The 227,071-nt window shown below is 61.2% G+C and carries 211 protein-coding genes and 5 pseudogenes (2 of these 216 only partly in view); 96 read left to right on the top strand and 120 right to left on the bottom strand.

The window, feature by feature from the left end:
- The 3 genes from V6093_RS18510 to ycaC form a co-directional block, all read right to left on the bottom strand.
- Window positions 1–571: the 5' portion of an alpha/beta fold hydrolase gene (locus V6093_RS18510; RefSeq protein WP_003253555.1), read on the bottom strand. 248 nt of this gene lie to the left of the window's left edge; only the first 571 of its 819 coding nucleotides appear in the window; its start codon is at window positions 569–571; the stop codon falls past the left edge of the window.
- A gap of 40 nt (window positions 572–611) precedes the next feature.
- A complete protein-coding gene (locus V6093_RS18505; RefSeq protein WP_003253554.1) occupies window positions 612–920 on the bottom strand; it encodes a hypothetical protein in 309 nt (102 codons plus the stop codon).
- Window positions 921–1,037: 117 nt separating this feature from the next.
- Window positions 1,038–1,667 carry an isochorismate family cysteine hydrolase YcaC gene (gene ycaC, locus V6093_RS18500; RefSeq protein WP_003253552.1) on the bottom strand — a complete coding sequence of 210 codons (630 nt, stop codon included), beginning with the start codon at window positions 1,665–1,667 and terminating at the stop codon, window positions 1,038–1,040.
- 321 nt (window positions 1,668–1,988) lie between these two features.
- Here ycaC and V6093_RS18495 point away from each other — a divergent pair, with 321 nt between their 5' ends.
- On the top strand, window positions 1,989–3,416 hold the full coding sequence (locus tag V6093_RS18495) for a mechanosensitive ion channel domain-containing protein (protein WP_406669577.1): 1,428 nt from the start codon (window positions 1,989–1,991) through the stop codon (window positions 3,414–3,416).
- A gap of 108 nt (window positions 3,417–3,524) precedes the next feature.
- On the opposite strand, the gene V6093_RS18490 is transcribed toward V6093_RS18495, so the two are convergent.
- A complete protein-coding gene (locus V6093_RS18490) occupies window positions 3,525–4,811 on the bottom strand; it encodes an FAD-binding oxidoreductase (RefSeq protein WP_003253548.1) in 1,287 nt (428 codons plus the stop codon).
- Between the two features lie 157 nt (window positions 4,812–4,968).
- Window positions 4,969–6,459, bottom strand: coding sequence for an aldehyde dehydrogenase family protein (locus V6093_RS18485; RefSeq protein ID WP_003253547.1), 1,491 nt, complete (start codon window positions 6,457–6,459; stop codon window positions 4,969–4,971).
- Window positions 6,460–6,594: 135 nt separating this feature from the next.
- Between V6093_RS18485 and V6093_RS18480 the strand changes: the two genes are divergently transcribed.
- Window positions 6,595–7,485 carry a LysR family transcriptional regulator gene (locus V6093_RS18480; protein ID WP_108079037.1) on the top strand — a complete coding sequence of 297 codons (891 nt, stop codon included), beginning with the start codon at window positions 6,595–6,597 and terminating at the stop codon, window positions 7,483–7,485.
- Between the two features lie 203 nt (window positions 7,486–7,688).
- A complete protein-coding gene (locus V6093_RS18475; protein WP_019752779.1) occupies window positions 7,689–9,083 on the top strand; it encodes a VOC family protein in 1,395 nt (464 codons plus the stop codon).
- A gap of 52 nt (window positions 9,084–9,135) precedes the next feature.
- On the opposite strand, the gene V6093_RS18470 is transcribed toward V6093_RS18475, so the two are convergent.
- Complete coding sequence (locus V6093_RS18470) at window positions 9,136–10,062, bottom strand: LysR substrate-binding domain-containing protein (protein WP_012054085.1); 927 nt, start codon at window positions 10,060–10,062, stop codon at window positions 9,136–9,138.
- A gap of 157 nt (window positions 10,063–10,219) precedes the next feature.
- Here V6093_RS18470 and V6093_RS18465 point away from each other — a divergent pair, with 157 nt between their 5' ends.
- Entirely contained in the window at window positions 10,220–11,608 is a 1,389-nt protein-coding gene (locus V6093_RS18465; protein WP_012054086.1) for a NorM family multidrug efflux MATE transporter, read from the top strand.
- A gap of 183 nt (window positions 11,609–11,791) precedes the next feature.
- On the opposite strand, the gene V6093_RS18460 is transcribed toward V6093_RS18465, so the two are convergent.
- Entirely contained in the window at window positions 11,792–13,459 is a 1,668-nt protein-coding gene (locus V6093_RS18460; protein WP_004575225.1) for a bifunctional diguanylate cyclase/phosphodiesterase, read from the bottom strand.
- Window positions 13,460–13,756: 297 nt separating this feature from the next.
- On the opposite strand from V6093_RS18460, the gene rep reads away from it, so the two are divergent.
- Together rep and V6093_RS18450 are read left to right on the top strand one after the other, a co-directional pair.
- Complete coding sequence (gene rep / locus V6093_RS18455; RefSeq protein WP_003253537.1) at window positions 13,757–15,766, top strand: DNA helicase Rep; 2,010 nt, start codon at window positions 13,757–13,759, stop codon at window positions 15,764–15,766.
- Window positions 15,767–15,830: 64 nt separating this feature from the next.
- Window positions 15,831–16,403 (top strand): xanthine phosphoribosyltransferase, encoded by a 573-nt coding sequence (locus V6093_RS18450; RefSeq protein ID WP_003253535.1) that lies wholly within the window; start codon window positions 15,831–15,833, stop codon window positions 16,401–16,403.
- Between the two features lie 110 nt (window positions 16,404–16,513).
- Here the strand turns inward: V6093_RS18450 and V6093_RS18445 are convergent, their stop codons facing one another.
- From V6093_RS18445 to dadA, 5 genes are all read right to left on the bottom strand, one after another.
- Entirely contained in the window at window positions 16,514–18,373 is a 1,860-nt protein-coding gene (locus V6093_RS18445) for an acetyl-CoA hydrolase/transferase C-terminal domain-containing protein (RefSeq protein WP_406669576.1), read from the bottom strand.
- Window positions 18,374–18,600: 227 nt separating this feature from the next.
- Window positions 18,601–19,005: a cytochrome c5 family protein gene (locus tag V6093_RS18440; RefSeq protein ID WP_033723760.1), complete on the bottom strand. Its 405-nt coding sequence runs from the start codon at window positions 19,003–19,005 to the stop codon at window positions 18,601–18,603.
- 154 nt (window positions 19,006–19,159) lie between these two features.
- Complete coding sequence (locus V6093_RS18435) at window positions 19,160–19,708, bottom strand: cupin domain-containing protein (protein ID WP_003253526.1); 549 nt, start codon at window positions 19,706–19,708, stop codon at window positions 19,160–19,162.
- A gap of 107 nt (window positions 19,709–19,815) precedes the next feature.
- Window positions 19,816–20,889, bottom strand: coding sequence for an alanine racemase (alr, locus tag V6093_RS18430; RefSeq protein ID WP_003253524.1), 1,074 nt, complete (start codon window positions 20,887–20,889; stop codon window positions 19,816–19,818).
- 144 nt (window positions 20,890–21,033) lie between these two features.
- Window positions 21,034–22,338 carry a D-amino acid dehydrogenase gene (gene dadA / locus V6093_RS18425; protein WP_003253522.1) on the bottom strand — a complete coding sequence of 435 codons (1,305 nt, stop codon included), beginning with the start codon at window positions 22,336–22,338 and terminating at the stop codon, window positions 21,034–21,036.
- Window positions 22,339–22,494: 156 nt separating this feature from the next.
- Between dadA and V6093_RS18420 the strand changes: the two genes are divergently transcribed.
- Window positions 22,495–22,983: an Lrp/AsnC ligand binding domain-containing protein gene (locus V6093_RS18420; protein WP_003253520.1), complete on the top strand. Its 489-nt coding sequence runs from the start codon at window positions 22,495–22,497 to the stop codon at window positions 22,981–22,983.
- Between the two features lie 2 nt (window positions 22,984–22,985).
- Here V6093_RS18420 and V6093_RS18415 read toward each other — a convergent pair whose 3' ends face one another.
- On the bottom strand, window positions 22,986–23,339 hold the full coding sequence (locus V6093_RS18415) for a YkgJ family cysteine cluster protein (protein WP_003253518.1): 354 nt from the start codon (window positions 23,337–23,339) through the stop codon (window positions 22,986–22,988).
- A gap of 143 nt (window positions 23,340–23,482) precedes the next feature.
- On the opposite strand from V6093_RS18415, the gene V6093_RS18410 reads away from it, so the two are divergent.
- Window positions 23,483–24,775 (top strand): FAD-binding oxidoreductase, encoded by a 1,293-nt coding sequence (locus V6093_RS18410; protein WP_047603708.1) that lies wholly within the window; start codon window positions 23,483–23,485, stop codon window positions 24,773–24,775.
- A gap of 196 nt (window positions 24,776–24,971) precedes the next feature.
- Here the strand turns inward: V6093_RS18410 and V6093_RS18405 are convergent, their stop codons facing one another.
- Window positions 24,972–25,202 (bottom strand): DUF1127 domain-containing protein, encoded by a 231-nt coding sequence (locus V6093_RS18405; protein ID WP_012054093.1) that lies wholly within the window; start codon window positions 25,200–25,202, stop codon window positions 24,972–24,974.
- Between the two features lie 178 nt (window positions 25,203–25,380).
- On the opposite strand from V6093_RS18405, the gene V6093_RS18400 reads away from it, so the two are divergent.
- Both V6093_RS18400 and V6093_RS18395 read left to right on the top strand, forming a co-directional pair.
- The gene (locus V6093_RS18400; protein ID WP_003253513.1) at window positions 25,381–26,811 is read left to right on the top strand and encodes a PLP-dependent aminotransferase family protein; all 1,431 of its coding nucleotides are present in this window, start codon (window positions 25,381–25,383) and stop codon (window positions 26,809–26,811) included.
- 60 nt (window positions 26,812–26,871) lie between these two features.
- A complete protein-coding gene (locus V6093_RS18395; RefSeq protein ID WP_003253512.1) occupies window positions 26,872–28,425 on the top strand; it encodes a phospholipase D family protein in 1,554 nt (517 codons plus the stop codon).
- Between the two features lie 36 nt (window positions 28,426–28,461).
- Here V6093_RS18395 and V6093_RS18390 read toward each other — a convergent pair whose 3' ends face one another.
- Both V6093_RS18390 and V6093_RS18385 read right to left on the bottom strand, forming a co-directional pair.
- Entirely contained in the window at window positions 28,462–29,601 is a 1,140-nt protein-coding gene (locus tag V6093_RS18390; RefSeq protein WP_003253511.1) for an MFS transporter, read from the bottom strand.
- Window positions 29,602–29,711: 110 nt separating this feature from the next.
- Window positions 29,712–31,205, bottom strand: a complete 1,494-nt coding sequence (locus tag V6093_RS18385; RefSeq protein WP_003253510.1) for an aldehyde dehydrogenase — start codon at window positions 31,203–31,205, stop codon at window positions 29,712–29,714.
- A gap of 196 nt (window positions 31,206–31,401) precedes the next feature.
- Here V6093_RS18385 and V6093_RS18380 point away from each other — a divergent pair, with 196 nt between their 5' ends.
- The gene (locus V6093_RS18380) at window positions 31,402–31,761 is read left to right on the top strand and encodes a cupin domain-containing protein (RefSeq protein WP_003253509.1); all 360 of its coding nucleotides are present in this window, start codon (window positions 31,402–31,404) and stop codon (window positions 31,759–31,761) included.
- 83 nt (window positions 31,762–31,844) lie between these two features.
- On the top strand, window positions 31,845–32,048 hold the full coding sequence (locus V6093_RS18375; RefSeq protein ID WP_003253508.1) for a hypothetical protein: 204 nt from the start codon (window positions 31,845–31,847) through the stop codon (window positions 32,046–32,048).
- A gap of 67 nt (window positions 32,049–32,115) precedes the next feature.
- Here V6093_RS18375 and rpmG read toward each other — a convergent pair whose 3' ends face one another.
- Together rpmG and rpmB are read right to left on the bottom strand one after the other, a co-directional pair.
- On the bottom strand, window positions 32,116–32,271 hold the full coding sequence (rpmG, locus tag V6093_RS18370; protein WP_003253507.1) for a 50S ribosomal protein L33: 156 nt from the start codon (window positions 32,269–32,271) through the stop codon (window positions 32,116–32,118).
- 11 nt (window positions 32,272–32,282) lie between these two features.
- Window positions 32,283–32,519 carry a 50S ribosomal protein L28 gene (gene rpmB / locus V6093_RS18365; RefSeq protein WP_003253504.1) on the bottom strand — a complete coding sequence of 79 codons (237 nt, stop codon included), beginning with the start codon at window positions 32,517–32,519 and terminating at the stop codon, window positions 32,283–32,285.
- Between the two features lie 361 nt (window positions 32,520–32,880).
- Here rpmB and V6093_RS18360 point away from each other — a divergent pair, with 361 nt between their 5' ends.
- Window positions 32,881–34,470 carry an ABC transporter substrate-binding protein gene (locus tag V6093_RS18360; RefSeq protein WP_179053195.1) on the top strand — a complete coding sequence of 530 codons (1,590 nt, stop codon included), beginning with the start codon at window positions 32,881–32,883 and terminating at the stop codon, window positions 34,468–34,470.
- A 134-nt stretch (window positions 34,471–34,604) separates the two neighbouring features.
- Here the strand turns inward: V6093_RS18360 and radC are convergent, their stop codons facing one another.
- Entirely contained in the window at window positions 34,605–35,285 is a 681-nt protein-coding gene (radC, locus tag V6093_RS18355) for a DNA repair protein RadC (protein WP_020190327.1), read from the bottom strand.
- A 125-nt stretch (window positions 35,286–35,410) separates the two neighbouring features.
- Here radC and coaBC point away from each other — a divergent pair, with 125 nt between their 5' ends.
- The 4 genes and pseudogenes from coaBC to argB all read left to right on the top strand — a co-directional run bounded on the left by coaBC (window position 35,411) and on the right by argB (window position 39,531).
- Entirely contained in the window at window positions 35,411–36,622 is a 1,212-nt protein-coding gene (gene coaBC, locus V6093_RS18350) for a bifunctional phosphopantothenoylcysteine decarboxylase/phosphopantothenate--cysteine ligase CoaBC (protein ID WP_003253409.1), read from the top strand.
- A 5-nt stretch (window positions 36,623–36,627) separates the two neighbouring features.
- A complete protein-coding gene (gene dut / locus V6093_RS18345; RefSeq protein WP_003253408.1) occupies window positions 36,628–37,083 on the top strand; it encodes a dUTP diphosphatase in 456 nt (151 codons plus the stop codon).
- 144 nt (window positions 37,084–37,227) lie between these two features.
- Window positions 37,228–38,595, top strand: a pseudogene (locus tag V6093_RS18340) (phosphomannomutase/phosphoglucomutase); the annotation flags it as partial.
- Window positions 38,596–38,625: 30 nt separating this feature from the next.
- Window positions 38,626–39,531, top strand: a complete 906-nt coding sequence (gene argB / locus V6093_RS18335; RefSeq protein WP_004575216.1) for an acetylglutamate kinase — start codon at window positions 38,626–38,628, stop codon at window positions 39,529–39,531.
- 159 nt (window positions 39,532–39,690) lie between these two features.
- On the opposite strand, the gene pyrE is transcribed toward argB, so the two are convergent.
- On the bottom strand, window positions 39,691–40,332 hold the full coding sequence (pyrE, locus tag V6093_RS18330) for an orotate phosphoribosyltransferase (protein WP_014861506.1): 642 nt from the start codon (window positions 40,330–40,332) through the stop codon (window positions 39,691–39,693).
- Window positions 40,333–40,412: 80 nt separating this feature from the next.
- Between pyrE and V6093_RS18325 the strand changes: the two genes are divergently transcribed.
- Window positions 40,413–41,192: an exodeoxyribonuclease III gene (locus V6093_RS18325; protein ID WP_003253401.1), complete on the top strand. Its 780-nt coding sequence runs from the start codon at window positions 40,413–40,415 to the stop codon at window positions 41,190–41,192.
- Window positions 41,193–41,225: 33 nt separating this feature from the next.
- Here the strand turns inward: V6093_RS18325 and V6093_RS18320 are convergent, their stop codons facing one another.
- Together V6093_RS18320 and rph are read right to left on the bottom strand one after the other, a co-directional pair.
- Window positions 41,226–41,594, bottom strand: a complete 369-nt coding sequence (locus V6093_RS18320) for a DUF4870 domain-containing protein (RefSeq protein WP_003253399.1) — start codon at window positions 41,592–41,594, stop codon at window positions 41,226–41,228.
- Window positions 41,595–41,617: 23 nt separating this feature from the next.
- Complete coding sequence (gene rph, locus V6093_RS18315) at window positions 41,618–42,340, bottom strand: ribonuclease PH (protein WP_003253397.1); 723 nt, start codon at window positions 42,338–42,340, stop codon at window positions 41,618–41,620.
- Between the two features lie 228 nt (window positions 42,341–42,568).
- Here rph and V6093_RS18310 point away from each other — a divergent pair, with 228 nt between their 5' ends.
- Complete coding sequence (locus V6093_RS18310; RefSeq protein ID WP_003253395.1) at window positions 42,569–43,432, top strand: YicC/YloC family endoribonuclease; 864 nt, start codon at window positions 42,569–42,571, stop codon at window positions 43,430–43,432.
- A 13-nt stretch (window positions 43,433–43,445) separates the two neighbouring features.
- On the top strand, window positions 43,446–44,066 hold the full coding sequence (gmk, locus tag V6093_RS18305) for a guanylate kinase (RefSeq protein ID WP_003253393.1): 621 nt from the start codon (window positions 43,446–43,448) through the stop codon (window positions 44,064–44,066).
- Between the two features lie 528 nt (window positions 44,067–44,594).
- Here gmk and V6093_RS18300 read toward each other — a convergent pair.
- The 3 genes from V6093_RS18300 to V6093_RS18290 form a co-directional block, all read right to left on the bottom strand.
- A complete protein-coding gene (locus tag V6093_RS18300) occupies window positions 44,595–46,136 on the bottom strand; it encodes an APC family permease (RefSeq protein WP_003253391.1) in 1,542 nt (513 codons plus the stop codon).
- Window positions 46,137–46,255: 119 nt separating this feature from the next.
- Window positions 46,256–47,023 carry a gamma-glutamyl-gamma-aminobutyrate hydrolase family protein gene (locus V6093_RS18295; RefSeq protein ID WP_047603716.1) on the bottom strand — a complete coding sequence of 256 codons (768 nt, stop codon included), beginning with the start codon at window positions 47,021–47,023 and terminating at the stop codon, window positions 46,256–46,258.
- Window positions 47,024–47,027: 4 nt separating this feature from the next.
- Entirely contained in the window at window positions 47,028–48,410 is a 1,383-nt protein-coding gene (locus V6093_RS18290; RefSeq protein WP_003253387.1) for a glutamine synthetase family protein, read from the bottom strand.
- A 205-nt stretch (window positions 48,411–48,615) separates the two neighbouring features.
- On the opposite strand from V6093_RS18290, the gene V6093_RS18285 reads away from it, so the two are divergent.
- The 5 genes from V6093_RS18285 (at window position 48,616) to V6093_RS18265 (ending at window position 53,352) form a co-directional block, all read left to right on the top strand.
- Window positions 48,616–49,488 carry a LysR family transcriptional regulator gene (locus V6093_RS18285; RefSeq protein WP_003253385.1) on the top strand — a complete coding sequence of 291 codons (873 nt, stop codon included), beginning with the start codon at window positions 48,616–48,618 and terminating at the stop codon, window positions 49,486–49,488.
- A 240-nt stretch (window positions 49,489–49,728) separates the two neighbouring features.
- The gene (gene rpoZ, locus V6093_RS18280; protein ID WP_003253383.1) at window positions 49,729–49,992 is read left to right on the top strand and encodes a DNA-directed RNA polymerase subunit omega; all 264 of its coding nucleotides are present in this window, start codon (window positions 49,729–49,731) and stop codon (window positions 49,990–49,992) included.
- Between the two features lie 59 nt (window positions 49,993–50,051).
- The gene (gene spoT, locus V6093_RS18275; RefSeq protein ID WP_047603718.1) at window positions 50,052–52,160 is read left to right on the top strand and encodes a bifunctional GTP diphosphokinase/guanosine-3',5'-bis pyrophosphate 3'-pyrophosphohydrolase; all 2,109 of its coding nucleotides are present in this window, start codon (window positions 50,052–50,054) and stop codon (window positions 52,158–52,160) included.
- 23 nt (window positions 52,161–52,183) lie between these two features.
- A complete protein-coding gene (locus V6093_RS18270) occupies window positions 52,184–52,564 on the top strand; it encodes a RidA family protein (protein WP_003253379.1) in 381 nt (126 codons plus the stop codon).
- 56 nt (window positions 52,565–52,620) lie between these two features.
- Complete coding sequence (locus V6093_RS18265; RefSeq protein ID WP_003253373.1) at window positions 52,621–53,352, top strand: hypothetical protein; 732 nt, start codon at window positions 52,621–52,623, stop codon at window positions 53,350–53,352.
- A gap of 152 nt (window positions 53,353–53,504) precedes the next feature.
- Here the strand turns inward: V6093_RS18265 and V6093_RS18260 are convergent, their stop codons facing one another.
- Complete coding sequence (locus V6093_RS18260; RefSeq protein WP_014861182.1) at window positions 53,505–54,362, bottom strand: SDR family oxidoreductase; 858 nt, start codon at window positions 54,360–54,362, stop codon at window positions 53,505–53,507.
- A gap of 189 nt (window positions 54,363–54,551) precedes the next feature.
- Between V6093_RS18260 and exbB the strand changes: the two genes are divergently transcribed.
- The 6 genes from exbB (at window position 54,552) to V6093_RS18230 (ending at window position 61,259) form a co-directional block, all read left to right on the top strand.
- Window positions 54,552–55,514 carry a tonB-system energizer ExbB gene (gene exbB, locus V6093_RS18255; protein WP_003253369.1) on the top strand — a complete coding sequence of 321 codons (963 nt, stop codon included), beginning with the start codon at window positions 54,552–54,554 and terminating at the stop codon, window positions 55,512–55,514.
- 3 nt (window positions 55,515–55,517) lie between these two features.
- Entirely contained in the window at window positions 55,518–55,946 is a 429-nt protein-coding gene (exbD, locus tag V6093_RS18250; protein WP_003253367.1) for a TonB system transport protein ExbD, read from the top strand.
- The gene (locus tag V6093_RS18245) at window positions 55,943–56,674 is read left to right on the top strand and encodes an energy transducer TonB (RefSeq protein WP_003253366.1); all 732 of its coding nucleotides are present in this window, start codon (window positions 55,943–55,945) and stop codon (window positions 56,672–56,674) included. The genes exbD and V6093_RS18245 overlap by 4 nt, the downstream gene beginning before the upstream one ends.
- A 94-nt stretch (window positions 56,675–56,768) precedes the next feature.
- The gene (locus V6093_RS18240; RefSeq protein ID WP_003253362.1) at window positions 56,769–57,695 is read left to right on the top strand and encodes a hydrogen peroxide-inducible genes activator; all 927 of its coding nucleotides are present in this window, start codon (window positions 56,769–56,771) and stop codon (window positions 57,693–57,695) included.
- A 3-nt stretch (window positions 57,696–57,698) separates the two neighbouring features.
- Window positions 57,699–59,777 (top strand): ATP-dependent DNA helicase RecG, encoded by a 2,079-nt coding sequence (gene recG, locus V6093_RS18235; protein WP_014861179.1) that lies wholly within the window; start codon window positions 57,699–57,701, stop codon window positions 59,775–59,777.
- Window positions 59,778–59,855: 78 nt separating this feature from the next.
- Entirely contained in the window at window positions 59,856–61,259 is a 1,404-nt protein-coding gene (locus tag V6093_RS18230; protein ID WP_012054109.1) for an aminoacyl-tRNA deacylase and HDOD domain-containing protein, read from the top strand.
- A 129-nt stretch (window positions 61,260–61,388) separates the two neighbouring features.
- Here the strand turns inward: V6093_RS18230 and V6093_RS18225 are convergent, their stop codons facing one another.
- The 4 genes from V6093_RS18225 to V6093_RS18210 form a co-directional block, all read right to left on the bottom strand.
- Window positions 61,389–61,763 (bottom strand): hypothetical protein, encoded by a 375-nt coding sequence (locus tag V6093_RS18225; protein ID WP_003253357.1) that lies wholly within the window; start codon window positions 61,761–61,763, stop codon window positions 61,389–61,391.
- A 148-nt stretch (window positions 61,764–61,911) separates the two neighbouring features.
- Window positions 61,912–62,211 (bottom strand): HU family DNA-binding protein, encoded by a 300-nt coding sequence (locus V6093_RS18220; RefSeq protein WP_003253355.1) that lies wholly within the window; start codon window positions 62,209–62,211, stop codon window positions 61,912–61,914.
- 187 nt (window positions 62,212–62,398) lie between these two features.
- Window positions 62,399–63,547 (bottom strand): NAD(P)/FAD-dependent oxidoreductase, encoded by a 1,149-nt coding sequence (locus tag V6093_RS18215; protein ID WP_179053193.1) that lies wholly within the window; start codon window positions 63,545–63,547, stop codon window positions 62,399–62,401.
- Between the two features lie 16 nt (window positions 63,548–63,563).
- Entirely contained in the window at window positions 63,564–63,731 is a 168-nt protein-coding gene (locus V6093_RS18210) for a rubredoxin (RefSeq protein ID WP_003253349.1), read from the bottom strand.
- 224 nt (window positions 63,732–63,955) lie between these two features.
- Here V6093_RS18210 and V6093_RS18205 point away from each other — a divergent pair, with 224 nt between their 5' ends.
- A complete protein-coding gene (locus V6093_RS18205; RefSeq protein ID WP_004575207.1) occupies window positions 63,956–64,513 on the top strand; it encodes a chorismate lyase in 558 nt (185 codons plus the stop codon).
- On the top strand, window positions 64,513–65,403 hold the full coding sequence (gene ubiA / locus V6093_RS18200; protein WP_004575206.1) for a 4-hydroxybenzoate octaprenyltransferase: 891 nt from the start codon (window positions 64,513–64,515) through the stop codon (window positions 65,401–65,403). Before V6093_RS18205 ends, ubiA begins: the two co-directional genes overlap by 1 nt.
- A gap of 120 nt (window positions 65,404–65,523) precedes the next feature.
- On the opposite strand, the gene V6093_RS18195 is transcribed toward ubiA, so the two are convergent.
- Window positions 65,524–65,895, bottom strand: coding sequence for a hypothetical protein (locus tag V6093_RS18195; RefSeq protein WP_265977860.1), 372 nt, complete (start codon window positions 65,893–65,895; stop codon window positions 65,524–65,526).
- Window positions 65,896–66,068: 173 nt separating this feature from the next.
- On the opposite strand from V6093_RS18195, the gene phoB reads away from it, so the two are divergent.
- The 3 genes from phoB to V6093_RS18180 all read left to right on the top strand — a co-directional run bounded on the left by phoB (window position 66,069) and on the right by V6093_RS18180 (window position 69,628).
- Entirely contained in the window at window positions 66,069–66,758 is a 690-nt protein-coding gene (gene phoB, locus V6093_RS18190) for a phosphate regulon transcriptional regulator PhoB (RefSeq protein WP_003253341.1), read from the top strand.
- A gap of 48 nt (window positions 66,759–66,806) precedes the next feature.
- Window positions 66,807–68,114 carry a phosphate regulon sensor histidine kinase PhoR gene (phoR, locus tag V6093_RS18185; protein ID WP_014861175.1) on the top strand — a complete coding sequence of 436 codons (1,308 nt, stop codon included), beginning with the start codon at window positions 66,807–66,809 and terminating at the stop codon, window positions 68,112–68,114.
- Window positions 68,115–68,287: 173 nt separating this feature from the next.
- Window positions 68,288–69,628, top strand: coding sequence for a hemolysin family protein (locus tag V6093_RS18180; RefSeq protein WP_003253336.1), 1,341 nt, complete (start codon window positions 68,288–68,290; stop codon window positions 69,626–69,628).
- Window positions 69,629–69,640: 12 nt separating this feature from the next.
- Here the strand turns inward: V6093_RS18180 and V6093_RS18175 are convergent, their stop codons facing one another.
- The 8 genes from V6093_RS18175 to V6093_RS18140 all read right to left on the bottom strand — a co-directional run bounded on the left by V6093_RS18175 (window position 69,641) and on the right by V6093_RS18140 (window position 80,149).
- Window positions 69,641–70,537 carry a peptidoglycan DD-metalloendopeptidase family protein gene (locus tag V6093_RS18175; protein ID WP_047603722.1) on the bottom strand — a complete coding sequence of 299 codons (897 nt, stop codon included), beginning with the start codon at window positions 70,535–70,537 and terminating at the stop codon, window positions 69,641–69,643.
- A gap of 146 nt (window positions 70,538–70,683) precedes the next feature.
- Window positions 70,684–71,568, bottom strand: coding sequence for a response regulator (locus V6093_RS18170; protein ID WP_003253331.1), 885 nt, complete (start codon window positions 71,566–71,568; stop codon window positions 70,684–70,686).
- 163 nt (window positions 71,569–71,731) lie between these two features.
- Window positions 71,732–72,502, bottom strand: coding sequence for a phosphate signaling complex protein PhoU (phoU, locus tag V6093_RS18165; protein ID WP_003253329.1), 771 nt, complete (start codon window positions 72,500–72,502; stop codon window positions 71,732–71,734).
- Window positions 72,503–72,603: 101 nt separating this feature from the next.
- Window positions 72,604–73,437: a phosphate ABC transporter ATP-binding protein PstB gene (gene pstB / locus V6093_RS18160; RefSeq protein WP_003253327.1), complete on the bottom strand. Its 834-nt coding sequence runs from the start codon at window positions 73,435–73,437 to the stop codon at window positions 72,604–72,606.
- A gap of 72 nt (window positions 73,438–73,509) precedes the next feature.
- Window positions 73,510–75,126: a phosphate ABC transporter permease PstA gene (gene pstA, locus V6093_RS18155; protein ID WP_172830966.1), complete on the bottom strand. Its 1,617-nt coding sequence runs from the start codon at window positions 75,124–75,126 to the stop codon at window positions 73,510–73,512.
- Between the two features lie 71 nt (window positions 75,127–75,197).
- A complete protein-coding gene (locus V6093_RS18150; protein ID WP_108078755.1) occupies window positions 75,198–77,486 on the bottom strand; it encodes an ABC transporter permease subunit in 2,289 nt (762 codons plus the stop codon).
- Window positions 77,487–77,624: 138 nt separating this feature from the next.
- Complete coding sequence (locus V6093_RS18145) at window positions 77,625–78,623, bottom strand: phosphate ABC transporter substrate-binding protein PstS (RefSeq protein WP_047603727.1); 999 nt, start codon at window positions 78,621–78,623, stop codon at window positions 77,625–77,627.
- 236 nt (window positions 78,624–78,859) lie between these two features.
- Window positions 78,860–80,149: an MFS transporter gene (locus V6093_RS18140; protein ID WP_014754877.1), complete on the bottom strand. Its 1,290-nt coding sequence runs from the start codon at window positions 80,147–80,149 to the stop codon at window positions 78,860–78,862.
- Window positions 80,150–80,510: 361 nt separating this feature from the next.
- Here V6093_RS18140 and V6093_RS18135 point away from each other — a divergent pair, with 361 nt between their 5' ends.
- Together V6093_RS18135 and V6093_RS18130 are read left to right on the top strand one after the other, a co-directional pair.
- Window positions 80,511–80,909: an acyl-CoA thioesterase gene (locus tag V6093_RS18135; protein ID WP_003253317.1), complete on the top strand. Its 399-nt coding sequence runs from the start codon at window positions 80,511–80,513 to the stop codon at window positions 80,907–80,909.
- Between the two features lie 71 nt (window positions 80,910–80,980).
- Window positions 80,981–81,877: a D-hexose-6-phosphate mutarotase gene (locus tag V6093_RS18130; protein ID WP_406669575.1), complete on the top strand. Its 897-nt coding sequence runs from the start codon at window positions 80,981–80,983 to the stop codon at window positions 81,875–81,877.
- 122 nt (window positions 81,878–81,999) lie between these two features.
- On the opposite strand, the gene V6093_RS18125 is transcribed toward V6093_RS18130, so the two are convergent.
- The 4 genes from V6093_RS18125 to purE form a co-directional block, all read right to left on the bottom strand.
- Entirely contained in the window at window positions 82,000–82,533 is a 534-nt protein-coding gene (locus V6093_RS18125) for a DUF3299 domain-containing protein (protein ID WP_003253310.1), read from the bottom strand.
- Window positions 82,534–82,581: 48 nt separating this feature from the next.
- Window positions 82,582–82,827: a GlsB/YeaQ/YmgE family stress response membrane protein gene (locus tag V6093_RS18120; RefSeq protein WP_003253308.1), complete on the bottom strand. Its 246-nt coding sequence runs from the start codon at window positions 82,825–82,827 to the stop codon at window positions 82,582–82,584.
- 108 nt (window positions 82,828–82,935) lie between these two features.
- Window positions 82,936–84,018: a 5-(carboxyamino)imidazole ribonucleotide synthase gene (locus V6093_RS18115; protein WP_003253306.1), complete on the bottom strand. Its 1,083-nt coding sequence runs from the start codon at window positions 84,016–84,018 to the stop codon at window positions 82,936–82,938.
- A gap of 10 nt (window positions 84,019–84,028) precedes the next feature.
- Complete coding sequence (gene purE / locus V6093_RS18110) at window positions 84,029–84,520, bottom strand: 5-(carboxyamino)imidazole ribonucleotide mutase (protein ID WP_003253304.1); 492 nt, start codon at window positions 84,518–84,520, stop codon at window positions 84,029–84,031.
- A gap of 270 nt (window positions 84,521–84,790) precedes the next feature.
- Here purE and V6093_RS18105 point away from each other — a divergent pair, with 270 nt between their 5' ends.
- Window positions 84,791–85,417 carry a zinc-dependent metalloprotease family protein gene (locus tag V6093_RS18105; RefSeq protein WP_047603729.1) on the top strand — a complete coding sequence of 209 codons (627 nt, stop codon included), beginning with the start codon at window positions 84,791–84,793 and terminating at the stop codon, window positions 85,415–85,417.
- Here the strand turns inward: V6093_RS18105 and V6093_RS18100 are convergent.
- The gene (locus V6093_RS18100; protein WP_003253299.1) at window positions 85,409–86,326 is read right to left on the bottom strand and encodes a LysR substrate-binding domain-containing protein; all 918 of its coding nucleotides are present in this window, start codon (window positions 86,324–86,326) and stop codon (window positions 85,409–85,411) included. The genes V6093_RS18105 and V6093_RS18100 overlap by 9 nt on opposite strands.
- A gap of 182 nt (window positions 86,327–86,508) precedes the next feature.
- On the opposite strand from V6093_RS18100, the gene aspA reads away from it, so the two are divergent.
- The 4 genes from aspA (at window position 86,509) to V6093_RS18080 (ending at window position 91,599) form a co-directional block, all read left to right on the top strand.
- On the top strand, window positions 86,509–87,933 hold the full coding sequence (gene aspA, locus V6093_RS18095) for an aspartate ammonia-lyase (protein WP_003253297.1): 1,425 nt from the start codon (window positions 86,509–86,511) through the stop codon (window positions 87,931–87,933).
- 230 nt (window positions 87,934–88,163) lie between these two features.
- Window positions 88,164–89,156, top strand: a complete 993-nt coding sequence (locus tag V6093_RS18090) for an AraC family transcriptional regulator (RefSeq protein ID WP_003253295.1) — start codon at window positions 88,164–88,166, stop codon at window positions 89,154–89,156.
- 296 nt (window positions 89,157–89,452) lie between these two features.
- On the top strand, window positions 89,453–90,496 hold the full coding sequence (locus V6093_RS18085) for a histone deacetylase family protein (RefSeq protein ID WP_047603730.1): 1,044 nt from the start codon (window positions 89,453–89,455) through the stop codon (window positions 90,494–90,496).
- Window positions 90,496–91,599: a polyamine ABC transporter substrate-binding protein gene (locus V6093_RS18080; protein WP_003253292.1), complete on the top strand. Its 1,104-nt coding sequence runs from the start codon at window positions 90,496–90,498 to the stop codon at window positions 91,597–91,599. Before V6093_RS18085 ends, V6093_RS18080 begins: the two co-directional genes overlap by 1 nt.
- Window positions 91,600–91,630: 31 nt before the next feature.
- On the opposite strand, the gene V6093_RS18075 is transcribed toward V6093_RS18080, so the two are convergent.
- Window positions 91,631–93,160 (bottom strand): PLP-dependent aminotransferase family protein, encoded by a 1,530-nt coding sequence (locus V6093_RS18075; RefSeq protein WP_108078756.1) that lies wholly within the window; start codon window positions 93,158–93,160, stop codon window positions 91,631–91,633.
- 89 nt (window positions 93,161–93,249) lie between these two features.
- Here V6093_RS18075 and V6093_RS18070 point away from each other — a divergent pair, with 89 nt between their 5' ends.
- Genes V6093_RS18070 through V6093_RS18060 form a run of 3 tightly spaced genes read left to right on the top strand, consistent with a single transcriptional unit; the run spans window position 93,250 to window position 95,016 of the window.
- Complete coding sequence (locus V6093_RS18070; protein ID WP_003253288.1) at window positions 93,250–93,879, top strand: FMN-binding negative transcriptional regulator; 630 nt, start codon at window positions 93,250–93,252, stop codon at window positions 93,877–93,879.
- Window positions 93,880–93,890: 11 nt separating this feature from the next.
- On the top strand, window positions 93,891–94,337 hold the full coding sequence (locus V6093_RS18065) for a GNAT family N-acetyltransferase (RefSeq protein ID WP_003253286.1): 447 nt from the start codon (window positions 93,891–93,893) through the stop codon (window positions 94,335–94,337).
- Between the two features lie 7 nt (window positions 94,338–94,344).
- Window positions 94,345–95,016 carry a GNAT family N-acetyltransferase gene (locus V6093_RS18060; RefSeq protein WP_108078757.1) on the top strand — a complete coding sequence of 224 codons (672 nt, stop codon included), beginning with the start codon at window positions 94,345–94,347 and terminating at the stop codon, window positions 95,014–95,016.
- 121 nt (window positions 95,017–95,137) lie between these two features.
- On the opposite strand, the gene oadA is transcribed toward V6093_RS18060, so the two are convergent.
- Together oadA and V6093_RS18050 are read right to left on the bottom strand one after the other, a co-directional pair.
- The gene (gene oadA, locus V6093_RS18055; protein WP_003253282.1) at window positions 95,138–96,946 is read right to left on the bottom strand and encodes a sodium-extruding oxaloacetate decarboxylase subunit alpha; all 1,809 of its coding nucleotides are present in this window, start codon (window positions 96,944–96,946) and stop codon (window positions 95,138–95,140) included.
- 11 nt (window positions 96,947–96,957) lie between these two features.
- A complete protein-coding gene (locus tag V6093_RS18050) occupies window positions 96,958–98,373 on the bottom strand; it encodes an acetyl-CoA carboxylase biotin carboxylase subunit (protein WP_003253279.1) in 1,416 nt (471 codons plus the stop codon).
- 189 nt (window positions 98,374–98,562) lie between these two features.
- Between V6093_RS18050 and V6093_RS18045 the strand changes: the two genes are divergently transcribed.
- Window positions 98,563–99,525: a LysR family transcriptional regulator gene (locus V6093_RS18045; protein WP_003253277.1), complete on the top strand. Its 963-nt coding sequence runs from the start codon at window positions 98,563–98,565 to the stop codon at window positions 99,523–99,525.
- Here V6093_RS18045 and V6093_RS18040 read toward each other — a convergent pair.
- Both V6093_RS18040 and hexR read right to left on the bottom strand, forming a co-directional pair.
- Entirely contained in the window at window positions 99,467–99,685 is a 219-nt protein-coding gene (locus V6093_RS18040; RefSeq protein WP_003253275.1) for a PA3496 family putative envelope integrity protein, read from the bottom strand. The two genes, V6093_RS18045 and V6093_RS18040, sit on opposite strands and share 59 nt — an antisense overlap.
- Before the next feature lie 211 nt (window positions 99,686–99,896).
- Window positions 99,897–100,763, bottom strand: coding sequence for a transcriptional regulator HexR (hexR, locus tag V6093_RS18035; RefSeq protein ID WP_003253273.1), 867 nt, complete (start codon window positions 100,761–100,763; stop codon window positions 99,897–99,899).
- Between the two features lie 103 nt (window positions 100,764–100,866).
- Here hexR and zwf point away from each other — a divergent pair, with 103 nt between their 5' ends.
- From zwf to V6093_RS18015, 4 genes are all read left to right on the top strand, one after another.
- Entirely contained in the window at window positions 100,867–102,309 is a 1,443-nt protein-coding gene (zwf, locus tag V6093_RS18030) for a glucose-6-phosphate dehydrogenase (RefSeq protein WP_003253271.1), read from the top strand.
- 214 nt (window positions 102,310–102,523) lie between these two features.
- Entirely contained in the window at window positions 102,524–104,710 is a 2,187-nt protein-coding gene (gene uvrD, locus V6093_RS18025; protein WP_004575197.1) for a DNA helicase II, read from the top strand.
- Between the two features lie 130 nt (window positions 104,711–104,840).
- Entirely contained in the window at window positions 104,841–105,695 is an 855-nt protein-coding gene (locus V6093_RS18020; protein WP_003253268.1) for a Tim44 domain-containing protein, read from the top strand.
- Between the two features lie 113 nt (window positions 105,696–105,808).
- Window positions 105,809–106,216 carry an SMI1/KNR4 family protein gene (locus V6093_RS18015; protein ID WP_003253266.1) on the top strand — a complete coding sequence of 136 codons (408 nt, stop codon included), beginning with the start codon at window positions 105,809–105,811 and terminating at the stop codon, window positions 106,214–106,216.
- Between the two features lie 158 nt (window positions 106,217–106,374).
- On the opposite strand, the gene V6093_RS18010 is transcribed toward V6093_RS18015, so the two are convergent.
- Window positions 106,375–108,135: a cation:proton antiporter gene (locus V6093_RS18010; protein ID WP_003253264.1), complete on the bottom strand. Its 1,761-nt coding sequence runs from the start codon at window positions 108,133–108,135 to the stop codon at window positions 106,375–106,377.
- 339 nt (window positions 108,136–108,474) lie between these two features.
- Between V6093_RS18010 and V6093_RS18005 the strand changes: the two genes are divergently transcribed.
- Complete coding sequence (locus V6093_RS18005) at window positions 108,475–108,960, top strand: acyl-CoA thioesterase (protein WP_003253263.1); 486 nt, start codon at window positions 108,475–108,477, stop codon at window positions 108,958–108,960.
- Here the strand turns inward: V6093_RS18005 and pdxY are convergent.
- Entirely contained in the window at window positions 108,957–109,829 is an 873-nt protein-coding gene (gene pdxY, locus V6093_RS18000) for a pyridoxal kinase PdxY (RefSeq protein ID WP_406669574.1), read from the bottom strand. The genes V6093_RS18005 and pdxY overlap by 4 nt on opposite strands.
- Before the next feature lie 120 nt (window positions 109,830–109,949).
- On the opposite strand from pdxY, the gene V6093_RS17995 reads away from it, so the two are divergent.
- A complete protein-coding gene (locus V6093_RS17995; RefSeq protein ID WP_014861167.1) occupies window positions 109,950–110,342 on the top strand; it encodes a DUF3301 domain-containing protein in 393 nt (130 codons plus the stop codon).
- Here the strand turns inward: V6093_RS17995 and V6093_RS17990 are convergent, their stop codons facing one another.
- Genes V6093_RS17990 through zigA form a run of 3 tightly spaced genes read right to left on the bottom strand, consistent with a single transcriptional unit; the run spans window position 110,343 to window position 113,186 of the window.
- The gene (locus V6093_RS17990) at window positions 110,343–111,314 is read right to left on the bottom strand and encodes a GTP-binding protein (RefSeq protein ID WP_108078758.1); all 972 of its coding nucleotides are present in this window, start codon (window positions 111,312–111,314) and stop codon (window positions 110,343–110,345) included.
- Between the two features lie 40 nt (window positions 111,315–111,354).
- Window positions 111,355–111,981, bottom strand: a complete 627-nt coding sequence (locus V6093_RS17985) for a DUF1826 domain-containing protein (protein ID WP_012054130.1) — start codon at window positions 111,979–111,981, stop codon at window positions 111,355–111,357.
- Window positions 111,978–113,186, bottom strand: coding sequence for a zinc metallochaperone GTPase ZigA (gene zigA / locus V6093_RS17980; protein WP_003253252.1), 1,209 nt, complete (start codon window positions 113,184–113,186; stop codon window positions 111,978–111,980). The genes V6093_RS17985 and zigA overlap by 4 nt, the downstream gene beginning before the upstream one ends.
- 114 nt (window positions 113,187–113,300) lie before the next feature.
- Here zigA and V6093_RS17975 point away from each other — a divergent pair, with 114 nt between their 5' ends.
- Complete coding sequence (locus V6093_RS17975) at window positions 113,301–113,681, top strand: hypothetical protein (RefSeq protein WP_004575191.1); 381 nt, start codon at window positions 113,301–113,303, stop codon at window positions 113,679–113,681.
- Window positions 113,682–113,953: 272 nt separating this feature from the next.
- Here V6093_RS17975 and V6093_RS17970 read toward each other — a convergent pair whose 3' ends face one another.
- Entirely contained in the window at window positions 113,954–114,481 is a 528-nt protein-coding gene (locus tag V6093_RS17970) for a DUF3617 domain-containing protein (protein WP_003253248.1), read from the bottom strand.
- 132 nt (window positions 114,482–114,613) lie between these two features.
- Between V6093_RS17970 and cls the strand changes: the two genes are divergently transcribed.
- Window positions 114,614–116,053 (top strand): cardiolipin synthase, encoded by a 1,440-nt coding sequence (gene cls / locus V6093_RS17965; RefSeq protein ID WP_003253247.1) that lies wholly within the window; start codon window positions 114,614–114,616, stop codon window positions 116,051–116,053.
- A gap of 162 nt (window positions 116,054–116,215) precedes the next feature.
- Here cls and cfaB read toward each other — a convergent pair whose 3' ends face one another.
- Window positions 116,216–117,400, bottom strand: a complete 1,185-nt coding sequence (gene cfaB, locus V6093_RS17960) for a C17 cyclopropane fatty acid synthase CfaB (protein ID WP_004575189.1) — start codon at window positions 117,398–117,400, stop codon at window positions 116,216–116,218.
- 207 nt (window positions 117,401–117,607) lie between these two features.
- Between cfaB and lpdA the strand changes: the two genes are divergently transcribed.
- The gene (lpdA, locus tag V6093_RS17955; RefSeq protein WP_003253243.1) at window positions 117,608–119,008 is read left to right on the top strand and encodes a dihydrolipoyl dehydrogenase; all 1,401 of its coding nucleotides are present in this window, start codon (window positions 117,608–117,610) and stop codon (window positions 119,006–119,008) included.
- A gap of 111 nt (window positions 119,009–119,119) precedes the next feature.
- Here the strand turns inward: lpdA and V6093_RS17950 are convergent.
- The 9 genes and pseudogenes from V6093_RS17950 to V6093_RS17910 all read right to left on the bottom strand — a co-directional run.
- Window positions 119,120–119,320: pseudogene (locus tag V6093_RS17950) on the bottom strand (transketolase family protein); the annotation flags it as partial.
- Window positions 119,305–119,538 (bottom strand): annotated as a pseudogene (locus tag V6093_RS17945) (GABA permease); the annotation flags it as partial. The pseudogenes V6093_RS17950 and V6093_RS17945, both read right to left, overlap by 16 nt.
- 147 nt (window positions 119,539–119,685) lie before the next feature.
- Window positions 119,686–120,843 carry an MFS transporter gene (locus V6093_RS17940; RefSeq protein ID WP_014861159.1) on the bottom strand — a complete coding sequence of 386 codons (1,158 nt, stop codon included), beginning with the start codon at window positions 120,841–120,843 and terminating at the stop codon, window positions 119,686–119,688.
- Between the two features lie 30 nt (window positions 120,844–120,873).
- Window positions 120,874–121,245: an ethanolamine utilization protein EutQ gene (locus V6093_RS17935; RefSeq protein WP_003253236.1), complete on the bottom strand. Its 372-nt coding sequence runs from the start codon at window positions 121,243–121,245 to the stop codon at window positions 120,874–120,876.
- On the bottom strand, window positions 121,242–122,570 hold the full coding sequence (locus V6093_RS17930; protein WP_406669573.1) for an NAD(P)/FAD-dependent oxidoreductase: 1,329 nt from the start codon (window positions 122,568–122,570) through the stop codon (window positions 121,242–121,244). Before V6093_RS17930 ends, V6093_RS17935 begins: the two co-directional genes overlap by 4 nt.
- A gap of 9 nt (window positions 122,571–122,579) precedes the next feature.
- The gene (locus V6093_RS17925; protein WP_223817420.1) at window positions 122,580–123,815 is read right to left on the bottom strand and encodes an NAD(P)/FAD-dependent oxidoreductase; all 1,236 of its coding nucleotides are present in this window, start codon (window positions 123,813–123,815) and stop codon (window positions 122,580–122,582) included.
- Window positions 123,804–123,965: pseudogene (locus V6093_RS17920) on the bottom strand (rubredoxin); the annotation flags it as partial. The pseudogene V6093_RS17920 and the gene V6093_RS17925, both read right to left, overlap by 12 nt.
- A gap of 12 nt (window positions 123,966–123,977) precedes the next feature.
- Window positions 123,978–125,423: an aldehyde dehydrogenase family protein gene (locus V6093_RS17915; RefSeq protein WP_010955853.1), complete on the bottom strand. Its 1,446-nt coding sequence runs from the start codon at window positions 125,421–125,423 to the stop codon at window positions 123,978–123,980.
- A gap of 10 nt (window positions 125,424–125,433) precedes the next feature.
- On the bottom strand, window positions 125,434–126,624 hold the full coding sequence (locus V6093_RS17910; RefSeq protein ID WP_003253228.1) for an aromatic ring-hydroxylating dioxygenase subunit alpha: 1,191 nt from the start codon (window positions 126,622–126,624) through the stop codon (window positions 125,434–125,436).
- Between the two features lie 398 nt (window positions 126,625–127,022).
- On the opposite strand from V6093_RS17910, the gene V6093_RS17905 reads away from it, so the two are divergent.
- On the top strand, window positions 127,023–128,726 hold the full coding sequence (locus V6093_RS17905; RefSeq protein WP_047603746.1) for a BCCT family transporter: 1,704 nt from the start codon (window positions 127,023–127,025) through the stop codon (window positions 128,724–128,726).
- A gap of 66 nt (window positions 128,727–128,792) precedes the next feature.
- Here the strand turns inward: V6093_RS17905 and V6093_RS17900 are convergent, their stop codons facing one another.
- From V6093_RS17900 to V6093_RS17870, 7 genes are all read right to left on the bottom strand, one after another.
- Window positions 128,793–129,701 (bottom strand): LysR substrate-binding domain-containing protein, encoded by a 909-nt coding sequence (locus tag V6093_RS17900; protein WP_003253225.1) that lies wholly within the window; start codon window positions 129,699–129,701, stop codon window positions 128,793–128,795.
- 262 nt (window positions 129,702–129,963) lie between these two features.
- Window positions 129,964–131,670 carry a long-chain-fatty-acid--CoA ligase FadD1 gene (gene fadD1, locus V6093_RS17895; protein ID WP_003253222.1) on the bottom strand — a complete coding sequence of 569 codons (1,707 nt, stop codon included), beginning with the start codon at window positions 131,668–131,670 and terminating at the stop codon, window positions 129,964–129,966.
- A gap of 143 nt (window positions 131,671–131,813) precedes the next feature.
- Entirely contained in the window at window positions 131,814–134,162 is a 2,349-nt protein-coding gene (locus tag V6093_RS17890; RefSeq protein ID WP_064615151.1) for an RND family transporter, read from the bottom strand.
- 2 nt (window positions 134,163–134,164) lie between these two features.
- Window positions 134,165–135,295, bottom strand: a complete 1,131-nt coding sequence (locus tag V6093_RS17885; protein ID WP_003253218.1) for a YCF48-related protein — start codon at window positions 135,293–135,295, stop codon at window positions 134,165–134,167.
- Between the two features lie 90 nt (window positions 135,296–135,385).
- Entirely contained in the window at window positions 135,386–136,741 is a 1,356-nt protein-coding gene (locus V6093_RS17880; RefSeq protein WP_100774163.1) for a DUF1329 domain-containing protein, read from the bottom strand.
- A gap of 10 nt (window positions 136,742–136,751) precedes the next feature.
- Entirely contained in the window at window positions 136,752–138,641 is a 1,890-nt protein-coding gene (locus V6093_RS17875; protein WP_004575183.1) for a DUF1302 domain-containing protein, read from the bottom strand.
- A gap of 162 nt (window positions 138,642–138,803) precedes the next feature.
- The gene (locus V6093_RS17870) at window positions 138,804–139,688 is read right to left on the bottom strand and encodes an alpha/beta fold hydrolase (protein WP_173881342.1); all 885 of its coding nucleotides are present in this window, start codon (window positions 139,686–139,688) and stop codon (window positions 138,804–138,806) included.
- A gap of 180 nt (window positions 139,689–139,868) precedes the next feature.
- On the opposite strand from V6093_RS17870, the gene V6093_RS17865 reads away from it, so the two are divergent.
- From V6093_RS17865 to V6093_RS17855, 3 genes are all read left to right on the top strand, one after another.
- Window positions 139,869–140,765, top strand: coding sequence for a LysR family transcriptional regulator (locus tag V6093_RS17865; RefSeq protein WP_003253209.1), 897 nt, complete (start codon window positions 139,869–139,871; stop codon window positions 140,763–140,765).
- A gap of 160 nt (window positions 140,766–140,925) precedes the next feature.
- Complete coding sequence (locus V6093_RS17860) at window positions 140,926–142,218, top strand: serine hydrolase (RefSeq protein ID WP_064613721.1); 1,293 nt, start codon at window positions 140,926–140,928, stop codon at window positions 142,216–142,218.
- A 13-nt stretch (window positions 142,219–142,231) separates the two neighbouring features.
- Window positions 142,232–142,603: a hypothetical protein gene (locus tag V6093_RS17855; protein WP_139139740.1), complete on the top strand. Its 372-nt coding sequence runs from the start codon at window positions 142,232–142,234 to the stop codon at window positions 142,601–142,603.
- Between the two features lie 171 nt (window positions 142,604–142,774).
- On the opposite strand, the gene glmS is transcribed toward V6093_RS17855, so the two are convergent.
- The 21 genes from glmS to rpmH all read right to left on the bottom strand — a co-directional run bounded on the left by glmS (window position 142,775) and on the right by rpmH (window position 163,115).
- The gene (gene glmS, locus V6093_RS17850) at window positions 142,775–144,610 is read right to left on the bottom strand and encodes a glutamine--fructose-6-phosphate transaminase (isomerizing) (RefSeq protein WP_004575180.1); all 1,836 of its coding nucleotides are present in this window, start codon (window positions 144,608–144,610) and stop codon (window positions 142,775–142,777) included.
- Window positions 144,611–144,613: 3 nt separating this feature from the next.
- Window positions 144,614–145,390, bottom strand: coding sequence for a DeoR/GlpR family DNA-binding transcription regulator (locus tag V6093_RS17845; protein ID WP_003253204.1), 777 nt, complete (start codon window positions 145,388–145,390; stop codon window positions 144,614–144,616).
- A 175-nt stretch (window positions 145,391–145,565) separates the two neighbouring features.
- Complete coding sequence (gene glmU / locus V6093_RS17840; protein WP_003253201.1) at window positions 145,566–146,933, bottom strand: bifunctional UDP-N-acetylglucosamine diphosphorylase/glucosamine-1-phosphate N-acetyltransferase GlmU; 1,368 nt, start codon at window positions 146,931–146,933, stop codon at window positions 145,566–145,568.
- A 119-nt stretch (window positions 146,934–147,052) separates the two neighbouring features.
- Complete coding sequence (locus V6093_RS17835; protein ID WP_003253199.1) at window positions 147,053–147,472, bottom strand: F0F1 ATP synthase subunit epsilon; 420 nt, start codon at window positions 147,470–147,472, stop codon at window positions 147,053–147,055.
- A 43-nt stretch (window positions 147,473–147,515) separates the two neighbouring features.
- Window positions 147,516–148,892 carry a F0F1 ATP synthase subunit beta gene (atpD, locus tag V6093_RS17830; protein ID WP_003253197.1) on the bottom strand — a complete coding sequence of 459 codons (1,377 nt, stop codon included), beginning with the start codon at window positions 148,890–148,892 and terminating at the stop codon, window positions 147,516–147,518.
- Between the two features lie 27 nt (window positions 148,893–148,919).
- Window positions 148,920–149,780: a F0F1 ATP synthase subunit gamma gene (atpG, locus tag V6093_RS17825; RefSeq protein ID WP_003253195.1), complete on the bottom strand. Its 861-nt coding sequence runs from the start codon at window positions 149,778–149,780 to the stop codon at window positions 148,920–148,922.
- Window positions 149,781–149,828: 48 nt separating this feature from the next.
- Entirely contained in the window at window positions 149,829–151,373 is a 1,545-nt protein-coding gene (atpA, locus tag V6093_RS17820) for a F0F1 ATP synthase subunit alpha (protein WP_003253193.1), read from the bottom strand.
- Window positions 151,374–151,394: 21 nt separating this feature from the next.
- Window positions 151,395–151,931, bottom strand: a complete 537-nt coding sequence (locus V6093_RS17815; protein WP_003253191.1) for a F0F1 ATP synthase subunit delta — start codon at window positions 151,929–151,931, stop codon at window positions 151,395–151,397.
- A gap of 12 nt (window positions 151,932–151,943) precedes the next feature.
- Complete coding sequence (locus V6093_RS17810; protein ID WP_003253189.1) at window positions 151,944–152,414, bottom strand: F0F1 ATP synthase subunit B; 471 nt, start codon at window positions 152,412–152,414, stop codon at window positions 151,944–151,946.
- Between the two features lie 56 nt (window positions 152,415–152,470).
- Complete coding sequence (atpE, locus tag V6093_RS17805) at window positions 152,471–152,728, bottom strand: F0F1 ATP synthase subunit C (RefSeq protein WP_003097235.1); 258 nt, start codon at window positions 152,726–152,728, stop codon at window positions 152,471–152,473.
- Between the two features lie 144 nt (window positions 152,729–152,872).
- On the bottom strand, window positions 152,873–153,742 hold the full coding sequence (atpB, locus tag V6093_RS17800; protein ID WP_003253188.1) for a F0F1 ATP synthase subunit A: 870 nt from the start codon (window positions 153,740–153,742) through the stop codon (window positions 152,873–152,875).
- Between the two features lie 16 nt (window positions 153,743–153,758).
- Window positions 153,759–154,166, bottom strand: a complete 408-nt coding sequence (locus V6093_RS17795; protein ID WP_003253187.1) for a F0F1 ATP synthase subunit I — start codon at window positions 154,164–154,166, stop codon at window positions 153,759–153,761.
- Window positions 154,167–154,315: 149 nt separating this feature from the next.
- Window positions 154,316–155,188 (bottom strand): ParB/RepB/Spo0J family partition protein, encoded by an 873-nt coding sequence (locus V6093_RS17790; protein WP_003253185.1) that lies wholly within the window; start codon window positions 155,186–155,188, stop codon window positions 154,316–154,318.
- 9 nt (window positions 155,189–155,197) lie between these two features.
- Window positions 155,198–155,989, bottom strand: a complete 792-nt coding sequence (locus tag V6093_RS17785; protein ID WP_003253182.1) for a ParA family protein — start codon at window positions 155,987–155,989, stop codon at window positions 155,198–155,200.
- Between the two features lie 18 nt (window positions 155,990–156,007).
- Window positions 156,008–156,658 (bottom strand): 16S rRNA (guanine(527)-N(7))-methyltransferase RsmG, encoded by a 651-nt coding sequence (gene rsmG / locus V6093_RS17780; RefSeq protein WP_003253179.1) that lies wholly within the window; start codon window positions 156,656–156,658, stop codon window positions 156,008–156,010.
- The gene (mnmG, locus tag V6093_RS17775) at window positions 156,655–158,547 is read right to left on the bottom strand and encodes a tRNA uridine-5-carboxymethylaminomethyl(34) synthesis enzyme MnmG (RefSeq protein WP_003253177.1); all 1,893 of its coding nucleotides are present in this window, start codon (window positions 158,545–158,547) and stop codon (window positions 156,655–156,657) included. The genes rsmG and mnmG overlap by 4 nt, the downstream gene beginning before the upstream one ends.
- Window positions 158,548–159,180: 633 nt before the next feature.
- Window positions 159,181–160,551 (bottom strand): tRNA uridine-5-carboxymethylaminomethyl(34) synthesis GTPase MnmE, encoded by a 1,371-nt coding sequence (gene mnmE, locus V6093_RS17770; RefSeq protein WP_267825310.1) that lies wholly within the window; start codon window positions 160,549–160,551, stop codon window positions 159,181–159,183.
- An 88-nt stretch (window positions 160,552–160,639) separates the two neighbouring features.
- Window positions 160,640–162,322 (bottom strand): membrane protein insertase YidC, encoded by a 1,683-nt coding sequence (gene yidC, locus V6093_RS17765; protein WP_003253171.1) that lies wholly within the window; start codon window positions 162,320–162,322, stop codon window positions 160,640–160,642.
- A 2-nt stretch (window positions 162,323–162,324) separates the two neighbouring features.
- Window positions 162,325–162,570 (bottom strand): membrane protein insertion efficiency factor YidD, encoded by a 246-nt coding sequence (yidD, locus tag V6093_RS17760; protein WP_003253169.1) that lies wholly within the window; start codon window positions 162,568–162,570, stop codon window positions 162,325–162,327.
- Complete coding sequence (gene rnpA, locus V6093_RS17755; RefSeq protein ID WP_003253166.1) at window positions 162,563–162,967, bottom strand: ribonuclease P protein component; 405 nt, start codon at window positions 162,965–162,967, stop codon at window positions 162,563–162,565. Before rnpA ends, yidD begins: the two co-directional genes overlap by 8 nt.
- A gap of 13 nt (window positions 162,968–162,980) precedes the next feature.
- Window positions 162,981–163,115, bottom strand: a complete 135-nt coding sequence (gene rpmH, locus V6093_RS17750; RefSeq protein WP_003253163.1) for a 50S ribosomal protein L34 — start codon at window positions 163,113–163,115, stop codon at window positions 162,981–162,983.
- A 595-nt stretch (window positions 163,116–163,710) separates the two neighbouring features.
- On the opposite strand from rpmH, the gene dnaA reads away from it, so the two are divergent.
- The 4 genes from dnaA to gyrB are packed head-to-tail and all read left to right on the top strand — an operon-like array spanning window position 163,711 to window position 169,916.
- Complete coding sequence (dnaA, locus tag V6093_RS17745; protein ID WP_003253158.1) at window positions 163,711–165,228, top strand: chromosomal replication initiator protein DnaA; 1,518 nt, start codon at window positions 163,711–163,713, stop codon at window positions 165,226–165,228.
- Between the two features lie 40 nt (window positions 165,229–165,268).
- Complete coding sequence (dnaN, locus tag V6093_RS17740) at window positions 165,269–166,372, top strand: DNA polymerase III subunit beta (protein WP_003253156.1); 1,104 nt, start codon at window positions 165,269–165,271, stop codon at window positions 166,370–166,372.
- A 15-nt stretch (window positions 166,373–166,387) separates the two neighbouring features.
- Entirely contained in the window at window positions 166,388–167,491 is a 1,104-nt protein-coding gene (gene recF, locus V6093_RS17735) for a DNA replication/repair protein RecF (RefSeq protein WP_003253154.1), read from the top strand.
- Window positions 167,492–167,495: 4 nt separating this feature from the next.
- Complete coding sequence (gyrB, locus tag V6093_RS17730; RefSeq protein WP_003253152.1) at window positions 167,496–169,916, top strand: DNA topoisomerase (ATP-hydrolyzing) subunit B; 2,421 nt, start codon at window positions 167,496–167,498, stop codon at window positions 169,914–169,916.
- Window positions 169,917–169,980: 64 nt separating this feature from the next.
- On the opposite strand, the gene V6093_RS17725 is transcribed toward gyrB, so the two are convergent.
- Both V6093_RS17725 and V6093_RS17720 read right to left on the bottom strand, forming a co-directional pair.
- On the bottom strand, window positions 169,981–170,388 hold the full coding sequence (locus tag V6093_RS17725) for an RcnB family protein (RefSeq protein ID WP_047603755.1): 408 nt from the start codon (window positions 170,386–170,388) through the stop codon (window positions 169,981–169,983).
- 129 nt (window positions 170,389–170,517) lie between these two features.
- A complete protein-coding gene (locus V6093_RS17720) occupies window positions 170,518–171,810 on the bottom strand; it encodes a sigma-54 interaction domain-containing protein (RefSeq protein WP_406669572.1) in 1,293 nt (430 codons plus the stop codon).
- A gap of 222 nt (window positions 171,811–172,032) precedes the next feature.
- Here V6093_RS17720 and V6093_RS17715 point away from each other — a divergent pair, with 222 nt between their 5' ends.
- From V6093_RS17715 to V6093_RS17705, 3 genes are read left to right on the top strand one after another with little or no spacing between them, the layout of a single operon-like run.
- On the top strand, window positions 172,033–172,917 hold the full coding sequence (locus V6093_RS17715; protein WP_267825309.1) for an MBL fold metallo-hydrolase: 885 nt from the start codon (window positions 172,033–172,035) through the stop codon (window positions 172,915–172,917).
- A 40-nt stretch (window positions 172,918–172,957) separates the two neighbouring features.
- The gene (locus V6093_RS17710) at window positions 172,958–174,226 is read left to right on the top strand and encodes an FAD/NAD(P)-binding oxidoreductase (protein ID WP_332728734.1); all 1,269 of its coding nucleotides are present in this window, start codon (window positions 172,958–172,960) and stop codon (window positions 174,224–174,226) included.
- Window positions 174,223–175,041 carry a sulfite exporter TauE/SafE family protein gene (locus tag V6093_RS17705; protein ID WP_047603759.1) on the top strand — a complete coding sequence of 273 codons (819 nt, stop codon included), beginning with the start codon at window positions 174,223–174,225 and terminating at the stop codon, window positions 175,039–175,041. The genes V6093_RS17710 and V6093_RS17705 overlap by 4 nt, the downstream gene beginning before the upstream one ends.
- On the opposite strand, the gene V6093_RS17700 is transcribed toward V6093_RS17705, so the two are convergent.
- The gene (locus V6093_RS17700; protein ID WP_003253138.1) at window positions 175,030–175,917 is read right to left on the bottom strand and encodes a LysR family transcriptional regulator; all 888 of its coding nucleotides are present in this window, start codon (window positions 175,915–175,917) and stop codon (window positions 175,030–175,032) included. The genes V6093_RS17705 and V6093_RS17700 overlap by 12 nt on opposite strands.
- A 234-nt stretch (window positions 175,918–176,151) precedes the next feature.
- On the opposite strand from V6093_RS17700, the gene V6093_RS17695 reads away from it, so the two are divergent.
- Window positions 176,152–177,798: a GMC family oxidoreductase gene (locus tag V6093_RS17695; protein WP_047603760.1), complete on the top strand. Its 1,647-nt coding sequence runs from the start codon at window positions 176,152–176,154 to the stop codon at window positions 177,796–177,798.
- 97 nt (window positions 177,799–177,895) lie between these two features.
- Window positions 177,896–179,515 (top strand): MFS transporter, encoded by a 1,620-nt coding sequence (locus tag V6093_RS17690; protein WP_010951466.1) that lies wholly within the window; start codon window positions 177,896–177,898, stop codon window positions 179,513–179,515.
- A 174-nt stretch (window positions 179,516–179,689) separates the two neighbouring features.
- Here the strand turns inward: V6093_RS17690 and V6093_RS17685 are convergent, their stop codons facing one another.
- The 4 genes from V6093_RS17685 to glyQ are packed head-to-tail and all read right to left on the bottom strand — an operon-like array spanning window position 179,690 to window position 184,052.
- A complete protein-coding gene (locus V6093_RS17685) occupies window positions 179,690–180,475 on the bottom strand; it encodes a 1-acyl-sn-glycerol-3-phosphate acyltransferase (protein WP_010951467.1) in 786 nt (261 codons plus the stop codon).
- 47 nt (window positions 180,476–180,522) lie between these two features.
- Window positions 180,523–181,050: a D-glycero-beta-D-manno-heptose 1,7-bisphosphate 7-phosphatase gene (gene gmhB / locus V6093_RS17680; RefSeq protein WP_406669571.1), complete on the bottom strand. Its 528-nt coding sequence runs from the start codon at window positions 181,048–181,050 to the stop codon at window positions 180,523–180,525.
- Between the two features lie 3 nt (window positions 181,051–181,053).
- Window positions 181,054–183,108: a glycine--tRNA ligase subunit beta gene (gene glyS / locus V6093_RS17675; protein WP_406669570.1), complete on the bottom strand. Its 2,055-nt coding sequence runs from the start codon at window positions 183,106–183,108 to the stop codon at window positions 181,054–181,056.
- Window positions 183,105–184,052 (bottom strand): glycine--tRNA ligase subunit alpha, encoded by a 948-nt coding sequence (gene glyQ / locus V6093_RS17670; protein WP_003253126.1) that lies wholly within the window; start codon window positions 184,050–184,052, stop codon window positions 183,105–183,107. The genes glyS and glyQ overlap by 4 nt, the downstream gene beginning before the upstream one ends.
- Window positions 184,053–184,135: 83 nt before the next feature.
- Between glyQ and V6093_RS17665 the strand changes: the two genes are divergently transcribed.
- Window positions 184,136–184,687, top strand: coding sequence for a DNA-3-methyladenine glycosylase I (locus V6093_RS17665; RefSeq protein ID WP_406669569.1), 552 nt, complete (start codon window positions 184,136–184,138; stop codon window positions 184,685–184,687).
- 41 nt (window positions 184,688–184,728) lie between these two features.
- The gene (locus V6093_RS17660) at window positions 184,729–185,616 is read left to right on the top strand and encodes a lysophospholipid acyltransferase (RefSeq protein WP_003253121.1); all 888 of its coding nucleotides are present in this window, start codon (window positions 184,729–184,731) and stop codon (window positions 185,614–185,616) included.
- Between the two features lie 98 nt (window positions 185,617–185,714).
- Here V6093_RS17660 and V6093_RS17655 read toward each other — a convergent pair whose 3' ends face one another.
- The 5 genes from V6093_RS17655 to def are packed head-to-tail and all read right to left on the bottom strand — an operon-like array spanning window position 185,715 to window position 190,244.
- A complete protein-coding gene (locus tag V6093_RS17655; RefSeq protein WP_102886208.1) occupies window positions 185,715–186,029 on the bottom strand; it encodes a tetratricopeptide repeat protein in 315 nt (104 codons plus the stop codon).
- An 11-nt stretch (window positions 186,030–186,040) separates the two neighbouring features.
- Entirely contained in the window at window positions 186,041–187,414 is a 1,374-nt protein-coding gene (gene trkA, locus V6093_RS17650) for a Trk system potassium transporter TrkA (RefSeq protein ID WP_003253117.1), read from the bottom strand.
- Window positions 187,415–187,437: 23 nt separating this feature from the next.
- Window positions 187,438–188,748 (bottom strand): 16S rRNA (cytosine(967)-C(5))-methyltransferase RsmB, encoded by a 1,311-nt coding sequence (gene rsmB / locus V6093_RS17645; RefSeq protein WP_003253115.1) that lies wholly within the window; start codon window positions 188,746–188,748, stop codon window positions 187,438–187,440.
- A complete protein-coding gene (gene fmt, locus V6093_RS17640) occupies window positions 188,745–189,677 on the bottom strand; it encodes a methionyl-tRNA formyltransferase (protein WP_003253113.1) in 933 nt (310 codons plus the stop codon). The genes rsmB and fmt overlap by 4 nt, the downstream gene beginning before the upstream one ends.
- Before the next feature lie 60 nt (window positions 189,678–189,737).
- Window positions 189,738–190,244, bottom strand: a complete 507-nt coding sequence (gene def / locus V6093_RS17635; RefSeq protein ID WP_003253111.1) for a peptide deformylase — start codon at window positions 190,242–190,244, stop codon at window positions 189,738–189,740.
- A gap of 206 nt (window positions 190,245–190,450) precedes the next feature.
- Between def and dprA the strand changes: the two genes are divergently transcribed.
- From dprA to V6093_RS17620, 3 genes are all read left to right on the top strand, one after another.
- Complete coding sequence (gene dprA, locus V6093_RS17630) at window positions 190,451–191,548, top strand: DNA-processing protein DprA (protein WP_019750121.1); 1,098 nt, start codon at window positions 190,451–190,453, stop codon at window positions 191,546–191,548.
- A gap of 42 nt (window positions 191,549–191,590) precedes the next feature.
- The gene (locus V6093_RS17625; RefSeq protein ID WP_011953122.1) at window positions 191,591–192,148 is read left to right on the top strand and encodes an L-threonylcarbamoyladenylate synthase; all 558 of its coding nucleotides are present in this window, start codon (window positions 191,591–191,593) and stop codon (window positions 192,146–192,148) included.
- 446 nt (window positions 192,149–192,594) lie between these two features.
- On the top strand, window positions 192,595–192,912 hold the full coding sequence (locus V6093_RS17620; RefSeq protein ID WP_047603766.1) for a hypothetical protein: 318 nt from the start codon (window positions 192,595–192,597) through the stop codon (window positions 192,910–192,912).
- A gap of 127 nt (window positions 192,913–193,039) precedes the next feature.
- On the opposite strand, the gene V6093_RS17615 is transcribed toward V6093_RS17620, so the two are convergent.
- Window positions 193,040–194,017, bottom strand: coding sequence for an NADPH:quinone reductase (locus V6093_RS17615; RefSeq protein ID WP_143999435.1), 978 nt, complete (start codon window positions 194,015–194,017; stop codon window positions 193,040–193,042).
- Window positions 194,018–194,177: 160 nt separating this feature from the next.
- Between V6093_RS17615 and V6093_RS17610 the strand changes: the two genes are divergently transcribed.
- From V6093_RS17610 to aroE, 3 genes are all read left to right on the top strand, one after another.
- Window positions 194,178–194,411 (top strand): hypothetical protein, encoded by a 234-nt coding sequence (locus tag V6093_RS17610; RefSeq protein WP_143999436.1) that lies wholly within the window; start codon window positions 194,178–194,180, stop codon window positions 194,409–194,411.
- A gap of 435 nt (window positions 194,412–194,846) precedes the next feature.
- Window positions 194,847–195,758 carry an oxygen-dependent coproporphyrinogen oxidase gene (gene hemF / locus V6093_RS17605; RefSeq protein WP_143999437.1) on the top strand — a complete coding sequence of 304 codons (912 nt, stop codon included), beginning with the start codon at window positions 194,847–194,849 and terminating at the stop codon, window positions 195,756–195,758.
- Between the two features lie 25 nt (window positions 195,759–195,783).
- Window positions 195,784–196,608 carry a shikimate dehydrogenase gene (aroE, locus tag V6093_RS17600; protein ID WP_003253098.1) on the top strand — a complete coding sequence of 275 codons (825 nt, stop codon included), beginning with the start codon at window positions 195,784–195,786 and terminating at the stop codon, window positions 196,606–196,608.
- A gap of 128 nt (window positions 196,609–196,736) precedes the next feature.
- On the opposite strand, the gene V6093_RS17595 is transcribed toward aroE, so the two are convergent.
- From V6093_RS17595 to betC, 3 genes are all read right to left on the bottom strand, one after another.
- Window positions 196,737–198,302, bottom strand: a complete 1,566-nt coding sequence (locus V6093_RS17595; RefSeq protein ID WP_047603771.1) for a SulP family inorganic anion transporter — start codon at window positions 198,300–198,302, stop codon at window positions 196,737–196,739.
- 144 nt (window positions 198,303–198,446) lie between these two features.
- Window positions 198,447–199,370 carry a choline ABC transporter substrate-binding protein gene (gene choX, locus V6093_RS17590; RefSeq protein ID WP_011953128.1) on the bottom strand — a complete coding sequence of 308 codons (924 nt, stop codon included), beginning with the start codon at window positions 199,368–199,370 and terminating at the stop codon, window positions 198,447–198,449.
- 14 nt (window positions 199,371–199,384) lie between these two features.
- Window positions 199,385–200,902, bottom strand: coding sequence for a choline-sulfatase (gene betC / locus V6093_RS17585; protein ID WP_011953129.1), 1,518 nt, complete (start codon window positions 200,900–200,902; stop codon window positions 199,385–199,387).
- 108 nt (window positions 200,903–201,010) lie between these two features.
- On the opposite strand from betC, the gene V6093_RS17580 reads away from it, so the two are divergent.
- Together V6093_RS17580 and V6093_RS17575 are read left to right on the top strand one after the other, a co-directional pair.
- Entirely contained in the window at window positions 201,011–201,910 is a 900-nt protein-coding gene (locus tag V6093_RS17580) for a choline sulfate utilization transcriptional regulator (RefSeq protein WP_179053183.1), read from the top strand.
- Between the two features lie 77 nt (window positions 201,911–201,987).
- Window positions 201,988–202,122: pseudogene (locus tag V6093_RS17575) on the top strand (LysR family transcriptional regulator); the annotation flags it as partial.
- A 122-nt stretch (window positions 202,123–202,244) separates the two neighbouring features.
- Here V6093_RS17575 and V6093_RS17570 read toward each other — a convergent pair.
- Window positions 202,245–202,862: an NAD(P)H-binding protein gene (locus V6093_RS17570; RefSeq protein WP_108078768.1), complete on the bottom strand. Its 618-nt coding sequence runs from the start codon at window positions 202,860–202,862 to the stop codon at window positions 202,245–202,247.
- 52 nt (window positions 202,863–202,914) lie between these two features.
- Here V6093_RS17570 and V6093_RS17565 point away from each other — a divergent pair, with 52 nt between their 5' ends.
- Window positions 202,915–203,247 carry a DOPA 4,5-dioxygenase family protein gene (locus tag V6093_RS17565; RefSeq protein ID WP_003253084.1) on the top strand — a complete coding sequence of 111 codons (333 nt, stop codon included), beginning with the start codon at window positions 202,915–202,917 and terminating at the stop codon, window positions 203,245–203,247.
- 120 nt (window positions 203,248–203,367) lie between these two features.
- Here the strand turns inward: V6093_RS17565 and trpA are convergent, their stop codons facing one another.
- Together trpA and trpB are read right to left on the bottom strand one after the other, a co-directional pair.
- Window positions 203,368–204,177 (bottom strand): tryptophan synthase subunit alpha, encoded by an 810-nt coding sequence (gene trpA / locus V6093_RS17560; protein ID WP_047603773.1) that lies wholly within the window; start codon window positions 204,175–204,177, stop codon window positions 203,368–203,370.
- Window positions 204,174–205,391, bottom strand: a complete 1,218-nt coding sequence (gene trpB / locus V6093_RS17555; RefSeq protein ID WP_004575268.1) for a tryptophan synthase subunit beta — start codon at window positions 205,389–205,391, stop codon at window positions 204,174–204,176. Before trpB ends, trpA begins: the two co-directional genes overlap by 4 nt.
- 110 nt (window positions 205,392–205,501) lie before the next feature.
- On the opposite strand from trpB, the gene V6093_RS17550 reads away from it, so the two are divergent.
- Complete coding sequence (locus V6093_RS17550) at window positions 205,502–206,398, top strand: LysR family transcriptional regulator (RefSeq protein ID WP_003253079.1); 897 nt, start codon at window positions 205,502–205,504, stop codon at window positions 206,396–206,398.
- On the opposite strand, the gene V6093_RS17545 is transcribed toward V6093_RS17550, so the two are convergent.
- Window positions 206,395–206,718, bottom strand: a complete 324-nt coding sequence (locus V6093_RS17545) for a YqjD family protein (RefSeq protein ID WP_003253078.1) — start codon at window positions 206,716–206,718, stop codon at window positions 206,395–206,397. The two genes, V6093_RS17550 and V6093_RS17545, sit on opposite strands and share 4 nt — an antisense overlap.
- A gap of 150 nt (window positions 206,719–206,868) precedes the next feature.
- Between V6093_RS17545 and V6093_RS17540 the strand changes: the two genes are divergently transcribed.
- On the top strand, window positions 206,869–207,084 hold the full coding sequence (locus tag V6093_RS17540) for a dodecin (RefSeq protein WP_003253076.1): 216 nt from the start codon (window positions 206,869–206,871) through the stop codon (window positions 207,082–207,084).
- Between the two features lie 100 nt (window positions 207,085–207,184).
- Window positions 207,185–207,406 carry a DUF1161 domain-containing protein gene (locus tag V6093_RS17535; RefSeq protein ID WP_003253075.1) on the top strand — a complete coding sequence of 74 codons (222 nt, stop codon included), beginning with the start codon at window positions 207,185–207,187 and terminating at the stop codon, window positions 207,404–207,406.
- A gap of 72 nt (window positions 207,407–207,478) precedes the next feature.
- On the opposite strand, the gene V6093_RS17530 is transcribed toward V6093_RS17535, so the two are convergent.
- Entirely contained in the window at window positions 207,479–208,483 is a 1,005-nt protein-coding gene (locus V6093_RS17530) for an LLM class flavin-dependent oxidoreductase (RefSeq protein WP_003253072.1), read from the bottom strand.
- 152 nt (window positions 208,484–208,635) lie between these two features.
- Here V6093_RS17530 and V6093_RS17525 point away from each other — a divergent pair, with 152 nt between their 5' ends.
- Window positions 208,636–209,061 (top strand): OsmC family protein, encoded by a 426-nt coding sequence (locus V6093_RS17525; RefSeq protein ID WP_003253070.1) that lies wholly within the window; start codon window positions 208,636–208,638, stop codon window positions 209,059–209,061.
- Window positions 209,062–209,136: 75 nt separating this feature from the next.
- Window positions 209,137–209,370, top strand: a complete 234-nt coding sequence (locus V6093_RS17520; RefSeq protein ID WP_003253067.1) for a DUF1161 domain-containing protein — start codon at window positions 209,137–209,139, stop codon at window positions 209,368–209,370.
- Window positions 209,371–209,405: 35 nt separating this feature from the next.
- On the opposite strand, the gene V6093_RS17515 is transcribed toward V6093_RS17520, so the two are convergent.
- Window positions 209,406–209,819 (bottom strand): hypothetical protein, encoded by a 414-nt coding sequence (locus tag V6093_RS17515; protein ID WP_011953134.1) that lies wholly within the window; start codon window positions 209,817–209,819, stop codon window positions 209,406–209,408.
- Between the two features lie 55 nt (window positions 209,820–209,874).
- A complete protein-coding gene (locus V6093_RS17510; protein ID WP_003253063.1) occupies window positions 209,875–210,288 on the bottom strand; it encodes a hypothetical protein in 414 nt (137 codons plus the stop codon).
- Between the two features lie 85 nt (window positions 210,289–210,373).
- Between V6093_RS17510 and V6093_RS17505 the strand changes: the two genes are divergently transcribed.
- Window positions 210,374–211,447, top strand: a complete 1,074-nt coding sequence (locus tag V6093_RS17505) for an aminopeptidase (protein ID WP_047603775.1) — start codon at window positions 210,374–210,376, stop codon at window positions 211,445–211,447.
- 105 nt (window positions 211,448–211,552) lie between these two features.
- On the opposite strand, the gene V6093_RS17500 is transcribed toward V6093_RS17505, so the two are convergent.
- Both V6093_RS17500 and V6093_RS17495 read right to left on the bottom strand, forming a co-directional pair.
- Complete coding sequence (locus V6093_RS17500) at window positions 211,553–212,203, bottom strand: HAD family hydrolase (protein ID WP_004575264.1); 651 nt, start codon at window positions 212,201–212,203, stop codon at window positions 211,553–211,555.
- Window positions 212,204–212,262: 59 nt separating this feature from the next.
- Window positions 212,263–212,811: a gamma carbonic anhydrase family protein gene (locus V6093_RS17495; RefSeq protein WP_004575263.1), complete on the bottom strand. Its 549-nt coding sequence runs from the start codon at window positions 212,809–212,811 to the stop codon at window positions 212,263–212,265.
- A gap of 102 nt (window positions 212,812–212,913) precedes the next feature.
- On the opposite strand from V6093_RS17495, the gene prlC reads away from it, so the two are divergent.
- The 6 genes from prlC (at window position 212,914) to V6093_RS17465 (ending at window position 221,239) form a co-directional block, all read left to right on the top strand.
- Window positions 212,914–214,965, top strand: a complete 2,052-nt coding sequence (prlC, locus tag V6093_RS17490) for an oligopeptidase A (RefSeq protein ID WP_003253055.1) — start codon at window positions 212,914–212,916, stop codon at window positions 214,963–214,965.
- A complete protein-coding gene (locus V6093_RS17485) occupies window positions 214,962–215,243 on the top strand; it encodes a YheV family putative zinc ribbon protein (protein ID WP_047603777.1) in 282 nt (93 codons plus the stop codon). The genes prlC and V6093_RS17485 overlap by 4 nt, the downstream gene beginning before the upstream one ends.
- Before the next feature lie 124 nt (window positions 215,244–215,367).
- Window positions 215,368–217,362, top strand: a complete 1,995-nt coding sequence (locus V6093_RS17480; protein ID WP_406669568.1) for a M3 family metallopeptidase — start codon at window positions 215,368–215,370, stop codon at window positions 217,360–217,362.
- Window positions 217,363–217,432: 70 nt separating this feature from the next.
- The gene (locus V6093_RS17475; RefSeq protein ID WP_003253048.1) at window positions 217,433–218,491 is read left to right on the top strand and encodes a PA0069 family radical SAM protein; all 1,059 of its coding nucleotides are present in this window, start codon (window positions 217,433–217,435) and stop codon (window positions 218,489–218,491) included.
- Window positions 218,492–218,794: 303 nt separating this feature from the next.
- A complete protein-coding gene (locus V6093_RS17470) occupies window positions 218,795–219,514 on the top strand; it encodes a carbonic anhydrase (protein WP_003253046.1) in 720 nt (239 codons plus the stop codon).
- A gap of 192 nt (window positions 219,515–219,706) precedes the next feature.
- A complete protein-coding gene (locus V6093_RS17465; RefSeq protein WP_004575261.1) occupies window positions 219,707–221,239 on the top strand; it encodes a SulP family inorganic anion transporter in 1,533 nt (510 codons plus the stop codon).
- A 419-nt stretch (window positions 221,240–221,658) separates the two neighbouring features.
- Here V6093_RS17465 and V6093_RS17460 read toward each other — a convergent pair whose 3' ends face one another.
- Window positions 221,659–222,300: a hypothetical protein gene (locus V6093_RS17460; RefSeq protein ID WP_014861534.1), complete on the bottom strand. Its 642-nt coding sequence runs from the start codon at window positions 222,298–222,300 to the stop codon at window positions 221,659–221,661.
- A gap of 369 nt (window positions 222,301–222,669) precedes the next feature.
- Here V6093_RS17460 and coxB point away from each other — a divergent pair, with 369 nt between their 5' ends.
- The 4 genes from coxB to V6093_RS17440 are packed head-to-tail and all read left to right on the top strand — an operon-like array spanning window position 222,670 to window position 226,910.
- Window positions 222,670–223,797, top strand: a complete 1,128-nt coding sequence (coxB, locus tag V6093_RS17455) for a cytochrome c oxidase subunit II (RefSeq protein ID WP_003253039.1) — start codon at window positions 222,670–222,672, stop codon at window positions 223,795–223,797.
- Between the two features lie 43 nt (window positions 223,798–223,840).
- Complete coding sequence (gene ctaD, locus V6093_RS17450; RefSeq protein ID WP_003253037.1) at window positions 223,841–225,430, top strand: cytochrome c oxidase subunit I; 1,590 nt, start codon at window positions 223,841–223,843, stop codon at window positions 225,428–225,430.
- A 9-nt stretch (window positions 225,431–225,439) separates the two neighbouring features.
- Window positions 225,440–226,006: a cytochrome c oxidase assembly protein gene (locus V6093_RS17445; protein ID WP_003253035.1), complete on the top strand. Its 567-nt coding sequence runs from the start codon at window positions 225,440–225,442 to the stop codon at window positions 226,004–226,006.
- 16 nt (window positions 226,007–226,022) lie between these two features.
- Entirely contained in the window at window positions 226,023–226,910 is an 888-nt protein-coding gene (locus tag V6093_RS17440; protein WP_003253033.1) for a cytochrome c oxidase subunit 3, read from the top strand.
- 32 nt (window positions 226,911–226,942) lie between these two features.
- Here the strand turns inward: V6093_RS17440 and V6093_RS17435 are convergent, their stop codons facing one another.
- Window positions 226,943–227,071, bottom strand: partial view of a twin transmembrane helix small protein gene (locus tag V6093_RS17435; protein WP_003253030.1) — the 3' portion only. It continues 75 nt past the right edge of the window; only the last 129 of its 204 coding nucleotides appear in the window; its start codon lies off the right edge, out of view; the stop codon is at window positions 226,943–226,945.

The following is a 227,071-nucleotide window of genomic DNA, read 5'->3' as shown; positions in this document are numbered from 1 at the left end:
CTTTGATTGACGCCATCAGCGCAATGTTCAGGGTCTGCGTCTGCACACCCTGGGACACCTGCTGCCCATGGTTCAGGCCGTAGAACGGCGTGGCGAAATCGGCGATGAACTGCGCGCGGTCGGCACGCAGGCCGGCCTGGATGCCCTCGAACACCGACAGGTCGACACCGTCAGGGTTGTCCTCACGCTTGCCGAACACTGGCGTCACCGCGCCCAGCAACACCAGCCCGGCCACCCGCTCGCTGCCGTGGCGGGCGATGTAGCGGCTGACATCACCGCCCCCCATCGAGAAGCCCACCAGGGTGACGTCGCGCAGGTCGAGGTGCTCGATCAGCTGGGCAATGTCATCGGCGAAGGTGTCGTAGTCGTAACCGTTCCACGGCTGGCTCGAGCGGCCGAAACCCCGGCGGTCGAAGGCGATGGCGCGGTAACCGCGGCTGGCCAGGAACTCCATCTGCGAATCCCACATGTCGGCATCCAGCGGCCAGCCGTGGCTGAACAGCACGGGCTTGCCGCTGCCCCAGTCCTTGAAATAGATCGAAGTGCCATCGCGGGTAACGAACGTGCTCATAGCGGTATCTCCTTGAACGTTTCGAGGTGAAGGCGTCGGCTCAGCCGCGCAGCCAGTTGGCGCAGCGACGGGTTACCCAAGGCATGATGTAGAACACCACGGGCAGGATGACGAACAGGTTGACGATCAGGTTGCCGGTGATCACGCCGCCCAGTTGCGGGAAGCGTGCAAACAGCGGCGCCAGCAGTTGCGGGATGACCATGGTCATCGGGCAGATCACCAGGTAGGTCAGCAGCGCCTGTTTCCAGCGCGGCGGTTGCGCTGCGGGGGTGCCCGGCGAGCTATCAAGCACCTTGTGTTGCAGGCATACGGTCACCACTTCGCGGTTGTCATGGAGTGCGGTGTTCATCGGCGTTCCTTGGGATGAGCTTGCCCGCATCCACTGTGCAACGGCGGACGGGCGCTGGATTGGATAGGTGTGCTGCCCTGGGCGGGCACCGATTGGCGGTGCCCGCGGCGTTTGCGCTTACTTGTTGGCGTTGAAGGCGTTGTAGCTGGTCATCAGGTTGCGGTAATCCGGGATGTGGTTGGAGCACAGCGCGGCCAGGCCTTCGATGTCGTTGCGCCAGTCGCGGTGCAGCTCGCAGGCCACGCCGAACCAGGTCATCAATTGCGCACCCGCCTGGCTCATGCGGTCGTGGGCGGCGTCGCGGGTCATGGCGTTGAAGGTACCGGAGGCATCAGTGACCACGAACACGTCGAACTCTTCTTCCAGGGCAGACAGGGCCGGGAAAGCTACGCACACTTCAGTCACAACGCCGGCGATGATCAGTTGCTTCTTGCCAGTGGCCTTCACGGCCTTGACGAAGTCTTCGTTGTCCCAGGCGTTGATCTGGCCAGGGCGGGCAATGTACGGGGCGTCCGGGAACAGGGCTTTCAGCTCTGGCACCAGTGGGCCGTTGGGGCCTTGCTCGAAGCTGGTGGTAAGAATGGTCGGCAGGTTGAAGAACTTGGCCAGGTCGGCCAGGGCCAGCACGTTGTTCTTGAACGCGTCCGGCTCGATGTCGCGCACCAGGGACAGCAGGCCAGCCTGGTGATCGACCAGCAGTACGGCGGCGTCGTCTTTGTTCAGGCGGTTGTATTTGAAGTGGGTCATGGGGGTAGCTCCTAAGGGTTTTGATATTCAGTAAGTTGGGTGTTTCGCGTTGATGGGAGAAGATTAAAACCATCACCTTTGGAGCGGTAGATAGCGGTTTTTGCCTTTAGCGTTCTGTTTTAGGAACGATAGATTGGCGTTGGTTTTGCTGGCCTCTTCGCGGGCTCGCCCGCTCCCACAGGGATCGCACAAGGTTCAAAACCAGCGCTTTACCTGTGGGAGCGGGCAAGCCCGCGAAGGGGCCAGCACAGGCTTGCATTGCCTGCCCGGCAAACCTGCTCTATTACTACCCACAGCCCTCCCCTCACCCCCGAGACCACCATGCTGGCGTTCATCCAGTCGTCCCCGTTGTTGCTCGGTTGCGCCCTGATCCTGCTCGACCTCGTGCTTTGGCAACTGATCCCCATTCAGCGTCATGCCTGGCGCATCAGCGCGCGCCTGGTGATCTTCCTGCTGTTCAGCGCGGTGCTGATGGCCGCCGGCATGAGCCCGCTGCAACCACCGCCGTGGCCCGACGATGTCTCGCGCAACCTGATGGCCACGGTATTGGCCATCGGCTGGTGGCTGTTCGGTGCGCGCACGGTAACCGTGGTATTCGGCCTGTTGCTGGTGGCCCGTGGCAGCCATGGCGGGCGCTTGCTGCAGGATGTGCTGGGGGCGTTGATCTTCCTCGCCGCCGTGGTCGCGGCCGCAGGCTACGTGCTGCAACTGCCGGTGAAGGGCCTGCTGGCCACCTCCGGGGTAATGGCCATCGTCATCGGCCTGGCGCTGCAGAGCACACTGGCTGACGTCTTCAGCGGCATCGTGCTGAACACCACGCGGCCCTATCAGATTGGCGACTCAATCTCCATCGACGGCACCGAAGGCAAGGTCCTGGACATCGACTGGCGCGCCACGCGCCTGCTGACCGGTACCGGCAGCCTGGCGGTAATCCCCAACTCGGTGGCGGCCAAGGCGCGGCTGCTCAACCACAGTCGCCCGGCCGATGTGCACGGGGTATCGATCAGCGTGGTGGTCCCGGCCAAGGTGCGGCCCAAGCGTGTGTTCGATGCGCTGGAAAAAGCCTTGCAGGGCGTCAGTGCCATCCTTGCGACCCCGAAGCCGAAGGTGACGGTAAAGGCCTCGACTCTGGAGTCGGTGGAGTACGAGGCCAGCGGCTTCGTGGCCGATGCGGGCACCAAGGGCGATGCACGTAACCAGTTGTTCGACCTGGCGCACCGGCACCTGGAGGCCAGCGGGGTGATGTGGAACGTCGACCTGGCTGTGCCGCCGCGCAGTCGCCAGCGCGAGGTGCTGGATGAGGTTCGAGTGTTCCGCTCGCTAAGTGATGAAGAGCGCGATGCGTTGAGCCAGCGCATGACTGCAGTCGAGTACCTGGCGGACCAGGTGATCCTGGGGGTGGGCGAGCATTCCGATCATCTGCTGGTGATTGGCAGCGGTGTGGTGTCGGCCTCGGTGCGCGACGGAGACAAGCGGCTGGAGGCCGGGCGCATGGGGCCGGGAGAGGTGCTTGGGATCGAGGGGATCATCGACGACGAAGACTCGCTGGCCGAATTCCGCACGCTGACCAGTTGCGTGCTGTACCGGATCGACAAGGAACAGGTGAAGAGCTGTTTGCAGCAGCGTGGCGAAGTGCAGACGGCGTTGAGCAAGTTGCAGCGGTTCCGGCGGCAGAGCCGGGAGTCGTTGTTGCTGCAAAAGCCGGCCCTGATCAAGAAAGGTGGCTTCCTCAGCTGGCTGCACAAGTAAGCCTGTGCTGGCCTCTTCGCGGGTAAACCCGCGCCTACAGGTTCACCACAGCCCTCTCAGGCGGTGAACAATTTGTAGGAGCGGGTTTACCCGCGAATAGGCCAGTACTTACAACACAACCCTCAGGCACTGCCCCGCGTGGTACAGCGAGAAGCCGGACTCATAGAACGCCGTCCGCAGCGAAGGCGCGCTCACACCGCTCATCGGCGAAAACGGAATCGGCAGGCTGTCCGCCTCGCCCTTGAGCAGGAACTCGGCAAACGCCCGGCCAATCACGGTGCCGGTGGTATTACCGCGCCCGTTGTACCCGGTCACCGCCACCAACCCAGGCGCCGGCTCGAACAGGCGCATCAGGTGGTCAGGCGTGAAGTCGATGCAGCCGGTCCAGTGCATTTCCCACTCGACCTTGCCCAGCTCCGGGTAGTAATGGCCCTGGATGCGGTCGGCCCAGCTGCGCACGAACCACGCCGGCTTGTTGTCGACCCGGCCCAGGCTGCCGAGCAGCAGGCGGCCCTGATCGTCGCGGCGGATGCTGCTGAGCACGGTGCGGGTGTCCCACGAACCTTGGCCATGTGGCAGCACCTTGTCGGCTGCGGTGCCCTGCAGCGGTTTGGAGGCTACCTGATAGTAATAACCGCGGAAGAACTGCTTCTGCAGGTTGCTCCAGTCGCCTTCGGTGTAGGCGCCGGTGGAAATCACCACCTTTTCGGCGCGCACAGCGCCACGCGCAGTCTTCACCCGCCAGCCATCACCTTCACGCTCCAGGCCTTCGACCGAAGACTGCTGGAAAATCTTGCCGCCCAGGCGCGTTACAGCAGCCGCCAGGCCCTGGGTGTAGCCCATGGGGTTGATGGTGCCAGCACGGCGATCAAGCAGCGCAGCGGAAATCTTGTCGGTACCGCAGTATTCCTGGCACTGGGCACCGGTCAGCAGCTCGACGTCGGCACCTCGGCGGCGCCATTGTTCGTGACGCGCTTCGAGGTCGGCGATACCGGTGGCGTTGTGCGCCATGTGCAGCGTGCCTTTGTGCTGGGCCTGGCAGTCGATGCCGAGGCGCTCGATCATGGCGAACACTTCAGCCGGGGCTTCGCCAAGCACCTTATTCAGGCGGCTGCCCTGCTTCTGGCCAAGGGTGGCCTCGACGTCGTCGGGGCGGATCCAGGTACCGGCGTTGACCAAGCCGACGTTGCGCCCGGAGCCACCGTGGCCGATCTTCCAGGCCTCCAGCACGATCACCGACTTGCCCTGTTCGAGCAGGTGGATGGCCGCCGACAGGCCGGTAATACCGCCGCCGATCACACAGACATCGGCCTTGTGCTCACCGGCCAGGGCCTGGGCGGCGACGGTCGGTTTGCTGACGTGTTCCCACAAGCATTGTTGACGCAGTTCGGACATGGCCGGCTCCAGCAATTTGTTCTTGTTGGGGCCGCAGGGCGGCCCATTCGCGGGTAAACCCGCTCCTACAAGGATCGGTGTCGCTTGGACGAACCCTGTAGGAGCGGGTCTACCCGCGAACCGGGGGCCAGGCCCCCGGCCATGCAGCATCAATACATCAGTCGAACACGATACCCTGCGCCAGCGGCAGCTCGCGCGAGTAGTTCACGGTATTGGTCTGGCGACGCATGTAGCCTTTCCAGGCATCCGAGCCCGACTCACGGCCACCGCCGGTTTCCTTCTCGCCACCAAACGCACCGCCAATCTCGGCGCCGCTGGTACCGATGTTGACGTTGGCGATGCCGCAGTCGCTGCCCGAGGCGCTCTGGAAGCGCTCGGCTTCACGGATGTCGGTGGTGAAAATGCACGACGACAGGCCTTGTGGCACTTCGTTGTTCAGGCGCAGGGCCTCCTCGAAGTCGTCGTAGGCCAGCACGTACAGGATCGGTGCGAAGGTTTCGTGGCGCACCACGTCACTTTGCGCCGGCATTTCAGCAATGGCTGGCGAAACGTAGTAGGCGTTCGGGTACTGGTCGGCCAGCTGACGCTCGCCACCAAATACCTGGCCACCTTCGTCACGGGCCTTGGCCAGTGCACCCTGCATGGCGTCGAACGACTGCTTGTCGATCAGCGGGCCGACCAGGTTGTCTTTACGTGGGTCGCCGATACGCACTTTGCCGTAGGCGGCTTTGACGCGGGCAACCACTTCGTCCTTGATCGAGCGGTGCACGATCAGGCGGCGCAGGGTGGTGCAACGCTGGCCGGCAGTGCCGACAGCCGAGAACAGGATGCCGCGCACGGCCAGGTCCAGGTCGGCGCTCGGGGCCAGGATCATGGCGTTGTTGCCGCCCAGTTCCAGGATGCTGCGGCCGAAGCGGGCAGCAACGCGTGGGCCGACTTCGCGACCCATGCGGGTGCTGCCGGTGGCGCTGACCAGCGGTACGCGCGGGTCGTCGACCATGGCTTCGCCAGCTTCACGGCCGCCGATCACCAGTTGTGCCAAGCCAGCCGGAGCATCGCCGAAGGCTTTCAGGGCTTTTTCGAACAACGCCTGGCAGGCCAGGGCGGTCAGCGGAGTCTTCTCGGACGGTTTCCATACCACCGAGTTGCCGGCCACCAGGGCCAGGGCGGTGTTCCAGGCCCACACGGCAACCGGGAAGTTGAAGGCGCTGATCACGCCGACCACACCCAGCGGGTGCCAGGTTTCACGCATGTGGTGGCCCGGGCGCTCGGAAGCGATGGTCAGGCCGTACAGCTGGCGCGACAGGCCAACGGCGAAGTCGCAGATGTCGATCATTTCCTGCACTTCGCCCAGGCCTTCCTGGGTGATCTTGCCGGCTTCGATCGAGACCAGCTCGCCGAGGTCGGCCTTGTGCTCACGCAGCACTTCGCCGAACAGGCGCACCAGTTCGCCACGGCGCGGAGCAGGCACACTGCGCCAGGCTTCGAAGGCGCTCTGGGCCTGATCGATGCGGGCGATGGTCTCGGCCTTGCCGAGCAGTTTCACCGAGGCGATCTGGCTGCCGTCGATCGGCGTGTGAACAGGGTAGTCGCCCTGGGTGTAAGCCTCGGCGGCAACGCCAAGGCGCTCGAGCAATCCAGCAACCATTTGTGCATCTCCTACATCGGTGATGGGGTGGAAAAATGATGTGGATCAGTATTAATCCGATCACATAGGTACAACAAACGACCTTTATTCCGCATATCATTCCGTCAGGTAATGATTTGAGCCGCAGAGACCGCTATGTCAAAACGCCTGGTACCCTCCATGACCGCCCTGCAGTGCTTTGAAGCTGCAGCCCGCCATCTGAGTTTTACCCGTGCCGCCGAAGAACTGCACCTGACCCAGAGCGCGGTCAGCAAGCAGGTGGCGCAGCTGGAAGACATGCTGCGCCACCACCTGTTCCTGCGCATCCGCCGGCGCTTGCAGCTGACCCCAGCCGGCAGCCTGTACCTGGCCGAGGTCAACAAAATCCTCACCCAGGTGGACATGTCCAGCCGCTACGTACTCACCTACGGCGAGCAGACCGAGATATTGAAGGTAGCCACTCAACCGAGTTTTGGCGTGCGCTGGTTGATCCCGCACCTGAAGGGGTTTGGCAAACGGCACAGCAATATCCACCTGGACATTCGCAACGAAATGGAGCCGTTCGCCCTGCTGCAAGGCTCGGCTGACGTGGTGTTCTTCTATGGCCAGGGCACCTGGCCGGGTGCCACTTGCGTGGAGTTGTTTCGCGAAGAGGTGGTGCCGGTGTGTGCGCCAGAGCTGCTGGCAGGGCGCGAGCTGGCCGGTGCCGAGGAGCTGGCCGAACTGGTGCTGCTGCAAAGCACCTCGCGCCCGGAGGCCTGGCATGAGTGGTTCCTGGAGCAGGACCTGCAGAGCGTCAGCGCCTACCACGGGCCGCGCTTCGATACGTTCTATATGGCGTTGAGCGCAGCACAGGCCGGGTGCGGGGTAGCGCTGGTGCCGCGCTACCTGGCGGCGAAGGAACTGGCCGACGGTAGCCTGGTGGTGCCGTGGAACCATGCGATGCGCAGTGCCGGGGCGCACTATCTGGCGTACGCTGAACATGCGGCGGAGGTGCCCAAGGTGCGGGCGCTGGTGGAGTGGATCCACGAACAGCTCCAGGCTTGAGGGCCTCTTCGCGGCTAAAGCCGCTCCTACGGGGCCCTGCGCAAGACCCCAACCTTGCACGGTCCCTGTAGGAGCGGCTTTAGCCGCGAAAGGGCCGTCGAGGTCGATCAAAAAAGGAATGACACACTCACTTTTTTTCGCTTGTGAGCAAAGTGCATTCCCAGCTTTCATGTAAGCGTCCGAACCCAACCAGGAAGCTAGCGATGCCCGCCAACGATTTCGTCAGCCCAGACAGCATCCGCGCGCAGTTCTCTGCCGCCATGTCGCTCATGTACAAACAGGAAGTGCCGCTGTACGGCACGCTGCTGGAACTGGTGAGCGAAATCAACCAGCAGGTCATGGCCCAGCACCCCGAAGTGGCAGAGGCCCTGCGCTGGACCGGCGAAATCGAGCGCCTGGACCAGGAACGTCACGGCGCCATCCGCGTCGGCACCGCCGAAGAACTGGCCACCATCGCCCGCCTGTTCGCCGTCATGGGCATGCAGCCGGTCGGCTACTATGACCTCAGCTCCGCTGGCGTACCGGTGCATTCCACTGCCTTCCGCGCGGTGCACGAGCAATCGCTGCATGTCAGCCCGTTCCGTGTGTTCACCTCGCTGCTGCGCCTGGAGCTGATCGACAACCCGCAGTTGCGCGAGCTGGCACAGAGCATCCTGGCCAAGCGCCAGATCTTCACCTCCCGCGCCCTCGAACTGATCGCCCAGTGTGAGCGCGAGGGTGGCCTTGACGCCGCGGATGCAGAGACGTTCGTGCAGGAGGCGCTGCACACCTTCCGCTGGCACCAGGACGCTACCGTTACGGCCGAGCAGTACCAGCAGCTGCACGACCAACACCGCCTGATCGCCGATGTGGTGGCCTTCAAGGGCCCGCACATCAACCACCTGACCCCGCGTACCCTGGATATCGATGCAATCCAGCTCGGCATGCCTGCCAAGGGCATCCCGCCGAAGGCCGTGGTTGAAGGCCCGCCCACCCGCCGCCACCCGATCCTGCTGCGCCAGACCAGTTTCAAGGCCCTGCAGGAAACGGTCGCCTTCCGCGACCAGCAAGGCCGCGAAGGCAGCCACACCGCGCGCTTTGGCGAAATCGAGCAACGCGGCGCGGCGCTGACGCCGAAAGGTCGCCAGCTTTACGACAAGTTGCTCGACGCTACCCGCGCTGCGCTGGGTGGCGCTCCGGCCGAAGCCAATGCCGAGCGTTACATGGCGCTGCTGCAGGCAAACTTTGCCGAATTCCCGGATGACCTGGCGCAGATGCGTGAACAGGGCTTGGCGTACTTCCGCTACTTCGCCACCGAGAAAGGCCTGGCCGCACGCGACCAGGAAGGCCGCCCGACCACCCTGCAAGGCTTGATCGACGCGGGCCACGTGCACTTCGAGGCGCTGGTGTACGAGGACTTCCTGCCGGTGAGTGCGGCGGGGATCTTCCAGTCCAACCTGGGTGACGATGCGCAGGCCGAATACGGCAGCAACGCCAACCGCGAAGCGTTCGAAGCGGCGCTGGGGTTGCAGGTACAGGATGAGCTGGCGCTGTATGCGCAAAGCGAGCGCCGGTCGCTGCAGGCCTGCGCACAGGCGTTGAACCTGGGCTCGATGTAAATCTGCACCGGCCTCTTCGCGGGCGAGCCCGCGAAGAGGCCGGTGCAGGTGATCAAAGAGGCGGCAGGATTTCCACATCCGGCAAATCCATTGCCGCCACCTCGCCTTCCAGGAACGCACTCAACCGCCGCAACCGCTCGCCGCCTCGCCGGGTGCGCGGCCACACCAGGTAGTAATCCATGCCGCTGGGCACCGCCGTCGGCCATGGCAGGCTCAAGCGCTTCTGCGCCACATCTTCGGCCACCATCAGCAAATCGCCCATGGATATTCCATAGCCACGCGCCGCGGCAATCATGCCCAGCTCAAGGGTATCGAACACCTGGCCGCCCTTGAGCGACACCTCGTCGCCAAGCCCCATACGCTCCAGCCATTCCCGCCAGTCACGCTTGTCCACCGTAGGGTGCAGCAGCTCGATAGAGGCCAGCCTACGTACATCCCAAGGTTCCTCGTCGAGCAGGTCCGGCGCACCGACCGGGATCAGTAACTCAGGGAACAGCTTGCGCACCTCCCACTCCGCCGGGAACACCCCATCACTGAGCAACACCGCGCAATCGAACGGCTCCTGGTTGAAGTCCACATGGTCGACATCCATCCAGGCACTGGTCAGTTGCACCTCATTGCCCGGCTGCAGGTGGCGAAAGCGGCTGAGGCACGCCAGCAACCAGCGCATGGTCAGGGTCGAGGGGGCTTTCATGCGCAATATGTCGTCTTCACCGCACAAGGTTTCACAGGCCCGCTCAAACGCCGCGAAGCCCTCGCGCACGCCCGGCAGCAGTACCCGCCCCGCTTCGGTAAGTTGCAGGCTGCGGCCACTGCGCACGAACAGGCGGCAGGCAAAATGCTCCTCCAGCGTACGGATATGCCGGCTGATGGCGCTTTGGGTGATAGAAAGCTCTTCGCCCGCACGGGTGAAGGAGCTTAGCCGCGCGGCAGCTTCGAATGCGCGCAGGGCATACAGCGGTGGTAGCTGGCGTGGCATGAGGCACCTGCAATATGGGCGTGTGAGGCAAATCACCGAGAAGCCTATATACATGAGTTCAACTCATGCCAACTATCGCTTTTATCCTTTTGTGCAAAGTTGACCGAAGCCTCAGAATCGCCCTTCGTTGATCACCCCAGAATGAAGGACTGCCCCCATGCACGTCGCGCCCACCACAGAACTCAAGGCTTTGCTGCGCCTGGCCGGGCCGCTGATTGCCTCGCAGTTGGCGCACATGCTGATGGTGCTGACCGACACCCTGATGATGGCCCGCATCAGCCCCCAGGCCTTGGCGGGGGGTGGCCTGGGGGCAGCCAGCTATTCGTTCGTATCGATCTTCTGCCTGGGCGTGATCGCCGCAGTCGGCACGCTGGTGGCCATTCGCAAGGGTGCCAACGACATCGAGGGCGCCACCCGGCTGGCGCAGAACGGCCTGTGGCTGGCCTGGGCCTTGGCGCTGTTCGCCGCGCTGGTGCTGTGGAACCTTGAACCTGTGCTGCTGCTTTTCGGGCAAAAGCCCGAGAACGTGGCCTCGGCCGCCGAATTTCTCACCCTGCTGCCACTGGCCCTGCCCGGCTATCTGACCTTCATGGCCTTGCGTGGCTTCACCAGCGCGCTGGGCCGCTCGACCCCGGTGATGGTCATCAGTTTGTTCGGCACAGTGCTTAACTACCTGTTCAACGTGGCACTGATCGAAGGCATGTTCGGCCTGCCCAAGCTGGGCCTGATGGGTATCGGTCTGGTCACTGCAGTGGTGTCGATGGGCATGGCCGCTGCCTTGGCGTTGTATATCCGCTGGCATTCGGCCTATGCCGCCTACCCGCTGCGCAAGGGCCTGTCACGCCCATCACTGGCGGCCCTGCGCGAGCTGTGGCGGCTGGGCCTGCCGATTGGCGGTACCTACATGGTGGAAGTGGGCCTGTTCGCCTTCGCCGCGCTGTGCATGGGCGTGCTGGGTAGCACCGAGTTGGCGGCGCACCAGATTGCCCTGCAGATCGTGTCCACGGCATTCATGGTGCCGACGGGCTTGTCCTATGCGGTGACCATGCGCGTCGGCCTGTACTACGGCGCTGGCAACCTGCTGGCGGCGCGCAGCGCCGGGCGGGTGGGCATCGGGTTCGGGGCCATGATCATGTTTGCCTTCGCCGCGCTGTTCCTGCTGCTGCCCGAAGCACTGGTAGGGCTGTTCATCGACCGTAATGACCCGGCCTTTGCCGCGATCTTCCAGGTGGCCGTGCAGTTGTTGATGGTGGCGGCGTGGTTCGAACTGTTCGACGGCATGCAGACGATTGCCATGGGCTCGATCCGTGGCCTGAAAGATGCCAAGACCACCTTCCTGATCGGGCTGGTGTGCTACTGGCTGGTGGGGGCGCCGAGTGCCTGGCTGTTCACCTTTACCCTGGGTGGTGGTGCAGTAGGGATCTGGTGGGGGCTGGCGCTGGGGCTGGCATGTGCGGCGGTGGCGCTGACCTTTGGCTTTGAGTGGCGGATGAAGCGGTTGTTGGGGAAGGCTTGGGCTGCCGGGAAGGCGACGGCTTCGGCCTGACGTGGGGGCCTCTTCGCGGGTAAACCCGCTCCTACAACGGCCTGTGTCCAACGCCGGTGTGTGTGTCCACCGCAGATCAGTGTGTAGGAGCGGGTTTACCCGCGAATACGGTGGTGGCGGCAACGGTGAACGTCTGGTGGAGATTGGCCAGCAGGCCCGGCCCATTCGCGGGTAAACCCGCTCCTACAGGACAGCCTCCAACTGGCGTCCGGGCGCCTGCAGCAAATACGCCATCAATTCCCCTATCGGTAGCGGTTTGCTGACCAGGAAGCCTTGCACCTGGTCGCAGCCAAACCCGCGCAGCAACGCCAGTTGCTCTTCACTCTCCACACCCTCGGCCACCACCTCGAGGTTGAGGTTGTGCGCCAGGTTGATCATGGCGTGTACCAGCTTGCGGTTCTCTTCACGCATTTCCATTTCCGCAACAAAGCTGCGGTCCACCTTGAGCAAGGTGATCGGCAGGCTGTTGAGGTGCACGAACGAAGAAAACCCGGTGCCGAAATCATCGAGCGAGAAGCGCACGCCCAGGCGACCCAGCGCGTCCATGGTCTGACGCACCACCTCGTTGCGGCGCATCACCGCCGTCTCGGTCAGCTCGAACTCAAGCCAGCGGGCATCCACACCGTGCTCGAGGATCAGGCGACTCAACGTGGCCAGTAGCTGGCTGTCCTGGAATTGGCGAAAACTCAGGTTGACCGCCATGTGCAGCGGTTCCAGGCCGCGCTCGCACAATGCCTGCATGTCACGCAGGGCACGGGAAATAACCCAATAACCCAAGGGCACGATCAGGCCGCTCTGCTCGGCCAGTGGCACGAACTCACTGGGTGGCAGCAGCCCGCGCTCGGCATGGCGCCAGCGCACCAGCGCCTCCAGGCCAACAATGCGCCCGTCAGCCAGGTTCAGGCGGGGCTGATAGTGCAGCTCCAGCTCATCGCGGCGCAGGGCGCGGCGCAACTCGCTTTCCAGGTCGGCAAGGCTGCGGGCGTTGCGGTTGATGCGTTCGTTGAACACATGGAAGGTGCAGCCCTGGCTGCCCTTGGCCTGACGCATGGCGATGTGCGCGTGCCACATCAGCGGATCGGCGCCGCTCTGCGCGCGAGCATGTGCAATGCCCAGGCTGCAGCCCAGCAGCAGGCTTTCGCCGTCGATCCAGTAGGGCTCTGCCAAGGCCTCGACGATGCGTTCGGCAATCCATTCGGCGCGGTTGGCATCGCGACGGGTGTCGATCAGCAGGGCGAACTCGTCGCTACCCAGACGTGCCAGCTGGTCGCCCGCCTCCAGCTGATGCTTCAGCCGTGCCACCACCTGCAGGATCAACCGGTCACCGCTCTGGTGGCCCAGGGCGTCGTTGACGTGGCGGAAGTTGTCCAGGTCCAGGTGGCCAAGCGCGACACCACGGCCTTCGTTTTCGGCCAGGCGTGCATTGAGCAAAGCCTGGAAGCCCTGGCGGTTGGCGATGCCGGTCAGCGGGTCCTGCTCGGCAAGGCGCTGCAAGGTGGCGACCAGCACCCCTCGCTCTCGCACATGGCGCAGTGAGCGGCGCAGGGTATCGGCGTTGAGCTGGTCGCGCACCAGCCAGTCACTGACAGCGCTGGGCGCTGCCTCAGGCTCGTGTTCAAGCAGCAGAATAGTCGGCAGCTCGCAACGCCCGGGGGCGGGCTGCAAGGCGGGTGTTGCCAGCACGACGGCCTGACGATCATGGCTGAACAGGCTGTCGACCGCCTCCCAGTTTGGCGCAGTCAGTAACACGGCGCTGCCACCCAGTGCGGGCATGCACGCGTGCAACGAGGCAGCCCATTCCGGCTCATCGGCCAACAGCAGCAAACGCAAAGGTTCGACAGGCGTGGACAAGCGGGCTCCTTAGGGCTTGACGGTGCAACGAGATCTGGAGGGGATGCTACTGCATTCAATGAAAATGATTTTCACTTTTATACATGGTTTTTTCGAGCGTAGCATTCCGACGTATTTTGTCGTGCATCCTGCGCGAAACGAGTCAAACCGGCAAATATGATTTTTTCAGCTACTAGCATTAGTGACACTAATAATTAGGCGGACAAAAGTCTGACTCAGACGTCAGACGGTCGCGCCACAACGGCCCCATGCCTGTTAGAATGCGCGGCTATTTTCTGGCGACCCCCGGTTTCTAGCATGTCCCGACTCAATCCCCGGCAGCAGGAAGCCCGTGACTATGTCGGCGGCCCTCTTTTGGTGCTCGCCGGTGCAGGTTCGGGCAAGACCAGCGTGATCACGCGCAAGATTGCCCACCTCATCCAGAACTGCGGCATCCGCGCCCAGTACATCGTGGCGATGACCTTCACCAACAAGGCCGCGCGCGAGATGAAGGAGCGGGTCGCCACCTTGCTGCGCCCGGGGGAAGGCCGTGGCCTGACCGTGTGTACGTTCCACAACCTGGGCCTGAACATCATCCGCAAGGAACACGAGCGCCTGGGCTACAAGCCGGGTTTCTCGATCTTCGACGAGTCCGACATCAAGGCGTTGCTGTCGGACATCATGCAGAAGGAATACTCCGGCGACGACGGCATCGACGAGATCAAGAACATGATCGGTGCCTGGAAGAACGACCTGGTCCTGCCGCCAGAAGCCCTGGAAAAGGCGCGCAACCCGCGCGAGCAGACCGCCGCCATCGTCTACACCCACTATCAGCGCACGCTCAAGGCGTTCAACGCGGTGGACTTCGACGACCTGATCCTGCAGCCGGTCAAGCTGTTCCAGGAGCACCCCGAGGTGCTGGAGCGCTGGCAGAACCGCGTGCGTTACCTGCTGGTGGACGAATACCAGGACACCAACGCCAGCCAGTACCTGCTGGTAAAAATGCTGATCGGCATGCGCAACCAGTTCACCGTGGTGGGCGACGACGACCAGTCGATCTACGCCTGGCGTGGTGCACGCCCCGAGAACCTGATGCTGCTCAAGGAGGACTACCCCTCCCTGAAGATCGTCATGCTCGAACAGAACTACCGCTCCACCAGCCGCATCCTGCGCTGCGCCAACGTGTTGATCGCCAACAATCCGCATGCGTTCGAAAAGCAGCTGTGGAGCGAAATGGGCGTGGGCGACGAGATCCGCGTGATCCGCTGCAAGAACGAGGAAGCCGAGGCCGAACGCGTGGCCATGGAAATCCTCACCTTGCACCTGCGCACCAACCGCCCGTACAGCGACTTTGCCATCCTTTACCGCGGCAACTACCAGGCCAAGCTGATCGAACTGAAGCTGCAGCACCACCAGGTGCCGTATCGCCTGTCGGGCGGTAACAGCTTCTTCGGCCGCCAGGAGGTCAAGGACCTGATGGCCTACCTGCGCCTGCTGGTGAACCCGGACGATGACAACGCCTACCTGCGGGTAATCAACGTGCCGCGCCGCGAGATCGGCTCCACCACCCTGGAAAAGCTCGGCAACTACGCCACCGAGCGCGGCATTTCGATGTACGCCGCCAGCGAAGAGCTGGGCCTGGGCGAGCACCTTGACGCGCGCTACACCGAGCGCTTGCAGCGTTTCAAGCACTGGCTGGACGGGGTGCGCCACAAGGTTGCCCTGGAAGACCCGATTGCCGCACTGCACGAGATGATCCGCGACATCGACTACGAGAACTGGATCCGCCAGCAGACCGCCAGCGACAAAGCTGCCGAGTTCCGCATCAGCAACGTCTGGTTCCTGGTCGAAGCGCTGAAGAACACCCTCGAGAAGGACGAAGAGGGTGACATGACCATCGAGGACGCCATCGGCAAGCTGGTGCTGCGCGACATGCTCGAGCGCCAGCAGGAAGAAGAAGAGAACGCCGAAGGTGTGCAGATGATGACCCTGCATGCCTCCAAGGGCCTGGAATTCCCCTACGTGTTCATCATGGGCATGGAAGAGGAAATCCTCCCGCACCGCTCCAGCATCGAGGCCGACACCATCGAAGAGGAACGCCGCCTGGCCTACGTGGGTATCACCCGCGCGCGCCAGACCCTGGCCTTCACCTTCGCCGCCAAGCGCAAGCAGTACGGTGAAATCATCGACTGCACGCCCAGCCGGTTCCTCGACGAACTGCCACCGGACGACCTGGCCTGGGAGGGCCTTGACGATGCGCCGGTCGAGGTGAAGGCCGCTCGCGGCAACAACGCCCTGGCCGATATCCGGGCAATGCTCAAACGCTGATCAACCATTACTCTTTAACTTTGCCGCCTCCAGCGGCAACCTTTGTTACATCGAGGAAATCACAGTGGAAGCACTGCATCAGAAGATTCGCGAAGAAGGCATCGTGCTTTCCGATCAGGTTCTCAAAGTCGACGCGTTTCTCAACCACCAGATCGATCCGGCGCTGATGCAGCTGATCGGTGACGAGTTTGCCCGCCTGTTCGCCGATGCCGGCGTGACCAAGATCGTCACCATCGAAGCCTCGGGCATTGCCCCGGCGGTGATGACCGGTCTGAAACTGGGTGTGCCGGTCATCTTCGCTCGCAAGCACCAGTCGCTGACCCTGACCGAAAACCTGCTGACCGCCTCGGTGTATTCCTTCACCAAGCAAACCGAGAACACCGTGGCCATTTCGCCGCGTCACCTCAACAGCAGCGACCGCGTGCTGGTGATCGATGACTTCCTGGCCAACGGCAAAGCCTCGCAGGCGTTGATCTCGATCATCAAGCAGGCAGGTGCCACCGTGGCGGGCCTGGGTATCGTGATCGAGAAGTCGTTCCAGGGCGGCCGTGCCGAACTGGACAGCCAGGGTTACCGCGTTGAATCGCTGGCCCGGGTGAAGTCGCTGGAAGGTGGTGTGGTCAGCTTCATCGAATAAGGCCTCACCGCCCCGGCGTAGGAACGGGTTTACCTGCGAATGCGATGGCAGATTCAATATCGCATTCGCGGGTAAACCCGCTCCTACACGGGGCCAGTGTGCGCAAGCGATTAACTTGTAGCCTGTAACCCTGCCAGCAGTAGCCGCTGATAAAGCTCCTCTTTCAACCCTTGCGGAACCTCCAGCCCCATCCGCGCCAGATGCCGCTCATACCCTTCCGGCCCCGGTGCATCCAACGCTGCCTTCCCCAGCTCCAGCACCTCGCTCAGCTTGAACTTGCTCTTCAACCAGTTCAGCGCCCGCAACAGATCCCGCTCCTCGGCCGTAAAGTCGGTGCCCATCGGATACTCCGGGAACAGCCGCGCATGCTGTGCCCTGATCGCCTCCAGGCGTTGCGGGGTATTGTCGGTAAAGCGCGCCTCCAGCTGAAAGTCGTCGGCTAGCTTGCCAGCGTCTTTGGCCTGCTTGATCAGGCCCGGCTGGAACCGCGAATCGCTCACCGCCAACAACCGCGCAATCACTTCGCTGTCAGTCTGCCCACGCAAGTCCGCAATGCCGTACTCGGTCACCACGATATCGCGCAGGTGCCGGGGAATGGTGCAGTGGCCATAGGTCCAGAACAGGTTCGAGGTCACCTCCCCGCCTGCCTCGCGCCAGCTGCGCAGTAGCAGGATCGAACGCCCGCCCTCCAGCGCATGGCCCTGGGCAACGAAGTTGTACTGCCCGCCCACGCCACTGAGCACGCGGCCGTCTTCCAGCTGGTCGGCCACCCCAGCGCCGAGCAGGGTCATGCCGAACGCGGTGTTGATGAAGCGCGCATCACGACGTTGTCGGCGCTTGAGTGCCTCCTGCCCATAGAGCTCGTTGATGAAGCTGATACGGGTCATGGCAAACTGCGCGCGCTGCTCCAGCGGCATCTCGCGCAAGCGCTGGTAGAACGCTTGCGGGCCTAGGAAAAAGCCGCCATGCAGTATTGCGCCTTGCTCGTCCGCCGGGCGTCGTAGCAGCCCTGCTTCGGCCAGCACCAGCAGGCCGTTGACGAACATCTCGCTGCAGCCGTACAAGCCATGGGCAAAGGTGTCCAGGCCCCCTTCTCGCTCGATCAATGTCTGCCACGGTCCGACATCCAGCGCCTTGAGCACCGCTCGGTAACCGGCGTTGTCTCCCTGACGTGCCAGCAATGCCGCCGCAACCGCATCGCCCATGGCACCAATGCCGATCTGCAGGGTGCCGCCGTCACGCACCAGGCTGCTGGCGTGCAGCCCGATGCAGTGGTCCTGAATGCCAACCGGCATGTTTGGTGTGGAAAACAGCCGACGTTGCTCGACTGCATCGAGCAGCAGGTCGAAGGCATCGATGGGCAGCTCGGCATCGCCTGGCATGTAGGGCAGTTCGGCATGCACCTGGCCCAGCATGAGGATGGTTTCGCCTGCAGCGCGGCGCTTGGCGATCATCGGCAGCAGGTCGAGGGTGATGTCTGGGTTGCAGGCCAGGCTCAGGTGCACGGGCTTTTCGGGGGTGGCGGCCACCAACTGGGCGACCAGGTTCAGGCCCTTGGCGTTGATATCACGTGCGGCGTGGCTGTAGTTGCTGCTGACGTAGTCCTGCTGGGCCAATTCGCTGTGCAGCAGGCTGCCGGGCTGCATGAAGAACTGTTCGACCCGAATATTGGGTGGCAACGTGTCGTTGCGCAGGTCTGCGAGGTAACTGAGCTCTTCGTAGTCAGCGAAGACACGCTCGACGAAGGGTTCGAGAAAGCGCCGCTGCAGGCCATCGCCCAGTGGCGGGCGGCCGAGGGAAAGTGCGGTATAGATGGTCAGGCGCCGTTCGGGCAGCTCGCGTACGCGGGCGTAAAGCGCGTTGACGAAGGCATTGGGTTTGCCCAGGCCCAAAGGTAGGCCCATGTGGATATGGGCTGGCAGCCGGGACAAGACCTGCTCGACAGCCTGGTCGATGGAGCAGAGGTGCATCTGGGCCTCCTGAAACATCCATGGGTTCAGGAGTTGGACATAGGGCTGAAGTAATTGGTTGCCTGTACCGGCCCTTTCGCGGGCAAGCCCGCTCCCACAGGATTAACACAACCTTCAGGTCCTGTGGGGTACCTGTGAGAGCGGGCTTGCCCGCGAAGAGGCCGGCCCAGGCAACAAAAAAACAAAGCCCGCCATCAACGGCGGGCCTCATGCAATTCAGCTGTAAATCACAACCCGGACATTTTCTTGATCGCCCCTTTCAGGTCTTCATCCGAGCAGTCTGCACAGGTGCCCTTTGGCGGCATGGCGTTGATGCCTGTAATGGCCTTGGCCAGGATGCCATCCAGGCCGCCCTGGTGGTCGGCGCGTTCTTTCCACGCGGCGGTGTCACCAATTTTAGGCGCGCCGAGCAAGCCGCTGCCATGGCAGGCGTTGCAGTGCTTGGCGATGATTTCATCCGGCGTCTTGGCTCCCCCGCCACCCGCTGCAGCGGCCACTTCCATGCCTTTGCACTCCTGGCCCTGGACGCACACCTGGCCAACCGGCTCCAGGCGCTTGGCAATGTCGTCATTGGTCGCAGCGGTTGCGCTCATTGCCCAGAGGGCGAATACGGCTGCTGGTACGGCCAGCATCTTCTTGATTTGATTCACGCGAACACCCTCATGGTGGCTAATCACGCTCGCGGCCACGGATCGGCGAGCGTTGAAAAGTATAGCGGGAACCCAGAGGCCGTGAAACGACCCCACACAGGAAAGGGGTATTGCCGAATCAATGCACTGCGCTGGATCAAAAGTTTGAAGGCGTCGCCGCACTGATCAGCCGCGCCGGCTGGTCGAATGGGTTGCGGAAGCGGTGCGGGCGGGTGCTTTCGAAGTAGTAGCTGTCGCCTTCTTCGAGAACGAAAATCTCGTTGCCGACCACCAGTTCCAGGCGGCCTTCAAGCAGGATACCGGTCTCCTCGCCGTCGTGGGTCAGCATCTCGGCACCGGTGTCCGCACCTGGCGGGTACACCTCGGTCAGAAAAGCGATGGCACGGTTGGGGTGCGACTTGCCCACCAGCTTCATGGTCACCGCACCGTCCGAGATATCGATCAGCTCGTGGGCCTTGTAGACGATCTGAGTCGGGCTTTGCGGCTCCAGCTCGACCGAAAAGAATTCGACCATGGACATGGGAATGCCGCTCAGCACTTTGCGCAGCGAGCTGATAGAGGGGCTTACGCTGTTCTTCTCGATCATCGAGATGGTGCTGTTGGTCACGCCAGCACGCTTGGCGAGTTCGCGCTGCGACAGGCCCTTGAGCTTGCGGATGGCTTGCAGTCGTTCGCCGACGTCCAAAGCTGGAGCCTCCTGAAACGGTGAAAGGGGGGTGGATGTGAACGATATCATGGCAATGCCGTTCAGTATTTACAACACACCGCCCCCAACCTGTCCGCTTCAGCGTCTCATTCGCCGACGTAGTCCCGTGGTACTCGCTTCAGGTTGCAGAAGATCTGGTACGGAATGGTGCCCGCCTGCGCGGCCACTTCACTGGCCAGCACCTGCTTGCCCCAGAGTTCGACCGGGCTGCCGACAGTGGCTTGCGGTACGTCGGTGAGGTCGATGCTGAGCATGTCCATCGACACCCGGCCGATCAGGTGGGTACGCTTGCCGGCGACCAGCACTGGGGTGCCGTTGGGCGCCTGGCGCGGGTAGCCATCGGCATAGCCCATGGCGACCACACCCACGCGGGTCGGCCGAGGGCTGACGAACTTGGCACCATAGCCCACCGGCTCGCCGGCAGGCAGCTCGCGCACGCTGATCACCCGCGATTGCAGGGTCATCACCGGTTGCAGGCGTGCGGCCTCGGCCTGCGCCACTTCGAACGGCGTGGCGCCGTACAGCATCAGGCCTGGGCGTACCCAGTCGCTGGGCGCTTGCGGCCAGCCCAGCACGCCGGGTGAGTTACGCAGGCTGCATTCGGCGGCCAGGCCCTGTCGGGCAGCTTCGAACACGGCAATTTGCTGGGCGGTAGCGTCAGCGTCCAGTTCGTCGGCGCGAGCGAAGTGGCTCATCAACACGATGCGCGAAACCTTGCCACTGGCCAGCAGTCGCTGGTAGGCATCGTGGTAGTCCTTGGGATGCAGGCCAACGCGGTGCATGCCACTGTCCAGCTTCAGCCAGACGGTGAGCGGCTTGTGCAGCGGGGTTTTCTCGATGGCTTCCAGCTGCCACAGCGAGTGCACCACGCACCACAGGTCGTGCTCGGCGATCAGTGCCAGTTCGCTGGCTTCGAAAAAACCTTCCAGCAGCAGCACCGGGGCATTGATACCGGCGGCGCGCAGTTCCAGTGCCTCCTCGATGCAGGCCACCGCAAAGCCGTCGGCCTCGGCCTCCAAGGCCAGGGCGCAGCGCACGGCGCCGTGGCCATAGGCGTCGGCCTTGATCACGGCGAGGGCTTTGGCACCGGTCAGTTCACGGGCCAGACGGTAGTTGTGGCGCAGGGCCTGGAGGTCGATCAGGGCGCGGGCGGGACGCATGGCGGCTGCCTTATGGTGGTTCGGGTTGAAATCGGTGGTGGATTCTTCGCGGGCTTGCCCGCTCCCACAGGTCGTGCACAGCTTTCAAAAGCGGTGGTGTTCCAGCGGGAGCGGGCAAGCCCGCCAATGGGCCGGCACAGGCTATTACTGCTGGTGAGCCGGCGCGCTTTGCCCGTGCTTGGCCACTTCCCGGCTGTTGCCATACCGGGAGATATCCAGGCCTTCGGCACTGATCTGCGGCTTCTTGCGCGCAATCAGGTCGGCCAGCAAGCGACCGGAACCGCACGCCATGGTCCAGCCCAAGGTACCGTGACCGGTGTTCAGGAACAGGTTGCGGAACGCCGTGGCGCCCACGATCGGCGTGCCGTCCGGGGTCGCCGGGCGCAGGCCGGTCCAGAAGCTGGCCTGGCTCAAGTCACCGCCGCGAGGATAAAGGTCGTTGACGATCATCTCCAGTGTTTCGCGCCGGCGCGGGTTCAGCGACAGGTCAAAGCCGGCGATTTCAGCCATCCCGCCAACGCGGATGCGGTTATCGAAACGGGTGATCGCAACCTTGTAGGTCTCGTCGAGAATGGTCGAGGTCGGAGCCATGTCGGCGTTGGTGATCGGCACGGTCAGCGAATAACCTTTCAGCGGGTACACCGGAGCCTTGATGCCCAACGGCTTGAGCATCTGTGGCGAGTAGCTGCCCAGCGCCAGCACGTAGCGGTCTGCCGTCTCCAGCTTGCCGTCGATCCACACGCCATTGATGCGGTCACCGGCGAAGTCCAGGCGCTGGATGTCCTGGCCGAAGCGGAACTCCACGCCCAGCTTCAACGCCATGTCGGCGAGCTTGGTGGTAAACAGCTGGCAGTCGCCAGTCTGGTCGTTCGGCAGGCGCAGGGCGCCGGCCAGGATATCTTTCACGCCGGCCAGGGCGGGTTCGACGCGGGCAATGCCGTCGCGGTCGAGCAACTCGTAGGGCACACCGGACTGTTCGAGTACGGCAATGTCCTTGGCCGCAGCATCGACCTGGGCCTGGGTGCGGAACAGCTGGGTGGTACCCAGGCTGCGGTTTTCGTAGTTGATGCCGGTTTCGGCGCGCAGCTCGTCGAGGCAGTCACGGCTGTACTCGGACAGGCGCACCATACGCTCCTTGTTCACCGCGTAGCGGCTGGCGGTGCAGTTGCGCAGCATCTGTGCCATCCACAGGTACTGGTCGACATCGCCCGTGAGCTTGATGGCCAGGGGAGCGTGACGCTCCAGCAGCCATTTGATGGCTTTGAGCGGTACACCAGGGGCAGCCCAGGGCGAGGCATAGCCGGGCGAGATCTGGCCGGCGTTGGCAAAGCTGGTTTCCATGGCCACCGCCGGCTGGCGGTCGACCACCGTGACTTCGAAACCTTGCCGGGCCAGGTAGTAGGCACTGGCGGTTCCGATTACACCGCTACCAAGTACCAGAACTCGCATCGTTTTATCCCTCACACGCGGCGCGCCGCACACTTTTATTGAAATGGCATGAATGGGCGCAGTATAGGAATTTGAGACCAGTGCAATTCACTATATAAAAGCCTATTATTGGCGAGAATTCTCGGCAAAATCGCCTTTCACGGAGGGGCATCCCCTATGAGAACCCAGCACCAGACCAAGCGTGAACTGGACAAGATCGACCGCAACATCCTGCGTATCCTGCAGAATGACGGGCGTATTTCCTTCACCGAACTGGGCGAGAAAGTTGGGCTGTCCACCACCCCTTGTACCGAGCGGGTTCGCCGCCTCGAGCGCGAGGGCATCATCATGGGCTACAACGCCCGCCTGAACCCGCAGCACCTCAAGGGCAGCCTGCTGGTGTTCGTGGAAATCAGCCTGGACTACAAGTCAGGCGATACCTTCGAGGAGTTCCGCCGCGCGGTCTTGAAGCTGCCCCACGTGCTGGAATGCCACCTGGTGTCGGGCGACTTCGACTACCTGGTGAAAGCGCGTATTTCGGAAATGGCCTCGTACCGCAAGCTGCTCGGGGACATCCTGCTGAAACTGCCGCACGTGCGCGAATCGAAGAGCTACATCGTAATGGAAGAGGTGAAGGAGAGCCTCTGCCTGCCGATCCCGGACTGAGGCTAGACCAGCACCTGGCGGGTGGTGGCAATGAACTGGTGGACCAACTGTTCAGCGGCGGGGTCGATCATCGGTTCAGGGCCACGACCCCGCGGGCAGGCCATGCGCGGGGTGGTACCGAACAGCCGGCAGATCATCGGCCGCTCTTCATACACCGTGCAGCCGTTGGGCCCCAGGTGCACGCAGTCCAGACGCTCCAGAGCAGCGTCCTGCTCGGCCTGGGACTTGCGCGGCAGGCGGGCCATTTCCTCCGCCGAGGTGGTGACCGGGCCGCAGCAGTCGTGGCAGCCGGGCTCGCACTCGAAAGAGGGGATGAGTTCGCGCAGGAAGTGGATCTTGTGGCGGTTACAGGACATGACGGGATACAAGCTGACAAAGTGATTGGATTATAGGCTTATTCGCGGGTTCACCCGCGAACGAGTATGAAGCCCTCGCTGGTTGCCCGGCCGCGATGGCACAGCTTATCCTCGTCCCCCCTCCATTTTTCAGGGCCGCCCCAATGATCCACAGCGCGCAGCACGCCGCCTCCTATTACGCCGCCAGCAGCGCGCCACACCCCGACCACGCCTACCTGCAAGGCGAACACAACGCCGACGTGTGCATCATCGGCGGCGGCTACTCGGGCCTGAACACCGCCATCGAGCTGGCCGAGCGTGGTTTCTCGGTCATCCTGCTGGAAGCGCGCAAACTTGGCTGGGGCGCCAGTGGGCGCAATGGCGGGCAACTGATCCGAGGGGTCGGTCATGGTCTGGAGCAGTTCCTCCCGGTCATCGGAGAAGAAGGCGTGCGCACCATGAAACTGATGGGCCTGGAGGCCGTACAGATCGTGCGCGAGCGGATTGAAAAGCATGCCATCGCCTGCGACCTGGCCTGGGGCTACTGCGACCTGGCCAACAAACCCGCCGAGCTGCTGGGCTTTGCCCAAGACGCCGAGGACCTGCGCAGTCTGGGCTATGCACATGAGCTGCGGCTGGTCGGCAAGGACGATATCCACAGCGTGGTCGGTGCCGATTGCTACGTGGGCGGGTTGGTCGACATGGGCTCCGGGCATCTGCATCCGCTCAATCTGGCACTGGGTGAAGCCGCCGCAGCCGCCCGCCTGGGCGTGAAGTTGTTCGAGCAATCCGAAGTCACCCGCATCGACTACGGCACAGAAGTGCAGGTGCATACTGCCCAAGGCCGGGTACGCGCCAAGACCCTGGTACTGTGCTGCAATGCCTACCACAACGACCTCAACCGCGAACTGGGCGGCAAGGTGCTGCCGGCCGGCAGCTACATCATCGCCACCGAGCCGCTGGGCGAAGAACGCGCACGCGCATTGCTGCCGCAGAATATGGCGGTGTGTGACCAGCGCGTGGCGCTGGACTACTACCGCCTGTCCGCCGACCACCGCCTGCTGTTTGGCGGTGCCTGCCACTATTCAGGCCGCGACCCGAAGGACATCGCCGCCTACATGCGGCCAAAGATGCTCAAGGTGTTCCCGCAGCTTGCCGACGTGCGCATCGACTACCAGTGGGGTGGCATGATCGGCATTGGTGCCAATCGCCTGCCGCAGGTTGGCCGCCTGGCCAGCCAGCCGAACGTGTATTACGCCCAGGCCTACTCGGGCCATGGGCTCAACGCCACCCACCTGGCCGCACGCCTGCTGGGTGAAGCCATCAGTGGCCAGGAAAGCGGGCGCTTCGACCTTTTCAACAAGGTGCCGCACATCACCTTCCCTGGCGGCAAGCACCTGCGCTCGCCACTGCTGGCGCTGGGGATGCTGTGGCATCGCCTCAAAGAGCTGGCCTGAAAGTCCCCATCCTTGTGGCAGCAACTGTCTTGCTTAAAATCTAAGAGCTGACTAGCCCCCTGTGGGAGCGGGCGTGCCCGCGAACACGGGCGAAGCCCGTGCCATCCTCCGCGACGCTTCGCGGGCATGCCCGCTCCCACAGGGTCGGAGCAAGTTTCAAGTCTGGGGCACAACAGGCCCTTCAGCGACCACCGTGTCAGTCCTTCCAGAAGGGTTTCTGCCCTTCGATCCGGGCCTGCTCCCAGCTCAGCCCAACATCGCGCAACTCGTCATCGGTCAGCTGCAGCAACGCCCTGCGGGTATGCCAGCGATGCAGCATCAGCCCCCAACGCCCCAAACCCTCTGGCGCGTTGAACACCTTGGCCTGCTGCCCGGCTTCCAGTTCCTTGGCCAACAGTTGCAAGCGCACATCGCTCATGCCACCCATCACCGCATCCTCCCGTTCAGTGGTTACCGTGGAGAAAGCATGCGCGTCGGCACCCTCGACAATACAGATCCAATACAGCCTTATTATTCCCATACAGAATTGGCCGCTGGCAGACTGAATGCTGTATTTTCGGGCCAACTGTACCGGTCGCTATGCCAATGCAGCGCAGGAGTATGCCGTGACCCTCTACCTGAATCTCGCCGAAATACTCGGCGCCCGCATCGAGCAGGGGCTCTATCGCCCCGGCCAGCGCCTGCCGTCCGTGCGCGCACTGAGTGAGGAGCACGGGGTCAGCCTGAGCACCGTGCAGCAGGCCTATCGCATACTCGAAGACAGCGGTATGGTCTCGCCGCGGCCCAAGTCCGGCTACTTCGTCAGCGACCAACGGCAGTTGCCGGCACTGCCCGCAGTTAGCCGCCCGGCCCAGCGCCCGGTGGACATCTCGCAGTGGGAACACGTGCTGGAGCTGGTGCGCAGTACGCCGCGCCAGGATGTGGTGCAACTCGGCCGCGGCATGCCCGACATCGACAGCCCTACCCTGAAGCCGCTGCTGCGCAGCCTTGCCCAGTTGAGCCGGCGCCAGGACATGCCTGGCCTGTACTACGACAACATCCACGGTAACCTGGCCCTGCGCGAACAGGTGGCCCGGCTGATGCTCGACTCCGGCTGCCGCCTGGGGCCGGCCGACCTGGTGATCACCACCGGCTGCCATGAGGCGCTGTCATGCAGCATCCGCGCGGTCTGCGAGCCAGGCGACATCGTCGCGGTCGACTCGCCCAGCTTCCACGGCGCCATGCAAACCCTCAAAGGCTTGGGCATGAAAGCGCTGGAAATCCCCACGGACCCGGTCACCGGCATCAGCCTGGAGGCGCTGGAACTGGCCCTGGAGCAGTGGCCGATCAAGCTCATCCAGATCACCCCCAACTGCAACAACCCGCTGGGCTACATCATGCCCGAGGCACGCAAGAAGGCCCTGTTGAGCCTCGCCCAACGCTATGACGTGGCAATTCTGGAAGACGATGTGTACGGCGACCTGGCCTATACCTACCCACGCCCACGCACCCTGAAGTCGTTCGACGACGATGGCCGCGTGCTGCTCTGCAGTTCGTTCTCCAAAACCCTCGCGCCCGGCCTGCGGATCGGCTGGGTGGCGCCCGGGCGCTACCTGGAGCGTGTGCTGCACATGAAGTACATCAGCACCGGCAGCACCGCCAGCCAGCCTCAGCTGGCCATCGCTGACTTCATCGCCGGCGGCCACTACCAGCCCCATGTGCGGCGCATGCGCAGCCAGTACCAGCGTGGCCGCGACCTGATGGGCGACTGGGTGACCCGCTACTTCCCGGCGGGCACCCGGGTGAGCCGGCCCCAGGGCGGCTTCATGCTGTGGGTGGAATTACCCGAACATCTCGATACGCTTCGGCTGAACCGCGCTTTACTGGAGCAGGGCGTGCAGGTTGCCGTGGGCAGCATCTTTTCGGCCTCGGGCAAGTTCCGCCACTGCCTGCGCATGAATTTCGCCGCCAGGCCAACGCCGCAAATCGAAGCCTCCGTGCGTAAGGTAGGTGAAACCGCCCTTCGTCTACTGGATGACGAAAGCGCCGACGCGTAACTTTGCGCCGCCCGTCACGGTCAAACCCCTAAAGCCCTTGCTGCACAGGACGGTCCACCCTTGAGACTCCAGCGAGCCTTGCCTCTGCTGCTGGTGTTGTTGCTCGGCCTTGCCGGTTGCACAAGCATCAGCGCGCCCCGCGAAACCAGTCAGGCGTTGCCTGCCCACGATTCGGCCTTTGGCCGCTCGGTGCTGCGCCAAGCCGCGCCCTATGGCGGCCGCTCGGGCTTTCGCCTGCTGCCCAACAGCAACGAGGCATTTCGCGCCCGCGCCGAACTGATACGCAACGCCCAGGCGAGCATCGACCTGCAGTACTACATCGTCCACGACGGCCTCAGTACCCGCGCCCTTGTGCATGAACTGCTGCGCGCTGCCGACCGTGGCGTGCGCGTGCGCATCCTGCTCGACGACACCACCAGCGACGGCCTGGACACCGTCATGGGCACCCTTAATGCCCACCCGAACATCCAGATTCGAGTGTTCAACCCACTGCATCTGGGGCGCAGTACCGGCGTTACGCGCGCCGTGGGCCGGCTGTTCAACTTGTCGCGCCAGCACCGGCGCATGCACAACAAGCTGTTCCTGGTGGACAACAGCATGGCCATCGTCGGCGGGCGCAACCTGGGCGACGAGTATTTCGATGCCGAGCCCAACCTCAACTTCACCGACATCGACCTGCTGGGCGTGGGCCCGGTAGCCGAGCAGTTGGGGCACAGCTTCGACCAGTACTGGAACAGCGCCCTCAGCCGGCCGATCACCGACTTCCTCTGGCATGACCCGGATGCCAACGACCTGCGGGCCAGCCGCCAGCGCCTGGAAGTGTCGCTGGCCAAAGCCAGGACCCAGCGCAAGGCCCTGTACGACCGCTTGATGGCCTACCAGTCGCAGCCGCGCCTGGATGTGTGGCGCAACGAGCTGATCTGGGCTCACGCCCAGGCGCTATGGGATGCGCCCAGCAAGGTGTTGGCCGAAGACGAACCGGACCCGCAATTACTGCTGAGCCAGCAACTGGCACCGGACCTGGCTAACGTGCACCGCGAGTTGGTCCTGGCATCGGCCTACTTTGTACCGGGCGAACCGGGGCTGCTGTACCTGACCGGCCGCGCCGACGCTGGCGTTTCGGTGAAGCTGCTGACCAACTCGCTGGAAGCCACCGACGTGCCGGCAGTGCATGGAGGCTATGCACCCTATCGTCGTGCCTTGCTTGAGCACGGGGTGCAGCTTTACGAGCTTCGCCGCCAGCCAGGCGACCCCAGCGCGGGGCGACTGAGTTTCCGTGGCAGCTCGGATTCGAGCCTGCACACCAAGGCGATCGTGTTCGACCGGCGCAAGACCTTCATCGGCTCGTTCAACTTCGACCCGCGCTCAGTATTGTGGAACACCGAGGTCGGGGTACTGGTGGACAGCCCGGAGCTGGCCGAATACACCCGCGAGCTGGCCCAGCAGGGTATGGCGCCTGCGCTGAGCTATCAGGTGAAACTGATAGGTAACAAGCTGGTGTGGGCGACCGAGGACAATGGCCGCCGGCACGTGCTGACGTCTGAGCCGGGTGGGGTCTGGCGGCGGCTCAATGCCTGGATCAGCAAGGCGGTTGGCTTGGAGAAGATGCTGTAGCTGCGATTCCGGGGGCCTTGCGGCCCCCAACAATCATCAGGCAGAAACCGGCTCAAAGGCTCCGCGCCGCCGGGTCAATACCACCAACCCCGCAGCCCCGGCCGCCATCAGGAACAGCAACGCATGCCCGCTGATCCACTGGCTCCCCGCCCCCGCCAACAACGGCCCGAGCAAACAGCCAATACCCCACAGCTGAGCCACGTGGGCATTGGCCCGTACCAACTCATCATCGCGGTAGCGCTCACCGATCAGCACCAGCGACAAGGTGAACAGGCCGCCGGCACTGGCGCCGAACAACACCCACAATGGCCAGATAACCGGTGTGTGCAACAGCAGCGGGATCGCCAGGCTGGACACCAGCAGGGTCACCGCACAGCCAGTGAACAAGGTACGTCGCGACATATGGTCGGCCAGCGCGCCGATGGGCAACTGCAGCACCGCATCACCCACCACCACGGTACTCACCATGAACAAGGCGATTTCGGTACTGAAGCCCTGCTGCAGGCAATACACCGGCAGCAACGTGAGGATCATCGCCTCGAACGAGGCGAACAGGGCAATGGCCCAGGCAATTACCGGCAAGCGTCGGCAGAAAGCGAACAGGTCGCCAAAGGTGACACTGCAGGCTTCCGTGCTCGGCGCCCCACCACGCCCCAGCAGAACCAGCGGCGCGGCCAGCAGCAGGCCGGTCGCCGCCCAGAAGCCGAAGTCGTCATCAGAGCCAAGGAAACCCAGCACCAACGGCCCGGCCAACTGGCTCAAGGCGTAGCTGCTGCCATACAGCGCCACCAACCGGCCACGCCACTGTTCGACCACCAGTTGGTTGATCCAGCTTTCGCCGAGGATGAACACCACGGTCAGGGACATGCCGATCATCAGCCGCAGCAGCAGCCATAACGGGTAACTAGGCAGCAACGCGAGCAGGCCAATCGACAGCGCCCCGCCCCACAGGCACAGGCGCATCGCCGACGGTACGCCAACCCACCCTGCCAGGCGGCTGGCCAGGCTGGCGCCGGCCAGTACGCCCAACGCCGGCATTGCCGCCATCACGCCGATGGCGAAGCTGCCGTAGCCCCAGGCCTCCAGGCGCAGGGACACCAGCGGCATGCTCACGCCGAGCGCCAGCCCGACACTGAGCACCGATGCCAGTACGGCGAAGTAGGTACCCCAACGCATTGCAGCCTCCCAGCCAATATTTCCAGGGGCCCATTTGCGGGCAAGCCCGCTCCTGCATCGGTCGCGAAGACCTGCAGGAGCGGGCTTGCCCGCGAAGAGGACCTACCGGGTTACAGCTTGATCCAGGTCGCCTTCAGCTCGGTGTACTTCTCCAGTGCGTGCAGCGACTTGTCACGGCCGTTGCCCGACTGTTTGAAGCCACCGAACGGCGCGGTCATGTCGCCACCATCGTACTGGTTGACCCAGACGCTGCCCGCACGCACGGCACGGGCGGTCTTGTGGGCTTTGGAAATGTCCGAAGTCCAGATACCAGCGGCCAGGCCATACGGGGTGTCGTTGGCAATGGCCACGGCTTCTTCGGCGGTGTCGAAGGCAATCACCGACAGCACCGGGCCGAAGATTTCTTCCTGGGCAATGCGCATGGCGTTAGTCACGCCGTCGAAGATGGTCGGCTCGACGTAAGTGCCGCCGGTCTCTTCCAGGGTGCGCTTGCCGCCGGCCAGCAGCTTGGCGCCGTCCTTGTGGCCAGCCTCGATGTACGACAGCACGGTGTTCATCTGCTGGGTATCGACCAAGGCACCGACAGTGGTCTGCGGGTCCAGCGGGTTGCCTGGCTTCCAGCCCTTCAGGGCCTCTACCACCATCGGCAGGAACTTGTCCTTGATCGAACGCTCGACCAGCAGGCGGGAACCTGCAGTGCACACTTCGCCCTGGTTGAAGGCGATGGCGCTGGCGGCGGCCTCGGCGGCAGCTTGCAGGTCCGGGGCGTCGGCAAAGACGATGTTCGGGCTCTTGCCACCGGCTTCCAGCCAGATGCGTTTCATGTTCGACTCGCCCGCGTAAACCATCAGCTGCTTGGCGATCTTGGTCGAACCGGTGAACACCAGGGTATCGACGTCCATGTGCAGGGCCAGTGCCTTGCCCACGGTGTGGCCATAGCCTGGCAGCACGTTCAGCACGCCAGCCGGGATACCGGCTTCGATCGCCAGTTGGGCGATGCGGATGGCAGTCAGCGGCGATTTTTCGGACGGCTTGAGCACGACCGAGTTACCGGTGGCCAACGCCGGGCCGAGCTTCCAGCAGGCCATCAGCAGCGGGAAGTTCCAAGGTACGATGGCACCGACCACACCTACCGGCTCGCGAGTAACCAGGCCAAGCTGATCATGCGGGGTCGGGGCAACTTCGTCGTAGACCTTGTCGATGGCTTCGGCAGTCCAGTGGATGGCTTGGGCCGCACCTGGGATGTCGATACTGGAGGAGTCGCCAATCGGCTTGCCCATGTCCAGCGTTTCCAGCAGCGCCAGCTCTTCGACGTTCTTGCGCAGCAGGTCGGCGAAACGGATCAGCTTGGCCTTGCGCTTGGCCGGGGCCAGCTGCGACCACACGCCGGAGTTGAAGGTGGCACGGGCGTTTTCAACAGCGCGGTTGGCATCGGCCAGGTCGCAGCTGGCAACCTTGGCCAGGAAGCGTCCGTCGACCGGGCTCAGGCACTCGAAGGTTTCACCGGATGCGGCATCGGTGTATTCGCCGTTGATGAAGGCACGGCCTTCGATCTTCAGTTGCTGGGCACGTTGTTCCCAGTCCGCACGGGTCAGGGTGGTCATACGAAACTCCTCCTCTTGTTTAGGTGCAACGCCGCACTGAGGACTCACAGGCGTTGTCAGAATTCTGGCCGGGCGCCAAGCGCACACTGGCAAGCGATACCCTAAACCAGCCGGTGTAAACTATCAATATATTTGACACGAGAGGCTCAAAAGCCTACTGATGTTCATTTTATTAAACAACAACAGGAGCCGAACCATGAGTATCGATAGCATCATCGACTTCGCGCAGGTCCTCACCGAAGCCGAACGCTACCGCCCGGCTGCAGAGAAAATTCTCAAGGGCGAACCGGACCAGGCGGTCTACAACCATTATTCCAGCCCGTGTGGGCAGTTTGCCGCTGGCGTATGGGAAGGTGAGGTGGGCCAGTGGACAGTGAACTACACGGAGCACGAATACTGCGAGATCGTCCAGGGCGTTTCGGTGCTGCGCGACCAGGACGGTGGGGCTAAAACCCTGCGTGCCGGCGATCGGTTTGTCATCCCCGCCGGCTTCAAAGGCACTTGGGAGGTGCTGGAGCCGTGCCGCAAGATCTATGTGATGTTCGAGCAGAAATAATTATGTAGCGCAGGGAGTTTGCAGGCATGCGTGAGGATGACCCTGCCCGTTTCGGGCCATTCAGCCTCACAAGGAAAATCAGCATGACCAACGAAGAAGTTCTGCAAACCCTCGCTCACCTGGTCGGCACCCGCTACGTGCCGGAACTGAAAGGCACCATCTGCGCCCTCACCGGGCGCACTCGCGTGGTTGGCCCCAACGAGATGTCCACCCGCGACTACGACGCCGAGCGCATCCAGATCAAGGCCGACGCCGACCTGATGATCCAGAGCTTCGCCTTCAACTGACCCTGCTGCAGCCCAAAAAAAACCCGCGTCCTTTCGGATGCGGGTTTTTTTTCAGGTCGCCGATCAATTACTTGATCTTGGCTTCCTTGTACACCACGTGCTTGCGAACAACCGGATCATATTTCTTGATCTCGATTTTGTCCGGGGTGGTGCGCTTGTTCTTGTCGGTGGTGTAGAAGTGGCCGGTACCGGCACTCGAAACCAGACGGATCAATTCACGCATGATGCTCTCCCTTAAACCTTGGCGCCAGCTTTACGGATGTCAACCAGAACGGCGTCGATGCCGCGCTTGTCGATGATACGCATGCCTTTGGCGGAAACGCGCAGACGCACGAAACGCTTCTCGGATTCAACCCAGAAACGGTGGTGCTGCAGGTTCGGCAGGAAACGACGACGGGTTTTGTTGTTTGCGTGGGAAATGTTGTTCCCGGTTACTGGACCCTTACCAGTAACTTGACAGACTCTCGACATGACTCAGCCCTCTAAAACCACATGCCCAACCCGGCATGGGTTGGCCGCTTAATCTCTCAGTCTTTGGCGCCTGGGCGCCGTGATTCTGGAGGCCTTATCGACCGGATCCGCTGATGCGACAGGCCGAGCCCCTAGAAAAGAGCGCTGCTTTATACCAGAAAGACTTGGCCGCAACAACAGTAGATGCACATTACCGCTAGCCAGAACGCGCCGGGCCAGCATAGCGGCAGGCCCCGCCAGTCGTCGACCGCTCGTCGCAAGATTTGCAAAAAAGGGTGTGGTCATTTGCCGGCGGGCGCACTAGGGTAGGCCTTTTACAGACTGCACTGGCAGATGGGCCACTGACAGCCAAGGAGCCACCATGCGTGCCGCCGCACTTTCCTTATTGTTCACCTCCCTGTTCGCCGCCGGCGTTGCCCAGGCCGCTCCGCTGAGCGTTTGCAGCGAGGCCAGCCCCGAAGGTTTCGACGTGGTGCAGTACAATTCGCTCACTACCACCAACGCCACCGCCGACGTGCTGATGAACCGCCTGGTGGAGTTCGATGCGGCGCAAGGCAAGGTGGTGCCGAGCCTGGCGACCAGCTGGACGGTATCGGCCGACGGCTTGGTGTATGACTTCACCCTGCGCGATGACGTCAAGTTTCACAGCACCCCCTACTTCAAGCCAAGCCGCAAGCTGAATGCCGACGACGTGCTGTTCAGCTTCCAGCGCATGCTCTACCCGGCCCATGCCTGGCACAAAACTGCGCCGGGCGGCTACCCGCATGCCCAATCGCTGCAGCTGGGCAGCCTGATCAAGGCGATCGAGGCACCGTCGCCGAACACCGTGCGCTTCACCCTCAGCCACCCGGACGCCACCTTCCTGGCCACCCTGAGCATGGGCTTCGCCTCGATCTACTCCGCCGAATACGCCGACAAGCTGCTCAAGGCCGGCACACCCGAAAATCTCAACAACCAACCGATCGGCACCGGGCCGTTCGTGTTCCAGCGTTTCCAGAAAGACGCCGTGGTGCGCTACCGCGCCAACCCGGACTACTTCGCCGGCAAGCCCGCGATCGACCCGCTGATCTTCGCCATCACCACCGATGCCAACGTGCGCCTGCAGAAGCTCAAGCGTGGCGAGTGCCAGGTTGCCCTGTCGCCCAAGCCGTTGGACATTGCCGAAGCGGGCAAGGACGGTAACCTCAAGGTGGCCACCACCCCGGCATTCATGACTGCCTTCGTCGCCATCAACAGCCAGCACCCGCCGCTGGACAAGCCGGAAGTGCGCCAGGCGATCAACCTGGCCTTCGACAGGCAGGCCTACCTCAAGGCCGTGTTCGAAGACTCTGCGGTGGCTGCCAACGGCCCCTACCCCCCTAACACCTGGAGCTACGCCAAGGACCTGCCCGGCTACCCGCTGGACCTGAAGAAAGCCAAAGCCCTGCTGGCCAAGGCCGGGCTGGCCGAAGGCTTCAGTACCACCATCTGGACCCGGCCCTCGGGTAGCCTGCTCAACCCCAACCCCAGCCTTGGCGCGCAGATGCTGCAAGCCGACCTGGCGAAGATTGGCGTGAAAGCGGAGATCCGCGTGATCGAGTGGGGCGAACTGATACGCCGCGCCAAGGCCGGCGAGCATGACTTGCTGTTCATGGGCTGGGCGGGCGACAACGGCGACCCGGACAACTTCCTCAGCCCGCAGTTTTCCTGTGCGGCGGTAGAGTCAGGGACCAACTTCGCACGCTTCTGCGACAGCCGCCTCGACCAGTTGATCAGCGCCGGGCGCACCACCAACGACCAGAGCGTGCGCAGCCGGCTGTACCAGCAGGCGCAGACACTGATCCAGCAGCAGGCGCTGTGGGTGCCACTGGCGCACCCGACGGCGGCGACCTTGCTGCGCCAAGGCGTCGAGGGGTACCAGGTGAGCCCGTTCGGGCGGCTGGATTTCAGCAAGGTGACGGTGACCAAATAAGCCTGTACCGGCCTCTTCGCGGGTAAACCCGCTCCTACAGGACAGCGCCAGCCTGGCAGTTGACGCTACCCCTGTAGGAGCGGGTTTACCCGCGAAAGGGCCCGTACTGACCCTATAAGGCTCTCAGTAGTCCCTCAGGCCACAATCCACCCATGCTCGACCATCGACAACGGCTCCCCATCACCAATGATGATGTGATCCAGCACCCGCACATCAATCAACGCCAGCCCCCGCTTCAACGACAGGGTCAAATGCACATCGTCCTGACTCGGTTCACTGATCCCTGAAGGATGGTTGTGGCACAGGATCAATGCCGCAGCGTTGTGCACCAACGCCCGTCGCACCACCTCTCGCGGATAGACACTCGCCCGATCTATCGTGCCCCTGAACAGGATCTCAAATGCCAGTGGCCGGTGCTTGGTATCGAGAAACAGACACCCGAACACCTCGCTGGCCTCATGCCTGAGCATGGCTTTCAGGTAGCGTCGCACCGCTGCCGGGCTGTCCATGGCAGACTCGCGCTCAATCGACGTTGCAAGGTGCCTGCGGCCGATCTCAAGCAGTGCCTGCAGCTGGCTGTACCTCACCGGGCCCAACCCAAGCTCGCCGACGAAGGCCTCGCGGTCGGCCTCCAGCAACCGGCGCAAGCTGCCGAACTTCACCAACAAGCCTCGCGAAAGCTCCACGACATTACGCCCACGTACGCCTGAGCCGAGAAAAACGGCCAGCAGCTCCGTATCTGTCAGGCTCCCTGCCCCTCGCTGCAACAACTTCTCCCTAGGCCGTTCTTCCGCCGGCCACTCCCTGATGTTCATTCCACCCCTGCCTTTGCTGCGGCCCATTTCGGCCCTGTGTTAATCTATTTCGCCTCGTACATGCGACGTTCCGCCGCAGGCATTTCAAACGTCGTCGCCCGCTCTCACTGGAAAAAGGCAAGCCTATGCAGCGGCTGTATCGCAAGCGCATCGTTCTCGGCGTGGGTGGCGGCATTGCCGCCTACAAAAGCGCCGAGCTGATTCGCCGTCTCCTCGAGCACGGCGCGCAGGTGCGCGTCGTCATGACACGGGGTGGTGCCGAATTCATCACCCCGCTGACCCTGCAGGCGCTGTCGGGCCACCCCGTGCACATGGACCTGCTCGACCCGGCCGCCGAAGCAGCCATGGGCCATATCGAACTGGCCAAGTGGGCGGACCTGGTGTTGATCGCCCCTGCCACCGCCGACCTCATGGCACGCATGGCCCAAGGCATGGCAGACGACCTGCTGACCACGCTGGTGCTGGCCACTGACGCCACCGTCGCCGTGGCGCCGGCGATGAACCAGGCCATGTGGCGCGACCCGGCCACCCAGGCCAACCTCGAGCTGCTCAAGAGCCGTGGCATTCAGGTGTTCGGCCCGGCATCCGGCAGCCAGGCCTGTGGCGACGTCGGCCTGGGGCGCATGCTAGAAGCCACCGACCTGGCCTGGTGCGCCGCGGAAAGCTTCAAGCGCCAGGCACTGACCGGCAAGCACGTGCTGATCACCGCCGGGCCGACCCAGGAAAACATCGACCCGGTGCGCTACATCACCAATCATAGCTCCGGCAAGATGGGCTTCGCCCTGGCCGAAGCGGCCGCCGAAGCAGGGGCTCGGGTGACCCTCGTCACGGGCCCTGTGCACTTGCCAACCCCTGACCGGGTCAGCCGCATCGACGTCGTCAGCGCGCGAGACATGCTCGCGGCCTGTGAAGCGGCCATGCCGTGCGACCTGTTCATTGCCTCGGCAGCGGTTGCGGACTACCGCCCCGAAGTGGTTGCCACACAAAAACTGAAGAAAGATCCTACGACCGGCGACGGCATGCTGCTGCAGATGGTGCGTAATCCCGATATCCTTGCCACCATTGCTGGCCGCGCCGACCGCCCGTTCAGCGTCGGCTTTGCCGCCGAAACCGAGCACCTGCTCGATTACGCCACGCGCAAGCTCAAGGACAAGAACCTCGACCTGATCGTCGCCAATGATGTGGCCAACCCCAGCATCGGCTTCAACAGCGAAGAAAATGCCTTGACCGTGATCGACCGCCAGCAGCACCAGACCCTCTTCGCGCAGACCAGCAAGGGCAAGATTGCCCGGCAACTGGTCGCCTTCATCGCCGAACGGCTTAACCAGGTTCAATAAGTTACATGCACGCTCTTCAAGCCAAGATCCTCGACCCACGCCTGGGCAGCGAATTCCCGCTACCCGCGTACGCCACCCCCGGCTCCGCCGGCCTCGACCTGCGCGCCCTGCTCAAGGAAGACACCCTCCTCGAGCCGGGCCAGACCATTCTGATTCCTACCGGTCTGTCGATCTACATCGGCGACCCGGGCCTGGCGGCAGTCATCCTGCCGCGCTCGGGCCTGGGCCATAAGCATGGCATCGTGCTGGGCAACCTGGTCGGCCTGATCGATTCGGACTACCAGGGCGAGCTGATGGTGTCGTGCTGGAACCGCGGCAACACGCCGTTCACCATCGCGGTGGGCGAGCGCATCGCCCAGCTGGTGCTGGTACCGGTGGTGCAGGCTCACTTCGACATCGTCGAAGCATTCGACGAAAGCCAGCGTGGCGCTGGCGGCTTCGGTCACTCCGGCAGCCACTGAGCCGGCAAATGACCGTTCAGGCCAAGGATGGCGAACTCTCTGGCGAAACCACCGTCCAAGCGTTCAGTTTGCGCCTGCCCAGAAAGCCTTTGACTAATGGAGCTTCCAGAGATGAACGACATGGCCCACCTGGTCCCCGCCGCATTGCCCGACAGCATTTTCCGCGCATATGACATACGCGGCGTGGTCGGCAAGACCCTTCACGCCGAAACCGCCTACTGGATCGGCCGCGCCATCGGCGCGCAAAGCCTGGCCCAGGGCGAACCGCAGGTTTCGGTAGGGCGCGATGGCCGCCTGTCGGGCCCGATGCTGGTGGAACAGCTGATCAAGGGCCTGGTCGATGCGGGCTGCCACGTCAGCGACGTCGGCCTGGTGCCTACCCCGGCGCTGTACTACGCAGCCAACGTGCTGGCCGGCAAGTCCGGTGTGATGCTGACTGGCAGCCACAACCCTTCGGACTACAACGGTTTCAAGATCGTCATCGCCGGTGACACCTTGGCCAACGAACAGATCCAGGCCCTGCTGACCCGCCTGAAAACCAACGACCTGACCCTGGCCCAAGGCCGCGTGGAAAAGGTCGAGATCCTCGACCGCTACTTCCAGCAGATCGTCGGCGACGTAAAGCTGGCGAAAAAGCTCAAGGTGGTGGTGGACTGCGGCAACGGCGCCGCTGGCGTGGTTGCACCGCAATTGATCGAAGCCCTGGGCTGCGAAGTGATCCCGCTGTTCTGCGAGGTCGACGGCAACTTCCCCAACCACCACCCGGACCCGGGCAAGCCGGAGAACCTCGAAGACCTGATCGCCAAGGTCAAGGAAACCGGTGCCGATATCGGCCTGGCCTTCGACGGTGACGGCGACCGCGTCGGCGTGGTGACCAACACCGGCAGCATCGTCTACCCCGACCGCCTGCTGATGCTGTTTGCCCAGGACGTGCTGTCGCGCAACCCAGGTGCCGAGATCATCTTCGACGTCAAATGCACCCGCCGCCTGACCCCGCTGATCGAACAGCACGGTGGCAGCGCCTTGATGTGGAAAACCGGCCATTCGCTGATCAAGAAGAAGATGAAGCAGACCGGTTCGCTGCTGGCAGGCGAGATGAGCGGTCACATCTTCATCAAGGAACGTTGGTACGGTTTTGACGACGGTATCTACAGCGCCGCGCGCCTGTTGGAGATCCTCAGCAAGACCCAGCAGAGCGCCGAAGACCTGTTTGCCGCCTTCCCGAATGATATTTCCACGCCGGAAATCAATATTGATGTGACCGACGAGGGTAAATTCAGCATCATTGATGCACTGCAACGCGACGCCGACTGGGGCGAAGCCCACCTGACCACCATTGACGGTGTGCGGGTCGACTACGCCAATGGCTGGGGCCTGGTTCGCGCCTCCAACACCACCCCGGTGCTGGTGCTGCGTTTCGAGGCCGACAGCGACGCCGAATTGCAACGTATCAAGGATGTTTTCCGCACCCAGTTGCTGCGGGTAGAGCCTGAGCTGCAACTGCCGTTCTGACCGACTATCTGTTCCTTACAGGAGCCCTGCATGACCCTCGATCGCGATGCCGCTTCCCATGTAGCCGAGGTTTTGTCCGAAGCACTGCCTTACATCCGCCGCTTTGTCGGCAAGACCCTGGTGATCAAGTACGGCGGCAACGCGATGGAGAGCGAGGAGCTCAAGACGGGCTTCGCCCGTGACATCGTGCTGATGAAGGCTGTGGGCATCAACCCGGTGGTGGTCCACGGCGGTGGCCCGCAGATCGGCGACCTGCTCAAGCGCTTGTCGATCGAGAGCCACTTCATCGACGGCATGCGCGTCACCGACTCGGCGACCATGGACGTGGTGGAGATGGTGCTGGGTGGCCAGGTCAACAAAGACATCGTCAACCTGATCAACCGCCACGGCGGCAGCGCCATCGGCCTGACCGGCAAGGACGCGGAGCTGATCCGCGCCCGCAAGCTGACCGTCAGCCGCCAGACGCCAGAGATGACCACTCCGGAAATCATCGACATCGGCCACGTCGGTGAAGTGGTGAGCGTGAACACCGACCTGCTGAACATGCTGGTGAAGGGCGACTTCATCCCGGTCATCGCGCCAATCGGCGTGGGTGCCAACGGTGAGTCGTACAACATCAACGCCGACCTGGTGGCGGGCAAGGTGGCCGAGGCGCTGAAGGCCGAGAAGCTGATGCTGCTGACCAACATCGCCGGCCTGATGGACAAGCAGGGCCAGGTGTTGACAGGCCTGACCACCGAGCAGGTCAACGAACTGATCGCTGACGGCACCATTTATGGCGGCATGCTGCCGAAGATCAAGTGCGCGCTGGATGCGGTACAGGGCGGCGTGAACAGCTCGCACATCATTGATGGCCGCGTGCCGAATGCAGTGCTGCTGGAGATTTTCACCGACAGCGGCGTGGGCACCCTGATTACCAACCGCAAGCCGCGCTGATTGATCGGTTAGCCTGCACTGGCCTCTTCGCGGGTAAACCCGCTCCTACAAAGGAAATCCCCGTGTAGGAGCGGGATTACCCGCGAAAGGGCCAGATCAGGCGGCACAAAAAAAGGCGACCCTCTGAAGAAGGTCGCCTTTTTCATTCCTAGGCCAGGATCAGATCCCGTACTGCGCCCGATAGGCCTCCACAGCCGGCAGGTGCTGCTTCAACTGTGGATCGTCAGCCAGGAACTCCAGCACCTGGGTCAGCGAAACAATGCTGACCACCGGGATACCGAAGTCGCGTTCCACTTCCTGAATCGCCGACAGTTCGCCATTGCCGCGCTCTTCACGGTTCAGCGCAATCAGTACACCAGCGGCCTTGGCCTGCTGGGCGTTGATGATCTGCATGACCTCACGAATGGCGGTACCGGCAGTAATCACGTCGTCAATGATCAGCACTTCACCGGCCAGCGGCGCGCCGACCAGGCTGCCACCTTCGCCGTGGTCCTTGGCTTCCTTGCGGTTGAAGCACCATGGCACGTCGAGCTGATGCTGGTCGGCAAGGGCCACGGCGGTAGTCGCTGCCAAAGGGATACCCTTGTAGGCCGGGCCGAACAGCACATCGAAGGGGATTTTGCTGTCGACGATGGCGGCGGCGTAGCAACGGCCCAGTTCAGCCAGGGCGGAACCGGTGTTGAACAGGCCGGCATTGAAGAAATACGGGCTGGTACGCCCCGATTTCAGGGTGAATTCACCGAAACGCAGTACCCCGCGATCGATGGCAAAACGGATAAAGTCGCGCTGATACGGCTGCATGAATAGTCCCGGACACCACGGATTTAGCTAAATGGGTTGAGCTCGGGTATCATACACGCACGAGATTTATGGGGCCATTTATGCGGATCATCAGTGTGAACGTAAATGGCATTCAGGCTGCGGCCGAGCGTGGTTTGCTCAGCTGGCTGCAAGCCCAGAATGCCGACGTCATCTGCCTTCAGGATACCCGCGCCTCGGCCTTTGAACTCGACGACCCAGCTTTCCAGCTCGATGGCTATTTCCTTTATGCCTGCGACGCGGAGGTGCCAGCCCAAGGTGGTGTGGCCCTTTACTCGCGCATGCAGCCCAAGGCAGTCATCACCGGCCTGGGCTTCGAGACAGCCGACCGCTACGGGCGTTACCTGCAAGCAGATTTCGACAAAGTCAGTATTGCCAGCCTGCTGCTGCCTTCGGGCATGAACGGCGACGAAGACTTGAACCAGAAGTTCAAGTTGATGGACGACTTCGCCAAGTACCTGGACAAGCAGCGTCGCAAGCGTCGCGAATACATCTATTGCGGCTCGTTCTACGTGGCGCAGCAGAAGCTCGACATCAAAAACTGGCGTGACAGCCAGCAGTCGCCAGGCTTCCTGGCGCCAGAACGCGCCTGGATGGATGCAATCACTGGCGAGATGGGGTATGTCGATGCCTTGCGCGAAGTCAGCCGTGAAGGCGACCAGTACAGCTGGTGGCCAGACAACGAGCAGGCCGAGATGCTTAACCTGGGCTACCGGTTCGACTACCAGATTCTCACCCCGGGCCTGCGCCGCTTCGTACGCAACGCTCGCCTGCCGCGTCAGCCACGCTTCTCCCAGCATGCGCCGCTGATCGTCGACTATGACTGGACGCTGACCATCTAAATAGCCATTGGGGCTGCGTTGCAGCCCCAGTGGCTATTTGATCGGCCGCCAGATCATCGGGTAGCGATAAGGCTTGCCCTCATTCGCCCGCACCGCCGCAATGATGATCAATATCATCACTGCCACCGTGAGCATGGCAAACAGCACCAGCCCGATAAACACGAACATCAGCAGAAAGCAGATGAACCCGGCAATGGTCACGCTGATTTGAAAGTTCAGCGCCTCTTTGCCCTGGGCGTCGATAAAAGGGTCTTGCTCGCGCTTGAGGTGCCATAGCACCAGCGGGCCCAGCAGGTGCCCGAGCGGCACTACCAGGCCCAACAGCGCGGAGAGGTGGCAGAACATCGCCCATTGCCGGATTTCGGCATTGGGCGGGGTGATCGACAGGTTCGAATCGCTCATGCCCCGCACCTCCGTGGCTGGCTTCAGTCAGCCAGTGCTGCCTGCTGCAGCTCGAAAATCTCGTTCATGCCCTTCTGCGCCAGAGCGAGCATGGCGTTGAAATCTTCCGGCTGGAACGGTGCGCCTTCGGCAGTACCCTGCACTTCGATGAAACCACCAGCGCTGGTCATGACCACATTCAGGTCGGTTTCGGCTGCGGAGTCTTCCAGGTAGTCCAGGTCGAGCACCGCTTCGCCTTGGTACATGCCGACAGATACCGCTGCGATCATGTGCTTGAGCGGGTTGCCGCCCTTGAGGCCGCCGCGCTTCTTGATGACTGCCAAAGCGTCGCACAAGGCAACCATGGCGCCGGTGATGGACGCGGTACGGGTACCGCCATCGGCCTGGATCACGTCGCAATCGACGTACAGGGTGATGTCACCGAGCTTGCTCATGTCCAGCGCGGCGCGCAGCGAACGGCCGATCAGGCGCTGGATTTCCAGGGTGCGGCCACCCTGCTTGCCACGGCTGGCTTCACGCTGGTTACGTTCGCCGGTGGAGCGCGGCAGCATGCCATACTCGGCGGTCAGCCAGCCTTGGCCCTGGCCTTTGAGGAAGCGCGGTACACCGTTTTCAACGCTGACCGTGCAGATGACTTTGGTGTCACCGAACTCGACCAGTACCGACCCTTCGGCGTGCTTGGTGTAGTTGCGGGTGATGCGGATCGAGCGGAGCTGATCGGCAACGCGACCACTTGGACGTTTCATCTGGGATACCTGTACTGGGACTTTGAATCTGCCGAGCATTATAGAGCCCGCAGCCCGGGGAAGACATGCCTATTGTCGCGCCCGGCACAGCCCGTCGCCTTTTCCTACCGCAGTAGCCACCCGTCGGTAACATAGGCGGATTGGGCGCCACGGCGACACTGCGCTACAATCCTGCGCCTTGCAGCCGAGAGGCTCCCACCGTTCATTCATCTACGCGAGGTACTCCCCATGGTGCACAGCATGACCGCTTTTGCTCGTGTCGAGCGCGCCGGCAGCCAAGGCACCCTGGTCTGGGAGCTGCGTTCGGTCAACCACCGTTACCTGGAGCCGCACCTGCGCCTGCCCGAGGCCCTGCGCGACCTCGAAGGCGGTGTACGTGAAGGCCTGCGCCAGGGCCTGTCACGCGGCAAGGTGGAATGCACCTTGCGCCTCAACGAAGACAGTAATGGCAAACCGCTGAAAGTGGACCATGAGCGCGCAAAGCAACTGGTTGCCGCCGCCGAAGAAGTGGCGGGCCTGATCAAGCAGCCTGCCCCCCTGAACCCGCTGGAAGTGCTGTCATGGCCAGGCGTGCTGGTGGCCGACACCAGCGACCCACAGGCACTGAACGCCGAAGCCATGGCGCTGTTCGACGAAGCGTTGGCCGAACTCAAGGCCGGGCGCCAGCGCGAAGGCCAGGAACTGGCGCGGCTGATCAACGAACGCCTGGACAACATGGCCAGCGAAGTCACGACCCTGCGCGCCCTGGTGCCGCAGATGCTGGCGGCGCAGCGGCAGAAGATTCTCGACCGCTTCGGCGACATGCAAGCCGAGTTGGACCCACAGCGCCTGGAGCAAGAGATGGTACTGCTGGCCCAGAAAAGCGACGTGGCAGAGGAGCTCGACCGCCTCAGCACCCACGTCACCGAAGTGCGCCGCGTGCTCAAGGGTGGCGGCGCCGCTGGCCGGCGCCTGGACTTCCTGATGCAGGAGCTCAACCGCGAGGCCAACACCCTTGGCTCCAAGGCCTTCGACCCACGCAGCACGCAAGCGGCGGTCAACCTGAAGGTACTGATCGAACAGATGCGTGAACAAGTACAGAACATCGAGTAAGGCCACCCCTACCATGAACCACAGCAGCGGCACCCTCTACATCGTTTCGGCCCCCTCGGGTGCCGGCAAGACCAGCCTGGTCACCGCCCTGACCAAAGACGACCAGCAGATTCGCGTCTCGGTCTCGCACACTACCCGCGCCATGCGCCCGGGCGAGCAGCACGGGGTGAACTATCACTTCGTCGTCCACGAGGAGTTCAAGACGCTGATCGCGCAAGGAGACTTTCTGGAGCATGCCGAAGTGTTCGGCAACTTCTACGGTACTTCGCGCAGCGCGCTGCAGCACACCTTGGACCAAGGCTACGACCTGATCCTGGAAATCGACTGGCAAGGTGCCCAGCAAGTGCGCAAGCTGATGCCACAGGCGCTGTCGGTGTTCATCCTGCCTCCAAGCCAGGAGGCGCTTCGCCACCGCCTGGACGGACGCGGGCAGGACAGCGAAGAGATCATTGCCGGGCGCATGAAGGAAGCGGTCAGCGAGATGGTGCACTACGACGAGTATGACTACGTGATCATCAATGATGATTTCGACGCGGCGCTGGCAGACTTGAAAGCGGTGTTCCGCTCGAATCGGCTGCTGTTGAAGAAGCAGCAGCAGCGTCATGCGGCGCTGCTGAAGCAAATGATCGGCTAAAGATCGATGGGGGCTGCATTGCAGCCCTTCGCGGGCACGCCCGCTCCCACGGGTTAATCACTGCCTTGAGGCTTGTGCCACACCTTTGGGAGCAACTGTCTTGCTCAATTTCTAAAAGCTGGCGCGATCCGAGTGGGAGCGGCCTTGTGTCGCGAAAGGGCCGCGAAGCGGCCCCCGCATTATTTGCATCGACGCTGAAATCCCGGGGCTGCTGTGCAGCCTTTTCGCGACACAAGGCCGCTCCCGCAAGGACTGCGCCAGGCTTTAGATGTGGACGGCGACTTTTAGGGCTTCCAGCGCCGGTTCGACCTTGATGCCCAGCACTGCCGCCAGTCCATTACCCGTGCCAGGTCCTACTGCCCCACCATGACCATCTGCAGTTCATACCTGTAGGACACAACGGCGACCCTAGGGTTGATGGGTGGGTTTGCGGTGATGATGTTTCTCGATACCGCGCTGGGCTGAGGCTGAGCACCGGCCTGTGGGAGCGGGCGTGCCCGCGAAGGGCCGCAGAGCGGCCCCATTGGTTTATTCCTGCAGTGGCAAGGTAGCCTGCTGACGCAGGGTAGCCCCGAGGAAGTACGCCGGCGCACGCATGCGCGACAGCATCATCAGGCCGATACCAAGCACCGAGATGATCGCGGCAATCACGAACACCAGCCCCAGACCGCCCACATGCGAGCCGCTGCCGAAGTCCGGCGACGCGCTGTCGATGGCGGTACGCACGAAGATCACCGACAAGATCACCCCACCCACCAGCGGGCACAGGCCGCGCATGATGAAATGGCGCAAGCTGTCGAACAGGCTGCCTCGGAAATACCAGACGCAGGCAAACGCGGTCAGCGAATAGTAGAAGCAGATCATCATGCCCAATGCCGTGATGGTATCTGCCAGCACGTTCTCGCTCAGCGTACGCATGGTCACGTAGAACAGGCCTGCGGCCAGGCCGGCGCAGATGGTGGCATAGCGCGGCGTTTGCGAGCGCGGGCAGACGCTGGCGAACTTCTGCGGCACCGCGCCGTAATAACCCATGGCCAACAGGGTGCGCGCCGGCGCCACGAAGGTGGACTGCAGCGACGCCGCCGTACTGGCCAGCACAGCGATGGACATCAGGATCGCCAGCGGCCCCATGACCGGGCCGGCCAGGTGGGCAAAGACGTTCTCCTGGATGCGCGGGTTGTTCAGGCCCAGACCCGTTTCACTGATACCGGCAAACTGCAGGGTGGCGATGGCGGTGAACAGGTACAGGCCGAGAATCAACATCACGGTCCAGGTAGCGGCCTTGCCCGGCACCTCTTCGCTGCCCACCGATTCTTCACTGACGGTCAGGCAAGTGTCCCAGCCCCAGAAGATGAAGATCGACAGTGACAGACCAGCGGCAAAGGCCGAGAACGACTCGACACCGAACGGGTTGAACCAGGCGAAATCGAACGCCAGCGGTGGCGGCGCGGTGGTGCCGCCGAAAGCGGCGAAAGCAAAGCCGATCAACACCAGCAACTGCAGGGCCACCAAGCCGTACTGCACAGTCATTGTGGTGGCGATACCCCGACAGCAGATCCACACTGCCAAACCAATGAACACGCAACAGGTAACGATGTTGATCAACAGGTTGTCGGCCAACGCTGCCAGCTCATGCTTGCCGGTGATCTGGCCAAGGAACAGGTAGAAGAAGTCCACCGCCACACCTGCCAGGTTCGACAGCACGATCGTGGTGGCAACCACCAGTCCCCAGCCGCCGATCCAGCCGATCATCGGGCCGAATGCACGCGCCGACCAGGTAAACGAAGTACCGCTGTCCGGCTCCGCCGAGTTCAGTTCGCGATAGCCCAGGGCAACCAGCAGCATCGGCAGGAAGCCCACGATGAACACGGCCGGCAGGTGGGCGCCCACCTCACGTACGGTCGGGCCAAGGGCCCCGGTCAGGGTATAGACCGGGGCGATGGTGGAAATGCCCAGCACCACGCTGGCCAGCAGGCCCAAGCGGCCCTTGGCCAGGCCTTTGCTGCGCTGAGTGTTGCCCGCGTCGGCCGCCACATCGGGTGGGCGGCCGGCTTCTGTGTAATTGCTCATGAGTATTTGCCGTAAATTTTGGAATTGTTTTAACAAGCCTTGGGTACAAGGCTCGCTTTCACTCATTGAAAGCTTGCTATCGGGGACGAGTCATCCGAGACCTTCGGCTGACGCCAGAATCATTCCTGCCGTGAGCCCTCCCGTGCTGCGTAGGCATTGCAGGCCTCGCGAAACGCCTGAAACAGACGCAGCGAAACCGGGTTTTCGTTGAAGCGCCACTCCGGGTGCCACTGCACCCCGAGCACAAAGCCCGGCGCCGCAGGCATGGACACCGCCTCGATCAGGCCATCCGGGGCCCGTGCCTCGACGCGCAGGCCCGGGGCCAGACGGTCGATGCCCTGGCTGTGCAGCGAATTGACCTCGAACTGCGCCGCCAGCCCCATGCGCTCGAACAACCCGCCAGGCTCGATGCTGACCGAGTGGCGAGGGCCGTATTGCACCTCCAGGGGGGCGTCCTCAGGTTCGCGGTGGTCAAGGTAGCCAGGCAGTTCCTGCACACGCTGGTGCAGGCTGCCGCCAAGGGCCACATTCAGCTCCTGATAGCCTCGGCAGATGCAGAATACGGGCACACCGACGGCAATGGCTGCCTGCAGCAGCGGCAGGGTCAGGCGATCACGCGCCAAATCATGCCGGGTACCCGCCACACTGGGGGCGCCATTGTAATGATGCGGCTCGATATTTGAAGGCGAGCCGGTAAAAACAATGCCGTGCAGGCGGGCCAGCAGCGCTTGCGTGTCGCTGCCGCCATCACGGGCCGGCAAGATCAGTGGCAAGCCGGCAAAGCCGGCCGCCTCGACATACTTGTCGCCGACCGTATGCGAGGAGTTCTTCCCTACCTGCTGACGGCAGGCGCTGACACCGATCAAAGGGACCGCATTTGCGCTCATGGGCTTACACCGTGTGCAGGTACCAGTTGTACTCGAGGTCGGAAATCGACACTTCGAACTCGGCCAGTTCGCTTTCCTTGCAGGCCACGAAGATATCGATGTAGTCCGGGCTGATGTATTGGTTGAGGACTTCGCTGTCATCCAGCGCGCGCAGGGCATCGCGCAGGTTGTTCGGCAGGCTTTGCTCCAGCTGCTCGTAGGAGTTGCCTTCGATCGGTGCCTCGGGCTCGACCTTGTTGGTCAGGCCATGGTGAACGCCGGCAAGGATCGCCGCGAGCATCAGGTACGGGTTGGCATCGGCGCCGGCTACACGGTGCTCAAGGCGCACATTGTCGCTGCTGTCGGTGGGCACGCGTACGGCCACGGTGCGGTTGTCCAGGCCCCAGCTCGGCGCATTGGGCACGTAGAACTGCGCACCGAAGCGGCGGTAGGAGTTGATGTTGGGGCACAGGAAGGCCATCGACGCCGGCATGGTTTCCAGCACGCCACCAATGGCGTGGCGCAGCGTATCGCTTTGCAGCGGATCGTCACTGGCGAAGATGTTCTTGCCGGTTTTCTTGTCCAGCAATGAAATGTGCACATGCAGGCCGTTGCCTGCCTGGCCCGGGTAGGGCTTGGCCATGAAGGTGGTGTCCATTTCATGGTCGTAGGCGACGTTCTTGATCAGGCGCTTGAGCAGGATCGCATAGTCGCAGGCCTTCAGCGGATCCGCCACGTGGTGCAAGTTGACCTCGAACTGCGCTGGGGCGCTTTCCTTGACGATGGCGTCGGCAGGCAGGCCCTGTTCCTTGGCTGCTTCGAGCATGTCCTGCAAGCAGTCGGCGTACTCGTCGAGGTCGTCGATCAGGTACACCTGGGTCGACTGCGGGCGCTTGCCGGAGATCGGCGAGCGCGGCGGCTGCGGGCGGCCGTTGAGGTTGTCCTGGTCGATCAGGTAGAACTCCAGCTCGAACGCGGCGCAAATATCCAGGCCCAGGTCGTCGAACTTGCTCACCACCTGGCGCAGCACTTCACGCGGGTCGGCGAAGAACGGCTGGCCATCCAGCTCGTGCATGGTCATCAGCAGCTGGGCGGTGGGGCGCTTCTGCCACGGCTCGTCCGACAAGGTGCCGGGGATCGGGAAACAGATACGGTCGGCGTCGCCGATGTCCAGGCCAAGGCCGGTGCTTTCGACAGTGGAACCGTTGATATCAAGGGCGAACAGCGATGCGGGCAGGTTGATGCCCTTCTCGTACACCTTGTGCAGGCTGGCCCGCTCGATGCGCTTGCCACGTACCACGCCATTCATGTCGGAGATCAGCAGGTCTACGTACTGCGTGTCCGGATGGGCCTGGAGGAAGTCATTCATCTCGCTGGAAGAACTGGCGCACGGGGTTACCGACGTCATGGTGTACATCCTTTGATGTGCTGCGGCGATGTGGGGATACGGCTGGCGCCTCACGGGCGACGATGGTTGCAGCTGTTGTTCTTTTCACTTTCCCATCGTGGGGACTGGTTACCCGACCGGGCGCATTGATTCCGGGGGGCCGTTTCACTATAAAATGGCCCAGACGCAACAGACATTGGCAATTTGGCAAGCAGAGCGTGCATCAATGCAATATCAGATAACCCACGCAGACCTCTCTCTGGTCCTGGCACTGGAACGTGGCCGCTCGCTGGCCAAAGCCGCCGAACTGCTCAAAGTCGACGTTTCGACCGTATTCCGCTCGATCCGCCGATTGGAGTCGGCGCTGGGCACTGCTTTGTTCGTCAAGAGCCGAAAGGGCTATCTGCCGACTGACACCGCACAGGCCTTGGCCGAGCAGGCCGAACGTGCCGAGCAGGCGCTGGAAGCGGCGCGCATTGCCATGACCAGTGGCGAGCAGGTGGTCAGCGGCACGGTGCGCCTGACCTGCACAGAGGCGGTGATGCACAGCCTGTTGCTGCCGGCGCTGGCCGAGTTCATGTCCAACTACCCGGCTTTGTCGCTGGAGATGGGCACCTCCAATACCTTCGCCAACCTCAGCCGGCGCGACGCCGACATCGCCCTGCGCCTGACCAACACACCTCCGGAGCACCTGGTTGGCCGCAACCTGGGTTCGACCTCCTATGTAGTCTGCGGCCAGCCACAGTGGCGCGAGCGCCTGAGCGAGTCCCCCGCCAGCGTGCCGTGGATCGCACCAGACGACTCGATGCAGGACCACCCTACGGTGGTCTGGCGCAACCAACAACACCCGGGCCTGAGCCCGCGCTACCAGTGCAGCAGCATGTCGACCATCGCCCAGTTGGTAATGGCCGGCCTGGGCGTGGCAGCACTCCCGGACTACATGGTGCATGCGCTGCCTGGGGTGGATGCTCTCAGCGGTCCCCTGCCCGGCTGCGACACTCAGCTGTGGTTGCTGACCCGGCCGGATTGCCGGGCGTTGCGCTCGGTGCAGACCTTGTTCGAAGAGCTGACCCCGCGGTTGCGTGACGCGATGCTCTGAGGTTATCGTCAGGCTCATGCATTGAGGGTGTCTGTTCCGGCTCTTTCGCGGGTAAACCCGCCGCTACAAGCTACGCGGTCCCTGTAGGAGCGGGTTCACCCGCGAAGAAGGCATCGCAGGGTTTGCAGGTACCGCCCGGCAAAACAGCGCTTCCCTATTGGCTGGTGAATTTTTATACTATCGAGTCCGCCTGCCCATTAATGGGCTGCACGCCCACCGCAATTGCTACTGAGGAAGACCATGGCCCGCGTAACTGTTGAAGACTGCCTGGAACACGTGGATAACCGCTTTGAGCTGGTCATGCTCTCGACCAAGCGCGCTCGCCAGCTGGCGACCGGCGGCAAAGAGCCACGCGTTGCGTGGGAAAACGACAAGCCAACCGTTGTTGCCCTGCGTGAAATTGCCGAAGGCATCGTCACCAACGAGTTCATCGCCGCTGAAGAGATCGTCACCGAGGATCCGGTGTTCGCCGCGTTCGAGGACGAGAACAACGAGGCTGTCTGATTGATGCCAGGTCGACGTCGTACGGCGCAAGGCCCTCTTCCTCGGCAGGAGGTGAACCCATGCCGGGTATAGAAGCCTTGGCCGAACGGCTTTCGACCTATCTTGGCCCCGAACAGGTCAACCTGGTTCGGCGTGCCTATTTCTACGCCGAACAGGCCCACGATGGGCAACGCCGCCGCAGTGGCGAGCCCTACGTGACCCACCCGCTGGCCGTGGCCAGCATCCTCGCCGACATGCACATGGACCATCAGAGCCTGATGGCGGCCATGCTGCACGATGTGATCGAAGACACCGGCATCGCCAAGGAAGCCCTCAGCCAGCAGTTTGGCGAGACCGTGGCCGAACTGGTCGATGGGGTCAGCAAGCTGACCCAGATGAATTTCGAGACCAAGGCCGAGGCGCAGGCGGAAAACTTCCAGAAGATGGCCATGGCCATGGCCCGCGATATCCGCGTGATCCTGGTCAAGCTGGCCGACCGCCTGCACAACATGCGCACCCTGGAAGTGCTGTCTGGCGAAAAACGCCGGCGCATCGCCAAGGAAACCCTCGAGATCTACGCCCCCATCGCCAACCGCCTGGGGATGCACACCGTGCGCGTGGAGTTCGAAGACCTTGGCTTCAAGGCCATGCACCCGATGCGCTCGTCGCTGATTCATCGTGCAGTGAAGAGCGCACGCGGCAACCGCAAAGAGATCGTCGCCAAGATCGAGCACTCGCTGGCCAATTGCCTGGCCGCCGACGGCATCGAGGGCGAAGTCAGCGGTCGGCAGAAACACCTCTATGGCATCTACAAGAAGATGCGCGGCAAGCGCCGTGCCTTCAACGAGATCATGGACGTGTATGCCTTCCGCATCATTGTCGACAAGGTTGACACCTGCTACCGCGTGCTCGGCGCCGTGCACAACCTGTACAAGCCGCTGCCCGGACGCTTCAAGGATTACATCGCGATCCCCAAGGCCAACGGCTACCAGTCGTTGCACACCACCCTGTTCGGCATGCACGGCGTGCCCATCGAAATCCAGATTCGCACCCGCGAAATGGAAGAGATGGCCAACAACGGCATCGCCGCGCACTGGCTGTACAAGTCAAACGACGACGAGCAGCCCAAGGGCAGCCACGCGCGTGCCCGCCAGTGGGTCAAGGGTATCCTCGAACTGCAGCAACGTGCCGGCAACTCCCTGGAATTCATCGAGAGCGTGAAGATCGACCTGTTCCCGGACGAGGTCTACGTGTTCACGCCCAAAGGCCGAATCATGGAGTTGCCCAAAGGCTCCACGGCCGTCGACTTCGCCTACGCGGTGCACACCGACGTTGGCAACAGTTGCATCGCGTGCCGCATCAACCGCCGCCTGGCGCCGCTGTCCGAACCGCTACAAAGCGGCTCGACAGTGGAAATCGTCAGCGCCCCGGGCGCTCGGCCAAACCCGGCCTGGCTCAACTTTGTGGTCTCAGGCAAGGCACGCACGAATATCCGCCACGCGCTCAAGCAACAGCGCCGCTCCGAATCCATCAGCCTGGGCGAGCGCCTGCTGAACAAGGTACTCACTGGCTTCGACAGCAGCCTGGAGAAAATCCCCCAGGAACGCATCGAGTCTATTCTCGCCGAGTACCGCCTGGAGCTGATAGAAGATCTGCTCGAAGACATCGGCCTGGGCAACCGCATGGCCTACGTGGTCGCGCGCCGCCTGCTGTCGGCCGAAGGCGAACAGCTGCCGGCGCCAGAAGGCCCGCTGGCGATCCGCGGCACCGAAGGCCTGGTGCTCAGCTACGCCAAGTGCTGCACGCCGATCCCGGGTGACCCGATTGTCGGCCACCTGTCGGCCGGCAAAGGCATGGTCGTGCACCTGGAGAACTGCCGCAACATCAGTGAAATCCGCCACAACCCCGAAAAGTGCGTGCAACTCTCCTGGGCCAAGGACATCACTGGCGAGTTCAATGTCGAACTGCGTGTCGAACTGGAACACCAGCGCGGGCTGATCGCCCTGCTGGCCAGCAGCGTCAACGCCGCCGACGGCAACATTGAAAAGATCAGCATGGACGAACGCGACGGCCGTATCAGCGTGGTCCAACTGGTGGTCAGCGTGCACGACCGCGTGCACCTGGCGCGTGTGATCAAGAAGCTGCGTACCCTGACCGGTGTGGTCCGCATCACCCGCATGCGTACGTAGTCCGCCAACCGCAAGGAGTCATCATGAGCAAAACCGTCATCAACAGCGACAAGGCCCCTGCCGCCATCGGCACCTACTCGCAGGCGATCAAGGCCGGCAACACCGTGTACATGTCGGGCCAAATCCCTCTGGACCCGAAGACCATGGAACTGGTCGAAGGCTTCGAAGCCCAGACCGTGCAGGTGTTCGAGAACCTCAAGGCCGTGGCTGAAGCTGCTGGCGGTTCGTTCAAGGACATCGTGAAACTGAACATCTTCCTCACAGACCTGAGCCACTTCGCCAAGGTAAACGAGGTGATGGGCCGCTACTTCGAACAGCCCTACCCGGCCCGCGCCGCCATCGGCGTTGCCGCGTTGCCGAAAGGCTCCCAGGTCGAAATGGACGCCATCCTGGTCATCGAATGATGCCCTGGTGACGGGCCCTGCCCGTCACCCTCCTTCCTCTGCAAGGTTACCCCGTCATGCGTCAAGCACTGCCCTTCGCGCTGGCAGCCCTGCTACTGGGCGGCTGCACCAGCCACAAACCCGAAGATTTCAACGGTATCTGGATCAACCAGGAAGCCATCACTGCGGCGGTCAAAGCCGGCAGCCTGCGCCAGGCGCTGAATGAGCACGGCCCAGTGTTCGAGTGGAAGCTCGACGTGGCCAATCAGCAAGCTAGCTATAGCAATGGTTTCGAGGCCGCTGACGGCCAGCTGAGCGCCAATGAAAAGCAATGGCAGGCCCGTTTCCAAGGCGGCCAGACCGAGCAGCTTTCGCTCGATGGCGACGAGCTGCTGGCCGTCGCCCAGAACGGCGCCAAGCAAACCTTCGTGCGCGCCAAGACACCGGCGACAGCCAATGCACCACTGGGCAGCAGCTTCGAGAAAGCGCTTTACCAGGCCTACCTGGGTGGTGACTGGAAGATCGTCGACGGCCAAGGCAAAGGTGCCAGTGTACGCTTCAGCGATACCGGCAACGTCACCGGCCTACCGGGGCCGGACCGCTTCGCCCTGTGCCTGGCAGGTGATTGCGCGACCATGGGTGGCAACAATGACAGCCTGTGGCTGGAGCGCAACCAGCGTGGTGCACCGTTCATCATCAAGCGCGATGGTGACAAGCTGGAGATTTTCCAGGCAGTGAACCGTGCACAGCCGGATGAAATGCCAGAACTGGCAGCGGGCAAGCGTCAGTGGGCGCTGGAGCGCAGCTGAGATGATGCGCGGCCCCTGTGGGGGCCTTGTGTCGCGATAGGGCTGCGAAGCAGCCCCGGCAGGCTATGCCGTCACACTGAAATTCAGGGGCCGCTTTGCGGCCCTTTCGCGACACAAGGCCGCTCCCAACAAGGCATCGCGCCACTTGCCAGCTAGGCTTTTCCTGCCAGGATCGCGGCGTAGCCTTCCTTGTAGCTCGGATACTCAGGCGCCCAGCCCAGCGCCCGCGCCCGCGCATTGCTGCAGCGCTTGCTGCCAGTACGCCGCACCCGCTGCTCATCGGACCATTCGGTAACCCCCATGTACGCCCGCAGCCAGGCCACCACATCGGCCAGCGGCGCCGGGTCGTCATCAACGCCAATGTAGCAGTCGTCCAGAGCCTTGCCATCAGCATCGGCCTGCAGCAGAAACGCCAGCAGGCTGGCGGCATCTTCGGCATGAATGCGGTTGCCATACAGCGGCGGCTCCTCGGCAACGCGGTAACCCTGACGCACCTGGCTCAGCAACCACTCGCGCCCTGGGCCATAGATACCGGTCAGGCGGACCACGCTCGCCGGGATGCCGCTGGCCAGTGCCAACCGTTCAGCCTCCAACATCACACGCCCGGAATAGCCCTCAGGCTCGGTGGCAGCGCCCTCCTCTATCCACTCGCCGCCTTTCTGCGCATACACACTGCTGCTTGAGACGAACAGCAGGCGACGCGGGCGCTGGCCACGCTCGGCCAACCAGGCCAACACATGGCGCAAACCATCGACATAGGCTGCTTGGTAACCCGCCTCATCGTGCTGGCTGGCCGCCACGCAGTACACCAGGTAGTCCAGCGGGCCCTGTGGCCAGGCCTGCGGTATCGACGGTTCGGCCAAATCTGCGGCAACCGGCTGAACCCCTGCGGGCAGCTGACCAACAGAACGGCGCAGGCCGCTCACCTGCCAGCCTTTAGCCAACATCTGCTTGGCCAGACGCCCACCCACATCACCACAACCCACCACCATCACGGAAAGGTCTGACATCTCTAAACTCCCTAGACCAATTGATCAGCCTGGCCACGCTACACGATGGGCGGCTAGACCATAGGCGAAAAAAGCTACAATATTACTTTTGTTAACAAGAATTACTTGCAATAATGGCCGCCAAATTGTTCTCGGCCTACATCGAGGCCTTGGAGAACGTTCACTTTTTCTTCATCAGGTCCGGCCAGCATGACACGTACTCAACCTTCCGCTTCGCCAACCCCGTCGCGCGCCTGGCGCGCCATCGCCGCGCTGACACTCAGCCTGGTGCTGGCCCCGGTGGCCATGGCCGATGAACCAACCACCAACGCAGCCACACCTGCGGCTGCTACTGCCCCGGCCGCATCCGCTGCTGCCCCGGTCGATGCGCCGGCGCCTGGTGCCACTGCCACCAACCCGGCAGATGCAGACCCAAGCGTTCAAGCCCTGGTCGAAGACACCTCGCTGGGCATGGCCCATGACCTGTCCCCATGGGGCATGTACAAGAACGCCGACATCGTGGTGAAGATCGTCATGATCGGCCTGGCCATCGCCTCCATCATCACCTGGACCATCTGGATTGCCAAAGGCTTCGAGCTGATGGGCGCCAAGCGCCGCCTGCGGGGTGAAATCGCCCAGTTGAAGAAGTCCACCACCCTGAAGGAAGCCAGCGAAGTCTCCAACAAGGAAGGCACCCTGGCCCATACCCTGGTCCACGATGCCCTCGAAGAGATGCGTCTTTCGACTAACGCTCGCGAAAAAGAAGGCATCAAGGAGCGCGTCAGCTTCCGTCTGGAGCGCCTGGTGCATGCCAGCGGCCGTACCATGAGCAGCGGCACCGGCGTCCTCGCAACCATCGGCTCCACCGCACCGTTCGTTGGCCTGTTCGGTACCGTATGGGGCATCATGAACAGCTTCATCGGCATCGCCAAGACCCAGACCACCAACCTGGCCGTCGTTGCCCCAGGTATCGCCGAAGCGCTGCTGGCCACTGCTCTGGGCCTGGTCGCGGCAATCCCGGCCGTGGTCATCTACAACGTCTTCGCCCGCTCCATTGCCGGTTACAAGGCACAGGTGTCCGATGCCTCCGCTCAGGTACTGCTGCTGGTCAGCCGTGATCTGGACCACCAGGGTAGCGAGCGCGCCGCCCCGCACATGGTGAAAGTGGGGTAAGCCATGGGCCTGCATCTCAACGAAGGTGGCGACGACCTCGCCGAAAACCACGAAATCAACGTTACGCCGTTCATCGACGTGATGCTGGTGCTGCTGATCATCTTCATGGTCGCCGCCCCCTTGGCCACGGTCGACATCAAGGTCGACCTGCCGGCCTCAACCGCCAAACCGGCGCCAAGGCCAGAGAAACCGGTGTTCGTCAGCGTCAAGGCCGACCAGAAGCTGTATGTCGGCGACGATCAGGTTGCTGCACCCGACCAGCTTGGCCCGATGCTCGACGCCAAGACCAAGGGTGACAAGGAAACCACCATCTTCTTCCAGGCTGACAAAGGCGTGGATTACGGCGACCTGATGGAGGTGATGAACAACATGCGCGCGGCCGGCTACCTGAAAGTCGGTCTGGTAGGTCTCGAGACGGCAGCCAAGAAATGATGAAAACGCGCTCTAACATGGCGCGCTACGGTGGCAGCCTGGCGATCGTGCTGGGTGTGCACGTGGTCGCCGTGCTGCTGACGCTCAACTGGTCGGTACCACAGGCCATCGAACTGCCCCCGGCAGCGATGATGGTCGAACTGGCACCGTTGCCGGAGCCTGCGCCACCACCACCCCCAAAGGCAGCTCCGCAGCCACCGGCACCGGTCGAGGAACCACCGTTGCCGAAGCTGGCAGAAGCGCCCAAACCCAAGATCGCCATCCCCAAGCCGCCCAAGCCAAAGGCCAAGCCGCAGCCGCCCAAGCCCGAGAAAAAGCCTGAGCCGCCGAAGGAAGCACCACCCACCGAGCAAACGGTGGACGCACCGCCCAGCAACACGCCACCGCAGAAGTCCGCGGCACCGGCACCGAGCATTGCGTCCAACAGCAACGCCCTGCCAACCTGGCAGAGCGACCTGCTGCGCCACCTTGCCAAGTACAAGCGTTACCCGGAAGACGCGCGCCGTCGTGGCCTGCAAGGCATGAACCGCCTGCGCTTCGTGGTCGACGCCGAAGGCAAGGTCGTGTCGTACTCCATGGCCGGTGGCTCGGGCAGTGCCGCACTGGACCGGGCGACCCTGGAAATGATCCGTCGGGCCGGCACGGTACCCAAGCCGCCACCCGAGTTGCTGAACAATGGCACGATTGAAGTCGTGGCACCGTTCGTCTACTCACTGGACCGCCGCTAAGACTTTTGTTTCTGTCACAATTCGGCAAGTCTGATAACGTGCGTCTATCAATTGCAGCCGCTATGCTGGGCTCGCAACTTCATGGACGCACGTTATGACCCTCACAGAATTACGCTACATCGTCACACTCGCCCAGGAACAGCACTTCGGCCATGCCGCCGAGCGCTGTCACGTGAGCCAACCCACCCTGTCGGTCGGTGTGAAGAAGCTCGAGGACGAGCTTGGCGTTCTGATCTTCGAGCGCAGCAAAAGCGCAGTACGTCTGACCCCGGTCGGCGAAAACATCGTCGCCCAAGCGCAGAAGGTACTGGAGCAGGCCCAAGGCATTCGCGAGCTGGCCCAGGCCGGCAAAAATCAGCTGACCGCTCCGCTCAAGGTCGGCGCTATCTACACCGTCGGCCCCTACCTGTTCCCGCACCTGATCCCGCAGCTGCACCGCGTAGCGCCGCAAATGCCGCTGTACATCGAAGAAAACTTCACCCACGTACTGCGCGAAAAGCTGCGCAACGGCGAACTGGACGCGGTGATCATCGCCCTGCCGTTCAACGAAGCCGACGTGCTGACGCTACCGCTATACGACGAACCGTTTTGCGCCCTGATGCCTGCCGACCACCCATGGACGGCGAAGAAGACCATCGACACCGCCATGCTCAACGACAAGAGCCTGCTGCTGCTTGGTGAGGGCCACTGCTTCCGTGACCAGGTACTGGAAGCCTGCCCTACCCTGAACAAGGGGGGTGAAGGCTCACGGCACACCACGGTTGAGTCCAGCTCGCTGGAAACCATCCGTCACATGGTGGCTTCCGGCCTTGGCGTATCGATCTTGCCGCTGTCGGCAGTGCACAGCCATCACTATGCCCCCGGCGTCATCGAAGTGCGCCCGCTGACGGCACCGGCACCGTTCCGCACGGTCGCCATCGCCTGGCGCGCCAGCTTCCCGCGGCCAAAGGCCATCGAGATCCTCGCCGATTCGATCCGCCTGTGCTCGGTCGCCAAAAACCCTGCGGAACAACCGGCCTGAGTCATGAGTGAGCTGTCGAAGGTCCCGGTCACAGTACTGAAAGGTGTGGGCGAGGCTATGGCGGAGAAACTCGCCAAGGTCGGCCTGGAAAACCTGCAGGACGTGTTGTTCCACCTGCCCCTGCGCTACCAGGACCGTACGCGCGTGGTGCCAATCGGCCAACTGCGTCCCGGCCAGGACGCGGTTATCGAGGGCGTGGTCAGTGGTGCCGATGTGACCATGGGCAAGCGCCGCAGCCTGGTGGTGCGCCTGGGCGACGGGAGCGGTGTGCTGACATTGCGCTTCTACCACTTCAGCAACGCGCAGAAGGAGGGCCTGAAGCGGGGCACCCACCTGCGCTGCTACGGAGAAGCCCGCCCCGGCGCTTCGGGCCTGGAAATCTACCACCCGGAGTACCGTGCGCTGAACGGCAACGAGCCACCACCACCGGTGGAGCAGACCCTGACGCCGATCTACCCGTCCACCGAAGGCCTTACCCAGCAACGCCTGCGCCTGTTGTGCCAGCAGAGCCTTGCGCTGCTTGGCCCGCGTAGCCTGCCCGACTGGCTGCCTGACGAACTTGCCCGGGACTACCAGCTGGCACCCTTGGACGAAGCCATCCGCTACCTGCACAACCCGCCGGCCGACGCTGACCTCGACGAGCTCGCCGAAGGCCAGCACTGGGCTCAACACCGCCTGGCCTTCGAAGAGTTGCTGACCCATCAGCTGTCGCAGCAACGCCTGCGCGAAAGCCTGCGCAGCCTGCGTGCGCCGGTACTGCCCAAGGCCACGCGCCTGCAGGCGCAATACCTGGCTAACCTGGGCTTCCAGCCGACCGGCGCGCAGCAGCGGGTAGCCAACGAAATTGCCTACGACCTTAGCCAACACGAACCGATGATGCGCCTGGTGCAGGGCGACGTGGGTGCCGGCAAGACCGTGGTCGCAGCACTGGCGGCGCTGCAGGCGCTGGAGGCTGGCTACCAGGTGGCATTGATGGCACCCACCGAGATCCTCGCCGAGCAGCACTACATTACCTTCAAGCGCTGGCTGGAACCGCTGGGCATCGAAGTCGCCTGGCTAGCCGGCAAACTCAAGGGCAAGGCCCGGGCTGCTTCCCTGGAGCAGATCGCCAACGGTGCACCCATGGTGGTCGGCACCCACGCGCTGTTCCAGGAAGAGGTAAGGTTCAAGCACCTGGCCCTTGCGATCATCGACGAACAGCACCGGTTCGGCGTGCAGCAGCGCCTGGCCCTGCGCAAGAAGGGCGTGGCCGGCGAACTGTGCCCGCACCAGTTGATCATGACCGCCACACCTATTCCGCGCACGCTGGCCATGAGCGCCTACGCCGACCTGGACACCTCGGTGCTCGACGAGTTGCCGCCAGGCCGTACGCCGGTGAACACCGTGCTGGTGGCCGACAGCCGCCGCTTCGAAGTGGTCGAGCGGGTACGCGCCGCCTGCGCCGAGGGGCGCCAGGCCTATTGGGTATGCACGCTGATCGAAGAGTCCGAAGAACTCACCTGCCAGGCCGCCGAAAGCACCTACGAGGAGCTTGGCAGCGCGCTAGGCGAGCTGAGGGTGGGGTTGATCCACGGGCGCATGAAACCGGCGGAAAAAGCCGAGATCATGGCCGAGTTCAAGGCTGGCAACCTGCAGCTTCTGGTCGCCACCACGGTCATCGAGGTGGGCGTGGACGTGCCCAACGCCAGCCTGATGATCATCGAGAACCCCGAGCGCCTGGGCCTTGCACAGTTGCACCAGCTGCGCGGCCGGGTAGGCCGAGGCAGTGCCGTGAGCCATTGCGTGCTGCTGTACCACCCGCCGCTGTCGCAGATCGGCCGCGAGCGCTTGGGGATCATGCGCGAGACCAACGACGGCTTCATCATCGCCGAAAAAGACCTTGAACTGCGGGGCCCGGGTGAGATGCTCGGCACCCGCCAGACCGGTCTGCTGCAGTTCAAGGTCGCCGACCTGATGCGCGACGCCGACCTGCTGCCGGCCGTGCGCGACGCGGCCCAGGCCTTGGTATCACGCTGGCCGGAACACGTCAGCCCGCTGCTGGACCGCTGGCTGCGCCACGGCCAACAATATGGCCAAGTGTGACGCCAGTCCCAGAATGGATCCAGATTTGCTCGCAGGCTGGTTATACTTCGCGTTTAAAAGAAACAGTGGATACGGACCATGACTGAAGTTGCCCTGGACACCGCAACCCCACACGCCCCCTCCGTCATCAGGCTGCTGCTCGACAAGCTCGGCGTGCCCTACCGCCAGGTGGTCGAACACTCGCACCTGCCTGCGGCTTCGCGGGTGCAGGCTGTCCTTCTCGACGACGAGGTCGGCGCCCTCATGGTGCTGTTCCCGCAGAGCCACCTGCTGGACCTCAACCGCCTGGCCGAGCTGACCGGGCGCAAGCTGACCGCGGTGTCGGTGCCGCGCCTGAAGCAGATGCTCGACAAGCACCACCTCAAGGCCCTGCCGGGCATCCCGGCGCTGACCAGCTCGCCATGTCAGTACGAAAAGAGCCTGCTCGACGCCGAAACTGTCTTTATCCAGTCAGGCGAAGCCGGCCTGTTGCTGGAAATCGAACGCGCACACTTCAAGCGCATGCTGGCCAAGGCCAGCGCCAGCAGCTTTGGCCAGCAAGTCGAAGCGATCAGCCCCAATCTCGACCGCCCCGATGACGACACCCGGGAAATCACCGATGCGGTCCAGGCCTTCACTGCCCGACGCATTCAGAAACGCCTGGAAGAGACCATCGAAATTCCACCGCTCGCCGACACCGCGCAGAAGATCATCAAGCTGCGGGTAGATCCCAACGCCAGCATCGACGACATCACCGGCGTAGTCGAAACCGACCCGGCGCTGGCGGCACAGGTGGTGAGCTGGGCTGCATCGCCCTACTATGGATCACCGGGCAAGATCCGCTCGGTAGAAGACGCCATCGTGCGTGTGCTGGGTTTCGACCTGGTGATCAACCTGGCCTTGGGCCTGGCGCTGGGCAAGACCTTGAGCCTGCCCAAAGACCACCCGCAGCAGGCCACGCCCTACTGGCAACAATCGATCTACACCGCCGCGATCATCGAAGGCCTGACCCGCGCCATGCCGCGCGCAGAACGCCCCGAGGCCGGGCTGACTTACCTGGCCGGGCTACTGCACAACTTTGGCTACCTGCTGCTGGCGCACGTGTTCCCACCGCATTTTTCGCTGATTTGCCGCCACCTTGAGGTCAACCCGCATTTGAACCACACCTATGTGGAACAACACTTGCTGGGCATCAGCCGCGAACAGATCGGTGCCTGGCTGATGAAGCTGTGGGACATGCCAGAAGAGCTGTCGACTGCCTTGCGCTTTCAGCACGATCCAGCCTACGACGGCGAATATTTCGCGTTCCCCAACTTGGTGTGCCTGGCCACCCGCCTGCTGCGCTCGCGAGGTATAGGCTCAGGGCCGCAGGAAGAGATTCCTGACGAGCTGTTGGAACGCCTGAGCATTACCCGGGACAAGGCCGAGGATGTGGTGAACAAGGTGCTCGAAGCCGAGAACCTGCTGCGTGAGCTGGCTTCGCAGTTCCATGCACCGCATTAAGCATTAGCACATAGCTTGTGGGAGCGGGCATGCCCGCGAACACCGGCGAAACCGGTGCCATGCACGGCGTCGCTTGTTTCGCGAGCACGCCCGCTCCCACAGGTAAAGCGTCAGCATCCCCGTCGGGTTTCAGCCTTTCTTCTTCGGTTTCAGGTATTTCATCAACCCCTGGAACCACATCACCAGCGCCGGATTGCCCTTGATCTGGATGTGCTTTTCCTGAATCCCCTGCATGAACGCCAGCTGCTTGTTACCCGCCTGCATGGTGGCGAAGCCATAAGCGGCGTCCCTGAAGGCAATGGCGAACGCCGGCTGTGGGTGCGCGCCGCCCTTGCTGCTGATGCGTTCGTTGTGGACGATGAAGTGTCGGGCGACCTTGCCGTCCAGGGTCTGCATCTGGAACACCAGGTCCTTGCCCTTGAGCTGCTGCTGGAATGCGGGGTTATTACGGCTGGCCCTGGCCATCAACAGCCCCATGGCCCAGAGAAGAAAGCGAAACTTCATCAACGCGCCTCGAATGAAAAGTGACTAAGGCGCGCAGTTTATCCTTTTCCAGAACTATTTATGCAAGTTCGAAACATTTTGCCTCCAGAAAGCACAACGGGCGCCTTGGGGCGCCCGCTTGGCCGACACTGGGGTTGTCAGGGAGCGATCACTTGCCTTTCTTGGCTGGCTTGGCGGGGGCGTTAACGCTGTCGCGCAGGTTCTTGCCAGGCTTGAAGGCCACGGTATTGCTGGCCTTGATCTTGACCGGTTCCCCAGTTTGCGGGTTCTTGCCGGTACGCGCGCCGCGATGACGTTTTTCGAAGGTGCCGAAACCGACCAAGGTCACGGTGTCCTTGTCCAGGGCACCGGTAATGCTGTCGAGAATCGCGTTCAAAACCTGATTGGCCTTTTCCTTGGTCAGATCAGCCTTATCGGCGATGACGGCGGCGAGTTCTGGTTTGCGCATAGTGAAGCCTCTTTGACGGAATTCTTGTTGTTATGCCGTGCTGCCTCTGGGAGCAGCGCTCAAGGCACCGCAGGCTCTAATCTGCGGCAGACGGGAGTGAGAATGGCACGAGCTCAGGGGCCGCGCCAGTATCTGGGCGGCCATTGTGCAGGCAACAACAGGATAAATCCGACAGAACAGCCGCTATTTACGCCATAACCGCTGGTAACTGACGATTCAGCGCCAGCTTCTCCATCACCGCCGCTCCGGTCAGGGCGTAGCCCAGCAACTTGCCGTCGGCATCAAGGCAGAGCACCTTGAGGTCACTGCCCTGCCCCTCTACCTGCCAGGTGCCTTCGCAACCCTGTGGCGCTGGCGAGACGACCAGCGGACAGGCCGGGGTTTTCACGGTGATAGGCATCGGCCCGTAGAAAACTGCCGTCGGCTTGCCGGCCAGGGTTTGCGCCAGCGCCCGGGCACAGCTCATCAGCGGCATCACGTACAGCAGGTTGATGCCATCGACTTCGGCACAGTCGCCAAGGGCGAAGATGTTGGCGTGTGATGTACGTAGCTCGCGGTCTACGCTTACACCTCGATTGGTCTGCAGCCCAGCTGCGGCAGCCAGGTCGGTACGTGGGCGCAGGCCGATGGCCGAAACCACCAGGTCGCAGGCAATCACGCTGCCATCCGACAGGTGCGCCTCCAGGCCTTGGGTCACCTGCTGCAGGCGGGTCAGCACCGGCCCCAAGTGAAAGCGTACTCCCAGCCCCTCCAGCCCACCCTGTACAGCCGCCGCAGCGGCCGGGTGCAGCAGGGTCGGCATGACCTGTTCACACGGCGCCACAACGTCGACCTTGAAACCACCCAGGCTCATGTCGTTTGCGAATTCGCAGCCGATCAGGCCGGCGCCGAGGATCAGGACACGCTGCTTGCCCGCGGCGGCAGCACGGAAGCGCGCGTAGTCCTCCAGATCGTTGATCGGGAATACCAGATGGCCGCCATCACCCTCGATCGGCACTTGCACGGTCTGCGCCCCCCAGGCCAGCACCAGATCGCGGTATTCCACGGCCTCTTCGCCGATCCACAGCCGCTTGTGGCCCGGGTCGATGCCGCTGATGCGGGTATGGGTGCGGACCTCGGCGTTCAATTGCTCGGCCATGGCACCCGCCTCAGCCATGCACAGGCCGTCGGCGTCCTTCTGCTTGGCAAAGCCCATGGAAAGCATCGGCTTGGAGTACGAACGACCATCGTCGGCGGTGATCAGCAACAGCGGCGTCTGCGTATCGAGCTTGCGAAATTCACGGGCCAGGTTGTAGCCCGCAAGGCCGGTACCGATGATTACCACAGGGGGCGTCATGTCGTGCTTTCCTCGATTAACCGATGGAGATCATTTCAAAGTCGCTTTTGCCGACGCCACAGTCGGGGCACAGCCAGTCCTCGGGCACATCCTCCCAACGGGTGCCGGGGGCGATGCCGTCGTCGGGCCAGCCTTCGGCTTCGTCGTAGATCAGGCCACAGACAATACATTGCCACTTTTTCATCAGGTCTATTTCCTCGGTTCAGGCTGGGGCTTGTGTTGCGGCTGATGGCCTCTTGGCGGGCAAGCCCGCGCCTACAGTGACCGCGCAGGCCGGGCGGGCTTGCCCGCGAATGGGGCCAGCGCGCAATGCGTGGGGCTTTGTAGCGGCCCTGCCGGCAGTATGCAAGCAGTTGGGGCAATCATGCTAAGCTCGCCGCCTCTCTGGCTGTAACAAAGCATACCGACGTGTCGTACGAATCCCCGCAAGCAGCCGCTGTCGCGTGGCTGCCGTATTCACAGCTGGCGACCGACATCGACCAGCCCACCCTTGACTGGCTGTTCGACGAGGGCTCGCTGACCCGCCGCCTGACCCGTCTGTCCATCGATCACTTTTCCGTCACCCCGCTGTTCGAGGGCTGGCAGCTGCTGCGCGATGACGAATGCCAAGCGCTGGGCATCGCTGCTGGCGCCGAAGGCTGGGTGCGCGAAGTGTACCTGCGCGGCCATGGCCAACCTTGGGTGTTCGCCCGCAGCGTGGCCAGCCGTAGCGCACTGGAACGTGGTGGCCTGGACCTGGAATCCTTGGGCAGCCGCTCGCTGGGCGAGCTGCTGTTCTGCGACCAGGCGTTCATCCGTCATCCGCTCGAAGTGTGTACTTACCCACAGGCATGGCTGCCGTCCGAAGCTGCACATGCGGCGCTTTGGGGCCGCCGCTCGCGCTTCGAGCGCAACGGTCTGGACCTGCTGGTGGCAGAAGTGTTTCTGCCGGCATTGTGGCAAGCGGCCAAGGAGGAAAACCGCTGATGTACCTGCAACTGCTCAAGTCGCTCAACCGCCTGCACCCACGGGCCTGGGACTTCGTCCAGCTCAGCCGTATGGACCGGCCGATAGGCATCTACCTGCTGTTGTGGCCGACCCTGTCGGCAGTGTGGATTGCCGGCAATGGGTCACCCACCCTGGCCAATGTGCTCATCTTCGGCCTTGGTGTGGTGCTGATGCGCGCCGCCGGCTGCTGCATCAACGACTTTGCCGACCGCAAGGTTGACGGCCACGTCAAGCGCACAGCAGACCGCCCCTTGGCCAGCGGCCGGGTGCGGCCACGCGAGGCGCTGACACTGTTCGCGATTCTGGTCGGGGTGAGTTTCCTGCTGGTGCTGTGCACCAACAGCCGCACCGTCTGGCTGTCGTTCGGGGCGGTGGCCTTGGCGTTCTGCTACCCGTTCATGAAGCGCTACACCTACTACCCGCAGGTGGTGCTGGGGGCGGCGTATTCGTGGGGCATTCCCATGGCTTTTACAGCCGCTGGCGGTGAGTTGCCGGCCGGCGCCTGGCTGCTGTATATCGCCAACCTGCTGTGGACGGTGGGTTATGACACCTATTACGCCATGGTCGACCGCGATGACGACCTGAAAATTGGTGTGAAATCCACTGCGATCCTGTTCGGCGACGCTGATCGCAGCATCATCCTGACCCTGCAGTTGCTGTCGCTGGGCTGCCTGTTGCTGGCCGGTAGCCGCTTCGACCTGGGTGGCTGGTTCCACCTTGGGTTGCTGGGTGCGGCGGCGTGCTTTGCCTGGGAATACTGGTCAACACGCAAGCTGGACCGGGAATCGTGCTTCAAGGCGTTTCTGCACAACCACTGGGCGGGGATGCTGGTGTTTATCGGAGTTGTGCTGGATTACGCGTTGCGCTGAGTAGTTTGGGGCTGCTGCGCAGCCCATCGCGACACAAGGCCGCACACATTGATCAGCGTACGTCGAACCATGTGGGAGCGGCCTTGTGTCGCGATGGGCCGCACAGCGGCCCCGGCTGTCTCAAGGCTTGGCAACGTGCCAGACGTCTTTCATGCCGTCACCGGTCATGTCACCGGCCTTCTTGTCCTTGATGAAGGTATACAGCGGCTTGCCGTCGTAAGCCCACTGCATCGAACCGTCGTCCCGCTCTACATGGGTCCATTTATCCTTCGGTGCTTCGTCTTCTTTCTTGACCATCAACGGTGGCCAGTTCTTGGCGCACTCGCCATTGCACATCGACTTGCCACCCGCATCCTTGTCAAAGGTGTACAGGGTCATGTCGGCATCATCGACCCACTTGCCATCCTTCTCCATGGCATGGTGGGCCAACGCCACCCCCGGGAGCGCCAACGCAGTGAAAAGGGCCATCCAGCTCAGCGTATGTCGTGTCATTGGATTCACCATTGTTTCGGGGGGAAATGGGTTCGGGTTGCCATTAAAGCGGCCCTCTGTAGCCTAGTTCAGTCATGGAATGTCGCCAGAACGGCCAACACCCTGTCACACAGCTGCAATAATTCCGTTATCTAATGCGGGCCAAGACACCGAATCCAGGAGAGGTTTTGAGCATGGTAGGCAGGAACATTCTGATCGTCGACGACGAAGCACCCATTCGCGAGATGATCGCCGTTGCCCTGGAAATGGCCGGCTATGACTGCCTGGAAGCGGAAAACTCCCAACAGGCCCACGCGATCATCGTCGACCGCAAACCGGACCTGATCCTGCTCGACTGGATGCTGCCGGGCACCTCCGGCATCGAGCTGGCCCGCCGCCTGAAGCGCGACGAACTGACCGGCGATATCCCGATCATCATGCTCACCGCCAAGGGTGAAGAGGACAACAAGATCCAGGGCCTGGAAGTGGGCGCCGACGACTACATCACCAAGCCGTTCTCGCCGCGTGAACTGGTAGCGCGACTGAAAGCCGTGCTGCGCCGCACGGGTCCGAGCGACAGCGAGGCGCCGATCGAGGTCGGCGGCCTGCTGCTCGACCCGATCAGCCACCGTGTGACCATCGACGGCAAGCCGGCCGAGATGGGCCCTACCGAATACCGCCTGCTGCAGTTTTTCATGACCCACCAGGAGCGCGCCTACACCCGAGGCCAATTGCTGGACCAGGTGTGGGGCGGCAACGTCTACGTCGAGGAACGTACCGTCGACGTGCACATCCGTCGCCTGCGCAAGGCGCTGGGTGAAGCTTACGAGAATCTGGTACAAACCGTCCGGGGCACTGGCTACCGCTTCTCGACCAAGAGCTGATCGAGTTCCCGAGCGCCAAGCTGCACGTCGTTGTACAAGGACCGTCAATTGAACCAGAACTGGCACGCAACCCTGATTCGCCATCTGCTGTTGCTGATTACCGTCTGCCTGATCGGCGGGCTGATCAGCGGCTACTACGGCTGGAGCCTGGCCATCGGCCTGGCGCTCTATCTGGGCTGGACCCTCAAGCAACTGCTGCGCTTGCACGACTGGCTGCGCAATCACCAACCCGACGAAGCACCGCCCGATGGCTACGGCCTGTGGGGCGAGGTATTCGATAGCATCTACCACCTGCAACGCCGCGACCAGCGCGTACGGGGCCGCCTGCAGGCAGTGATCGACCGGGTGCAGGAGTCCACCGCTGCGCTGCGTGACGCGGTGATCATGCTCGACAGCGACGGCAACCTGGAATGGTGGAACCGCGCCGCCGAGACCCTGCTGGGCTTCAAGACCCCACAGGACGGCGGCCAGCAAGTGACCAATCTGGTGCGCCACCCGCTCTTCAAAGAGTACTTCGAGGCAGAAAACTACCTCGAACCGCTGGAAATCCCTTCGCCGATCAATGACCGCATGCGTGTGCAGTTGCACATCACCCGCTACGGCAACAATGAACACCTGATGCTGGTGCGCGATGTCACCCGCATTCACCAGCTGGAACAGATGCGCAAGGACTTCGTCGCCAACGTGTCCCACGAGCTGCGCACGCCGCTGACGGTAATCACCGGCTACCTGGAAACCCTGCTGGACAACGTCGAGGACGTGAACCCGCGGTGGAGCCGCGCCCTGCAGCAGATGAGCCAGCAAGGCTCGCGCATGCAAACCCTGCTCAACGATTTGTTGCTATTGGCCAAACTGGAAGCCACCGATTACCCATCGGACAACCAGCCGGTGGCGGTCGATGCCCTGCTCGCCGCCATCAAGAACGACGCCCAGGCCCTGTCCGGGCCGCGCAACCAGCGCATCAGCCTGGAAGCTGCGCCTGGCATCAAGCTGAAGGGCAGCGAGTCGGAACTGCGCAGTGCCTTTTCCAATCTGGTGTTCAATGCAGTCAAGTACACCCAGGACGAAGGCAGCATCCGCATCCGCTGGTGGGCCGATGCCCAGGGCGCACACCTGTCGGTGCAGGACTCGGGGGTGGGCATCGATGCTAAGCATTTGCCACGCCTGACCGAGCGCTTCTACCGCGTAGACTCCAGCCGTGCATCGAATACCGGCGGTACCGGGCTGGGGCTCGCAATCGTCAAGCATGTGCTGATGCGCCACCGGGGCAAGCTGGAAATCAGCAGTGTACCGGGGCATGGCAGCACCTTTACCTGTCACTTTGCGCCAGCACAATTGGCCAACGAAAAGGCTTGAGATTGAGGCTGCTGCGCGGGCCTTCGCGGGCATGCCTGCTCCCACAGAGACTGCAATGAGTCCGCTGCCCTTTGCTTTTACGGCCCCAGCCGCTACATTGGATCCCCTGTGCCAGCAAAAGCTGGCACTTTTTTTCTCTCTATCTCAAAGACGGACCCCGTAAAAACTCCATCATGGACCCTTCCTCTGGTATTAGCCTCACCTCGTTATTCGCCGACTTCGGCATGATCATCTTTGCCTTCCTGCTGGTGCTGCTCAACGGCTTCTTCGTTGCTGCGGAGTTCGCCATGGTCAAGCTGCGCGCTACACGCGTAGAGGCCATCGCCGAAAAGCACGGCTGGCGTGGCAACATCCTGCGCAAGGTTCACAACCAGCTCGACGCCTACCTGTCGGCCTGCCAATTGGGCATCACCCTCGCCTCGCTGGGCCTGGGCTGGGTGGGTGAGCCCGCCTTCGCCCACCTGCTGGAACCATTGCTGGCCTATTTCGGCGTGGACAGCGCCGAGCTGGTCAAGGCGATCTCGTTCTTCGTCGCCTTCTTCGTCATCTCGTACCTGCACATCGTGGTCGGCGAGCTGGCCCCCAAGTCCTGGGCTATCCGTAAGCCAGAGCTGCTGTCGCTGTGGACCGCCGTGCCGCTTTACCTGTTCTACTGGGCGATGTACCCGGCCATCTACCTGCTCAATGCCAGCGCCAATACCATCCTGCGTATTGCCGGCCAGGGCGAGCCTGGCCCGCACCACGAGCACCACTACAGCCGCGAAGAACTTAAGCTGATCCTGCACTCCAGCCGTGGCCAGGACCCAAGCGACCAAGGCATGCGCGTGCTGGCCTCGGCCGTGGAAATGGGCGAGCTGGAAGTGGTCGACTGGGCCAACTCGCGTGAGGACATGATCAGCATCGACGCCCATGCGCCTCTGAAGCAGATCCTGGCCCTGGTGCGCCGCCACAAGTTCAGCCGCTACCCGGTGTACGACGCCGAGCGCGAAGAATTCACCGGCCTGCTGCACATCAAGGACCTGCTACTGGAGCTGGCTGAGCTGGAGCACTTACCAGAGACCATCGACCTGGAGGACCTTGCCCGGCCACTCGAACGCGTGTCGCGGCACATGCCGCTGGCCCAGTTGCTGGAGCAGTTCCGTAAGGGCGGCGCGCACTTCGTGCTGGTAGAGGAAGCCGATGGCAAGGTGATCGGCTACCTGACCATGGAAGACGTGCTGGAAGTGCTGGTGGGCGACATCCAGGACGAGCACCGCAAGACCGAGCGTGGCATTCTCGCCTACCAGCCGGGCAAGTTGCTGGTGCGCGGCGACACCCCACTGTTCAAGGTCGAACGCCTGCTGGGTATCGACCTTGACCACATCGAGGCCGAAACCCTGGCCGGGTTGATCTACGAGACGCTCAAGCGCGTGCCGGAAGAAGAGGAAGTGCTGGAAGTCGAAGGGCTGCGCATCATCATCAAGAAGATGAAAGGGCCCAAGATCGTACTGGCCAAGGTGCTGAAGCTGGATTGATGGCCCAATCGGTCAGGGGTTGCCGGCAGTGAAATCCGGCATCCCGCTGATCGGCCTGTCGAAGCGGTAAGGTATCGACTCCAGCGCCAACCCCACATTGCGCTGCACCACAAAATGCAGGTGCGGCCCAGTGCTGTTGCCGGTATTGCCCGACTTGGCCAGCATCTGACCCTGCCGTACCCGTTGCCCCTCCGCCACCATCACCGAACCACGCATCAGGTGAAGGTAGACGCCCATGGTGCCGTCCGGGTGCAAAATCCTGACAAAGTTACCCGAGGGGTTGGGGCCGCGCCCGCTCTGGCTGTTCTGCGTCTTCACCACCACCCCTTCCCGCGCCGCGATGATGGGTGTGCCTTCGGGCATGGCGATATCCATGGCGTAGCGCCCTCGGGGCCCAAAATGACTGACACGGCCATTGGGGCCCTGAGTGACGCGGAACGGCCCGCCAATCCACGGGAACGCATAGCGGAAGCCCTGGGGCCGTTTGCCCGGGTCACCCATGGCCTGCAGCAGGGTCGAACGGTAGTTCAGCAGCAGCCCGGGCCGCCCCCTGAGCACACTGAGCATCTGCGTGGTGCGCGGCGGCAGCAGCCGGCGCACGATACGCGGGGCGTCACCGCCTTGTGCGTTGACCAGGTTGTCCAGCCGCAACTCTACCTCTACCGGCACATGCAGCTCGTTTCGTGCCGAAAAGCTCACGCCACCGTCGAAGGTTTTCGCGTTCAGCAGTACCTGGCCTTCGAGCGTTTCGACCATGGGCTCGAGCAACACCAAGGGCTTGGCGCCGGGGCCAGGGCGGTCGGAATAGGAGACGACACCGGAATCGTCAGTGATCTTGTAGAGCGTCACGCCCTGGCTCGACGCCGAGGCCATGAGCAATGCACAGAACAGCAGCAGGCGCGCGGGCATGATAGTGGCTTTTTGACAGTTATGATCTGTCGAAGCCTAGCAGCGGGTTTTACGGTAGGTATTGCAGTTGGTCGGATGGGGCAACTCGGGCTTGGGCAGGAGCATCCGTGTGCTGCTCCTGCCCAAAGCATGACGCGGGGCCGGGGTCAGGCACCGGGGGTGAAGTGCTTCTGCGCAGTGCCGCGGGCAATCAACCGAGACAGGTAGTCGAGCTTCTGGGCATCCTGGTCGACAAACTTGAACGTCAACTGCAACCAGTCGCTGTCAGGTTTTGGCTCCAGCGCCGCCACCGCATGCAGGTAGCCGTTCAGGCGAGCAACTTCGGCACTTTCGCCCTGCTCCAGGTCCAGCACCGCACCTTCCAGCACCTGTGGCAGCACTTCGCTGCGGCGTACCACCAGCAGTGCCTCTTTCAGGCTCAACGCCTTGATCACGCATGGCTGCATGCCACTGGCCAGGCGCAGCTGGCCCTGGCCACGGCCGCTCGGCGCGGGGGCAGCAGGTGCGGGTGCGGCGACCAAAGGTTTGGCCGGTACCGGCGCCGCAACCTTGACCGCTTCGGGCTTGCCCGCAGTCAGCGCGTTCAACGAATCGTTGGCAAACGCCGGGTTGGCTCGCGCCGGGCCGGTGGCCATCAGGCTGTCGAGCTTACCGATCTTGGTCAGGGCTTTTTTTACCTTGGTCAGCAGTTGCTCGTTGGTGAACGGCTTGCCTACAAAATCGGAAACGCCCGCCTGGATCGCCTGAATGACGTTTTCCTTGTCGCCACGGCTGGTCACCATGATGAACTGCAGGTTCTTCAGTGCAGGCTGCTGACGGCACCAGGTCAGCAGTTCCAGGCCTGACATTTCCGGCATTTCCCAGTCGCAGAGGACCAGATCGAACGCTTCCTTGCCGAGCATGGCCATGGCCTTGCGACCGTTGACCGCGTCGTCGATGGCCATACCCGGGAAGGCGTTGCGCAGACACTTGCGGACCAGATCACGGATAAACGGGGCGTCATCCACGACCAGCACATTCACTTTACTCATCGATACTCCTTATGAATCCCGACTAGCCTACTGCCAAATGATGGCCATTTGCTACAACCTGGTCACGCCGGGACTTCTTCACATCGTTCGCGGGTGCCTGCCGGCTCTCGACCGCAAACGAAAACGCCCGGCCAAGGCCGGGCGTCGATGCTCGGGAGCAACCTTACTTATCGTCAGATTCACCCGGAACATTAGCCTTTTCGCCGTTGGCGACGGCAGTGCCCTGCACTTCTGCCGTCATGCGCTTGAGGCCCATGTGGCGCACGTCGGTGCCGCGCACCAGATAGATCACCAGTTCGGAGATGTTGCGCGCATGGTCGCCAATACGCTCCAGCGAGCGCAGCACCCAGATCACGCTCAGCACCCGCGAGATAGAGCGCGGGTCTTCCATCATGTAGGTCACCAGCTCACGCAGCGCGGTCTTGTATTCGCGGTCGATGGTCTTGTCGTACTGGGCCACCGACAGCGCAAGGTCGGCGTCGAAGCGGGCAAAGGCGTCCAGCGCATCCCGGACCATGTTGCGCACCTGGTCGCCAATGTGGCGCACCTCGACATAACCACGCGGCGACTCGCCCTCTTCGCACAGCTGGATGGCGCGGCGAGCGATCTTGGTCGACTCGTCACCGATGCGTTCCAGGTCAATCACCGACTTGGAAATGCTGATGATCAGGCGCAGGTCCGAGGCCGCTGGCTGGCGGCGGGCGAGGATGCGCAAGCACTCCTCGTCGATGTTGCGCTCCATCTGGTTGATCTGCTCGTCAACCTCGCGCACCTGCTGGGCCAGACCAGAGTCGGCTTCGATCAGCGCGGTAACCGCGTCGTTGACCTGCTTTTCCACCAGCCCGCCCATGGCCAGCAGGTGGCTGCGCACCTCTTCGAGCTCGGCGTTGAACTGCTGGGAAATGTGATGGGTAAGGCTTTCTTTGTTGATCATCGTTTTGTCCTTTGGTAGCGCGGCCCTGTAGGAGCGGGTTCACCCGCGAACACCGGCAACGCCGGTGCCAGACACCGAGGTGCCTGTTTCGCGAGCGGCGCTTAGCCGTAGCGACCGGTGATGTAGTCTTCGGTCTGCTTCTTCGCCGGGTTGGTGAACAGGGTATCGGTATCCCCGAATTCGACCAGTTTGCCCATGTACATGAACGCGGTGTAATCCGAAACACGCGCCGCTTGCTGCATGTTGTGGGTCACGATGACGATGGTGTACTTGGATTTCAATTCATAGATCAGTTCTTCGACCTTCAAGGTCGAGATCGGGTCCAGCGCCGAGCACGGTTCGTCAAGCAGCAGCACCTCCGGCTCCACGGCAATGGTGCGGGCGATGACCAGACGCTGCTGCTGGCCACCGGACAGGCCCAGCGCCGACTCGTGCAGGCGGTCCTTGACCTCGTCCCACAAGGCCGCGCCCTTCAACGCCCACTCGACGGCTTCATCAAGCACGCGCTTCTTGTTGATGCCCTGGATGCGCAGGCCGTAGACCACGTTCTCGTAGATGGTCTTGGGGAACGGGTTCGGCTTCTGGAACACCATGCCCACACGCCGGCGCAGTTCGGCAACGTCTTCGCCCTTGCGGTAGATGTTGTTGCCGTACAGGTTGATGGCACCTTCCACACGGCAACCGTCAACCAGGTCGTTCATCCGGTTGAAGGTGCGCAGCAGGGTCGACTTGCCGCAGCCGGATGGGCCGATGAAGGCGGTCACACGCTGCTTCGGGATGTTCATCTGCACGTCGAACAGCGCTTGCTTGTCGCCATAGAACAGGCTCAGGCCCGGCACTTCGATGGCCACGGTTTCTTCAGCCATTCGCAGGCTTTGCTTGTTGCGGCCCAGGGCAGACATGTCGATGCCATGGGTGTGGGAATCTTGCTGCATGGTCAACTCCATACGCTATCAAGTCGTTTCAAAGGGCCGCCCGGCTTACGGGCGGCACGCTTGTAATCAGGGTCAGCCGTCCAGCGCCTTGTACTTCTCGCGCAGGTGGTTGCGAATCCACACGGCAGAGAGGTTGAGGGTCGCGATCACCAGCACCAGCAGCAGCGCAGTGGCATATACCAGCGGCCGCGCAGCTTCGACGTTCGGGCTCTGGAAGCCGACGTCATAGATGTGGAAGCCCAGGTGCATGATCTTCTGGTCCAGGTGCAGGTACGGGTAGTTTCCATCCACCGGCAGCGACGGCGCCAGCTTCACCACACCTACCAGCATCAGCGGCGCGACTTCGCCGGCGGCACGGGCCACGGCGAGGATCATGCCGGTCATCATGGCCGGGCTGGCCATGGGCAGGACGATTTTCCACAGGGTCTCGGCCTTGGTTGCGCCCAACGCCAGCGAGCCTTCACGCACGGTGCGCGGGATTCGCGCCAGGCCTTCTTCGGTGGCCACGATCACCACCGGCACCGCCAGCAATGCCAGGGTCAGCGATGCCCACAGCAGGCCCGGGGTACCCAGGGTCGGCGCCGGCAACGCTTCGGGGAAGAACAGGCGGTCGATCGAGCCGCCCAGCACATAGACGAAGAAGCCCAGACCGAACACACCGTAGACGATCGCAGGAACACCGGCCAGGTTGTTCACCGCAATGCGGATAAGCCGGGTGACCGGGCCCTGCCTGGCGTATTCACGCAGGTACACGGCAGCCAGCACGCCGAACGGGGTAACGATCACGGCCATGATCAGGGTCATCATCACGGTACCGAAGATGGCCGGGAAGATACCGCCCTCGGTGTTGGCTTCACGCGGGTCGTCGCTGAGGAACTCCCAGACCTTGCCGAAGTAGGTGCCCAACTTGGTGAACGCCGACATGCCGTTCGGCTGAACGGCATGCACCACCTTGCTCAGGTTGATTTCCACTTCACGGCCGTTGCCATCCCGGGCCACCAGGCTGTCGCGGGAGAAAGCCTGGTGCAGGCCGGTCAGGCGGTCTTCGATAGCCTTGTAGCGGCTGTTCAGTTCGGCACGGTCGGCGTCCATGTCGGCCTGGGCAGCGGCGTCCAGCTTGCCGTCCAGCTCCAGCTTGCGCGCTTGCAGGCGCAGGCGCTCAAGGCCATGGTTGATGGCACCGATGTCCTTCTTCTCCAGCTGCTGCAGCTCGCTGTTGAGCTGGTTGGCACGCTTGAGGCGGGCCTGTAGTTCGTTCCAGGCAGCGGGGCCTTCGGCAACCACACGGCCTTGTTCCTTGACGCTGACCAGGTAGCCATAGAAGTTGCCCCACTCGCGGCGCTCAAGGGCCATCAGGTCCGCCGGGCGCTGTTCGTCGACCAGCCAGTCGCCGACCACCCAGGTAAAGTCGCTGCCGTTGAGGTCGCGGTTACCCACCTTGATCAGCTCCCGGGTCATGAACTCCGGGCCCTGGTCCGGTACCGGCAGGCCAGCACCCTTCAGACGAGCTCGGGGTACTTCCTCCTTCTGCACCACTTCGCCAATGACGACGTGATCGGCCTGGCCTGGCACCTTGTAGGTGGCCTGGACAAGATCGGCTGGCCAGAAGTGGCCCAGGCCGCGCACGGCGATCACCGCCAGCAGGCCGACGGTCATGATCACGGCCATGGCCACCGCGCCGCCGCTCATCCAGACGCCTGGGGCGCCGCTCTTGAACCAGCCTTTGAGGGAATCCTTTTTCACGGATCGCTACCTTTCTATCAAAGCGACGAGTATTTCTTGCGCAGACGCTGGCGAATCAGCTCGGCCAAGGTGTTCATGATGAAGGTGAACATCAGCAGCACCAGGGCGGCCAGGAACAGCACGCGATAGTGGCTGCCACCGACTTCCGATTCCGGCATTTCCACAGCCACGTTGGCGGCCAGGGTGCGCATGCCCTCGAACAGGTTCATCTCCATCACCGGCGTGTTGCCGGTAGCCATCAGCACGATCATGGTCTCGCCTACCGCACGGCCCAAGCCGATCATCAACGCCGAGAAGATGCCCGGGCTGGCAGTGAGGATGACCACGCGAGTCAGGGTCTGCCAAGGCGTCGCGCCCAGTGCCAGCGAGCCCAGGGTCAGACTGCGCGGCACACTGAACACGGCATCTTCGGCAATCGAGTAGATGTTCGGGATGACCGCGAAGCCCATGGCGATACCGACTACCAGGGCGTTGCGCTGGTCGTAGGTGATGCCTAAATCGTTAGTGATCCACAGGCGCATGTCGCCGCCGAAGAACCAGCTTTCCAGATGCGGGCTCATGGTCAGGGCGAACCAGCCGGTGAACAGGATGACCGGAATCAGGATCGCCGCTTCCCAACCATCCGGTACACGCAGGCGGATCGACTCCGGCAGCCGGCTCCAGAAAAAGCCGGCCAGCAGGATACCGATCGGCATCAGCAGGAACAGGCTGAACACACCGGGCAGGTGGCCTTCCAGGTACGGGGCCAGGAACAGGCCGGCGAAGAAGCCGAGGATCACCGTCGGCATCGCTTCCATCAGCTCGATCACCGGCTTGACCTTGCGGCGCATGCGCGGGGCCATGAAGTAGGCGGTGTAGATGGCTGCGGCAATGGCCAGCGGGGCGGCCAGGATCATGGCGTAGAACGCGGCCTTCAGGGTTCCGAAGGTCAGCGGCGACAGGCTCAGTTTAGGCTCGAAGTCAGTGTTTGACGCGGTCGATTGCCAGACGTATTTCGGCTCGTCGTAGTTCTCGTACCACACCTTGCCCCACAGCGCGCTGAACGAAACTTCCGGGTGCGGGTTGCGCAGGCTCAACGGCAACAACTTGCCGCCTTCTTCGATGATGATGCGGTTGGCGCGTGGCGACAGGGCCAGCGTGCCAGGGCCTTCGGCAGCAGGCTCTACCAGCAGGGTTCGGTGTGCAGTGCTATGGAACACGCCCAGTTTGCCTTCGGCGTCCAGGGCGATGAAGCCCTTGCGGCGCTCTTCGGCGTCGATCTGCACGATCGGCGCCTTGCCCATCTGGAAGGTACGGATCTGCTTGAAGCGCGATTCGCCATCCGGGTCGCGGGCCATGAACCACTGGGCCAGCCCGCCCTTGGAGTCACCGATGATCAGCGAAATGCCGCCAACCAGCTGGGCCGTGGCAGTAATTTCGGTGTCGGCGCTATCAGACAACTTGTAACGGCCGTTGAGGCTCTTGTCGCGCAGGCTGAACACGTCGGCCGTGGCGCGGCCGTTGATCACGTACAGCCAGTGCTGGCGTGGGTCGATGAAGATATTCTTCACCGTCTCGGTCATTTGCGGCAGTTCGATGCGGTTCTGCTCGGTGGTGACCTCTTCGGTCATCATGTTTTCCGTGCGGGTCAGCTCGACCACCTGCAGGTGAGCACCGGTAGAACCGGCCAGCAGCAGGGTGTCGCCGTTGACGTTGACGCTGACGTGGTCCAGCGCACGCCCCTGCTCGTCGAGCACGAACGATTGCTCGCCGTACGGGTAGTCGATGCCAGGGGTGATGGTTTTCTTGTTGTCCGGGTAGGTGATCTTGTAGGTGTGCTGGAAAACCAGCGCCTGGCCATTGGACAGGCCCAGCACCACCAGCGCGCTGCCCGGCTGGTCAGTACTGATGGACGTGACTTGGGTGTCTGCCGGCACGGGTAGCTCGACACGCTTGAGCTCGTTACCGGTCTTGGTATCGAAGAACAATGCCTGGCCCTTGTCCGAAACACGCATCCCCACCTGATTCTGCTCTTCAAGCGCGATCATCAGTGGCTTACCGGCATCCTGCTGCAGCCATGTCGGCTCCAGGGCTTTCTTGCTGGTCAGCTCGGCGCCCTGGAACAGTGGCAACACCACATAAGCCAGGTAGAAGAAGATCAACGTGATTGCCGCCAATACGGCAAGCCCGCCTACCAGCACATACCAGCGGGTCAGGCGGTCCTTGAGCGCGCGCATGCGGCGCTTGCGTTGCAACTCGGGCGTATTGAAATCAATGCGCACGGGCTGGGAGTTTTGGGTCATGTTGGAATTGGCCAGATCATTCATGCGCACACCCTAGCGGTCCCGTGTGACAAAAACATTACAAAGTGGTGACGCGCGAAAGCCCGCCGCACAGGGAACCTGGCTTCGGACTGGAAATTCGTGGAAGAGGCCGGGCTGTGGCACCGGCCTCCTCTTAATTACTTACTTCTTTGCAACGTTACCGGCGTGCGACAGGCCCAGGTCAGCCAGGGTCTTCTCGACGACTTTGGCCGGCAGCGGGATGTAGCCATCCTTCACCACCACCTGCTGGCCCGCTTGCGACAGCACCAGCTTGACGAACTCGGCTTCCAGCGGAGCCAGAGGCTTGTTCGGCGCCTTGTTGACGTAGACGTACAGGAAGCGCGACAGCGGGTAGGTGCCGTTCAGGGCGTTGGCTTCGTTGTCTTCAACAAACTCGCCGCCTTCTTTCTTGGCCAGGGCTACGGTCTTGACGCTGGCGGTCTTGTAACCAATACCCGAGTAGCCGATGCCGTTCAGCGAGGAGCTGATCGACTGCACGACCGAAGCCGAGCCAGGCTGTTCGTTGACGTTAGGCTTGAAGTCGCCTTTGCACAGGGCTTCTTCCTTGAAGTAGCCGTAGGTGCCCGATACCGAGTTGCGGCCGAACAGCTGGATTGGCTTGTTGGCCAGGTCGCCGGTCACACCGACGTCGCCCCAAGTCTTGATCTCGGCCTTGCCACCGCACAGGCGAGTGGAGGAGAAGATGGCGTCGACCTGAGCCATGGTCAGGCCCTTGATTGGGTTGTCCTTGTGCACGAACACGGCCAGAGCGTCGACGGCGACCGGGATGGCGGTCGGCTTGTAGCCGTACTTCTGCTCGAAGGCTTGCAGCTCGACGTCCTTCATCTTGCGGCTCATCGGGCCGAGGTTGGCGGTGCCTTCGGTCAGCGCGGGTGGCGCGGTAGAGGAGCCGGCAGCCTGGATCTGGATGTTTACGTTCGGATATTCCTTTTTGTAGGCCTCGGCCCACAGAGTCATGAGGTTCGCGAGGGTGTCGGAACCAACGCTGGAGAGGTTGCCCGAAACACCGGTGGTCTTGGTGTAGGTCGGGATCGCAGGATCGACAGCGGCTACCGCGTTGGCGGTTGCAACGCCAGCGGCGGCAAAGGTAAGGGCCGCCATCAAACGCTTCAGTTTCATGCCTTGCTCCTAGCAGGAATATTGGGGTGTTGGATGGAACGGGCCCAAGTATCGGCAGGCCGCATGAACACGATATGACTTCATTATGACAATTGGATGAAAGGCCATCACTGAAAGCAGGTGTGGCCTCTTCGCGGCTAAAGCCGCTCCTACAGGTTCGGTGTCGGCCTTGAGGCCTGTGCCAAACCCTGTAGGAGCGGCTTTAGCCGCGAAGAGGCCAGTAGCCGTAGCGCAGATCAGCGCTTGTTGGCGAGCAGGTACAGGCCCACGGCCAGACCGACGGCGCACAGGCCTGCCACGTAGTAGGCAGGCGCCATCGGGCTCACCTTCAGCAGTGCGGTCACCACCATCGGCGTCAGGCCGCCAAAGATGGCGTAGGCCACGTTGTACGAGAACGACAACCCGCTGAAACGCACCACCGCCGGGAATGCCTTGACCATCACATAAGGCACCGCGCCAATCACACCCACGCACAGGCCGGTCACGGCATACAGTGGGAACAGCAACTCGGGGCGGGTCGGCAGGCTGTGGTAGAAGCTCCAGGAGCTGGCCAGCAAAAGCAGGCTACCGATCACGAATACCCGGCCCGCACCATAGCGGTCGGCCAGGCTGCCGGCACCAATACAGCCGAAGCTGAGCAACACGATGGCCAGGCTGTTGGCTTTGAGCGAGTCGGTCGGGCTGATGTGGTAGAAGCTCTGCAGCAGCGCCGGGGTCATCAGGATGACCACCACGATGCCGGCCGAAAGCATCCAGGTCAGCAGCATCGACAGGATGATCGGACCACGGTGGTCACGCAGCACGGCGCGCAGAGGCAACTCCTCGGCCAGTGCCTTGCGTTGCTGCATTTCGGCGAACACCGGAGTTTCGTGCAGCCAGCGGCGCAGGTACACCGAGAACAGGCCGAACACACCGCCAAGCAGGAACGGGATACGCCAGGCGTAGTCAGCCACTTCTTCCGCGCTGTACACGCTGTTGATCAGGGTCGCTACCAGCGAGCCCAGCAGAATGCCGGCAGTCAGGCCGGCGGTCAGGGTGCCGCAGGCATAGCCGGTGTTGCGAGCCGGCACATGCTCAGAGACGAACACCCATGCGCCCGGTACTTCGCCGCCGATTGCCGCGCCCTGGATCACACGCATCAGCAACAGCAGGATCGGTGCCCACATACCGATCTGCGCATACGTCGGCAGCAGGCCCATGATCAGGGTCGGCAGGGCCATCATGAAGATGCTCAGGGTGAACATCTTCTTGCGCCCGAGCAAGTCGCCGAAGTGGGCCATGATGATGCCGCCCAGCGGCCGCGCCAGGTAGCCGGCGGCGAAGATGCCGAACGTTTGCATCAGCCGCAGCCACTCGGGCATGTCGGCCGGGAAGAACAACTTGCCCACCACCGTGGCGAAGAACACGAAGATGATGAAATCGTAGAACTCCAGCGCACCGCCCAGGGCGGACAGTGAGAGGGTCTTGTAATCGCTGCGGGTCAGCGGCCGCGAGGGCTGCTCGATACTGCTGGGCACGGAAGTCATCGCTCGTTGTTCTCTTTGTAGGGCATGCAGGCCGCTTGGCGCGCGGCTTCTGGATTGGAGACAGGCGAAGATAGCAAATTGCCGAGCTACGCCGAAAGCGATACAAAATCCACACAGATATTCGTGAATGCGCGGTCGTCGCTGGCCGTTATGCCCTATATACTGGCATTTCGTAGGATTATGTTGCTCCTAACGTGGGATGTTGTGCGAAAACGCCGGTCACTATTGTCAGGCGGTTTCGCAGAGTTTCCCTACGGCCGCCCAGTGAAACGAAATCGGCGTAGTATGTTTCAAGCTGAATCGTTTACCCGGCCTTTGCGCCACACCAACGAAAAGCGTCACGGGTCAGAGGCCCCATCGCATGATTGAGCTCGAACAAGAAGATCCAATCCCGCAAGGCGACCTGGCCTTGCAAATCACCGCATTGCCGCGAGAAACCAACGGTTTCGGCGATATCTTCGGCGGTTGGCTGGTTGCCCAGATGGACCTGGCAGGCACGGCCATGGCCAGCCGTGTCGCCGGCGGCCGCGTAGCCACCGTCGCCATCGACCGCATGGCCTTCCTGGTGCCCGTCGCGGTCGGCGCACAGCTGTCTTTCTATACCCAGACCCTGGAAATCGGCCGCAGCTCGATCCAGATGATGGTCGAGGTGTGGAGCGACGACCCGCTGTCCAGCGAATGGCGCAAGGTCACCGAAGCGGTATTCGTCTTCGTCGCCATCGACGGCAGTGGTCGTACCCGCTCGGTGCCTCGTCGCTGAGCCACGCTGGCGGTAAACTCATTGCATCTGCCCGGGTCCAAGGCCCACTGGCAATCAATGAGAAGAACGCAATGGCTACCTTTCAGGTCGTAACCGAGCAACATGGCGAACTCAACTGCTGGCGTATCAGCAGTGACCGTGCCGAACTCCTGATCGCCCAGCAGGGCGCACAGGTCCTCAGCTACCAGCAGGTAGGCGAACCGCCGCTGCTGTGGCTGAGCGACCAGGCCATCTTCCGCCAGGGCAAGTCGGTACGCGCCGGGGTACCGGTGTGCTGGCCATGGTTTGGCAACCTGCAGCGCAACCCTGAGGCCGTCCAGGCCATGTACCAGGGAACACCGGCGCCTGCCCACGGGCTTGCGCGCACGCGTGACTGGAAATTGCTGGGTATCAAAGAAGTGGGCGAGACCCTGCGGATCGAGTTCGAACTGCCTGAAACGCGGGGCGACCTGCCCGGTTGGCCCCATGATGTCGAGCTGAAACTGGTGGTGGAGATGGGCGCAGACCTGACACTGAGCCTGACCAGCCGCAACATGGGCAATACCCCCGTGACCATCAGCCAGGCCCTGCATAGCTACTTCGCGGTCAGCGATGTGCGCCAGACGCGGGTCGAGGGTGTCGACGGGCTGGGTTATATCGAGACCCTGGCGAACTGGGAACAGCGCCAGCAGCAAGGGGCACTGATGTTTGCCGGGGAGACGGACCGGATCTACCTGAACACCCCGCAGACCCTCAGCATCGTCGACCCGCATTGGAATCGGCGGATTACCTTGGCCAGCAGCGGCTCGCGCTCGGCGGTGATCTGGAACCCGTGGACCGAGCGGGCGAAGGAGCTGGCGGACATGGCTGACGATGGATGGCAGCGAATGCTGTGCATCGAGACGGCGAATGTGTGGGATGACCTGGTGGAGTTGAAGCCTGGGGCGAGTCATTCACTGGGCGTCCAGATCGGTTGTGAAAATATCTGAGCCCTGCTCTTTTATTACCGGCCTCTTCGCGGGCTTGCCCGCTCCCACAGGTTCTCCACAAGCCTCGAAATTGTGGGTTACCTGTGGGAGCGGGCAAGCCCGCGAAGAGGCCGGGGCAATTATCAAAGGTCTGCGTCTTCCACCACCCTCACCTTCCCCGCATCCAGCGCATAGGCCGCGTCGGCCAGGTCATTGCTGACCTTCTCCACCTTCAGCTTGCCGCTGACCCACAGCGGTGTGTAGATGTCGTCGATCTTCAACCCTTTCGGGTAGCGCACAAGCACCAGCTGGTTCGGCGGCGGTGGCGGCACATGGATGCACGCCCCCGGGTACGGCACCAGGAAGAACAACGTACTGTTGCCCTTGGCGTCACTCTCCAGCGGCACAGGGTAGCCACCTAGGCGGATATCCTTGCCATTCATGGCTGCAACGGTCTTGGTCGAGTACATCACCGCAGGCAGGCCCTTGCTCTGCTTGAGGCCTCCCTTGGCGGTAAAGGTGCCCATGGCTTCCGGTGAGTTGTGGTCGATTTCAGGCATTTGTTCGAGTGCCTTCTGGTCCGACCTGGGCATCAGCTCCAGCCAGTCGGTTTCGGGCAGTTCGGCATGGGCCAGGGTACTGGCCAACAGCAAGGGGACAAGGAAAAAGGCACGCATGGAAATGCTCGGCAACTCGAAAGAATTGCCGAGCATTCTAACCAGTAATCAGCGTTTCTTGATGAATCCGTAGATCACCAGCAGCACCACGGCACCGACCAGCGCGCCAAGGAAGCCTGCCGCTTGCCCAGCCTGGTATATACCCAGTGCCTGGCCGCCATAGGTAGCCAACAAGGAGCCGGCAATACCCAGCAGGATGGTCATGATCCAGCCCATGCTGTCATCGCCCGGTTTGATGAAGCGGGCCAGCAGGCCGACGATGAGGCCGATGAAGATGGTTCCAATGATACCCATGGCAATCCCTCTGCAGTGAAGTTGGAACAAGCCAAAGCCTAGACGGGCTTCGGCTTGTTGCCATATTCAGAGGGCATGCCGCTTGCGGAAGTTCGATTCGAAGCCCGATCAGTTGCTGATCAGCGCCTCTACTTCGGCAATCTTGCGCTCGAGGGTGGCCATGTCAGGGCAGCGCAGGGTGGCGTGTCCTACCTTGCGGCCAACCTTGAAGGCCTTGCCGTAGTGGTGCAGGTGACAGTCGCCGATGGCGACAACCTTGTCCACGGCCGGCACTTCACCGATGAAGTTGAGCATCGCGCTCTCGCCCACCTTGGCGGTCGAGCCAAGTGGCAGGCCGGCAACGGCACGCAGATGGTTCTCGAACTGGCTGCACTCGGCGCCTTCGATGGTCCAGTGCCCGGAGTTGTGCACGCGCGGGGCGATTTCGTTGGCCTTCAAGCCACCGTCAACCTCGAAGAACTCGAAGGCCATCACGCCAACGTAATCCAGCTTCTGCAACACGCGGCCGACGTAATCTTCGGCCAGAGCCTGCAGCGGGTGTCCCTGGCTGGCTACCGACAAGCGCAGAATGCCGCTCTCGTGGGTATTGTGCACCAGCGGGTAGAAGCGGGTTTCACCATCGCGGCCACGCACAGCCACCAGCGACACCTCGCCGGTGAACGGCACGAAGCCCTCCAGCAGGCATGGCACGCTGCCCAGCTCGGCGAAGGTACCCACCACGTCTTCTGGCGTGCGCAGCACCTTCTGGCCCTTGCCGTCGTAACCCAGCGTGCGGGTTTTCAGCACGGCCGGCAGGCCGATGCTGGCCACCGCGGCGTCCAGATCTGCCTGCGAGAGGATGTCGGCGAAGGCCGGGGTGGGGATGCCCAGGTCGCGGAACATGCTCTTTTCGAACAGGCGGTCACGGGCGATGCGCAGCGATTCGGCGCTGGGGTACACGGGCACGAACTGCGAGAGGAAGGCCACGGTCTCGGCCGGGACGCTTTCGAACTCGAAGGTGACCAGGTCGACTTCGTCGGCCAGCTGACGCAGGTGGTCCTGATCGCCGTAGTCGGCACGCAGGTGTTCGCCCAAGGGCGCAGCGCAGGCGTCCGGTGCCGGGTCGAGGAAGGCGAAGTTCATGCCCAGCGGGGTACCCGCCAAGGCCAGCATGCGGCCCAGCTGGCCGCCACCGATTACACCGATCTTCATGGGTTGAGCCTCAAGCCTGGCGCGGGTCTGGGTTGTCCAGCACGGTGTCGGTCTGTTCCGTGCGGAACTGCTTCAACGCCGCGTGGTACTGCGGGTACTTGGCGCCCAGAATGCTGGCCGACAACAGGGCAGCGTTGACCGCACCGGCACGGCCGATGGCAAGGGTGGCAACCGGCACACCGGCTGGCATCTGCACGATCGACAGCAGCGAATCGACGCCCGACAGCATCGACGACTGCACCGGCACGCCCAGCACCGGCAGGTGGGTCTTGGCGGCGCACATGCCTGGCAGGTGGGCTGCGCCACCGGCACCGGCGATGATCACCTCGATGCCACGGCCCTCAGCCTCCTCGGCATACTGGAACAGCAGATCCGGGGTGCGGTGGGCGGAAACCACCTTCACTTCGTAGGGAATGCCGAGTTTTTCCAGCATATCGGCGGTGTGGCTAAGGGTGGACCAATCGGACTTGGAGCCCATGATCACGCCAACCAGTGCACTCATCGTCGAGCCTCTCCTGCAAGCGCCTTCTGGCGCGCTAAAAGCAACAAGCCACGCAGGTGGGCCGGCGTGGCTTGTCATACGGATTCTGAATCGACCAGGTCGGCCGAAGGCGCGGGATTGTAACGTATTTAAAGGCTGGCCGCCCACCCCTACAAGCACATGCCGGATCAAAGGGCAAGCTGTCTCGTGGGACAACTTTTTCCTGCTGCCTCGGGGTCGACGAGTGCTGCACGCTCGCAGCCCTTAACTCGCGCACTTTGGTACGTCTACATGAAAACTCCATGCTTTTTCGCACTTTCGTTTGGCCTGGTACTCAGCTTGCAATTGCCAAGTGCTTCGGCGGCCCACTCGCTCACCGTCACCGTCTATGTGCACGACGACCTGGCCGATATGCACGACGGGCAATTGAACGAAGACTTCTTCCAGCATTGGCTGAACGAAATGCGCCGTTTCAGCCAACATCCCATCGAAGTGATATTTCGACGCAATGTAAAACACATAACCGATATTGCTTATGCAGGAATGCCGTCCGAAAAGCTCCTGGAAGCTTTCAGCCAGCAGGTGTATGCACAACAGCGACACCGGCTCTACTCTCTCATGGACAAACATCTCCTGCTCACTCGCAACAGCTACGATCATAGCGGCCTGAACTACAACGCCGGCTTGGCCTATTTCAAGCAGAAAACGGCCATTGCCTCTGTGGCCGCATACGGTGCTGCCGCTCATGAAATTGGCCATCTGCTAGGCGCCACGCATGAAGACGCCGAACTGAAGTTCAATGGCTGGGTGTGCGAAACGTACACGCACCCCCGTGTACCGGCACGATCCAACTGCTACCGCTACAGCGACAGGAATCGTGCAAATATCACTGATTACCTGACATACAACTCAAATTGACGCTTCACCTTGTGCGCCAGACGACTCCAGCTTGCGCCATAGCAAGCGGACGTTAGCCTTACGCACCAAAGCACAGCGGTACAGGCGGATTTCCAGCGGCACATGCCATTGGCTACCGCCGCAGATCGCCAGTTCACCGCGTTCGAGCTCGCCACGCATCGACAGGCGCGGCACCCAAGCGATGCCCATCCCCTCCAGGGCCATGCTCTTGAGGCTGTCGGCCATGGCGGTTTCGTAGACGGTGGTATAACGCAGGTTGCGCTGGCGCAACAGCAAGTTGACCGAGCGGCCGAGGAATGCGCCGGCGGTGTAGGCTAGCAACGGCACACTGCCCTCGCCCTCCAGGTCGAACAACGGCTTGCCATCGGCATCCACGGCGCACACCGGCAGCATTTCAGTGGTGCCCATGTGCAGCGACGGGAAGATCTCGGCATCCATCTGCAAGGCCGCGTCCGGGTCATAGAACGCCAGCATCAGGTCGCAGCCGCCTTCGCGCAGTGCATGCACAGCATCTCCGACGTTAGTCGCAACCAGGCGGGTGGCGATGTTCAAACCGTCGTTGCGCAGCTGGGCCACCCAACGGGGGAAGAAACCCGACGCCAAGGAGTGTGCCGCAGCTACCTGCACCACTTCGCCCTGCCCGCCTTCCAAGTGATGCAAATGGCGGAGAATTTCGCTCAACTGGTCGACAACAGTACGCGCTGTGACGAGAAATAGCTGACCCGCCTCGGTCAGCTCGATGGGTGTGCGAGAGCGGTTCACCAGTTGCAGGCCTAACGCCGCCTCAAGGCTGCGAATGCGCCGGCTGAAGGCCGGTTGGGTCACGAAACGCCGCTCTGCGGCCTGGGAAAAACTGCGGGTAGCGGCCAGAGCACTGAAGTCTTCCAGCCATTTGCTTTCAAGGTTCACGAAGCACATCTCCCGGCGCGCACCAAAATGGAACACGCTCGAATATCAATTGGCGTCACATGAAACACTATGCCGTTTGTGCATAGGTTAGCGTGCAATAGCATTGGCCGCAAAAACACCTTCAGGCCTAGGATTGGCGCCATTCCGGCATGTGCCGGGTCAAAATCGAGATGATATACATCATGTCCTCTGCTGCATCGTTCCGCGTCGAAAAAGACTTGTTGGGTACCCTTGAAGTTCCTGCAGATGCCTACTACGGCATCCAGACCCTGCGCGCTGCCAACAACTTCCACCTCTCCGGTGTTCCGCTGTCGCACTACCCGAAGCTGGTCGTGGCCCTGGCCATGGTCAAGCAGGCCGCTGCCGACGCCAACCGTGAGCTGGGTCACCTGAGCGATGCCAAGCACGCTGCCATTTCCGCAGCCTGCGCCCGCCTGATCAAAGGCGATTTCCACGACCAGTTCGTGGTTGACATGATCCAGGGCGGCGCTGGTACTTCTACCAACATGAACGCCAACGAAGTCATTGCCAACGTTGCGCTGGAGGCCATGGGCCACCAGAAGGGTGAGTACAAGTACCTGCACCCTAACAACGACGTGAACATGGCGCAGTCGACCAACGACGCCTACCCGACCGCAATCCGCCTGGGCCTGTTGCTGGGTCACGACGCGCTGCTGGCCAGCCTTGATAGCCTGATCCAGGCCTTCGCTGCCAAGGGTAAAGAATTCGACCACGTACTGAAGATGGGCCGTACCCAGCTGCAGGACGCCGTCCCGATGACCCTGGGCCAGGAATTCCGCGCCTTCGCCACCACCATGACTGAAGACCTGCAGCGCCTGCGCTCGCTGGCTCCGGAACTGCTGACCGAAATCAACCTGGGCGGCACCGCCATCGGTACTGGCATCAACGCCGACCCTGGCTACCAGGCCTTGGCCGTACAGCGCCTGGCCACCATCAGCGGCCATCCGCTGGTACCCGCTGCCGACCTGATCGAAGCCACCTCCGACATGGGCGCCTTCGTGCTGTTCTCCGGCATGCTCAAGCGCACCGCGGTCAAGCTGTCGAAGATCTGCAACGACCTGCGCCTGCTGTCCAGCGGCCCGCGTACCGGCATCAACGAGATCAACCTGCCAGCGCGTCAGCCAGGCAGCTCGATCATGCCAGGCAAGGTCAACCCGGTTATTCCAGAAGCTGTGAACCAGGTGGCCTTCGCCATCATGGGCAACGACCTGGCCCTGACCGTCGCCGCCGAAGGTGGTCAGCTGCAGCTGAACGTGATGGAGCCGCTGATCGCCTACAAGATCTTCGACTCGATCCGCCTGCTGCAACGCGCCATGGACATGCTGCGCGAGCACTGCATCGTCGGCATCACCGCCAACGAACAGCGCTGCCGTGAACTGGTCGAGCACTCGATCGGCCTGGTTACCGCACTGAACCCGTACATCGGCTACGAGAACGCCACCCGTATCGCCCGCGTTGCCCTGGAAAGCGGCCGCGGCGTACTGGAACTGGTGCGCGAAGAGAAGCTGCTGGACGACGCGATGCTCGACGACATCCTGCGTCCGGAAAACATGATCGCTCCACGTCTGGTTCCGCTGAAAGCGTAATCAGGCCGCTGTAAACAGTCTCACCAGGTCGAGGGACTAGACACCTCTCAACCTTTCCAAGGCCCGAGCGCTTGCTTCGGGCCTTTTTTTTGCCTGAAGGTTTTGGAGGCCGCTATGCAGGCCTTCGCGACACCCGGCCGCGCCGGCAGGGTATGTGGTTTGCCTGCAGCCCCGGATATCGGCACACAACTTGCTCCATAATGCGTCCCAGCCCAACGGGATTACCCAGCATGCTGCACAGCCACCTGACCACCCTCAACGCAGTTTCGCTGATCCTCAACGTCTTCCAGGCAGACGGTTGCGAGGCGTCGGCGTTGCTGGCCGGCAGCGGCATTGGCCCGGCAGACCTGGGGCATGCCGATGCGCGCATCACCACCCAGCAGGAGCTGCAGGTTTGCGCCAATGCTGTGGCCCGGCGCGAGGACATTGGCCTGGAACTGGGCCAGCGCATGCGTGTGTCGTGCTACGGCATGCTCGGTTACGCGCTGCTCTCCAGTGCCACTTTGGGTGACGCCTTACGCCTGGCGCTGCAGTATCCGGCACTGCTGGGAACAGTCTTCAAGCTGCGCTTGCTCGACGACGGCCAACGTGTCTGGTTCAGCGCCAGCGATTACCAGGACAGCCCGGCGCTGAGCGCTTTCAACGCCGAGTTCTGCCTGGTGTCGCTGAAAGTCATCTGTGACGACCTGCTTGGCCGGCCGTTGCCGCTGCTTGGCGCACGCTTCGAACACCCTCGCCCTGGTTACCACGCGCTCTATGCCGAAGCGTTTCAATGCCCGATCGGTTTCGCCGCCGAGGACAATGCCTTTGCCTTCGAACGGCGATGGCTGGATATGCCGCTGCCGCTGGCCGACCCGATTACTCACAAAGCCATGAGCGAGCGCTGCCGGCGCCTGAACCTTGAATTCACCGGTCGCCAGGCATGGCTGGGGCGGATTCGCCAGCTGCTGGCGCAGCAACTGGACGCAGCACCCGGGCTGGAAGGGCTTGCGCGGCAGATGAACTGCTCGTCGCGCACCCTCCGCCGGCATTTGCAGGCGCTGGGCAGCAGTTATCAACAGCTGCTGGACGAGCTGAGGTTCGAGCGGGCCAAGCAGTTGCTGGCCGATGAGCAGATGCCGATCTACCGGATTGCGGAGACTTTGGGGTTCAGTGAGACGGCCAGTTTTCGGCATGCCTTCCAGCGCTGGAGTGGCGTGGCGCCCAGCCATTTTCGTGGTTGACCTGTTCTGGCCTCTTCGCGGGTAAACCCGCTCCTACAGGGGCGTCACAACCCCTGACGCCCTGGTGGCCATTGTAGGAGCGGGTTCACCCGCGAAAGGGCCGGGCCTGCCGGCCAATGTCCAAAGGCCGTTCACCGTTGCCGCCGCTGCCTTACCCGCGACGAGGCTGGGATAGGTCACCACCCATCTGGCCAAAGACCTTGGCCATATCGATCCCCTTTTGGCCGTTTGCGTCGTTCTCCCCTGCTGATCAGCCCATGACAATGGACCCACGCCAGTCCCACCGGAGAACAACAATGCTGACGATCTATTCCGATGACCACCGCCTGCACCACGGCCGCTGCGAGCTGATCGATGGCAAGCTGATGCCCTGTTTCGAAATGCCTTCGCGCGCCGACCATGTGCTCGACCAAGTGAAGAAACGCAACCTCGGCGAAATCCAGGGCCCGACCGACTTCGGCCGTGCGCCGCTGTTGCGCGTCCACAGCGCCGATTACCTGGATTTCTTCGAAGGCGCCTGGGCGCGCTGGGCTGCACTGGGCCAAGAGGGTGACCTGCTGCCCTTCACCTGGCCAGCCCGCACACTGCGCCAGGTCAAGCCGACCGGCCTGCATGGCGAACTGGGTTACTACAGCTTCGATGCCGGCGCCCCCATCACCGCGGGTACCTGGCAGGCGGCCTATAGTGCTGCACAAGTTGCCCTGACCGCCCAGGCAGCGATTCAGCAAGGCGCCCATGCGGCGTTCGCCCTGTGCCGTCCGCCAGGGCACCACGCTGCCGGCGAAGTGATGGGCGGCTACTGCTATCTGAATAACGCCGCCATCGCTGCCCAGGCCTTCCTCGACCAAGGCCGACGCAAGGTCGCCATTCTTGACGTCGACTACCACCACGGCAACGGTACCCAGGACATCTTCTACAGCCGCGACGACGTGTTCTTCGCCTCGATCCACGGCGACCCGCAGGACGAATTCCCGTTCTTCCTCGGCTATGCCGATGAAACCGGCGAAGGCGCAGGCCAGGGCTACAACATCAACTACCCCTTGCCGGCCGGTAGCGACTGGGCCGCCTGGAGCGCAGCCCTGGAGGATGCCTGCAAGCGCATCGCCAGCTATGACGCCGACGTGCTGGTCATCTCACTGGGTGTGGACACCTTCAAGGACGACCCCATCTCGCAGTTCAAGCTGGACAGCCCGGACTACCTGGAAATGGGCAAGCGCATCGGCCAACTCGGCAAGCCGACCCTGTTCGTGATGGAAGGCGGCTACGCTGTGGAGGAAATCGGCATTAACGCGGTCAATGTGCTGGAAGGCTTCCAGCGCGCCCAGCCAGGAGCCCGATAATGGTCCGACTCAAACGTCTGCTCGCCCCGTTCATCGCTGCCACCCTGTTCGCGGGCGCCCTGCATGCGCAAGCCGAGCAGCGAACCCTGCGTGTATATAACTGGTTCGATTACATCACCCCGCAGACCTTGACTGCCTTCCAGAAGGACAGCGGCGTGAAGCTGGTGTACGACATCTTCGACACCAATGAGGCGCTGGAAGCCAAGCTGCTAACCGGCAACTCCGGCTATGACGTGGTAGTACCGTCCAACGTGTTCCTCGCCAAGCAGATCGAAGCGGGGGTGTTCCAGCCGCTGGATCGCAGCAAGCTGCCGAACTGGCAACACCTGGACCCGGCACTGATGAAGCTGATCGAGGCTAACGACCCGGGCAACAAGTTTGCCGTGCCGTATATGTACGGCACCGTGCTGATCGGCTTCAACCCGGCCAAGGTCAAGGCTGCACTCGGCGACAACGCGCCGGTGGACAGCTGGGACCTGATCTTCAAGGAAGAGAACATCGCCAAGCTCAAGCAGTGCGGCGTGGCCCTGCTCGACTCGCCGTCGGAGATTCTACCGCTGGCCCTGCAGTACTTGGGCTTGCCGCCGAACAGCGACAAACCGGCTGACTACAAGAAGGCCGAGGAGCTGATGCTGAAGATTCGTCCGCATATCACCTACTTCCACTCCTCGAAGTACATGGCAGACATCGCCAATGGCGACATCTGTGTGGCAGTGGGCTACAGCGGCAGCTTCTCGCAGGCAGCCAACCGCGCCCGTGAGGCGAACAACGGCGTGGTGGTGGACATGCGCCTGCCCAAGGAAGGCGCGCCGATCTGGTTCGACATGCTGGCGATTCCAAAGGGCGCAGCAAACCCGGAGGATGCGCATACGTTCATCAATTACCTGCTGCGGCCAGAGGTGATTGCGCCGATCAGCGACTTCGTGGGGTATCCGAACCCGAACAAGGATGCGACCGACAAGGTGAATCCGACGATTCGCAACAACCCCAACCTGTATCCGACAGCAGAGGCGATGGCCAAGCTGTATACCCTCAAGCCTTTGACGCGAGATGCCGAACGAGCCAGGACCCGCGCCTGGACGCGGATAAAGTCCGGTACCTGATGTTGAACCGGGGGCTGCTTTGCAGCCCCACTCATTTTTTCCAGACTTTGCGTAGTTTCATCAAGGCCTCGGCAATCTCGCCCTCCGGCACTGCCGCAAAGCCCAGCACCAGCCCTGCCCGCTTATCCACAGGCACCTCGCAGTCCGCCAACCAGAAATTGCTCAGTGGTGTCACTTCCACCCCCACCGCCTCAGCCTTGGCCACCAACTCCTGCTCCCGAGCAAAGTTATCCACATCGACCTTCACATGCAGCCCAGCCGCCACTTCCGGCATTGCGCCCAACCCCGGAATATCCACAGGCCAACCGGCCTTGAGCACATCGCGCCGCTTCAATGCCGCCTTGCGCATACGGCGGATATGCCGCTGAAAATGGCCACGGGCCATGAACTCGGCCATCACGCACTGGCTGCTGACCTCCGAATGCCGCACCGCCAACGCTTTGCCTTGGCTGAAAGCCTGCACCAGCTTCGACGGAAGCACCAGGTAGCCTAGACGCAACGCCGGGAAGGCGATCTTGCCGAAGGTGCCGACATACAGCACCCGCCCGTGCCGGTCGAGCGCTGCCAGCGGGGCCAGCGGCGCACCGCTGTAGCGATACTCGCCGTCGTAGTCGTCCTCGATGATCCAGCCGTCACTGCGTTCAGCCCAGGCCAGCAATGCCAGGCGACGTGCAAGGCTCATGGTCACCCCGGTCGGGTATTGGTGCGCAGGCGTGACATAGGTCAGTCGGCAATCGGTCAAATGTTCCAGGCGGCCGCAGTCCAGCCCGTCCTCATCCACAGGCACGCCACACACCCGGCCGCCCGCAAGCGTGAAGGCATGAGCGGCCGCCCGATAGCCTGGGTTTTCCACAGCCACACCGTCGCCCGGTTGCAGCAGCAACTGTGCACAAAGGCTGATGGCCTGCTGCGCACCGCTTGTGATCACAATTTGTTCAGCCGTACAGCTCAGCCCCCGCGAGCGGCGTAGATAGGCCGCTATCAGATCGCGCAAAGCCGGCTCGCCAGCGGGGTCACCATAACCCAGTTGCGCAGGGGACGGGTTGCGCCAGAAACCCGCCTGTAGCTTGGCCCAGACGTCAAACGGGAACAGGTCGAACGCCGGAATGCCAACGCGAAAAGCACGCGGCGCACCGCTTCTGGGCGATGGCAAATGGTTATTTTTCAGGCGCTGCAGAGGTGCGCCTAAAAGCCTTACGCTGGATAAATCCTCAGTATTTTCTTCACGAAATGTGGATAAACCTGTTGATAAGCCCAGGGATAACCCTGTGGATACTTGTGTGGACAGTTTCGGCAGCCGGCTAACGTAGGTGCCATCACCGACCCGGCTTTCGATGAAGCCCTCGGCATACAGTTGATCGTAGGCGCGCACCACGCTGTTGCGTGAAAGCGCCAACATGGCAGCCAGGTCGCGCGTAGCCGGCAGGCGAGTACCACTGCTCAGGCGTCCATCCAGTACCCGCGCTCGCAACACCTGATACAGCTGCTGGCTAAGCCCGCGACTGCGATCCAGGGCGATCCCGGCAGGGTCGAAAGGCAAGATGAGGGGCGACTCGCGCATGATATTGGACCTATGAAAACAGGCATTAATGGATCTTACCCAGAACCAATAGCCTGCCTAGGATGGAACCATTCGACAAGGATCCCGCCATGTACAACAGTAAGCCGCACCAGGAACACGACCTCACCCGCTTACACCAGCACATGCTAGACACCCGCCTGGCCGTTCTGGTCAGCCAGGGCGAACAGGGCCTTCTGGCCACGCACCTACCGGTGCTGGTCGATACCGCCGAGGGCGATTTCGGCACTGTGTATGCCCACCTGGCCCGGGCCAACCGCCAATGGCAAGACCTTCAACACGGCGGCGAAGCACTGTTGGTATTCCCCGGCGCCGATGCCTATGTCAGCCCCGGTTTTTACCCAAGCAAGGCCGAAAACCCAAAGGTGGTGCCGACCTGGAACTACCTGGCGGTGCACGCTTATGGCCCGGCCGAAGTTATCCATGAGGCCGAGCCGCTACTGGCTATCGTAAGCCGCCTGACCGACCGCCACGAACAGGGTCGCAGCGAACCCTGGAAAGTCACCGATGCCCCTGCCGACTACATCGAGGGCATGCTCCGCGCCATCGTTGGTATCCGTCTGCCCATCGCGCGCCTGCAAGGTGCGCGCAAGCTCAGCCAGAACCGCTCCGGGCACGACATCGATGGCGTGCGCGAGGGCCTGAGCGCCAGCCCCGATCAACGGGACAATCAACTCGCGGCGCACATGCGCCAACTCTGAAGGAATAGCCCATGCCCAACCTTACCCTGCGCCCTGTCACTGCCCAAGATCACGCGGCCTGGCACGCCCTGTGGCAGGCCTACTTGCACTTCTACGAGACCGAGTTGGCCGATGCCGTCAGCCTGAGCACCTGGCAACGCCTGCTCGACCCCAGCGAGCCAACCCATTCAGCACTGGCCTGGGTCGACGGCAAGGCGGTGGGGATGGTCAACTTCATCTACCATCGTTCCAACTGGAGTATCGAGAACTCCTGCTACCTGCAGGACCTGTATGTGGACAGCACGCAACGTGGCCTGGGCATTGGTCGACAGTTGATCGAGCACGTCTACACCACTGCCAAGGCCGACAACTGCATCAAGGTGCACTGGCTGACCCACGAAACCAACGCCACCGCCATCAGCCTGTACCAGCAGGTTGCCGAGCGCTCGGGCTTCATCCAATTCCGCAAAGGCTTGTAGGCCGCACATGACAGACGCATTGAACTGGAAACCCGCCGCAACCCCCCAGGCCGAGCCCATTGAAGGCCGCTTCATCCGCCTGGAGAAGCTCGATCCAGGTCGCCATGGCGAAGACCTCTGGGAGGCACTGCAGGGGCCGGCCTCCGATCCGGTGCTGTGGGACTACCTGCCCTACGGCCCGTTCGCCGAACGCGTCGCCTTCGACCGCTGGCTGGAAGGCAACGCTGCTGGCCGCGACCCGCTTTTCTACACCGTCATCGACCGCGCCAGTGGCCAGGCCCAAGGCATCCTCAGCCTGATGTCGATCGTGCCTGAACACGGCCGGATCGAGATCGGCCACATTGCCTTCGGCGCCGCCATGCAGCGTACGCCCAAGGGTACCGAGGCGGTGTATCTGCTGGGCAAGCTGGGCTTCGCGCTGGGTAATCGACGGCTGGAGTGGAAGTGCAATAACGCCAACGCCCGCTCCAAACGTGCGGCAGAGCGATTCGGCTTCGTCTACGAAGGGGTGTTCCGCAAGCACTTGGTGGTGAAAGACCATAACCGCGATACGGCGTGGTATTCGATTACCGATGATGAATGGCCGGCGGTGGCTGCCGGGTTTGAGCGGTGGTTGAGTGAAGAGAACCAGCAGCCGGGTGGCCAGGTGGAAAGCCTTGAGGTGTGCCGCAGAGGTTGAGCGGTGTGCTGAATCAGCTCTCCTACAAGGGATGCGCGTTGTGAGGTGCGGGTGAGTCCGGCACAAAAAAAGGGGAGCATCCGCTCCCCAGAGGTTAACCACTTGTAGATGAGGGCTTAAATCAGCCCTCGATCTCGATGAGGATCTCACCCGGCGTCACGCGATCACCCTTGGCCACATGGATGGCCACGACCTTACCGGCGATGGCCGCCTGCACTTCAGTTTCCATCTTCATGGCTTCGGTGATCAGGACCGCCTGGCCGGCCTTGACCATGTCACCTTCCTTGACCAGCACATCAACGATGTTCCCTGGCATGGTGGTGCTCACGTGGCCAGGGTCGGTCGCTTGCTTGCGCTTGCTGCCGCCACCGCTGACGAACTCGTTGAGTGGCTCGAATACCACTTCCTCCGGCATGCCGTCGATCGACAGATAGAAGTGACGCTTGCCTTCGGCCTTAACGCCCACACCGGTGATGTCGACGCGGTAGGTTTCGCCGTGTACGTCGATGACGAACTCGGTCGGCACGCCTTCACCGCCTGGGGCAGCCACGGCACCGGCTTCCGGAATCGGCAGCAGAACTTCAGGCGTCAAGGTGCCAGCTTCGCGTTCTTCGAGGAACTTGCGGCCAATGTCCGGGAACATGGCAAAGGTCAGCACGTCTTCTTCGCAACGGGCCAGGGCACCGATGTCGCTACGCAACTTGGCCATTTCCGGCTTCAGCAGGTCAGCCGGGCGCACATCGATCACTTCTTCGCTGCCGATAGCCTGGCGACGCAGTTGCTCGTTGACCACACCCGGGGCCTTGCCATAGCCACCTTGCAGGTACAGCTTCACCTCATTGGTGATGGTCTTGTAGCGCTCACCCGCCAGCACGTTGAAGAAGGCCTGGGTGCCGACGATCTGCGAGGTCGGGGTGACCAGCGGCGGGAAGCCGAGGTCTTCACGCACACGCGGGATTTCGGCCAGCACTTCGTTCATGCGGTTGAGGGCGCCCTGCTCCTTGAGCTGGTTGGCCAGGTTGGAAATCATGCCGCCCGGTACCTGGTTCACCTGCACCCGGGTGTCCACCGCGGTGAACTCGCTTTCGAACTGGTGGTACTTCTTGCGCACGGCGTAGAAGTACAAGCCGATCTCCTGCAGAAGCTCTAGGTCCAGGCCGGTGTCGAACTCGCTGCCCTTGAGCGCAGCAACCATCGACTCGGTACCCGGATGGCTGGTGCCCCAGGCGAAGCTGGAGATGGCGGTATCGATGTGGTCCGCGCCATTTTCCACAGCTTTGAGCTGGCACATGGCAGCCAGGCCGGCGGTATCGTGAGAGTGGATGAACACCGGCAGCGACTGTTCAGCCTTCAGCGCCTTGACCAGCTCGCCAGTGGCGAACGGGGTCAACAGGCCAGCCATGTCCTTGATCGCCACCGAGTCGCAACCCATGGCTTCCATCTGCTTGGCCTGGTTCACGAAGGCTTCGATGGTGTGTACCGGGCTGGTGGTGTAAGCGATAGTGCCCTGGGCGTGCTTACCGGCGGCCTTGACCGCTTCGATGGCCACGCGCAGGTTACGCACGTCGTTCATGGCGTCGAAAATGCGGAACACATCGATGCCGTTGACCGCCGCCTTGGCGACGAAGGCCTTGACCACGTCGTCGCTGTAGTGGCGGTAGCCCAACAGGTTCTGGCCGCGCAGCAGCATTTGCAAGCGGGTGTTTGGCAGCGCTGCGCGCAGCTTGCGCAGGCGCTCCCACGGGTCTTCCTTGAGGAAGCGCACGCAGGCGTCGAAGGTGGCACCACCCCAGACTTCCAGCGACCAGTAGCCAACCTTGTCGAGCTTGTCGCAGATCGGCAGCATGTCTTCGGTACGCATGCGGGTAGCCAGCAGGGACTGGTGAGCGTCGCGCAGGATCGTGTCGGTTACGTGAATTTTCTTGGACATTATAGGGTTCCTCACAGGCCTGCGTGGGCGGCGATGGCGGCGGCGATGGCCAAGGCCAGCTCTTCGGGTTTGCGCTTGATCGAGTAGTTGGTCAATTCAGGGTGGCTTTCGACAAAGCTGGTATTGAACTGGCCGCTACGGAATTCCGGATTGCGCAGGATTTCCTGGTAGTACGCGGCGGTGGTCTTCACCCCTTGCACGCGCATGTCGTCCAGGGCCCGCAGGCCGCGGTCCATGGCTTCTTCCCAGGTCAACGCCCACACCACCAGTTTCAGGCACATGGAGTCGTAGAACGGTGGAATGGTATAGCCGGTGTAGATCGCCGTGTCGGTGCGCACGCCCGGGCCGCCGGGGGCGTAGTAACGGGTGATCTTGCCGAAGCTGGGCAGGAAGTTGTTTTTCGGATCTTCAGCATTGATACGGAACTGCAAGGCGTAGCCGCGGTGCTGAATGTCTTCCTGCTTGACCGACAGTGGCAGCCCCGAGGCGATGCGGATCTGCTCACGAACGATGTCGATACCGGTGATTTCCTCGGTAATGGTGTGTTCCACCTGCACCCGGGTGTTCATTTCCATGAAGTACACTTCGCCATCGGCGAGCAGGAACTCCACGGTACCGGCGTTCTCGTAATTCACCGCTTTGGCCGCACGCACCGCCAGGTCGCCGATGTAGGCGCGCTGCTCAGGAGTGAGCTGTGGGCTCGGGGCAATTTCGATGAGCTTCTGGTTACGACGCTGGATAGAGCAGTCGCGCTCGAACAGGTGCACTACGTTACCGAAGCTGTCACCGAGAATTTGCGCCTCGATGTGCTTCGGGTTGACGATGCATTTCTCCAGGAACACTTCGGCCGAACCAAATGCCTTGGTCGCCTCGGAAATGACCCGCGGGAAGTTCTGTTCCAGTTCTTCGCGGCTATTGCAACGGCGAATACCACGGCCGCCACCACCGGAGGTAGCCTTGAGCATCACCGGATAACCGATGCGATCACCTTCGCTCAGGGCTTCATGAATATCGGCAACGTTGCCTTCGGTGCCCGGGGTTACCGGCACACCGGCGGCGATCATGGTGCGGCGCGCTTCGGTCTTGTCGCCCATACGGCGAATCACGTCGGCGGCCGGGCCAATGAACTTGATCCCGCGCTCGGCGCAAATTTCTGCCAGTTCAGCGTTTTCCGAAAGGAAACCATAGCCCGGGTGCAGGGCATCACAGCCGGTTTCCACAGCCAGGTTCACCAGCTTGCGCGGGTTCAGGTAACCGGCCAGCGGCTCGGCACCGATGCTGTGTGCTTCGTCAGCGCGCTTGACGTGCAAGGCATGCCGGTCGGCGTCGGAAAAGATCGCTACCGAGCGAATGCCCATCTCGGCGCAAGCACGCACGATCCGAACTGCGATTTCACCTCGGTTGGCGATCAGGATTTTTTTTATCACTGGAGTCTTCCCAAAGCCGTAGGAACAGTCGAGCCGGTTCTACCGGTCGGCGCGTGACCAGACGATGCTGGCCAGTCGCGTATTCACCCTAGCGCTGTAGGTCGATAAACAAAAATCAATATTTGTTAGAGGCTGTATTAGCAAAAGCTTATAGTTGGGTAACAAGGTGTTGCCGAAGAGCTGATTAAAATGCGTAAGTCCTTGATGCGTATGACATTGCGTCAACTCCAGATCTTCAATGAGGTGTGCGATTTGCGGTCGTACAGCCGTGCTGCGGAGGAGATGGCGCTGACGCAACCCGCCGTTAGTCTACAGATCCGTCAGCTTGAAGAGCTGATCGGCCAGCCATTGTTCGAGTACGTGGGCAAGAAGCTCTACCTGACCGAGGCGGCCGAGGCCCTGCAGCGCGCCAGCCACGATATCTTCGGGCGCCTGGAGAGCCTGGACATGCAGCTGTCGGACATGCAGGGCTCACTGCAGGGTCAGTTGAAACTGGCGATCGAGTCCAGTGCCAAGTACTTCGTGCCACACCTGTTCGCCGCCTTCAAGCAGCGTCACCCGGAAGTCAACCTGACCCTGACGGTAGTCAACCGGGCCCAAGCCATCCGCCGCCTTTCCGATAACCGCGACGACCTGATCATCATGTCGATGGTGCCGCAAGACATGGGCCTGGAGTTTCTGCCGTTCCTCAACAACCCGATCGTTGCGGTTGCGCCGCCACAGCACCCGCTGTGCAAGCTGGACCAGTTGCGCATGCAGGACCTGGAGCCTCATACGCTGCTGGTCCGCGAGCAAGGTTCGGGAACACGCAAGGCTTGCGAAGAGTACTTCAAGGATAAGCGTGTGCATTTCGCCCAAACGCTTGAAGTAGCCTCGGCCGACGCCCAGCGCGAATGCGTGATCGCCGGGCTGGGGATCGCCCTGTTGACCCGTCACGCAGTCAACCTGGAGCTGGCTACCGGGATGCTGAAGGAATTACCGGTCGAGGAGCTACCGCTGTACCGTAGCTGGTGCGTGGTGCAGGCCAAGGCCAAGCGGCAGTCGCCGGTGGCCTTGGCGTTTCTTGCATTCATCCGCGGTGAACGTGCATTGATCAGCGCGCTTGTTGAACGTTTTTCGGGGAAACTGCCGCCGACGACTGCCATACCGTGAGTGCTTGCAGCTCGGGGTAGTCCGCCAGGTCGCGGAGCAGTTGACGTTGGTCGCAATAGCTCTCGATCGCGCGGCGGTATTCCATGCGACGCTGATCTTTTTCCTGCTGCTTGCGAGCCTTGGCGTTGGGTTGGTACGTACCGTCGAAGTCACGAGCCATTGCCTGTCTCCCAGATAGTATGCGGGAGTTTCAGACTGGCCTGGGTGGTTTACCGTTTGGCGGTGGAATGGTGACAGAATCGTGAATTTTCACTGCCTGTACCGGCCTCTTCGCAGGCTTACCCGCTCCCACAGGAATTGCACCGATTTATAGAGGAGCACAGTACCTGTGGGAGCGGGCAAGCCCGCGAAGAGGCCAGTGCAGGTTGAATTCAGTCGTCGGTAGCCTTGATCGACTTGGGCGACAGACGCAAGCTGCGCAGGCTGCGTTTCACGCTCTTCAGGTGGTTGACCAGGCTAGGCCCGCGCGCCATGGCAACGCCCATGGCCAGCACGTCGATCACCACCAGGTGGGCAATACGCGAAGTCAGTGGGGTGTAGATCTCGGTGTCTTCATGCACGTCGATCGCCAGGTTGACCGTCGATAGCTCGGCCAGCGGCGTCTGGCTGGGGCACAGGGTAATCAGGTTGGCGCCGCTCTCACGGACCAGGTTGGCAGTGATCAGCAGGTCCTTGGAACGGCCCGATTGGGAAATACACACCGCCACATCACCCGGTTTCAGGGTAACGGCCGACATCGCTTGCATGTGCGGGTCGGAATACGCTGCCGCGCTGAGCAGCAGGCGGAAGAACTTGTGCTGGGCATCGGCCGCAACGGCACCGGACGCGCCAAAGCCATAAAACTCTACCCGTTGCGCCTGGGCCATGGCGCTCACGGCTTGTTGCAGTGCCTGCGGATCAAGGTGCTCGCGCACTTCCATCAGGGTGTGCAGGGTGGTGTCGAAGATCTTCAGACTGTAGTCGGCGACCGAATCGTCTTCGTGGATAGCGAACTGACCAAAGCTGGCCCCGGCAGCCAGGCTTTGCGCCAGCTTCAGCTTCAGGTCCTGGAAGCCCGAGCAGCCTATGGCCCGGCAGAAACGCACGATGGTCGGCTCACTGATACCCACGCTGTGCGCCAAATCGGCCATGGAGCTGTGCATGACGGCAGCCGGGTCGAGCAGCACGTGGTCGGCCACTTTCAGTTCCGATTTGCGCAGCAGGTGGCGCGATTGGGCGATATGTTGCAACAGATTCACAGGCTGGACTCGGTTATGATCGGCGTGCCGGGTTGTAGCTTTCTTGTAGTTATACTACATGGACGCCAACCCGCCCAGTTAAACGAACGTGGAGAGTGGTGGTTTGACTATTCCTTGCGACATTCTGGTCTTCGGCGGCACCGGTGATCTGGCCCTGCACAAATTACTTCCGGCGCTCTACCACCTGTTTCGCGAGGCCCGTCTGAACCCTGCCGTGCGGGTCATCGCACTGGCCAGACGCAACCTGCCACGCATCGACTATCTCAAGCTCGCCGAACGCCATTGTCGGGCACAGATTGCCCGCAGCGACTTCGACGAAGAGGTGTGGCAGCGGTTTTCCGCGCGGGTCGACTACTTCCCGATGGATGCTTCACAGAGCGCCGATTTTGGCCGCCTGGCACGCTACCTGGGTGAACCCGGCGGGCTGACGCGCATCTTCTACCTGGCCACCGCCCCCAACCTGTTCGTGCCAATTGCCAACCACCTGCGCATTGCCGGGCTGGCCGACACCGAAGCGCGCATCGTGCTGGAAAAACCGATCGGCCATTCCCTGGAATCCGCCACTGCCATCAATGAAGCCATTGGCACGGTATTCGAAGAAAGACAGGTGTTCCGCATCGACCACTACCTGGGCAAGGAAACCGTGCAGAACCTGATGGCCCTGCGTTTTGCCAATGCCCTGCTGGAGCCGGTGTGGCGCAACAACCAGGTCGACCATGTACAGATCAGCGTTTGCGAGACACTGGGCGTAGAAAACCGCGGTGCCTACTACGATCGCGCCGGGGCTATTCGCGACATGCTGCAGAACCACCTGCTGCAACTGCTGTGCCTGGTGGCCATGGAGCCACCCGCGCAGTTCGAGGCAGAAGCGGTACGCGACGAAAAGGTGAAAATCCTGCGCGCCCTCAAGCCAATCACCGGCCAGGATGTGCAGGACAAGACGGTACGTGGCCAGTATGGTGCCGGGCGTATCGGCGGCCAGGAAGTGCCGGCCTACTACTTTGAAAAGGACGTCGACAACGACAGCGATACCGAAACTTTCGTTGCCATCGAGGCGCACATCGACAACTGGCGCTGGGCGGGCGTGCCTTTCTATCTGCGCACCGGCAAACGCATGGCGCGGCGCGCTTCGCAGATCGTCATCCAGTTCAAGCCAGTGCCTCACGAACTGTTCAGCGGCGGCCAGGTCAACCAGTTACTGATACAGCTGCAACCGGACGAACGCATCAGCCTTCGCATGATGACCAAGAGCCCAGGCAAAGGCATGCGCCTGGAACCCGTGGACCTGGACCTTAATCTGGCCCAGGTGTTCAGCCAGACTCGCCGCTGGGAAGCCTACGAGCGTCTGCTGCTGGATGTGCTCGAAGGTGATTCGACGCTGTTCATGCGCCGCGATGAAGTGGAAGCAGCCTGGGCCTGGGTAGATCCAATCATCAAGGGCTGTGAAGAGCACTTCCAGGCGCCCCGCCCCTACCCGGCTGGCAGTTTCGGGCCCGAGCAAGCCAACAGCCTGCTCGCCAGGCATGGCAGGCACTGGCATGGCTGAATGACCTGCGCGATGGCGCGACCTTTAATCTGAAACAGCAGCAGATGAAATTCGAAGGTGCGAAATCCATAACGGGAAGGCCTTCGACTAACGATGCCTCAGCCAGCTTGCGCAGGCCGTGACCTGGCCCCGGACCGATGAGCGGGATGCCGCCAGGTGAATATTCATACAGTAGATATTTGCCCCTTACCCGGCATCGCCCTAGAATGGCCCGATGCGCACAGACGACCTCTCTCTCCTGCTGAATTCCCTCAACGATGCCCAACGCCAGGCCGTAGCGGCCACGCTCGGGCGTCAACTGGTGCTTGCCGGCGCCGGTTCCGGTAAAACCCGCGTGCTGGTACACCGCATCGCCTGGCTGATCCAGGTCGAGCAGGCATCACCGCACTCGATCCTGTCGGTGACGTTCACCAACAAGGCCGCAGCAGAAATGCGCCAGCGGATCGAGCAACTGTTGGGCATCAACCCGGCAGGCATGTGGGTCGGCACCTTCCACGGCCTGGCCCATCGCCTGTTGCGGGCCCACTGGCAGGAAGCGCGGCTGGTGCAGAACTTCCAGATCCTCGACAGCGACGACCAGCAGCGCCTGATCAAGCGGGTCATGCGCGAGTTGGGCCTGGACGAGCAGAAGTGGCCGGCACGCCAGGCCCAGTGGTTCATCAATGGGCAGAAAGACGAAGGCCTGCGCCCGCAGCACATCCAGGCGGGGGGCGACCTGTTCCTGGCGACCATGCGCGAGGTCTATACGGCCTACGAGCAGGCGTGCGAGCGCGCCGGTGTCATCGATTTCTCCGAGCTGCTGCTTCGCGCCCTGGACCTGTGGCGTGACCATCCGGGCCTGCTGGAGCACTATCAACGACGCTTCCGCCACGTGCTGGTGGACGAGTTCCAGGATACCAACGCCGTGCAGTACGCCTGGTTGCGCCTGCTGGCACGCGGTGGCGACAGCCTGATGGCGGTAGGCGATGACGACCAGTCGATCTACGGCTGGCGCGGCGCCAAGATCGAAAACATCCACCAGTACACCGCCGATTTCCCCGACGCCGAAATGATCCGCCTGGAGCAGAACTACCGCTCCACAGGCGGCATCCTCAAGGCGGCCAACGCGCTGATCGCCAACAACAGCGGGCGCCTGGGCAAGGAACTGTGGACCGACATGGGCGAAGGCGAACCACTGACCCTGTACGCGGCCTACAACGAGCACGACGAAGCGCGCTATGTCGTGGAAACCATCGAGAGCCTGGTCAAGCAGGGCAATGCGCGCAACGAGATTGCCATCCTGTACCGCTCCAACGCCCAGTCGCGCGTGCTGGAAGAGGCCCTGCTGCGCGAGCGCATCCCCTACCGCATCTATGGCGGCCAGCGCTTCTTCGAGCGCGCCGAAATCAAGAATGCCATGGCTTACCTGCGCCTGATCGAAGGGCGTGGCAACGATGCCGCTCTGGAGCGGGTGATCAACGTGCCGCCGCGCGGTATTGGCGAAAAAACCGTCGAAGCCATCCGCGAGCACGCCCGTCACAGCCAGCTGTCCATGTGGGAGGCCATGTGCCAGCTGCTCGCCGCCAAGGCCCTGAAGGGCCGCGCCGCCAGTGCCCTGGGGGCCTTTATCGAGCTGATCGAGGGGCTGGCCGCCAAGGTTGTGGACATGCCGCTGCATACCATGACCCAGACCACCATCGAACAGTCCGGCCTGATCACCTATCACCAGGAAGAAAAAGGTGAAAAGGGCCAGGCACGCGTAGAAAACCTTGAGGAACTGGTCAGTGCGGCACGCAACTTCGAGTCCACCGACGAAGACGCCGACCTGTCTCCGCTCTCGGCCTTCCTTGGCCACGCCTCACTCGAAGCTGGCGATACTCAGGCTGACGAGCATGAAGACAGCATCCAGCTGATGACCCTGCACAGCGCCAAAGGCCTGGAGTTCCCCTATGTGTTCCTGGTGGGCATGGAAGAAGGCTTGTTCCCGCACAAGATGAGCCTGGAAGAACCCGGCCGCCTGGAAGAGGAACGACGCCTGGCCTATGTAGGCATCACCCGCGCCATGCGCCAGCTGGTCATGACCTACGCCGAAACACGCCGCCTTTATGGCAGCGAGACGTATAACAAGGTGTCACGTTTCGTGCGTGAAATTCCGGCCGGCCTGGTTCAGGAAGTACGCCTGTCCAACAGTGTCAGCCGCCCGTTCGGCGGGGCCAAGACGGCCACCAATAGCAACCTGTTCGCCAATGCCAGCATTCCGCAGACCGCGTTCAACCTTGGCCAGCGTGTGCAGCATGCGGTATTCGGCGAAGGCGTAATCCTCAACTTCGAGGGTTCTGGCGCTCAGGCGCGGGTGCAGGTGAATTTTGCCGAAGGTAGCAAATGGCTGATGCTGGGGTATGCCAAGCTCGAGGCTGTCTAAGCCCACAAGGGTCGGGCCTGCCAACTTTGTAACATCAGGCAAAAGCTCGAAACACTATGTCGCTGGTCATGTGCCCGGGAACCTGTGCACCATGACGCGCGTGCAATCCACAACAGGGGATATCCCACTTATGCAACGTTTTCTTAGCATCGCACTGGCGCTCTGCGTCGGCCTGACGCTGAGCCTGGACGCCAGCGCCAAGCGTTTCGGCGGCGGCAAGAGCTCGGGCTCCGCGCCTATCCACCAGACCCGCCAGGCTACGCCAACCACGCCTGCTGCCGCGCCGACCGCACCTGGCCGTGCACCGGCTGCCGCCAGCGGTGCTTCGCGCTGGTTGGGCCCACTGGCCGGCCTCGCCGCCGGTGGCCTGCTGGCTTCCATGTTCATGGGCGACGGTTTCGAAGGCTTCCAGATCATGGACTTCCTGATCGTGGCGCTCATCGCCTTCCTCGTGTTCCGCTTCATCGCCGCGCGCCGCCGCCAGCAGCAGCCACAAATGGCCATGCCAGGCCATGCGCCGATGCAGCGTGAGGCTCACGCGCAGCCTGCCCAGCCTTCGATTTTCGGTGGTTCGGCCGCACCTGCTGCCGCAGCCGCACCGGTGATCAACGCCCCGGCCTGGTTCAACGAGCAGAGCTTCCTGGCGGCAGCCCGTAACCACTTCCAGTCGCTGCAGCAGCACTGGGATGCCAATGAAATGGACAAGATCAGCGAGTTCGTTACCCCGCAAATGCTTGAGTTCCTCAAGCGTGAGCGTGCTGAACTGGGTGATGGCTTCCAGTCTACCTACATCGATAACCTGGAAGTGCAACTGGACGGTGTCGATGACCGCGCCGACCGCACCGACGCGACCCTGACCTTCCGTGGCGTGTCGAAGAATTCGCGCTTCGACCAGGGCGAAGTGTTCAGCGAAAGCTGGCACATGGTTCGCGCCCAAGGCGAGAACCAGCCTTGGCTGGTAGCCGGTATCCGTCAAAACGGCTAATCGCTGCGTGCTAAACAGAGAACCCCGGGCTTGCCCGGGGTTTTTGCTTTTGCCAAAGTGGGCTACTAGGGTATAAGGCGCAGCGTTGTCATCTAGGTCAGAGGAAGTGAACCGTGGAAGAAGTGATCGAACAACTCCGTGAAGCGAATGAGCCAGTACCAGTGCCCCTGGAGCTTCCCGATGAAGACCAGCTGGTAGAGATCGAAGAACAGCTGTTCATCAATATTCCATTCGTGTTCAAAGAGTTTCTGCTGACCGTAAGTGATGTGGTTTACGGCTCCCTTGAGCCTGTTACCGTCACTGATCCGCAGTCGCACACCTACCTGCCAGATGTGGCCTCCAACGCCTGGGATGCCGGCGTACCGCGTGACCTGATTCCGCTGTGCCAGGACGGCGACAATTACTATTGCGTCGAAGAGGACGGCACCGTGGTGCTGTGGGATGCCGAAGAGGAAATTGTCGGCGAAGACAGTTGGGAATCGGTGTGGCACTGGGCGCGAGATGTTTGGCTGGAGAGCTGATCGCTAGCACCTATAGAGAAGCTCGCGATCTGAGTCAGTAACAATGACGTCTCAGCGCCTCAAGGTCGTTAAAATCGCCAGGCTTTTTGCGCCTGGCGACATCGCCATAGCCCCATCTCCTCGGGCGGGCGAGATACCTTGCCCAGGGCGTAACCCCCTCAGTGCGAGTTCTCGCGACTGTTCTCCAGCGTCTCCAGCAACGCGATCTGCATGCGCGTGTGCACGCGGATAAACCAGCGCCACAACAACGCCACCACCACCGCAGCTACCACGGCAATCACCAGCAGCAATTCGCTGGTGGGCAGAATGCTGGCGGACAATGCCGACAGCAGCAGGAAAATCACCAGCAACGACAACAGCGGGATCACTTCGGCGATCACACGGCGCACGCGCTGGGTATGTCGCCCGGCCATTTCCGGCTTCACGCCCATCTCTGCCAGCAGCATCGAGAGTGCCTTTAGCTTGCGGTACGCAGCGATCAGGAATGGCAGTGACAGCAACAAAGCAGCCCCCCATATGACGGCCTTCTGCTGGCTGACATCGCTGACCCACTCACTGAGCCAATTGCCGATACGCCCTGCAAAGTAGCCGCCACTGAAGAAAATGGCGATCACCAGCGCCAGGTTCACCCCCACCTGCAACAGGATACGCCGGATCATCGCCGCCAGCATGGCACTCTCGCCCTGGGGCTGGATGTTGCGTAACCACTCGCCATACAACGACAACACGCGTGCGAGGCGGGCGGGCACCACATTGCCCAGTTTCTGCGACAACGGGTCAGCCGCGCGGATGAGGTAGGGCGTCAGCAGCGTAGTGATTGCCGATACTGCGACCGCCACCGGGTAAAGGAAGTCGCTGGTCACCTGCAGGGTCATGCCCAGCGCGGCAATGATGAAGGAGAACTCGCCAATCTGCGAAAGCCCCATGCCCACACGCAAAGACGTACGCCCGTCATTGCCGGCTATGAACGCCCCCATGCCGCAAGACAGCATTTTGCCCAGCACCACCGCCAGGGTGATGACAACGATAGGCCAGGCATAGTCGATCAGTACCTGAGGGTCGATCATCAGGCCGATGGCGACGAAGAAGATGGCACTGAACAGGTCGCGTACAGGCTCGATCAGGCGTTCGATCTTCAGCAACTGGCGTGATTCGGCCATGATTGCGCCAATCAGGAAAGCGCCTAGCACCATGCTGTACTCCAGCTTCACAACCAGCAGGCAGAAGCCGAAACACAGGCCCAGAACAGTGATCAGCAACATTTCGTTGCTTTCGAACTTGGCGACATAGGCCAGTAACCGCGGTACCAGCAAAATACCGATGACCAAGGCGACGATCATGAACAGCGACAGCTTGCCGACAGTGGAGAACACTTCGCCCGAGCTGACCGTGCCGCTGACCGCGATGCCCGACAGCAGGGCAATGATACCGATACCCAGAATGTCCTCGACGATCAGCACGCCGAAGATCAGCTGGGCAAAGCGCTCGTTCTTCATCTTCAAGTCGTTGAGCGCCTTGACGATGATGGTGGTGGAGGAAATGGCCAGGATGGCGCCCAGGAACAGTGAATCCATGGTGCTCCAGCCAAACCAGCGGCCAATCTCGAAACCGATCCAGATCATCAGGACGATTTCCAGGAACGCTGCGATAAACGCCGTGGCACCGACCTTGAACAGCTTGCGCAAGCTGAACTCGAGCCCCAGGCAGAACATCAGGAAGATCACCCCCAGTTCGGCGAGGGTCTTGATGGTGTCTTCGTCATGAATCAGGCCGAACGGCGGAGTGTGCGGGCCAATGATGAAGCCGGCGACAATGTAGCCCAGCACCACCGGCTGCTTGAAACGGTGAAAAAGAATGGTGACCACGCCAGCGACCAGCATGATGACTGCCAGGTCCTGGATGAAGCTGATGGCATGCATGGCGTGATACTCCTTTTCTCGTCTTGTGAATGCCTGGGCAGACCGCTCCTCTGCCGAGGCAAACCTGAGCGAGCAGCAAGTACATACTGTATTGAATCCGGGAACACCCACGTTGCATGGGCGTACTCAGGTTAACATCGCACCCCGCCGCAAAAAGCCAGTGCAATATGCAGAAACAGATCGGCTGGAAAAGCGCCGCTGATGGCATGATCAGCGTGACGATGATGCGCCAGCCAACGTCCCGTATCAGCAAGGCACATTCAAAAGAGGGGAACAGCAGTGTCAGCAGATAACGCCCTCCATTCGCCCGATTCAGCGCAACCTCACCGTGAGCACACTATGGAACCTGGAAACGCCCAGCTGAGCATGACCGTCCTGATGACCCCGGACATGGCCAACTTTTCTGGCAACGTACATGGCGGCACCCTGCTCAAGTACCTCGACGAAGTGGCTTATGCATGCGCCAGCCGTTATGCCGGCAGTTATGTGGTAACACTGTCGGTCGACCAGGTAATCTTCCGTGAACCCGTGCACGTGGGTGAACTGGTAACCTTCCTGGCGTCGGTCAACTACACCGGCAACACTTCGATGGAAGTTGGCATCAAAGTGGTGACCGAGAACATTCGCGAGCGCTCGGTGCGCCATTCCAACAGTTGCTTCTTCACCATGGTCGCGGTCGACGACAACCGCCGCCCGGTGCCGGTGCCGCCACGCCAGCCGCACAGCAGCGAAGAAAAGCGCCGCTTCCTGCAAGGCCAGCAGCGCCGGCAGATCCGCCAGGAACTGGAAAAGCGCTATCAGGACTTGAAAACCGACGCCATTTAAAGCGCCAGTAACTGCGCTTCGAAGCGCACCCGTGGGTGCGCAATGCGGTCCTGGGCCCGTACCAACTGCAATTCGTAGCTGGCGCAGGCCTGGGTTTCCAGCAGCACTTCATGCACTGCCGCAGCCGTGAATTCGAATGCCTGCACCCAGCTGTCGCCGAGCAGCACACGCGCCAGGAACAAGCCTGAGGTCAGGTCACCCACCCCCACCGGCTGACGCGGAAACGCCAGCAGTGGGCGGCGCAAGTGCCAGCTGTGCTCGGCGGTCACCAGCAGCATTTCGAACTGTTCTTCGGCCCGCCCGGGGTACGCCAGGTGCTTGACCAGTACAACCTGCGGCCCACGCTGCAGCAGGCTGCGCGCCATGTTCACGCAATCCTCCAGCGACTGGGCGCGGCGCCCACAGAAGCTGTCCAACTCCAGCTGGTTGGGGCACAGGATGTCCGCCGTGGCTGCAGCCTCGTCAAGCAGGAACTCACTGACTTCGGGCGGCACGATGCAGCCCTTTTCCGGGTGCCCCATGACCGGGTCGCACAGGTATAACGCTTTTTGGTTTACCGCCTTGATCCGCTCGACACCGGCCAGGATCGCTCGCCCTTGTTCGGCACTGCCCAGGTAGCCGGAAAGCACTGCATCGCAGTGGCCCAGCTCACCGATGTTGGAAATGCCTTCCACCAACGCAGGAATTTGCGCTGGGGCAAGCACTTCGCCCGCCCACTGGCCATACTGTGTGTGATTGGAGAACTGCACGGTATTGAGTGGCCAGGCATTGACCCCGATACGCTGCATGGGGAATACCGCGGCGCTGTTGCCGGCGTGGCCGAACACCACGTGGGACTGAATGGCGAGCAGGTGCGGGGTACGTTTCATGCGGGAGGTTTCCAAAGCTGTTTCTAGGATTGTGCGCAGCGCAGTATGAACTCGATTGCTACCTGTACGACAGGCCAGGAACGCAGTTAAGCTGGATCTACCTGTTTGGAGCATATGCAAATGTTGACCCTGGAGAACCTCTTCGTCCTGATGCTGGTAGCCACGGCAGGCGCCTGGTTGTGGCATAACCATGGGTTGCGTGAAAAGGCCCTGGAACGGGTCAAACAGCATTGCGCCAAACTCGACCTGGAGTTGCTTGACGATGCCGTAGCGCTCAAGCGCATCGCCTTTGTCCGGGATGCCAATGGCCGCAAGCGCCTGGCACGCGTCTATGCCTTCGAATTCACCGTCACGGGTGAGCAACGTCACCCCGGCACCGCGACCCAGTTCGGCGCCCACAGTGTGCAGATCGAGCTGGCGCCCTACCCGTTCGAAATCAAGACCCCACCGCGCGCCGGCAACGTCATAGAGATGCAGCAATGGCGCCAGGAGCATAACCGCTGGCGCAACTGATCAACTGACGCGACATTCATCCAACCCGGCTTGCAATGCGGGTTGCGGTTGCGGCTGATCGAAAATCAGCTCGATACGCGTGTCCTTCCGCCAGTCGCTGGGCTGCCAAGCGGGCATATCCCCATTCAGCCCATTGAATGACCACCAGCCCTCCATGCTGTGGATAACTCCCTTGGCCCGTCGCCATGGCCAAGCACACAAGAAAGCCTTTAGCCGCTGTGGATAAAACTGTTGGCCAGGGTGCCACCGCCAGCCAATACTCCAACCACCCTCCCCCTGCTGGGCAAGGCAAATCGGTTGACTCGGGTCAGCCCACAGTGCTGCTGGAGCGATTCCAGGATTGTCGACAATCCTGTTTTTCAAGAATGGGCTGTCAACAATCTGTGGAGATACCGTCGGGAGGCCGGACAAAGGCAACTGCCCCTGCACAGTCCACATGATCTTCTTTTCTTTAAATTTATTACTTATCAACAACTTATGTATTTCATCCACAGCCTCTGACTTATTGAAAACCACGCTTTCAGAGGCGTTGAAAGCCTGCTGTTGAGACTCTGGAAGAGGCTCGTTTCGAGCCATGGCCTGGGCATCCACAACCATGATGAGTGGCTGAATTGTCAGCACTCCAACCCAAGGCGCTTGTTGCAGCTGAGCCAGCAGCTGCAAGGGATGGCCCAGGCCGGAAGGTTCGATAAACAGCCGGTCAGGCCGCGATTTGCGCAGCAGTCGTCCCAGGCCCACCTGGAACGGCATGCCGTTGACGCAGCACAGGCAGCCGCCTGCGACCTCGCCGATGGCGATGCCGTCTTCGTCACGGCTGAGTAAGGCCGCATCCAGGCCGACAAGGCCGAACTCGTTGATCAATACCGCCCAGCGCTCGTTGGCTGGGCGCTGAGCCAGCAAGTGACGGATCAGCGTGGTCTTGCCAGCACCAAGCGGGCCGGCAATTACATGGGTGGGAATGTTCTGCAGCATGGGGTGGCTTCAGGCGGCGGTGATGCCTCACTATGCGCCGTCAGGCCAGCCAGTCAAGGCTGAGCAGCAAACGCCCCCGCTGCGTAGAAGGGGACCGATGCACCAGGCCTGCCCCTTCGTTACCCTGCCATTTTTCGCCTTTAAGTACCGCAACCTCGGCGGCCTGCAGGTGTTGGATGTTATCCACAGGTGGCTGAGCTGTGTGTAACTCTCCACGACAGCTATCCCGCTCTTGCAACCACTCACTACCTGGGCCGACGTAAGTGGTGAGCAAGCGCAACGGTACGTTATCCACATGGAAGCGTGGGCACATCGGAGCGTTCAACACGCGCAAGCGCAAACCGACCCGTCGTGCGCCAACCAGACAGGTATAAGCCGCCACCAACCACGTCACATCAGCAACGAAAGCTTCATACCCATGCAAATCCGCCGCTTCACGCAGCAGATCTGGCAATACCGGCTTCTGCTCCTCGTTCACATCAATCACCCGCTGATCAGCCAAGGGCTGGCCAAGGCTGATCACCAGTGCGGCAAAGTCCTCCAGTTGTGCCGGCAAGCGCCGCCGCCAGACGGCCAGGTTCACGCCATCCTGCAGCACTTCGGCCAGCACTTGAGGCGTCTCGCCAAACACCTGAAAGATATCCACAGGTCGGTGAGCCAGGTTCATGCTGCCGCTTCCTCATGCCATGGGCCAAATGGGTCAGGTAAACGCAGCCAGCCCATGTGACCCAAGCCCATTTCTTGATCCGTCAACAGGCATGCATCCAGGGCTGTGGATAATTTTTCGACGTCGATATTCTGCCCAATAAACACCAACTCCTGCCGGCAGTCACCGGTGTCGGCGGTCCAGTGTTTCAAGATCGCATTCGTGTTATCCACATCCTGTGGCCACTGCTCGCGTGGCACGAAGCGCCACCAGCGGCCAGCCAGACCATGGCGCATCATGCCGCCCGCTTGCGACCAGCTGCCAGCTTCCTGATATTTGCTGGCCAACCAGAAAAACCCTTTGGAACGCAGCAGCCTTCCGTTTTCCCAGTCCTTGTGGATAAAGTCGTAAAAGCGCTGTGGATGAAGCGGGCGTCGAGCCTGCCAGGTCATGGCCGCGATACCGTACTCTTCGGTTTCTGGTACATGTTCACCGCGCAGCTCCTGCAACCAGCCTGGTGCCTGGGCCGCTTGATCGAAGTCGAACAGCCCGGTGTTGAGGATCCGTGCCAGCGGCACTTGGCCCATGACCATGGGTACGATCTGCGCCCGGGCATTGAGGCTGCGCAAAATGGCGATGAGTTCTTCGCGCTCATGTTGGCTGATCAGGTCGATCTTGCTCAGCAGCAGTACATCTGCGAACTCGACCTGTTCGATCAGCAAATCACTGATCGACCGCTCGTCTTCTTCGCCCAACGTTTCACCACGGCTGGCCAGGCTCTCTGCTGCTTGATAGTCGCGCAGGAAGTTCAAGCCATCGACCACGGTGACCATGGTGTCCAGTCGCGCCATATCGGACAGACTGCGACCCAGCTCGTCACGGAAAGTGAAGGTCTCAGCCACTGGCAGTGGCTCAGAGATACCGGTGGATTCGATCAACAAATAATCGAAACGTCCCTCTTCGGCCAGCCGTGCAACCTCCTCAAGCAGGTCTTCGCGCAACGTGCAGCAAATGCAGCCGTTGCTCATCTCGACCAGTTTCTCCTCAGCGCGGTTGAGGCTGACATTGCGCTGCACCTCACTGGCATCGATGTTGATTTCACTCATATCGTTGACGATTACCGCCACCCGCAGGTTGTCGCGGTTGCGCAGCACATGGTTGAGCAGCGTGCTCTTGCCGGCGCCCAAAAAGCCGGACAGCACGGTGACGGGAAGACGATTGGACATGGCGAACCCCTTCAGGCAGACGCATTCGAAGCGATGCATTGCACAATGTTATAAAGTAACAATACAATTTCGCCAAGTGGTTCTCGACGGACGAGTGCTCACAGGGGATGAAAAATGAATCTGCCACGCGTCATGGCATTGCTGGTGCTCACCATGCCTGCCTCGCTGTTGGCCATGCCGCAAAACGGTGCATTGGCCCTTTGTACGCGAAGCGCGACGCTGCTCGCTTGCCAGGACGGCAAAGGCAACTACTACAGCGTGCGCACCGAAGGCAGCACGTTCTACCTTCGCGGCTATGACTTCAGCAGCCGCCGACTATGGGCGCAAACCAACAGCCGCTATGGCACGTTGACTTTTTTTACCGGCCTGGCCAGCAATGGTGAGGCCTGGGTGGGTTACAGCCGCCGAGTAGGCTGGACCACCTTGAACCGCGTATCGAGTTCCAGTGGGGAGCGCTTCAAGCTGCATTGCAGCTTGATCGAGGGCTGCCGTTGATGCCTTCTTTTGTTTTGAAGGCTTTGCCTCTACTGCCGCCTATTTGCACATCAGCTTCGAGCGCTAGCTGAAAACGCCTGCCTTGATCAGCCGTTCTCAGGCCGAAAAGCTATGCCTTAACCGCGTCGAGGCAAGGATTGAAAACGAAATGTTCCACGTGGAACTATTCGTTTCCCTACCGACTTCTGGAACTGGCCATGCTCGGCTGCTCGAACGGCAACAGAGGCTGCATGCCCACGACGCGGTTGCCACCAGCCAGTGGCAATGGAACTTCAGCTGCGCGGTTTGACTGTCCCGCAGTCATTGCCTAGCCACACCGCACGCGTGTTCATGCTGCCTTGCTGCTGCACACCCGAAGCGTTGAACGTGCCACTGACCTGGGTGGTGAATTCCCGATCACTGAGAAATGTAGCCTGGCCACTACCCTGTGCCTTCGGGCAGCTGAACTGGAATTTCCACACGTTACCGGTACGGTCGGTAATCTTCTGAGTGCAGCCCGATTTCGGGTCCTGCAGCGGAATGTCATTCGTTGCCACCTGTTCTGGTGTCAGGCACGAACGCACACCCTTGCCACCTACACTGACCCCTTGTTTGGCCAACACCCCCTCCATCATTGCGCGCTGCTCTGGCGGCAGGTTCTTCAACTGGCCAAGCATGAATTCCATGTCGGGTAGCGGCTTGCCATCGACCTGCATGTTGCTGGTGGTCAGCTCCCACAACCCCGGTTGCAGCATCTGGGCTTGCACCAGCGGACTGCTCATGCCTAGGGCCAACGCCAACAGTGGCAGACGAATCTTCATGGACGAACGCTCCTGGAAAAAAACCGGTCAAACGGGCCGGACTGAGCCTTAGACGCCAAATCCGCCTGCGGGTTGCAGGCGGACCGGGAACGTGTTCTGTTACCTCAAGTGTACTCGGCAAGCAGGATGCATATGGATTACCACAGCCCCTACTTCTTTGGTTACCTACTCGGCCTGATCCATCTGCTGGGTATAGTCGCCGCACTGCATGCGCTGTTCACCGTGCGGACAGCTCAGGGTGCCATTGCGTGGGCGATGCCCTTGCTCTTCATCCCCTACCTCACCTTGATCCCCTACCTGATCTTCGGCGCCCGCTCGTTCTACGCCTACATCAAGGCTCGGCGTCAGGCCAACCAGGAAATGCACGTGGCCATGGCCAACCTCAACTGGCGACCTTGGGTTGAAGAAGCCCTTACCGCCCGCGAGTCCGAAAGCTACGCCGCGTTGCGAGCGATGCCCAAGCTGGGTCGCATGCCATGCCTGGCAAATAACCAGGTAAAACTGCTGATCAATGGCAAGGCCACCTTCGATGCCATCTTCGCAGCCATCGAAAAAGCACGCGATGTTGTATTGGTGCAGTTCTTCATCATTCATGACGACACCCTCGGCAAGGCACTGCAGCAACTTTTGCTACGCAAAGCCGCCGAAGGCGTGCAGGTGTTCGTGCTGTACGACCGTGTCGGCAGCCACGCCTTGCCGGCCAGCTACAGCCAGATGCTGCGTGACGGCGGCGTGCAGATCCATGCATTCGCCACCCGTCGCGGCTGGTTCAACCGCTTCCAGGTGAACTTCCGCAACCATCGCAAGATTGTGGTGGTGGATGGCTTGCTCGGCTTCATTGGCGGTCACAACGTGGGAGACGAGTATTTGGGTGAACACCCACAGCTTTCACCCTGGCGTGACACCCACGTACAGATCAGCGGGCCGGTACTGGCCTGCCTGCAAGAGTCGTTCGCCGAGGACTGGTATTGGGCCACGCGCCAGCTACCGCCGCTGATCCTGCCCGATACGTACCCGGACAACGGTGTGCTGTGTCAGGCCTTGGCCAGCGGCCCGGCAGACCCACAAGAAACCTGCTCGCTGTTCTTCCTTGAGGCGATTCATTCGGCCACCCGCAGGGTGTGGATCACCAGCCCCTACTTCATCCCTGACGAGGCCGTGTTCGCCGCCTTGCGGCTGGCGGTACTACGAGGAGTCGATGTGCGGGTGCTCATCCCGTCACGGCCGGACCACCGCATCGTCTACGCCGCCTCCAGCCTGTTTGCCTTCGAAGCGGTGCGCGCGGGGGTACGTATGTTCCGTTACCAACCCGGGTTTCTGCATCAGAAGGTGGTGCTGGTGGATGATGACGTCAGCGCGATTGGGAGTGCCAACCTGGACAACCGCTCGTTCCGTCTGAACTTCGAGATTACCCTGCTGACAGTCGATCGCGGCTTCGCCGACCAGGTCGAGCACATGCTCCACGAAGACTTCGAACACGCGCGGGAAATTACTGCAGAAGACACCCAAGACACCCATCGACTACAGCAGTTGGGGATGCGGATTGCGCGGCTGATATCGCCGATTCTTTAAGGTGAGCACGCCCGTTGTGAGAGCGACCTTTACCGCGAAAGGGCCGTAACGCGGCCCCAGCAATATAGGCTGCACAGATGAAATGCAGGGGCCGCATTGCGGCCCTTTCGCAACACAAGGCCACTCCTGCAAAGCCATATCAGCGCTGTGACACTTACGATGTCAGCGGTACAGGTCTTCCCGCGTCCAAGGCAGGTCATGATGCCCGTCGGCGTATGGCTTCACGGCCAATATCTGGTGCAGGTTGATCCAGCCCTTCTGAAAGGCGTAGGCACACCCGGCCAAGTACAAACGCCAGATCCGCAGGGTCTTCTCAGGCACCAGCGCTGCCGCCTTGTGCAATTGGTTCTCCAGGTTCTCGCTCCAGTGGTGCAAGGTTTTAGCGTAGTGCAGGCGCAGGCTCTCCACGTCCACCACCTCCAGCCCGGCTTCACAGATACTGGCGCTGATCATCGACAGGTGCGGCAGCTCGCCGTGGGGGAATACATAGCGATCGATGAACTCACCCGCCCCACGCCCGACCGGTCGGCCATCGACGTGCTTGGCAGTGATGCCGTGGTTCATCACCAGCCCCCCTTCCCTCACCGCCCCGAACAGCTTCTGGCAATACAGCGCCAGGTTGGCATGCCCGACATGCTCGAACATACCCACGCTGACAACCTTGTCGAAGCGACCATCCTGGGGTAGATCGCGGTAATCGAGAATCTGCAGGTCGACCTTGTCGGCAAGCCCTTCCGCTTGCACACGCTTGCGGCCGAGCTTCAATTGCTCCTTGCTCAGGGTAATGCCGAACACCTTGGCGCCATATTCACGGGCAGCGAACCGCGCCAGCCCACCCCAGCCACAGCCAACATCGAGCAGGTAGTCACCGGCATCCAGTCGCAGCTTGCGGCACAGGTGGTCAAACTTGTCCTGCTGCGCCTGGTCGAGCGTATTGTCCGGCTCACGGAAGTAGGCGCAAGAATAGGCCATGTCCTGGTCCAGCCAAAGCTGGTAGAACGCGTTGGACACGTCATAGTGGTAGGAGATGGCTTTGGCGTCGGTGCTCTTGTCATGAGACAAACGGGGCGGCGGCGTTTCATCCTCATCCGCCAGCAGCGCTTCGCTCAGCTCGTCGCACACGCGGATAGCCTCACCGATATCGCCTTCCAGCTCCAGCTTGCCTTCGACGAATGCGGTGCCCAGTTGGTCCATGCTTGGGTGGGTCAACTGGCTGATCAGCTGCGGTTCCTTCACCAGAATGGTGACCTGAGGACTAGGCCCAAGATCAATCTGGTTACCGTCCCACAGCTTCAGCCTCAGCGGCAGATGCAAGCTCTGCAATGCAGGTGGAAGTTGAGCAAGCATGAAACACCCCTCCTGTCCGTAATTAGCCACGACGCCTAATATTTCGAACGTCGCCGGATCAGAGTAGTTCATCTGTGGGATGTTTCCTCTAAACAAGACCATGGTCTAGAACCAACTGATCTTATCCATACAGCAGATTGTATACAATCTCTGCATCTCAGCTTAACCTTGTGCCCTCTCGCGCTTCTACATCCTGGAGTTGAACCCATGAAATCCTATGACGTGGTGATCATCGGCGGTGGCCCTGGTGGCTATAACGCAGCCATCCGCGCTGGCCAGTTGGGCCTGAGCGTTGCCTGCGTGGAAGGCCGCTCGACCTTGGGCGGTACCTGCCTGAACGTCGGCTGCATGCCATCCAAGGCACTGCTGCATGCTTCGGAGCTTTACGAAGCTGCCAGCGGTGACGAGTTCGCCCACCTCGGTATCGAAGTAAAGCCCACCCTCAACCTCGCCCAGATGATGAAACAGAAGGATGAGAGCGTGACAGGCCTGACCAAGGGCATCGAATACCTGTTTCGCAAGAACAAGGTCGAGTGGATCAAAGGCTGGGGCCGCCTGGATGGCATCGGCAAGGTCGTGGTCAAGGCCGAAGACGGTAGCGAAACCGCGTTGCAGGCCAAGGACATCGTCATTGCCACCGGCTCTGAGCCCACCCCTCTGCCAGGTGTGACCGTCGACAACCAGCGCATTATCGACTCGACCGGCGCGCTGTCGCTGCCGCAAGTGCCCAAGCACCTGGTCGTCATCGGTGCTGGCGTGATCGGTCTTGAGCTGGGTTCGGTCTGGCGCCGCCTGGGTAGCCAGGTCACTGTCATCGAATACCTGGACCGCATCTGCCCAGGCACTGACACGGAAACGGCCAAGGCCCTGCAGAAGGCGCTCGCCAAGCAAGGCATGGTGTTCAAGCTGGGCAGTAAAGTGACTCAGGCTACCGCAGGTGCCGATGGCGTCAGCCTGACGCTGGAGCCTGCCGCCGGTGGTACCGCAGAATCGCTGCAAGCCGATTACGTGCTGGTGGCTATCGGCCGCCGCCCTTATACCAAAGGGCTGAACCTGGAAAGCGTGGGCCTGGAAGCCGACAAGCGCGGCATGCTCGGCAACGAGCACCACCGTACCTCAGTGCCGGGTGTCTGGGTGATTGGCGACGTCACTTCGGGCCCGATGCTGGCGCACAAGGCCGAAGACGAAGCGGTGGCCTGTATCGAACGCATCGCCGGCAAGCCCCACGAGGTCAACTACAACCTCATCCCTGGGGTGATCTATACCCGCCCGGAGATGGCCACTGTGGGCAAGACTGAAGAGCAGCTCAAGGCCGAAGGGCGTGCCTACAAGGTTGGCAAGTTCCCCTTCACCGCCAACAGCCGTGCCAAGATCAACCACGAGACCGAAGGCTTCGCCAAGGTCATCGCCGATGCCGAAACCGATGAAGTACTGGGTGTGCACCTGGTGGGCCCAAGCGTCAGCGAGATGATTGGTGAGTTCTGCGTGGCTATGGAGTTCTCGGCCTCGGCAGAAGATATCGCCCTCACCTGCCACCCTCACCCGACGCGCTCCGAGGCCCTGCGCCAGGCGGCGATGAATGTGGATGGCATGGCCATGCAAATCTGACGAGCCCCATTCGCTGCGTCAGGCCATGCCCTTGCCTTCGGCATTCGCTTTGCGGGCATACAGGGATAGAGCCGCCTTCAATTCCGGCCGGCTCTATCTTCAGGTATCAAGTCACAGCCAAGCCTTGATCTGCGCGCTCACTGCATCGGTGGAGATACCGTAGCGGTCATGCAGCGTCGGCAGAGCGCCGGCATCGAGGAAGGCATCGGGCAAGGCGATCTGGCGGAATGTCGGCGTTACCCCGTTGCGCAGCAGCAGGCCCGCCACCGCTTCGCCCAGGCCGCCGATGATCGAATGGTTTTCGGCGGTGACACTGCCATCTCGCCAAGCATTCGCATTACCAGCACCACCAGAGCGCCAGCAAGCGCATAGGCAATGATTGCTGCCGGACCTGCCGCAGCGATCGCCTGTTCGGACCCTACGAACAAATCCGCGCCGATCACACCGGCAATCGACAACATGGTCACATGTCGAGGCTTGAATCCCTGAGCCAACTGATCGCTGGCTTTCCCAGACGTCGTCATAGTCATTATGGTCCCTGCTTTTGCTCTTGTTATGGGTAGGGTGCAGTGCCAGGGGCACTTCACCGCTTAACCATAGAGAGCGAAAACAGGGCTCAATTAACTGGTTCGGACATCAAATGGAGTGAGGCGGACATATCCCTGGGCTCCGACGTTTCATGACAACCTTGCCAATGACACATCAACGCCGGATTTATTCCTTATAAAGCAAACAACCATAGCCGTTACACCAATGCCGAACAGATACAGTGCTTGTGGACCGGCATGCTCCATCATCGCCCCTGCAACCAGCGGGCCGATGGTCGCGCCGATACCAAAGGTCATCAGCAGCACTCCGGCCAGCGATACACGCAGTTCCGGCTCTAGGTTGTCATTGGCATGGGCAACGCCCAGCGGATACAAACAGAACTGCAAGAAGCCGATGGCAGCCCCGGCCAACATGATCCACAGCTGCCCTGATGCCAGCCCGAAGGCCAGCGGCAAATAGGCTATGCACAGCAATGCAGCGGTAGCGCGGATCAAGGTGATGCGGGAAATATGATCCGACAGTTTACCCAGCGGTAGTTGTGCTAGAAGCCCGGCGGCAATGCTGACAGCCATGAACTGCCCGACCTGCGCCGGACTAAAGCCCAGTTGCGCAGCAAAGATCGGCGTCAGCCCATACAGGCAACCGTTCAGCAATCCCGAGGCAAGAATCGTGAACAACGATTGAGGAAGTCTACGCAGGTACAGCAAGGGTTTGATCCGGGCCTGGTTGATGTTGCTCGGCTGGGTACCGTTGTGCAGAGCCACGGGGATCAAACCAATGGCAAAAGCCATGGCCACGCCCGTCAACGCCAAGGTGTGCAGCCCATCTCCCAGACTGAGCATCAATTGCCCTAGCATCATGCCGACATAGCTGGCCACCATGTACAGCGACATGGCGCCGCCTCGCCGGCTGACCGGTGCGCAGTCGTTGAGCCAGCTCTCGATGACCATCAATTGGCCCATCATTGCAGCACCAACGACAAATCGCAGGGCAAGCCACAGCAGTAAGCCATCACTGAGCTGGTGCGAGAGCACCGCAGTGACAATCACCCCGGCGCTCACCACAAAGGCCCGAGCATGGCCGACCAGGCCAATCAGCCAATAACCGGAGCGGGCTCCCAACACCATGCCCAGCGCGTTGGCGGCCATAAGCGCACCACCCCATACCTGCGCCACACCGGAAGCATTCAGGCGCAGTGCCAGGTAGGTCATCAGCAGGCTGGAACCCAGCTGCATCAACAAGGCAGCGACATAAATCGTGCCGAACCGTTTGGATAATGCGAACAATTGGATTCCCCAGATCAGGGTGGTCGGTAGTCAGGCAAGGCCGTGGCGCTGTTTCCAATCACCCGGGTACACCACATAACCGAACAGCGCGTGGCCTGCGTACACCAGCTCCGTGCCTTCGGGAATCCACAGCACCTGACCTGGCGACACGCGGTACACCTCGCCGTTGGCCTGGAGTTCAAAACAGCCCTCAATGACAAAAATCACTTCGTCATAGAGCACCGTCCAGGCCACTTCAGCACCTTCCCAGCGGGCAAAGCCGATACCCAGGTTGGGCGACACCTCATTACTGACAGCACGCGCTACCGAGGCGCCGCCAGGCGGCCCGCCCCGGTGGACAAAGTCCAGGTTCCGGTGGTCGACTAGACGCACCGGGCCTTTTCCGCTGAGTGTGCGGGTCATACTTCGCTCCTACTGTTGAACGCGGCCCAGCGGATCCGGGCCCGCACCCCCATACCCAAGAACGGCTCAGGCGGGTTACGGGAGGGCAGGCCAGTCACTGCGCGGATGTCACTCAATTGCTGGGAGTCCGCCCCCACCGCCATGTCTGCCAGGAGCGTTCCGGAAATGGTGCCCCAGGCCGCGCCCACGCCGTTGTCGCAGGCGGTGGCGTAAACACCCTGATCGAGTTGGCCGAAATAGTTGGTAAAGTTGCGTGAGATCGCATAGACCCCACCCCAGGTATGGGTAAACGGCACTTGGGCCAGTTGCGGATAGCGCGCCTCGAAGGCCTTGCGATGGTCATCGCGAATCTTGTTGTGGGTAGCATCGGTTACGCTGCGACCGTAGCGAGGGACATGCTTGTAGGTATTGCGGATGATCAGGCGCCGGTCCTGGGTCATTCGTACGGTGGTACCGGCGTGGTCGGCAGGGGTGAGGCCCCAGTCGGCCTGGGCACCAACCGTCGCCATCTCGACGTCGCTCAGTGGTCGCGTCCAACTGGCGAAGGTCATCACCGGCAGGAGTCGGTTGCGCAAGTAGCCGAACTCCTGGGTGAAGATGCTCGTGCCCAGCAATACCTGCGGGCTCCGGATCAGCCCGTTGTCGCCCCGCACCAGCCACGTGCCGCAGGGGTCTTTCTGGAGTGTGCGGATTGGCGACTCTTCAAGCACTTCGACGTTGCCGGGAAGCGAATTACCCAGGCCACGTACCAGGGCAGCAGGCTGCATCAGGTAGCAACCGGGGGTGTAGATGGCGCGGCTGTAGTAGCGGCTACCGAGTACACCGGCTAGTTCGTCACGCCCGACCACGCGATAGGGCTCACCCAGGTCGGCCATCAGTTTTTCAAAGTGATCCAGATAACCCTGGCCACGTTCTCCCACCGCGCCCTGGTATTTTCCCGCATGGGACCACTGGCATTCGATGCCGTGACGGCCGATCAATGTTTGCAGTTGATCGATGGCTGAGCGGTTTAGGCCCAAGAGCCGTTGTTTATGCTGAGGATCGGGATGTTCGAGGGCGAATTTGTGCGGCAGGTCGATGACGAAACCCGAGTTGCGCCCGGAGGCGCCGTAGGCGATTCGCTGGGCATCTACCAAAACAATGCGCGACTGCGGCAGGTGCTCGGCCAGGCGCCGTGCGGCGGCAAGCCCAGCAAAGCCAGCACCGATCACCACATAATCGGCGTTATGTTCGCCACTTAGGCGCTTGCTCGGCGCCTGTTCAGGCAGCGCGGCATACCAGCCGCAATTGCGGTCATCGTGAGGCAGATTGACGATACTGTTCATGGTTCAGCCTCAGGCCACATTTTGTTGGGTGTCCTGGCAGTTTTGCAGCCAGGTATTTCGTTGCATTTGTGCCTGACGGCCGAGCAGCACGAACCCGCGCAGGGCACCTGCGTGGTCATGAAACGCAGCGCTCAATCCATCGCTGGTCGCATCGCAGCGCCATTGGCCCTCGCAACCACCGGGAGGTGTCAGCAGGCACAGAGGGGCGACCGGGGTTTTCACCGTCACGGGCGCCAATGGGTAGTGGGCGGCGGTCGGTTGGCCCAGCAAGGTCTTGGCGAGGGCACGAATGCCTTCGTTGATCGGCGCGAGGTAAGGCAGCAACTGGCCGTTGATCTCGACGCAATCGCCCAAGGCATAGATGCCCGGTTGTGAGGTCTGTAGTTGTGCGTCGACCTTGATCCCGCGGCCACAGTCCAGGCCGGCTTCCAGCGCCAGCTCAAGGTTGGGGCGCAAGCCCACTGCACTGAGCACCAGGTCTGCACCGACGACCTGACCGTCGGCAAGGGTCAGTCGGTAGCCTTCGCCGTCCGGCTCGATGCACTGCAAGGTGGTACGCAGGCTCCATTGCACCCCCAACCCCGATAGCGCTTGCTGCAAGTGCTGGCCTGCCGCCTCGGGCAGCAGGCGTTCCATGGGCCAGGCACCCAGGCCGATTACCCGAACCTGATAGCCATTGCTCGCAAGGTCGTTGGCAAACTCGCAGCCGATCAAACCGTCGCCCAGAATGGCCACTCTGCGCACGCCATCAAGGCGTTGGCGGAACGCCTGGTAATCCTGCAGGTTGTTGACACTGAGCAGTGCCTCGGCGCGGCCCTCGATAGGCAACCGCACGGGAGAAGCACCACTGGCTAGCACCAGTTGACCGTAGTCCATTTCGCCGAGGCTGGTGTACAAGCGCTGCGCCTGGGCATCGATGCGTTCGACTTTGCAGCCGGTATAGATACGAATGCCAAGCCTCTGTTCGATCGCCAGCGGCGTTTCGGTGGCCAGGGCTGCGGCGGTGCGCCCCTGAGCCAGGGCGATGGATAGCGCGGGCTTGGAATAAAGATGGCCCGACTCCTGGGTCAGTACGCGAATCTCCAACTGCGGGGCGGCCTTGCGCAGGGCCTGTGCCAGGCCGTAGCCGGCATGGCCGCTACCGATGATGACCACCGGTTGGGCGGGACGAGCGGTAACCAGTGGTTGCGCCTGGATAACCGGCGCGGTAGCCACTGCTGCGATCGGGGTGCTGAGTTCGATCATTTCAAAGTCGGCTTTGCCGACCTTGCACTCAGGGCATAGCCAGTCTTCGGGCACGTCCTCCCAGCGGGTACCGGGGGCAATGCCGTCGTCGGGCCAACCTTTGGCTTCGTCGTAGATCAGACCACAGATGATGCAGAGCCAGGTTTTCATCATGCTGCCTCCTCACTCGCCCTTGATACGCACGGCCAGGTTCTTGGTCCTGACGTAGCTGTAGAGCGCCTCCTGGCCTTTTTCCCGTCCGAAGCCCGAGAGCCCGACGCCGCCGAACGGCGTTTCGATGCCACCGGCATACCATTCGTTGACGAACACCTGGCCGGTGCACAGTCGCCGGGCACAGCGCAGGGCGCGATTGAGGTCCTGGGTGAATACGCCGGCCACCAGACCGAACACGGTGCCGTTGGCAATGGCGAGGGCCTCCTCTTCGCTGTCGAAGGGAATTACTGCCAGCACAGGGCCGAAGACTTCAGTCTGGGCTATCTCCATCTGCGCAGTCACATCGCGCAATACGGTTGGCGCCATGTAATGCCCGCTCAGGCCGCTGATGGCCTCGCCGCCGGTTGCGACCACCGCGCCTTGCTGCTGGGCACGTCGGCACAAGGCCTCGATGCCTTCGAGCTGAGCAGCAGAAATCACGGGGGTGTGGTCAGGGTTGTCCTGGCCCAGGCCCACGGTCAGCCCCTCGGCCATCGCTACCACGTCAGCTACAACCTCGTCGTAGATAGAGCGATGTACCAGCAAGCGCGACATGGCAGAGCACACCTGGCCGGCATTGAAGAAGATGCCGCTTTTAACGCTACTGATCAGTTGCTCACGATCGGCATCCGGGAACACTAGGGCCGCCGACTTCCCGCCCAGCTCCATGACGCTGGGAATCGCGTGTTCGGCGGCACTGCGCAGAATGCTCTGGCCGGTGCCGACGGAACCTGTGAAGACGATCTGGTCGACATCGCGATGGCCGGCCAGGTAGGCACCCACTTCACGACCACGGCCGCAGATCAGATTGACGGCCCCCTGTGGCAGGCCGGCACGCTCGATGGCCTGCATCAGCACGCACAGGCCCAGTGGCGACAGTTCCGGCGACTTGATCACTACCGCGTTGCCGGCCGCCAAGGCAGGGGCCAGGGAGCGGGCGCAGATGGATACCGGGAAATTCCACGGCACGATCTGCAGCGACACGCCCAAGGGGTCGTAGACGGTGAAATCTATGTAGCCGTCGCCCAGCGGAATCGACTTCCCTTCGATCTTGTCGGCCATGCCGGCGTAGTATTCGAAGTAGCGCGCGGCCTCGATGAATTCGTCACGGGCATCACGCAGGCTCTTGCCGTTTTCCTGGCAAAGCACCCACGCCCCTTCGTCGGTGATCGCACGAATCTGCGCGGCAACCTCAAGCAACCAGGTCACCCGCTGCGCAGGACGCACACGGTTCAGAGCGTTGCTGTCAGCACAGCGCCGAGCCGCCTGCAGGGCGCATTCGGCGTCGGCCACACTGGCTTGGGCGATGGTCGCCACAAGGTCCGTGGTGCCAGGGTTGTGGATGCTCAGGTGCTGCTCACTGTCGGTCCACTGGCCGTCGATGAAGTTCAGCCAGTGCGGAGCTATCGGATGCATGATGATCACCTCAGGCGCGTTGAGCACAGTCAAGCAACTGGCGGGCAGCCCACTTGTGGAAGTAGTGAGTCGGCAGATCCATTTCCGGCGAGAACGCACCGCCGCTGTAACCAGGCGAGGAGCGGCCCTTCTGCATGCCTTCGACCGAGGCGATGTCTTCGGCGAACACTACGCGCCAGGATTCCATTACCGCTTTGCGCGAGGCGTCGTAACGGCTGTCGAGCGCTTCGTCACCCACGTAGAACAGGCGCAGGTGCTCGATGGTTTTACCCGGCGCCACAGGCTCGAGCATCATGGCGAACGCATGGTCGGCCTGGATGCCCAGCAGCACATTGGGGAAGAACGCCACGTACTCAGCAGTGCGCAGGCGGTCCTGTGGCCAGGATGGGAAGATCGGCAAATGGGTACCGGCAACGGCCGAGAGGTTGTAGGCGTGGCTGCCTTGGCCAGCGAATTCCTCGAACATGATGTTGTAGTGGTCTTCCAGGCGCGAGTAGCTGTTCAGGCTCGGGTGCACCCACGGCAGGTGGTAGGCCTCACAGTAGTTCTCGACTGCTAGCTTCCAGTTGCAGTTGACCTCGATGCTCATAGCACCACCGTTCGCTTCACGACGCAGCAGACTCATGCCGTCATTGCCCAGGAACTGAGTCCAGCGTTCGGTCAACGGCTGCAGTTGCTCTTCAAGCGCCGGTGCCTCGCCAGACAGGTTGATGAACACCATGTCCATCCAGATCGTGGTGCGCAGCGCCTTCAGGCCGTGTTTCTCGCATGCGAAACGTTCGTCTTTGTGCTGGTTGATCCCGCCAATGTGCGGAGTGCCTTTGAGACCTCCGTTCAGGTCGTAGGTCCAGGAGTGGTAGGGGCAGCGGATCACACCCTGCACTTCACCCGCCTGTTGAACCAGTTTCACGCCGCGGTGGCTGCAGACGTTGTGAAACACCTGCACCAGGCCTTCACGGTTGCGCATCATCAGCAGCGGCAGGCCCATGAAATCGACCGGCTTGACGTAGCTGTTGGTCGGCAAGTCGCTGGCAAAACCTATACACGCCCAGTTACGCCCCAGCACTTCGTCGCGCTCGAGTTCGAAATAGCGCTGGTCGGTGTAGAACTCGTTGGTCAGGCCATGAGCTTCATGGATAGGCGCCAGAACGGTTTCCAAGACGTGGACGGGAATAAGGCGGGAGTCAGTCGATACGGTCATTTTTTGTTTTCTCTTGTTAGATGCACGGCAGGCAATGCCTTGATGCCTGGTGCCAGTTTCAGCAAGAGAAGAAGGGCGCGACAAACGATTTATTTCAACGCTATTTATCAGTTTTTATCATTAATGATTTATTCGTCGATGACGGCAGTGGTAGATAATCGTTGATGAACTGCCAGGCTCTGGAATTTTCAGATTAATGACTTTTGGTAATCAATTAATGACTAGAAATGGTTTGTCGAAGAGCGGGTAATTCTCCCATTTTGATAGGGCCCGAGAGAGCGTACCGCGCCTTGGGCCTGCGGGAAGACCGCCGCCAGGGATCCGGCACCTGCCTGTGGCAGCGGCTCTACCCAAACCGTGACATCAAACCCTTGAACAAAAACAATAGGGGATAACCAATGCGTGCCGAATCTGGCCTGCTCAAAGGCCTCAATCCCACCGTGACGATCTGGTCGTTACTGGCCGTAGTAGCCTTTGTGCTGTTTTGCGCCCTGTTTGCCGAACATGCAGCAGCGGTTTTTCAACGTGCATCCGACTTCATCCTGCAGAATTTCAAATGGTTCTACCTGATTTCCGTCACGGGTGTGCTGGGGCTACTGATCTATCTGATGTGCAGCAAGTTTGGGTCTATGAAGCTTGGGCGAGACGACGACAAACCCGAGTTCAGCTTCGGCTCCTGGATCGCCATGTTGTTCAGTGGCGGCATGGGCATCGGACTGATCTTCTGGTCGGTTGCCGAACCCATGTGGCATTACGCGGGCAACCCGTTCGCCACCGGCCTCACCGACGAAGCCGCCACCACAGCTATGCGAATTACCCTATTCCACTGGGGCCTGCATCCCTGGGCTATTTTCACCATCGTTGGCCTGGGCCTTGCTTACTTTGCCTATCGCAAGGGCTTGCCGCTGAGCATGCGCTCGATCCTTTACCCGCTGATTGGTGAGCGCATCTATGGGCCCATCGGACATGTGGTGGACATCCTTGCCGTGGTGATTACCGCGTTCGGTGTATCCCAGTCGCTGGGCCTGGGCGTGGTGCAAATGAACACCGGGCTGAGCCAGGTGTTTGACCTGCCCATCAGCCTGGGGGTGCAGATCACCCTGATCGTGCTCATTACCCTGGTTACTACCGTATCGGTGATGGCCGGCGTGTCGCGTGGCATGAAGCGCCTTTCGGAATGGAATATGCTGTTGTCGGTGGTGCTGGTGGTGTTGATCCTGCTGCTGGGGCCAACCCGCTACATCATCAACCTGATGTTAGAGAGCACCGGCGACTACGCCAGCCATGTAGTGGGTCTGAGCTTTTGGAGCGATACCCAGAAGGACAGCGGCTGGCAGAACTGGTGGACGGCGTTCTACTGGCCGTGGTGGATGACCTGGGGCCCGTTTGTCGGTCTGTTCATTGCGCGAATTTCCAAAGGCCGCAGCATCCGTGAACTGATCGCCGGCGCGCTGTTGGTACCCACCCTGGTGACGATCATCTGGATGTCGGTGTTCGGTGGTACCGCGCTCAAGGCTGAGCAGCTCGATCGTCAGCAGCACGCAGAACTGGTTGCCAGTGGTGAGCTGCAGGGCGACAAGGCCAAGTTCGATGGTGGCACGGTATTGCTGGCGACCAAGCAGGAAACCACCGCTGCCATGTTCACCCTGCTGCACAAGATCGACGCCGGTACGTTGGGCAAGGTGCTGAGCGTGCTGGTCTGTATCCTGCTGGCGACGTACTTCATCACCTCGGCCGACTCCGGCACCCAGGTGCTGTGTACGTTGAACTCCATGGGCAGCGCCAACCCGCCGCAGAGTATCCGCCTGCTCTGGTGCATCCTGGAAGGTGCTATAGCCATGGCTCTGCTGATGGCGGGGGGGCTCAAGGCGATCCAGATGGCGAGCATTGCAGCGGGATTGCCGATTGCGGGGTTCATCCTGCTGATTAGTTACACCCTGATGCGCAGCTTGCGCCAGGAGATGGCTGACGGCCTGCTTGATACGCCGCCGGGTGGGCGCCTGCCTATACCTGGGATTCACCCGCAAGGCATCACGCCGGTGGCTGGGCCCTTGGCCTGCGAGGGGCTTGATATGGGGCTGACAGCGAAGAAAGCCAGCTAACCTAAAGCCACCCTGGAAGACACAAGACCGACAGCCATCAGCTGTCGGTCTTGTGTTTTGGGCAGGCTATTTCTGCACCGAAGGCAGGGCCATCAACCAGTCCCGGAACAGCCGCACGCTTTCACGAGGACCACGCTCGGTGGACGACTCCAGCAGGCAGAACTTGGCGTCGGTCTGGAGTACCACATCGTTGGGCTTGACCAGCGCACCGGTGCTCAACGCATCGTCCACCAGGTTGCCCCAGGCCAGGGCCACGCCCTGGCCACTGATCGCCGACTGGATCAGCATACCGTAGCTGTTGATATTGACGCGATGCTTGGGGGTCATGGGCTCGTATCCCAGGCGCTTGAACCATTCGGGCCAACCTACCCAGTCGCGCTGGGAGTCTTCAAGCCAGAGCCAGGTACACGACGACAACCCTTCGATGCTGCTCAGTTGCGGATGCCTGGCCAGATAGGTCGGGCTGCACACCAGGAAGATTTCTTCCGAGAACAGCGGCGTGACAGCCATGTCCTTGGGCGGTGGGTTGCAGTAGTAAAGCGCCAGGTCGCTGTCGAGCCTGGCGTAATCCTTCACATGATCGTGGGCGATGATCCGCAGGTCGATGTTTTCATGGGCACTCTGGAATTCCGACACCTTGGGCAGTAACCACAGCGACGCCATGGCGGTACTGGTGGCAACGGTGACTTGTTGGTTGCCTTGCCACTGGCGTATATCGCCGGTGGCGCGGGCCAGGTGAAGCATGCATTCACGCACCGTTTCGTAATACTGCGCGCCGGTGGGGGTCAGGGACATGCTGCGGGTGGTACGGGTGAATAGTGCCTTGCCCAGGTAGTCCTCAAGAAGGCGAACCTGACGGCTAATTGCACCCTGGGTAACATTCAATTCCTTGGCGGCAAGGGTAAAGCTCAAGTGGCGTGCCGCAGACTCAAACGCATGAAGACTGTTGAGCGGCGGAAGAGGCTGGATTTTCACAGGCAGGGGTTCCACTCATTTTTATTATCATCCGCTCACTGGAGTGGCGGTTTCCTCCCTAACGCATTCAGGGCAGAACGAAGCAACCGGTTTACTATACTGCACATTTGCAGAAAGATATTCGTTCCCTGAATAGGCAATATCCCAATCACTTTTAATGCCATTGAATCACCCCTGGTTTCGAAGACACCTTCAAACTCCCATTAGACGGTCAATTCCGAACCTCGCCCCTTCAGTAGGGTGTCCCACTGAAGTTTTCTCTTCAGGCTTGGACCTTATCCGCCGATGCAGCGTGTTTGCGCAGCGCTTCGTCACGCAGTTCACGACGCAAAATCTTTCCGACGTTGGTGGTCGGTAAGGTTTCACGGAACTCCACCGCCTTAGGTACCTTGTAGCCGGTGACGTTAGCGCGCATGTGCTCCATAACCTGCTCTGTACTCAGCTCACTGCCCGGTTTAACCACCACCAGCAGCTTGATCGCTTCACCGGATTTCTCGTCCGGAATACCGATAGCGGCACACTGCAATACGCCTGGTAAGGTGGCCAGCACGTCCTCCAGTTCGTTAGGGTAAACATTGAAGCCAGACACCAGAATCATGTCCTTCTTACGATCGACGATGCGCATGAAGCCGTCGGCCTGAATTACCGCGATATCACCAGTCTTCAACCACCCATCCTTGTCGAGGATTTCGTCGGTGGCTTCCTGACGTTGCCAATAGCCCTTCATCACCTGTGGTCCCTTAACACACAGCTCGCCGCGCGCCCCAAGTGGCAGGTCTTTGCCGGCTTCGTCGATTACTTTGCACTGAGTCGAAGGCACCGGGATGCCTATAGTGCCAATCTGGATGTTACTAAACGGATTTACCGAAGCGAGTGGACTGGTTTCGGTCATGCCAAAGCCTTCGCAAATCGAACAACCGGTGACCTGCGTCCAACGCTCGGCCGTGGCGACTTGCAATGCCATACCGCCCGAGAACGTGGCTTTTAAGTTGGAGAAATCCAACTGACGAAACGCCTCGTTGTTGCACAGGGCGACAAACAAAGTGTTGAGGCCGACAAAACCAGTGAACGGGTGCTTGGCCAGATCTTTGGTCATCGCTGGCAAATCACGCGGATTAGTAATCAACACGTTATGCCCACCCATCAGCATCATTGCCATGCAGTGAAAGGTGAACGCATAGATGTGGTACAGCGGCAATGGCGCAATCAGCACTTCGACGCCCTCACGCATTTCCGAACCCATCAACGCCTTGGCCTGCAGCATGTTGGCGATCAGGTTGCGGTGAGTCAGCATCGCTCCCTTAGCTACGCCCGTGGTGCCGCCGGTGTATTGCAATATGGCAATATCAGCGCTGCTCGGATTGACCGCTTTAGCCGTTTTTCCCCGCCCTTGTACCATCGCTGTAGTGAACGGAATGGCGTGCGGCAGCTTATAGGCCGGCACCATCCTCTTCACATGTTTGACCATGGTGTTTACCAGCACACGCTTGAATGGCGAAAGCAGGTCACCGATTTCGGTGACGATAACGGTTTCGATGCCGGTTTTAGGTAGCACTTGTTCGGCCAAGTAGGCCATGTTGGCAAGGCAAACCAAGGCCTTGGCACCGGAGTCGTTAAATTGATGTTCCATTTCCCGAGCGGTGTATAACGGATTGGTGTTCACCACCACCAGGCCAGCACGCAAGGCACCAAAGACCACCACCGGATACTGCAGCACATTGGGCATTTGCACGGCGATACGATCACCAGGTTGCAAGTCGGTGTACTGCTGCAAATAGACAGCAAAGGTGTCCGACAACTCGTACAGCTCCGCATAGGTGATGGTTCTACCCAAGTTGCTGAAAGCTGGTTTGTCGGCAAAACGTTGGCAGGACTCTTTCAGTACCGCCTGGATATTCGGGTACTGGTCAGGGTTTATTTCAGCAGCAACCCCAACGGGATACTTGTCCTTCCAAAAATTATCGGTCATGAAAACCCACTCCTAAACAACGGTTTATGTTCACAGCAACAGTGCAGTTGATCGTTGTGTTCTGTGCGGTTATGTCCTTGGATTCAGGCCTGGCAGTACCTCGCTGCCTCGCACTGACACTTGGTAAGCGCGAGGCATACCGCTCAGCGATTGCTTTTGTTGAAGACCAGCAGTGACAGCAGCGCAGGCATCAGCAGCAACGCGCCGACCATGTTCCAGAGAAACAGCAGCACTAGCAGCAGGCCCATGTCGGCCTGGAACTTCAGTGCCGAGAACACCCAGGTGGCCACCCCCAGTGCCAGGGTGAGGCCGGTAAAAGCCACCGAGGTGCCGGTGGTTTTCAGCGCCTCAAAGAACGCCGCACGCAACCTCAGGCCCTGGTGAAGGAAGCCCTCCATGCGGCTGTACAGATAGATGCCATAGTCCACGCCGATGCCGACGCCGAGAGCGATCACCGGCAACGTCGCGATCTTCACGCCCAGCCCCATCTTTGCCATCACTGCCTCGCACAGCACCGTGGACAGGTACAGCGGAGCCATCAGGGCGAAAGTCACTTTCAGCGACCTGAATTCCCACCAGACCACCAGCGAGATGATCACGAACACCAGGAACAGCATCAGTGGCTCGGAGAATTTGATGACAATGTTGGTGGCCGCCTCAATCCCGGCATTACCAGCGGCCTGGAGGATTTCAAAGTCGCCGGTGCTGTACTGCTTGCTGAACGCTTCGACCGCGTTGACTACCCGGGTCAGTGTTTCGGCCTTGTGATCAGCCAGGTACAGGCTGATTGGGGCAACGCTGCAGTTGGGGTCGACGAACTCGGCGGCGACGCCGGAGCGGGCGTTGTTCATCACGAACTGGTCGCGGGAGAACTCGGCCCATTTCGGATTGCCTTCGTTACGCGCGAGTATGTTGAAGCGCATAGTGCGGTACAGCGACTGCACCGACTCGACACCTTCGACTTCCTGTAGAGTCTGCTCCAACTGGGTCGCGAGGTCGGCGGCGGCGAAACGCGCACACTGCTCCTGTGGGGTTTTGAATATCACCACATAGACATCGGTGCTGGTGCTGTAGTGGTCCAGCAGGTAGGCGTTGTCCTGGTTGTAGCGGGACTCTGGGCGGAACTCCGGCGCCCCCTTGTCTAAATCGCCGATCTTCAGGTCCTGCCTGGCGTGGTAGCCATAGCCGAGCAGGAGCAGGCTGCCGAGCACCAGCGCTATAGCGAAACGCGGCTCGACCACCCGCGCCACACGACGGAACACCGGCCAGGAGGAGTTGGCGCGTTTTTCCTGCTGGCGCAGGCCGCGCGGACTGATACCGACGTAGGACATCAGCACTGGCAACAGGAACATCTTCGTGAACAGAGCAACGAACACGCCGATGCTAGCGGTGATGGCCAGTTGCTTGATCACGCCGATGTCAATCACCAGCAGCGTGATGAAGCCCACGGCATCGGCGATCAACGCCGTCGAACCGGGGATGAACAGCGCGCGGAAGGTACGTTGCGAGGCCTCCAGCGGCGTAGCGCCCTGCCCCATCTCGCTCATCATCAAGTTGATGTTCTGCACCGCGTGACTAATGCCGATAGCGAAAATCAGGAACGGCACCAGGATCGAGTACGGGTCCAGGCCAAAATTACCCAGACTGAGCAAGCCGAGCAGCCAGACCACTGTCAGCAGACAGGTCAGTACCGTCACCATGGTGCTGCGCCAGCAATGGCAATAGAAGTACAGCAGCAGCGTGATCAGGCCAACAGTGACGGCGAAGAACAGCGCGATGTCGCTGGCGGAGTCAAGCAGTTCGCCGATGATCTGGGCAAAGCCGATGACGCGGATGTTCACACCCTGATCGGCAAAGTGCTCGCGCACCTGCTGTTCCATGGCCTTGGCGAAAGCGCCGTAGTCAAGCGGCTTGCCGCTGTCCGGATCGTTTTCCAGCAGGGGCACGCGGATCACCGCCGACTTGAAATCGTTGGCGACGTAGCTGCCGATCATGTTGGCGCGCTGAATGTTCTGCCGCACCTGGGCCAGCGACTCGGGCCCGCCGTCGTAGGTGTCGGGGATCACCCGACCGGCGCGCAGCCCCTCGGTGGTAACCTCCGCCCACATGGCGTTCGGGGTCCAAAGCGACTTCAAGTTACCGCGGTCGACGCCCGGCAGATAGAAGATCTTGTCGTTGACCTTACGCAGGGTTTCCAAGAACTGTTGATTGAGGATCTCGCCTTCGGCGTTTTCAACCACCACCCGCAGCACGTTGCTCTGCGGACGCAGCACCTCTTCGAACTTCAGGTAGTTCGCGATGAACGGGTGGCCAGTAGGAATCATCCGCGAGAAGCTAGCATCCGGGCGTACTGACAAGGCGCAATAGGCCAGCAGCAGCGATACCAACAGAAAAAACCCAAGCACCGCGGGACGATTGCGGAACAGGACGCGCTCGCTGATAGCGACCAGGCGGTTCAGAGTAGTCAGGTTGTCCGGCAAGGATTGCGGCATGGTCATTGCTTTTGCTCCTTCAACTCGGCCAACGACAAGGCCAGCAGGCCTCCGTTACCACTTAGAACCAATTGTCCAGGTGCAGCTTCGGCTACGCTCAGCCAGGCATTCTTCCTGCCCGGCAACTGCCAGAGTTCAAAACTCCGGCCGTCCTCGCTGTGCAGGAGCACACCACCATGACCACCGAGCAGCAGGCTGCCGTCGACCAGTTGTGCAGCGCCATACAGACCGGCTCGGGCCGGTACGCTCAGGGGTTGCCAGCTGGCACCTTGATCGTCACTGCTCAGCAGCGTGCCGCCGAAGCCGAGCACTAGCAGGCGACCTCCGTTCAGTTGCAACAACTTGTACAGCGAAGCATTGCTGCCGGAGTCAAGCGTCTCCCAATGCTGGCCGCCGTCGCTGGATCGGTGCAGCTGCCCTCCCTCGCCTGCTACCAGCAAACCGCCGTCAGCCAGCCCGAGTAAGCCGTTTAGATGCAAGCGCTCGGGGTTTTCCGGGCCGGCGAGGAACTGCCAGTGCTGACCGCCATCGACGGTGTGCAAAAACATTCCATAGGCGCCCACCGCCCAGCCTTCTTTGGCATTCTTGAACCAGACATCCAGCAGAGGCCGCGACGGACCATACTCACTGCCGGCCTGAATGTCTTCGAGGGCGAATTGGGCGCTCTCCAGAGCTGTGCTCAGCGCCTCGTCATCCGCCGCCGCGGCACTGGCCGTCTCAAGCCGGGTCACCTCAGACTCAGCCCAAGCCTTCGCCAAATCATTGATGGCACGACCATCGAGCTGCTTCTGCCAGCTCCTTCCGCCATCCACGCTATGCAAAATCACGCCGTCATGACCGACAGCCCAGCCCTGCTGCGCATCGACAAAATGCACCGCGGTCAACAGCACCTCGACTGGCACACGGGCCTGGCTGAGGCTGCCGTTGGCGGCGCGCACTAGCACCCGCCCATCCTGGCCGACTAGCACCACTTGCCCGTCCACTACCTGAGAGTCGGTGAACAACGACTGGGCCGCCAGTGGCGAAAGCCGCGCCGGCCGCTCCAGGCGGTCGGACAGTGCTGCCGGACCGTGCGCATATGCGAAACTGGCGCTCAGGCCGAGCGCCAACACCAGGCAGGTGAGCGTCTTCATAACGGGAAGCCCTCAAAACTAAACCTACGAATTAAAAAGGGCCGAGGGCTCACGCCGCCCGACCCAAGTACCACATGGAGTAGTGCTGGCTTAGCGACCGCTGCGGCGCAGCGCGGCAGGGCTGAAGTCCTTGATGCTGGCCTTGACGCCAAACTCGGTGAGCTTCTCCTCGTTCTCCAGGCCGTAGGCGAGGTAGCGGCGGGCCTGCAGGTCGTAGATGACGTCGCTGATCTGAATGCTCGACAGCACATCGTAGCGCTGCAGGCTATGAGCCTCCTGCATACGCCATAGCTCACCGCGACCGTCGTAGAGGTCGACCGCGAGGATGCCCCAACTGTCCTCGTCGATGTAGAACACACGCTTGGCGTAGATGTGCCGCTCGCCCGGTTTCAGGGTAGCTTCGACCACCCAGACACGGTGCGGCTCGTAGCGCATCAGGTCCTGGTTCAGGTGGTTGGCCTGGATGATCTGCTTATACTTCAGCGTGCGGTCCGCCAGCTTGTAAGTGTTGTAGGGCACCAGCATTTCTTTTTTGCCGACCAGCTTCCAGTCGTACTTGTCTGGGGCGCCGTTGTACAGGTCAGCCGAATCATTGGTACGCAGACCGTCAGAGGTGCTGACCGGGGTGTCATAGGACACTTCAGGAGCCCGCAACACGCGGCGCTGGCCAGGATTGTAGGTCCAGGCCAGACGGGATTCCTTGGTCTGGTCGATGGGCTCGTGGATCAGGGTCTGGGCGCCCGCCACGCTTTCCGGTGAGGTCACGTTGTTCCAGAGGTAGAACAAACGGTTTGGTTCAGGATTACCCAAGGCAGTTGCCATGACGACCTTGCGCACACGCCGCACCGGGGTGAAGCTGCCGTCGGATTGCACCACCATCTCGGTGGGATAGTCGATAAAACCACCCACGCGATAACGCACCAGATGATTCCACATTACCTCCAAACCAGTCTTGGGAATCGGAAAAGGCACCGAGGTCTTATCGTAACGGGACATACCATTGCCACTTACCGCCAGTTCGACGATGCCGGCCTCCTTGGCGATCTGCACGTACTCGGTCTGGGGCAGCGCCGCGGTGCGATGACTCGGGTAGACCGCCATCTTGTAGTCGGGGTACTTCTCCAGCATGGCCTTATGGCCGACGCTCAGCTGATCGGCGTACTGCCCCATGTTGGCCTTGCTCACGGTGTACAGCGGCTGTTCGTTGGCGAATGGGTCGAGATAACCCTTGCTAGCGTCGAAGCCAGCAGGCGGTGTGGTCAGACCGCCGTCCCAAGCCGGGATGGTGCCGCTGGCATTGCCGGCTTTCTCGGCCCCGACCGGGGTCAGGTCCTGGCCCAGGCGCGCCACTTCGGCGGCGTCTAGCTTGGCCAGCGCGGAGCCGCTGGCGAGGCTGATGAGTGCGCCGAGAATGACGCTGGACAATAGGTGCTGATTCATCTGCATACCTCTTTACTTAGAAGCCTGCGCGCAGGCTGAGGGCGATAAAGTCTTTATCGGTTGGGGCCCAGAAGGAGTTGCCGGAGCCGGCCCAGGACAGTTCGGCGGAGTAGTTCTGCAGGTAGTCAGCCTTGACGCCGAACGAGCCCAGCAGGCGATCCTCGAAGAAGTTGCCGTCATAGGAGGTGCCATTCACGTCCTGACCGAAGGCTACGAAGGGCGAAACGTTGATCCCGGCGAACAGACCCGGATAGTTCAACTGGGCGCGTAAGCGATAGCCCCAGGAGAAATCGGTAACGAAGCCTTCGTTGCTGCAGACTTCCTTCTGGTAGCGCGCATTGACCCCTACCGTGCAGCCTGCCGAGCCGAGGCCCTGATTGGCGGCGAAGTTGGTGCCAAAGGAATCGGTGCGGCCATAACGACGATCATCGAGGCTTGGCAGATTGTGTATGTACTTGGCAGCCACCTCGCCCATCAAACTGAGGTTGTCCGCACCTAGTACCTGCGATACCGTTTTGATAAAGCCCAGCGATAGTTGCGAGATTTCCAGACGGTCGTAGCCATTGAAGCGTGAGCCGGACGTGGCATTGATGGCGTCCTGGCCGAGAGTCAGGTTCTCGCCGATCAACCCTGCAGTGGCGACTGGGTTACCGGCGAAGGCCGGAATAATGTCACCGGAATGCAGGGCTGCCGGCTGGTTCGGCCGATAGCTGTATTCGCCGAACACCGAGGTGCCAAGCAGTGTGGTGGAGAAGCTCAGGCCGAAGATGCGGATATCCTCGGGGAAGGCTGCGTAATACTCGACGTTAGTGGCCTGCTGACCGGCAATCCAGCCAGCACCGCCTGCCGCGCGCTGGGCGGTCATCACGCTGGGGGTGGGGGCGCGGGAGTGAATATTCATCGCATAGGCGCCGAACTCTGCACCCAGGCTGTCAGCATAGTAGCGGGCGGCCAGGCCGAATTGGCCACTGTTGCGCGCCTCGTCGTCCTCGGCTCGGTGAATGATGAAGTCTTGGGCATAACCAACCTGGTCGTTCGGATTCTGCGCGAGGGACCCGCGCGATATGCCGTAGCAACCCTCGGGAAAATAGTCGTTGAGTGCGAAGTAGGTCCCGCAGCCTTCCAGCACCGACTGACGCCATTGCAACTGATAGAAGGCCTCTACGCTGAGGGCGTCGGTCAGGCCAAAGTTGGCATACAGCAGCGGTACCGGCAGCAGGGCTTCCTTCAACTGCGCGCCGGGGCGGCGCAGGGCGGCCACGTCCACCGGGTTAACGGCGTTCAGGCCGTTCTGGAAGAACAGCCCCTCTCCCCAGTTGATCACCTGATTGCCGGCGCGCAGATGCAGCGGGTGATCGGCAAGATCGAAGTCGCCAAACACATAGGCGTCCAGCAGCTCGGCGCCCTGAAACTTGGCCATTTCGTCGAAGTGACTGTCGTCCAGTTTGCTGTCCGTCTCATAGCCATTGGGCGAGTGGCCGTGTTCGACCTTGGAGTTTTCCAAGGTGTAGTCATACCAGGCCTTGGCGCGCACAAAGGCACCGAAGTTGCGCCAGTTGAGTTCAACTTCGCCGAGCAGGGTGGTCGGCGAAGACACCAAATCATCTTTTTTGTAGTTGAGGCGGCTGTCGTCGGCGTTACGTGCACCAGTGGGGTTGAATTGGCCTGCTGAGCCATACCCGTTGTGGTCGGCATTGCCCTGGAAGATCAAATTCCGATTAGGATTTTCCGCGCTCCAAATAGCCCCGGTGGTGACGCTGCCGTTGGCGCGGCCACTAATCTCGCCCCACTCAAATTCGCCGGCATTAGCTTGCAACGAAATGGCGCAGGCCAAGGGGGTCAAGGTCAGGGCGGCTTTGCCCAGCCAGCTACGACTATGCATGGAGAAGTTGGCGAGTGAAGTCATGCGACTCCCTCCTTATTGTTGTTATTGGATGGGGTGCTACTTGTATCGTCGCAAGTCGGTAAGACCGGGCGAGGACTGCGGTTCGGTTTCTAGGGCTAACTAACTCAACTCAAGCCACCGAAAACCGGCCGGACAATCGCAGTTGTGAGTGAAGGATCGGCCTCAGAAACGCTCGCGCAGCCAACTGATAATTGTGTCGGCGACCTGTTGCGGTTGTTCGGGCAACAGCGCATGGCCGGCGTAGGCAAGCTTCTGAACTTTCACCCGTTCGGGGTAGGCCTTGAGCAGCTTGTCGGCATTTGCCGGCGGGGCCACGCGATCTTCCAGAGGCTGGATTACCAGCATGGGTGCCACACCGCCCGCCCACCAACTCTGGAGCGGGGTGGCCTTCGTAGCGGCTTCCTGATAAATCGCCACCTCGGGGTACCAGCCGTCACGCCAAGCCGCCGGTTCATTGCCTTCAGCAAAGAAGGCCAAGCGGACAGCCTCAAGATGTTCCGCCTCAGGCAGATCCGTCCTGAAGCTGTCGCGCAGGGCTTTGACTATTTCTTTGGGGATGTTGGTCGAACCACCGGCCGCTAGCAGGATCACGCCCTTGGTTTGTTGCGGATACTCGCTGGCGAACGTACGTGCCACTCGGTTACCAAAAGCATGGCCGACCACGATAACAGGGCTGTTGGTCACGGCCTTGCTGACCGCGTACACATCCGCTGCGAGGTCTTGCAGCGTCAGTCCCACAGTGAGTCCGCTGCTTTGGCCAATGCCGCGCGGTTGCGGCAGGATTACCTGATAACCGGCATCAACCAGACGCATCTTCAGATCATCGAAGTCCTGCGCGCCACGGCCCAGCGAGGGAATGAGCACCACGGGCAGGCCCTCGCCGAGCACCTCAACATGAATGCTGCGCTGGTCTTCTTTCACCATCAACTCACGTGCCTCACTCAAACCCGGCGTCTGCAGCAGCATGAGGCCGCAGAAAATATGGGCGGCGAGAACCATGGGAGTAATTGAGCGCATTGCTTGCATCGAGAACGGAGACTGGCGCATGAGTAATTCTCACTGGCTAGGCCGACTGCACGGGCTAAGGCTGCGCCTGATCTTTTGGCTCAGGGTACCGAGAACCCGTGATATGGCGTTTGTATTTGTTGTGTGCGCCGGAGTCTAGGCTTGTGAAATAAATATAAATAGTTTAAAAAAATTATTTATCGATGCATTTTAGGAATCACCATGCTCACCCTCAAACAGCTCAAACACCTGATGGCCATTCATCAACATGGAAGCATCCACCGCGCTGCCGAGGCCTTGTACATCACCCAGCCGGCACTGACTCGCAGCCTCGGAAATCTAGAGGAGGCCTTTGGAGTACGGCTGTTTGACAGGAGCAAGAGCGGTATGCAGGCCACCGATTTTTATCTAAAAATCAGGGACCGCTGTGCCCACTTGTTGCTGGAGGTAGAAGAGCTCGAACGCGAAGCGGGGCTTTACCGCAACCTAGAATCGGGGAAGCTGTCGATTGGTATGGGGCGGGCCTCCCGGGAGCTGATCTTGTGCACGGTCTTACCCAAGTTCGTAAAGCAGCACCCCCATATACAGGTGCAAATCCGCGAGGGGGTTTCGGAAGAACTTGCCTACGGCCTGACAAACTGCAGCTACGATCTGGTGATTGCCGGCGTGGGCAGCTATCGACACTTTGAAGGGCTGATATGGCAAGAGCTCCAGCGCTTGAGAATTTCGCTCGTCGTAAGGAGCGGCCACCCGCTGACACAACAGCAAGGCATTCCTCTGACGGAACTGATGAATTTCCCCCTGGTTTCAGCCACTGAGCTTTCGCCAAGCCATCCCGTGTACAAGCGACACCCCGCGCTAGCCGAACTGAACATCAGCGTGCTGTGCAGCGACTTCCACGTGCTCAAACAGATAACGCTAGAGACAGATGCCGTGATGGTTGCACCGGAACGACAGTTCCAAGCAGAGCTGGACGAAGGCAGTCTGGTGATACTGGATATCGCCGGGCTGGAACTCATGATCGAGCTATGCGCCATCGAGCTGGCTGGCCGTTCTCGCTCTCCAGCCGCACAACGCTTCATAGAGCTGTGTCAGGAGCTACTGCCTACGCTGGCCTGAACACAAGCCTATTGTGTGCTTTCAATAACCGATACTTAAAATGCATCAATCAATGAATATAATGAACTGTTAGTTATCTATCTGCCCGCCTACTCTAGCCTTGGCAGTCGAGCGTCCATTACGTACGCACAACTTATTTCTCAGGCGCCGGAGTACCTCAATGTTCACAACAAAAAAAATAGACCCATTAACTCAAACGGCTGTCAGCCTCAGTCGCACAGCAAAACAAGGGGGGCTGAGCCTAGGTTTGGTTCTCTCTCTCGCCGGGGGCACAGTACTGCCTGCCGCCGCTGCCGACAGCGTCTGTGGGCCCAAGAATATAGAGGCAGTTGCAAGCTACTTCTCCACGGCCACCGCATCGGCACCGCAGAATTATCGGAACGCTTATCAGCACTTCCCGTCTCGCGAAATCCCCGCTGCGGCCAAGCCTTTCGCGCTAACCGCAGGCCAGCCTCTGGGCAAGGTCGACTACAGCTATGAAGGCAAGGAACGCAGTCTCGACGACTTTCTGAAAAGCACGCGCAGCAACGCTTTTCTGGTTCTGCACGATGGGCAGATTCTGCAAGAGCAGTACTTCAACGGCGCTTCGCAGCAGAGCCATTTCTTGATCAACTCGATGACCAAGTCCCTAGTTGGCTTGCTGGTCGGTGTCGCCGTGGAGCAAGGAAAGATCGCTAGCCTGGACGACCCAATAACCCGCTATTTACCGGAACTGGCACACAGTGCTTATGCCACAGCCACGGTCCGCCAGGTGCTGGACATGACCACCGCAATGCAATTCGCAGGACAGAACCCCGAAGCCGCGGGCCGTGGAAGAGACATTGAAGCCGCCGCAGGTAAGAGCTTCGGCTGCAATCAGTCAATCCGGCAGCATCCTACTACTGCACTGTACAGCGAGCGCAGCCATCACGGTGAGCGATTCACCTATATCAATACCAATACTCAGGTTCTGGGGATGCTTGTCGAGCGTGTTACCGGCACCTCCCTATCGCAGTTCATGGAGAACAATATTTGGTCGCGAATAGGCACAGAGAGCAGTGCCTACTGGCTCCTCGATCAGACCGATAAGAGCAAGGCGATAGAGCATGCCTGGGTGGGTTTGAATGCACGCCTGCGCGACCTTGGCCGCATGGGGATGCTATTGGCTCATGGCGGAGAGTGGCAAGGCCAACAGCTGATCAGCAAGGCCTGGATAAATGAAAGCATGCACCCTTCCGAACCTTTCCTGCAGCAATTGCCAGAGCGCCCTCTGTTTGGTTACAGCCACCAGTGGTGGGTTCCGGTTGGCGGAGAGGGAGAGTTCATGGGAATAGGCTTTGGCGGACAATACCTTTATGTCAATCAGCCCAAGCAGTTGGTGGTGGTTCAGCTGAGTACCAATCCTGCGTACGACCCCAAGAAAACTTCGGAAGAAACTCTAGCAGCGTTCCGCGCCATCGCCACTAAACTCTAAAGGGATTAACACCATGAGTTCAAATACTCTCAAAGGAATACGAAAACTGTCGGCGGCTCTCATGTTGCTATCCGGTGTAACCCATTTGTCACAACTAGTGGTTTATGGTTTCGCGCTAAACGTAATTGGTGCTGCAACGTTCGGGGCGATCTATCTTATTGTAGGCATATACCTCCTAAAACCTGGCACACTAGGCCTGTGGCTGGGTTCTTATCTGCCTTTGGCGGGAGGTATCATGGGTGCATGCCGCTACCTGCTTGTGCATAACAACCCATTTAGCTTGTTCCATATCGGAATTGATCTAATTGTCGTCCCTAGCTGTTTGTATCTGCTGGCGCTTGAATACCGTCGACTGCAACAAGTGGCGGTTAAGTCATACACATGACTTGCGTTTTAATATAGATGAGCAGGCCCCGGAGTGGGCCTACTCTCTCTGCGAGGCGCCTTGAACTGATTAATGTGAGAAGCCACTGAACGGAAAGCGAACCGAGGAATCCTCGGCCGCTTCCGACAGTTTTAATTCTCTAAATCCAGTTGATCAACACCTGACTACCCGTTACTCGACAGTCACCGACTTGGCCAGATTACGCGGCTGGTCAACGTCGGTCCCCTTTAGCACGGCCACATAATAAGACAGCAACTGCAGCGGAATGGTGTACAGGATTGGCGCCAGGGCATCGGCAATGTGCGGCACCTTGATCACGTGGGTGCCTTCGCCATTGGTCATGCCAGCGTGCTCGTCGGCGAACACTACCAGCTCGCCACCACGGGCACGCACTTCCTGCAGGTTGGACTTCAGCTTCTCCAGCAGTTCGTTGTTGGGTGCAACGGTAACCACCGGCATGTCGTTGTCCACCAACGCCAGCGGGCCGTGCTTCAACTCGCCTGCAGGGTACGCTTCGGCGTGGATGTAGGAGATTTCTTTAAGCTTGAGAGCACCTTCCATCGCCACCGGGTACTGCGCGCCGCGGCCGAGGAACAGGGTATGGTGCTTGTCGGCGAAAAGCTCGGCAATTTTCTCGACGGTGGCATCCATGGCCAGGGCTTCGCCCAGGCGGGTCGGCAGGCGACGCAGCTCTTCAACCAGCTCAGCTTCGACACCGGCCTCCAGCGTACCGCGCACCTGACCAAGGGCCAGGGTCAGCAGCATCAGCGAAACCAGCTGGGTGGTGAATGCTTTGGTCGAAGCCACGCCGATTTCAGGGCCGGCCAAGGTCAGCAGGGTCAAGTCCGACTCGCGTACCAGCGAGCTGATACCCACGTTGCAGATCGCCAGGCTGCCGAGGAAACCCAACTCCTTGGCGTTGCGCAGTGCGGCCAAGGTATCGGCGGTTTCGCCGGACTGCGAGATGGAGACGAACAGCGTGTCTGCCTGCACCACCACCTTGCGGTAGCGGAACTCGCTGGCCACTTCTACCTGGCATGGGATGCCGGCCAGGCTTTCCAGCCAGTAACGCGCAACCATACCGGCGTGGTAGCTGGTGCCACAGGCAACGATCTGCACGTTGCGCACCTTGGCAAACAGGTCGGCAGCTTGCGGGCCAAAGGCCTGGACCAGCACGTTGTCCTTGCCCAGGCGGCCTTCAAGCGTGCGCTGAACAACGCTTGGCTGCTCGTGAATTTCCTTGAGCATGAAGTGGCGGTAAGCGCCCTTGTCGGCAGCCTCGGCACCTTCGTGATATTGCACGGTTTCGCGCTGGACCTTGTTGCCCTGCTGGTCCCAGATAGAGACCTGATCACGGCGGATTTCAGCGATGTCGCCTTCTTCCAGGTACATGAACCGGTCAGTAACCTGACGCAGCGCCAGCTGGTCGGACGCCAGGAAGTTCTCGCCAAGGCCCAGGCCGATAACCAGCGGGCTACCACTGCGCGCGGCCACCAGGCGGTCCGGCTGCTTGGCACTGATCAGCGCGAGGCCGTAAGCGCCGTGCAGGCGCTTCACCGCCGCCTTAAGGGCGTCGGTCAGGTCTGGAATGCTCTTCAGGGTGTGGTGGATCAGGTGGACGATGACTTCGGTATCGGTCTGCGAAGTGAAGACATAGCCCAGGCCCTTCAGCTCTTCGCGCAGCTCCTCGTGGTTCTCGATGATGCCGTTGTGCACCACGGCCACGTCATTGCCCGAGAAGTGCGGGTGGGCGTTGCCTTCAGTCGGCGCGCCGTGGGTAGCCCAGCGAGTGTGGGCAATACCCAGCTGGCCTGCCAATGGGTCATCAGCAACAGCAACCTCCAGCTCGCTGACCTTGCCGATGCGGCGGCGGCGCTGCAGTTCACCGTTCTGGGTGAGTACAGCCAAACCGGCGCTGTCGTAACCGCGGTATTCAAGACGCTTGAGGCCTTCGATCAGGATGGCTGTGATATTACGCTCGGCGACAGCACCAACGATTCCACACATGTTTTATTGCTCCTGGCTGATCGCGGCGCAGATCAGGTTGATGCCGCGGGCTTGAATTTGTTCGCGCGCTGCTGCTGGCAGGCGTTCATCTGTAATAAGGGTGTGCACGCTGCCCCAGGGCAGCTCGAGGTTAGGGATCTTGCGCCCCACCTTGTCCGACTCGACCATCACGATCACTTCACGGGCAACTTCGGCCATGACCCGGCTCAGCCCAAGCAGCTCGTTGAAGGTAGTGGTACCCCGGCCGAGGTCGATGCCGTCGGCACCGATGAATAATTGGTCGAAATCGTAGGAGCGCAGTACCTGCTCCGCGACCTGGCCTTGGAACGATTCGGAATGCGGGTCCCAGGTGCCACCGGTCATCAGCAGCACCGGCTCGTGTTCGAGGTCGCAGATTGCACGGGCCACATTGAGCGAATTGGTCATCACCACCAGGCCTGGCTGGCGCCCCAGTTCGGGGATCATTGCCGCCGTGGTGCTGCCGCTGTCGATGATAATGCGCGCATGTTCGCGGATACGCCCCACGGCGGCACGTGCAATGGCCTTTTTATAAGAAGAGACGGGTTGCGCCGGTTCACCGAGCAACTCTTGCGGCACCGGCACCGCCCCGCCATAGCGGCGTAACAACAAGCCGTTGGTTTCCAAGGCGGCGAGGTCTTTGCGAATGGTCACTTCCGAGGTGGCGAAACGCTTGGCCAACGCGTCCACACTTACCTCACCCTGCTCGCTGAGCAGAGCCAGAATATTGTGTCGCCGTTGTGGTGTGTTTCGTTTCGACATGTGCGTTTAAGTTTCGATTCGAAAGTTAGTGGTTGCAATCAAAACCTAAGACGCGCGATTCGTCAAGCTGTCGCTGACCTGTGGATTGTTTGCTTCTGCTTTGACGCGGCAGCGCCAATAAAAAAGCCGACTTATTCACATAAGTCGGCTTTCGATCGAAACGGCTGTGAATAACTCAGCTCTTCTTGATCTTCTCCGGGCGCTTCCAGCCCGAAATGTTGCGCTGGCGCGCTCGGGCTACAGCCAGGTCACCCGCTTCTACGGCCTGGGTGATGGTCGAGCCGGCTGCGGTGGTCGCGCCGGCCTTGATTTCCACAGGCGCCACCAGCGAGTTGTTCGAACCGATGAACACGTCTTCACCCATCACGGTCTTGAACTTGTTGGCGCCATCGTAGTTGCAGGTGATGGTGCCGGCGCCGATATTGGTGCGCGCACCGATTTCGGCATCCCCCAGGTAGGTCAGGTGACCAGCCTTGGCCCCTTCACCCAGGTGGGCGTTTTTCAGTTCGACGAAGTTACCCACATGGGCCTTGGCGTCCAGTACGCTGCCCGGACGCAGGCGGGCGAACGGGCCAGCATCGCTGCCTTCGCCCATCACAGCGCCTTCGAGGTGGCTGTTGGCCTTGACCACCGCGCCTTTGCGCAGGGTCGTGTTCTTGATCACGCAGTTAGGGCCGATCTGCACATCGTCTTCGATGACCACCTTGCCTTCGAGAATCACGTTGATGTCGATCAGTACATCACGACCAACGCTGACTTCACCACGAACATCGAAGCGTGCCGGGTCACGCAGGGTAACCCCCTGAGCCATCAGACGGCGGCCTTCACGCAACTGGTAGTGACGCTCCAGCTCGGAGAGCTGGCGGCGGTCGTTGGCGCCCTGCACTTCCATAGCGTCGTGTGGCTGTTCAGTTGCCACCACCAAGCCATCGGCCACTGCCATGGCAATTACGTCGGTCAGGTAATACTCGCCCTGGGCGTTGTTGTTCGACAGCCGGCCCATCCAGTCAGCCAGACGCGCGGCTGGCAGCGCCAGAATGCCGGTGTTGCCTTCCTTGATCGCTTTTTGCGCGTCGTTGGCGTCCTTGTGCTCAACGATGGCAGTTACCCTGCCCTGCTCGTCACGCACGATCCGGCCATAACCGGTCGGATCGTCGAGGGTGACTGTCAGCAGTCCCAGCTGCTGATCGTTGGCCTTCGCCAACAGACGCTGCAGGGTCTCCACTTCGATCAACGGCACGTCGCCGTACAACACCAGCACGGTATCAGCGGTCAGCGCTGGCAGTGCCTGGGCAACAGCATGACCGGTACCCAGCTGTTTATCCTGCATGACGAAATTCAGGTCGTCAGCGGCCAAGCGCTCGCGAACCAGCTCGGCACCATGGCCAATGACCACATGAATACCTTGCGGCTGAAGTTGGCGCGCGCTGTGGATAACATGGCCGAGCATGGAATTGCCAGCTACCGGGTGCAACACTTTGGGCAGCGCCGAGCGCATGCGGGTGCCTTGGCCGGCGGCGAGAATAACGATATCGAGTGACATTACTGGCTACCAATCCTGGGCGGTCAGTGAAAGACCGGGGGGAGAAAACAGAAAAAGAAAAAGGGTAGCCGAGGCTACCCTTTTACTCAATCGCAACAGAAGTTATCAGCCGGGGCCGATTACTTGCCTTTGCGCATTTGCTGGACGGTACGCAGCTGGGCTGCGGCCTCGGCCAGACGTGCGGCGGCGGCACTGTAGTCGAAGTCCGCGCCTTTCAGATTCAGGGCGTTCTCGGCAGCCTTGAGGGCCTCCTGAGCCTGAGCTTCATCCAGGTCTGTAGCACGTTGCACGGTATCGGCAAGCACCTTGACCATGTTCGGCTGAACCTCGAGGAAACCACCAGAGATGTAGAACACCTCTTGTGCGCCACCCTGCTTGGTCAGCGTGATCGGACCAGGCTTGAGATTGGTGATCAGCGGCGCATGGCCTGGAGCGATACCAAGATCACCCAGGTTACCGTGCGCAACCACCATCTCGACCAGGCCGGAGAAGATCTCTCCTTCCGCGCTGACGATATCGCAATGGACTGTCATAGCCATCTGCTTGCCTCAACCTGATAGCGCCCCTTGCGGGGCGCAGGAATTACAGTTTCTTGGCTTTCTCGATCGCTTCGTCGATGCTGCCGACCATGTAGAACGCTTGTTCTGGCAGGTGGTCGTAGTCACCTTTGAGGATGCCGCTGAAGCCAGCGATGGTGTCTTTCAGAGAAACGTACTTGCCTGGCGAACCGGTGAAGACTTCTGCCACGAAGAACGGCTGCGACAGGAAGCGCTGGATCTTACGAGCGCGGGCTACCAGTTGCTTGTCGGCTTCGGACAGTTCGTCCATACCCAGGATCGCAATGATGTCCTTCAGCTCTTTGTAGCGCTGCAGAACATACTGAACACCACGAGCGGTCTCGTAGTGCTCGTTGCCGATCACGTTCGGGTCCAGCTGGCGCGAAGTCGAGTCCAGTGGGTCGACCGCTGGGTAGATACCCAGGGAGGCGATGTCACGGGACAGAACGACGGTGGCGTCCAAGTGGGCGAAGGTGGTCGCTGGCGACGGGTCGGTCAAGTCGTCCGCAGGTACGTATACGGCCTGTACGGAGGTGATCGAACCTTCCTTGGTGGAGGTGATGCGCTCTTGCAGAACGCCCATCTCTTCAGCCAGGGTCGGCTGGTAACCTACTGCAGAAGGCATACGGCCCAGCAGTGCGGATACTTCGGTACCGGCCAGGGTGTAACGATAGATGTTGTCGACGAACAGCAGAACATCGTTACCTTCGTCACGGAACTTCTCGGCCATGGTCAGGCCGGTCAGCGCTACACGCAGACGGTTTCCTGGTGGCTCGTTCATCTGACCGTAGACCAGCGCTACTTTGTCGAGAACGTTGGAGTCCTTCATCTCGTGGTAGAAGTCGTTACCCTCACGAGTACGCTCACCCACACCAGCGAACACGGAGTAACCGCTGTGTTCCATGGCGATGTTACGGATCAGTTCCATCATGTTTACGGTCTTGCCGACACCGGCACCACCGAACAGACCAACTTTACCACCCTTGGCGAACGGGCAAACCAGGTCGATAACCTTGATGCCGGTTTCCAGCAGGTCGTTGCCGCCTGCCTGGTCAGCGAACGAAGGCGCTGGCTGGTGGATACCGCGACGCTCTTCTTCGCCGATCGGGCCGGCTTCGTCGATCGGGTTGCCCAGTACGTCCATGATACGGCCCAGGGTGGCCTTACCAACTGGAACGGAAATGGCAGCGCCGGTGTCGACGACATCCAGACCGCGCTTCAGGCCTTCGGTCGAGCCCATCGCAATGGTACGAACCACGCCGTCGCCCAGCTGCTGCTGAACTTCCAGGGTGGTTTCCGCGCCTTGTACTTTAAGCGCGTTGTATACACTCGGCACGACGTCACGTGGGAATTCCACGTCGATGACGGCGCCGATGATTTGAACGATACGTCCGCTACTCATAGCTGGATCCTCTGAATATGTGAACCGTTAAACCGCGGCAGCGCCGCCGACGATTTCCGAGATCTCCTGGGTGATCGCAGCCTGACGCGCCTTGTTGTAGATCAACTGAAGCTCTTTGATCAAATCACCGGCGTTGTCTGTGGCGTTCTTCATGGCGATCATCCGGGCCGCTTGTTCAGCAGCGTTGTTCTCGACCACCGCCTGGTATACCTGCGACTCCACGTAGCGCACCATCAAGCCGTCCAGCAGCTCTTTTGCGTCGGGTTCGTACAGGTAGTCCCAGTGATGCTTGAGATCCTGATCCGGGGTTGCCACCAACGGTACCAATTGCTCGACCGTCGGCTTCTGGGTCATGGTATTGATGAACTTGTTCGAAACCACCGAGAGGCGATCGATACGGCCGTCCAGGTAGGCGTCCAGCATCACTTTGACGGAGCCGATCAGATCGTTGATCGATGGCTCTTCGCCCAAGTGGCTGATCGCTGCTACGACGTTGCCGCCAAAGATGCGGAAGAAAGTCGCACCCTTGCTGCCGATCACGCACAGGTCGATTTCCACGCCCTGTTCGCGGTTTGCGCTCATGTCCTTGACCAGGGCCTTGAACAGGTTGGTGTTCAAGCCACCGCACAGACCACGGTCACTGCTCACCACGATATAACCAGCGCGCTTTACAGGGCGCTCGATCATGAACGGGTGGCGGTATTCCGGGTTGGCGTTGGCCAGATGACCGATCACCTGGCGGATACGTTCCGCGTAAGGACGGCTAGCAGCCATGCGCATTTGTGCCTTGCGCATCTTGCTGACCGCCACTTTCTCCATGGCGCTGGTAATTTTTTGCGTGCTTTTGATGCTCGCAATCTTACTGCGAATCTCTTTTGCGCCTGCCATGTATCACCTATCAGGTTAGCAAGCGGGGGCCTGAGCCCCCGCTGCGGCTTACCAGGTCTGGGTGGCCTTGAACTTCTCGATACCGGCTTTCAGGCCTGCGTCGATTTCGTCGTTGAAGTCACCCTTCACGTTGATCTTCGCCATCAGTTCAGCGTGATCACGGTTGAAGAAGGCGATCAGAGCTTGCTCGAAGCTGCCGATCTTGGAGACTTCTACGTCGATCAGGAAGCCACGCTCAGCGGCGTACAGCGACAGAGCCATGTCCGCGATGGACATCGGCGCGTACTGCTTCTGCTTCATCAGCTCGGTAACGCGCTGACCATGCTCCAGCTGCTTGCGGGTCGCTTCGTCCAGATCGGACGCGAACTGGGCGAATGCAGCCAGTTCACGGTACTGAGCCAGAGCGGTACGAATACCACCGGACAGCTTCTTGATGATCTTGGTCTGAGCGGCACCACCTACGCGGGATACCGAAACACCGGCGTTCACTGCAGGGCGGATGCCCGAGTTGAACATCGCCGATTCCAGGAAGATCTGACCGTCAGTGATGGAAATCACGTTGGTCGGAACGAACGCAGAAACGTCGCCAGCCTGGGTTTCGATGATCGGCAGAGCGGTGAGGGAACCGGTTTTGCCAGTGACAGCACCGTTGGTGAACTTCTCGACGTACTCTTCCGAAACGCGCGATGCACGCTCCAGCAGACGGGAGTGGAGATAGAACACGTCGCCTGGGTATGCTTCGCGTCCTGGTGGACGACGCAGCAGCAGGGAGATCTGACGGTAGGCAACGGCCTGCTTGGACAGGTCATCGTAAACGATCAGTGCGTCTTCACCGCGGTCGCGGAAGAACTCGCCCATGGTGCAACCGGCGTATGGCGCCAGGAATTGCAGTGCGGCGGATTCCGAAGCACTGGCAACAACCACGATGGTGTTGGCCAGGGCGCCGTTTTCTTCCAGCTTGCGAACGATGTTGGCAACGGTGGAACGCTTCTGGCCGACAGCAACATAAACGCAGAAAATACCGGAGTCTTTCTGGTTGATGATGGCGTCGATGGCCATGGCGGTCTTGCCGATCTGACGGTCGCCAATGATCAGCTCACGCTGGCCACGGCCGACAGGGATCATGGCGTCGACGGATTTGTAACCAGTCTGTACAGGCTGGTCTACCGACTTACGCCAGATCACGCCTGGAGCAACTTTCTCGACAGCGTCGGTCTGGGTGTTGCCCAGAGGACCTTTGCCGTCGATCGGGTTGCCCAGTGCGTCGACGACGCGACCCAGCAGTTCCTTACCAACCGGAACTTCCAGGATGCGGCCGGTGCACTTGGCGCTCATGCCTTCGGCGAGGGTGTCGTATGCACCCAGGATCACTGCACCTACGGAGTCTTGCTCCAGGTTCAGGGCCATGCCGTAGACGCCGCCAGGGAACTCGATCATTTCGCCGTACATGACGTCGGCCAGACCGTGGATCCGCACGATACCGTCGGATACCGAAACGACGGTACCTTCGTTACGGGCTTGGGAGCTCACATCGAGGTTATCGATGCGGCCCTTGATGATTTCACTAATTTCGGAAGGATTGAGTTGCTGCATTGCTCTGCTGCCCCTTCAAACTCAAGATTTCAATGCTTCGGCCAGTTTCGCGATTTTGCCGCGAACAGAGCCATCGATTACCAGGTCACCAGCGCGGATGACGACGCCGCCAATCAGGCTGGCATCCTCCGACGCGTGCAGGCGCACTTCCTGGCCTAACCGTGCACTGAGAACCTTGGCGAGTTTGTCTTGCTGTTCTTGGTTCAACGCGAAGGCACTGGTGACTTCCACGTCCACGGATTTCTCTTGCTCGGCCTTGTACAGGTCGAACAGGGCGGCAATCTCCGGCAGAAGCAGGAGACGGTCGTTTTCCGCGGCAACATGAATGAAATTCTGTGCCTGTGCATTGAACTTGTCACCGCACACGTCAATGAACGTGGCGGCCTTTTCTGCGCTCGTCAGTCGCGGGGCCTTGAGCAGGCGCTGCATGGTGTCGTCTTGCGACACCGCAGCAGCCAGGCCGAGCATGGCTGACCAATTGGCCAGTTGCTGATGGGCCTGGGCATGCTCAAAGGCAGCCTTAGCGTAAGGTCGGGCCAACGTGGTCAGTTCTGCCATGATCGCCCTCGCTTAAATTTCAGCGGCCAGTTTGTTAACCAGCTCCGCATGCGCGTTTTGATCGATTGTGGCGCCAAGGATCTTTTCAGCACCACCAACGGCCAGAGCACCCACTTGGGCACGCAGGGCGTCTTTAGCGCTGTTCAGTTCCTGTTCGATCTCGGCCAGAGCCTGAGCCTTCACACGGTCAGCTTCGACGCGGGCCTGTTCACGGGCTTCCTCGACAAGCTGAGCAGCGCGTTTCTTGCTTTGCTCGATGATTTCGGCTGCTTGTGCTTTAGCTTCACGCAGTTGCTGACCCGCTTTCTCTTGGGCCAGCTCCAGGTCGCGAGCTGCGCGGTTGGCAGCGTCCAAGCCGTCGGCAATCTTCTTTTGGCGCTCTTGCAGAGCAGTGATGACCGGAGGCCATACATACTTCATGCAGAAGAGTACAAAAATCAGGAAAGCAACGGATTGGCCAATCAGGGTTGCATTAATGTTCACGCCAACACCTCGCTCGGTCTTAATTCATACAGCCATCAACTCGTGGTGACGAGTGATTAGCCGGCGATCTGACCAACGAACGGATTCGCGAAGGTGAAGAACAGAGCGATACCAACACCGATCATGGTTACGGCGTCGAGCAGACCGGCAACGATGAACATTTTGACCTGCAGCATCGGAACCATTTCTGGCTGACGAGCAGCGCCTTCCAGGAATTTGCCACCCAGCAGGCCGAAACCAATGGCGGTACCCAGAGCACCCAGGCCGATCAGCAGAGCAACAGCGATAGCGGTCAGACCAACTACAGTTTCCATCTTTCCTCCCGACTTTTACGTCGTATTGGTTAGGTTTTTAGTTTGAAGCGGTAAAACAAATCGTTTGGTACAGCATGCCCTTGCGGACTTTTTAAGCCCTCCCCCCGTACAGGCAGGGAAGGCTATCAGACACGCCAGGCGGTCTTAATGGTTATCTTCGTGAGCCATCGACAGGTAGACGATGGTCAGCATCATGAAGATGAAAGCTTGCAGGGTGATGATCAGGATGTGGAACACAGCCCACGCCCATTGCAGCACCACACCCAGGCCGCTGAGCCACAGCAGGCCGGAGCCGAACATAACAGCGATCAGGATGAACACCAGCTCGCCAGCATACATGTTGCCGAACAGACGCAGTGCCAGCGAGATCGGTTTGGCGATCAGGGTGACGAATTCCAGCAGGAAGTTGACCGGAATCAGCAGGATCTGCACGAAGATATTCTTGCTGCCAAACGGGTGCAGGGTCAGCTCACCGATGAAGCCGCCCAGTCCCTTGACCTTGATGCTGTAGAAGATGATCAGGGCGAAAACGCAGAAGGCCATGGCCAGGGTCGCGTTCGGGTCGGTGGTCGACACGGCGCGGAACGGAATGTGCGGGTCACCGGAAATCAGGATGGCCAGCTGAGGAATCCAGTCGACCGGTACCAGGTCGACGGCGTTCATCAGGAATACCCAGACGAAAATGGTCAGCGCCAGTGGTGCGATTACCGGGCTACGGCCGTGGAAGGAGTCCTTCACGCTGCCGTTGACGAAGTCGACCATCACCTCAACGAAGTTCTGCAGACCGCCAGGTTGGCCGGAAGTCGCCTTCTTGGCCGCCATGCGGAAGATCAACAGGAAGATCAGACCCAGCGCGACGGACCAACCCAGGGTGTCCAGGTGGAACGCCCAGAAGCCCATTGCCTTGGCTTCTGCAGCCGAATGGGCGAAGCCCCAGCTGCCGTCTGGTAGTTGACCGTAGGTCAGGTTCTGCAAGTGGTGCTGGATATAGCCCGAAGCGGTTTCTGCTGCCATGGTTGCCTCAAACGCCCTAAGGTCTCGAAAGTCTTTTATTCATCAGCAGGGGCGCGAACCAGCTGACCAAAAGGGTCAACACGAAGACGCCGAATACTGCTAGCGGCGCCAGTGGCTTCACTCCTGCAAAGGTCAGTGCAAAAAGCACTGCCGTCAAAATCATCTTGCCTGCCTCGCCAGCGTAAAACGACTTGACGATAGCTTGTGCCGCCCGAGCCCCGCTGAAGCGAAAAGCCTTCCAGGCGAAATACACATTGGGCAGCCAGGCAATCAAACCTCCGCAAAGGCCTGAATATCCACTGACCGACCCTTTCCACTGCCACACCACCAAGGTTGCCAGCAGCAGTACGACAAATTGAGCCAGCAGTACCGGAAAAACCGCCCAGCGATGGAAAGGCAGGCGGTTTGGCGTGCGTATTTCCATCACAACTGCTCCTCGGAAGTCGACCAACAAGTCAGCTATGACTTGGCATAATTTGTGCCGACAAAATGCGCGCAGAGTATAGGGGTGGATTAACCCCTATTCAACTCTTCGGTAGTGATTTCCGACTTCGCGCTACAACAGGAATTGTTTCAGCGGATGTGAGCGAGCACGCCTTGCAACTCATCAAGCGAGTTGTAGCGAATAACCAACTGGCCTTTGCCCTTGTTGCCATGACGGATCTGCACGGCCGAGCCCAGGCGCTCTGCGAGCCGCTGTTCAAGGCGTGCGATATCCGGATCAGGTTTGCTCGGTTCGACCGGATCAGGCTTGTCGCTGAGCCACTGACGGACCAGTGCCTCGGTTTGGCGCACGGTGAGGCCACGTGCGACAACATGACGCGCCCCCTCCTCCTGACGATTTTCATCCAGGCCGAGCAATGCACGGGCGTGCCCCATCTCCAGATCACCGTGGGCGAGCATGGTCTTGATCGCATCAGGCAAGGTAATGAGGCGCAGCAGGTTGGCCACAGTCACCCGCGACTTGCCCACAGCGTCAGCCACCTGCTGCTGAGTGAGCTCGAATTCCTGTTGCAGGCGCTGCAGGGCCATGGCCTCTTCCAGTGGGTTGAGGTCTTCGCGCTGGATGTTCTCGATCAATGCCATGGCGATGGCGGCTTCGTCGGGCACTTCGCGGACCATGGCCGGGATCGTGTCCAGGCCGGCCTGCTGGGTAGCGCGCCAACGGCGCTCACCGGCGATGATCTCGTATCGGTTGTCGCCAATCGGGCGTACCACGATCGGTTGCATCACACCATGGTTGCGAATCGAGTGCGCAAGCTCTTCCAGCGCCTCCGGGTCCATGTCCCGGCGAGGCTGATACTTGCCGCGCTGGACCAGCTCGACCGGCAGGTGTTGCAGTTCTTTCTGGTCGATCTTCACAGCCTGCTCTTCGAGCGCGCTGACGGAAGGACCACTGAGCAGTGCATCCAACCCACGTCCGAGACCCCGTTTCTTGACGGCCATACGGATTCCTTAAGTTGTTTGTGCAGTGCGTGATGGACGGCGTTGACGGCGTACCAGTTCCCCAGCCAGGGCCAGGTACGCCAGCGCGCCCCGCGATTGCTTGTCGTAAGCAAGGGCTGGCATGCCGAAGCTGGGGGCCTCGGCCAAGCGAATGTTGCGCGGAATGACCGTGTCGTACAGCTGAGGGCCAAAGTGCTCCTTCAACTGTGCCGAAACATCGTTGTTCAGGCTCAGACGCGGATCGTACATGGTCCGCAGCAGGCCCTCGATCTTCAACTCCGGGTTCAACCGGGCGGCGATACGCTTGATGTTATCCACAAGGTCGCTGAGACCTTCCAGTGCGTAGTACTCACACTGCATGGGGATAATCACGCCATCGGAAGCGACCAGAGCATTCAGCGTGAGCATCGACAGCGACGGCGGGCAGTCGATGAGGATGTAGTCGTAGTTATCGCGAATAGGCGCCAGGGCGTTGCGCAGACGGCTTTCCTTGACCTGCATTTCCAGCAGAACCACCTCAGCGGCGGTCAGGTCACGGTTGGCCGGCAGCAACTGGAAGCCTCCGTGCTCGGAGTAGTGCATAGCCTGGGCCAAGTCGCACTCCCCGATCAGCAGGTCGTAGACCGAATGCTCGAGCTCGTGCTTGTCCACACCGCTGCCCATGGTGGCGTTGCCCTGCGGATCGAGGTCGATCAGCAGGACACGACGCTTGGTCGCAGCCAGCGAGGCGGCGAGATTGATACAGGTGGTTGTCTTGCCCACACCACCTTTCTGGTTCGCGATTGCGAATACCTTAGCCATTGTTGCGAGTGTTCCCAGTCATGCCTTGCGGCGCAGTATCAGCAGATGGCGCTGGCCCTGGCAACCCGGAACGGTCAGGGCCTGTTCGCTTTCCACTGTGAAGTCTGCGGGCAATGCTACCAGTTCATCGGCAGGATGCAGCCCCTTCATTGCAAGCCATTGCGTCCCGGTGTCGCCCAAGTGGCGGGTCCAGTTGGTGAAGTTCTCCATGCTGCTGAAGGCGCGGGAGATGATTCCGTCGAACGGTTGTGCCGGCTGGAAGGCCTCGACCCGGCTGTGGATAACCGTGAGGTTGTCCAGCTTGAGTTCCATTTTCACCTGAGTCAGGAAACGGGTCTTCTTGCCATTGGCGTCCAGCACGGTGACGCGCTTGTGTGGATGCAGGATAGCCAGCGGGATGCCGGGCATGCCACCGCCGCTGCCAACATCCAGCCAGTTATCACGATCGTTGTGGATAAAAGACATGACGCTAAGGCTGTCGAGCAGGTGACGCGAAACCATCTCGTCCGGATCGCGCACAGCAGTCAGGTTGTAGGCTTTGTTCCATTTGATCAACAGAGCCAGGTAGCCAAGCAGCTTCTCGTGCTGCTCGGCAGTCAGCTCGACGCCAAGCTGGCGCGCACCTGTGGATAACTCTTCAGCGTGTTGAGGGGTGACCAGGGAACTCAAGCGCTTTGCTCCAATTCGCGGCCAGCGCCGCGTTTTTTCAAGTGAATCAGCAACAGGGAAATCGCCGCCGGGGTCACACCCGGGATACGCGAAGCCTGGCCCAGAGTCTCCGGACGGGTCTGGCTCAGCTTGCCCTGTATCTCCTTGGACAGGCCGGAAATCGTCGTGTAGTCGATATCCACAGGCAGGCGTGTGTCTTCGCTGGCGCGCAGTCGGGCAATTTCATCCTGCTGACGGTCGATGTAGCCGGCGTACTTGGTGCGGATCTCGACCTGCTCGGCAACCTGTGGATCGATTGCTTCACCGCCAGTCGCTTCGATCAGGCCGGCGTAGTCGATTTCGGGACGCGCCAGCAGGTTGAGCAAGCTGTACTCGTGGCTCAGCGGAGTGCCGAATTTATCCACAACGGCCTGGCCTTGCTCGGTATTCGGCCGAACCCAGGTCGATTTCAGGCGCTGTTCCTCACGCTCGATACCGTCGCGCTTGGCGCAGAACGCGGCCCAGCGCTGGTCATCGATCAGGCCCAGTTCACGGCCCTTTTCGGTCAGGCGCAGGTCGGCGTTGTCTTCGCGCAGTATCAGCCGGTACTCGGCACGCGAGGTAAACATGCGGTAAGGCTCCTGAGTACCCAAGGTAATCAGGTCGTCCACCAGTACGCCGATGTATGCCTCGTCGCGGCGCGGGCACCAGCTGTCACGGCCCTGCGCCCGAAGTGCGGCGTTAGTCCCGGCCAGCAGGCCCTGGGCGCCGGCTTCTTCGTACCCGGTGGTGCCGTTGATCTGCCCGGCGAAGAACAGGCCGCCGATGACTTTGGTCTCGAGGCTGTACTTGAGGTCACGGGGATCGAAGTAGTCGTACTCGATGGCATAGCCCGGGCGCACGATGTGGGCGTTTTCCATGCCGCGGATCGAACGGACCAGCTCCAGCTGCACGTCGAACGGCAGCGAAGTGGAAATACCGTTGGGATACAACTCATGGGTGTTCAAGCCTTCCGGCTCAATGAACACCTGGTGGCTTTCCTTGTCGGCGAAGCGGTGGATCTTGTCTTCGATCGACGGACAGTAGCGCGGACCGACACCTTCGATCACGCCTGAGTACATCGGTGAACGGTCGAGGTTCGACGCAATGATCTCGTGGGTGCGCGCATTGGTGTGGGTAATCCAGCAACTCACCTGACGCGGGTGCATTTCGGCATTGCCCATGAACGACATCACCGGGATCGGCGTATCGCCTGGCTGTTCGGTCATTACCGAGAAGTCCACCGAGCGGCCGTCAATGCGTGGCGGGGTACCGGTTTTCAGGCGGCCGACGCGCAGCGGCAGTTCACGCATGCGGTGGGCCAGGGCAATCGAAGGTGGATCACCGGCGCGACCACCGGAATGGTTTTGCAGACCAATGTGGATAAGGCCGCCGAGGAAGGTACCGGTAGTCAGCACCACAGATTCGGCAAAGAAACGCAGGCCCATCTGGGTCACCACGCCTTTGACCTGGTCCTGCTCGACGATCAGGTCGTCGCAGGACTGCTGGAATATCCACAGGTTTGGCTGGTTTTCCAGGATTTCACGTACCACTGCCTTGTAGATGGCGCGGTCGGCTTGCGCACGGGTGGCACGTACGGCCGGGCCCTTGCGGTTGTTCAGAACGCGGAACTGGATGCCGCTCTTGTCGGTGGCCAGCGCCATGGCGCCGCCGAGCGCATCGATCTCTTTGACCAGATGGCTTTTGCCAATACCGCCGATGGCGGGGTTGCAGCTCATGTGACCGAGGGTTTCCACGTTATGGGTCAGCAGCAGGGTTTTCACACCCATGCGTGCAGACGCAAGCGCAGCCTCGGTACCGGCATGGCCGCCGCCGATGACGATCACGTCAAAACGGGAAGGGAAATCCACCACGCACCTCGTGCCTGTTTTTGCGAATAGAGAAGGTAAGCGGACAAGTATAGGGACTTCACCCCCACTAAAGAAACCGTCTGAGCAAATTTTGACCAGTCTGTGGATGAGTGGCAAACAACAGAAATCAAAGAGAAGAAATTTAAAAAGCTTTGTTTTTATGTTTATTCTTATGCACATCGATATCTGTGGATAAAGTCCTGTATCCCAATAATGGCGCTATGTAGAGAGAAATTAAACCCTGTGTCTGGAGTGCCATGAGGCCTATGGATAACGTCTTTTAGCCTGTGGATTAAATGGCTGTTTACCCACAGGCGGGTTTTTCCTCAGAAAAAAAGCCCGCTTATCAACTGAGCTGAAGGCGACTTTTCCACAGGGCTCCTGAGCACAGTTTTCAAGCCGAGCATGGAAAATTCATCGCGCTGGCGGCCAGACATGGTCAGGTTGGAGCGGTCGAGCCCGCGAAAGGATGGGTACATCCACAGAGATCTGGTGCTTGTAAAGGCTTCTTCCCGGGCCCGCCCGCTCCCACAGGTGCTTGGGTCATCGGCCTGCATTCATCTTCTGCAACGAATTTCAGGCAAAAAAAAGCCGCTCCCTAAGGAGCGGCGCTTGGCCTTGCTTGGCTGTGGATTACTTGCCGATGCAGAAGCTGGAGAAAATCCGCCCAAGCAGGTCATCCGAGCTGAATGCTCCTGTGATCTCCCCCAGCGCATGCTGTGCCTGGCGTAAGTCCTCAGCCAGAAGCTCTCCCGCGCCCGCCAAGGTCAATTGGGCACGGCCGTGCTCCAGGTGCTCGCTGGCCTGGCGCAAAGCATCCAGATGGCGCCGGCGGGCGCTGAAGCCACTCTCTGCAGTCTGCTCGTAACCCATACAACCCTTCAGATGGTCGCGGAGCAGTTGCAGCCCTGTGTCGTCGCCCTTGGCGCTCAGGGTAATGGTCACATGGCCGTCATCGCACTGTTCCAGCGCTACCCGCTCACCACTCAGGTCGGCCTTGTTGCGAATCAACGTGACCTTGGCCGGGTCCGGCCGCTGAGCGAGAAACTCCGGCCACAAAGCGAACGGATCGCTGGCCTCGGGCGCAGTGGAGTCGACCACCAGCAGCACACGGTCTGCCTCGCCAATGGCCTTCAGGGCGCGTTCCACACCGATCTTTTCCACATGGTCATCGGTATCGCGCAAGCCGGCAGTATCGACAACGTGCAGCGGCATGCCGTCGATGTGGATATGTTCGCGCAGGATATCCCGCGTGGTGCCGGCGATGTCAGTGACGATGGCTGCTTCCCGCCCGGCCAGCTGGTTCAGCAAGCTCGATTTACCGGCATTCGGTCGGCCAGCAATGACTACCGTCATGCCGTCACGCAGCAAGGCGCCCTGCCCGGCCTCGCGCTGCACAGTGAATAACTCGCTGCGCACGGCATCAAGCATCGACAGCACATGGCCATCGGCGAGGAAGTCGATCTCTTCCTCAGGAAAGTCGATCGCCGCCTCGACGTAAATACGCAAGGCAATCAACGCCTCGGTGAGGCTGTGCACACGCTTGGAGAATTCCCCTTGCAGCGAGCGCAGGGCGTTGCGCGCTGCCTGGCTGGAACTGGCCTCGATCAGGTCGGCGATGGCTTCGGCCTGCGCCAGGTCGAGCTTGTCGTTGAGGAAGGCGCGCTCGCTGAACTCGCCCGGGCGAGCCAGACGACAGCCGACTTGTACACAGCGCTGCAGCAGCATGTCCAAAACCACCGGGCCGCCGTGTCCCTGCAGTTCAAGCACGTCCTCACCAGTGAACGAATTAGGCCCGGGAAAGAACAGAGCAATCCCTTCGTCCAGCACCAGCCCTTCATCGTCGCGGAACGGACCGTAATGGGCATGCCGCGGGGTCAGGGTGCGGCCAGTGATCAACAGGCCGGCCTTGGCAGCCAGAGGGCCGGACAACCTGACAATTCCCACACCGCCCCGGCCTTGGGCCGTGGCGATGGCGGCGATGGTTTCACGCACAGTGTTCATGCTCGAAAGCCTCTACGACAAAAACGACAGATAGCAAAAACGCCCCACTAGGGGGCGTTTTTTATTCACAGGCTAGCGTATTAGCCCGTCAAGCAGCAGCTTTTTTGGTAGCTGCTTCGATACGGCGAGTGATGTACCACTGCTGCGAAATCGACAGGCAGTTGTTCACAACCCAGTACAGCACCAGACCGGCAGGGAACCACAGGAAGAAGAAGGTGAAGATGATTGGCATCATTTTCATCACCTTGGCCTGCATCGGATCCGGCGGTGTCGGGTTCAGGCGCTGCTGGATGAACATGGTGGCGCCCATGATGATCGGCAGGATGAAGAACGGATCCTTGATCGACAGGTCGGTAATCCACAGTATCCATGGGGCCTGGCGCATTTCCACGCTTTCCAGCAATACCCAGTACAGGGCCAGGAATACCGGCATCTGCACCAGGATCGGCAGGCAGCCGCCCAGCGGGTTGATCTTCTCTTTCTTGTAAAGCTCCATCATCGCCTGGGACATCTTCTGGCGATCGTCACCGAAGCGTTCCTTGAGTGCGGCGAGCTTAGGTGCAACGGCACGCATACGCGCCATGGAGCGGTAGCTGGCAGCCGACAGCGGGAAGAACAGGCCTTTGATCAACATGGTCAGCACGATGATCGACCAGCCCCAGTTACCCAGCAGGCTGTGGATATGTTGCAGCAGCCAGAAGATCGGCTGAGCGATAAACCACAGGAAGCCGTAGTCGACGGTCAATTCCAGGCCTGGGGACAACTCTTTCAGCTTGGACTGGATCTTCGGGCCGGCGTACAGCAGGGCACTGGTTTCGACCTTGCCGCCAGCCGGTACGCTGATAACCGGGCCGGTGTAGCCGATGATGTAGTTGCCCTGGCTATCCTTGCGGGTCTGGACAACGTTGTTGTCCGACTTGGCCGGAATCCAGGCGGTCACGAAGTAGTGCTGCAGCCAGGCAACCCAACCGCCGGACACATTTTCTTTCAAACTACCTTTGTCGATGTCCTTCATCGAGACCTTTTTGTAAGGCTCAGAAGCTGTCCACAGGGCAGCGCCCAGGTAGGTAGCGGTGCCGGTGGCAGTACTGGAGGACGGATCGCCGCTGGCATCACGCTTGAGCTGGGCAAACATGTTGCCGCTCCAGGCCTGGCCGCTCTGGTTGTCGATCAGGTAGCTGACATTCAGGTCGTACTCACCGCGCTTGAAGCTGAAACGCTTGATGTAGTTGACACCGTTGTCACTGAACTTCAGGTCTACCACCAGTTGTTCCTGGCCGTCGGCCAGCTGGTAGCTCTTCTGCTCGGCGGCATACAGGGGACGGCCGCTGGCGCGGGCATCCGGGCCATCGGTGCCGGTCAGACCACTTTGTGCCAGGTAAACACGCTCACCACCGTTGTCGAACAACTGGAATGGAATGTTCGGGTGGTCTTGACGGCGTGGGTACTTCGGCAGGTTCAGCTGGACGATGTCACCACCGACCGGATCGATAGCCAGTTCCAGAACGTCGGTCTTGACTCGGATCAGGTCCTTGCTGAGTGCGACCGGTGCCAGTTCGGCAGGGCTCGATTCGGCGTTGGCGCTCGGTACATCGGCGCTGGCACCGTTGTTACCGGCCGGCACGCCATCGGGCAAGCCCGGAGCAACAGTGCTGGCAGCAGTATTCTGAGTCGGCAGGGCAGCCTGGCCGTAGTCATCGTTCCACTTCAGGACCATGACGTAGGACACGACTGCCAGCGCGGCGATCAGGATCGTGCGTTTAATATCCATGATTACTCGGCTATCGAAGAAGTTCGGGAGGAAGGAGCGGGTGGAACGGGGTCGAAACCGCCGTCATTCCACGGATGACAACGCCCCAGGCGACGAACGGCCAGCCACCCACCACGCCAGATGCCATGGTTTTCGATGGCTTCATACGCGTAACAGGAGCAACTGGGGAAAAACCGACAGTGATTGGCCATCAGAGGACTAATGGCGTAACGGTAAAACTGGATCGGAACGAGTGCCAGTTTACGCATCTTGGCTGTCTACCCCTGCGGAATTGGCGGTGACTGCTGGTGTCGGCCGGCTGCGCGCCAGGCGTTTCCAGAGCTTGCCAAAGTGTTGGTGCAATTCCGGGTTTTCTATCTCACCCAATCCCTTGCGCGCGACGATCACGATGTCCAGGCCGGCAAGCAATTGCTGGTTCAGACGAAAGGAATCGCGCATCAAGCGCTTGAGGCGGTTGCGTTGAACGGCGAGCTTGACACTCTTCTTGCCGATTACCAAGCCAAGGCGTGGGTGATCGAGGCCGTTCTCGCGAGCAAGGATCAGCAGGTTTTTCCCTGGAACCTTGCCGGTTGGGGAGTCGAAGACCGCTTTGAAATGCCGGGGTGTAAGCAGTCGCTTTTCCCGACTGAAGTCCTGACTCACCACCTGTGCCGAAAAATCAAATGGCCAGACGCTTACGGCCTTTGGCACGACGACGCGACAGAACAGCACGGCCGTTCTTGGTAGCCATACGGGCACGGAAACCGTGGGTGCGGGCGCGCTTGATGGTGCTTGGTTGGAAAGTACGTTTCATGGCGTGTTACCTGGTTTGTCGACGACGGGCCGGGATGGCCCCCTTTTTAAGAGACCGGCGATTCTAGAGAAAGCAAGCCCATAGGTCAATTTCCAACCAGTCTTTCCATATAGAGCATGTGATGGACGGTGCCTGTTGATCAGTGCCCAAGGGGTGCTTGATCGGACACACGGATCGGGGACAACATGAAAAAAAAGAAGAGACATATAAAAAGCTTTTTTGAAGAACTTATAACTCTTAAGTGGATAACCTTCTGTGGATAACCTGCGCTAGCCCATGAATTACGGGGTGTACAGAGTTTTACAACTTTGTTCTGAACCCGTGCTGCGCTTGTTCCCATCGTGAGCGAAAGCTGTGGATGAAAACACCTGTTATCCACAGTGGAGTTATCAACAGGCAAAGGGCTGGGGTTGTGCATAGCCCTCATGGGTGTTTATCCACAGGGCTTATTCACAGAGGCGAAAAGCCGTTTTGGTCGATAAATGGCTGTTTTGTCGTGGTTCCTAACGTGTCCACATGTGGATAACTGAACGCTCGACCGGTACAATGGCGGTTTGTTTTTGCCTCATCCGGCTTTCAAACTCAGGGGATATCCGTGTCAGTGGAACTTTGGCAGCAGTGCGTGGAGCTTCTGCGCGATGAACTGCCTGCCCAGCAATTCAACACCTGGATCCGTCCGCTACAGGTCGAAGCCGAAGGCGACGAGTTGCGCGTCTATGCGCCTAACCGTTTCGTTCTCGATTGGGTCAATGAAAAGTACCTGGGTCGTTTGCTCGAGCTGTTGGGTGAGAACGGTAGCGGCATTGCACCAGCCCTTTCCTTATTAATAGGTAGCCGTCGCAGCTCGGCCCCAAGGGCTGCGCCCAACGCGCCGGTGAGCGCTGCCGTTGCGGCTTCGCTGGCGCAGACTCAGGCACACAAGACAGCCCCGGCAGCAGCGGTTGAACCCGTTGCCGTGGCTGCAGCCGAGCCTGTACTGGTCGAGACGTCTTCGCGTGACAGCTTTGATGCCATGGCCGAGCCTGCTGCTGCGCCGCCCAGTGGTGGCCGGGCTGAACAGCGCACCGTGCAGGTTGAAGGTGCGCTCAAGCACACCAGTTACCTGAACCGGACCTTTACCTTTGACACTTTCGTCGAAGGTAAGTCGAACCAGCTCGCCCGCGCGGCTGCCTGGCAGGTTGCGGACAACCCTAAGCATGGCTACAACCCACTGTTCCTTTATGGCGGTGTGGGTTTGGGTAAAACCCACCTTATGCATGCTGTGGGTAACCATCTGCTGAAGAAGAATCCGAACGCCAAGGTGGTGTACCTGCATTCGGAGCGTTTCGTCGCGGACATGGTCAAAGCGTTGCAACTCAATGCCATCAACGAATTCAAGCGCTTCTACCGCTCGGTGGACGCGTTGCTGATCGACGATATCCAGTTCTTCGCTCGCAAAGAGCGCTCGCAAGAAGAGTTTTTCCACACCTTCAACGCCTTGCTTGAGGGTGGCCAGCAGGTAATCCTTACCTCTGACCGCTATCCCAAGGAAATCGAAGGCCTGGAAGAGCGTCTGAAGTCGCGCTTTGGTTGGGGCCTGACGGTGGCTGTCGAGCCGCCAGAGCTGGAGACCCGCGTAGCAATCCTGATGAAGAAGGCCGACCAGGCCAAAGTCGAGCTCCCGCATGACGCAGCCTTTTTCATCGCTCAGCGCATCCGGTCCAACGTCCGTGAGCTGGAAGGTGCACTGAAGCGGGTTATCGCTCACTCGCATTTCATGGGCCGTGACATCACCATCGAGCTGATTCGTGAATCGCTCAAGGATCTGTTGGCGCTGCAAGACAAACTGGTCAGTGTGGATAACATTCAGCGTACTGTCGCTGAGTACTACAAGATCAAGATCTCCGATCTGTTGTCCAAGCGTCGTTCGCGTTCTGTCGCGCGCCCGCGTCAGGTAGCCATGGCCCTGTCCAAGGAGTTGACCAACCACAGTCTGCCGGAAATCGGCGACATGTTCGGTGGTCGCGACCATACGACCGTGCTGCACGCCTGCCGCAAAATCAATGAACTGAAGGAATCCGACGCGGACATCCGCGAGGACTACAAGAACCTGCTGCGGACGCTGACGACCTGATGGCCGTCTGCGCAGCTAATTGAAGGCAAGGGACTAGACCATGCATTTCACCATTCAACGCGAAGCCCTGTTGAAACCCCTGCAACTGGTCGCCGGTGTCGTCGAGCGCCGTCAGACCTTGCCGGTCCTGTCCAACGTATTGCTGGTCGTACAAGGCCAGCAACTGTCGTTGACCGGTACCGACCTGGAAGTCGAGCTGGTAGGCCGCGTGCAACTGGAAGAGCCGGCCGAGCCTGGCGAGATCACTGTTCCGGCGCGCAAGCTGATGGACATCTGCAAAAGCCTGCCTAACGACGCCCTGATCGATATCAAGGTCGATGAGCAGAAATTGTTGGTAAAGGCCGGCCGCAGCCGCTTCACCCTGTCGACCCTGCCTGCCAATGACTTCCCGACTGTGGAAGAAGGCCCGGGTTCGCTGACCTGCAACCTGGAGCAGAGCAAGCTGCGCCGCCTGATCGAGCGTACCAGCTTCGCCATGGCCCAGCAGGATGTGCGCTATTACCTCAACGGCATGCTGCTTGAGGTTTCCCGCAACACGTTGCGTGCCGTATCCACCGACGGTCACCGCCTGGCGCTTTGCTCGATGAGCGCGCCGATCGAGCAGGAGGATCGACACCAGGTCATCGTGCCGCGTAAAGGCATCCTGGAGTTGGCGCGCCTGCTGACCGATCCTGAAGGTATGGTCAGCATCGTGCTGGGCCAGCATCACATCCGCGCCACTACCGGCGAGTTCACCTTTACCTCCAAGCTGGTGGACGGCAAATTCCCGGACTACGAGCGCGTACTGCCCAAAGGCGGTGACAAGCTGGTTGTCGGAGACCGCCAGGCGCTGCGTGAAGCTTTCAGCCGTACTGCGATTCTTTCCAACGAAAAGTACCGCGGTATTCGCCTGCAACTGGCTGCCGGTCAACTTAAGATCCAGGCTAACAACCCTGAGCAGGAAGAAGCTGAAGAAGAAATCAGCGTGGACTACGAAGGTAGCTCGCTGGAGATTGGTTTCAACGTCAGCTACTTGCTGGACGTGCTGGGCGTGATGACTACTGAGCAAGTTCGTCTGATCCTGTCCGATTCAAACAGCAGTGCGCTGCTGCAGGAAGCTGGCAATGACGATTCTTCCTACGTTGTCATGCCGATGCGCCTGTAACCTGTAGCAGGCGAAATGTCCCTTCGACGTATCATGGTCACCGCGGTGCGCAACTTGCACCCGGTGACACTCTTACCCTCCCCCCGCATCAACATCCTTTACGGCGCCAACGGCAGCGGCAAGACCAGCGTGCTCGAAGCCGTGCATTTGCTCGGCCTGGCCCGTTCATTTCGCAGCACCCGCCTGAATCCGGTTATTCAGTACGAACAGGCTGCCTGTACTGTGTTCGGCGAGGTTCAGCTGACGGAGGGTGGTACGAGTAACCTGGGTGTGTCCCGTGAGCGACAAGGGGAGTTTACTATCCGCATAGATGGGCAAAATGCGCGCAGCGCCGCGCAATTGGCTGAGTTACTGCCGCTTCAGCTCATCAACCCAGACAGTTTCCGGCTGCTTGAAGGCGCCCCCAAAATACGCCGCCAGTTTCTGGACTGGGGGGTGTTCCACGTGGAACCTCGTTTTCTGCCAGCCTGGCAACGCCTTCAGAAGGCGCTGCGGCAGCGGAACTCATGGTTGCGTCATGGTACACTTGACCCAGCTTCGCAAGCCGCCTGGGACCGGGAATTGTGCCTGGCTAGCGCGGAAATAGATGAATACCGTCGCAACTACATCAAGGCCTTGAAGCCCGTCTTCGAGCGAACCCTGAGCGAACTGGTCGAGCTGGACGGGTTGACCCTAAGCTACTACCGAGGCTGGGACAAGGACCGGGAACTGCAAGAAGTGCTCGCCTCCTCCCTCCTTCGCGATCAGCAGATGGGCCATACCCAAGCCGGTCCGCAGCGTGCTGATCTGCGCTTGCGGTTGGCTGGCAACAACGCAGCCGACATCCTGTCGCGTGGTCAGCAAAAGTTGGTGGTATGCGCATTGCGCATTGCCCAAGGCCACCTCGTTAGTCAGGCTCGCCGCGGTCACTGTATTTATCTCGTGGATGACTTGCCGTCCGAACTGGATGACCAGCATCGCCGCGCACTGTGCCGCTTGCTTGAAGAATTACGCTGCCAGGTGTTCATCACCTGTGTAGATCACGAATTACTGAGGGAAGGCTGGCAGACGGAAACGCCAGTTGCTTTGTTCCACGTGGAACAAGGCCGTATCACCCAGACCCACGACCATCGGGAGTGAAGGCATGAGCGAAAATCAAACGTACGACTCCTCCAGCATCAAGGTGCTGAAAGGTTTGGATGCCGTACGCAAGCGTCCCGGCATGTACATTGGCGACACCGATGATGGTAGTGGCCTGCACCACATGGTCTTCGAGGTGGTCGACAACTCGATCGACGAAGCCCTCGCCGGTCACTGCGATGACATCACCGTCATCATCCACCCGGACGAATCTATCAGTGTGCGCGACAACGGTCGCGGCATTCCGGTCGATGTGCATAAGGAAGAAGGCGTTTCCGCAGCCGAGGTCATCATGACTGTGCTGCACGCCGGCGGTAAGTTCGACGACAACTCCTACAAAGTATCCGGCGGTCTGCACGGTGTAGGTGTGTCGGTTGTGAACGCCCTGTCCGAGAAGCTGGTTCTGACCGTTCGCCGTAGCGGCAAGATTTGGGAACAGACTTACGTTCACGGTGTTCCACAAGCGCCTATGGCGGTTGTCGGTGACAGTGAAACCACGGGTACCCACATCCACTTCAAGCCATCGGCTGAAACCTTCAAGAACATTCACTTCAGCTGGGACATCCTGGCCAAGCGCATCCGCGAACTGTCGTTCCTCAACTCGGGCGTTGGCATTCTGCTGAAGGATGAGCGCAGCGGTAAGGAAGAGTTCTTCAAGTACGAAGGCGGTCTGCGTGCGTTCGTCGAGTACTTGAACACCAACAAGACGCCGGTCAACTCCCAGGTGTTCCACTTCAACGTTCAGCGTGACGATGGCGTGGGTGTTGAAGTCGCCCTGCAATGGAACGACAGCTTCAACGAAAACCTGCTGTGCTTTACCAACAATATTCCGCAGCGAGATGGCGGCACCCACCTGGTGGGCTTCCGTTCCTCGCTGACCCGTAGCCTTAACAGCTACATCGAGCAGGAAGGCCTGGCCAAGAAGAACAAGGTGGCAACCACTGGCGACGACGCCCGTGAAGGCCTGACCGCAATCATCTCGGTGAAGGTACCGGACCCGAAGTTCAGCTCGCAGACCAAGGACAAGCTGGTCTCCTCGGAGGTGAAAACCGCCGTGGAACAGGAGATGAACAAGTACTTCGCCGATTTCCTCCTGGAAAACCCGAACGAGGCGAAGGCCGTCGTTGGCAAGATGATCGACGCGGCTCGCGCCCGTGAAGCCGCCCGTAAAGCCCGTGAAATGACCCGCCGTAAAGGTGCGCTGGATATCGCGGGTCTGCCGGGCAAACTGGCCGACTGCCAAGAGAAGGATCCTGCTCTCTCCGAACTGTACCTGGTGGAGGGTGACTCTGCGGGTGGCTCGGCCAAGCAAGGCCGCAACCGTCGTACCCAGGCGATCTTGCCGCTGAAGGGTAAAATCCTCAACGTCGAGAAAGCGCGCTTCGACAAGATGATTTCGTCCCAGGAAGTGGGCACGCTGATCACTGCGCTGGGCTGTGGCATCGGCCGCGAAGAGTACAACATCGACAAACTGCGTTATCACAACATCATCATCATGACCGATGCTGACGTTGACGGTTCGCACATCCGTACGCTGCTGCTGACCTTTTTCTTCCGTCAGCTGCCGGAGCTGGTCGAGCGTGGCTACATCTATATTGCCCAGCCGCCGCTGTACAAGGTGAAACGAGGCAAGCAGGAGCAGTACATCAAGGACGATGAGGCCATGGAAGAGTACATGACCCAGTCGGCTCTGGAAGATGCCAGCCTGCACCTGGACGAATCGGCGCCAGCAGTTTCCGGTGTGCAGCTGGAAGCGCTGGTGAATGAGTTCCGTAGTGTCATGAAGACTCTCAAGCGCCTGTCGCGCTTGTACCCGGAAGAGCTGACTGAGCACTTTGTCTACCTGCCTGAGGTGACCCTGGAGCAGTTGGGTGACCACGCAGTGATGCAAGCCTGGCTGGCCCAGTTCCAGGCGCGTCTGAACTCCAGCCAGAAGTCTGGCCTGGCTTACAACGCCAGCCTGCGTGAAGACAAAGAGCGCAACGTATGGCTGCCTGAAGTGGAAATTACCTCTCACGGTCTGGCAAGCTACATCACGTTCAACCGTGATTTCTTCGGCAGCAATGACTACCGTACCGTAGTCAACATTGGTGCCAAGCTTTCGAGCCTGTTGGGTGAAGGTGCGTACGTGCAGCGTGGTGAACGCCGCAAGGCAATCGTCGAGTTCAAAGAGGGCCTGGATTGGCTGATGAACGAGACCACCAAGCGCCATACGATTCAGCGATACAAAGGGCTGGGTGAGATGAACCCGGACCAACTGTGGGAAACCACCATGGACCCGACCGTTCGCCGTATGCTCAAGGTCACTATCGAAGATGCCATCGCCGCTGACCAGATCTTCAACACCCTGATGGGTGATGCGGTCGAGCCGCGTCGTGACTTCATCGAAAGTAACGCGCTGTCGGTGTCGAACCTGGACTTCTGATCAGGTGTAATTCGCCAGGCACTAAAAAGCCCGCTGATGCGGGCTTTTTTGTGCCTGCAAACAATCAGTAGCCGGTGAGAATGTTCACGATCACACCGCTGGCAATAGCCACCAGCACATAGTCGCCATTCACATACAGCCAACGATGATCACGAGGTGGCGCATACAGGTGGCGCGCTTTCCAGTCAGTTACCCAGTAACGGTCACCACGGTAATGTGGATCAACGGCATGACCACGCTGCCACTGCTTATGAGGTACCGGCATGCCTTGTTGTGGGCGGAAGTTTGGATCACGGTAAGCAGGACCGCGGCCATTGTCATGTCGGCCCTGGTGCTGTGGTTGACCCTGTGGCGGGTTGCCTTGGTGCGATGGGCCGCCATCATGCCGATCAGGCGGGCCCGGTTGCGCGAAGCTTGCCAGCGGTGTGCTGAGCATGAGCGCGGCGCAGATCACGGTTAGGGTTTTCTTCATTTGATGCGGTCCTCTGCCTGTAATCGCCTGGCAAGTAATGATTGCCAGGTTCGGTTAACTGATCAGACCACGATTTTTCCCTTTCAATGTCAGGGCGCAGGTAAAGGTCCGGTAAAGTCTGACGTTCTTTCAGTTCAGCCCGAGCGCTTTCAAGCGGCGATACAGCGTGCGTTCACTCATGCCAAGATGACTGGCCAGTTCACTGCGTGAGCCTTTGAACTGCTCCAGCGCCTGCGCCAGCTCACCCAGGTCATTGCGACGGCCGCTTCCTTTAGCCGCGCCAGTCAGTCCAGTGTCTTCCGGTAAATGCTCTGGCCTGATCACACCGTCATCGGCAAACAAACGCGCGCGTTCCAGAATGTTGCGCAGTTCGCGGATGTTGCCCGGAAACGGATGCAACGCTAGTTGCTGCAAGGCGTATTCACTCAGCCTGGGCGTCGGTTGGCCGGCCATGCGCTGCAGTAGGCTCTGTGCGAGCAGCGGCAGATCTTCCACCCGTTCGCGCAATGCAGGCAGACGAATCGGGAAGCCGCTGATGCGGTAATACAGGTCTTCACGGAATGAGCCATCCGCGACCATTTGTTTAAGTGGTTTATGGGTGGCCGAAATCAGGCGGAAATCCGAATGCACAGTGCGCAGGCTGCCCACGGGACGGAAACTCCCGGACTCTATCAGGCGCAGCAACTTCACCTGCATCGCCAGCGGCACTTCACCAATTTCATCGAGGAACAAGGTGCCGCCATGCGCCGCCTCGGCCAAGCCGATCTTGCGCTGATTCGCCCCGGTGAACGCGCCCTTCTCATAGCCGAACAGTTCACTCTCGAACAACGACTCGGTCAGGCCGGTGCAGTCGACCACCACCAGTGGGCCGTTGGCCCTGGGGCTGCCCATGTGCACTGCACGGGCGAACAGCTCCTTGCCGGTCCCCGACTCCCCCTGCAGCAACACCGGGATCTGCGCCGGTGCCGCACGCTGCAGGCTGGCCAGCGCGGCCTTGAAGGTTGGCGCGCGGCCGACCAACCCTTGCTCCTGTGGCTGCGCCGAAGCGAGGGTGATGGTGGTGAGGCGTTCGACAAAGGCCACTACCTTGCCCTGCTCATCCAGGATCGGCCGCAACTCCACATCCACATGCTCCGGGCCGCGTGGTGTGTGATGAATGTGCAATACCCGCTCCGGTACCTTGCTGTCCCACGCCTTGCGCATCGGGCAATGTTCGCCAGCCTGGTCGCACGGCACAGCGTAGTGGTGCGAAACCCTGTGGCACTTCTCGCCCAGTGGGGCCTGATCATGCCGGCCAAACTGACGGCGATAGGCCGCATTGGCGGCGAGGATGTTGTAGTCGGTGTCCAACACGATGGTCGGAAGGGCATCGTGCTCGAGGTAGGAAACCAGAGCTAGGATGAGAGGATGGGCTTCAGGCATGTCGGCACCGTATGGATGACCGACGCAGGGTAACAAGGACTGCCAAACACTGCCATTGGCTGTCAGTCGACTGCCACCTGGGCTGCCAGTTTTGCCCGCAGCGGTCTGCAACTGGCCGGTTTTACTGGCCAGTGAGTGGCAAAAAGCCTGGCATGCATCTTGATAAAGCTCCTGTCACTGCCTACGCCTGTACAAGGCGGGGCGGATAAATTGGAGAACGTGATGATCATCGGCAACAACCTTCACGTGGACGCCTTTTATGACGAGGCGACCTCGACCATCAGCTACCTGGTCATGGACCGTGAAACCCGACAATGCGCATTGATCGACAGCGTGCTGGATTACGACCCCAAGTCCGGGCGCACCTGTAGCGCTTCGGCTGATCGCTTGGTCGAGCGTGTGAATGAACTGAATGCCATCGTGCGGTGGGTGTTGGAAACCCATGTGCACGCTGACCACCTTTCAGCGGCTGCCTACCTGAAAGAAAAGCTGGGCGGCCATACCGCAATTGGCGCGCACATTACCCAGGTGCAGAAAGTGTTTGGCGCCTTGTTCAACGCAGAGCCCGGCTTCGCCCGTGATGGCAGCCAGTTCGATGTACTGCTCGAAGACGAGGAAGGTTTCCGTATTGGCAACCTGCAGGCCCGTGCGTTGCACACGCCTGGGCACACACCCGCGTGCATGAGTTTCATGATCGAAGATGCCGGCGAGATCGCGGTGTTCGTTGGAGACACCTTGTTCATGCCCGATTACGGCACCGCCCGCTGCGACTTCCCCGGGGCCGATGCCCGCACCTTGTACCGCTCAATCCGTCGCCTGCTGGCGTTTCCCGATCAGACTCGGTTGTTCATGTGCCACGACTACCTGCCGGGTGGCCGCGACATGCAGTACGTCACAACTGTCGCCGAGCAGCGCGCCAGCAACATTCACATCCATCAGGGTATCGATGAGGACAGCTTCGTTGCCATGCGCGAAGCCCGTGACAAGACGCTCGAAATGCCCGTACTGATCCTGCCTTCGGTGCAGGTGAACATGCGTAGCGGCCAGCTACCCCCTCCGGAGGCGAACGGCGTGAGCTATCTGAAGATCCCGCTGAACAAGCTGTAACCGCCCTGCCCCCATAATCAGATTTCCAGGATTTGCCGCCATGCCTGCCTTGTTGTCCCCTGCCAATACCGACCACCACAAGGTGGTCATCGTCGGTGCCGGTGCCGCCGGTATCGCCACTGCTTCCAGCCTGATCAGCCGCGACCCATCGTTGGACGTGGTCTTGATCGACCCTGCCGAAGTGCACTACTACCAACCCGGCTGGACCATGGTCGGTGCCGGTGTGTTCAAGGCACCCAGCACTGCTCGCACCATGGCGTCGACCATTCCTCGCGGTGTGCGCTGGGTCAAGGCGCGGGTAAAAGGATTCGACCCGTTGGGCCAGTTGGTCATCCTCGATGATGCTCGCGCCATCAGCTATGAACAGCTGATCGTCTGCCCCGGCCTCAAGCTGGACTGGGCGGCCATCGATGGGCTCAGCGAGACCCTGGGCCGCAACGGTGTCACCTCCAACTATCGCTACGACCTGGCGCCCTATACCTGGGAACTGGTGCAAAAGCTCAAGCAAGGACGCGCGCTGTTCAGCCAGCCGCCCATGCCGATCAAGTGCGCCGGTGCACCACAGAAGGCGCTGTATCTGTCTTGTGACCACTGGCTGCGCCATGGCCATTTGGGGGCGGTGAAAGCCAGCTTCTACAATGCGGGTGCCGTGCTGTTCGGTGTCGCGGACTACGTGCCCGCGCTGATGAAGTACATCGAAAAATACGCCGTCGATCTCAACTTCTCTCACAGGTTGGTTGCCGTAGACGGCCCGGGAAAGCGCGCTACATTCTTGCGTACCTTGCCCGATGGCAGCAGCGAGACGCGCATCGAGGTCTTCGACATGCTGCACGTGGTACCGCCACAGGTGGCGCCAGACTTCATTCGCGAAAGCCCCTTGGCTGATAGCTCCGGCTGGGTTGACGTCGATCCGCATACCCTGCGCCATCGCAAGTACACTAACGTTCATGCCCTGGGTGACGTGGCTAACAGCAGCAATGCCAAGACCGCCGCTGCGGCCCGCAAGCAGGCACCGGTGGTCGCCAACAATGTGCTGGTGGCGCTGGGCAGGCTGGCGACCCTGGCCCAGTACGACGGCTATGGCTCGTGCCCGCTTACCGTCGAGCGCGGCAAGATCGTCCTGGCCGAATTCACCTATGGCGGCAAGCTGGCACCGAGCTTCCCCAACTGGTTACTCGATGGCCGCAAGCCGACACGCCTGGCCTGGCTGCTCAAGGCACAGGCGCTGCCACCGTTGTACTGGCAAGGCATGCTCAAGGGGCGCGAGTGGTTGGCACGCCCGCAACTGGTAGCCGAGGGTGGGCAGTGATCGAGCATCAACTGTTAGGGGCGGGCCTGGGCGCAATCATCGGCGCTGTGCTGGCGCTGACCGGCGCAGGCGGTGGCATTCTCGCTGTACCCTTACTGGTGTTCGGCCTGGGGTTATCGATGGTCGAAGCGGCACCGGTGGGCCTGTTGGCTGTAGGTTTGGCTGCAGCGGTTGGCGCAGTGCTGGGATTGCGCCAAGGGCTGGTGCGTTATCGGGCTGCGCTGTTCATTGCGTTGGTTGGTGTGGCAGCAGCGCCGTTCGGGCTGATGCTGGCGCACCGCCTGCCGAATACACCGTTGCAGTTGGTATTCGCCGGCGTGCTGGTTTATGCCTGCCTGCGTATCTGGCGCAAGGCGGCCAAAGAACTGCGTGGCGAAGCCAATGACGCTCATCGCTTTATCGAGCCGTGTGTGCTGAACCCGTTGCAGGGGCGTTTGCGCTGGACCCTACCCTGCGCGCGCGCATTGGCATTCACGGGTGCCTTGTCCGGGTTGTTGTCCGGCCTGCTCGGCGTGGGTGGGGGGTTCGTCATCATCCCTGCCCTGAACCGCTACACCAACCTGCGCATGGCCAGCATCGTTTCCACTTCGCTGGCGGTGATTGCCTTGGTCTCTACCGGCAGTGTGGTCAGCGCCAGCCTTGCGGGCGTCATGCACTGGCAGGTTGGCGCCCCGTTTGCCGTCGGCGCGGTGCTCGGCCTACTGCTGTCGCGACCCTTGGCAGCCAGGTTGGCCGGGCCGCGTCTGCAGCAGATGTTTGCCGTGGCAGGTTGGGCCGCTGCCCTGTTGTTGGCCGGCAAGGCACTACTCGGCTAGCAACTCGCTTTGTTCGGCCGCGCACAACGCCAGCAGGTAGTCCCACACCACCCGCAGGCGCACAGACTTGTGCAACTCGCGTCGGGTGCAGATCCAGTAGCTGCGCTGGATGGTTTCTCCCGGCAGCACGCGCACCAGTGTCGGGTCGTGGCGGGCCATGTAGTTGGGCAGCACGGCGATGCCCAGCCCGGCGCGGGCGGCGGCTTGCTGGGCGATCACGCTGGTGCTGCGAAACACCACGTTGGGTGCTCGGCAGAAACTGTTGAGAAACAGCAGTTCCTGGCTGAACAGCAAATCGTCAACGTAGCCGATCCAGCTGTGCCGGGCCAAGTCTTCGCGGTTGCGCAGTGGCGGCGCGCGGTCCAGGTAGTCCTGGCTGGCGTACAGCGCCAAGCGGTAGTCGGTGAGTTTGCGGGTGATCAGCAGATCGGCGTTGGGTCGCTCCAGATGGATGCTGATTTCTGCCTCGCGGTTGAGGATGCTGACGAAACGCGGTACCGCTACCAGTTCCACCTCCAGGCCGGGGTAGCGCTCGAACAACGCGTTCATGCGTGGGGTGAAGAACATGATGCCGATGCCTTCGGTTACCCCCAGGCGAATCTTGCCCAGCGGGGTGATGGCCTGGGTGATTTCTTCCTGTGCCAGCAGGGCGACGTTCTCCATGGCTTCGGCATGCTTGAGCAGGGCTTGGCCCGAGGGGGTCAGCTCGTAGCCCTGGGCATGCTGCACGAACAGCGCGGTCCCCAGGCTCTGCTCGATGCTCTCGATATGCCGGGCCACGGTGCTGTGGGTAGTGTTCAGGCGCTTGGCGGCGGTCAGCAGGCGGCCGCTGCGCTGCAACTCGAGGAAAAACCGCAGATCATTCCAGTCGAACATGCTTGTCCTTTATGGCAGTTCGTTCCGGCCTCTTCACGGGCATGCCCCACAGGTGCGGTGAACACCCTGAAGGTAACGTGATCCCTGAGGTGCGGGCGAGCCCGCGAAAAGGTCGGTACAGGCTTGCCACTGTGCTAAAACGCACAGCGGCTGCGCGAAATCTCGTGTTTCATCCACGAAATTACTCACTAAGATGGATCGGGACAAGAATAAAAAACAGGCGCGAGGTTGCACATGCCATCAGCCGATTCTGTCTTCGACTACGTGGTCGTAGGGGCCGGTCCCGCCGGATGCCTGCTGGCCAATCGTTTGTCCGCCGACCCTTCCTGCCGCGTGCTGCTGCTGGAGGCGGGTGGCCGCGACAATTATCCCTGGATCCACGTCCCCGTCGGTTACCTCTACTGCATCGGCAACCCGCGCACAGACTGGTGCTTCAAGACCGAGGCACAGCCTGGCCTCGGCGGTCGCGCTTTGGGTTATCCAAGGGGCAAGGTGCTAGGTGGCTGTTCGTCGATCAACGGCATGATCTACATGCGGGGCCAAGCCGCCGACTATGACCATTGGGCCGCGCAAGGCAACGACGGCTGGGCGTGGAAAGATGTGTTACCCCTGTTCAAGGCCAGCGAAAACCACTTTGCCGGCGCCAGCGAGCACCATGGCGCGGAGGGCGAATGGCGGGTCGAGCGCCAACGCTACAGCTGGCCGATCCTTGATGCTTTCCGTGATGCCGCCGAGCAGAGTGGTATTGGCAAGGTCGACGATTTCAACACCGGCGACAACCAGGGTTGTGGATATTTTCAGGTCAACCAGCGCAGTGGTGTGCGCTGGAACGCTTCCAAAGCTTTCCTGCGGCCGATCAAGGATCGCGCCAACCTCACTGTGCTGACCGGCGTGCAGGTTGACCAGGTACTGCTCGACAACACCCGCGCACGGGCGGTGAAGGCGCTCTGGCAAGGGGCCTGGCATGAGTTTGCGGCGCGCCGCGAGATCATTCTCTGTGCTGGGGCGGTTGGTTCTCCGGGCATCCTCCAGCGCTCCGGCATCGGCCCGCGTCAGTTGCTGGAAAGCTTGGGTATTGGTGTTCGCCACGATATGCCAGGCGTTGGTGGCAACTTGCAGGACCACCTGCAACTGCGCCTGATCTACCAGATCCGCAACACCCGTACCTTGAACCAGATGGCCAACAGCCTGTGGGGCAAGATGGGCATGGGCCTGCGTTACCTCTACGACCGTAGCGGGCCGCTGGCCATGGCGCCGAGCCAGTTAGGCGCGTTCGTGCGTTCAAGCCCCGAACAGGCCACCGCCAACCTTCAGTATCACGTGCAGCCGCTGTCACTGGAACGCTTCGGTGAGCCGTTGCATCAGTTCCCGGCCTTTACGGCTTCGGTGTGCAACCTGCGCCCGGCCAGCCGCGGGCGCATCGACATCTGCAGCACCGACATGAACAGCACGCCGCTGATCGACCCCAATTACCTCAGTGCTCCGCAGGACTTGCGGGTTGCTGCCGATGCCATTCGCCTTACCCGGCGCATCGTCCAGGCCCCTGCCCTCGCCGCTTTCGAGCCCAAGGAATATTTGCCGGGCCCAGCGCTGCAAAGCGAGGAAGAACTGTTCGAGGCCGCTGGCAAGATCGGCACCACCATCTTCCACCCGGTCGGTACCTGTCGCATGGGCAACGGTGCCATGGACGTTGTGGATAACCAGCTGCGCGTGCATGGCATCCCCGGTCTTCGTGTGGCTGATGCTTCGATCATGCCGCAGATAACGTCCGGCAATACCTGTTCCCCCACCCTGATGATCGCCGAAAAGGCGGCGCAACTGATCCTCAAAGGAGCTGCTACCCAGACCTACCTGAACGAAGACGCGTTACCGACGCCCTGACCCGGGTGCGTGCAGTACCGGCGGCTTGCGGTCAGAAGTCGCCGACAGTGGAACAACAAGAATAATCACTGTGGCCTAAGGGCCGAGGACAGCAACGATGTCGGATTACATCCAAGAGCAGGGTGCGGCGGCCAGCAGCTCCAGCCGCCGTGAAGAACGCAAGATCATTTTCGCGTCATCCCTCGGGACGGTTTTCGAGTGGTATGACTTTTTTCTCTATGGTGCGCTGGCAGCGGTCATCAGCAAGCAGTTCTTCGCTGGCGTGAACGATACCACCGCTTTCATCTTCGCCCTGATGGCCTTTGCTGCGGGCTTTCTGGTGCGGCCGTTTGGCGCGCTGGTGTTCGGCCGCCTGGGTGACATGATCGGGCGCAAGTACACCTTCCTGGTCACCATCGTGCTGATGGGCCTGTCCACTTTCGCTGTGGGGTTGTTGCCCACCTACGCCAGCATCGGCATCGCCGCACCGATCATCCTAGTGATCCTGCGCATGCTTCAGGGGCTGGCGCTGGGCGGTGAGTATGGCGGTGCCGCCACTTACGTGGCCGAGCATGCGCCGCCCGGCAAGCGTGGCTTGCATACCGGTTTCATCCAGTCCACCGCAACGTTGGGCCTGTTGTTGTCGCTGTTGGTGGTGCTGGGTAGCCGGTATATCAGTGGCGACCAGTTCGAAACCTGGGGCTGGCGCTTGCCGTTCCTGCTGTCGATCGTGCTGCTGGCGATCTCCACCTGGATTCGCATGAGCATGCACGAGTCGCCGGCCTTTGTGAAAATGAAGGCTCAGGGCAAGGTCAGCAAGTCGCCCATCCGTGAGTCATTCACCTCCTGGCCAAACCTGAAAGTGGTGCTTACCGCCCTGTTCAGCATCAACGCGGGGCAGGCTGTGACCTTCTACACGGCGCAGTTCTACGTTCTGTTCTTCATGACCCAGATGCTGAAAATGGACTCGGCTCAGGCCAACACCCTGCTCATCATCAGCGTTGTGATTGGCGCGCCGTTCTTCGTGTTTTTTGGCTGGTTGTCCGACCGTATCGGCCGCAAGCCGATCCTGATGCTCGGCCTGTTGCTGGCCACGGTACTGTACTTCCCACTGTTCAAGGCGCTGAGCCACTACGCCAACCCGCAGATCGACGCTGCCAGCCGTCAGGCGCCGATCGTGGTCACCGCCGACCCGCAAGGCTGCACATTCCAGTTCGACCCAGTGGGCAAGGCTCGTTTTGACAGCCCGTGCGACAAGGTCAAGACGTTCCTGGTCAAGCAGGGCCTGCCGTACAGCTCGGTTAGCGTGGCCGGCAGTGAAGTGGTGGTGAACATCGGTGACAAGACCATCAACGGCTTTGATGAAACCGCCATGCGCGCTGCAATCGAGCAGGCTGGTTATCCGGCCAAGGCCGACCCTGCGCAGGTTAACCAGGTAATGGTGGTGGTGCTGATCGTGGCGATGATCCTGATCGCGACCATGACCTATGGTCCGTTGGCGGCGGTGATGGTCGAGCTGTTCCCGACCCGCATCCGCTACACCTCGATGTCGCTGCCCTACCACATTGGTAATGGCTGGTTCGGTGGTTTCCTGCCTACCGTATCGTTCGCGCTGGTGGTCTATACCGGGGATATCTTCTACGGGCTGTGGTACCCGGTGCTGGTGACCGGGATCAGCCTGGTGGTAGGGATCTTCTGTCTGAGAGAAACCAAGGATGTAGATATCGACAAAGTCTGATGTCCACATGCCATAAAAAAACCGGCTGTAAAAGCCGGTTTTCTTATGCTTCAAAAAAACTTATGCACGATTTTCAGAAAAAATTCATACAAAGAAATAACTAGAAAATTCATACACTTAGGTATCAATTAAAGCATTTAATCCAAAAACTGCACACAAGTTATCCACAGAAGGTCAAGCCATCTGCTCCTGAGGTTTTTCCGCAGCTGGCGGCAGCGATCCCATGGCCCGCTGGGTCGCTTCGTTCCAAGCTGCAGCGCGGTCGTTGAGTTCGGCAATGGCACGTGGCCCCGTGCCGTTGGCGTACATCGGCTCACCAATTACCACTTCGATTGTACCGGCACGCTTGCCCCAACCGGTCTTGGGCCAGAACTTCCCAGCGTTGTGGGCAATCGGCAGCACCGGCAGCCCGGCATTCACGGCCAGGGCGGTACCGCCGCGCGAGAACTTGCCGATGGTGCCGAACGGTACACGGGTGCCTTCTGGGAAAATCAGCACCCACGTCTTCTGCTTGAGCAGTTCGTCACCCTTGCTCGCCACCTGGCGCAACGCTTCCTTGGGGTTGTCACGGTTGATCGCGATGGGCCGCAGCATGGCCATGGCCCAGCCGAAGAACGGTACATACAGCAGCTCGCGCTTGAGCACCTGGCTAAGCGGCGAGAAGTACTGGGACAGGAAGAAGGTTTCCCAGGTGCTCTGGTGATTGGACAGAATCACGCAAGGCTCAGCTGGCACGTTCTCGGCGCCAGTGATCTTGTAGTCGATGCCCAGGATGGTGCGCACCAGAAACAGCGCGCAGCGGCACCAGTACACGTTGATGAACTTGTAGCGCTTGGGGAACGACAGGAACGGCGCGACGAAGAAGCTCAGCGAGCACCACAGCAGCGAACTGGTGCCCAGCAGCAGGTAAAAAAGAAAGATTCTGATCGCCTGCAGGATCGACATAGTGGCTTGTACCATTGCGGGGCATGCCCGCCTGAAGAAAAACGCGCCAGAAGGCGCACTGTTTAAATTAGTTCTCTGGCGATAGCTGCCAGATCGTCGAAAATCAGTGTAGTTTCCGGGACGCCTTTTTCCAGGGTCCGCTCGCCCTTGCCGGTCTTCACCAGCACGGGTTGTGCACCGACGGCCAGGGCGGCCTCCAGGTCACCTTTGCTGTCGCCGACGAACCAGACGCCTTCAAGGCCGATCTGGTAATGCTCGGCGATCGCCCGCAGCATGCCGGGCTTGGGCTTGCGGCAATCGCACCCTTCGTCCGGCCCATGCGGGCAATACACGATGTGGCCCACCTTGCCGCCCTGCTCGGCCACCAGCGCGCGCAGGCGCGCGTGCATAGCCTCAAGGGTTGCCAGCGGGTAGTAGCCACGGGCAATGCCGGACTGGTTGGTGGCCACGGCCACCGTCCAGCCCGCCTTGCTCAACTGCGCGATCGCATCGACCGAACCGGGGATCGGCACCCATTCTTCCAGCGTCTTGATGTACGCATCGGAGTCGTAGTTGATCACCCCGTCACGGTCGAGAATCAGCAGTTTCAAGGCTTACCCCAGCAGCGAAATGTCAGCCACGCCCAGGAACAGGCCGCGCAGACGGCTGAGCAGGGCATAACGGTTGGCACGTACCTTGGCGTCTTCGGCGTTGACCATGACCGCCTCGAAGAAGGCATCGACCGGGTCACGCAGGGCCGCCAGGCGGGCCAGCGATTCGCTGTACTGACGTGCTGCAGCCATCGGTTGCACGGCCTGGTCGGCCTGCTGGATGGCCGAGTACAGGGAGAACTCGTTGGCATTGTCGAAGTACTTCGGCTCGACCTGCTCGGCGATGGCACCTTCGGCCTTGCTCAGCAGGTTCGACACGCGCTTGTTCACCGCGGCCAGGGCCTCGGCTTCCGGCAGTTTGCGGAACGCCTGCACGGCTTGTACGCGCTGGTCGAAGTCCAGGGCGGAGCCTGGCTGCAGTGCGCGTACCGACAGGTACGTGGCCACGTCAATGCCTTCGTCTTCGTAACGCGCGCGCAGGCGGTCGAAAATGAACTCCAGTACTTGCTCGGCCAGGCCGGGGGCCTTGACCTTGGCGCCGAACTGCTTGACCGCAAACTCGACTGCACCGGTCAGGTCCAGGTCCAGTTGCTTCTCGATCAGGATACGCAGCACGCCCAGAGCCGCACGGCGCAGGGCGTACGGGTCCTTGCTGCCGGTAGGCAGCATGCCGATGCCAAAGATACCCACCAGGGTGTCGAGCTTGTCGGCGATGGCCACAGCAGCACCGGTGAGGGTCTGCGGCAGCTCGGCGCCTGCACCGCGCGGCATGTACTGCTCGTTCAGGGCCAGGGCTACGTCTTCCGGCTCACCGTCGTTGAGCGCGTAGTAGTAACCGGCAACACCCTGCATTTCAGGGAATTCGCCGACCATCTCGGTGGCCAGGTCGCACTTCGACAGCAGGCCGGCACGGCCAGCGCGCTGGGCGTCGCCGCCGATCAGCGGAGCAATGAAGGCGGCCAACCTGGAAACACGTTCGGCCTTGTCGTACACGGTGCCGAGCTGAGCCTGGAACACCACGTTCTTGAGGCGCTCGTTGAAGGTTTCCAGTGGTTGCTTCTTGTCCTGCTTGAAGAAGAACTCGGCGTCGGTCAGGCGCGGGCGCACGACTTTTTCGTTGCCTTGCACGATCTGCTTCGGGTCGCGGCTTTCGACGTTGGCCACGGTAATGAAGCGCGGCAGCAGCTTGCCTTCGCTGTCCAGCAGGCAGAAGTACTTCTGGTTGTCCTGCATGGTGGTGATCAGGGCTTCTTGCGGCACCTCGAGGAAACGCTCCTCGAACGAGCACACCAGCGGCACCGGCCACTCGACCAGAGCGGTCACTTCGTCCAGCAGCGCCGGTGGCACGATGGCCGTGCCTTCCTGCTGCATGGCCAGCTCTGCGGTACGCTTGCTGATCAGCTCGCGGCGTTCGGCGAAGTCGGCAAGGACGTAGGCCTTGCGCAGGTCTTCGACATAGTTGGCCGGGGTAGTGATGACCACGGTTTCCGGATGATGGAAGCGGTGGCCACGGGATTCACGGCCGGCCTTCTGCGACAGAATGGTGCAGTCGACCACCTGGTCGCCCAGCAGCATTACCAGCCATTGGGTCGGGCGCACGAACTCTTCACGGCTGGCCGCCCAGCGCATGCGCTTGGGGATCGGCAGGTCGTTCAGCGAATCTTCGACGATGGTCGGCAGCAGGTCAGTGGTGGCCTTGCCCGGGATGTGCTGGGAGAAGCGCAGCTTGGGGCCGCTCTGGTCGATTTCGGCCAGTTCCACACCGCACTTCTTGGCGAAGCCCAGCGCAGCCTGGGTCGGCTCGCCTTCGGCGTTGAAGGCAGCCTGCAGGGGCGGGCCGTCGATGTTAATGCTGCGGTCAGGCTGCTGCACGTCCAGCTGGCGAATCAGCACGGCCAGACGACGCGGCGCGGCGTACACCTGCTTGCCGGTGTAGTTCAGGCCAGCAGCCTGCAGGCCTTTTTCGATACCGGCCAGGAAGGCGTCGCCGAGGCTGGCGAGGGCCTTGGGTGGCAGCTCTTCGGTGCCCAGTTCTACCAGAAAATCTTGAGCACTCATTGTGCAGCCTCCAGCTTAGCCAACACTTCGTCACGCAGTTCAGGGGTGGCCATCGGGAAGCCCAGGCGTGCGCGGGCTTGCAGATAGCTTTGCGCCACGTCCCGGGCCAGGGTACGTACACGCAGGATGTAACGCTGGCGCTCGGTTACCGAGATGGCGCGGCGGGCGTCCAGCAGGTTGAAGGTATGCGATGCCTTCAGGACCATTTCATAGGTCGGCAGCGGCAGCTCCAGCTTGATCAGGCGGTTGGCTTCGCTTTCGTAGAAATCGAACAGTTCGAACAGTTTGTCGACGTTTGCATGTTCAAAGTTGTAGGTCGACTGCTCCACCTCGTTCTGGTGGAACACGTCGCCATAGGTGACCTTGCCGAACGGGCCGTCGGCCCACACCAGGTCGTACACCGAATCGACGCCCTGGATGTACATGGCCAGGCGCTCCAGGCCGTAGGTGATTTCACCGGTGACCGGGTAGCACTCGATGCCGCCAACCTGCTGGAAGTAGGTGAACTGGGTCACTTCCATGCCGTTGAGCCAGATTTCCCAGCCCAGACCCCAGGCGCCGAGGGTCGGCGATTCCCAGTTGTCTTCGACGAAACGAATGTCGTGCACCAACGGATCCAGGCCGATGGCTTTCAGCGAGCCGAGGTACAGCTCCTGGAAGTTGGCCGGGTTCGGTTTGAGCACCACCTGGAACTGGTAGTAGTGCTGCAGGCGGTTGGGGTTTTCGCCATACCGCCCGTCGGCAGGACGACGGCTCGGCTGCACATAGGCGGCGTTCCAGGTTTCTGGACCCACGGCGCGCAGGAATGTAGCGGTGTGGAAAGTGCCGGCGCCTACTTCCATATCGTAGGGCTGAAGTACCACACAACCTTGAGCTGCCCAGTAGTTCTGCAGGGCAAGGATCAGGTCTTGGAAGGTACGCACGGCTGGCGTAGGCTGGCTCACGAAATTCACCTGTATCTGGGGATGCGGATGTAAAGAGCGGGAGTATAACCTGATTCGCCTCGCCCTCTACTCATTGGAGCCTTATGCCACGCTGCTTTTGGTGTACCGACGATCCGTTGTACCAGGCCTACCACGACCAGGAATGGGGGATGCCACAGCGCGACCCGGCGTTGCTCTTCGAGATGCTTTTGCTCGAAGGGTTCCAGACAGGGCTTTCATGGATTACCGTTTTGCGCAAACGCGAGCGTTATCGCCAGGTGATGTACGGCTTCGACCCCGTGAAGCTGGCGGCCATGGGCGACGAACGCATCGAAGAATTGATGCAGGATGCAGGCATCATCCGCAATCGCCTCAAGCTCAAGGCTGCGCGGCGCAACGCCCAGGCCTGGCTGGCTGTGGATAACCCCGCCGAATGGCTGTGGTCGTTCGTCGGCGGCTCGCCGAAGATCAACCACTTCAAGGCGCGCGGCGACGTGCCAGCTGTTACCGATGAAGCCAAGGCAATGAGCAAGGCCTTGCAGAAAGCTGGCTTCACGTTCGTCGGTCCGACCATCTGCTACGCCTTCATGCAGGCCACCGGCATGGTCATGGACCACACCACCGACTGCGATCGCTACGCCGCCTTGTTGCGCTGAGGGGTTACAATGCGCGCCTTGCTGAAATAAGGAATTCGCCTGTGGAAAAGTTCAAGGGCGCCCTGATGGTCGGGGTGCTGCGCCTGTTTGCCAAGCTGCCCTGGGGCGCTGTGCAGCGTGTCGGCGCCGGTATTGGCTGGCTGATGTGGAAAATCCCCAACAGTTCGCGCAACGTGGTACGGATCAACCTGGCCAAGTGCTTCCCGGAGATGGACCCGGTTGCCCGTGAGCAACTGGTGGGCCAGGCGCTGCGGGATATCGGTAAATCTTTTGTCGAAAGTGCCTGTGCCTGGATCTGGCCGCCACAACGCTCGCTGGAGCTGGTCAAGGAAGTGCATGGCCTGGAAGTGCTGGAGCAGGCTTTGGCCTCAGGTAAAGGGGTGGTCGGCATCACCAGCCACCTGGGCAACTGGGAAGTGTTGAACCACTTCTACTGCAACCAGTGCAAACCGATCATCTTCTACCGCCCGCCGAAGCTGAAGGCGGTGGATGATCTGCTGCGCGAGCAGCGCGTGCAGATGGGCAATCGCGTGGCACCGTCGACCAAGGAAGGCATCCTCAGCGTGATCAAGGAAGTGCGCCGTGGTGGCCAGGTGGGTATTCCTGCCGACCCGGAGCCGGCGGAATCGGCGGGCGTGTTCGTGCCGTTCCTCGGCACCCAGGCGCTGACCAGCAAGTTCGTGCCGAACATGCTGGCCGGAGGCAAGGCGGTAGGTGTGTTCCTGCATGCGCTGCGGTTGCCGGATGGCTCGGGCTTCAAGGTGTTCCTGGAGGCGGCGCCAGAGGAGATGTACAGCACCGACGTGAATGTGTCGGCGGCGGCGATGAGCAAGGTGGTCGAGCGTTATGTGCGCGAGTACCCGAGCCAGTACATGTGGAGCATGAAGCGCTTCAAGAAGCGCCCGGCTGGCGAGCCGCGCTGGTATTAAGCCATTCACCGCCCTCTGGTAGGAGCGGGTATACCCGCGAATGCGATGTTGGATTCACCGACGCATTCGCGGGTAAACCCGCTCCTACAGGGGCCGCGTCAACCCGCTGCTCTGTTGAGCTTCTTCAGGAATACGGTCATTTCTTTTTCGGCCTGCTTGTCACCATGGGCCTGCGCCGCCACGATCCCGTCTTCCCACGCCTTGCGCGCCGCCGGCAGGTCGCCCTGCAACTGATAGGCCTTGCCCAGCAGCTTCCACGCTGCCGAGTATTTCGGATCCTGCTCTACGCAGCGCGCCAGGTGCACCGCTGCTTCAGCGCCGTTGCCTTCATCCAGCCAGGCCTTGCCCAGGCCAAACCTCAGCAGCGGGTTATCCACACCTTTGGCCAGCATCTTCTCCAGCGATTCGCGCATGCCCTCTTCTCCTAGAAGAAACTCAAGCCGACGTGGAACAGCTTCTCCACATCACGAATGTGCTTTTTATCCACAACGAACAGGATCACATGGTCACCCGATTCGATCACGGTGTCGTCGTGGGCAATCATCACCTCTTCGTCACGGATGATCGCGCCGATGGTGGTTCCCGGTGGCAGGGCAATGTTCTCGATCGCCTTGCCGACCACCTTGCTCGACTTCGAATCGCCATGTGCCACCGCCTCGATCGCTTCGGCCGCACCGCGGCGCAGCGAGTGCACGCTGACAATGTCGCCCCGGCGCACGTGCGCCAGCAGGGTACCGATGGTGGCCAGCTGCGGGCTGATGGCAATGTCGATATCACCGCCCTGCACCAGGTCGACATAAGCCGGGTTGTTGATGATGGTCATCACCTTGCCTGCGCCCAGGCGCTTGGCCAGCAGCGACGACATGATGTTGGCTTCGTCATCGTTGGTCAGGGCCAGGAAAATATCGGCGTCGGCGATGTTCTCTTCGAGCATCAGGTCTTTGTCCGAAGCGCTGCCCTGCAGCACCACCGTGCTTTCGAGGGTATCGGAGAGGTGCCGACAACGCGCCGGGCTCATCTCGATGATCTTCACCTGATATCGGCTTTCGATGGCTTCCGCCAGGCGCTCGCCGATTTGCCCGCCGCCCGCGATGACAATGCGTTTATTGGTCTCGTCGATGCGGCGCAGTTCGCCCATCACCGCACGGATATCCTTCTTCGCGGCAATGAAGAACACCTCGTCGTCGGCTTCGATCACCGTGTCGCCACGCGGGGTGATCGGCCGGTCGCGACGGAAGATGGCTGCCACGCGGGTGTCGACGTTGGGCATATGCGCACGGATCTGGCGCAATTGCTGGCCGACCAGCGGGCCGCCATAGTAGGCCTTCACTGCCACGAGCTGGGCCTTGCCCTCGGCGAAGTCGATCACCTGCAGCGAGCCTGGGTGTTCGATCAGGCGCTTGATGTAATTGGTCACCACCTGCTCGGGGCTGATCAGAACGTCGACCGGGATATGGTCGTTGTCGAACAGCTCTTCGCGGGTCAGGTAGGACGATTCGCGCACCCGTGCAATCTTGGTCGGGGTATGGAACAGCGAATAGGCCACCTGGCAGGCAACCATGTTGGTCTCGTCACTGTTGGTTACTGCCACCAGCATGTCGGCGTCGTCGGCACCGGCCTGACGCAGCACCGTCGGCAGTGAGCCGCGGCCCTGGACGGTGCGGATGTCCAGGCGGTCGCCGAGGTCGCGCAGGCGGTCGCCGTCGGTGTCGACCACGGTAATGTCGTTGGCTTCGCTGGCCAGGTGTTCAGCCAGCGTACCGCCTACCTGCCCTGCGCCGAGGATGATGATCTTCATGCGCTACTCCCTATCCTTTGTTCTTATCCGCGCGAGGCGGCGATCTTGATCAGCTTGGCATAGTAGAAACCGTCGTGACCGCCTTCCTGGGCCAGCAGCTGACGGCCGTGGGGCTGGCGCAGGCCGGCTTCGGTCGCCAGGTCCAGCTCACGGGCGCCCGGGGTGCGGGCGAGGAAGGCTTTGATCACTTCAGTGTTTTCGGTCGGCAAGCTGGAGCAGGTGGCGTATAGCAGCATGCCGCCCACTTCCAAGGTCGGCCACAGGGCATCGAGCAGCTCGCCTTGCAGCGTGGCCAAAGCCGGGATGTCGTCGGCTTGGCGGGTTAGCTTGATGTCCGGGTGGCGGCGAATCACGCCGGTGGCCGAGCACGGCGCGTCGAGCAGAATGCGCTGGAATGGCTTGCCGTCCCACCAGCTAGCAGTGTCGCGGGCATCGCAGGCGATCAGCTCGGCGTCCAGCTGCAGGCGGTCGAGGTTTTCTCGCACGCGGGTCAGCCGCTTGGCTTCGAGGTCGATGGCCACCATGTGCGCCAGGCCAGCCTCGGCCTCCAGCAGGTGGCAGGTTTTGCCGCCCGGTGCGCAGCAAGCATCGAGCACGCGTTGACCGGGGGCCAGTTCCAGCAAGTCGGCAGATAGCTGCGCAGCTTCGTCCTGCACGCTCACCCAGCCTTCGGCGAAGCCTGGCAGGCCGCGCACGTCGCAGGCTTCGGCCAGCACGATGCCATCCCGGCTGTACTGGCATGCGCTGGCGCCAATGCCGGCTTCGGCCAGCAGTGCCAGGTAGGCATCGCGGCTATGGTGACGGCGATTGACCCGCAGAATCATCGGTGGGTGGGCATTGTTGGCGGCGCAGATGGCTTCCCACTGCTCTGGCCAGAAAGCTTTCAGCGCTTTTTGCAGCCAGCGCGGGTGCGCGGTACGCACCACCGGGTCGCGCTCCATGCCGGCGAGCAGCTCCTCGCCTTCGCGCTGCGCACGGCGCAGTACGGCATTGAGCAGGCCCTTGGCCCACGGCTTCTTCAGTTTGTCGGCACAGCCCACGGTCTCGCCGATGGCGGCATGGGCCGGAATGCGCGTGTAGAACAGCTGGTACAGGCCGACCAGCAGCAGCGCCTGAACATCGGCATCGGCTGCTTTGAAGGGTTTTTGCAGCAGCTGTGCGGCCAGCAGGTCGAGGCGTGGCTGCCAGCGTGCGGTGCCGAACGCCAGGTCTTGGGTCAGGCCGCGGTCGCGTTCATCTACCTTGTCCAGTTGCGCCGGCAGCGAGCTGTTCAGCGAAGCCTTGCCGCTGAGCACAGCAGCAAGCGCACGGGCGGCGGCGAGGCGTGGGTTCATTGGCCCAGCACCTTGCCGGCGGCGAACTTCTCGCGGCGGCTGTTGAACAGGTCACTGAAGCTCAATGCCTTGCCGCCAGGCAGTTGCAGGCGGGTCAGGCTCAGGGCTTGGTCACCGCACGCAACTACGAGGCCGTCCTTGCTGGCGGAAAGTATCTCGCCCGGGGCGCCTTGGCCTGTGGACAGGTTGGCGGCCAGCACCTTGACGCTTTCACCGTCCAGCATGCTGTGGCACACCGGCCATGGGTTGAAGGCGCGGATTAGGCGTTCCAGCTCGACGGCCGGGCGGGTCCAGTCGATACGCGCTTCGTCCTTGTTCAGTTTGTGCGCGTAGGTGGCCAGCGCATCGTCCTGTATTTCGCCTTGCAGCGAACCGTCAGCCAGGCCGGCGATGGCCTGAACGACTGCGGGCGGGCCCATTTCGGCCAGGCGATCGTGCAAGGTGCCGCCGGTGTCCTCGGCGCTGATCGGGGTGACGACCTTGAGCAGCATCGGGCCGGTGTCCAGGCCGGCTTCCATGCGCATCACGGTCACGCCGCTTTCGGCGTCGCCGGCTTCCACGGCACGCTGGATCGGCGCGGCACCGCGCCAGCGTGGCAGCAGGGAAGCGTGGCTGTTGATGCAACCCAGGCGCGGGATATCCAGCACCACCTGCGGCAGGATCAGGCCGTAGGCGACCACTACCATCAGGTCTGGTTTCAGTGCGGCCAGTTCGGCCTGCGCATCGGCATTGCGCAGGGTCTGCGGCTGGAACACCGGGATGTCATGGGCCACGGCCAGTGCCTTGACCGCACTTGGCATCAGCTTTTGGCCACGGCCGGCCGGGCGGTCGGGCTGGGTGTAGACGGCCACGATCTCGTAGGGGCTGTCGAGCAGGGCCTTGAGGTGTTCGGCGGCAAACTCTGGAGTGCCTGCAAAGACGATGCGCATGGAGTTCTCGCTTCAAAAAAGAAAAAGGCTTGCCGGAGCAAGCCTTCAGGAAGGTGGGGATCAGGCTTGCTGGCGATGCTGCTTTTCCAGCTTCTTCTTGATCCGGTCGCGCTTGAGCTGCGACAGGTAGTCGACGAACAGCTTGCCGTTGAGGTGATCGAATTCGTGCTGTACGCACACCGCCAGCAGGCCTTCGCATTCCAGTTCGAACGGCTTGCCGTCGCGGTCCTGGGCCTTGACCCGGACACGCAGCGGACGGTCGACGTTCTCGTAGAAGCCCGGTACCGACAGGCAGCCCTCCTGGTACTGGCCCATGTCATGGGTCAGCTCTTCGACCGACGGGTTGATGAAGACGCGCGGTTCGCTGCGGTCTTCGCTGAGGTCCATGACCACAACCTGCTTGTGCACGTTCACCTGGGTAGCGGCCAGGCCGATGCCAGGGGCTTCGTACATGGTTTCAAACATGTCGTCGATCAGCTGACGCAGGGCGTCGTCGAACTCCGTCACCGGTTTGGCGAGGGTGCGCAGGCGCGGGTCCGGGAATTCGAGAATGTTCAAGATGGCCATAAGGTCAGGCAGTCACTGTGCGTTCGGTTGAAAACTGAGCACACATAATAAAGGGAAACGGGGATTTCGGCACCTGGCAAGCTCGTCTAGGGTGACTATGGGCTTGATAGCCCCCAATCAATGGACAGCTTTTCAAAGTGTTACTCACAGAGTTATCCACAGGTTGTGCCACGTAGATGGCCCTGTTTCGATCAAGGACGATCCCCATGCCCAGTTACCATTCGTCGCTCTGCCCGCCTGCTGAACTGGAGGCCCGATTACGCCTGCATCGCTTGCCCGAGACAGGATTGCGACGTTTTCGCACCTTGCTGGATGCGTTCGGCAGCGCCTCTAGTGCGCTTAGCGCTCCCGGTTCGGCCTGGCGAGCGTTGGGCATCCCCCAAGCCACCATCGATGCCCGGCGCAGTGCCGAGGTACGCGAGGGCGCGCTCGCCGCAATGGCCTGGTTAGAGCGCCCTGGCCAGCATTTGCTGATGTGGGACGGCCCAGACTACCCAGCCTTGCTGGCAGAAATCGACGATGCCCCGCCGCTGCTTTTTGTCGCTGGCGAACCTGCCTTGCTCGATCGTCCTCAGCTGGCGATCGTGGGCAGCAGACGTGCCACACCCCCGGCGCTCGACACCGCCCGGGCATTTTCCCGCTACCTCGCGCAGGCTGGTTTCACCATTACCAGCGGGCTGGCGGTAGGTGTCGACGGTGCCGCTCATCGGGCCGCGTTGCAGGCTGGCGGCGGCACGATTGCCGTGCTCGGTACGGGCTTGCAAAAACTTTATCCACAGCGCCATCGGGACCTTGCGCAGGCGATGATCGACAACGGCAGCGCGCTGGTTTCCGAGTATCCCCTGGATGCCGGGCCGCTGCCTGGCAACTTCCCACGGCGCAACCGCATCATCAGTGGCCTGTCGCTAGGTGTACTGGTGGTTGAGGCGAGCCTCGCCAGTGGCTCGCTGATCACGGCGCGCCTGGCCGCAGAGCAAGGCCGTGAGGTGTACGCCATTCCGGGCTCCATTCATCACCCGGGGGCCAAGGGCTGCCACCAGCTGATTCGTGATGGGGCGCTGCTGGTGGAAACTGTGGAGCAGATCCTGGAAAGCTTGCAGGGTTGGCAGAACCTGCCGCCTGCGGTTGTGGACAGGTTCGACCACCCCCTGCTCGCCCTGCTGCATGCCGCACCCCAGACCAGTGAAAGCCTGGCCCACTGCAGCGAGCAGCCGCTGGCCGACGTGCTGGCGCAGTTGACCGAGCTGGAGCTGGAAGGCCGGGTCAGCAATGAAGCCGGGCGTTGGTTTGCCCGCGCGGGCTAAGTACACTGCGCACAAGCAAGGTATTCAGGCGGAGAAACAGCAATGGTGAGCAGTTTTCGTGTGCAACAAGCCGCACGTGAGATCCGGGCGGGCGCAGTAATCGCCTACCCGACGGAAGCGGTCTGGGGCCTGGGCTGCGACCCATGGAACGAGGACGCGGTGTATCGCCTGCTGGCGCTGAAGTCGCGGCCTGTGGATAAAGGGCTGATTCTGATCGCTGACAACATCCGTCAGTTCGACTTCCTGTTCGAGGACTTCCCCGAAGACTGGATCGACCGCATGGGCAGCACCTGGCCGGGGCCGAATACCTGGCTGGTGCCACACCAGGACCTGCTGCCCGAGTGGGTAACGGGGCAGCATGACACCGTGGCGCTGCGGGTCAGTGACCACCCGGTGGTGCGTGAACTGTGCGCGCTGGTGGGGCCGCTGATTTCCACCTCGTGCAACCCCGGCGGTCGCCCGGCGGCGAAGACCCGGTTGCGGGTGGAGCAGTACTTCCACGGCCAGCTGGACCTGGTGCTTGGGGGGGCGCTGGGGGGGCGGAAGAACCCGAGTGTGATTCGCAACCTGGCAACCGGCGAGGTTGTGCGCCCGGGCTGATACCGCTGGCGAGGGCTTCGCCCTCGATCGCCGGCAAGCCAGCTCCCACAGGTACTGCACATGGCTTGAAGCCGGTGCGGTCGGTGTGGGAGCTGGCTTGCCGGCGATTGGGACGCAAAGCGGCCCCAGAACCCCGCAGATTTTTCTGATTTTGCCAAAATGGCTGTCCAGCTTGCGGCTTGGGAAATATCCTACGAGCCGCGTCCTCTGCCATCACCTTCTCAGTGGGAACCTCTGCCCTTAGGCTTAAACCGTCGCCGAATAACTTGGCGATCGGGTGTGGTAACCCGGATGTGCGAATTCTGAATGGCAGCCATGGCGGCTGTGCGCGGGAGGCTTTCGAGCCTGCCGGGTTTGGGATTCGTCCGGTTTACCACCCCGCGTGCAGCTGCCACCCATTTCGTGTGGTAACGGATTGAGCGGCCGCCCTGATCAGGTGAATTCCCATGAGCAAGAAAATAGTCCCCGATCCACCCCTTCCATGCACCTCCACCCGCCCCTTCGGCCGCTGCGACGCCGGCCATGACCCGCTCTTCACCGTCAACCCGAACATTTCCGCCGAGGACGCTCTGGTCCACGTAGCCCTGTACCTGCGCAGCGCCTACGAAACCGGCTACAAAGCCCTGGACCATATGCGCGAAGAAGGCCGCGGAATGTTCTGGTCGAACCTGCATGCGATTGAGATGGCAGAGGGTGTGATTGAGGCGATACTCGATGGCATCGAGTCGACCCCTCCACCGACAAACCGGCCCTCACAGGCATAGCGCAGCTATTGAAGCCGACGCAGTACCTGTGGGAGCGGGCGTGCCCGCGAACACCGGCAGAGCCGGTGCCATCCACCGCGGTGGCTGCTTCGCGGGCATGCCCGCTCCCACAGGGAACGTGTGTGGCTCAGGGGATTAGTACAGTCGACCCCACAGTCCGCCGCGCCGACAGCTCCGCCTGTGCCTTGGCCGCCTCGCTCAATGGATACCGCTGCTGGATATCCACAACCAGCTTGCCACTCGCAATCATCGCAAACAGGTCATCGGCCATGGCCTGGGTGTTCTCGGCATTGTTGGCGTAGGTCGCCAGCGTCGGCCGGGTGACATACAGCGAGCCCTTCTGCGCCAGAATCCCCAGGTTCACGCCGCTCACCGCACCCGAGGCATTGCCAAAGCTCACCATCAACCCACGTGGCTGCAGGCAGTCCAGCGAGGTCAGCCAGGTGTCGGCACCGACGCCGTCATACACCACCGGGCATTTCTTGCCGTCGGTCAGTTCCAGCACGCGCTTGGCTACATCCTCATGGCTGTAGTCGATGGTCGCCCAAGCCCCCAGCGCCTTAGCCCGCTCGGCCTTTTCGGCAGAACTCACGGTACCGATCAGCTTGGCGCCCAAGGCCTTGGCCCACTGGCACGCCAGCGAACCCACGCCGCCAGCCGCCGCGTGGAACAGAATCACATCACCCGGTTTCACCTCATAGGTCTGCTTCAGCAGATACTGCACGGTCAAACCCTTGAGCATCACCGCCGCCGCTTGCTCGAAACTGATGTTGTCGGGCAGCTTGACCAGGTTGGCCTCCGGCAGCGTATGCACTTCGCTGTACGCCCCCAGCGGGCCCCCGGCATGGGCCACGCGGTCGCCGACCTTGAGCCGGGTCACACCCTCGCCCACCGCCTCGACCACGCCCGCAGCTTCAGTACCCAGGCCAGAAGGCAGGGACGGCGGCGCATACAGCCCGCTGCGGAAGTAGGTATCGATGAAGTTCAAGCCGATTGCATGGTTACGCACACGCACCTGCTGTGGGCCGAGCGGGGTCGGGGCGAATTCCACCAGCTGCAATACTTCCGGGCCGCCATGCTGAGTGAACTGGATACGCTTTGCCATCACACGCTCCTTTAGTTGGATCGAAATCTGTAGATACTAAATAGTAGCCCCTTAACACAGCTGCTTGGTTGTAGTCAACTGAGTTTTCTGTCAGTTGTTATAAGAAAAATGAAGGTTCAAGATCTTATTCGCAAGACAACTAATTAAGAGGGAGTTGAAAATGGATATTGAGTATACTATGACTATGATCCTAGAAAACGGTGAACCTGAGAGGGTGTACCTACCGCAAGAACAATTGAAATACATTTTTGAGCATATGGAAATAGGCACCCATGTTTGGACAACGAATAATTATTATCAAACTGGAAAACTTATTTACAAAGATTTCCGTGGGGAGATAGCTCATCTGCTGATTTCAGTTCCCGACCAAGATTCAAAAAAATCATATTTCTAAATCAACGGCTGTTTTTGCATTGATCTGGAAGTTTGGAAAGGCTACATCTTCTTAATTTCCAGATTTTTTTGTTAGATGCAATGTTTTTCGATATATTCACGGCGTTAGAAACTTTAGGCTCTGTACTAAACGCCTTTACACTTAGTCATGCTGTGTTGAAAATAGCTTAGGAATACTCATTTACTCCAGTAAAACTCCGCTTCCTCGGCTGTTTTCGCCATGCCTGAGCGGCGTCTCAAGACGTTTCATACAGAGCTTGGGTCGTAATGATCGGATCGGTAAGCATGTACCCATAAGCAAAATGACATCATTTTGAGTTTAGTGTGCCTCAAGATAACTCAATGCCCTCTTTGCTTGACCATCGTCAACTACGACGCGGCGTCGGCCGGTGTTATGCTACGTGGCGAATTTTCCTCGCTCCTTCCTGGTGACCCGATGACTAGCCGCACCGAGGCCGTGAAAGCCTACCTGCTCGACCTGCAAGACCGCATCTGCTCTGCCCTCGAAACAGAAGACGGCGGTGCCCGCTTCGTCGAGGACGCCTGGGTGCGCGAAGCCGGTGGCGGGGGCCGCACGCGGGTTATCGGTGAGGGCAACGTGATCGAAAAAGGCGGGGTCAACTTCTCCCATGTGTTTGGTAGCGGCCTGCCGCCGTCGGCCAGTGCCCACCGCCCCGAACTGGCAGGCCGTGGCTTCGAAGCCTTGGGCGTGTCGCTGGTTATACACCCGCACAACCCGCATGTGCCCACTTCCCACGCCAACGTTCGCTTCTTCATCGCCGAAAAGGAAGGTGAAGAGGCCGTATGGTGGTTCGGCGGCGGCTTTGACCTGACGCCATACTATGGCAACGAAGAAGACTGCATCCACTGGCACCGCGTGGCCGAACAGGCCTGCGCACCGTTCGGCGCCGACGTGTATCCGCGTTACAAGGCCTGGTGCGACCGCTACTTCCACCTCAAGCACCGTGGCGAGCCACGCGGCATCGGCGGCCTGTTCTTCGACGACCTGAACGAGTGGGACTTCGACACCTGCTTCGCTTTCATCCGCGCCATCGGCGATGCCTACATCAACGCCTACTTGCCGATCGTCCAGCGCCGCAAAGACACGCCTTACACCCCGCAACAGCGCGAGTTCCAGGAATACCGCCGCGGCCGCTACGTGGAGTTCAATCTGGTCTACGATCGTGGCACCCTGTTCGGCCTGCAATCCGGTGGCCGCACCGAGTCCATCCTCATGTCGCTGCCACCGCAGGTGCGTTGGGGTTATGACTGGAAGGCCGCGCCCGGCAGTGAAGAAGCGCGCCTGACCGAGTACTTCCTGCAGGACCGCGACTGGCTCGGCCAGTAAGCCTGTGGATAACCAAGGAGCCGTCATGGACCAGTACGTCGTTTTTGGTAACCCCATCGGCCACAGCAAGTCGCCGCTGATCCACCGCCTGTTCGCCGAGCAGACCGGTCAGGACCTGGAATATGCCACGCTGCTGGCGCCGTTGGACGAGTTCAGCGACTGCGCGCGTGGCTTCTTCAAGCAAGGCAGTGGCGGTAATGTCACCGTGCCGTTCAAGGAAGAGGCCTACCGCCTGTGCGACAGCCTGACCCCGCGTGCCCGGCGCGCAGGCGCAGTGAACACGCTGAGCAAGCTGGCTGATGGCACCCTGCAGGGCGACAACACCGACGGCGCTGGCCTGGTGCGCGACCTGACGGTGAATGCCGGGGTCGAGCTGGCGGGCAAGCGCATTCTCATCCTCGGTGCCGGTGGCGCCGTGCGCGGCGTGCTGGAGCCTATTCTGGCGCACAAGCCGCAGTCGCTGGTGATTGCCAACCGTACCGTGGAAAAGGCCGAGCAGCTGGCGCGCGAGTTCGATGAACTGGGGCCGGTGGTGGCCAGCGGGTTTGCCTGGTTGCAGGAGCCTGTGGATGTAATCATCAACGCCACCTCGGCGAGTCTGGCCGGGGAGTTGCCGCCTATTGCCGACAGCCTGGTCGAGGCGGGTCGTACGGTTTGCTACGACATGATGTATGGCAAGGAGCCGACGCCGTTTTGCCAGTGGGCTACCAAGCTGGGGGCTGCCAAGGTATTGGATGGGCTGGGGATGCTGGCTGAGCAGGCGGCTGAGGCCTTCTTTATCTGGCGTGGCGTGAGGCCGGATACGGCGCCGGTGTTGGCTGAACTGCGCCGGCAACTCGCTCGGGGCTGAGATGGCCGGGGCCGCTTTGCGGCCCTATCGCGACGCAAGGCCGCTCCCACAAAGTAAGTCGTACGCCGATCCTCTGTGGGAGCGGCCTCGTGTCGCGATGGGCTGCAAAGCAGCCCCAGGACCCAACCTCATTCCTCAAACCGGATCGGGCACAACTCCACCCCTTCCAGCTTCTGCAACTCCTCGATCACTTGGGGCCTGGCCCGGTGCAAGGTCAAACTCCCCCCCAATCGCCGCAACCTTCGTGCCTCACGGTGCAACATATCCACACCCGAGTAATCGATGAAATTCACCTGCCGGGCATCGATCACTACATGCGGCCCTTGGCAGCGCTGCAAGCGCACCTGCAGGTAATGCGCCGCACCAAAGAAAATCGACCCACCTACCCGCAAGACATCCGCGTCCCCTTCACGGCTTTGTTGGATCCGTGGTCGTGAGGTGCGCTTCAAATAGAAGAACAGCGAAGCCAGCACCCCGGCATAGATGGCCGTCTGCAGCTCCAGCAGCAATGTCGCTGCAGCCGTCAGCGCCATCACCAGAAACTCCGAGCGGCTGACCCGGAACAATGCACGGATCCCTCGGTGGTCCACCAACCCCCAGCAGATCAGCAAAATGCTGCCGGCCATGGCCGGTATCGGCAGGTGCGCGATCAGGCTGGCGCCGGTCACGGCGAACAACGCCACCCACAGCGCAGAAAACACCCCGGCCATCGGTGAGCGGGCGCCCGCCTCGTAGCTCAGGCCCGAGCGGGTGAAGGAGCCGGCAGACAGGTAACCAGAGAAAAATGCACCGGCAATGTTCGACAGGCCCTGTGCGCGTATTTCCTGGTCCGGGTCGATCAGCTGTTCTGAACGTGCCGATAGCGAGCGGGCAATCGACAGGCTGGTGACCAACCCCAGCATGCCTACCGCAACGGCGCTGGGCAGTAAACGCAGCATGAGCTCTACGTCTAGCAAAGGCAGCGGGCTGAAAGGCGGGAGTTGCCCTGTGAACGCTGCCACCCGCGGCACATGGCCAAAGAAGCCCGGCAACAGCCAGGCCAGCAAGCTGACCAGGATCAGGCTTATCAACAGGCTCGGCCAGCGTGGGCGCCAGAGCTTGAAGGCCACGCCGATCACTACGGTGGCCAGGCCCAGCAGCAAGGAAGGCAAGTCGACCTCGCCTGCGTGGCTGGCCAGGTCTTGCACGGTCTTCAGCGCGGTGGCCTGGCTGGGCAGGGCCATGCCCAGCAGGTTAGGTAACTGGCCCAAGGCAATGACGATGGCGGCACCCAGCGTGAAGCCGAGCACCACGGAATGGGAGACGAAGTTGACCAGCGCGCCGAAGCGCAACAGCCCGAGCAGCAGCTGGAAAATGCCGCCAAGGAAGGTCAGCAGCAACACCAGCGTGATGTAGTCAGCGCTACCGGCCACGGCCAGCGGGCTGATGCTGGCGTAGAGCACGATGGAAATGGCGGCTGTCGGGCCGCAGATCAGGTGCCAGGAAGAGCCCCACAGGCAGGCGATCAGTACCGGCACGATGGCGGCGTAAAGCCCGTATTCGGCGGGCAGGCCGGCGATCAGGGCGTAGGCGATGGATTGCGGCAGGGCGAGGATTGCGCCGCTCAGGCCTACCAGCAGGTCCTGGCGCAGGCTGCGGCCCGATTGGCGGGGAAGCCAGCTGAGGAAGGGCAGCAGTAAAGAGAGGCGATGCATGGGTTATCCACAATCCTTAAGGGGTCGCCAAGCCCTGTGGGAGCGGGCATGCCCGCGAAAAAGCCAACGCGTTGCTTGGCACCGGCTTCGCCGGTGTTCGCGGGCGCGCCTGCTCCCACAGGGTTGGTGTGTTGCTTTGTGAGATTACAGTTTGGCTTTGACGGCCTCCAGGGCATCACCATCGGCTTTGGTGGTAACCCCGGCCAACCACCCATCCAACCGTTCAGGGTGCGCTTTCACCCAGGCCTTGGCCGCTTCATCGAAGCTGATCTTCTTGTCCACAACCTCTGCCATGATGCTGTTTTCCATGTCCAGTGTGAACTTGAGGTTACCTAGCAGCTTCGCCGCATTCGGGCAGGCTTGTGGATAACCCTTGCGCGTCAGCGTGTATACCTCGCCCTTGCTGCCGAACCATTTTTCCCCACCGGTCAGGTAATGCATTTTCAGTTTCACGTTCATCGGGTGCGGGGTCCAGCCAAGGAAGGTGATGAATTGCTGCTTCTTCACCGCCCGGTCGACCTGAGCCAGCATCGCCTGCTCGCTGGACTCCACCAGCTTCCACTGGCCGAGGTTGAATTCATTCTCTTCGATGATTTTCTTGAGTGACAGGTTGGCCGGGGCGCCGGAGCCGATTCCGTACAGTTTTTTGTCGAACTGCCCGGCGTGTTTTTGCAGGTCAGCGAAGTCCTTCACCCCGGCATTCCACACATAGTCGGGCACTGCGAGGGTGAACTCGGTTCCCTCCAGGTTGCGCGACAGCTGCTGCACGTCGCCGTTGGCGATGAACTTGTCATGGAAGCCTTGCTGCGCCGGCATCCAGTTGCCGAGGAAGGCGTCAACCTGGCCGTCCTTGAGGCCGCCGTAGATGATCGGTACGGCCAGACTGTCGATCTTCACCTGGTAACCCAGGCTTTCCAGTAACAGGCGTGCCACGGCATTGGTCGAGGCAATATCACTCCAGCCGGGGTCGGCCATTTTCACGGTACTGCATTGCGCATCGCTGTCTGCGGCGTGGGCCGTGGTGGCGCTCAGGGCCAGGACGAACACGGCGGCGGAGAACTTGTGCATGGCGGCCTCTCTTCTCAATCCAGGGGGGCGGGCTGTGGATAACGTGCCTTGCGCTCGAGGTCATCGAGATCGATGTGGTTGCGCATGTACTGTTGGCTGGCGTCCACCAGTGGTTGGTGATCCCAGCTTTTCAGCTTGCCGATGGCCAGCGCTTCGGCCACCAGCCGGCGGCGGCGCTGGCTGGCCAGCACTTGCTGGCGCAGGCTGGGGATGTCCCAGCGCTGTTGTGCTTCATCGACAAATGCCTGCAGCAGCACCTGGTGGTCCGGGCTGCCGGTGAGGTTCTCCCGCTCGTGCGGGTCGCGGCTCAGGTCATAGAGTAGGCATGGGTCGTCTTCGCTGTACACGAACTTGTAGGGCCCGCGGCGGATCATCATCAGCGGGCCGACGGTGCCTTCGGCCATATACTCGCCGATCACCTCGTCGTGACCGCCCTGCCCTTGCAGGTGGCCCAGCAGTGAGCGGCCGTCCAGCTGCAGGTCTTTATCCACAGCGCCGCCAGCCAGTTCGACCAAGGTTGGCAACAGGTCGCAGGTCGACACCGAGGCAGTGACCCGGCCCGCTGCAAAGCGCTTCGGCGCATGGATCAGCAGCGGCACCCGCGCCGACATTTCGAACCAATGCATTTTGTACCAGAGGCCACGCTCGCCAAGCATATCGCCGTGGTCGCCGGAAAACACGATCAGTGTGTCATCGGCCAGGTTGCATTCCTCCAGGGTCTGCAGCAATTGGCCAATGTTGTCATCGATATAGCTGCAAGCGCCGAAGTAGGCGCGGCGGGCGTCGCGGACCTTGTCCACAGGCAGCGGCTTGTTCCACAGGTCGTAGACTTTCAGCAGGCGCTGGGAGTGCGGGTCGAGTGCTGCCTGGCTGAACTCGGCACGGGGCATGGGGATATCCACACCTTCGTAGCGGTCCCAGTAGCGTTTGGCAATGGTGTAGGGGTCGTGCGGGTGCGTCATCGAAACGGTCAGGCAAAATGGCCGGCCATCGTTTTCGCGCACATGGTCGTACAGGTACTGGCGCGCCTTGAACACCACCTCCTCGTCGAAATCCAGCTGATTGGTGCGCACGCACGGACCGGCCTGCAGCACCGAGGACATGTTGTGGTACCAGCTTGGACGCACATCGGGTTCGTCCCAGTTCACCGCCCAACCGTAGTCGGCCGGGTAGATGTCGCTGGTCAGGCGTTCTTCGTAGCCGTGCAACTGGTCCGGGCCGCAGAAGTGCATCTTGCCCGACAGCGCGGTGCGGTAGCCCAGGCGACGCAGGTAATGGGCGTAGGTCGGCACATCGGCAGGGAAGTCGGCCGCGTTATCGTAGGCGCCAATGCGGCTGGGCAACTGACCGCTGACCAGGGTGAAGCGTGATGGCGCGCACAGTGGGCTGTTGCAGTAGGCCGAGTCGAACACCACGGCTTGCTCGGCCAGGCGGCCGAGGTGCGGCATCTGGATGGGCGAAGGGCCGTAGATGGGCAGCAAGGGCGCGGCCATCTGGTCGGCCATGATGAACAGGATATTCGGACGCGTCATGGTGGCTCCCATCGTTGAGGGTTATGCGAACTGCTTGCCTACCAAGATGCGACTGTGGATAACATGGGTAAAGCCCATGGCGGGCAATGACTGGGATTAGCCAAGCTTATGTTTGAGCACCTTGCCGGGTTGTCGCTGGATACCTTGCGCGTATTCGAGGCTGCTGCGCGCCTGCGTGGCTTTACCGCTGCGGCGCTGGAGTTGGGTACCACGCAGCCGGCAGTGAGCCAGCAGGTGAAGCGCCTGGAGGCACAGTTGGGCACGCGCCTGTTTGACCGCATTTACCGGGGCATCGAGCTGACCGAGGCTGGCCAGGTGCTGTTCGAACAGGTGCATCAGGGGCTGCAGGCCATGGATGACGGTATTTCCCAGGCCAGCGGGCGCGGCCAGCGCGAAGTGCTGCAGGTCGCCACCGACTTTGCCTTTGCGGCGTTCTGGCTGATGCCAAGGCTGCAGCGCTTTCATCAGGCTTATCCACAGGTGGATGTGAGCCTGGTGACGGGTGAGCGCAGCCAGGGCATGTTGCGCCCGGACATCGATGTGGCGGTGCTGTTTGGCGATGGACGCTTTCACCAAGGAGAAAGCCGCTGGCTATTCGATGAGGAAGTGTTCCCGGTGTGCAGCCCCCATCTGATTCATGGCAAAGCCTTGTCAGCTGTGGCTTTGCAACGATTGCCGCTGCTGCATCTGAAGGGCGAGCAGGCCAGCCGCTGGTTTGACTGGGCGGGGGTATTTCGTGGGTTTGGTGTGGACAGCCCACCGCCGGCGGGGCAGTTGCGGTTTGATAACTATACCTTGCTGATTCAGGCAGCGATTGCCGGGCAAGGGGTGGCGATTGGCTGGGCTCACCTGGTGGATGGATTGGTGGAGCAAGGGTTGCTGTGTCGGCCGCTGGAGGGGAGCTTGCGCTCGGAACGCGGCTATTACGTAGTTTTGCCGCCGCGCAAGCGGCGTGGGGCGTTGATCGAGCGGTTCGTGGATTGGTTGGAGCAGGAGCGCAGCCTTTGAGATTTTGGGGCCGCTTTGCGGCCCATCGCGACACAAGGCCGCTCCCACAGTTGCACTGCGCACGCCGGCCCATGTGGGGGTTGCTGTGTCGGCCGCTGGAGGGGAGCTTGCGCTCGGAACGCGGCTATTACGCAGTTTTGCCGCCGCGCAAGCGGCGGGGAGCGTTGATCGAGCGGTTCGTCGATTGGTTGGAGCAGGAGCGCAGCCTTTGAGATTTTGGGGCCGCTTTGCGGGCCATCGCGACACAAGGCCGCTCCCAGAAAGACACTGCACACGCAGGCCCATGTGGGAGCGGCCTTGCGTCGCGATGGGCTGCGCAGCAGCCCCCGGCAATCTAGACCACGAAGTTCAGATGCTCGCCCCGGTGCAAGTCCAGCTCCAGCATGTCCACCATCCCCGCTGCGATCCTGGCCAAGCGCCGCAACGGCTCAGCCAGCCCAGGCTCCAGCGTCCCTTCGGTATTGCGAAAATGCTCCATGCCCAACCCGGCCAGTTCCTGCGGTGCATTGATCAGCGTCCAGTGCAACGCACTGCGCTGCAACCCATCAACCACTTTGGCCACGCAATCCCGCTCCATCTCGCTGTACTTGCTCGGCTCATCCAGCACATCGAAATCGCCCACAAGCAGCAGCCGGCGTATAGTCGTATGCGCAAGCCCCGCCACCAGCGCCTCGCTCAAGCGTGCCTGCCCCGGCAGGTCACCCGGCGCCAGCGCTGGTAACAGGGCGATCACCGCCGAGCCGCCCGCTGCGCCCTGCTCCGCCTGGTGGGCATCACCCAGCCCCCCTATCTTGAAGTGCAGGCCCGGGCGCGGCGAATGGCGGTTGAGGTCGTCGACCACGGCGATGACTTCGTGCTGGCGCGACAGCAGCTCGACCATCAGGGCATTGCCCAGGCTGCTTTCAGGCCCGAACAGGACCAGTTTGAACACTGGGGTTTCGGCGTTTTTCACTGCATCACTCCCGTTGCAGGTGGTGATGGTTGGACCGCAATCAGGAGTTATCGTGCAGAGGATCAAGGGTTACCACGCCCACGTTTATTACGACGCAGCCACCATGGAGCAGGCCCGCGAACTGTGCGAGGAGGCGGCGCGGCTGTTCCCCGTGACCATGGGGCGCATGCACCAGAAACCGGTTGGGCCGCATCCGGACTGGAGTTGCCAGCTGGCGTTCGGGCCCGAAGTGGTGGGGGTGGTATTGCCTTGGTTGGCGCTGTACCGCAAGGGCCTGGTGGTATTCATGCATCCGGAAACCGGGGATGAACTGGCGGATCACCGGGATCATGCGATCTGGATGGGGGCCGTGCGGCCCTTGAATCTGTCGATTTTTGGGGGCTAGGCGGGGGTAGCCTGTGCTGGCCTCTTCGCGGGTGAACCCGCTCCTACAACGATATCGCAGAGCCAGAGGGTGGCGCTGGCCCCGTAGGAGCGGGTTTACCCGCGAAGCAGACGACGCGGTTTAGCGGCGTGCGCCACGCACCCCTTCAGCCAATGCCGAGCACAGGCTCAATACATCGGTCACCGCCTGATCGGCGCTTTGGGCTTGGGCGATCTTGTCGACCAGTGCCGAGCCCACCACCACGCCATCGGCCAGGCGGGCAATGTTCGCAGCCTGTTCCGGCGTGCGAATGCCGAAGCCAACGCTGATCGGCAGATCGGTATGCCGGCGCAGGCGGGCAATGGCTTCGGTCACATGCTCGGTGGTCGCCGAACCTGCACCGGTTACACCAGCCACCGACACGTAGTAGACGAACCCGGAGCTGCGCTCCAGCACGCGCGGCAGGCGCGCGTCGTCGGTGGTCGGGGTGGTCAGGCGGATGAAGTCGATGCCTGCAGCCTGGGCCGGGGTAGCCAGTTCGGCGTCGTGCTCTGGCGGAAGGTCGACGATGATCAGGCCATCGACGCCCGCGGCCTTGGCTTCAGCCACGAACGTGTCCACACCAAAGCGGTGGATAGGGTTGTAGTAGCCCATCAGCACGATCGGCGTGGTTTGGTTATCCACACGGAATTCGCGAACCATCTGCAGGGTCTTGGCCAAGGTCTGACCAGCCTCAAGGGCGCGCAGGGTGGCCAGCTGGATGGCCACGCCATCGGCCATCGGGTCGGTGAACGGCATGCCCAGCTCGATCACGTCGGCGCCAGCAGCCGGCAGGCCCTTGAGGATCTGCAACGAGGCGTCGTAGCCCGGGTCGCCAGCTGTGACGAAGGTGACCAGTGCCGAGCGGCCTTCGGCCTTCAGCTCGGCGAAGCGTTGTTCAAGACGGCTCATGCGTGTTTCTCCTGGGCGGCCATGTGGTTCATGACGGTTTGCATGTCTTTGTCGCCGCGGCCCGACAGGCACACGACCATCAGGTGGTCCTTGGGCAGCTTCGGTGCGCGCTTGATCGCTTCGGCCAAGGCGTGGGAGCTTTCCAGGGCTGGAATGATGCCTTCCAGACGGCAGGTTGCGTGGAACGCATCCAATGCTTCGTCATCGGTGATGCTGACGTACTCGACGCGCTTCACCTCATGCAGATAGGCGTGCTCCGGGCCGATGCCCGGGTAGTCCAGGCCTGCGGAAATCGAGTGGGCATCGGTGATCTGGCCGTCTTGGTCCTGCAGCAGGTAGGTGCGGTTGCCGTGCAACACGCCCGGTACGCCGCCGTTCAGGCTGGCGGCATGCTTGTCGGTGTGTACGCCGTGGCCACCGGCTTCAACGCCGATGATCTGCACGCTCGGCTCTTCGAGGAATTCATGGAACAGGCCCATGGCATTGGAGCCGCCGCCGACGCAGGCAACCAGGCTGTCTGGCAGACGGCCTTCCTTCTCTTGCAACTGGGCACGGGTCTCTTTGCCGATGATCGACTGGAAATCGCGGACCATGGCGGGGTACGGGTGTGGGCCAGCCACGGTGCCGATCAGGTAGAAGGTGTCTTCGACGTTGGTAACCCAGTCACGCAGGGCTTCGTTCATGGCGTCTTTCAGGGTGCCGGTGCCGGCGGTAACCGGCACGATCTCGGCGCCCAGCAGCTTCATGCGGAACACGTTCGCCTGCTGGCGCTCGATGTCGGTGGCGCCCATGTAGATCACGCAAGGCAGGCCGAAGCGCGCGGCGACTGTGGCGGTGGCGACACCGTGCATGCCGGCGCCGGTTTCGGCGATCAGGCGCTTTTTGCCCATGCGCTTGGCCAGCAGCACTTGGCCGATGCAGTTGTTCACCTTGTGCGCGCCGGTATGGTTGAGCTCTTCACGCTTGAAGAAAATCTTCGCCCCGCCGCAATGCTCGGTCAGGCGCTCGGCGAAGTACAGCGGGTTGGGGCGGCCGATGTAGTCGCGCTGAAAATAAGCCAGCTCTTCAAGGAACTTGGGGTCTGCCTTGGCCGCTTCGTATTCGCGGGCCAGGTCCAGCACCAGTGGCATCAGGGTTTCGGCCACGTAGCGGCCGCCGAACGAGCCGAACAGGCCATTGGCGTCGGGGCCGGGGCGGTATTGGGACTGGGTCATGGGGCGCTCCAAGGCGTAGTGAATGAGTGATGGGCTTTACTCTAACCACGGCAAGCTCGGCTGAAAACCGATAAGATTGCGTAAACTTGTCAGAAAAACTCACAGGTAAAATGGCCCACGACCTCCCTCCCCTCAATGCCCTGCGCGCCTTCGAGGCTACAGCCAGGCTCAACAGCGTCAGCCAGGCGGCGGAAGCGCTGCACGTGACCCACGGCGCTGTCAGCCGGCAGATCAAGGTGCTTGAGGAGCATCTGGGCGTAGCCCTGTTCGTCAAGGACGGGCGTGGCATCAAACTCACAGATGCCGGTGTGCGTCTGCGCGATGCCAGCGGTGAGGCCTTCGACCGGCTGCGCAGCGTGTGTTCCGAGCTCAGCCGTGATGTGAGCGAGGCGCCATTCGTGCTGGGCTGCTCGGGCAGCCTGCTGGCGCGGTGGTTTATCCCGCGGCTGGGGCGGTTGCAGGCGGATTTGCCTGAGCTGCGCTTGCACCTGTCGGCGGGTGAGGGCGACTTGGACCCGCGGCGGCCCGGGCTGGATGCGTTGCTGGTGTATGCCGAGCCACCGTGGCCGGCGGACATGCAGGTGCACGTGCTGGCCGAAGAATGCATCGGGCCGGTGCTCAGCCCACATTTCGCAGGTTTCCAGCGCTTGCAGGGGGCGCCCGCCAAGGCATTGTTGGGCGAAGCCTTGCTGCACACCACTTCACGCCCGCAAGCGTGGCCTACCTGGGCGGTGCAACAGGGCCTGGACCCGACGGCCATTCACTATGGTCAGGCTTTCGAGCACCTGTATTACCTGCTAGAGGCTGCCGTGGCCGGATTGGGCGTGGCGATTGCACCGCAGCCACTGGTCGCCGATGACCTGCGGGCGGGCCGTTTGAGTGCGCCTTGGGGCTTCTCACCTACCCAGGCGGCGCTGGCATTGTGGGTGCCACGGCGCGCCGCAGACGGGCGCGCCGAGCAGTTGGCGCAGTGGTTACGGGCGGAACTTGCGCGGCAGAGCGCTTAGTTTCGCTTGCATATCAGGTAGGCCGCCAGCAGGCCCAGCGCACCAATGGCCACACCGGCGGTGGTGTATGGGTGCTCCTGGGCGTAGTCCCGGGTGGCTATGCCGGTCTGTCGGGTGCGCTGCTTCACTTCCTCGTACGCATCGCTCAGTAGGCTGCGCGAATGACGCAGTGCGCTTTCAGCGTTGCTGCGGATTGCCTTCACCGACTTCTGGGACTCTTCCGACGCATCATGCTTGAGGTGTTCCAAGCTTTTCAGAAGGCTCTCGATCTCCGCTTCCATGCTTTCCAGGGATGTTTTACGCAGCGAGTTGCGGTGCATGTTGACTCTCCTTTGCAGTATGGGCTGTAAGGATTGCGACCCTTGGGCTGCGTGAAAGTGCGATCGAACTTTCGCTGACAGTGACCGCTCGCAGGTAAACCAGGCCTGCGCTGCTAGGCTGAATCTCACTGTCAACCACGGAGAGCACTCATGACCGATCATCACACCTACAAGAAAATCGAACTGGTCGGGTCTTCGCCCACCAGTATCGAAGAGGCGATTAACAATGCTCTGGCCGAAGCCGGTAAAAGCATCAAGCACCTGGAATGGTTCGAAGTGGTCGATACCCGCGGCCATATCCGCGACAACAAAGCGGCGCACTTCCAGGTCACGCTGAAGGTCGGCTTCCGTATCGCCAATAGCTGAAACAACGTTGGGTTGTATGATCCCGGCGTGATGAGGTATTCAGAAAAGGGGCGCCTTGGTGGGGCCCCTTCTGATTTCATCTGCACAAGGAACGCGAGTGATGAACAAACTGATTCTGGCGCTGGGCCTGATGACCCTGGCCGGTGGTGCGCTGGCAGCGGGCAAACCGTGCGAGGAACTGAAGGCGGAAATTGCGGCCAAGCTGGATGCCAAGGGCGTCACTGGCTACAAGCTGGAGATCGTCAAGAAAGGCGACCCGGCGGGCAAGGTCATTGGTAGCTGTGAGGCCGGGACCAAGGAGATTGTTTACCGCCGCGGCTGATGCGTTTGCCCTTTCGCGGACTTGCCCGCTTCCACAGTCAACCTATGGGAGCGGGCGAGCCCGTGTCGAGGGTCACTCGGCCTTGAGGGCCTGCGCCATCAGCTCATATGACCGAATGCGGTCCGCATGCTCATACAGGTCACAGGTAAAGATCAGCTCATCCGCACCCGTCTGTTCCAGCAGCACTTCTACCTTGGCCTTTACCTTCTGCGGGCTGCCGATCATGGCCAGCCCCAGGAAGCTGGCCACCGTCTCCCGTTCATGGGGCAACCACAGCCCATCCATGCTTTCCACGGGTGGCTTCTGCATCAGGCTCTGTCCGCGAATCAGCGCCAGGATGCGCTGGTAAACCGAGGTGGCCAGGTATTCGGCCTTCTCGTCGGTCTGCGCCACCACCATGGGGATGCCCAGCATCACATACGGCTTGTCCAGCGTGGTCGAGGGCCTGAAGTGGTTGCGGTACACGCGAATGGCCTCGTGCATGTAGCGTGGCGCGAAATGCGAGGCGAAGGCGTAGGGCATGCCGCGCATGCCCGCCAGCTGGGCACTGAACAGGCTGGATCCCAGCAACCACATCGGCACGTCGGTGTCGTGCCCCGGCACGGCGATCACTTTTTGATCATCAGTGCGTGGCCCGAGGTAGCGCGAAAGCTCCTCGACATCGTCCGGGAAGTCATCTGGGCCGCCAGCGCGGTCGCGTCGCAGGGCATAGGCCGTCATCTGGTCCGAACCCGGCGCGCGGCCCAGGCCAAGGTCGATACGCCCCGGATACAGGCTGGCCAAGGTGCCGAACTGCTCGGCGATCACCAGTGGCGCATGGTTGGGCAGCATCACCCCGCCAGAGCCCACGCGAATACGTGAGGTGCCACCGGCCAGGTAGCCGATCAGCACCGATGTCGCCGAACTGGCGATGCCGTCCATGTTGTGGTGCTCAGCCACCCAGAAGCGGTTATAGCCAAAGCGCTCGACATGCTGCGCCAGGTCCAGCGAGTTGCGCAGCGATTGCGCGGGGCCGGCGTCGGCGCGCACGGGCACCAGGTCCAGGGTGGAAATCTTCAGGTCACGCAGCTGCGTCATGGGGCCTCCGCAAGAATGATTGGCCAGAGGCCTTTTTGATTCTGTATGGGCGCATTCGTTGGATTCAATGCCTGCAATCTAATTGCGCTGAACTTGCAGCAGGCGGCAGGCCTCTGAACCGTAGGTAAGCAACCCAGTGACCAGGAGGCATCATGAAAAAGACAGCATCGGCGATCTGGCAAGGTGGCCTGAAGGATGGAAAAGGCCTGCTTTCTACCGAAAGCGGCGCACTCAAGCAGAACCCTTATGGCTTCAACACACGTTTCGAGGGCACGCCCGGTACCAACCCGGAGGAGCTGATTGGCGCGGCCCATGCCGGTTGTTTCTCGATGGCGCTATCCATGATGCTCGGCGAGGCGGGGCTTACTGCGGAGCGGATCGACACGGCTGCAGAGGTGACGCTCGACAAGCAAGCTGACGGTTTTGCCATTACCGCTGTGCACTTGGTGCTCAGGGCCAAGGTACCGGGGGCCAGCGAGGCTCAATTCCTGGAGATTGCCAACAAGGCGAAGGAAGGCTGCCCAGTGTCCAAGGTTTTGAATGCGAAGATCAGCCTGGATGCGGCGTTGGTGGGGTGAAACGGTGCAACGGTGGTGGTTTGCTGTAGTCTAAAGAACGTCGGCAGCGCCACTGCCCTTTCCAGGAGCCGTTCCATGATTCGCGTAGCTATCGCTGTGTTGGCTTCCCTTGTCGCCACGTCTGCGCTGGCGGCCGTCAAGCCTTGCGAGGAGCTGAAAACCGAGATCGAGGCCAAGATCCAGGCCCAAGGGGTTTCGTCCTATACGCTGGAGATCGTGCCCAACAGCGAGGTCAAGGACCAGAACATGGTCGTCGGGACCTGCGATGGCGGGACGAAGAAGATCATTTATCAAAAGAATGATCGATAAGCACCAAGGCCCGGGGCTGCAAGGCAGCCCCACATTCACGGTATGCAGAACACTTCGCTAGGCTCGTTCACCACCACCTTGCGGTTGGCGTCATACAGCAGTACCTGCGGCTCCATTACCGGCGCCCGCGCTTCCAGGCGATAGCGTTCGCCGGCCTTGAAGTTGTCAAAGCGTACGGTCAGGTAGCAGGTTCGGTCCCTGGGCTCGGACATGATGCCGCCCGAGTAGATTTCATAATCGAAGCGCACCACCAGTTCGTGCTTGCCCGGCGTCACCTGAAAATATCGGCCATCGTCCAGACGCTTGCCGTCGAGGCGGTCGGCCATGATCACCCGGCCGGGGGTCATGGTGTACAGATCGACCCAGGCCTGCTTGGGGTCGACGGGCGGCAAGGGGCTGGCGCAAGCCCCCAGTGCACTGAGGGCGATCAGCATCATGGGCTGGCGCATGGCAAAACTCCCACTTGCGATTTACAAGTAACAAGCATAGCGCCGTTTGTGCGGTTCAGGTGCGCTGACAACCCGCCGGCAGCCCTTGACCCAGCAGTTTTTGCTGGTGGTCGTAGAGTTTGATCCAAGGGCGGAAGCCAATGCTGCCGGCTTGCAGCTGATAACGCTGCCCGGCGCTGAAGTCCTTGAAGGTCAGCTTGACCTGGCAATCGCGCCACAATGGCTCCTCGACGGGGCCGATATTGCTGGGGTTAACCGGAAACTGATAGCGCACGGTCAGTTCGTGGCTGCCGGGTTGAACCTCGAAATAGCGGCTGTCAGCCCAGTCACGCTCATCTACCTGCACGGCGTCCAGCGACGTATTGTCGTAACGGGTGAGGTCGATCCAGGCCTGGTTCGGGTCTGGGTCTGGCAAGGTTGAACAGGCAGAGATCAACAACAGTGAGCCGGCGACCAACAATGCACGCATGGCGAAACTCCCCCTTGGCGAGATAGTCTTGGAGCGAAATGGTGTTGAGCGAGTCAGACAGTCCCGGATGCTTCGACTTTTTCTTATGCAGCGCTCAGGCCTTGGGGCACTCGACCGCATTTTCACCCGTTTGGTTCCGCTGCTTGCGGCGCTCCTGCTGAACGGTTGCAGCAATGCCGCCTATTACGGGCAGCTGGCGCAGGGCCAGTGGCAGTTGCTGCGGGCGCGGCAGCCTGTAGAGCAGGTATTGGCCGACCCTGCTACCCCTGCACCCTTGCGCGCGCACCTGCAACAGGCCGAACAGGCGCGGCTGTTTGCCAGCCAGCAATTGAAACTGCCAGACAACCGCAGCTACCGGGTATACGCCGACCTTGGACGTCCCTACGTGGTGTGGAATGTGTTCGCCACGCCCGAGTTGTCGTTGCAACCGGTAACGCACTGCTTTCCGATCGCCGGGTGCGTGGCGTACCGCGGCTACTACCAGCAAGGCGCGGCGCGAGGCGCGGCGGCGTTGATGCGTCAGGATGGCCTGGATGTGTACGTGGGCGGCGTGGAAGCTTATTCGACCCTGGGTTGGTTCGATGACCCGATTTTGTCGTCGATGGTGGGCTGGGGCGATGAGCGCCTGGCTACGTTGATCTTTCATGAATTGGCCCACCAGCGCTTCTATGTGCAGGACGATACCGAGTTCAATGAGTCGTTTGCCTCGTTCGTCGAGCAGGAAGGCACGCGGCAATGGCGTGCGGCGCGTGGGCTGGCGGCGGTTGGCGGGGATCAGGGAAAGCAGCGCGACCAGTTTATCCGCCTGGTGTTGGCCAGCCGTGAGCGATTGCAGGCGATTTATGCGGGGCCGTTGGATGATGCAAACAAGCGCCGGGCCAAGCAGGCCGAGTTTGAGCGTTTGAGGCGTGAATACCGGCAGGTGCGTGATGGCCAGTGGGGCGGTGACAAGCGCTATGACGCCTGGATGTATGGGCCGATGAGTAATGCCAAGTTGTTGCCGTTCGGGCTATATGACCAGTGGGTGCCGGCGTTTGCGGCGTTGTTTCGTGAGGTGGGTGGGGATTGGGTTCGGTTTTACGCGCGGGTCGAGCATTTGGGGCGGTTGCCGATTGAAGCAAGGAAAGCGGCGCTGCAGCGTCTGATGGTTAGCCGTTGAGATTTTTGGGCCGCTTTTGCGGCCCATCGCGCCACAAGGCCCACAAAGGCCCTGCGGACGCCGATCAATGTGGGAGGGCCGGCTGCAAAGCAGCCCTGCTGGCCCTCAAGCCTTGCTAAAAGCCTGGTGCAAATCGGCTACCGTGGCGAAGTGGAAAGCGGGTTCTTCTGCCATCAGCTCTTCCCGGCTGCCAAACCCGTACCCCACCGCGACGGCCTGCAGCCCGTTGCTGCGCGCGCCGATCAGGTCATGCTTGCGGTCCCCGATCATCAGGGTGTGCGCCGGGTCCAGCCCTTCTTCATCCAGCAAATGGCGAATCAGCTCGACCTTGTTGGTGCGCGTGCCGTCCAGCTCACTGCCGTAGATCACCTTAAAGTGATGATCGAAAGCAAAGTGCCGAGCGATTTCGCGGGCGAACTCCCATGGTTTGGAGGTGGCAATGTACAGCGTGCGGCCCTGCCCGTTCAGGGCCTCAAGCAACTCCGGCACACCTTCGAACACGAGGTTTTCGTATAGACCGGTCACGCGGAAGCGCTCGCGGTAGAAGTTCACCGCATCCCAGGCCTTGGCTTCATCGAAGCTGTAGAACTGCATGAAAGCCTGCAGCAGGGGTGGGCCGATGAAGTGTTCGAGGCGGGCCAGGTCCGGTTCGTCGATGCCCAGCTTGGCCAGGGCGTACTGGATCGAGCGAGTGATGCCCAGGCGTGGGTCGGTCAGGGTGCCGTCGAGGTCGAAGAGGATGTTTTGCTGGTGCATGTACAGGGTTCCACTTGAGTGCTGAGTGGCCTTCTTCGCGGGCATGCCCGCGAATGCGGTCATTCAGGTTGATCGTAGCCTTCGGCCAGGTGCTGGTCCTTGAGCTTCACGTAGTTGCCGGCGCTGTAGGAGAAAAATGCGCGCTCCTTGTCGTTCAGCAGCCGGGCCTGTTTTACCGGGCTGCCCATGTACAGGTAGCCACTGACCAGGCGTTTGCCCGGCGGCACCAGGCTGCCGGCGCCAATGATCACTTCGTCCTCGACGATGGCACCATCCATGATGGTGCTGCCCATACCCACCAGGATACGGTTGCCCAGGGTGCAGCCATGCAGCATCACCTTGTGCCCGATGGTCACTTCGTCGCCGATGATCAGCGGGAAACCGTCCGGGTTGAAAGGCCCGGCGTGGGTAATGTGCAGCACGCTGCCGTCCTGCACGCTGGTGCGCGCGCCAATGCGGATGCGGTGCATGTCGCCGCGCACCACGGTCAACGGCCAGACCGAACTGTCTTCACCGATCTCCACGTCGCCCAGCACCACCGCCGAACGGTCGACGAAGGCCCTGGGCCCAACTTTCGGAGTGTGTTGCTGGAAGCTGCGAATGGCCATGATAGCGTCTCTCATCTGTGCCGATAGGCAGGCTGCCTGCTGCGGTCGGCGTCGATTGTAATTAAGATGGGGCAGTGTTTCTTCTGCCAAGGTATCCAAACCGTGACTGCGAACAACCCGCTTCTGCAATCCCACGATCTGCCGCCCTTCTCGCAAATTCGTGCCGAACACGTGTTGCCGGCGATCGAAGCGATCCTGGCCGACAACCGTAAAGCCATTGCCGAGATCCTCGAAAAGCAGGGCAAGAACCCTACATGGGCCGGCCTGGTGCTGGCCATGGACGAACTGAACGACCGCCTGGGCGCCGCCTGGAGCCCGGTCAGCCACCTCAATGCGGTGTGCAACAGCGCCGAGCTGCGCGAGGCTTACGAGTCTTGCCTGCCAGCCCTGAGTGCCTACTCTACCGAACTGGGCCAGAACCGCGCGCTGTTCGAAGCCTACCAGGCGCTGATCAACAGCCCTGAGGCTGCCGGCTTCGACGTGGCGCAAAAGACTATCCTCGAGCACGCCCTGCGTGACTTCCGCCTGTCGGGTATCGACCTGCCGGCGGACAAGCAGCAGCGTTACGCCGAAGTGCAGAGCAAGCTCAGCGAGCTGGGCAGCCGTTTCTCCAATCAGCTGCTCGACGCCACCCAGGCATGGACCAAGCATGTTACCGACGAAGCTGCGCTGGCCGGCCTGACCGATTCGGCCAAGGCGCAGATGGCCGCTGCAGCCCAGGCCAAGGGCCTGGACGGCTGGTTGATCACCCTTGAATTCCCCAGCTACTACGCGGTGATGACCTACGCCAGTGACCGCGCCCTGCGCGAAGAGCTTTACGCCGCCTACTGCACCCGCGCCTCCGACCAGGGCCCGAATGCCGGCCAGTTCGACAATGGCCCGGTGATGCGCGAAATCCTCGACCTGCGCCAGGAGCTGGCCGAACTGCTGGGCTACAAGAACTACGCCGAGCTGAGCCTGGCCACCAAGATGGCCGAGTCCAGCGACCAGGTGCTGAGCTTCCTGCGTGACTTGGCCAAGCGTTCCAAGCCGTTCGCCGCCCAGGACCTGCAACAGCTCAAGGCCTACGCTGCCGAACAAGGCTGCCCCGAGCTGGCCAGCTGGGACGCCGGCTACTTTGGCGAGAAGCTGCGCGAGCAGCGCTACAGTGTGTCGCAGGAAGCCCTGCGCGCCTACTTCCCGATCGACAAGGTGCTGGGCGGCCTGTTCAGCATCGTGCAGCGCCTGTATGGCATCGAAATCGCCGAGCTGAAGGGCTTCGACAGCTGGCACCCGGACGTACGCCTGTTCGAGATCAAGGAAAATGGTCAGCACGTTGGCCGTTTCTTCTTCGACCTGTACGCCCGCGCCAACAAGCGTGGCGGCGCCTGGATGGACGGCGCCCGTGACCGTCGCCGCACTGCCGGCGGCCAGCTGCAGAGCCCGGTGGCCAACCTGGTGTGCAACTTCACCCCGGCCGCGCCCGGCAAGCCCGCCTTGCTGACCCATGATGAAGTCACCACCCTGTTCCACGAATTCGGTCACGGCCTGCACCACATGCTGACCCGCATCGAGCATGCCGGCGTGTCCGGCATCAACGGCGTGGCCTGGGATGCGGTCGAGCTGCCAAGCCAGTTCATGGAAAACTGGTGCTGGGAGCCGGAAGGCCTGGCACTGATTTCTGGTCACTACGAAACCGGCGCCGCCCTGCCCCAGGACCTGCTGGACAAGATGCTGGCCGCGAAAAACTTCCAGTCGGGCATGATGATGGTGCGCCAGCTGGAGTTCTCGCTGTTCGATTTCGAGCTGCACGCCAGCCATGGCGACGGCCGCAGCGTATTGCAGGTGCTCGAAGGTGTGCGTGACGAGGTGTCGGTCATGCGCCCGCCGGCTTACAACCGCTTCCCCAACAGCTTTGCGCACATTTTCGCGGGCGGTTACGCGGCGGGCTACTACAGCTACAAGTGGGCCGAAGTGCTGTCGGCTGACGCCTTCTCGCGCTTCGAGGAAGAAGGCGTGCTGAACGCCGAGACCGGCCGCGCCTTCCGCGAGGCGATCCTGGCCCGTGGTGGTTCGCGCGAGCCGATGGAGCTGTTCGTCGACTTCCGTGGCCGTGAGCCTTCCATCGATGCATTGCTGCGCCACAGTGGTCTCACCGAGGACGCTGCAGCATGAGTGAGGTAGCTTTGAACAAGACCAAGAAGCGCTTCATTGCCGGTGCCGTGTGCCCGGCGTGCAGCGAGCCCGACAAGCTGATGATGTGGAACGAAGGCGGCGTACCGCACCGCGAGTGCGTGGCTTGCGGCTTTACCGACACCCTCAACGAGCAGGGCTTGTCGGTGCCGAAGGAACTCGGCACCCGGGTCAACCACCTGGCGCCGAAAGCGGCGCCGGCCAAGGTGCAGACCGTGCAGTTCTTCCCAAATCCGAAGCTGAAAAAGCCGGCTGAGTAATCCTGTCATGCCGCCCGGGTGCAATGCCCGGGCAGGCATGGACAGGTGTTAGATAGTCAGGCCACCTGGCGCACGCGGGCCATGCAAGCTCTCTTGCTCATTTCTATCAGCAAGGTGATGCACCATGGCCAACCCTCTTCTGCAAGATAGCCATATCCCCGTCGATTACTCTTCCATCACCCTCGAAAACATGCAGGCGGCGTTCGCTGACGTGCTGTTGGCGCACGAGCAAGGTGTCGAACGCATCATCCTGGACCAGCGGGCCATGCCCACCTGGGATGACATGGTGCTGGCGTTGGATGGGCTGGATAGCCGGCTGCTGGCAGTGTTGTATGCCGCCTCACCACTGGTCGGCCGGGATACGACGTGGGCCAACGCCATCATTGATTTCTACGGGAAAGTGACGGCGCGCTTCGAGCAAAAATTCGCCAACACGGTTTTGCATGATCTGTATGCACGCTTGGCCGGCAGTGACATCGGCAAGCAACTGGATGTCGGGAAGCGTGCCACTTTGCGTTGGCACCTGGACAAGTTCGCCGCTAGCGGGGCGTTACTCGACACCGCAGGCAAAGCGCATCTGGCAGACCTTCAAACGCAGATTGGCACTGCACGCGAGGCGTTCCGCAGCAACATCGACCGGCCTGGGTTGAACATCACCGATGAAGCGGAGTTGAGCGGCATCCCACAGCGGGTACGTGACGAATTGGCTGCAAGCGCACAGCAAGCAGGTAAGCAGGGGTGGTTGATTGCGTGTGACACGGTGACTACGCGTGAGGTGCTCAAACATGCTGCCAACCGCCAGCTCCGTGAGCGTGTGTACCGGGCTTTTCACGCCCGTGGCGTCAGCCATGATCGGCAACAGGACAACCGCATGTATCTGCAGCAACAGGCGCAATTGCTTGAGGAGAAGGCCCTCCTGCTCGGTTATTCCGGCCATCTGGAGCAGAGCCTGCAGGTGAAGAGTGCGGGTTCGGTAGCCCAGGTGCGCGGCTTTCTCCACGATCTGGCCGATCATGTGCGACCTGCCATGTTGCGGTGGCGTTCGCAGGTGGAGTGTTGGGCTGCCGAGCAGGGCCTGGGCAAACCCCAACCCTGGGATTTCGAGTACCTGCGGTGTGCTTCGCGCAGCGAGTTTCCTGCCGAAGCGCTGCGCGATTATTTCCCGCTGAATACCGTTGTCAGTGCGTTGCAGCAATTGGCGCAGACGTTGTTTGGTGCAGTGCTGCAGCCCAAAGCGCTGCCTGTCTGGGATGACAGCGTGCAGCCGTTCGAGGTGTGGCAGGACAGCGCTTTCATTGGCTTTCTGTATCTGGATGCCGTGCAACACGCAGGCAAGCAGCCAGACGCGGTGTTCACCACCTATGTAAGGAATCGCCGGGTCGATGCAGAGGGTATCTGCCAGGCAGCCTCGGTGGTGGTGTTCAGTGATGTGCCGCAAGCGCTGTCAGGTTCGCAGCCGTTGCTCGATCATTTGTCACTGCGCAAGCTGTTCCATGAATTCGGCCATGCCCTGCACCACCTGCTGGTACGTACGACGAACCACGTCATGTCCAATGTGACCGAGCTGGGCACCGATGGTGTGGAGTTGTTCGGCAAGCTGTTCGAACGTTGGGTCTGGGACGCGGACTACCTGGTGGCGATCTCGGCGCGCACGCACGACGGCCACCAACTATCCCGCGAGCAAGCTGATGAGTGCCTGCGGCAGCTACGGCAGCAGGGCGTGGAGGAGATCGCGGGTGATCTGTGCCTGGCGCTGTTCGACATGGACCTGCATGGCACACCAAACGATGGCAGGACCTTTGAACAGCGACTGGGTGATGCCCGCGCGCGTTGCGGTTACTGGCCACTCGCTGACTTTGAACATCCGGCGCATGCCTTCGACCACCTTGTGAACGGCTACGATGCGGGTTACTACGCCTATCTGTGGTCGGATGTGCATGCCTTCGATGTGTTCACCCGCTTCGAAGCCGAGGGCCTGTTGAACGGAGCCACGGGGCGGGCACTGCAGGAAGCACTGTTCGCCCCAGGGGCATCGCGCCCATTGCGTGAAGGCATCGAGGCGTTTCTCGGGCGGCAATCGAGCCAGGCAGCGTATCTCAGCTGGCATGGCCTGAAGTAGTCAGACCAGAGGTGCTGGAAAGATCCCGGCATGCGCGATACTGTATATGAATACAGTATTCAGGTGAGCCATGATTCCTCCAGCACCGCAAAAGGGCCGTGGCACGGCGCACAACCCACACAACCGCTTTGCCCCTGGTCATTCGGTGGCGGAAGATGATGGCTGGTACCAGGAAGTGCCGCAAACCCAGGGTACCGAGGTGCGGATCGAGACAGCCAAGTCGGTGATCAGCCGCAACACTTCACCCGACCTCCCTTTCGATCGCTCCATCAACCCCTACCGTGGCTGCGAACATGGCTGTATCTACTGCTACGCCCGCCCCTCACACGCCTACTGGGACCTTTCTCCCGGTCTGGATTTCGAGACCAAACTGATTGCCAAGACCAACGCCGCCGAGGTGCTGGCACAGCAATTGAGCAAACCGGGCTACGTGTGCGCGCCGATCAATCTGGGCTCCAACACCGACCCGTACCAGCCGATTGAGCGGGAACAGTTACTGACCCGGCGCTTGCTCGAAGTGTTACTGCGTTTTCGTCACCCGGTGACCATTGTCACCAAGGGTTCACTGGTGCTGCGCGACCTTGACCTGCTGGCCGAGATGGCCCGCCAGCGCCTGGCACGAGTGATGATCAGCCTGACCACGCTGGACGACGGCCTCAAGCGCGTGCTCGAACCCCGAGCGGCCTCACCCGGTGCGAGGTTGAGGGCCATCCGGGTATTGCGTGAAGCGGGCGTACCGGTGGGTGTTTTGTGTTCGCCGATGATTCCGATGATCAACGACAGTGAGCTGGAACGCCTGTTGGAGGCGGCGAAGGAGGCCGGTGCGCAAAGTGCGGCGTACATGATGCTGCGCCTGCCGCTGGAGGTGGCGCCGTTGTTTGAGCAGTGGTTGCAGGATCATTACCCGCAGCGGGCAGCGCATGTGTTGAGCCTGATCCGCCAGAGCCGTGGTGGCGAGCTGTATGACAGCCGGTTCGGTGTGCGCATGCGTGGTGAAGGGGTGTTTGCCGAGTTGCTGGCGCAGCGCTTTGCCAAGGCAATGAAACGGCTGGACTTCGAAGGGCGCGAGGCGCAGGCGCTGGATTGCTCGGCGTTCTGCCCGCCGGGTGGGCAGATGGCGCTGTTCTGACATGAACCCACCCCACAGGGGGCTGCGCATTGCTCACAATGCAACTAATAACAACCAATAATTGCGCTAATACATATTGGCAGCTGATGTTTTTTTGCTATTATCCAGTTCCCGCCTTTTTCATCTGGAACGCCCGTTCTAGAGCCTTCGAATTAAGTTTCAGTTAAGTTTTCCCCGCTAGCGTAGGTAATAAGTCCACAGCGACTGTGATCTATGGCCCGTGCGTGTCATCTAAAACCCTGCATAGCCTGAATCTTTCACCGGTAAAATGGATTTACCTACACACCGTCAAGAGGATGAATCATGCCCGTCAAGGACCCATCCAAGGTCGTACCGCAGGTCCCCGCGGAAAGCGCCGATGCTGCCCTTAAGCACATCGTCGACGGCTTCCTGCGCTTTCACCATGATGTTTTCCCCGATCAGCAAGAGCTGTTCAAGAAGCTCGCCACCGCGCAAACACCACGCGCCATGTTCATCACCTGTGCCGATTCGCGCATTGTTCCCGAGCTGATCACCCAGAGCTCGCCAGGCGACCTGTTCGTGACCCGTAACGTGGGTAACGTGGTACCGCCTTATGGCCAGATGAACGGCGGCGTTTCCAGCGCCATCGAGTACGCCGTAATGGCGCTTAAAGTTCACCACATCATCATCTGTGGCCACTCTGACTGTGGCGCCATGCGTGCGGTACTCAACCCGCAGTCGCTGACCAAGATGCCTACCGTTGGCGCCTGGTTGCGCCACGCTGAAGTGGCTCGCACCGTGGTCGAGAACAACTGCTCCTGCGGCAGCGAACACGAGACGATGCAAGTGCTGACCAAAGAGAACGTCATCGCCCAGCTGCATCACTTGCGCACCCATCCTTCGGTGGCTTCGCGCCTGGCAGCCGGTGAGCTGTTCATTCATGGTTGGGTGTACGACATCGAGACCAGCAAGATCGAAGCCTACGACGCCGCCAGCGACAGCTTCCTGCCCTTGGCCGCGGGTGAACCCGTTCCCTGCGCCACTCCGAGAGGCCGCTACTAAGCGACCCGTCCGCCGCTAGAACCTTGATAGCCGGCTGCACCCTGCAGGGGTGTGGCACGGCATTCGGCTGCCTTGAATTCCCTGACTGCCCTGCCGGCGTGCTCGCTGGCGGCCCGCGCCTGCGCGCTTGTCAGGGGCAAACGTGCCCACGGCCAGGGGAATGGCCGTGCGACTAGAGAAAGGAGAAACACGGTGAACATTACACAGTTGAAAGCGGCCCTGCCGCGTGAGTTGCTGGCGTCGGTGGTGGTCTTCCTGGTGGCCCTGCCGTTGTGCATGGGCATTGCGATCGCTTCTGGCATGCCGCCGGCAAAAGGCCTGATTACTGGGATTATCGGCGGCATTGTCGTCGGTTTCCTTGCTGGGTCGCCGCTACAGGTCAGCGGCCCCGCTGCCGGTCTGGCGGTACTGGTGTTCGAGCTGGTACGCCAGCACGGCATGGCCATGCTCGGGCCAATCCTGTTGCTGGCCGGCCTGTTGCAGTTGCTGGCCGGTCGCTTGCGCCTGGGCTGCTGGTTCCGCGTGACCGCGCCGGCGGTGGTTTACGGCATGCTCGCCGGGATTGGCGTGTTGATCGTGCTTTCGCAGGTGCATGTGATGTTCGATACCGCGCCGCAACCGTCGGGCCTGCAGAACCTGCTGGCGTTCCCGGCAACGTTGTCGGCAGCCCTGCCACAGGAGAGCACCGGCGCCGGCTGGATGGCCGGTGCGCTGGGCCTGGGGACCATCGCCATCATGTGGGGCTGGGAGCGCTTGCGGCCGCAGCGGCTGCGTTTCGTGCCGGGTGCATTACTCGGCGTGGCCAGCATGACCGCTATCAGCCTGTGGCTGGCCTTGCCGGTGAACCGCGTGCAAGTCCCGGCCGACCTGTCCGAGGCCATCGACTGGCTTCGTCCGGCGGACCTGATGCAGCTGGCCGACCCTGCCCTGTTGGTCGCCGCTTTTGCCCTGGCGTTCATTGCCAGCGCCGAAACCTTGCTGTCGGCCGCAGCAGTGGACCGCATGCACAGCGGCCAGCGCTCGGACTTCGACCGCGAACTGTCGGCTCAGGGCATCGGCAACATGCTGTGCGGGGTGCTGGGTGCCCTGCCGATGACCGGGGTAATCGTGCGCAGCTCGGCCAACGTCCAGGCCGGGGCGCAAACCCGGGCCTCGGCAATCTTCCATGGCTTGTGGTTGCTGGCCTTCGTGGTGGCGCTGAGCAGCGTGCTGCAGCAGATCCCGGTGGCGAGCTTGGCGGGGGTGTTGGTGTTTACCGGGGTCAAACTGGTCGACTTCAAGGCGTTTCGCGGGCTGGGCCGTTATGGGCGCATGCCGATGTTCACCTACGCGGCGACTGCGCTGGCGATCATCTTTACCGACCTGCTGACCGGTGTGCTGCTGGGCTTTGCCCTGACCTTGCTGAAGCTGGCGTTCAAGGCGGCGCGGCTGAAGATCAACCTGGTGAGCCTGGCCAAGGATGGGCACATGGAACTGCGCCTCAGTGGCGCGGCGACCTTTCTGAAGGTGCCGGCGCTGACCCAGGTGCTGGATACCGTACCGGCGGGCACCACGCTGCATGTGCCGCTGGGGAACTTGAGCTATATCGACCACTCGTGCCTTGAGTTGCTGGAGGACTGGAGCCGCAGCAATTCTGCCAATGGGTCACGGTTGCTGATAGAGCAGCGGCGCCTGAAGCGTCGGATCGAGGGGCGGTTGCGGACTACGGCGGGGGTTGGGGCGTAGGAGCGGGTTTACCCGCGAATACGGTAGCGGCGGCAACGGTGATCGGCGGGTGGAGATTGGCCAGCAGGGCCGGCCCTTTCGCGGGTGAACCCGCTCCTACGATGGCCTGTGGCGAACCACCGATGCATGTGCGTAGGAGCGGGTTTACCCGCGAATACGGTAACGGCGGCAACGGTGATCGGCGGGTGGAGATAGGCCAGCAGGGCCGGCCCTTTCGCGGGTGAACCCGCTCCTACGACGGCCTGTGGCGAACCACCGATGCATGTGCGTAGGAGCGGGTTTACCCGCGAATACGGTAGCGGCGGAAACGGTGATCGGCGGGTGGAGATAGGCCAGCAGGGCCGGCCCTTTCGCGGGTGAACCCGCTCCTACGACGGCCTGCGCCGAACCACCGATGCACCTAGGCCGTTACAGGTCTATCAGGCCGGCTGACCCAGCTCGACACCCAGTTGGCGCGACAGGCACGGCCAGCGCTTCCACGCCGCGCCAGTTGCCGGGCTGCTCAGCTTCTCTCGATAAGCCTCCACCGATTCAACCGCAAAGCTCTCGTCGTTGAGCATTTCGTCGACCGAGTGGTGCACCACTTCATCCAGCTGGTTGGCAAAGCTTTCGCCAATCAACTGGTGGGCAATCAGGTTGGCGACCGTGGTGTCGACCGGGATCAACGGCTGCTGGAAGTGGCGAATGTACAAGTCATTCACCTCTTCCACCAGGCGGTGCGCCAGGTACGCTTCATCCAGAAGGCAGTCCAGGCCTACATGCCCTTGCATCACGCTGGGCGGCTGCAGGAAGTAGGCTTCGGCAATTTTCAGTACAGGTTTGATCTGCGATTCGATCCCGGCTTCGCGGGCGACCTCGTGGGCGGCCTCCAGCAATTCCGGAACCTGATCGATGTAGGCGCTGACGAAGCGCGCCAAAGTACCCTGGGCGTCCTGCTCAGGCAGTTGGATCGAGGGGTGCAGGTGGGGCAGTTGCAGCTCGAGACGCTGTTTCAATTGGCCGGTCTGGCCTTCATGTTGATGGGCTTGGCTTACCTGCTCGCGTACAGCAGCGATGTTCATGACAACTCCAGGGACATTACGTTTCAAACGGAAGACACTAAATTAGCTCGGTATACAGAATACCTAAGACGTATTTGTTATAAGCCTCGCAAACGTGTGCGCTATCAGGCATATCGACGTGCCATTATTACGCCATGCCCTGTCAAGCACGCGGTTTTCCGGCCATTCGGCCATTTCATGAAGTTCATTTCACAGGCTTCATTGCGTGCCATTGGTCGCTGTCTATACTCCCGGTGAACGTGATTCGTTGATGAGGCCCGACTGCTTTTAGCAGGGGCTCGGTCGTCGAAGCCATGCAGTCTTGACCGCCGTTCCCTCTTGCCGCAGGCCACGCCTCCGGGACAACAAGAATTAGAAGGGGAACCCGCAATGATGCGACATCCACATGTCTGGATGGGCCTCCTGTTGTGGTCGGTTTTTGGCCAGGCAAACGCCGCCTGGACCGTGAACATGCACCCAGGGGCGACGGAAGTCTCCAACGCCGTCTTCGACCTGCACATGACCATCTTCTGGATCTGCGTGATCATTGGCATCGTGGTGTTTGGCGCGATGTTCTGGTCAATGGTCATCCACCGCCGCTCCACCGGCCAGCAGGCTGCGCATTTCCACGAGCACACCTGGGTGGAAATCCTCTGGACGGTAGTTCCCTTCCTGATCCTGGTGGCCATGGCCATCCCGGCCACCAAGACGCTGATCGACATCTACGATGCCAGCGATTCGGACATCGACATCCAGGTCACGGGGTACCAGTGGAAATGGCACTACAAGTACCTGGGCCAGGACGTGGAGTTCTTCAGCAATCTGGCCACCCCCACCGACCAGATCCACAACAAGGCGCCCAAGGATGAGCATTACCTGCTGGAAGTCGACCAGCCGCTGGTGCTGCCGGTGGGCGCGAAAGTGCGCTTTCTGGTCACTGCTGCCGACGTGATCCACTCCTGGTGGGTGCCAGCCTTCGCGGTCAAGCGCGACGCCATCCCAGGCTTTGTCAACGAAGCCTGGACCCGGATCGAAAAGCCAGGCATCTACCGCGGCCAGTGTACCGAGCTGTGCGGCAAAGACCACGGCTTCATGCCGGTGGTGGTCGAGGTCAAGTCCAAGGCCGATTACGACACCTGGCTTGGCGAGCGCAAGGCTGAAGCCGCCAAGCTCAAGGAGCTGACCAGCAAGGAATGGACCCTGGAAGAGCTGGTGGCGCGAGGCGACAAGGTCTACCACACCACCTGCGTGGCCTGTCACCAGGCCGAAGGCCAGGGCCTGCCGCCAATGTTCCCGGCGCTCAAAGGCTCGAAGATTGCCACCGGGCCGAAGGAAGGCCACCTGAGCATTGTCTTCCATGGCAAGCCCGGCACAGCCATGGCCGCTTTCGGCAAGCAGCTGTCGGAAGTCGACATCGCTGCTGTGGTCACCTACGAGCGCAATGCCTGGGGCAACAACAAAGGCGACATGGTGACGCCGAAGGACGTGCTGGCGCTGAAGCAGGCAGAAGCCAAGTGAACCGGGTTACTCGCGGCAATCAATGGATTGCAGGAGACAGGACATGAGTGCAGTGATCGACGACCACGCCCACGGCCATGACCATGCGCACGGCCCGGCCAAGGGCCTGATGCGCTGGGTGCTGACCACCAACCATAAAGACATCGGCACGATGTACCTGTGGTTCAGTTTCATCATGTTCCTGCTCGGTGGCTCGTTTGCCATGGTGATCCGCGCTGAGCTGTTCCAGCCGGGTTTGCAGATCGTGGAGCCGGCGTTCTTCAACCAGATGACCACCATGCATGGCCTGATCATGGTGTTTGGCGCGGTGATGCCGGCCTTCGTCGGTCTGGCCAACTGGATGATTCCGCTGATGATCGGCGCGCCTGACATGGCCCTGCCACGGATGAACAACTTCAGCTTCTGGCTGCTGCCGGCGGCCTTCCTGCTGCTGGTCTCGACGCTGTTCAGCCCGGGCGGAGGGCCGAACTTTGGCTGGACGTTCTACGCACCGCTTTCCACCACCTATGCGCCAGCCAGTGTCACCTTCTTCATCTTCGCCATCCACCTGATGGGTATCAGCTCGATCATGGGGGCGATCAACGTGATTGCCACCATCCTCAACCTGCGTGCCCCCGGCATGACGCTGATGAAAATGCCGCTGTTCGTCTGGACCTGGCTGATTACCGCGTTCCTGCTGATTGCGGTGATGCCAGTACTGGCCGGCGTGGTAACCATGATGCTGATGGATATCCACTTCGGTACCAGCTTTTTCAGTGCCGCAGGTGGCGGTGACCCGGTGCTGTTCCAGCATGTGTTCTGGTTCTTCGGTCACCCTGAGGTTTACATCATGATCCTGCCCGCCTTCGGTGCGGTCAGCTCGATCATCCCGGCGTTCTCGCGCAAGCCGCTGTTCGGTTATACCTCGATGGTGTATGCCACCGGCGCCATTGCCTTCCTGTCATTCATCGTCTGGGCCCACCATATGTTCGTGGTCGGCATCCCGGTGGTCGGCGAGTTGTTCTTCATGTATGCCACCATGCTGATTGCCGTGCCCACCGGGGTGAAGGTATTCAACTGGGTCAGCACCATGTGGGAAGGTTCGCTCACCTTCGAAACGCCGATGCTGTTCGCCATCGCCTTTGTCATCCTGTTCACCATCGGTGGTTTCTCCGGGTTGATGCTGGCGATCGCCCCGGCGGACTTCCAGTACCACGACACTTACTTCGTGGTGGCGCATTTCCATTACGTACTGGTGCCTGGTGCAATTTTCGGCATCTTTGCCTCGGCCTACTACTGGCTGCCGAAATGGACCGGCCACATGTACGACGAAACCCTCGGCAAACTGCACTTCTGGCTGTCGTTCATCGGCATGAACATGGCCTTCTTCCCCATGCACTTCGTAGGCTTGGCCGGCATGCCACGGCGCATCCCCGACTACAACCTGCAGTTCGCCGATTTCAACATGGTGTCGTCGATCGGCGCGTTCATGTTCGGCGCCACGCAGATCTTCTTCCTGTTCATTGTCATCAAGTGCATCCGCGGTGGCGCGCCGGCACCGGCCAAACCCTGGGATGGCGCCGAGGGCCTTGAGTGGTCGATACCCTCGCCTGCGCCCTACCACACCTTCCAGACACCCCCGGAAGTGAAATAGGAACCCGCCATGAACGGCCTGTCGGTGAAACGCCTGGTAACGCGCCTGTTGATGCTGACGGTGGTGATGTTCGCCTTCGGCTTCGCGCTGGTGCCGATCTACGACGTCATGTGCAAAGCGTTCGGTATCAACGGCAAGACCGGCGGCCAATACGAAGGTAGCCAGGTCAGTGACCCGACGCGTGCTGTGCGGGTGCAGTTCATGTCGACCAATGCCAGCGACATGGTCTGGGACTTCTACTCCACTGCCGACCAGCTGGAGGTCAACCCGGGGGCGGTGAACCAGATGATCTTCATTGCCCACAACCCGACCGACCGGCCGATGAGTGCGCAGGCAATACCCAGCATTACCCCGGCCGAGGCCGCGGCCTACTTCCACAAGACCGAGTGCTTCTGCTTTACCCAGCAGGTGCTGCAGCCCGGCGAACGCATCGAGATGCCGGTGCGCTTCATCGTCGACCGCGACCTGCCGGCCAGCGTGAAGCACCTGACACTGGCCTACACCTTGTTCGACATCACCGCTCGCCACCCGCCGGTCGCGCACGTTGCGGCGCAGGACGTCCAGGGCGCCCGTTAAGGGAAGGAGAACAGCAATGGCAAGTCATGAGCACTACTACGTTCCGGCGCAGAGCAAATGGCCGATCATCGCCACCATCGGCATGTTCATCACGGTATTCGGCCTGGGCACCTGGTTCAACGACATGAAGGCGGGCCACCCGGATTCGCACGGGCCGCTGATCTTCTTCGTGGGTGCGTTGTTTCTGGCCTACATGCTGTTCGGCTGGTTTGGGTCAGTGGTCAAGGAGAGCCGCGCCGGGTTGTACAGCCCGCAGCTGGATCGCTCGTTCCGCTGGGGCATGAGCTGGTTCATCTTCTCTGAAGTGATGTTCTTCCTGGCGTTCTTCGGCGCGCTGTTCTATGTCCGCGTACTGGCGGGGCCGTGGCTGGGAGGCGAAGGGGCCAAAGGTGTTGCGCACATGCTGTGGCCAACGTTCGAATTCACCTGGCCGCTACTGCACACCCCCGATCCCAAGCTGTTCCCACCCCCCAAGGAAGTGATCGACCCGTGGCACCTGCCGCTGATCAACACCATCCTGCTGGTCAGTTCCAGTGTGACAATCACCATTGCCCACCACGCCTTGCGCCGTGACCACCGCGGCCCGCTGAAATTCTGGATGGCGCTGACCATTGTCCTGGGCATCAGCTTTATCGCACTGCAGGCCTTCGAGTACCACGAGGCCTATACCAAGCTGGGGCTGACACTGGGTTCAGGGATCTACGGTGCGACGTTTTTCATGCTTACCGGGTTTCACGGCGCCCACGTGACATTGGGCACGATCATTCTGATTGTGATGTTCGTGCGCATTCTACGCGGGCATTTCAACCCGGAAAAACACTTCGGCTTCGAGGCAGCCAGTTGGTACTGGCACTTCGTCGATGTGGTGTGGGTGGGGTTGTTCATCTTTGTCTATGTGTTGTGAATACGAAAACCCTGTAGGGGCGGGTGAGCGCTTCAGAAAGGGGCGTGGGAGACCAGCTGACCGCTGATCAAGCCCCAGGCGACCAGGCCTATGGTCAAGGCTGCCAGGGTCACCCGTACGGTCAGGGCCTTGAGCAGACGGGTCGAGTTTTCATCATCCTT

The organism is Pseudomonas putida group bacterium ESBL64, assembly GCF_045277175.1.
Lineage (GTDB): Bacteria > Pseudomonadota > Gammaproteobacteria > Pseudomonadales > Pseudomonadaceae > Aquipseudomonas > Aquipseudomonas alloputida.
This window is presented reverse-complemented; position numbering and strand designations above follow the sequence as displayed.

What these genes read in the sequence shown, in the direction of transcription:
- V6093_RS17935 (WP_003253236.1), bottom strand. Translation starts at nt 121,245, where the DNA reads ATGACCCGCACACTCAGCGGAAAAGGCCCGGTGCGTCTAGTCGACCAC.
- V6093_RS18240 (WP_003253362.1), top strand. Translation starts at nt 56,769, where the DNA reads ATGACCCTCACAGAATTACGCTACATCGTCACACTCGCCCAGGAACAG.
- V6093_RS17925 (WP_223817420.1), bottom strand. Translation starts at nt 123,815, where the DNA reads ATGATCGAACTCAGCACCCCGATCGCAGCAGTGGCTACCGCGCCGGTT.
- V6093_RS18105 (WP_047603729.1), top strand. Translation starts at nt 84,791, where the DNA reads ATGAAAACTCCATGCTTTTTCGCACTTTCGTTTGGCCTGGTACTCAGC.
- V6093_RS17515 (WP_011953134.1), bottom strand. Translation starts at nt 209,819, where the DNA reads ATGCGCCAGCCCATGATGCTGATCGCCCTCAGTGCACTGGGGGCTTGC.
- V6093_RS17880 (WP_100774163.1), bottom strand. Translation starts at nt 136,741, where the DNA reads ATGCAGATGAATCAGCACCTATTGTCCAGCGTCATTCTCGGCGCACTC.
- V6093_RS17815 (WP_003253191.1), bottom strand. Translation starts at nt 151,931, where the DNA reads ATGGCAGAACTGACCACGTTGGCCCGACCTTACGCTAAGGCTGCCTTT.
- V6093_RS18070 (WP_003253288.1), top strand. Translation starts at nt 93,250, where the DNA reads ATGTACAACAGTAAGCCGCACCAGGAACACGACCTCACCCGCTTACAC.
- V6093_RS18320 (WP_003253399.1), bottom strand. Translation starts at nt 41,594, where the DNA reads ATGAGCGATTCGAACCTGTCGATCACCCCGCCCAATGCCGAAATCCGG.
- dadA (WP_003253522.1), bottom strand. Translation starts at nt 22,338, where the DNA reads ATGCGAGTTCTGGTACTTGGTAGCGGTGTAATCGGAACCGCCAGTGCC.
- aspA (WP_003253297.1), top strand. Translation starts at nt 86,509, where the DNA reads ATGTCCTCTGCTGCATCGTTCCGCGTCGAAAAAGACTTGTTGGGTACC.
- pyrE (WP_014861506.1), bottom strand. Translation starts at nt 40,332, where the DNA reads ATGCAGCCGTATCAGCGCGACTTTATCCGTTTTGCCATCGATCGCGGG.
- dut (WP_003253408.1), top strand. Translation starts at nt 36,628, where the DNA reads ATGCACGCTCTTCAAGCCAAGATCCTCGACCCACGCCTGGGCAGCGAA.
- V6093_RS18130 (WP_406669575.1), top strand. Translation starts at nt 80,981, where the DNA reads ATGGCTACCTTTCAGGTCGTAACCGAGCAACATGGCGAACTCAACTGC.
- V6093_RS18475 (WP_019752779.1), top strand. Translation starts at nt 7,689, where the DNA reads ATGCCCGCCAACGATTTCGTCAGCCCAGACAGCATCCGCGCGCAGTTC.
- alr (WP_003253524.1), bottom strand. Translation starts at nt 20,889, where the DNA reads ATGCGTCCCGCCCGCGCCCTGATCGACCTCCAGGCCCTGCGCCACAAC.
- V6093_RS17625 (WP_011953122.1), top strand. Translation starts at nt 191,591, where the DNA reads ATGGTGAGCAGTTTTCGTGTGCAACAAGCCGCACGTGAGATCCGGGCG.
- recF (WP_003253154.1), top strand. Translation starts at nt 166,388, where the DNA reads ATGTCCCTTCGACGTATCATGGTCACCGCGGTGCGCAACTTGCACCCG.
- glyS (WP_406669570.1), bottom strand. Translation starts at nt 183,108, where the DNA reads ATGAGTGCTCAAGATTTTCTGGTAGAACTGGGCACCGAAGAGCTGCCA.
- V6093_RS18405 (WP_012054093.1), bottom strand. Translation starts at nt 25,202, where the DNA reads ATGGGTGGCATGAGCGATGTGCGCTTGCAACTGTTGGCCAAGGAACTG.
- V6093_RS17875 (WP_004575183.1), bottom strand. Translation starts at nt 138,641, where the DNA reads ATGACTTCACTCGCCAACTTCTCCATGCATAGTCGTAGCTGGCTGGGC.
- choX (WP_011953128.1), bottom strand. Translation starts at nt 199,370, where the DNA reads ATGCACAAGTTCTCCGCCGCCGTGTTCGTCCTGGCCCTGAGCGCCACC.
- V6093_RS17990 (WP_108078758.1), bottom strand. Translation starts at nt 111,314, where the DNA reads ATGCTGCAGAACATTCCCACCCATGTAATTGCCGGCCCGCTTGGTGCT.
- V6093_RS18290 (WP_003253387.1), bottom strand. Translation starts at nt 48,410, where the DNA reads ATGACGTCGGTAACCCCGTGCGCCAGTTCTTCCAGCGAGATGAATGAC.
- rep (WP_003253537.1), top strand. Translation starts at nt 13,757, where the DNA reads ATGTCCCGACTCAATCCCCGGCAGCAGGAAGCCCGTGACTATGTCGGC.
- V6093_RS18360 (WP_179053195.1), top strand. Translation starts at nt 32,881, where the DNA reads ATGCGTGCCGCCGCACTTTCCTTATTGTTCACCTCCCTGTTCGCCGCC.
- V6093_RS18285 (WP_003253385.1), top strand. Translation starts at nt 48,616, where the DNA reads ATGCAATATCAGATAACCCACGCAGACCTCTCTCTGGTCCTGGCACTG.
- V6093_RS18380 (WP_003253509.1), top strand. Translation starts at nt 31,402, where the DNA reads ATGAGTATCGATAGCATCATCGACTTCGCGCAGGTCCTCACCGAAGCC.
- V6093_RS18270 (WP_003253379.1), top strand. Translation starts at nt 52,184, where the DNA reads ATGAGCAAAACCGTCATCAACAGCGACAAGGCCCCTGCCGCCATCGGC.
- dprA (WP_019750121.1), top strand. Translation starts at nt 190,451, where the DNA reads ATGCCCAGTTACCATTCGTCGCTCTGCCCGCCTGCTGAACTGGAGGCC.
- V6093_RS18295 (WP_047603716.1), bottom strand. Translation starts at nt 47,023, where the DNA reads ATGAGCGCAAATGCGGTCCCTTTGATCGGTGTCAGCGCCTGCCGTCAG.
- V6093_RS17550 (WP_003253079.1), top strand. Translation starts at nt 205,502, where the DNA reads ATGGCCCACGACCTCCCTCCCCTCAATGCCCTGCGCGCCTTCGAGGCT.
- pstA (WP_172830966.1), bottom strand. Translation starts at nt 75,126, where the DNA reads ATGAGCGGCGGCGCGGTGGCCATGGCCGTGATCATGACCGTCGGCCTG.
- V6093_RS18045 (WP_003253277.1), top strand. Translation starts at nt 98,563, where the DNA reads ATGCGTAAGTCCTTGATGCGTATGACATTGCGTCAACTCCAGATCTTC.
- V6093_RS18390 (WP_003253511.1), bottom strand. Translation starts at nt 29,601, where the DNA reads ATGCGTTGGGGTACCTACTTCGCCGTACTGGCATCGGTGCTCAGTGTC.
- V6093_RS17525 (WP_003253070.1), top strand. Translation starts at nt 208,636, where the DNA reads ATGAAAAAGACAGCATCGGCGATCTGGCAAGGTGGCCTGAAGGATGGA.
- trpA (WP_047603773.1), bottom strand. Translation starts at nt 204,177, where the DNA reads ATGAGCCGTCTTGAACAACGCTTCGCCGAGCTGAAGGCCGAAGGCCGC.
- V6093_RS18410 (WP_047603708.1), top strand. Translation starts at nt 23,483, where the DNA reads ATGATCCACAGCGCGCAGCACGCCGCCTCCTATTACGCCGCCAGCAGC.
- V6093_RS17865 (WP_003253209.1), top strand. Translation starts at nt 139,869, where the DNA reads ATGCTCACCCTCAAACAGCTCAAACACCTGATGGCCATTCATCAACAT.
- hemF (WP_143999437.1), top strand. Translation starts at nt 194,847, where the DNA reads ATGACTAGCCGCACCGAGGCCGTGAAAGCCTACCTGCTCGACCTGCAA.
- V6093_RS18195 (WP_265977860.1), bottom strand. Translation starts at nt 65,895, where the DNA reads ATGACACGACATACGCTGAGCTGGATGGCCCTTTTCACTGCGTTGGCG.
- atpB (WP_003253188.1), bottom strand. Translation starts at nt 153,742, where the DNA reads ATGGCAGCAGAAACCGCTTCGGGCTATATCCAGCACCACTTGCAGAAC.
- V6093_RS18495 (WP_406669577.1), top strand. Translation starts at nt 1,989, where the DNA reads ATGCTGGCGTTCATCCAGTCGTCCCCGTTGTTGCTCGGTTGCGCCCTG.
- V6093_RS18085 (WP_047603730.1), top strand. Translation starts at nt 89,453, where the DNA reads ATGCTGACGATCTATTCCGATGACCACCGCCTGCACCACGGCCGCTGC.
- uvrD (WP_004575197.1), top strand. Translation starts at nt 102,524, where the DNA reads ATGCGCACAGACGACCTCTCTCTCCTGCTGAATTCCCTCAACGATGCC.
- V6093_RS18265 (WP_003253373.1), top strand. Translation starts at nt 52,621, where the DNA reads ATGCGTCAAGCACTGCCCTTCGCGCTGGCAGCCCTGCTACTGGGCGGC.
- V6093_RS17655 (WP_102886208.1), bottom strand. Translation starts at nt 186,029, where the DNA reads ATGCGCGAATCGCTGGAGAAGATGCTGGCCAAAGGTGTGGATAACCCG.
- V6093_RS18485 (WP_003253547.1), bottom strand. Translation starts at nt 6,459, where the DNA reads ATGGTTGCTGGATTGCTCGAGCGCCTTGGCGTTGCCGCCGAGGCTTAC.
- aroE (WP_003253098.1), top strand. Translation starts at nt 195,784, where the DNA reads ATGGACCAGTACGTCGTTTTTGGTAACCCCATCGGCCACAGCAAGTCG.
- fadD1 (WP_003253222.1), bottom strand. Translation starts at nt 131,670, where the DNA reads ATGACCGATAATTTTTGGAAGGACAAGTATCCCGTTGGGGTTGCTGCT.
- V6093_RS17595 (WP_047603771.1), bottom strand. Translation starts at nt 198,302, where the DNA reads ATGCATCGCCTCTCTTTACTGCTGCCCTTCCTCAGCTGGCTTCCCCGC.
- coxB (WP_003253039.1), top strand. Translation starts at nt 222,670, where the DNA reads ATGATGCGACATCCACATGTCTGGATGGGCCTCCTGTTGTGGTCGGTT.
- V6093_RS17540 (WP_003253076.1), top strand. Translation starts at nt 206,869, where the DNA reads ATGACCGATCATCACACCTACAAGAAAATCGAACTGGTCGGGTCTTCG.
- V6093_RS17665 (WP_406669569.1), top strand. Translation starts at nt 184,136, where the DNA reads ATGCCACGCTGCTTTTGGTGTACCGACGATCCGTTGTACCAGGCCTAC.
- oadA (WP_003253282.1), bottom strand. Translation starts at nt 96,946, where the DNA reads ATGTCCAAGAAAATTCACGTAACCGACACGATCCTGCGCGACGCTCAC.
- V6093_RS18075 (WP_108078756.1), bottom strand. Translation starts at nt 93,160, where the DNA reads ATGCGCGAGTCGCCCCTCATCTTGCCTTTCGACCCTGCCGGGATCGCC.
- glmS (WP_004575180.1), bottom strand. Translation starts at nt 144,610, where the DNA reads ATGTGTGGAATCGTTGGTGCTGTCGCCGAGCGTAATATCACAGCCATC.
- V6093_RS17530 (WP_003253072.1), bottom strand. Translation starts at nt 208,483, where the DNA reads ATGACGCAGCTGCGTGACCTGAAGATTTCCACCCTGGACCTGGTGCCC.
- V6093_RS18040 (WP_003253275.1), bottom strand. Translation starts at nt 99,685, where the DNA reads ATGGCTCGTGACTTCGACGGTACGTACCAACCCAACGCCAAGGCTCGC.
- V6093_RS18260 (WP_014861182.1), bottom strand. Translation starts at nt 54,362, where the DNA reads ATGTCAGACCTTTCCGTGATGGTGGTGGGTTGTGGTGATGTGGGTGGG.
- V6093_RS17510 (WP_003253063.1), bottom strand. Translation starts at nt 210,288, where the DNA reads ATGCGTGCATTGTTGGTCGCCGGCTCACTGTTGTTGATCTCTGCCTGT.
- glmU (WP_003253201.1), bottom strand. Translation starts at nt 146,933, where the DNA reads ATGTCACTCGATATCGTTATTCTCGCCGCCGGCCAAGGCACCCGCATG.
- V6093_RS18115 (WP_003253306.1), bottom strand. Translation starts at nt 84,018, where the DNA reads ATGAAGATCGGTGTAATCGGTGGCGGCCAGCTGGGCCGCATGCTGGCC.
- exbB (WP_003253369.1), top strand. Translation starts at nt 54,552, where the DNA reads ATGACACGTACTCAACCTTCCGCTTCGCCAACCCCGTCGCGCGCCTGG.
- trpB (WP_004575268.1), bottom strand. Translation starts at nt 205,391, where the DNA reads ATGACCCAGTCCCAATACCGCCCCGGCCCCGACGCCAATGGCCTGTTC.
- V6093_RS17860 (WP_064613721.1), top strand. Translation starts at nt 140,926, where the DNA reads ATGTTCACAACAAAAAAAATAGACCCATTAACTCAAACGGCTGTCAGC.
- V6093_RS17695 (WP_047603760.1), top strand. Translation starts at nt 176,152, where the DNA reads ATGCCATCAGCCGATTCTGTCTTCGACTACGTGGTCGTAGGGGCCGGT.
- V6093_RS17845 (WP_003253204.1), bottom strand. Translation starts at nt 145,390, where the DNA reads ATGTCGAAACGAAACACACCACAACGGCGACACAATATTCTGGCTCTG.
- V6093_RS17795 (WP_003253187.1), bottom strand. Translation starts at nt 154,166, where the DNA reads ATGGAAATACGCACGCCAAACCGCCTGCCTTTCCATCGCTGGGCGGTT.
- atpE (WP_003097235.1), bottom strand. Translation starts at nt 152,728, where the DNA reads ATGGAAACTGTAGTTGGTCTGACCGCTATCGCTGTTGCTCTGCTGATC.
- rpmB (WP_003253504.1), bottom strand. Translation starts at nt 32,519, where the DNA reads ATGTCGAGAGTCTGTCAAGTTACTGGTAAGGGTCCAGTAACCGGGAAC.
- V6093_RS17485 (WP_047603777.1), top strand. Translation starts at nt 214,962, where the DNA reads ATGAGTGAGGTAGCTTTGAACAAGACCAAGAAGCGCTTCATTGCCGGT.
- V6093_RS18120 (WP_003253308.1), bottom strand. Translation starts at nt 82,827, where the DNA reads ATGGGTATCATTGGAACCATCTTCATCGGCCTCATCGTCGGCCTGCTG.
- rpmH (WP_003253163.1), bottom strand. Translation starts at nt 163,115, where the DNA reads ATGAAACGTACTTTCCAACCAAGCACCATCAAGCGCGCCCGCACCCAC.
- V6093_RS17885 (WP_003253218.1), bottom strand. Translation starts at nt 135,295, where the DNA reads ATGAAGACGCTCACCTGCCTGGTGTTGGCGCTCGGCCTGAGCGCCAGT.
- coaBC (WP_003253409.1), top strand. Translation starts at nt 35,411, where the DNA reads ATGCAGCGGCTGTATCGCAAGCGCATCGTTCTCGGCGTGGGTGGCGGC.
- V6093_RS17690 (WP_010951466.1), top strand. Translation starts at nt 177,896, where the DNA reads ATGTCGGATTACATCCAAGAGCAGGGTGCGGCGGCCAGCAGCTCCAGC.
- V6093_RS18245 (WP_003253366.1), top strand. Translation starts at nt 55,943, where the DNA reads ATGATGAAAACGCGCTCTAACATGGCGCGCTACGGTGGCAGCCTGGCG.
- V6093_RS17835 (WP_003253199.1), bottom strand. Translation starts at nt 147,472, where the DNA reads ATGGCTATGACAGTCCATTGCGATATCGTCAGCGCGGAAGGAGAGATC.
- V6093_RS18445 (WP_406669576.1), bottom strand. Translation starts at nt 18,373, where the DNA reads ATGCACCTCTGCTCCATCGACCAGGCTGTCGAGCAGGTCTTGTCCCGG.
- V6093_RS18215 (WP_179053193.1), bottom strand. Translation starts at nt 63,547, where the DNA reads ATGACGCCCCCTGTGGTAATCATCGGTACCGGCCTTGCGGGCTACAAC.
- pstB (WP_003253327.1), bottom strand. Translation starts at nt 73,437, where the DNA reads ATGCAGCAAGATTCCCACACCCATGGCATCGACATGTCTGCCCTGGGC.
- V6093_RS18220 (WP_003253355.1), bottom strand. Translation starts at nt 62,211, where the DNA reads ATGCGCAAACCAGAACTCGCCGCCGTCATCGCCGATAAGGCTGATCTG.
- phoB (WP_003253341.1), top strand. Translation starts at nt 66,069, where the DNA reads ATGGTAGGCAGGAACATTCTGATCGTCGACGACGAAGCACCCATTCGC.
- yidD (WP_003253169.1), bottom strand. Translation starts at nt 162,570, where the DNA reads ATGCGTAAACTGGCACTCGTTCCGATCCAGTTTTACCGTTACGCCATT.
- V6093_RS17700 (WP_003253138.1), bottom strand. Translation starts at nt 175,917, where the DNA reads ATGTTCGACTGGAATGATCTGCGGTTTTTCCTCGAGTTGCAGCGCAGC.
- rpmG (WP_003253507.1), bottom strand. Translation starts at nt 32,271, where the DNA reads ATGCGTGAATTGATCCGTCTGGTTTCGAGTGCCGGTACCGGCCACTTC.
- V6093_RS17930 (WP_406669573.1), bottom strand. Translation starts at nt 122,570, where the DNA reads ATGAACAGTATCGTCAATCTGCCTCACGATGACCGCAATTGCGGCTGG.
- V6093_RS18465 (WP_012054086.1), top strand. Translation starts at nt 10,220, where the DNA reads ATGCACGTCGCGCCCACCACAGAACTCAAGGCTTTGCTGCGCCTGGCC.
- yidC (WP_003253171.1), bottom strand. Translation starts at nt 162,322, where the DNA reads ATGGATATTAAACGCACGATCCTGATCGCCGCGCTGGCAGTCGTGTCC.
- V6093_RS17495 (WP_004575263.1), bottom strand. Translation starts at nt 212,811, where the DNA reads ATGGCCATTCGCAGCTTCCAGCAACACACTCCGAAAGTTGGGCCCAGG.
- V6093_RS17910 (WP_003253228.1), bottom strand. Translation starts at nt 126,624, where the DNA reads ATGACCGTATCGACTGACTCCCGCCTTATTCCCGTCCACGTCTTGGAA.
- def (WP_003253111.1), bottom strand. Translation starts at nt 190,244, where the DNA reads ATGGCCATCTTGAACATTCTCGAATTCCCGGACCCGCGCCTGCGCACC.
- V6093_RS17995 (WP_014861167.1), top strand. Translation starts at nt 109,950, where the DNA reads ATGTTGACCCTGGAGAACCTCTTCGTCCTGATGCTGGTAGCCACGGCA.
- V6093_RS18175 (WP_047603722.1), bottom strand. Translation starts at nt 70,537, where the DNA reads ATGCCCGCGCGCCTGCTGCTGTTCTGTGCATTGCTCATGGCCTCGGCG.
- V6093_RS17970 (WP_003253248.1), bottom strand. Translation starts at nt 114,481, where the DNA reads ATGAAGATTCGTCTGCCACTGTTGGCGTTGGCCCTAGGCATGAGCAGT.
- V6093_RS17985 (WP_012054130.1), bottom strand. Translation starts at nt 111,981, where the DNA reads ATGAACCTGGCTCACCGACCTGTGGATATCTTTCAGGTGTTTGGCGAG.
- ubiA (WP_004575206.1), top strand. Translation starts at nt 64,513, where the DNA reads ATGTACCTGCAACTGCTCAAGTCGCTCAACCGCCTGCACCCACGGGCC.
- V6093_RS18480 (WP_108079037.1), top strand. Translation starts at nt 6,595, where the DNA reads ATGTCAAAACGCCTGGTACCCTCCATGACCGCCCTGCAGTGCTTTGAA.
- V6093_RS18420 (WP_003253520.1), top strand. Translation starts at nt 22,495, where the DNA reads ATGAGAACCCAGCACCAGACCAAGCGTGAACTGGACAAGATCGACCGC.
- V6093_RS18385 (WP_003253510.1), bottom strand. Translation starts at nt 31,205, where the DNA reads ATGACCACCCTGACCCGTGCGGACTGGGAACAACGTGCCCAGCAACTG.
- V6093_RS18010 (WP_003253264.1), bottom strand. Translation starts at nt 108,135, where the DNA reads ATGCATGCCATCAGCTTCATCCAGGACCTGGCAGTCATCATGCTGGTC.
- V6093_RS17725 (WP_047603755.1), bottom strand. Translation starts at nt 170,388, where the DNA reads ATGAAGAAAACCCTAACCGTGATCTGCGCCGCGCTCATGCTCAGCACA.
- rsmB (WP_003253115.1), bottom strand. Translation starts at nt 188,748, where the DNA reads ATGAACCCACGCCTCGCCGCCGCCCGTGCGCTTGCTGCTGTGCTCAGC.
- V6093_RS18090 (WP_003253295.1), top strand. Translation starts at nt 88,164, where the DNA reads ATGCTGCACAGCCACCTGACCACCCTCAACGCAGTTTCGCTGATCCTC.
- V6093_RS18150 (WP_108078755.1), bottom strand. Translation starts at nt 77,486, where the DNA reads ATGAATGATCTGGCCAATTCCAACATGACCCAAAACTCCCAGCCCGTG.
- V6093_RS18325 (WP_003253401.1), top strand. Translation starts at nt 40,413, where the DNA reads ATGCGGATCATCAGTGTGAACGTAAATGGCATTCAGGCTGCGGCCGAG.
- V6093_RS17870 (WP_173881342.1), bottom strand. Translation starts at nt 139,688, where the DNA reads ATGCGCCAGTCTCCGTTCTCGATGCAAGCAATGCGCTCAATTACTCCC.
- ycaC (WP_003253552.1), bottom strand. Translation starts at nt 1,667, where the DNA reads ATGACCCACTTCAAATACAACCGCCTGAACAAAGACGACGCCGCCGTA.
- V6093_RS17720 (WP_406669572.1), bottom strand. Translation starts at nt 171,810, where the DNA reads ATGCCTGAAGCCCATCCTCTCATCCTAGCTCTGGTTTCCTACCTCGAG.
- betC (WP_011953129.1), bottom strand. Translation starts at nt 200,902, where the DNA reads ATGACGCGTCCGAATATCCTGTTCATCATGGCCGACCAGATGGCCGCG.
- V6093_RS17855 (WP_139139740.1), top strand. Translation starts at nt 142,232, where the DNA reads ATGAGTTCAAATACTCTCAAAGGAATACGAAAACTGTCGGCGGCTCTC.
- V6093_RS17615 (WP_143999435.1), bottom strand. Translation starts at nt 194,017, where the DNA reads ATGGCAAAGCGTATCCAGTTCACTCAGCATGGCGGCCCGGAAGTATTG.
- recG (WP_014861179.1), top strand. Translation starts at nt 57,699, where the DNA reads ATGAGTGAGCTGTCGAAGGTCCCGGTCACAGTACTGAAAGGTGTGGGC.
- V6093_RS17470 (WP_003253046.1), top strand. Translation starts at nt 218,795, where the DNA reads ATGCCCGTCAAGGACCCATCCAAGGTCGTACCGCAGGTCCCCGCGGAA.
- ctaD (WP_003253037.1), top strand. Translation starts at nt 223,841, where the DNA reads ATGAGTGCAGTGATCGACGACCACGCCCACGGCCATGACCATGCGCAC.
- V6093_RS18005 (WP_003253263.1), top strand. Translation starts at nt 108,475, where the DNA reads ATGGAACCTGGAAACGCCCAGCTGAGCATGACCGTCCTGATGACCCCG.
- pdxY (WP_406669574.1), bottom strand. Translation starts at nt 109,829, where the DNA reads ATGAAACGTACCCCGCACCTGCTCGCCATTCAGTCCCACGTGGTGTTC.
- V6093_RS17905 (WP_047603746.1), top strand. Translation starts at nt 127,023, where the DNA reads ATGCGTGCCGAATCTGGCCTGCTCAAAGGCCTCAATCCCACCGTGACG.
- V6093_RS17500 (WP_004575264.1), bottom strand. Translation starts at nt 212,203, where the DNA reads ATGCACCAGCAAAACATCCTCTTCGACCTCGACGGCACCCTGACCGAC.
- cls (WP_003253247.1), top strand. Translation starts at nt 114,614, where the DNA reads ATGGATTACCACAGCCCCTACTTCTTTGGTTACCTACTCGGCCTGATC.
- V6093_RS17715 (WP_267825309.1), top strand. Translation starts at nt 172,033, where the DNA reads ATGATCATCGGCAACAACCTTCACGTGGACGCCTTTTATGACGAGGCG.
- V6093_RS17520 (WP_003253067.1), top strand. Translation starts at nt 209,137, where the DNA reads ATGATTCGCGTAGCTATCGCTGTGTTGGCTTCCCTTGTCGCCACGTCT.
- V6093_RS18225 (WP_003253357.1), bottom strand. Translation starts at nt 61,763, where the DNA reads ATGAAGTTTCGCTTTCTTCTCTGGGCCATGGGGCTGTTGATGGCCAGG.
- V6093_RS18180 (WP_003253336.1), top strand. Translation starts at nt 68,288, where the DNA reads ATGGACCCTTCCTCTGGTATTAGCCTCACCTCGTTATTCGCCGACTTC.
- V6093_RS18170 (WP_003253331.1), bottom strand. Translation starts at nt 71,568, where the DNA reads ATGAGTAAAGTGAATGTGCTGGTCGTGGATGACGCCCCGTTTATCCGT.
- V6093_RS17915 (WP_010955853.1), bottom strand. Translation starts at nt 125,423, where the DNA reads ATGCATCCGATAGCTCCGCACTGGCTGAACTTCATCGACGGCCAGTGG.
- fmt (WP_003253113.1), bottom strand. Translation starts at nt 189,677, where the DNA reads ATGCGCATCGTCTTTGCAGGCACTCCAGAGTTTGCCGCCGAACACCTC.
- V6093_RS17445 (WP_003253035.1), top strand. Translation starts at nt 225,440, where the DNA reads ATGAACGGCCTGTCGGTGAAACGCCTGGTAACGCGCCTGTTGATGCTG.
- trkA (WP_003253117.1), bottom strand. Translation starts at nt 187,414, where the DNA reads ATGAAGATCATCATCCTCGGCGCAGGGCAGGTAGGCGGTACGCTGGCT.
- atpD (WP_003253197.1), bottom strand. Translation starts at nt 148,892, where the DNA reads ATGAGTAGCGGACGTATCGTTCAAATCATCGGCGCCGTCATCGACGTG.
- V6093_RS18440 (WP_033723760.1), bottom strand. Translation starts at nt 19,005, where the DNA reads ATGCTGGCCGTACCAGCAGCCGTATTCGCCCTCTGGGCAATGAGCGCA.
- gmk (WP_003253393.1), top strand. Translation starts at nt 43,446, where the DNA reads ATGAACCACAGCAGCGGCACCCTCTACATCGTTTCGGCCCCCTCGGGT.
- V6093_RS17545 (WP_003253078.1), bottom strand. Translation starts at nt 206,718, where the DNA reads ATGCACCGCAACTCGCTGCGTAAAACATCCCTGGAAAGCATGGAAGCG.
- V6093_RS17785 (WP_003253182.1), bottom strand. Translation starts at nt 155,989, where the DNA reads ATGGCTAAGGTATTCGCAATCGCGAACCAGAAAGGTGGTGTGGGCAAG.
- V6093_RS17685 (WP_010951467.1), bottom strand. Translation starts at nt 180,475, where the DNA reads ATGGTACAAGCCACTATGTCGATCCTGCAGGCGATCAGAATCTTTCTT.
- V6093_RS18065 (WP_003253286.1), top strand. Translation starts at nt 93,891, where the DNA reads ATGCCCAACCTTACCCTGCGCCCTGTCACTGCCCAAGATCACGCGGCC.
- V6093_RS17440 (WP_003253033.1), top strand. Translation starts at nt 226,023, where the DNA reads ATGGCAAGTCATGAGCACTACTACGTTCCGGCGCAGAGCAAATGGCCG.
- mnmE (WP_267825310.1), bottom strand. Translation starts at nt 160,551, where the DNA reads ATGAACACTGTGCGTGAAACCATCGCCGCCATCGCCACGGCCCAAGGC.
- gyrB (WP_003253152.1), top strand. Translation starts at nt 167,496, where the DNA reads ATGAGCGAAAATCAAACGTACGACTCCTCCAGCATCAAGGTGCTGAAA.
- V6093_RS18060 (WP_108078757.1), top strand. Translation starts at nt 94,345, where the DNA reads ATGACAGACGCATTGAACTGGAAACCCGCCGCAACCCCCCAGGCCGAG.
- rpoZ (WP_003253383.1), top strand. Translation starts at nt 49,729, where the DNA reads ATGGCCCGCGTAACTGTTGAAGACTGCCTGGAACACGTGGATAACCGC.
- cfaB (WP_004575189.1), bottom strand. Translation starts at nt 117,400, where the DNA reads ATGCTTGCTCAACTTCCACCTGCATTGCAGAGCTTGCATCTGCCGCTG.
- V6093_RS18310 (WP_003253395.1), top strand. Translation starts at nt 42,569, where the DNA reads ATGGTGCACAGCATGACCGCTTTTGCTCGTGTCGAGCGCGCCGGCAGC.
- rph (WP_003253397.1), bottom strand. Translation starts at nt 42,340, where the DNA reads ATGAAACGTCCAAGTGGTCGCGTTGCCGATCAGCTCCGCTCGATCCGC.
- V6093_RS18415 (WP_003253518.1), bottom strand. Translation starts at nt 23,339, where the DNA reads ATGTCCTGTAACCGCCACAAGATCCACTTCCTGCGCGAACTCATCCCC.
- V6093_RS17480 (WP_406669568.1), top strand. Translation starts at nt 215,368, where the DNA reads ATGGCCAACCCTCTTCTGCAAGATAGCCATATCCCCGTCGATTACTCT.
- V6093_RS18020 (WP_003253268.1), top strand. Translation starts at nt 104,841, where the DNA reads ATGCAACGTTTTCTTAGCATCGCACTGGCGCTCTGCGTCGGCCTGACG.
- V6093_RS17505 (WP_047603775.1), top strand. Translation starts at nt 210,374, where the DNA reads ATGCAGCGCTCAGGCCTTGGGGCACTCGACCGCATTTTCACCCGTTTG.
- V6093_RS18135 (WP_003253317.1), top strand. Translation starts at nt 80,511, where the DNA reads ATGATTGAGCTCGAACAAGAAGATCCAATCCCGCAAGGCGACCTGGCC.
- zigA (WP_003253252.1), bottom strand. Translation starts at nt 113,186, where the DNA reads ATGTCCAATCGTCTTCCCGTCACCGTGCTGTCCGGCTTTTTGGGCGCC.
- V6093_RS18375 (WP_003253508.1), top strand. Translation starts at nt 31,845, where the DNA reads ATGACCAACGAAGAAGTTCTGCAAACCCTCGCTCACCTGGTCGGCACC.
- V6093_RS17460 (WP_014861534.1), bottom strand. Translation starts at nt 222,300, where the DNA reads ATGAACATCGCTGCTGTACGCGAGCAGGTAAGCCAAGCCCATCAACAT.
- argB (WP_004575216.1), top strand. Translation starts at nt 38,626, where the DNA reads ATGACCCTCGATCGCGATGCCGCTTCCCATGTAGCCGAGGTTTTGTCC.
- V6093_RS17620 (WP_047603766.1), top strand. Translation starts at nt 192,595, where the DNA reads ATGAGCAAGAAAATAGTCCCCGATCCACCCCTTCCATGCACCTCCACC.
- V6093_RS17890 (WP_064615151.1), bottom strand. Translation starts at nt 134,162, where the DNA reads ATGCCGCAATCCTTGCCGGACAACCTGACTACTCTGAACCGCCTGGTC.
- V6093_RS18080 (WP_003253292.1), top strand. Translation starts at nt 90,496, where the DNA reads ATGGTCCGACTCAAACGTCTGCTCGCCCCGTTCATCGCTGCCACCCTG.
- V6093_RS18125 (WP_003253310.1), bottom strand. Translation starts at nt 82,533, where the DNA reads ATGCGTGCCTTTTTCCTTGTCCCCTTGCTGTTGGCCAGTACCCTGGCC.
- V6093_RS18505 (WP_003253554.1), bottom strand. Translation starts at nt 920, where the DNA reads ATGAACACCGCACTCCATGACAACCGCGAAGTGGTGACCGTATGCCTG.
- exbD (WP_003253367.1), top strand. Translation starts at nt 55,518, where the DNA reads ATGGGCCTGCATCTCAACGAAGGTGGCGACGACCTCGCCGAAAACCAC.
- purE (WP_003253304.1), bottom strand. Translation starts at nt 84,520, where the DNA reads ATGAGTGCACTGGTTGGCGTGATCATGGGCTCCAAGTCCGATTGGTCC.
- V6093_RS18145 (WP_047603727.1), bottom strand. Translation starts at nt 78,623, where the DNA reads ATGAAACTGAAGCGTTTGATGGCGGCCCTTACCTTTGCCGCCGCTGGC.
- V6093_RS18470 (WP_012054085.1), bottom strand. Translation starts at nt 10,062, where the DNA reads ATGCCACGCCAGCTACCACCGCTGTATGCCCTGCGCGCATTCGAAGCT.
- V6093_RS18490 (WP_003253548.1), bottom strand. Translation starts at nt 4,811, where the DNA reads ATGTCCGAACTGCGTCAACAATGCTTGTGGGAACACGTCAGCAAACCG.
- V6093_RS17580 (WP_179053183.1), top strand. Translation starts at nt 201,011, where the DNA reads ATGTTTGAGCACCTTGCCGGGTTGTCGCTGGATACCTTGCGCGTATTC.
- V6093_RS18230 (WP_012054109.1), top strand. Translation starts at nt 59,856, where the DNA reads ATGACTGAAGTTGCCCTGGACACCGCAACCCCACACGCCCCCTCCGTC.
- V6093_RS18210 (WP_003253349.1), bottom strand. Translation starts at nt 63,731, where the DNA reads ATGAAAAAGTGGCAATGTATTGTCTGTGGCCTGATCTACGACGAAGCC.
- atpA (WP_003253193.1), bottom strand. Translation starts at nt 151,373, where the DNA reads ATGCAGCAACTCAATCCTTCCGAAATTAGTGAAATCATCAAGGGCCGC.
- V6093_RS17790 (WP_003253185.1), bottom strand. Translation starts at nt 155,188, where the DNA reads ATGGCCGTCAAGAAACGGGGTCTCGGACGTGGGTTGGATGCACTGCTC.
- phoU (WP_003253329.1), bottom strand. Translation starts at nt 72,502, where the DNA reads ATGATCAACAAAGAAAGCCTTACCCATCACATTTCCCAGCAGTTCAAC.
- lpdA (WP_003253243.1), top strand. Translation starts at nt 117,608, where the DNA reads ATGAAATCCTATGACGTGGTGATCATCGGCGGTGGCCCTGGTGGCTAT.
- atpG (WP_003253195.1), bottom strand. Translation starts at nt 149,780, where the DNA reads ATGGCAGGCGCAAAAGAGATTCGCAGTAAGATTGCGAGCATCAAAAGC.
- dnaN (WP_003253156.1), top strand. Translation starts at nt 165,269, where the DNA reads ATGCATTTCACCATTCAACGCGAAGCCCTGTTGAAACCCCTGCAACTG.
- V6093_RS17710 (WP_332728734.1), top strand. Translation starts at nt 172,958, where the DNA reads ATGCCTGCCTTGTTGTCCCCTGCCAATACCGACCACCACAAGGTGGTC.
- V6093_RS17535 (WP_003253075.1), top strand. Translation starts at nt 207,185, where the DNA reads ATGAACAAACTGATTCTGGCGCTGGGCCTGATGACCCTGGCCGGTGGT.
- radC (WP_020190327.1), bottom strand. Translation starts at nt 35,285, where the DNA reads ATGAACATCAGGGAGTGGCCGGCGGAAGAACGGCCTAGGGAGAAGTTG.
- V6093_RS18140 (WP_014754877.1), bottom strand. Translation starts at nt 80,149, where the DNA reads ATGACTTCCGTGCCCAGCAGTATCGAGCAGCCCTCGCGGCCGCTGACC.
- V6093_RS17475 (WP_003253048.1), top strand. Translation starts at nt 217,433, where the DNA reads ATGATTCCTCCAGCACCGCAAAAGGGCCGTGGCACGGCGCACAACCCA.
- V6093_RS18300 (WP_003253391.1), bottom strand. Translation starts at nt 46,136, where the DNA reads ATGAGCAATTACACAGAAGCCGGCCGCCCACCCGATGTGGCGGCCGAC.
- V6093_RS17975 (WP_004575191.1), top strand. Translation starts at nt 113,301, where the DNA reads ATGAATCTGCCACGCGTCATGGCATTGCTGGTGCTCACCATGCCTGCC.
- V6093_RS17610 (WP_143999436.1), top strand. Translation starts at nt 194,178, where the DNA reads ATGGATATTGAGTATACTATGACTATGATCCTAGAAAACGGTGAACCT.
- spoT (WP_047603718.1), top strand. Translation starts at nt 50,052, where the DNA reads ATGCCGGGTATAGAAGCCTTGGCCGAACGGCTTTCGACCTATCTTGGC.